At 49.9% G+C, this 193,146-nt stretch carries 178 protein-coding genes, 2 tRNA genes, 1 other RNA gene and 2 riboswitches (1 of these 183 running past the window's edge); of the genes, 110 read left to right on the top strand and 71 right to left on the bottom strand.

Annotated features, from left to right (window positions below):
• Positions 1 to 138 precede the first annotated feature (138 nt).
• The 9 genes from ACG2F4_RS01795 to ACG2F4_RS01755 all read right to left on the bottom strand — a co-directional run bounded on the left by ACG2F4_RS01795 (position 139) and on the right by ACG2F4_RS01755 (position 5,885).
• Entirely contained in the window at positions 139 to 417 is a 279-nt protein-coding gene (locus ACG2F4_RS01795) for a helix-turn-helix domain-containing protein (RefSeq protein WP_395257689.1), read from the bottom strand.
• Positions 414 to 770, bottom strand: a complete 357-nt coding sequence (locus ACG2F4_RS01790; RefSeq protein WP_395257687.1) for a type II toxin-antitoxin system RelE/ParE family toxin — start codon at positions 768 to 770, stop codon at positions 414 to 416. The genes ACG2F4_RS01795 and ACG2F4_RS01790 overlap by 4 nt, the downstream gene beginning before the upstream one ends.
• A gap of 206 nt (positions 771 to 976) precedes the next feature.
• The gene (locus ACG2F4_RS01785; RefSeq protein WP_395257685.1) at positions 977 to 1,279 is read right to left on the bottom strand and encodes a type II toxin-antitoxin system RelE/ParE family toxin; all 303 of its coding nucleotides are present in this window, start codon (positions 1,277 to 1,279) and stop codon (positions 977 to 979) included.
• Entirely contained in the window at positions 1,273 to 1,458 is a 186-nt protein-coding gene (locus ACG2F4_RS01780; protein WP_395257683.1) for a hypothetical protein, read from the bottom strand. The genes ACG2F4_RS01785 and ACG2F4_RS01780 overlap by 7 nt, the downstream gene beginning before the upstream one ends.
• A gap of 235 nt (positions 1,459 to 1,693) precedes the next feature.
• A complete protein-coding gene (locus tag ACG2F4_RS01775; RefSeq protein WP_395257681.1) occupies positions 1,694 to 2,293 on the bottom strand; it encodes a hypothetical protein in 600 nt (199 codons plus the stop codon).
• A complete protein-coding gene (locus ACG2F4_RS01770; RefSeq protein WP_395257679.1) occupies positions 2,239 to 3,162 on the bottom strand; it encodes a hypothetical protein in 924 nt (307 codons plus the stop codon). Before ACG2F4_RS01770 ends, ACG2F4_RS01775 begins: the two co-directional genes overlap by 55 nt.
• 717 nt (positions 3,163 to 3,879) lie before the next feature.
• Positions 3,880 to 4,176 (bottom strand): type II toxin-antitoxin system RelE/ParE family toxin, encoded by a 297-nt coding sequence (locus ACG2F4_RS01765; RefSeq protein ID WP_395257677.1) that lies wholly within the window; start codon positions 4,174 to 4,176, stop codon positions 3,880 to 3,882.
• A complete protein-coding gene (locus ACG2F4_RS01760; RefSeq protein WP_395257675.1) occupies positions 4,173 to 4,406 on the bottom strand; it encodes an addiction module protein in 234 nt (77 codons plus the stop codon). Before ACG2F4_RS01760 ends, ACG2F4_RS01765 begins: the two co-directional genes overlap by 4 nt.
• A gap of 210 nt (positions 4,407 to 4,616) precedes the next feature.
• The gene (locus tag ACG2F4_RS01755) at positions 4,617 to 5,885 is read right to left on the bottom strand and encodes a hypothetical protein (RefSeq protein ID WP_395257673.1); all 1,269 of its coding nucleotides are present in this window, start codon (positions 5,883 to 5,885) and stop codon (positions 4,617 to 4,619) included.
• A 605-nt stretch (positions 5,886 to 6,490) separates the two neighbouring features.
• Between ACG2F4_RS01755 and ACG2F4_RS01750 the strand changes: the two genes are divergently transcribed.
• Positions 6,491 to 7,462, top strand: a complete 972-nt coding sequence (locus tag ACG2F4_RS01750; protein WP_395257671.1) for an integron integrase — start codon at positions 6,491 to 6,493, stop codon at positions 7,460 to 7,462.
• A 371-nt stretch (positions 7,463 to 7,833) separates the two neighbouring features.
• Here the strand turns inward: ACG2F4_RS01750 and ACG2F4_RS01745 are convergent, their stop codons facing one another.
• Positions 7,834 to 8,304 carry a DUF456 domain-containing protein gene (locus tag ACG2F4_RS01745; RefSeq protein WP_395257669.1) on the bottom strand — a complete coding sequence of 157 codons (471 nt, stop codon included), beginning with the start codon at positions 8,302 to 8,304 and terminating at the stop codon, positions 7,834 to 7,836.
• A 592-nt stretch (positions 8,305 to 8,896) separates the two neighbouring features.
• Here ACG2F4_RS01745 and ACG2F4_RS01740 point away from each other — a divergent pair.
• The gene (locus ACG2F4_RS01740; protein ID WP_395257667.1) at positions 8,897 to 10,591 is read left to right on the top strand and encodes a peptide MFS transporter; all 1,695 of its coding nucleotides are present in this window, start codon (positions 8,897 to 8,899) and stop codon (positions 10,589 to 10,591) included.
• 275 nt (positions 10,592 to 10,866) lie between these two features.
• On the top strand, positions 10,867 to 12,123 hold the full coding sequence (locus ACG2F4_RS01735; RefSeq protein ID WP_395257665.1) for an MFS transporter: 1,257 nt from the start codon (positions 10,867 to 10,869) through the stop codon (positions 12,121 to 12,123).
• 619 nt (positions 12,124 to 12,742) lie between these two features.
• On the opposite strand, the gene secG is transcribed toward ACG2F4_RS01735, so the two are convergent.
• Positions 12,743 to 13,147: a preprotein translocase subunit SecG gene (gene secG / locus ACG2F4_RS01730; RefSeq protein ID WP_395257663.1), complete on the bottom strand. Its 405-nt coding sequence runs from the start codon at positions 13,145 to 13,147 to the stop codon at positions 12,743 to 12,745.
• Positions 13,148 to 13,290: 143 nt separating this feature from the next.
• Here secG and ACG2F4_RS01725 point away from each other — a divergent pair, with 143 nt between their 5' ends.
• Positions 13,291 to 14,187 carry a mechanosensitive ion channel family protein gene (locus ACG2F4_RS01725; RefSeq protein WP_395257661.1) on the top strand — a complete coding sequence of 299 codons (897 nt, stop codon included), beginning with the start codon at positions 13,291 to 13,293 and terminating at the stop codon, positions 14,185 to 14,187.
• Between the two features lie 143 nt (positions 14,188 to 14,330).
• Here the strand turns inward: ACG2F4_RS01725 and ACG2F4_RS01720 are convergent, their stop codons facing one another.
• Positions 14,331 to 15,002 (bottom strand): SOS response-associated peptidase, encoded by a 672-nt coding sequence (locus ACG2F4_RS01720; protein ID WP_395257659.1) that lies wholly within the window; start codon positions 15,000 to 15,002, stop codon positions 14,331 to 14,333.
• Positions 15,003 to 15,082: 80 nt separating this feature from the next.
• On the opposite strand from ACG2F4_RS01720, the gene ACG2F4_RS01715 reads away from it, so the two are divergent.
• Both ACG2F4_RS01715 and ACG2F4_RS01710 read left to right on the top strand, forming a co-directional pair.
• Positions 15,083 to 15,988: a lysostaphin resistance A-like protein gene (locus tag ACG2F4_RS01715; protein WP_395257657.1), complete on the top strand. Its 906-nt coding sequence runs from the start codon at positions 15,083 to 15,085 to the stop codon at positions 15,986 to 15,988.
• Between the two features lie 122 nt (positions 15,989 to 16,110).
• Positions 16,111 to 17,502, top strand: a complete 1,392-nt coding sequence (locus ACG2F4_RS01710; protein ID WP_395257655.1) for a DEAD/DEAH box helicase — start codon at positions 16,111 to 16,113, stop codon at positions 17,500 to 17,502.
• A gap of 122 nt (positions 17,503 to 17,624) precedes the next feature.
• On the opposite strand, the gene ACG2F4_RS01705 is transcribed toward ACG2F4_RS01710, so the two are convergent.
• Together ACG2F4_RS01705 and ACG2F4_RS01700 are read right to left on the bottom strand one after the other, a co-directional pair.
• Complete coding sequence (locus ACG2F4_RS01705; protein ID WP_395257653.1) at positions 17,625 to 18,851, bottom strand: aminotransferase class I/II-fold pyridoxal phosphate-dependent enzyme; 1,227 nt, start codon at positions 18,849 to 18,851, stop codon at positions 17,625 to 17,627.
• A gap of 201 nt (positions 18,852 to 19,052) precedes the next feature.
• Entirely contained in the window at positions 19,053 to 19,289 is a 237-nt protein-coding gene (locus ACG2F4_RS01700) for a hypothetical protein (RefSeq protein WP_395257651.1), read from the bottom strand.
• Positions 19,286 to 19,360: riboswitch (Fluoride riboswitch) on the top strand. Its footprint overlaps the gene before it by 4 nt.
• A 28-nt stretch (positions 19,361 to 19,388) precedes the next feature.
• Between ACG2F4_RS01700 and crcB the strand changes: the two genes are divergently transcribed.
• From crcB to ACG2F4_RS01525, 35 genes are all read left to right on the top strand, one after another.
• A complete protein-coding gene (crcB, locus tag ACG2F4_RS01695) occupies positions 19,389 to 19,772 on the top strand; it encodes a fluoride efflux transporter CrcB (protein WP_395257649.1) in 384 nt (127 codons plus the stop codon).
• Positions 19,773 to 20,039: 267 nt separating this feature from the next.
• Positions 20,040 to 21,143, top strand: a complete 1,104-nt coding sequence (gcvT, locus tag ACG2F4_RS01690; protein ID WP_395257647.1) for a glycine cleavage system aminomethyltransferase GcvT — start codon at positions 20,040 to 20,042, stop codon at positions 21,141 to 21,143.
• A 96-nt stretch (positions 21,144 to 21,239) separates the two neighbouring features.
• The gene (locus tag ACG2F4_RS01685; protein WP_395257645.1) at positions 21,240 to 21,977 is read left to right on the top strand and encodes a 2-phosphosulfolactate phosphatase; all 738 of its coding nucleotides are present in this window, start codon (positions 21,240 to 21,242) and stop codon (positions 21,975 to 21,977) included.
• Positions 21,964 to 24,492: a DNA translocase FtsK 4TM domain-containing protein gene (locus ACG2F4_RS01680; protein ID WP_395257643.1), complete on the top strand. Its 2,529-nt coding sequence runs from the start codon at positions 21,964 to 21,966 to the stop codon at positions 24,490 to 24,492. The genes ACG2F4_RS01685 and ACG2F4_RS01680 overlap by 14 nt, the downstream gene beginning before the upstream one ends.
• Positions 24,467 to 25,102 (top strand): outer membrane lipoprotein carrier protein LolA, encoded by a 636-nt coding sequence (locus ACG2F4_RS01675; protein ID WP_395257641.1) that lies wholly within the window; start codon positions 24,467 to 24,469, stop codon positions 25,100 to 25,102. The genes ACG2F4_RS01680 and ACG2F4_RS01675 overlap by 26 nt, the downstream gene beginning before the upstream one ends.
• Positions 25,103 to 25,158: 56 nt before the next feature.
• Positions 25,159 to 26,190 (top strand): lysylphosphatidylglycerol synthase transmembrane domain-containing protein, encoded by a 1,032-nt coding sequence (locus ACG2F4_RS01670; RefSeq protein WP_395257639.1) that lies wholly within the window; start codon positions 25,159 to 25,161, stop codon positions 26,188 to 26,190.
• Positions 26,191 to 26,333: 143 nt separating this feature from the next.
• Positions 26,334 to 28,082 carry a hypothetical protein gene (locus ACG2F4_RS01665; protein ID WP_395257637.1) on the top strand — a complete coding sequence of 583 codons (1,749 nt, stop codon included), beginning with the start codon at positions 26,334 to 26,336 and terminating at the stop codon, positions 28,080 to 28,082.
• A gap of 1 nt (position 28,083) precedes the next feature.
• The gene (locus ACG2F4_RS01660) at positions 28,084 to 28,278 is read left to right on the top strand and encodes an HU family DNA-binding protein (protein WP_395257635.1); all 195 of its coding nucleotides are present in this window, start codon (positions 28,084 to 28,086) and stop codon (positions 28,276 to 28,278) included.
• 9 nt (positions 28,279 to 28,287) lie between these two features.
• A complete protein-coding gene (locus tag ACG2F4_RS01655; protein WP_395257633.1) occupies positions 28,288 to 29,577 on the top strand; it encodes an SPOR domain-containing protein in 1,290 nt (429 codons plus the stop codon).
• Positions 29,578 to 29,598: 21 nt separating this feature from the next.
• Entirely contained in the window at positions 29,599 to 30,342 is a 744-nt protein-coding gene (locus ACG2F4_RS01650; protein ID WP_395257631.1) for a MotA/TolQ/ExbB proton channel family protein, read from the top strand.
• Positions 30,343 to 30,344: 2 nt separating this feature from the next.
• Complete coding sequence (locus ACG2F4_RS01645; protein ID WP_395257629.1) at positions 30,345 to 30,755, top strand: ExbD/TolR family protein; 411 nt, start codon at positions 30,345 to 30,347, stop codon at positions 30,753 to 30,755.
• A gap of 12 nt (positions 30,756 to 30,767) precedes the next feature.
• Complete coding sequence (locus tag ACG2F4_RS01640) at positions 30,768 to 31,583, top strand: energy transducer TonB (RefSeq protein ID WP_395257627.1); 816 nt, start codon at positions 30,768 to 30,770, stop codon at positions 31,581 to 31,583.
• Positions 31,584 to 31,889: 306 nt separating this feature from the next.
• Entirely contained in the window at positions 31,890 to 32,126 is a 237-nt protein-coding gene (locus ACG2F4_RS01635; RefSeq protein ID WP_395257625.1) for a DUF433 domain-containing protein, read from the top strand.
• Positions 32,127 to 32,274: 148 nt separating this feature from the next.
• Positions 32,275 to 32,475, top strand: a complete 201-nt coding sequence (locus ACG2F4_RS01630; RefSeq protein WP_395257623.1) for a DUF5615 family PIN-like protein — start codon at positions 32,275 to 32,277, stop codon at positions 32,473 to 32,475.
• A gap of 110 nt (positions 32,476 to 32,585) precedes the next feature.
• Positions 32,586 to 33,146 carry a thioredoxin family protein gene (locus tag ACG2F4_RS01625; RefSeq protein WP_395257621.1) on the top strand — a complete coding sequence of 187 codons (561 nt, stop codon included), beginning with the start codon at positions 32,586 to 32,588 and terminating at the stop codon, positions 33,144 to 33,146.
• A 444-nt stretch (positions 33,147 to 33,590) separates the two neighbouring features.
• Positions 33,591 to 36,359, top strand: coding sequence for a TonB-dependent receptor (locus ACG2F4_RS01620; RefSeq protein ID WP_395257619.1), 2,769 nt, complete (start codon positions 33,591 to 33,593; stop codon positions 36,357 to 36,359).
• 149 nt (positions 36,360 to 36,508) lie between these two features.
• Positions 36,509 to 37,528: a phytase gene (locus ACG2F4_RS01615; RefSeq protein WP_395257617.1), complete on the top strand. Its 1,020-nt coding sequence runs from the start codon at positions 36,509 to 36,511 to the stop codon at positions 37,526 to 37,528.
• A gap of 180 nt (positions 37,529 to 37,708) precedes the next feature.
• Positions 37,709 to 38,161: an RrF2 family transcriptional regulator gene (locus ACG2F4_RS01610; RefSeq protein WP_395257615.1), complete on the top strand. Its 453-nt coding sequence runs from the start codon at positions 37,709 to 37,711 to the stop codon at positions 38,159 to 38,161.
• 344 nt (positions 38,162 to 38,505) lie between these two features.
• Positions 38,506 to 39,006 carry a c-type cytochrome gene (locus tag ACG2F4_RS01605; RefSeq protein WP_395257613.1) on the top strand — a complete coding sequence of 167 codons (501 nt, stop codon included), beginning with the start codon at positions 38,506 to 38,508 and terminating at the stop codon, positions 39,004 to 39,006.
• An 85-nt stretch (positions 39,007 to 39,091) separates the two neighbouring features.
• A complete protein-coding gene (nosZ, locus tag ACG2F4_RS01600; protein WP_395257699.1) occupies positions 39,092 to 41,017 on the top strand; it encodes a Sec-dependent nitrous-oxide reductase in 1,926 nt (641 codons plus the stop codon).
• A gap of 78 nt (positions 41,018 to 41,095) precedes the next feature.
• Positions 41,096 to 41,710: a hypothetical protein gene (locus ACG2F4_RS01595; protein WP_395257611.1), complete on the top strand. Its 615-nt coding sequence runs from the start codon at positions 41,096 to 41,098 to the stop codon at positions 41,708 to 41,710.
• A 19-nt stretch (positions 41,711 to 41,729) separates the two neighbouring features.
• A complete protein-coding gene (locus ACG2F4_RS01590; RefSeq protein ID WP_395257609.1) occupies positions 41,730 to 42,167 on the top strand; it encodes a nitrous oxide reductase accessory protein NosL in 438 nt (145 codons plus the stop codon).
• Positions 42,168 to 42,389: 222 nt separating this feature from the next.
• Positions 42,390 to 43,640 (top strand): nitrous oxide reductase family maturation protein NosD, encoded by a 1,251-nt coding sequence (locus ACG2F4_RS01585; protein ID WP_395257607.1) that lies wholly within the window; start codon positions 42,390 to 42,392, stop codon positions 43,638 to 43,640.
• The gene (locus tag ACG2F4_RS01580; protein WP_395257605.1) at positions 43,637 to 44,347 is read left to right on the top strand and encodes an ABC transporter ATP-binding protein; all 711 of its coding nucleotides are present in this window, start codon (positions 43,637 to 43,639) and stop codon (positions 44,345 to 44,347) included. The genes ACG2F4_RS01585 and ACG2F4_RS01580 overlap by 4 nt, the downstream gene beginning before the upstream one ends.
• Complete coding sequence (locus ACG2F4_RS01575) at positions 44,344 to 45,135, top strand: ABC transporter permease subunit (protein ID WP_395257603.1); 792 nt, start codon at positions 44,344 to 44,346, stop codon at positions 45,133 to 45,135. Before ACG2F4_RS01580 ends, ACG2F4_RS01575 begins: the two co-directional genes overlap by 4 nt.
• Positions 45,136 to 45,512: 377 nt before the next feature.
• Positions 45,513 to 45,866, top strand: a complete 354-nt coding sequence (locus ACG2F4_RS01570; protein WP_395257601.1) for a PRC-barrel domain-containing protein — start codon at positions 45,513 to 45,515, stop codon at positions 45,864 to 45,866.
• 39 nt (positions 45,867 to 45,905) lie between these two features.
• Complete coding sequence (gene hemN / locus ACG2F4_RS01565; RefSeq protein ID WP_395257599.1) at positions 45,906 to 47,288, top strand: oxygen-independent coproporphyrinogen III oxidase; 1,383 nt, start codon at positions 45,906 to 45,908, stop codon at positions 47,286 to 47,288.
• Positions 47,289 to 47,298: 10 nt separating this feature from the next.
• On the top strand, positions 47,299 to 49,992 hold the full coding sequence (gene ppdK / locus ACG2F4_RS01560; RefSeq protein ID WP_395257597.1) for a pyruvate, phosphate dikinase: 2,694 nt from the start codon (positions 47,299 to 47,301) through the stop codon (positions 49,990 to 49,992).
• Positions 49,992 to 51,059, top strand: coding sequence for a COX15/CtaA family protein (locus ACG2F4_RS01555; protein WP_395257595.1), 1,068 nt, complete (start codon positions 49,992 to 49,994; stop codon positions 51,057 to 51,059). Before ppdK ends, ACG2F4_RS01555 begins: the two co-directional genes overlap by 1 nt.
• A gap of 186 nt (positions 51,060 to 51,245) precedes the next feature.
• Positions 51,246 to 51,959, top strand: coding sequence for an iron-sulfur cluster repair di-iron protein (gene ric / locus ACG2F4_RS01550; RefSeq protein ID WP_395257593.1), 714 nt, complete (start codon positions 51,246 to 51,248; stop codon positions 51,957 to 51,959).
• A gap of 109 nt (positions 51,960 to 52,068) precedes the next feature.
• The gene (locus tag ACG2F4_RS01545; RefSeq protein WP_395257591.1) at positions 52,069 to 53,886 is read left to right on the top strand and encodes a hypothetical protein; all 1,818 of its coding nucleotides are present in this window, start codon (positions 52,069 to 52,071) and stop codon (positions 53,884 to 53,886) included.
• Between the two features lie 327 nt (positions 53,887 to 54,213).
• Positions 54,214 to 54,840 carry a hypothetical protein gene (locus ACG2F4_RS01540; protein ID WP_395257589.1) on the top strand — a complete coding sequence of 209 codons (627 nt, stop codon included), beginning with the start codon at positions 54,214 to 54,216 and terminating at the stop codon, positions 54,838 to 54,840.
• A 28-nt stretch (positions 54,841 to 54,868) separates the two neighbouring features.
• Positions 54,869 to 56,098, top strand: a complete 1,230-nt coding sequence (locus ACG2F4_RS01535; RefSeq protein WP_395257587.1) for a hypothetical protein — start codon at positions 54,869 to 54,871, stop codon at positions 56,096 to 56,098.
• A 59-nt stretch (positions 56,099 to 56,157) separates the two neighbouring features.
• Positions 56,158 to 57,438: an acetyl-CoA hydrolase/transferase family protein gene (locus ACG2F4_RS01530; protein WP_395257697.1), complete on the top strand. Its 1,281-nt coding sequence runs from the start codon at positions 56,158 to 56,160 to the stop codon at positions 57,436 to 57,438.
• Positions 57,439 to 58,012: 574 nt separating this feature from the next.
• Positions 58,013 to 58,447, top strand: coding sequence for a Bor/Iss family lipoprotein (locus ACG2F4_RS01525; protein WP_395257585.1), 435 nt, complete (start codon positions 58,013 to 58,015; stop codon positions 58,445 to 58,447).
• 91 nt (positions 58,448 to 58,538) lie between these two features.
• Here the strand turns inward: ACG2F4_RS01525 and ACG2F4_RS01520 are convergent, their stop codons facing one another.
• Complete coding sequence (locus ACG2F4_RS01520) at positions 58,539 to 59,099, bottom strand: plastocyanin/azurin family copper-binding protein (protein WP_395257583.1); 561 nt, start codon at positions 59,097 to 59,099, stop codon at positions 58,539 to 58,541.
• Between the two features lie 393 nt (positions 59,100 to 59,492).
• Positions 59,493 to 60,455 (bottom strand): DUF4097 family beta strand repeat-containing protein, encoded by a 963-nt coding sequence (locus ACG2F4_RS01515; RefSeq protein ID WP_395257581.1) that lies wholly within the window; start codon positions 60,453 to 60,455, stop codon positions 59,493 to 59,495.
• A 228-nt stretch (positions 60,456 to 60,683) separates the two neighbouring features.
• On the opposite strand from ACG2F4_RS01515, the gene ACG2F4_RS01510 reads away from it, so the two are divergent.
• The 7 genes from ACG2F4_RS01510 to ACG2F4_RS01480 all read left to right on the top strand — a co-directional run bounded on the left by ACG2F4_RS01510 (position 60,684) and on the right by ACG2F4_RS01480 (position 68,775).
• Positions 60,684 to 61,535: a proline dehydrogenase family protein gene (locus tag ACG2F4_RS01510; protein ID WP_395257579.1), complete on the top strand. Its 852-nt coding sequence runs from the start codon at positions 60,684 to 60,686 to the stop codon at positions 61,533 to 61,535.
• Positions 61,536 to 61,617: 82 nt separating this feature from the next.
• The gene (locus ACG2F4_RS01505; RefSeq protein WP_395257577.1) at positions 61,618 to 63,711 is read left to right on the top strand and encodes a hypothetical protein; all 2,094 of its coding nucleotides are present in this window, start codon (positions 61,618 to 61,620) and stop codon (positions 63,709 to 63,711) included.
• Between the two features lie 303 nt (positions 63,712 to 64,014).
• A complete protein-coding gene (locus ACG2F4_RS01500; RefSeq protein ID WP_395257575.1) occupies positions 64,015 to 64,449 on the top strand; it encodes a YciI family protein in 435 nt (144 codons plus the stop codon).
• 18 nt (positions 64,450 to 64,467) lie between these two features.
• Positions 64,468 to 64,992, top strand: a complete 525-nt coding sequence (locus tag ACG2F4_RS01495) for a ferritin (protein WP_395257573.1) — start codon at positions 64,468 to 64,470, stop codon at positions 64,990 to 64,992.
• On the top strand, positions 64,985 to 65,533 hold the full coding sequence (locus tag ACG2F4_RS01490) for a DUF3267 domain-containing protein (RefSeq protein ID WP_395257571.1): 549 nt from the start codon (positions 64,985 to 64,987) through the stop codon (positions 65,531 to 65,533). Before ACG2F4_RS01495 ends, ACG2F4_RS01490 begins: the two co-directional genes overlap by 8 nt.
• 172 nt (positions 65,534 to 65,705) lie before the next feature.
• Positions 65,706 to 66,335, top strand: coding sequence for a TlpA family protein disulfide reductase (locus ACG2F4_RS01485; RefSeq protein WP_395257569.1), 630 nt, complete (start codon positions 65,706 to 65,708; stop codon positions 66,333 to 66,335).
• 328 nt (positions 66,336 to 66,663) lie between these two features.
• On the top strand, positions 66,664 to 68,775 hold the full coding sequence (locus ACG2F4_RS01480; RefSeq protein ID WP_395257567.1) for a PAS domain S-box protein: 2,112 nt from the start codon (positions 66,664 to 66,666) through the stop codon (positions 68,773 to 68,775).
• A 34-nt stretch (positions 68,776 to 68,809) separates the two neighbouring features.
• On the opposite strand, the gene tyrA is transcribed toward ACG2F4_RS01480, so the two are convergent.
• Positions 68,810 to 69,943, bottom strand: coding sequence for a bifunctional chorismate mutase/prephenate dehydrogenase (gene tyrA, locus ACG2F4_RS01475; protein WP_395257565.1), 1,134 nt, complete (start codon positions 69,941 to 69,943; stop codon positions 68,810 to 68,812).
• A 345-nt stretch (positions 69,944 to 70,288) separates the two neighbouring features.
• Between tyrA and uvrB the strand changes: the two genes are divergently transcribed.
• On the top strand, positions 70,289 to 72,337 hold the full coding sequence (uvrB, locus tag ACG2F4_RS01470) for an excinuclease ABC subunit UvrB (RefSeq protein ID WP_395257563.1): 2,049 nt from the start codon (positions 70,289 to 70,291) through the stop codon (positions 72,335 to 72,337).
• 74 nt (positions 72,338 to 72,411) lie between these two features.
• Positions 72,412 to 72,972 (top strand): class I SAM-dependent methyltransferase, encoded by a 561-nt coding sequence (locus ACG2F4_RS01465; RefSeq protein WP_395257561.1) that lies wholly within the window; start codon positions 72,412 to 72,414, stop codon positions 72,970 to 72,972.
• 646 nt (positions 72,973 to 73,618) lie between these two features.
• Here the strand turns inward: ACG2F4_RS01465 and rplS are convergent.
• From rplS to ffh, 5 genes are all read right to left on the bottom strand, one after another.
• Entirely contained in the window at positions 73,619 to 73,978 is a 360-nt protein-coding gene (gene rplS / locus ACG2F4_RS01460; protein ID WP_395257559.1) for a 50S ribosomal protein L19, read from the bottom strand.
• Between the two features lie 10 nt (positions 73,979 to 73,988).
• Positions 73,989 to 74,684, bottom strand: a complete 696-nt coding sequence (gene trmD / locus ACG2F4_RS01455) for a tRNA (guanosine(37)-N1)-methyltransferase TrmD (RefSeq protein ID WP_395257695.1) — start codon at positions 74,682 to 74,684, stop codon at positions 73,989 to 73,991.
• Positions 74,685 to 74,690: 6 nt separating this feature from the next.
• Positions 74,691 to 75,233: a ribosome maturation factor RimM gene (gene rimM, locus ACG2F4_RS01450; protein WP_395257557.1), complete on the bottom strand. Its 543-nt coding sequence runs from the start codon at positions 75,231 to 75,233 to the stop codon at positions 74,691 to 74,693.
• Positions 75,234 to 75,277: 44 nt separating this feature from the next.
• Positions 75,278 to 76,216, bottom strand: coding sequence for a 30S ribosomal protein S16 (gene rpsP, locus ACG2F4_RS01445; RefSeq protein WP_395257555.1), 939 nt, complete (start codon positions 76,214 to 76,216; stop codon positions 75,278 to 75,280).
• A gap of 194 nt (positions 76,217 to 76,410) precedes the next feature.
• A complete protein-coding gene (gene ffh / locus ACG2F4_RS01440; protein ID WP_395257553.1) occupies positions 76,411 to 77,751 on the bottom strand; it encodes a signal recognition particle protein in 1,341 nt (446 codons plus the stop codon).
• A gap of 322 nt (positions 77,752 to 78,073) precedes the next feature.
• Between ffh and ACG2F4_RS01435 the strand changes: the two genes are divergently transcribed.
• Positions 78,074 to 78,916: an enoyl-ACP reductase gene (locus ACG2F4_RS01435; protein ID WP_395257551.1), complete on the top strand. Its 843-nt coding sequence runs from the start codon at positions 78,074 to 78,076 to the stop codon at positions 78,914 to 78,916.
• Positions 78,917 to 79,045: 129 nt separating this feature from the next.
• Here the strand turns inward: ACG2F4_RS01435 and ACG2F4_RS01430 are convergent, their stop codons facing one another.
• The gene (locus ACG2F4_RS01430) at positions 79,046 to 80,776 is read right to left on the bottom strand and encodes a carbon starvation protein A (RefSeq protein ID WP_395257549.1); all 1,731 of its coding nucleotides are present in this window, start codon (positions 80,774 to 80,776) and stop codon (positions 79,046 to 79,048) included.
• A 377-nt stretch (positions 80,777 to 81,153) separates the two neighbouring features.
• Here ACG2F4_RS01430 and aat point away from each other — a divergent pair, with 377 nt between their 5' ends.
• Positions 81,154 to 81,741, top strand: a complete 588-nt coding sequence (gene aat, locus ACG2F4_RS01425; RefSeq protein ID WP_395257547.1) for a leucyl/phenylalanyl-tRNA--protein transferase — start codon at positions 81,154 to 81,156, stop codon at positions 81,739 to 81,741.
• A 213-nt stretch (positions 81,742 to 81,954) separates the two neighbouring features.
• On the opposite strand, the gene ACG2F4_RS01420 is transcribed toward aat, so the two are convergent.
• The 16 genes from ACG2F4_RS01420 to ACG2F4_RS01345 form a co-directional block, all read right to left on the bottom strand.
• Entirely contained in the window at positions 81,955 to 84,138 is a 2,184-nt protein-coding gene (locus ACG2F4_RS01420) for a peptidase domain-containing ABC transporter (protein WP_395257545.1), read from the bottom strand.
• A gap of 323 nt (positions 84,139 to 84,461) precedes the next feature.
• The gene (locus ACG2F4_RS01415) at positions 84,462 to 85,637 is read right to left on the bottom strand and encodes an HlyD family secretion protein (RefSeq protein WP_395257543.1); all 1,176 of its coding nucleotides are present in this window, start codon (positions 85,635 to 85,637) and stop codon (positions 84,462 to 84,464) included.
• Between the two features lie 23 nt (positions 85,638 to 85,660).
• Positions 85,661 to 86,479, bottom strand: a complete 819-nt coding sequence (locus ACG2F4_RS01410; protein WP_395257541.1) for a CPBP family intramembrane glutamic endopeptidase — start codon at positions 86,477 to 86,479, stop codon at positions 85,661 to 85,663.
• A 141-nt stretch (positions 86,480 to 86,620) separates the two neighbouring features.
• Entirely contained in the window at positions 86,621 to 86,761 is a 141-nt protein-coding gene (locus ACG2F4_RS01405; RefSeq protein WP_395257539.1) for a hypothetical protein, read from the bottom strand.
• A 274-nt stretch (positions 86,762 to 87,035) separates the two neighbouring features.
• Complete coding sequence (locus ACG2F4_RS01400; RefSeq protein WP_395257537.1) at positions 87,036 to 87,713, bottom strand: response regulator transcription factor; 678 nt, start codon at positions 87,711 to 87,713, stop codon at positions 87,036 to 87,038.
• 521 nt (positions 87,714 to 88,234) lie between these two features.
• Complete coding sequence (gene dxs, locus ACG2F4_RS01395; RefSeq protein ID WP_395257535.1) at positions 88,235 to 90,160, bottom strand: 1-deoxy-D-xylulose-5-phosphate synthase; 1,926 nt, start codon at positions 90,158 to 90,160, stop codon at positions 88,235 to 88,237.
• Positions 90,161 to 90,169: 9 nt separating this feature from the next.
• Positions 90,170 to 90,382 (bottom strand): exodeoxyribonuclease VII small subunit, encoded by a 213-nt coding sequence (gene xseB, locus ACG2F4_RS01390; protein WP_395257533.1) that lies wholly within the window; start codon positions 90,380 to 90,382, stop codon positions 90,170 to 90,172.
• Between the two features lie 55 nt (positions 90,383 to 90,437).
• Positions 90,438 to 91,754, bottom strand: coding sequence for an AI-2E family transporter (locus ACG2F4_RS01385; RefSeq protein WP_395257531.1), 1,317 nt, complete (start codon positions 91,752 to 91,754; stop codon positions 90,438 to 90,440).
• A gap of 60 nt (positions 91,755 to 91,814) precedes the next feature.
• Entirely contained in the window at positions 91,815 to 94,232 is a 2,418-nt protein-coding gene (locus ACG2F4_RS01380) for a DNA internalization-related competence protein ComEC/Rec2 (protein WP_395257529.1), read from the bottom strand.
• A gap of 134 nt (positions 94,233 to 94,366) precedes the next feature.
• Positions 94,367 to 95,143, bottom strand: coding sequence for a hypothetical protein (locus ACG2F4_RS01375; protein ID WP_395257527.1), 777 nt, complete (start codon positions 95,141 to 95,143; stop codon positions 94,367 to 94,369).
• 195 nt (positions 95,144 to 95,338) lie between these two features.
• Positions 95,339 to 96,175: a purine-nucleoside phosphorylase gene (locus tag ACG2F4_RS01370; protein ID WP_395257526.1), complete on the bottom strand. Its 837-nt coding sequence runs from the start codon at positions 96,173 to 96,175 to the stop codon at positions 95,339 to 95,341.
• Between the two features lie 443 nt (positions 96,176 to 96,618).
• The gene (locus ACG2F4_RS01365) at positions 96,619 to 97,245 is read right to left on the bottom strand and encodes a DivIVA domain-containing protein (RefSeq protein WP_395257524.1); all 627 of its coding nucleotides are present in this window, start codon (positions 97,243 to 97,245) and stop codon (positions 96,619 to 96,621) included.
• A gap of 51 nt (positions 97,246 to 97,296) precedes the next feature.
• On the bottom strand, positions 97,297 to 97,647 hold the full coding sequence (locus tag ACG2F4_RS01360) for a hypothetical protein (RefSeq protein WP_395257522.1): 351 nt from the start codon (positions 97,645 to 97,647) through the stop codon (positions 97,297 to 97,299).
• Positions 97,647 to 97,934: a hypothetical protein gene (locus tag ACG2F4_RS01355; RefSeq protein ID WP_395257520.1), complete on the bottom strand. Its 288-nt coding sequence runs from the start codon at positions 97,932 to 97,934 to the stop codon at positions 97,647 to 97,649. The genes ACG2F4_RS01360 and ACG2F4_RS01355 overlap by 1 nt, the downstream gene beginning before the upstream one ends.
• Positions 97,931 to 98,251, bottom strand: coding sequence for a hypothetical protein (locus tag ACG2F4_RS01350; RefSeq protein ID WP_395257518.1), 321 nt, complete (start codon positions 98,249 to 98,251; stop codon positions 97,931 to 97,933). Before ACG2F4_RS01350 ends, ACG2F4_RS01355 begins: the two co-directional genes overlap by 4 nt.
• Before the next feature lie 189 nt (positions 98,252 to 98,440).
• A complete protein-coding gene (locus ACG2F4_RS01345; RefSeq protein ID WP_395257516.1) occupies positions 98,441 to 99,151 on the bottom strand; it encodes a YggS family pyridoxal phosphate-dependent enzyme in 711 nt (236 codons plus the stop codon).
• A gap of 235 nt (positions 99,152 to 99,386) precedes the next feature.
• On the opposite strand from ACG2F4_RS01345, the gene ACG2F4_RS01340 reads away from it, so the two are divergent.
• The 4 genes from ACG2F4_RS01340 to ACG2F4_RS01325 all read left to right on the top strand — a co-directional run bounded on the left by ACG2F4_RS01340 (position 99,387) and on the right by ACG2F4_RS01325 (position 102,777).
• Complete coding sequence (locus ACG2F4_RS01340) at positions 99,387 to 100,442, top strand: Nif3-like dinuclear metal center hexameric protein (RefSeq protein WP_395257514.1); 1,056 nt, start codon at positions 99,387 to 99,389, stop codon at positions 100,440 to 100,442.
• Positions 100,443 to 100,460: 18 nt separating this feature from the next.
• Positions 100,461 to 101,198, top strand: coding sequence for a zinc ribbon domain-containing protein (locus ACG2F4_RS01335; protein WP_395257512.1), 738 nt, complete (start codon positions 100,461 to 100,463; stop codon positions 101,196 to 101,198).
• Between the two features lie 491 nt (positions 101,199 to 101,689).
• An RNA gene (rnpB, locus tag ACG2F4_RS01330) (RNase P RNA component class A) lies at positions 101,690 to 102,069 on the top strand.
• A gap of 204 nt (positions 102,070 to 102,273) precedes the next feature.
• Entirely contained in the window at positions 102,274 to 102,777 is a 504-nt protein-coding gene (locus ACG2F4_RS01325; RefSeq protein WP_395257510.1) for an OsmC family protein, read from the top strand.
• Between the two features lie 424 nt (positions 102,778 to 103,201).
• Here ACG2F4_RS01325 and smpB read toward each other — a convergent pair whose 3' ends face one another.
• The 4 genes from smpB to ACG2F4_RS01305 all read right to left on the bottom strand — a co-directional run bounded on the left by smpB (position 103,202) and on the right by ACG2F4_RS01305 (position 106,958).
• A complete protein-coding gene (gene smpB, locus ACG2F4_RS01320; protein WP_395257508.1) occupies positions 103,202 to 103,675 on the bottom strand; it encodes an SsrA-binding protein SmpB in 474 nt (157 codons plus the stop codon).
• A gap of 210 nt (positions 103,676 to 103,885) precedes the next feature.
• A complete protein-coding gene (locus ACG2F4_RS01315) occupies positions 103,886 to 104,305 on the bottom strand; it encodes a hypothetical protein (RefSeq protein ID WP_395257506.1) in 420 nt (139 codons plus the stop codon).
• A 202-nt stretch (positions 104,306 to 104,507) separates the two neighbouring features.
• On the bottom strand, positions 104,508 to 105,719 hold the full coding sequence (locus tag ACG2F4_RS01310) for a site-2 protease family protein (RefSeq protein WP_395257504.1): 1,212 nt from the start codon (positions 105,717 to 105,719) through the stop codon (positions 104,508 to 104,510).
• A 12-nt stretch (positions 105,720 to 105,731) separates the two neighbouring features.
• Positions 105,732 to 106,958 (bottom strand): arginine deiminase family protein, encoded by a 1,227-nt coding sequence (locus ACG2F4_RS01305; protein ID WP_395257502.1) that lies wholly within the window; start codon positions 106,956 to 106,958, stop codon positions 105,732 to 105,734.
• A 275-nt stretch (positions 106,959 to 107,233) separates the two neighbouring features.
• On the opposite strand from ACG2F4_RS01305, the gene ACG2F4_RS01300 reads away from it, so the two are divergent.
• Complete coding sequence (locus tag ACG2F4_RS01300) at positions 107,234 to 108,088, top strand: transglutaminase-like domain-containing protein (RefSeq protein ID WP_395257500.1); 855 nt, start codon at positions 107,234 to 107,236, stop codon at positions 108,086 to 108,088.
• A gap of 100 nt (positions 108,089 to 108,188) precedes the next feature.
• Here the strand turns inward: ACG2F4_RS01300 and ACG2F4_RS01295 are convergent, their stop codons facing one another.
• Both ACG2F4_RS01295 and ACG2F4_RS01290 read right to left on the bottom strand, forming a co-directional pair.
• Positions 108,189 to 109,013: a polysaccharide deacetylase family protein gene (locus tag ACG2F4_RS01295; RefSeq protein WP_395257498.1), complete on the bottom strand. Its 825-nt coding sequence runs from the start codon at positions 109,011 to 109,013 to the stop codon at positions 108,189 to 108,191.
• Positions 109,014 to 109,088: 75 nt separating this feature from the next.
• Positions 109,089 to 109,250 (bottom strand): hypothetical protein, encoded by a 162-nt coding sequence (locus ACG2F4_RS01290; RefSeq protein WP_395257496.1) that lies wholly within the window; start codon positions 109,248 to 109,250, stop codon positions 109,089 to 109,091.
• Positions 109,251 to 109,454: 204 nt separating this feature from the next.
• Here ACG2F4_RS01290 and ACG2F4_RS01285 point away from each other — a divergent pair, with 204 nt between their 5' ends.
• The 3 genes from ACG2F4_RS01285 to ACG2F4_RS01275 all read left to right on the top strand — a co-directional run bounded on the left by ACG2F4_RS01285 (position 109,455) and on the right by ACG2F4_RS01275 (position 113,228).
• A complete protein-coding gene (locus ACG2F4_RS01285; protein ID WP_395257494.1) occupies positions 109,455 to 110,528 on the top strand; it encodes a serine hydrolase domain-containing protein in 1,074 nt (357 codons plus the stop codon).
• 12 nt (positions 110,529 to 110,540) lie between these two features.
• Positions 110,541 to 111,407: a DUF72 domain-containing protein gene (locus ACG2F4_RS01280; protein ID WP_395257492.1), complete on the top strand. Its 867-nt coding sequence runs from the start codon at positions 110,541 to 110,543 to the stop codon at positions 111,405 to 111,407.
• Between the two features lie 204 nt (positions 111,408 to 111,611).
• Entirely contained in the window at positions 111,612 to 113,228 is a 1,617-nt protein-coding gene (locus tag ACG2F4_RS01275; protein WP_395257490.1) for a peptide chain release factor 3, read from the top strand.
• A 95-nt stretch (positions 113,229 to 113,323) separates the two neighbouring features.
• On the opposite strand, the gene ACG2F4_RS01270 is transcribed toward ACG2F4_RS01275, so the two are convergent.
• Positions 113,324 to 114,076, bottom strand: coding sequence for a hypothetical protein (locus ACG2F4_RS01270; RefSeq protein WP_395257488.1), 753 nt, complete (start codon positions 114,074 to 114,076; stop codon positions 113,324 to 113,326).
• Positions 114,077 to 114,501: 425 nt separating this feature from the next.
• On the opposite strand from ACG2F4_RS01270, the gene ACG2F4_RS01265 reads away from it, so the two are divergent.
• From ACG2F4_RS01265 to ACG2F4_RS01225, 9 genes are all read left to right on the top strand, one after another.
• On the top strand, positions 114,502 to 114,972 hold the full coding sequence (locus ACG2F4_RS01265; protein WP_395257486.1) for a GNAT family N-acetyltransferase: 471 nt from the start codon (positions 114,502 to 114,504) through the stop codon (positions 114,970 to 114,972).
• Between the two features lie 222 nt (positions 114,973 to 115,194).
• Complete coding sequence (lpdA, locus tag ACG2F4_RS01260) at positions 115,195 to 116,616, top strand: dihydrolipoyl dehydrogenase (protein ID WP_395257484.1); 1,422 nt, start codon at positions 115,195 to 115,197, stop codon at positions 116,614 to 116,616.
• Positions 116,617 to 116,685: 69 nt separating this feature from the next.
• A complete protein-coding gene (locus ACG2F4_RS01255; protein WP_395257482.1) occupies positions 116,686 to 117,081 on the top strand; it encodes a GxxExxY protein in 396 nt (131 codons plus the stop codon).
• 46 nt (positions 117,082 to 117,127) lie between these two features.
• Positions 117,128 to 117,895 carry a lipoyl(octanoyl) transferase LipB gene (lipB, locus tag ACG2F4_RS01250; protein ID WP_395257480.1) on the top strand — a complete coding sequence of 256 codons (768 nt, stop codon included), beginning with the start codon at positions 117,128 to 117,130 and terminating at the stop codon, positions 117,893 to 117,895.
• A 5-nt stretch (positions 117,896 to 117,900) separates the two neighbouring features.
• Positions 117,901 to 118,779 carry a lipoyl synthase gene (gene lipA / locus ACG2F4_RS01245; RefSeq protein ID WP_395257478.1) on the top strand — a complete coding sequence of 293 codons (879 nt, stop codon included), beginning with the start codon at positions 117,901 to 117,903 and terminating at the stop codon, positions 118,777 to 118,779.
• 230 nt (positions 118,780 to 119,009) lie between these two features.
• On the top strand, positions 119,010 to 119,714 hold the full coding sequence (gene plsY, locus ACG2F4_RS01240; RefSeq protein ID WP_395257476.1) for a glycerol-3-phosphate 1-O-acyltransferase PlsY: 705 nt from the start codon (positions 119,010 to 119,012) through the stop codon (positions 119,712 to 119,714).
• On the top strand, positions 119,711 to 120,721 hold the full coding sequence (locus ACG2F4_RS01235) for an NAD(P)H-dependent glycerol-3-phosphate dehydrogenase (protein WP_395257474.1): 1,011 nt from the start codon (positions 119,711 to 119,713) through the stop codon (positions 120,719 to 120,721). The genes plsY and ACG2F4_RS01235 overlap by 4 nt, the downstream gene beginning before the upstream one ends.
• Before the next feature lie 142 nt (positions 120,722 to 120,863).
• On the top strand, positions 120,864 to 121,547 hold the full coding sequence (locus tag ACG2F4_RS01230) for a helix-turn-helix domain-containing protein (RefSeq protein ID WP_395257472.1): 684 nt from the start codon (positions 120,864 to 120,866) through the stop codon (positions 121,545 to 121,547).
• Between the two features lie 18 nt (positions 121,548 to 121,565).
• Entirely contained in the window at positions 121,566 to 122,021 is a 456-nt protein-coding gene (locus ACG2F4_RS01225; RefSeq protein WP_395257470.1) for a HesB/IscA family protein, read from the top strand.
• A gap of 95 nt (positions 122,022 to 122,116) precedes the next feature.
• Here the strand turns inward: ACG2F4_RS01225 and ACG2F4_RS01220 are convergent, their stop codons facing one another.
• Complete coding sequence (locus ACG2F4_RS01220; protein WP_395257468.1) at positions 122,117 to 123,316, bottom strand: acetylxylan esterase; 1,200 nt, start codon at positions 123,314 to 123,316, stop codon at positions 122,117 to 122,119.
• A 592-nt stretch (positions 123,317 to 123,908) separates the two neighbouring features.
• Between ACG2F4_RS01220 and ACG2F4_RS01215 the strand changes: the two genes are divergently transcribed.
• The 3 genes from ACG2F4_RS01215 to ACG2F4_RS01205 are packed head-to-tail and all read left to right on the top strand — an operon-like array spanning position 123,909 to position 130,744.
• Positions 123,909 to 127,184: a SusC/RagA family TonB-linked outer membrane protein gene (locus ACG2F4_RS01215; RefSeq protein ID WP_395257466.1), complete on the top strand. Its 3,276-nt coding sequence runs from the start codon at positions 123,909 to 123,911 to the stop codon at positions 127,182 to 127,184.
• A 32-nt stretch (positions 127,185 to 127,216) separates the two neighbouring features.
• Positions 127,217 to 128,677: a SusD/RagB family nutrient-binding outer membrane lipoprotein gene (locus ACG2F4_RS01210; protein WP_395257464.1), complete on the top strand. Its 1,461-nt coding sequence runs from the start codon at positions 127,217 to 127,219 to the stop codon at positions 128,675 to 128,677.
• Positions 128,678 to 128,725: 48 nt separating this feature from the next.
• Positions 128,726 to 130,744 (top strand): hypothetical protein, encoded by a 2,019-nt coding sequence (locus ACG2F4_RS01205; protein WP_395257462.1) that lies wholly within the window; start codon positions 128,726 to 128,728, stop codon positions 130,742 to 130,744.
• A gap of 64 nt (positions 130,745 to 130,808) precedes the next feature.
• Here ACG2F4_RS01205 and ACG2F4_RS01200 read toward each other — a convergent pair whose 3' ends face one another.
• The gene (locus ACG2F4_RS01200) at positions 130,809 to 132,557 is read right to left on the bottom strand and encodes a DUF2339 domain-containing protein (protein WP_395257460.1); all 1,749 of its coding nucleotides are present in this window, start codon (positions 132,555 to 132,557) and stop codon (positions 130,809 to 130,811) included.
• Positions 132,558 to 132,943: 386 nt separating this feature from the next.
• On the opposite strand from ACG2F4_RS01200, the gene ACG2F4_RS01195 reads away from it, so the two are divergent.
• A complete protein-coding gene (locus ACG2F4_RS01195; RefSeq protein ID WP_395257458.1) occupies positions 132,944 to 133,951 on the top strand; it encodes a YhdH/YhfP family quinone oxidoreductase in 1,008 nt (335 codons plus the stop codon).
• Between the two features lie 6 nt (positions 133,952 to 133,957).
• Here the strand turns inward: ACG2F4_RS01195 and ACG2F4_RS01190 are convergent, their stop codons facing one another.
• Positions 133,958 to 134,422 (bottom strand): response regulator, encoded by a 465-nt coding sequence (locus ACG2F4_RS01190; protein WP_395257456.1) that lies wholly within the window; start codon positions 134,420 to 134,422, stop codon positions 133,958 to 133,960.
• Positions 134,423 to 134,610: 188 nt separating this feature from the next.
• Here ACG2F4_RS01190 and ACG2F4_RS01185 point away from each other — a divergent pair, with 188 nt between their 5' ends.
• Entirely contained in the window at positions 134,611 to 135,597 is a 987-nt protein-coding gene (locus ACG2F4_RS01185) for an endonuclease/exonuclease/phosphatase family protein (protein WP_395257454.1), read from the top strand.
• A gap of 38 nt (positions 135,598 to 135,635) precedes the next feature.
• Here the strand turns inward: ACG2F4_RS01185 and ACG2F4_RS01180 are convergent, their stop codons facing one another.
• From ACG2F4_RS01180 to recJ, 3 genes are all read right to left on the bottom strand, one after another.
• Positions 135,636 to 135,866 carry a hypothetical protein gene (locus ACG2F4_RS01180; RefSeq protein ID WP_395257452.1) on the bottom strand — a complete coding sequence of 77 codons (231 nt, stop codon included), beginning with the start codon at positions 135,864 to 135,866 and terminating at the stop codon, positions 135,636 to 135,638.
• 1,243 nt (positions 135,867 to 137,109) lie between these two features.
• A tRNA-Phe gene (locus ACG2F4_RS01175) sits at positions 137,110 to 137,182 on the bottom strand.
• A gap of 88 nt (positions 137,183 to 137,270) precedes the next feature.
• Positions 137,271 to 138,986 (bottom strand): single-stranded-DNA-specific exonuclease RecJ, encoded by a 1,716-nt coding sequence (gene recJ, locus ACG2F4_RS01170; protein ID WP_395257450.1) that lies wholly within the window; start codon positions 138,984 to 138,986, stop codon positions 137,271 to 137,273.
• 560 nt (positions 138,987 to 139,546) lie between these two features.
• Here recJ and hslO point away from each other — a divergent pair.
• Together hslO and ACG2F4_RS01160 are read left to right on the top strand one after the other, a co-directional pair.
• Complete coding sequence (hslO, locus tag ACG2F4_RS01165) at positions 139,547 to 140,452, top strand: Hsp33 family molecular chaperone HslO (protein ID WP_395257448.1); 906 nt, start codon at positions 139,547 to 139,549, stop codon at positions 140,450 to 140,452.
• Positions 140,453 to 140,528: 76 nt separating this feature from the next.
• Positions 140,529 to 141,782, top strand: coding sequence for an NAD(P)/FAD-dependent oxidoreductase (locus tag ACG2F4_RS01160; protein ID WP_395257446.1), 1,254 nt, complete (start codon positions 140,529 to 140,531; stop codon positions 141,780 to 141,782).
• A 190-nt stretch (positions 141,783 to 141,972) separates the two neighbouring features.
• Here the strand turns inward: ACG2F4_RS01160 and ACG2F4_RS01155 are convergent, their stop codons facing one another.
• From ACG2F4_RS01155 to nadC, 3 genes are all read right to left on the bottom strand, one after another.
• Positions 141,973 to 142,848 (bottom strand): YihY/virulence factor BrkB family protein, encoded by an 876-nt coding sequence (locus tag ACG2F4_RS01155; RefSeq protein WP_395257444.1) that lies wholly within the window; start codon positions 142,846 to 142,848, stop codon positions 141,973 to 141,975.
• 32 nt (positions 142,849 to 142,880) lie between these two features.
• Complete coding sequence (gene nadA, locus ACG2F4_RS01150; protein WP_395257442.1) at positions 142,881 to 143,990, bottom strand: quinolinate synthase NadA; 1,110 nt, start codon at positions 143,988 to 143,990, stop codon at positions 142,881 to 142,883.
• 131 nt (positions 143,991 to 144,121) lie between these two features.
• On the bottom strand, positions 144,122 to 144,952 hold the full coding sequence (nadC, locus tag ACG2F4_RS01145) for a carboxylating nicotinate-nucleotide diphosphorylase (RefSeq protein ID WP_395257440.1): 831 nt from the start codon (positions 144,950 to 144,952) through the stop codon (positions 144,122 to 144,124).
• Positions 144,953 to 145,065: 113 nt separating this feature from the next.
• Here nadC and ACG2F4_RS01140 point away from each other — a divergent pair, with 113 nt between their 5' ends.
• The 11 genes from ACG2F4_RS01140 to hemW all read left to right on the top strand — a co-directional run bounded on the left by ACG2F4_RS01140 (position 145,066) and on the right by hemW (position 154,371).
• Positions 145,066 to 146,211: an IscS subfamily cysteine desulfurase gene (locus ACG2F4_RS01140; RefSeq protein ID WP_395257438.1), complete on the top strand. Its 1,146-nt coding sequence runs from the start codon at positions 145,066 to 145,068 to the stop codon at positions 146,209 to 146,211.
• 25 nt (positions 146,212 to 146,236) lie between these two features.
• The gene (locus tag ACG2F4_RS01135) at positions 146,237 to 146,818 is read left to right on the top strand and encodes a DsbA family protein (RefSeq protein WP_395257436.1); all 582 of its coding nucleotides are present in this window, start codon (positions 146,237 to 146,239) and stop codon (positions 146,816 to 146,818) included.
• 206 nt (positions 146,819 to 147,024) lie between these two features.
• A riboswitch (TPP riboswitch) is annotated at positions 147,025 to 147,128 on the top strand.
• Positions 147,129 to 147,180: 52 nt separating this feature from the next.
• Positions 147,181 to 148,017, top strand: coding sequence for a bifunctional hydroxymethylpyrimidine kinase/phosphomethylpyrimidine kinase (thiD, locus tag ACG2F4_RS01130; RefSeq protein ID WP_395257434.1), 837 nt, complete (start codon positions 147,181 to 147,183; stop codon positions 148,015 to 148,017).
• Positions 148,018 to 148,073: 56 nt separating this feature from the next.
• Positions 148,074 to 148,748, top strand: coding sequence for a thiaminase II (gene tenA / locus ACG2F4_RS01125; protein WP_395257432.1), 675 nt, complete (start codon positions 148,074 to 148,076; stop codon positions 148,746 to 148,748).
• 86 nt (positions 148,749 to 148,834) lie between these two features.
• Positions 148,835 to 149,938 carry a glycine oxidase ThiO gene (gene thiO / locus ACG2F4_RS01120; protein ID WP_395257430.1) on the top strand — a complete coding sequence of 368 codons (1,104 nt, stop codon included), beginning with the start codon at positions 148,835 to 148,837 and terminating at the stop codon, positions 149,936 to 149,938.
• Between the two features lie 34 nt (positions 149,939 to 149,972).
• Positions 149,973 to 150,182, top strand: coding sequence for a sulfur carrier protein ThiS (thiS, locus tag ACG2F4_RS01115; RefSeq protein WP_395257428.1), 210 nt, complete (start codon positions 149,973 to 149,975; stop codon positions 150,180 to 150,182).
• 164 nt (positions 150,183 to 150,346) lie between these two features.
• Entirely contained in the window at positions 150,347 to 151,135 is a 789-nt protein-coding gene (locus tag ACG2F4_RS01110; protein ID WP_395257426.1) for a thiazole synthase, read from the top strand.
• Entirely contained in the window at positions 151,128 to 151,754 is a 627-nt protein-coding gene (gene thiE, locus ACG2F4_RS01105) for a thiamine phosphate synthase (RefSeq protein ID WP_395257424.1), read from the top strand. Before ACG2F4_RS01110 ends, thiE (ACG2F4_RS01105) begins: the two co-directional genes overlap by 8 nt.
• Entirely contained in the window at positions 151,751 to 152,371 is a 621-nt protein-coding gene (thiE, locus tag ACG2F4_RS01100) for a thiamine phosphate synthase (RefSeq protein WP_395257422.1), read from the top strand. Before thiE (ACG2F4_RS01105) ends, thiE (ACG2F4_RS01100) begins: the two co-directional genes overlap by 4 nt.
• 249 nt (positions 152,372 to 152,620) lie before the next feature.
• Positions 152,621 to 153,169, top strand: coding sequence for a gamma carbonic anhydrase family protein (locus ACG2F4_RS01095; RefSeq protein WP_395257420.1), 549 nt, complete (start codon positions 152,621 to 152,623; stop codon positions 153,167 to 153,169).
• A 62-nt stretch (positions 153,170 to 153,231) separates the two neighbouring features.
• Positions 153,232 to 154,371: a radical SAM family heme chaperone HemW gene (gene hemW, locus ACG2F4_RS01090; RefSeq protein ID WP_395257418.1), complete on the top strand. Its 1,140-nt coding sequence runs from the start codon at positions 153,232 to 153,234 to the stop codon at positions 154,369 to 154,371.
• Between the two features lie 88 nt (positions 154,372 to 154,459).
• On the opposite strand, the gene ACG2F4_RS01085 is transcribed toward hemW, so the two are convergent.
• On the bottom strand, positions 154,460 to 156,283 hold the full coding sequence (locus ACG2F4_RS01085) for an MXAN_6640 family putative metalloprotease (RefSeq protein ID WP_395257416.1): 1,824 nt from the start codon (positions 156,281 to 156,283) through the stop codon (positions 154,460 to 154,462).
• Between the two features lie 129 nt (positions 156,284 to 156,412).
• On the opposite strand from ACG2F4_RS01085, the gene ACG2F4_RS01080 reads away from it, so the two are divergent.
• Complete coding sequence (locus tag ACG2F4_RS01080) at positions 156,413 to 157,390, top strand: rhodanese-related sulfurtransferase (RefSeq protein ID WP_395257414.1); 978 nt, start codon at positions 156,413 to 156,415, stop codon at positions 157,388 to 157,390.
• A 178-nt stretch (positions 157,391 to 157,568) separates the two neighbouring features.
• On the opposite strand, the gene ACG2F4_RS01075 is transcribed toward ACG2F4_RS01080, so the two are convergent.
• Positions 157,569 to 158,378 carry an alpha/beta fold hydrolase gene (locus ACG2F4_RS01075; RefSeq protein ID WP_395257412.1) on the bottom strand — a complete coding sequence of 270 codons (810 nt, stop codon included), beginning with the start codon at positions 158,376 to 158,378 and terminating at the stop codon, positions 157,569 to 157,571.
• Between the two features lie 390 nt (positions 158,379 to 158,768).
• On the opposite strand from ACG2F4_RS01075, the gene ACG2F4_RS01070 reads away from it, so the two are divergent.
• The 4 genes from ACG2F4_RS01070 (at position 158,769) to ACG2F4_RS01055 (ending at position 161,771) form a co-directional block, all read left to right on the top strand.
• The gene (locus ACG2F4_RS01070; protein WP_395257410.1) at positions 158,769 to 159,293 is read left to right on the top strand and encodes a ComEA family DNA-binding protein; all 525 of its coding nucleotides are present in this window, start codon (positions 158,769 to 158,771) and stop codon (positions 159,291 to 159,293) included.
• A 189-nt stretch (positions 159,294 to 159,482) separates the two neighbouring features.
• Positions 159,483 to 161,036, top strand: coding sequence for a response regulator (locus ACG2F4_RS01065; protein WP_395257408.1), 1,554 nt, complete (start codon positions 159,483 to 159,485; stop codon positions 161,034 to 161,036).
• A 4-nt stretch (positions 161,037 to 161,040) separates the two neighbouring features.
• A complete protein-coding gene (gene tsaE / locus ACG2F4_RS01060; protein WP_395257406.1) occupies positions 161,041 to 161,469 on the top strand; it encodes a tRNA (adenosine(37)-N6)-threonylcarbamoyltransferase complex ATPase subunit type 1 TsaE in 429 nt (142 codons plus the stop codon).
• Positions 161,470 to 161,489: 20 nt separating this feature from the next.
• Positions 161,490 to 161,771 (top strand): hypothetical protein, encoded by a 282-nt coding sequence (locus ACG2F4_RS01055; RefSeq protein WP_310688321.1) that lies wholly within the window; start codon positions 161,490 to 161,492, stop codon positions 161,769 to 161,771.
• Positions 161,772 to 161,941: 170 nt separating this feature from the next.
• Here the strand turns inward: ACG2F4_RS01055 and ACG2F4_RS01050 are convergent, their stop codons facing one another.
• Together ACG2F4_RS01050 and ACG2F4_RS01045 are read right to left on the bottom strand one after the other, a co-directional pair.
• On the bottom strand, positions 161,942 to 163,333 hold the full coding sequence (locus ACG2F4_RS01050; RefSeq protein ID WP_395257404.1) for a sodium:solute symporter: 1,392 nt from the start codon (positions 163,331 to 163,333) through the stop codon (positions 161,942 to 161,944).
• Between the two features lie 101 nt (positions 163,334 to 163,434).
• Positions 163,435 to 164,070 carry a thiamine diphosphokinase gene (locus tag ACG2F4_RS01045; RefSeq protein WP_395257402.1) on the bottom strand — a complete coding sequence of 212 codons (636 nt, stop codon included), beginning with the start codon at positions 164,068 to 164,070 and terminating at the stop codon, positions 163,435 to 163,437.
• A gap of 116 nt (positions 164,071 to 164,186) precedes the next feature.
• Between ACG2F4_RS01045 and ACG2F4_RS01040 the strand changes: the two genes are divergently transcribed.
• Positions 164,187 to 165,221 (top strand): bifunctional oligoribonuclease/PAP phosphatase NrnA, encoded by a 1,035-nt coding sequence (locus ACG2F4_RS01040; protein ID WP_395257400.1) that lies wholly within the window; start codon positions 164,187 to 164,189, stop codon positions 165,219 to 165,221.
• Between the two features lie 16 nt (positions 165,222 to 165,237).
• Positions 165,238 to 166,518, top strand: coding sequence for a S1C family serine protease (locus tag ACG2F4_RS01035; RefSeq protein ID WP_395257398.1), 1,281 nt, complete (start codon positions 165,238 to 165,240; stop codon positions 166,516 to 166,518).
• Between the two features lie 314 nt (positions 166,519 to 166,832).
• On the opposite strand, the gene ACG2F4_RS01030 is transcribed toward ACG2F4_RS01035, so the two are convergent.
• On the bottom strand, positions 166,833 to 167,591 hold the full coding sequence (locus ACG2F4_RS01030) for an enoyl-CoA hydratase/isomerase family protein (RefSeq protein ID WP_395257396.1): 759 nt from the start codon (positions 167,589 to 167,591) through the stop codon (positions 166,833 to 166,835).
• Positions 167,592 to 167,731: 140 nt separating this feature from the next.
• On the opposite strand from ACG2F4_RS01030, the gene ACG2F4_RS01025 reads away from it, so the two are divergent.
• Positions 167,732 to 168,385 (top strand): phosphoadenylyl-sulfate reductase, encoded by a 654-nt coding sequence (locus ACG2F4_RS01025; protein ID WP_395257394.1) that lies wholly within the window; start codon positions 167,732 to 167,734, stop codon positions 168,383 to 168,385.
• A 90-nt stretch (positions 168,386 to 168,475) separates the two neighbouring features.
• On the opposite strand, the gene cutA is transcribed toward ACG2F4_RS01025, so the two are convergent.
• Positions 168,476 to 168,841, bottom strand: a complete 366-nt coding sequence (cutA, locus tag ACG2F4_RS01020) for a divalent-cation tolerance protein CutA (RefSeq protein ID WP_395257392.1) — start codon at positions 168,839 to 168,841, stop codon at positions 168,476 to 168,478.
• A 191-nt stretch (positions 168,842 to 169,032) separates the two neighbouring features.
• On the opposite strand from cutA, the gene ACG2F4_RS01015 reads away from it, so the two are divergent.
• From ACG2F4_RS01015 to ACG2F4_RS00995, 5 genes are all read left to right on the top strand, one after another.
• Positions 169,033 to 169,115 (top strand) — tRNA-Leu (locus ACG2F4_RS01015).
• A gap of 65 nt (positions 169,116 to 169,180) precedes the next feature.
• A complete protein-coding gene (gene tig / locus ACG2F4_RS01010; RefSeq protein ID WP_395257390.1) occupies positions 169,181 to 170,527 on the top strand; it encodes a trigger factor in 1,347 nt (448 codons plus the stop codon).
• 36 nt (positions 170,528 to 170,563) lie between these two features.
• Positions 170,564 to 171,193 (top strand): ATP-dependent Clp endopeptidase proteolytic subunit ClpP, encoded by a 630-nt coding sequence (clpP, locus tag ACG2F4_RS01005; RefSeq protein WP_395257693.1) that lies wholly within the window; start codon positions 170,564 to 170,566, stop codon positions 171,191 to 171,193.
• A gap of 15 nt (positions 171,194 to 171,208) precedes the next feature.
• Positions 171,209 to 172,462 carry an ATP-dependent Clp protease ATP-binding subunit ClpX gene (clpX, locus tag ACG2F4_RS01000; RefSeq protein WP_395257388.1) on the top strand — a complete coding sequence of 418 codons (1,254 nt, stop codon included), beginning with the start codon at positions 171,209 to 171,211 and terminating at the stop codon, positions 172,460 to 172,462.
• Positions 172,463 to 172,621: 159 nt separating this feature from the next.
• Positions 172,622 to 173,923: a sensor histidine kinase gene (locus tag ACG2F4_RS00995; RefSeq protein ID WP_395257386.1), complete on the top strand. Its 1,302-nt coding sequence runs from the start codon at positions 172,622 to 172,624 to the stop codon at positions 173,921 to 173,923.
• Between the two features lie 217 nt (positions 173,924 to 174,140).
• On the opposite strand, the gene ACG2F4_RS00990 is transcribed toward ACG2F4_RS00995, so the two are convergent.
• The 6 genes from ACG2F4_RS00990 to ACG2F4_RS00965 all read right to left on the bottom strand — a co-directional run bounded on the left by ACG2F4_RS00990 (position 174,141) and on the right by ACG2F4_RS00965 (position 179,458).
• Positions 174,141 to 174,716, bottom strand: a complete 576-nt coding sequence (locus ACG2F4_RS00990; protein WP_395257384.1) for a sigma-70 family RNA polymerase sigma factor — start codon at positions 174,714 to 174,716, stop codon at positions 174,141 to 174,143.
• A 247-nt stretch (positions 174,717 to 174,963) separates the two neighbouring features.
• Positions 174,964 to 175,695 carry a CPBP family intramembrane glutamic endopeptidase gene (locus tag ACG2F4_RS00985; RefSeq protein WP_395257382.1) on the bottom strand — a complete coding sequence of 244 codons (732 nt, stop codon included), beginning with the start codon at positions 175,693 to 175,695 and terminating at the stop codon, positions 174,964 to 174,966.
• Entirely contained in the window at positions 175,692 to 176,864 is a 1,173-nt protein-coding gene (locus tag ACG2F4_RS00980; RefSeq protein WP_395257380.1) for a LysM peptidoglycan-binding domain-containing protein, read from the bottom strand. Before ACG2F4_RS00980 ends, ACG2F4_RS00985 begins: the two co-directional genes overlap by 4 nt.
• Positions 176,865 to 176,876: 12 nt before the next feature.
• Positions 176,877 to 177,224, bottom strand: a complete 348-nt coding sequence (locus ACG2F4_RS00975; RefSeq protein ID WP_395257378.1) for a hypothetical protein — start codon at positions 177,222 to 177,224, stop codon at positions 176,877 to 176,879.
• Between the two features lie 343 nt (positions 177,225 to 177,567).
• Complete coding sequence (locus tag ACG2F4_RS00970) at positions 177,568 to 178,071, bottom strand: SixA phosphatase family protein (RefSeq protein WP_395257376.1); 504 nt, start codon at positions 178,069 to 178,071, stop codon at positions 177,568 to 177,570.
• A gap of 88 nt (positions 178,072 to 178,159) precedes the next feature.
• Positions 178,160 to 179,458 (bottom strand): MATE family efflux transporter, encoded by a 1,299-nt coding sequence (locus ACG2F4_RS00965; RefSeq protein WP_395257374.1) that lies wholly within the window; start codon positions 179,456 to 179,458, stop codon positions 178,160 to 178,162.
• A gap of 357 nt (positions 179,459 to 179,815) precedes the next feature.
• On the opposite strand from ACG2F4_RS00965, the gene ACG2F4_RS00960 reads away from it, so the two are divergent.
• The 8 genes from ACG2F4_RS00960 to ACG2F4_RS00925 all read left to right on the top strand — a co-directional run bounded on the left by ACG2F4_RS00960 (position 179,816) and on the right by ACG2F4_RS00925 (position 185,212).
• The gene (locus ACG2F4_RS00960) at positions 179,816 to 180,292 is read left to right on the top strand and encodes a hypothetical protein (RefSeq protein WP_395257372.1); all 477 of its coding nucleotides are present in this window, start codon (positions 179,816 to 179,818) and stop codon (positions 180,290 to 180,292) included.
• 6 nt (positions 180,293 to 180,298) lie between these two features.
• Positions 180,299 to 181,162 carry a hypothetical protein gene (locus tag ACG2F4_RS00955; protein ID WP_395257370.1) on the top strand — a complete coding sequence of 288 codons (864 nt, stop codon included), beginning with the start codon at positions 180,299 to 180,301 and terminating at the stop codon, positions 181,160 to 181,162.
• A gap of 114 nt (positions 181,163 to 181,276) precedes the next feature.
• On the top strand, positions 181,277 to 181,825 hold the full coding sequence (gene rsmD, locus ACG2F4_RS00950) for a 16S rRNA (guanine(966)-N(2))-methyltransferase RsmD (RefSeq protein ID WP_395257368.1): 549 nt from the start codon (positions 181,277 to 181,279) through the stop codon (positions 181,823 to 181,825).
• 85 nt (positions 181,826 to 181,910) lie between these two features.
• Positions 181,911 to 182,411, top strand: a complete 501-nt coding sequence (gene coaD / locus ACG2F4_RS00945) for a pantetheine-phosphate adenylyltransferase (protein WP_395257366.1) — start codon at positions 181,911 to 181,913, stop codon at positions 182,409 to 182,411.
• Positions 182,412 to 182,652: 241 nt separating this feature from the next.
• Positions 182,653 to 183,846, top strand: a complete 1,194-nt coding sequence (locus ACG2F4_RS00940) for a pyridoxal phosphate-dependent aminotransferase (RefSeq protein WP_395257364.1) — start codon at positions 182,653 to 182,655, stop codon at positions 183,844 to 183,846.
• A 100-nt stretch (positions 183,847 to 183,946) separates the two neighbouring features.
• The gene (locus ACG2F4_RS00935) at positions 183,947 to 184,219 is read left to right on the top strand and encodes an FmdB family zinc ribbon protein (protein WP_395257362.1); all 273 of its coding nucleotides are present in this window, start codon (positions 183,947 to 183,949) and stop codon (positions 184,217 to 184,219) included.
• A 20-nt stretch (positions 184,220 to 184,239) separates the two neighbouring features.
• Complete coding sequence (locus ACG2F4_RS00930; protein ID WP_395257360.1) at positions 184,240 to 184,848, top strand: GbsR/MarR family transcriptional regulator; 609 nt, start codon at positions 184,240 to 184,242, stop codon at positions 184,846 to 184,848.
• Positions 184,838 to 185,212 carry a YraN family protein gene (locus tag ACG2F4_RS00925; RefSeq protein WP_395257358.1) on the top strand — a complete coding sequence of 125 codons (375 nt, stop codon included), beginning with the start codon at positions 184,838 to 184,840 and terminating at the stop codon, positions 185,210 to 185,212. The genes ACG2F4_RS00930 and ACG2F4_RS00925 overlap by 11 nt, the downstream gene beginning before the upstream one ends.
• A gap of 74 nt (positions 185,213 to 185,286) precedes the next feature.
• Here ACG2F4_RS00925 and ACG2F4_RS00920 read toward each other — a convergent pair whose 3' ends face one another.
• Positions 185,287 to 186,213 (bottom strand): bile acid:sodium symporter family protein, encoded by a 927-nt coding sequence (locus tag ACG2F4_RS00920; protein ID WP_395257356.1) that lies wholly within the window; start codon positions 186,211 to 186,213, stop codon positions 185,287 to 185,289.
• A 313-nt stretch (positions 186,214 to 186,526) separates the two neighbouring features.
• On the opposite strand from ACG2F4_RS00920, the gene ACG2F4_RS00915 reads away from it, so the two are divergent.
• Together ACG2F4_RS00915 and ACG2F4_RS00910 are read left to right on the top strand one after the other, a co-directional pair.
• Positions 186,527 to 186,832: a septum formation initiator family protein gene (locus tag ACG2F4_RS00915; RefSeq protein ID WP_395257354.1), complete on the top strand. Its 306-nt coding sequence runs from the start codon at positions 186,527 to 186,529 to the stop codon at positions 186,830 to 186,832.
• A gap of 83 nt (positions 186,833 to 186,915) precedes the next feature.
• The gene (locus ACG2F4_RS00910; RefSeq protein WP_395257352.1) at positions 186,916 to 189,720 is read left to right on the top strand and encodes a putative LPS assembly protein LptD; all 2,805 of its coding nucleotides are present in this window, start codon (positions 186,916 to 186,918) and stop codon (positions 189,718 to 189,720) included.
• A 160-nt stretch (positions 189,721 to 189,880) separates the two neighbouring features.
• On the opposite strand, the gene ACG2F4_RS00905 is transcribed toward ACG2F4_RS00910, so the two are convergent.
• From ACG2F4_RS00905 to ACG2F4_RS00895, 3 genes are all read right to left on the bottom strand, one after another.
• Positions 189,881 to 190,477 carry a riboflavin synthase gene (locus tag ACG2F4_RS00905; protein ID WP_395257350.1) on the bottom strand — a complete coding sequence of 199 codons (597 nt, stop codon included), beginning with the start codon at positions 190,475 to 190,477 and terminating at the stop codon, positions 189,881 to 189,883.
• 84 nt (positions 190,478 to 190,561) lie between these two features.
• A complete protein-coding gene (gene ribD / locus ACG2F4_RS00900; protein WP_395257348.1) occupies positions 190,562 to 191,692 on the bottom strand; it encodes a bifunctional diaminohydroxyphosphoribosylaminopyrimidine deaminase/5-amino-6-(5-phosphoribosylamino)uracil reductase RibD in 1,131 nt (376 codons plus the stop codon).
• 208 nt (positions 191,693 to 191,900) lie between these two features.
• Positions 191,901 to 193,146: the 3' portion of a SurA N-terminal domain-containing protein gene (locus tag ACG2F4_RS00895; protein WP_395257346.1), read on the bottom strand. It continues 515 nt past the right edge of the window; the window shows 1,246 of its 1,761 coding nt (coding positions 516–1,761); its start codon lies beyond the right edge, outside the window — the gene reads right to left on this strand; it ends in the stop codon at positions 191,901 to 191,903.

Raw genomic sequence — 193,146 nt, 5'->3', positions numbered from 1 at the left:
TCGTCTTTTTTGGTTTGCCATAACTAGTGTTTGTCATAAATTTCGGCAACAATCTATGGCTTAACTGGGTGTCCACCAAAATGTAGCAAGTTCAGACCAGGCGAGGTGCGTCCCCTTAATGCGCTAGTTAGGTAAACCTTAATCTACTAATTCAATGCGAAGTGTCTTACCAAATGTCTTGGCATATTTTTCAAGAGTTGATAGCCGGATATCTTCAGCATGATTCTCAATGCGAGAAATAGCTGTTTTTTGGGTATTCATTTGTTTGGCTACTTCTGCTTGCGTTAAGCCAGCGTTTTCCCGGGCTTGCTTCAACAACGCACCAATTTTGAAATGCAGATATCCTTCTTCAAAACCTTCCGCAAATTTCGGATCGTCTTTCTTTCGTTTTGTTATGTAAGCTTGAAGATCACTCATTTTGAACCTCCGTTTCGAGCTAAATAATCAGCTTTTCTCTGCTCAGCTAGCTCAATTTCTTGTTTGGGTGTTTTTTGGGATTTTTTCTTAAATCCATTTGTTAAAACAACAAATTCATCGCCTGTAATAAATCCGAGGAGCCGAAAACTATGGGAGCCAATACGAGCACGAACTTCCCAAATATCGTCAGTATTTTTCAGCTTCTTAAAATATTGAACAGGGACTTGATCCATATCTTCAATAAGTCGAAGCGTCCAGGTAACTTTTTTAGCATGTTTTGGTTTTAATGAATCTAAAAATTCCTCGACCGGAGCTTTTCCGGATTTCTTACGATAGAATTTGATTTGTCTCATAGATCATAAGTTAACAATAATGTTAACATTGTCAAGAAAGGATTATTGCCAAGAAATTGAGAAAGGTTTACCTAACGACATTGCGCATAAGGTGCGCACGAAATAATGTTGAGTTGATAAATAATGATTGGAAAGCTAAAAAGCCAAAAGTGGGCAAGACCTGGCGAGGTGCGTCCCGTTGAAGCGCCTTGTTAGGTAGGCGCAGATTATTCTGGCAAATGAGTATTATCAAAATTTTTACTCGAATGGAATACAGTCAAAATTCGGACAAGTTCCTTATTATGGGAGTAATAGACAATCCGGTAATTCTTGTAGATTAATTCGCGAATGTTGGGATCGTCAACTTCTGGAACTTTCCTACCGCTTAAAGGAAAGTGTCTTAGCTGATCAACTCGATAATATATTTTTTCGACAAATAATTTTGCTACTGACTTGGAGTCATGACTAATGTGTTCAAAAATTGCATGTAGGTCTTCAACAGCTTGAGGAGTCCAATGCAGTGTTACCATTGATCAATTTTGTTCAGTACCTCTTCATGTTCTAGTACATCACCTTGCTTCGACTGTTTTAGACCGACTTCAATTTTGTGGATAAAATAAATACGCTCCATAATTTCATCTAGAGTAGCATTTTGAGGCAGTTTTTCGATGCTATCCATCACTTTTTGCTTTAATGTTGCTTCAGCCATAATAATTAGATTATTAGTTTAACAGGTGGCTTATATTATAACGGTAGTAAAAAGTAAGAAGTATTCCAATTTCTGAATAGCATTTTGCGCCACCTAACGACATTGCGCATAACCGGCAGGCGCAATAGTGTTGAATTAATTACAAAATGATAGATTAACCAATAAATGAAAGGGAGGCAAGGAGATGGCGAGGCCTGTCCGAGTTAATGCGCGGGTTAGGTGGCTGTTATGATCCTCAAAATAAAGCACTAATATTCGTGACTATATTATCCAAGTCAGCAAAAATTAAAATTATGGTCAATAAAATTAAGACCATTGTCATCCAAAATACTCCCCTTTGAAGCCTGTTATTACTTTTTGAAACTTCACTATTTATTTTCGATGCGATTAATTGATTTATCCTGTCAACAACTCTTTGGGATTCTTTTTCATATTTTTTTAACTGGGTTGACAACTTTGTAAGCCATTCTCTTTGTTGGGCAAAGAATAGATGATCAGAATGCCTTTCTTCAACTCTTTGAAATTCAATATTAAATGGCAGGTCAGCGTAATATCGATCACAAAAGTTGTCTAATTCAGTTATAAACGGGACCAAATTTCGTTGTAAGTCAGCAAAGTTTTTACTTAGTATTTGTGACTTTTCAAGTGCTTTATCAGTATCATCGATATTTATTGATCCAAATCGATCTCTAAGTTGGGTTAATGATTCCTCGAAACTTTGGGCCAATTTTGATAACGCCCATAAACTTAACGATGAATTTATATCTTTCAGCCAATGTGTTAATGCTTCAATTTCATCTCTACTACCATAATTTGAAAGGTCAATCTCATCCAAAGCTTTGTTTTATTTGCAGTAAAAACAAGACAATCAGCATTACTGACTTTATTAGCATCCAAATACATATAAAATTCTGGCATTTCTTCAGATTCCCATGCCCAAAATTTATTATTGATGTCCAGAATATTCTCATAGGAAGGAAAGCCTTTAACTTCTGAAAAAGGCTGAGCTTTTTCTAAGATTAAAACTTCACTAGTAGGAATTTTATTAACTGAAATTTTAGATGAAAAGTAACCAGGCAAAGTTTCTTTGACCCACTTTCTACATATAGATCGCAGATATTCTCTAGTTAGCTTTGTATTCTTTTGTTTTTGATTACTGACAGAGTGAATTGAATAACCAGTCTCAGTTTCCTTGAAGTATGTCTTGTATTTCTTTCTCAGTGACTCTTCAACTGAACTTGAAATCTTGTCTTTTAATTTAAATTGAAAGGAAATAATGGTAGTGCTGGGTAAATATTGAAATGCATTTAAATAAACCCAATCAATGCCACTTGGTAGTTTAGCTTTTCTTGGTCTAGGATAGACCTTGTTTTTATCTGTATGCGGATAAACATAACCGATACCTACTGAAGCCCATCCCGAGCTTCTTAATCTATATTGTGATAATTTCTTTAAAAAGTCAGAATTCGAATACTTGTCTGAATCAATCCATCCTAGTTGGTGAATTCTTGATTCTAAATTTGAAAAATAAGATGGAGGATATGCCTCCATTGCCCAAATTGTTGGAATAAAAACTTTTTCATCTTCAGGTGGTGTTGTTTCTTTATTCTCTTCAGGATCGCGGTTCTCATGATGATACTTTAGATCCTTCTCCCAATTGGTGTTTGATGAATTATCTTTAAAAAAATCCCTTATTTGAGTCATATTTCAAGTTTCTAAATCAGAAGCCACCTAACGACCTTGCGCTTAAGCTGCGTGATTACGATTGAGAACCAAGTTAAAAACTACGAGCGAAAACACAAGCAAAAAGGGAGCGACGAAAAAAGCAACACCCGTGACCATTTAACGAGGCCAGCAGGAAAATCCAGAGGGGAGACCGGCTGTTGCCGCCGCATTGTTGAAAAGCACCGGCCCAAAACCGCCCCCAAAGAGCGACCAATACTGGGAGAGCCCCGGCGAGTCACGTCCGCTTGAAGCGCTGGTTAGGCTGGGAAAGGTACCCTTGGGCTGCGATGAAGGAAACCCCGAAAAGAAGCAGGATTGATAGGCCCGAAGCGCGGGCGCCAGCGCCAAAACGGGGAAGGGAGCGGGGAGGCACCAAGCCGGAAAGCAGCTACAAATTTGGAATAGCCACTCGTTAAACCTGGTCTAAAACTGGAATGTTGCAGCCATCCCGACAGAAGCAATTGTTAAAACGAGCAAGAAAACGGATGCTATTTTGGGGCAGAACAGAAGCAAAAAATGTGGCAATAACTGACGACAAAATGGGATGGCCTTGCCCGAGCAGCCTAACGCTCTGCGCTTAAGCGGCCGGCGCCAGAGTATTAAAATTGTTTCTAAAAGAAAGGGTAATCAAAATCAGGGAAACTGGCAACCCCGCGGCGAGGCCGGTCCGCTTGAAGCGCTGGTTATACCCATCGATCACTTCCGAGAAGTCCAATAATCTGGTTTACGATTCTGGTGCATGACAGCATAAATTTCTAAGTAATTATTTTTTCCCTCGTACTTATAAACCAGGGCAAAAGAAAAACGATTGAGTGGAAGTTTGCGGATAGATGCTTCAAATGGACTTCCAATTTCAGGAAATGATCGCAGTAAAGCTAAAGCAGTTTGAACTTCATCGTAAAATTGATCGCCGAGACCTGCTGCTTTCTGATTATAATATTTGATTGAGGCAAGGAATTCGTTTTGCGCTTCTGGATGAAAATCGATTGTCACTTTTGAAGCAATTTTCGGGCATTTGAAAGAACTTCCTCAGCCGAAATTGGATCAACCTCTCCGGAATTAAGTTCTTTTTTTCTGCGATTTACTTCTTGGATCCAGGCCTGTTCAATATCTTGATCCACTTGTTGGTCAAGGCTTGCAATAAGACGCTTGGCAAGTTCAGCACGATGATTTTCGTCTAATTTTAGCGCCGAATTTTCAATTTTGTTGAAATCAGTAATCATGATAATCAGTTTTGTTTTTATAAATCTACTAAAAAACGAATGGAATAAATAATTATTAGCAACTGAATTTTAGTGGGTATAACGACCTTGCGCATAACCGGCGCACACATTTCTGTTGAATTAGCAACTAACGAAAGAAGAGACTTAAAACCAAGGAGGGCAGAGAATTGGCGAGGTGCGTCCGCGTTAATGCGCGGGTTAGCCGTACTACTAGTTTTTATTTTTAAATTTGTCTAAAATTTCCTCAAATCTATCGTCTTCCCTCATCTCCGCTAGAATTGGGAATTCTTCTGCTCTTTCAATAGTTATATCTTCACTTTTTAAAGCCCGAGGTAGAAGTTCAAAGAAATCGTCAGGTTGTTCACATAATGAATGGTAAGCTAATTGAAATAGCTTGTCTTTAGCATTAAAATTAGCATCCATGACGTCATCTTTAATTTGCTCCCAATTACCAAGCCTCTTTTCACTTAACCAATAATTTAATTTACCAGATAAAATATATTCTTCAGACATATTTTTATCGTTCATTAAGAAATAGCTGGTTGATTTGGATACATTAAACCGCTTTTCTTGCAAATAATAATAATTAAGATGATCTAAAAATGAGGCTCTTTCTTCATCATCTTGATCTAGCTTTTTCCAAAGTTCGAGTGCTATTAACACGCAATTTCTTTCGAAGATATCAATCCTCTCATCTAAATAAGCTCTCGTAACCTCTAGTTTTTCGTCGGTTTCGACTTTTTTAGCATAATTGTCGGCCACTTCTTGTAAGTATGTTGAATTTACACGACCTGCATTATGCACTACTAGATTTCGTCTTAAAAAGGTTTCATAAAGCATTTCTTCATATTGATCTATGTAAGACATACTTAAGTTTAAACTACTTTTTCTAAAAAAAATAACCCATTCTTTGAATGATTCTCTGAGTATTTTTTCAATTTTATTTTGTTTGTAATGATTTCTTGCATCCTCTATAGTATCAAAACCTTTTAGATCCTCATAGCTAAAAACTTTGTCTTTATTTCCAATCGCACTTGGATATTTGTCGAAATAAAAATGCAGAATTTGAGAAAAAAACCATTCAACTATTGATGTAAGATTCATCAAAGCACTATAATATAACAATCGACTTCTTTCTGAGGATTTTCTTAGTTCTGTTAATGCTTCATCAAAGCGCTCCTGATGATCACCAACTATTTTAAAAGCTAGATCAGATTCTTCACTTTCCGGAATCTTTATTTCGAATTCACCTCCAAATTCTTCCTGCATTTTTTTAAGATGTTCATCAGTAAATTCAACATCAGAATCGGGATCAATACTTCTTATTTTTCTAGCTCCTGCTTGTAGCGGAATGAGATCTTTTTCACGTTTCTTATATATTTCATCTTCTTTTTCCTTTAGAAATGAATCAACCAGATCAACAAATTCTCTTAGTGATTTTAGGTTGCTTGTCAAGCTATTTATAACATTTTGAAGCATAGTCTCGATGATTAATTAACAAGTACGGCTAACTTAAACTTATATCAACAAGCATAATAGCATATAGTGTTATGTGCAAGTGTGGTGTCCGGGCTAAGAGGAATAAGCACCTGTTATCATAAAATATTATGTCAAGAGATGCAGCATAAGGTCTTGATGTAATATCAAATTATTTTGTAAGGAATTACGGGTCTATCGGTCTATTGAGTAGAGGGTACTGTTGGAATAGAAAAACGCAGGTTTTATTATCCACTAATACAAGAGAATTCAAGTTCGGGGAATCCAAAAAAGTCTACGTGGCTTTTTGAATGAAAAGCTCTTCATTATGCTATGTCCCGCTGGGTAAGCGCTGGGAACTGGATTTATAACAAACTCTTCATTAACACCATCAGTAATGTTTTACAATCTCATAATCCGATTCAACTTTTAAATAAACAGCAACAAAGAGGCTTTGAAAAAACGGGCTTTTGTCCGGTATCCAAGCTTCAGCGAATTCGAAACCGCTTTTTATCCATTACAAGTGAGGAATCGGAATTCGCGAACATACCGAGATTGGGCAAAAAACAGTTTCAAAGTCCTCAACAAAGAGAAAAGAGAGGCGCGGTATGTCAAAATCTTCACTGCTGAGTAGACTCAAAACCGAAATCAGGCGCAGAAACTACAGCTACCGAACCGAGCAGGCCTATACTTCGTGGATTGTACGGTTTGTGAAATTCCATAATCTGACCCATCCAAAGGACATGGCGGAACCAGAAGTAGTAGCCTATCTTAACTACCTGGCGGAAGATCGTAACGTGGCGGCATCAACGCAGAACCAGGCGCTGTGTGCTATTCTTTTTTTGTATAACCATGTGTTGGAAGATCCCCTGGAGGAGATGATGGACTTTACGCGGGCACAGAAACCCAAAAAGTTGCCGGTGGTTCTGACCCGTAGTGAAGTGCAGAACGTATTGGCACATATGGAAGGGGTCCCCGGTCTGATAGCCCAGTTGCTGTATGGGGCCGGACTTCGTATTTCGGAATGTCTGCGTCTGCGGGTGCTGGATCTCGATTTTGAATACAACCAGATTCAGGTTCGTTCCGGCAAAGGGAAGAAAGATCGTATTACCGTACTTCCCCAAACCTCGAAACAGCAATTAAAGGAACAGGTGCAAAGGGTGAAATTGATTCACAAAAAAGATGCAGCTGCCGGCTATGCTGAAACGCTTCTCCCCAAAGCGCTGAGTAAAAAGTATCCCAATGCAGCAGCAACATTGAAATGGCAGTACCTGTTCCCCTCTCCCAGGCGCTCCAAAGATCCCCGGTCGGGACTGGTGCACCGCCATCACCTGTCAGACTCTACCATCCAGCGAAAAGTGAAACAGGCGGTCAAAAAGGGAGGAATCAACAAGCACGCCACCTGCCATACGCTGCGCCACAGTTTTGCAACTCATTTACTGGAAGATGGCTATGATATTCGTACCGTACAGGAGTTGTTGGGCCACAAGGATGTTAAAACAACCATGATATACACCCATATTATCAGGAACAAAGGAAGTATCGTCAAAAGCCCGATCGACAAGCTGCAGGCGGTTTAAGTAAGTGGAATATAGAGACAAGGATCAACTGTGCTGATATAAAATGGTATATCTCAGAGTTTTCCCAGCAAATATTGCCTCAACAGTTTCACATTGTAAATAACGTCAACTCGGGATGTGAATGACCCAAAATAAGTTTATTGCTGTACGGCCTCTCCGGCCGTTGAAATTTTTGTTGGTACAGTGACCGTAGTTGGAGCGTAAAGAAACAATTAATACCTCTGTTCTGGCGCAAGCGTCTCGCTTGAGCCTTTGGTTGATCCGTGGATAGTACGAGCGAACGCCCGCACCAGATTAAGATCAAGTTCCATGGTTTTAGCTCCGGCGAAGGGAAACGTAACGTTATAGAGTAACCCTAAATCATCCTACTGTTATAAATGGCTGAAAAAGTAATAACCCATCATGGCTGCAGCAATGACTTTCAGCAGAATACTTGCCAGGAGTCCGGCAAACGAACCCAGGGCCGACTTAAAGGCGCGGTCGGTCGTTTTACCGGCAATCAGCTCACCGGCAAAAGCCCCGAGCAGCGGACCGGCAACAATGCCGGCAGGGGGAAAGAAAAATCCTGCCAGGAGTCCCACAATACTGCCCCATATTCCGTAGGCGGAGCCGCCAAACTTCTTGGTTCCATAGGCGGGGATAACGTTGTCAAGCACCATCAACACAACCACAATAATGGCCCAGGTAATCATAAACTGCAGGCTAAAAGGGGGCGTCGTTGTGAGCTGCAAAGCCAGCAGTCCCGCATAGCTAAAGGGGAGGCCCGGCATGATCGGTAAGAAGGACCCCACAAATCCCACAATAATCAGGATGGTGCCAATAGCAATAAGCAGCGTTTCCATAGTAGTAAGGTTAGACGGTTAAACTTGTATTCCCGGTTCACGTGCAGGCAATACCGCAGGTTTCATCACATACAACAGCCACGTTAAGGATACGGATGGCTCATCGTTAAAGCCAGCCTGCATTTCAAGGAGAAAATGTCCCGCTAGATGCAGATGATGTGGCACCGGCGTTACGACCTCGAAGTTACTTAACGTCAAGTCGGGGTAAGAATGTCCAAAAACATTTATTTTATTGCTGCTATCGTTCCGGCCTTCGAAATTTTTGTTGATTGAGTGACCGCAACAAAAATTTCACCAGCCGGCGATGGTAGAAGGTTATTTTTTCGTCACATAATATGAACAGAAACAACACGGTCTTGTTGACAAGAAAACGCTGGCTCTGCCAAATTCTTAAACCAGGCTCATATTATTTAATTCACAGTAGCTTCCCACAAATATCATGCTGTAAAGTTACCCAATATGGACCCCTCTCTGATCAAAATTGGCACTTGTACCGGCTTTTCAGGTTGCTTCACTATAGCGGTTTAATTATCATGAACGCGTCTGTCTGTGGTATCCGTCGGAACAGCAATTCGAATGAAAACATACGTATATGGGAAATGGACAAGCAGGAGGTACAATAGACGCACAGAGGAAAGATTTTTTCGGCCATCCAAGGGGACTTTCCACGCTGTTTTTTACTGAATTGTGGGAGCGATTCAGCTATTACGGCATGCGGGCGCTCCTGGTCCTTTTTATGACGGCCGAAGCGATCGGCAGCAACCCGGGCCTGGGATTCAGTGTCGGCAAGGCCACGGCTATTTACGGGCTCTACACCTTTTTTGTGTACGTCCTTTCGCTGCCGGGCGGCTGGGTGGCCGATAAACTCTGGGGTCAGCGTAAAGCGGTTTTTGTGGGAGGCTGCATCATCGCCGCCGGGCATTTCAGCATGGCCATCCCCACGCTGCCGTTCTTTTATCTCGGCCTGGCACTTATCGTCATCGGCACCGGGCTGCTAAAGCCCAACGTCAGTTCCATGGTTGGCGACCTCTATCCCGAAGGGGGCGCCCGCCGCGATGCCGGTTTTTCCATCTTTTATATGGGCATCAACTTTGGAGCCATATTGGGTCCCCTGCTTTGCGGGTTGCTGGGCGAAGGCTACAATTGGCACTACGGCTTTTCACTGGCAGGCATCGGCATGGTGCTTGGGCTGATCTCCTATAAGGTTGGTGGAAAGTTTCTGGGAGATGCCGGGGAGCTTAAGATCGATGAGCCGCAGGAAAAGATCGACAGGCGGGGCCGGCGCTTCTACGGGATGGTCTCTCTCATAGCTGCAGGGCTGGTGCTGTTTGGATTCCTGGTGACTTCCGGCGCCATCCAGGTAACGCTCGAGGCGATGGCGGGTTACCTGGGATACGCAGCCGTCCTTATCACCGTACTCTTTTTTGGATACATTATCTTTTTTGGAGGACATACCACCGAAGAAAAGAAGAAGCTCGGGGTTATTTTCTGGCTTTTTATCCTGGCCGCCCTCTTCTGGAGCGGTTTTGAGCAGGCAGGTTCATCCCTGAACCTTTTTGCCCAGGACCTGACCGAGCGCAACTTCGGTCCCAGTTCCTTTTTGGGTGGATACGGCTCCGCATTGATCACATTTCTTATAGCACTTCCGGTTGGATACACCGTATTTCGCGTTTTTAAGCGCGATGACCTCTGGTCGCTCGCCAAATGGGTGATCGGCATCTCTTCGGTGGGAATCCTAATCTTTTTATACTGGCTGTTGAATCAAATCGGCACCGGGTGGGAAACCCCGGCCAGTACGCTGCAGCTTATCAACCCGACCTTTATCGTCATATTTGCACCGATTTTCGGCTGGCTGTGGACCTGGCTGGCTACGCGCGACCAAAATCCGTCGATACCGGTAAAATTCGGCCTCGGCCTTCTGGGCCTGGCCGCCGGATTTTTTGTGCTCTCCTGGGGGGCAGCCAATGCAAGCCCGGAGGCCCCGGTCTCGGTATCGTGGCTGGTGGTCACCTATTTCCTGCATACCTGTGGCGAACTGGCACTGTCGCCGGTGGGCCTTTCATCCATGACCAAGCTGGCCCCCCAAAGCCGGGTCAGCCAGATGATGGGTGTGTGGTTTGTCGCCGCCGCGCTGGGCAACCTGTTTGCTGGCATCGTGGCCGGCCAGTTGGAAACGCTGGCACCGAGCAGCCTCTTCTGGAGTGTGGCCATGTTCGTGGGCGGTGGTGGTATTATCGCACTGCTGGCCAGTCCGGGCGTTAAAAAGCTGATGGGCGATGTGGAATAATTTAATCCGGTTATATGTAAACATAACATATTTTTGCAATCCCGAAGGTCATAGTCAACAGGGCTGCCCGTACTTTTGAAAAACCCTTCGTAAAATAATTTCAAAAAAATTGAATTCTTTAATGACTTTTCTATTTTAGATCATCATATTCAATGCGGATTAGCTTATCCATCAAATAATTTAATAAAAAGGGATTAGATTGCTGGGGATACAGCCTCTTATATATGTGGATGAGTGATAAACTGTGACTATAACTTTAGAACAAAACAAATAATATGAGCGAACAAGTAAACGAGCGAAGACTCTTTCTGGGAAGTTGTTTTGCACTAATTACTACGGCCTTTACGTTTGCCATCCGGGCTGGTATTCTACCGGAGTTGGGAGATCAGTTTGGGTTGACAGCACAACAACTTGGTTTTATTAATTCCATGTGGTTTTTTGGATTTCCCATTTCCATGGTGTTGGGCGGTATTTTTTATAATGCTATTGGTCCCAAAAGGATCATGCAATTTGCCTTTGTGGTACATACCCTGGGTATCGTCCTGACGATCTATGCCGGGGGATACACCACGCTGTTAATATCCACCCTGCTCATCGGACTTGGAAACGGTTGTACGGAAGCGGCCTGTAACCCGATGATTGCTGATGCCTACGAAGGCAACATGGTTGACAAAATGCTGAACCGGTTCCACATGTGGTTCCCGGGCGGTATCGTACTCGGCAGCTTAATTTCAAACTTTTCGACAGGCCTTGGTTTTGGCTGGGAAGCCCAGATGTGGATTATCATGATTCCGACAATTACCTATGCCGGTCTTTTCTGGGGACAAAAATTCCCTGAGCCCAAGCTGGAGGAGATGAAATCATTAAAAGAAAACGTCAAGGCACTCACCAATCCGGTGTTTCTATTCATATTCTTCTGCTTTGCGCTGACCGCTATCTCGGAGTTCGGTCCACAACAGTGGGTGGAAATTGTATTGGCTCAAAGTGGTGCAAGCCCGATGATTATCCTTGCGCTGGTCACAGGATTGATGGCCGTGGGACGTTTCTTTGCAGGACCTGTTGTGAAAGCGCTCGGTCAACCGGGAGTTCTGCTGGGTGGAGCTGTCTTTGCTACGATCGGTACGTACTTGTTTAGCGTTTCAACCGGTGTCATGGCATATGTTGCGGCCGTCTTCTTTGCTATCGGCATCTGTTACTTCTGGCCGGTAATGGTTGGCACGGGAGCCAAACGAGCACCCAAAACAGGAGCTCTCGGGCTTTCACTGCTGGGAGCAATGGGGATGTTCTCAACGGCTATTTTTCAACCGATTATCGGTGGCTGGATTGATTCCAATCGCGCCATGTATTCTGAACAGGGGCTTTCAGGCTCCGAACTGGAGTTGGCAGCCGGACAGGCGACCCTGGCCGATATGACGCTGTTCCCGGCCTCCCTGATCATACTGTTTACTATTTTTTACTTCTGGCAGAAAAAAGCGGATATCAAAACGGTTGATGAAATGGCGGCTGAGGAACCGGCACCCGAAGCTACATAATCGTTGCTTTTTATATGTTTAGGTTAAAAAGGTCCCGATTTCGCAATCGGGACCTTTTTTTAATGCCTGTTTTTGATCGTAAAGCCTCCTCAAAAAGTCTGGCAACTACTTGCGCAGGGGGCGCAGGGGATGCACCAACCCTGCGGAATCGAATTGGCAACGTCCTTGAGAAGGGACCCAACATGGAGACAAGTAATCAGCTTTCTTGTAGAAAAGATGCAATGTTTGGAATAGAGAAGGGCGTTCAGTCCAAACACGAACGCCTGCACTTACAGTGCGGGAGTATTCAGGTCACATAAGAAGGAACACCTCCATCCAGGAGAAAAAGCGACCTTGAGTTTTTGAGGATGCCCGAGGTGCTAGAAATGAGTGGTAAAACTTCCCTCAAATGAGGGGGCGGGGCTTACAGTCATACGTTCTTGATCAAATGTTGAGCAAGAAATGCGTAGACCTGCTGCAAAGCGTCTCACCCCGATGATAAATTGGATATAAAAAACCTCCAGAGTTTTAAAACCCTGGAGGTTTGAAAGTACCAGAAAGATAAAATTAATATTCGTCGCACCCATTCGGGGGGGGGCGCAAACAGCATCAGGTTCCGGAAGTTCAGGGTATACAACCCTTAATTGTCTCCGCCACCGTTGTTGTCAGCGCCGCCCTCATCCTGGGTGTTGCCTTCGTTTTGTGGCAGTTCCGGCACCGCAGAAGGTGTTTGAGACGGGTTGTTCATGTTGTCTTGTACCGGCTGTTCAACGCCGCTCTGCTGTACGGCACTTTCAGCAGGACCTTCATTATCGATCGCAAAGTTGGCCAGCACAGACAATGCCAGCAGTGCGCCGGCTAGTACGGAAGTGGATTTCGACAACAGATCGGCGGCGCGCCGTGCACCAAGTCCGCCTCCTCCCGCCATTCCACCGGCTATTCCGCCGCCGGATAGTCCCTGCCCCTGGCCGGGTTGCAACAGTACTACAATCGTTAGAAGTACGCTGATGATGACGATTAGTGTAATGATTATGGTATAAAGCATAATATCTTTGATTCTTTATTCAGAGCCACAAAGTTAGGCAAAATCCTGTTCTATCACAATGTGTGTGAGAACTAAAATTTTGCATTCAGCCTGATGGTAATTTATTGTACATTGGTATTCTTCCCAATTTGAGTGAATCGATCATGGATTTTCAGGATTTTTTGGACAGGTTTGGCAACAGCATCAGCACCTCGTCGGGGGTAACCCTGCAGGTAATCGAGTCTGTTGCAGTGGTGTTGGTGCTCTGGCTGATCCGATTTTTTATAATCCGCATTGTGAACCGGAATGTTAAGGACACCGCGGTTCAATACAAGTGGCGGAAGAACCTGACCTATTTTATCGTTTTCCTGGGGACTTTTATTGTGGGGCGAATATGGTTTGAAGGGCTCCAGTCCGTAGCCACTTTCCTGGGACTGCTCTCTGCCGGTTTGGCCATCGCCCTGCGTGATCCTGTAACCGATTTTGCGGGATGGATTTTCATCATTTGGAGGCGGCCGTTTGATGTGGGAGACCGGATCCAGATTGGAGACACAAAGGGTGATGTTGTGGATACGCGCGTGTTTAAATTCACCGTGCTGGAAATCGGCAACTGGGTACATGCCGACCAGAGTACCGGCCGTGTTATCCATATTCCCAATCACAAGGTGTTTACAGAACCACTTGCCAATTATACCAGCGATTTTGAATTTATCTGGAATGAACTGGAAGTGCTGGTCACATTCGAGAGCAACTGGAAAAAAGCCAAAGATCTTCTCCAGGAGATAGCGGACAAACACCTGCAGGATTCAGTTACGGATGCCGAGCAGCAGGTCAAAAAAGCGAGCAAATCCTACCTGATTCATTATCGCTACCTGACGCCCATCGTGTACACAGATGTAAAGGACAGCGGGATCAACCTCACTATTCGCCACCTATCCAACCCGCGCCGCCGCCGGAGTGTCGGGCAGTCGATCTGGGAGGATATCCTGACGGAATTTGAAAAGGAGGAGGACATCGAGCTGGCCTATCCCACCATGCGTATCTACAAGCAGGGAGAGTGAAGCCGGGTGCTTCCGGCTTGTCATCTTTGTTTCAGACCGTTGGTATTGCACGCAGATACCGGAAAATGCCAGGCGTAAAGCAGAAATGATGAGTATTCCCAAAAAAATCACCAGCTGGGAACTATGAACGATGACTTTTGAGATTACTTGGGTATTGGCTGGATCAGCTCCGGGTGGTTGTTGTCGGGGTCGTTGACCTCTTCGGTCACCCGGTTTACCGCCATTTCAGTGAGATCCAGCGGCTTGAGTATCGCTGATTCTGCAGCTATCTCGGGGCCCCCTTCGCCAAGCCAGGCCGAATAATGTTCCGGTCGTATGATGACCGGCATCCGGTCGTCCACCGGTTGAACAAGGGCGTTGGCCTTGGTACTGATCAGTGCGAACGAGTAGACATCGCGCCCGCTGCTCGACTGCCAGACAGAGTACAGGGCTGCCAGTCCCATCACCTCGTTTGAGAGCAGGCGAATATAAAACGGGGTGCTCTTCTTTTCACCTGTTTTCCACTTGTAGAACCCGTTGGCGGGTACGAGGCATCGGTGCTGTTTGAACGCTGTTGCATACTTCTCATCATTCAGGGCCTCCACCGGGAGGGTAAGATTTTGCTGACCCTCCTTTTCATTTTCAGCCCCCTCGGGTATAAGTCCCCAGTGGAAATCATAGATTCTGCGATTCCCCTCTTCATAAAAAATTGCAGGGACCCGGGTACCCGGTGTTATGTTGTAGTTCGGCTCAAAGTAGTCGTCGCGCTGGGTCGTTACACCAAAAGCGGTTTCCACCGTCTCTTTGGAAGCGTGCAGTACAAATCGGTCACTCATAAAAAAGTTTGTTCTTTTAGGATGAAATCCTAGGTTAGGACACCTACAACTTATATTCAACATTAAATGTTTCTCAGTTGATGAATATATTCTATAATTTTGAGGAGCAACGCCTCAGGGCGGGATGGCGGCTTTTACTCCAGTTTTTGCTGATGATCTTCCTGCTTTATGCCGGCCAGATGCTCATTTCATATGGAACCGACCAGCCGGGATTTTTACTGGGGCGCCTCCCTGGTGCTTTCGCTTTTGTGCTCAGTACGTGGATCGCCGTTCGTTTCCTGGACAACCGCCCGTTTGCTGCTCTGGGTTTGGCATTCGACAAAAGATGGTGGAGCGAGCTGGGCGTTGGTATCGGCATGGGAGCGCTCGCCATGGGATGTATTTTTGTACTTCAACTGCTGATGGGCTGGCTCACGTTTTCCGGTTTTGGCTGGGAGCGGGCCTGGAGCGTGGCCTACCCGCTGCCGCTGCTGGGGTACCTGGCGGGGATGCTGCTTGTGGGATTTTACGAAGAGCTGATGTTTCGCGGCTACCAGATTACAAATATGATCGAGGGGTTTTCGTATTCCAAAAAATCATATACAACAGTGGTATTTTTGGCCATTGCTGTTTCATCCATACTGTTTGGAATCATGCATGCCGGAAATCCCAATGCCAGTGCGGTTTCAACCGTAAATATTATTCTTGCGGGTATTGTACTGGCTCTGCCCTACCTTTTTACCGGGAGCCTGGCACTTTCCTGCGGTATTCATGCGGCCTGGAATTTTTTCCAGGGGGGCATTTTCGGCTTTCCGGTCAGTGGCAGCCCCTCCCGCAGCTCCCTGCTGCAGGTGAATGAAACGGGACCCGATCTGTTTACGGGTGGACGTTTTGGCCCGGAGGCGGGATTACTGGGCCTCATCGGCTTGTGTTTAATTGTATTGATGACGTACCAGTATATCCGGGCTGAGGGGTATACCCTGGGATTGCATGACAATTTTAAGTGAACCATACGTTATCACTTTGAGGGATGTGAGCAAAGTATATAAGTTTTGTATATTCCTGCGTGTTGAGCGCTCGTTTGCATTTGAAGCGAGCTGAACGGAGTAAATGCTAACAAAAAAAGAAGGTGAGTACTTTGACGTTTGATGAAATGAATCTGAGCCCCGAACTGATGAGCGGGCTTCGAGATGTGAACTACCAGGAACCAACAAAGATTCAACAGTCGGTAATTCCGCTGGCCGTAGAAGGGAAAGACGTCCTTGTAAAAGCAACCGATGATGACAAGGGAAAATATGGTTCTTTTATCATACCGGCCCTTGAAAGAATTATCCAGACGAAGGATGATGAGGCCGAAAAGGGAACCCAGGTGCTGGTGTTGACGCCCAACCACGAAGATGGCCAGAAGATCGATGAACTCTTTTGGGCCATGGGATATCACGCCCAGGTGGAATGTGCGACTGTGGGACTTGACGGGAAGCGGGAAGAGCAGGAGCAGGAGGTAAAGGAGGGCGTGCAGGTGTTGGTCGCCAACCCGGGACGACTCCTGAACATCCTGGAAGACAATCTTATGGTTCTCCGTGATGTAGAACTGTTGGTCATCGACAAGCTGGAGGATATTGTTTCTTACAGCATGGGGTCGACCATCAAGAATATTAAAAAGCGGCTCATTAGTGAGTTTCAGACCCTGGGATATGCCGCCGAATTCAATGATGAGATCAAATCGCTGGCTGATTTTATCATGGATGAGCCTGAAGTCGTCGGGTTTGAGCAGGTACGCTCCAACGGACAGCTGGTGGAGGAGCCGCCGGAGGTGCCAAGCCAGTTGAAGCAGGGGTATATCAAAGTGCCCAACCGGATGAAGATCACCACCCTGATGGCTCATATCGATTCCAGCCCCACCGATACCTGCGCCATTTTTACAGCCTCCAAGCGGGGCACGGATCGACTCTACCGTGTACTCCGGAAGCGCAACTACTCAGCCACCAGCCTGCACGGCAAACTTTCTGACGAAAAGCGGGCCCAGCGCTTTGCCAACTTTACAAATGGCGATGTCCAGTTTCTGCTGATCGCAGATATCTCTGCCGCCGAGCTTGACCTTGATAATGTAAAACAGGTTATAAATTACGATGTGCCCGGCGACCCCGATGAGTACCGGTACCGGGCCGGATTGGTCAGGGACGGCAAGGCGGGGCGTATTGTCTCACTGGTTTCAAAGCAGGACCGAAGTGATATCAATCAGCTGAAGAATGAGCTCGGCGAAGCACCCCAGGAGCTGCCCCTGCCGGATGAAGTGAAAAAGAAGGTCCGGGAGCGAAAGCAGAAGAAGGGCAAAAACAAAGGGCAAAACCGTAAAAAAGGGAAAAGAAGCCGCGGCAAACGAAGTAAAAAGCGCCAGAAAAGTAACGAACTGGAGCTCCCAAAGCCAAGTTATGACAAATTGAGTGGAGGTCGCAAGGGAGAAAACAATGATGAAGAGAAGGGTGTGCTCGGCTTCTTTAAAAAGCTCTTTACCTCCTGAAAATATTTCTTTCCTAATGTCTGAATGAGCAAAGTAAAGTCACGAACTAAAAAACCTCCAGGGTTATAAAACCCTGGAGGTTTAATTGTATGTAAAGGTTCGCAAGTGGTTTTCAACCTGTCTTATGCTGATAAACGCTCACCTGCAGAGAATACCACATCCTTGATCGCCTCAAAGCCTTTGAGCGTTTTTTCGATATGCTCATCGGTGTGAGCCGCAGTTGGGATGAGTCTCAACAGTACGGTGCCCTTTGGTACGACCGGGTAGGTAACGCCACTGACAAATACTCCGTGATCTTCACGCAACTGTCGCATAATGGTCTGGCACAAGTCGGTGCTGCCCTTGGTCAGAACCGGCGTTACGGGGCTTTCCGACGGCAGCACGTTGTAGCCGATGTCGCGGAGTCCGTTCCGCAGATTCGTGGCATTTTCCCACAGCTGGTCGCGCCACTCGGGGTGGTCCTTGATAAGCTGCAGCCGCTTGCGGGCAGATGTTACAATGGGCATGGGAACCGACTTGGCAAAAATCTGGCTCCGGGCATTGGCTTTCAGGAATTCAACCACACGGGGCTCGGTCGCCACAAAAGCGCCGATCAGGGCAACAGCCTTGGCAAACGTACCAAAATAGATGTCAATACCGTCATGGCATCCGAGAGCCGTACCGGTCCCTGAACCGTCTTCCCCCATCGTGCCGAATCCGTGGGCGTCATCCACCAGCAGGCGGAACGGGTACTTCTCCTTAAGGGCGATCATCTCTTTTAAAATGCCGAGGTCACCGGTCATGCCGAACACCCCTTCAGTTACCACCAGTACGGAACCATTGGGTCCGAGATTTCGGTGGGCCCGCTTTAGCTGTTTTTCAAAGCTTTCAACATCGTTGTGCTTAAAGACCGATTTGTCGCTCATCGCCAGCTGTTTCCCATCAACAATGCAAGCGTGGCTCAGTTCATCATAAATAAGGTAGTCATTGCGATCTACCAGGGCGTGAATAACACTCATAATTCCCTGGTAGCCATAATTAAGCAACAGGGCAGAAGGCTTGTGGGCGAAGTCAGCCAGTTCTCGTTCAAGGGCCTCATGTTCATCAGAGTTTCCCGTCATCAGGCGGGCGCCCATCGGTGCGCTGAATCCATATTTTTCGGCACCGTCAATATCAGCCTGCTGTACTTCGGGATGGCTGCCAACGCCGAGGTAATCGTTGACACTCCACACGATTACATCGTTACCGTTAAATTTCATTACGGGCCCAATGGGACCTTCAAGTTTTGGGAAAGTATAATATCCATATCCATCAGAAGTGAACTCCCCAAGTGGACCTGGTCTGCCCTCCAATTTGTCGAATAAATCCATAATGCGTTACTATGTACTGTTATTTAGATTAGAAAAGTGAGCGTATGTACCATATCAGGCCTCCGAGGCCCTGTAAAAAGATGAAAAAAGGTAAGGAAAAATACCCTTTAATCAAAAAAGGGCAATGTTTCGCAAAGCTTGGATAAGGTATTAAAAAACAGTTGCTTAATATAACTTGCAATCAGCATTAAATGTAAAAGTTTATGCGGGCAGGGGAATGAAACTCTGGTCAACGGTAAACAGCGGCGACATTGCAGGCTGGCGGTACTCTTTATCCGCGACTGCTTGAGCGTTTTCCAGGGTTAACTGGTCCCTTGGCGCGGCCAAAGATAAAGAGGTACTTAAATCGCAGGCGCTCCCCATTTCAGGTGCGGGGTGCTCAAAGGGATGGGGACCAATCTTGGCTAAATTCCCGCCGTTGGCTATTTTATGATTCAATTTACGGCGATGGAGTTCGCCTTTAACCGCTCCCGGTAAATAACGGCAGAGCTGATGACTCCTGTTCTGGCATTCAATGTAAACTCAAAAAGATTGTATATGTACAAGTTGTTGCTTGTCGGTGCGGGAGGTTTTGCCGGCGCCTGCCTTCGCTACCTGCTGGATGAAGCCACGTATTTTTTTATCAGCAAAGAGGCGTTTCCTGCCGGAACCGTCGTAGTCAATATCATGGGATGCTTCCTGATCGGTTATCTCGTCTCTCTTCTGGAGCTGAGGCACGTCTTCTCTGTAGAACTTCGGCTGCTGGTTCTTACCGGCTTTTTGGGGGCGTTTACCACCTACTCCTCCTTTGCGCTCGATACGTTTGTACTGATGGAGCGATCCGCATTCCTGAAAACCGGACTTTACCTGGCGCTGCAGCTCCTGGTGGGCATCGGGGCCGTTTGGGCGGGCATGGCGATCAATGGTTGGGGCGTTGAGTAGTTCTGGACACTGAATATTGCAGGCGGGCGCAGTACAACGGAACAGGCCGAATCATTTCTTGCCAAATAGGGGAATAAAGTGAGATATTCCAAGGCGGAAAAGATAGCGGATACAGTATCATCTGCAAGCGCTGAAAATAAGTATTGGAAAATTGTCAGGTAAGAAATCATTGTATTTCGGGCAATTTGTACAACCTCCTGTTTTTAACATGACGCGCTCATACAGCGGGAGTTTTTCAGGAGATTTGGAATTTATTAACGAACAGAGATGTCGAAACGAACTCCATTCTATACCATCCACCAGGATCTCGGGGCCCGACTGGTCGATTTTGGCGGGTACGATATGCCGGTCCGGTACGGCAGCATTACAAAAGAGCACAAAGCCGTGCGAAATGGCGTAGGCCTGTTTGATGTATCTCATATGGGAGAGTTTTACGTGCACGGCCCGGAAGCATTACAGCTGGTACAGCATGTTACGATCAATGATGCATCCCGGCTAAAGGAGAACCAGGCTCAATACTCCGCCATGTGCTATGAAGACGGCGGTATTGTGGATGATCTGCTGGTGTACAGGCTTTCCGGCGGAGACGGTTATATCCTGGTTGTCAATGCCTCGAATATTGAGAAGGATCTGCGGTGGATACGCCGGCACAACACGTTTGAAGCTGAAGTGAAAGATCAGTCGGCGGATACCTGCCTGCTGGCGGTGCAGGGACCGCAATCGGTCGAAACCCTGCAAAAACTGACGGATATTGATCTGAGCGCGATCAGTTTCTACCACTACCGGGTGGGAAAATGTGCCGGTTTTGAAGATGTCGTGTTTTCTGCCACAGGCTATACCGGCGAAAAGGGATTTGAGATCTATTTTGACCAGAACCAGGCAGAACCGGAAGCGATATGGAATTCCATAATGGAGGCGGGGGCGGAATTCGGTATCCGGCCGTGTGGACTGGGCGCGCGCGATACCCTGCGCCTGGAGATGGGCTATGCGCTGTACGGCAATGATATAACGAAAGATACCAATCCTCTAGAGGCGGGTCTGGGCTGGCTGACAAAGCTGGATAAAGGCGAGTTTATCGGCCGGACGGCACTGCAGAAAATAAAGGAGGAGGGCGTTCAGCGCAGACTGGTCGGGTTTACCGTAGAAGAAGATCGGGCCATTCCCCGTTCCGGGTACCGCATGCTGGACAGCCAGGGAAACCGGATCGGATTCGTCACAAGCGGATCGCAATCCATTACCCTGGGTATAGCTATCGGCATGGGCTATGTCGACCGCTCTTTTTCCGGTGAGGGAACAAAAGTTTTCATTGAGATAAGAAATAAGAGGGCGGAGGCCACTGTCGTCCGCCCCCCGTTTATCTCAAAGAAATAACTGAGTTGCCCGATCAAAATCGTATATTAGCCGAAGTGGGGATTCACGTTTGAATCGTCAATTTCCCTGTTGATTTAACTAATTTAATGACTCTGCATGATTAACAGTATAGATATTTGTGTTTCAGCTCTCGCATTTCAAGAAGAAGAGCTGCGCGATAAAGTGACCGTGGTAATCGATGTGCTGCGGGCGAGCTCCACCATCGTTACAGCCCTGAATAACGGGGCAAAGGGCGTTATTCCGGTGCAGGATATGGACGCCGCGGGCAAAATTTCGATCAATCTCGATTCCCCCAACTTTTTATTGTGTGGGGAAAAGGATGGCAAAAAAGTGGAAGGCTACGACCTGGGGAATTCTCCCTTTGAGTATACCGAGGAAGCCGTCAGGGATAAAACCATCATCTTTAAAACCTCCAACGGTACCAAGGCCCTGAAACGTTCTACGATGGCCAGGGAAATTTTGGTCGGCAGTTTTCTGAACCTTGAGAGCATACTGAGGCGTCTGAGAGAAGTGGAACAGGAGATCGTACTGGTCTGTGCCGGCTGGAAGGGGCGCCTGGCGCTGGAGGACCTGCTCTGTGCGGGCAATATCATTCATGAATTGTCGGGTGGAGAGCTTACCGAGGAGGCCAGCGACGGAACAAAAGTCGCTTTTGGTCTTTACGAAAAATTTGGTAATGATATAGAACAGACGCTGCGGAAATCGAACCACGCCAAGCGGTTGGATGAAATAACCCAAAACGATGATATCGGTTTTTGCAGCCGGTTAAATGCGATGGATATACTACCAACCCTGAAAGAAGGAATTATTACGGACGCCAATGGCAAAAAGTAAACAATCGGGCGCGATGGCCGGCGGAATCTCTGCCTCCCGCAAGATGGAGATCCTGGGGATTCTGATCATGGCGATAGCCACCCTCACCGGGTTGAGTATCGTCACGTACCACACCTCCGACTACGCCCTGATTCAGTCCCTCTCGTCAGATTCAATTTTTTCAGTTGATCGTGGGCCCGCCCTGCGGGTACAAAACGGGCTGGGCGTGGTGGGGGCCTACCTCTCCCACCTGTTTGTATACCGCCTTTTCGGGTATACCAGCATCATAATTCCACTCATCATAATGGGATACGGCTGGTTTGTGTTTCGGGGGCGGGAGGTTAAACAGATGCTGTGGGCCACGGTCTATGGGCTCTGGAGCATGGTGCTGCTGTCCACCATGCTGGGCTGGTTTTATAATGAATTGTCAGCCTACTCTTCGGTCTGGCCGGGGGCTTCGGGCATCGCCATGTCCAGCCTGCTGCACAATCTTACGGGCATCGGATCGATAATTATTCTGGGCGTGCTGTTCGTGGTAACCGTGCTGGTGCTGCTGGATCGCGACCTTCAAAAAACGGTGGATGCCGTCAAGGGCTGGATTGCCAATTTGCGGGAGTCGATTGAACAGCGGAAAGAAGAGCGGGCCCGGCGCAAAGCCGATAAAAAGGCGGAAAAAGAACGGCGGCAGGAGGTACAGGCCCAGCAGCAGGCGGAAAAGAAGATGAAGCAGCAGGGTAGAACCGCCTCTTCCGAAACGGATCAACAGCATGTACCGGCAGGCGGAGAACGATCGATCGATGATATTGTAGAAGCGTCTGAACAGGAGGATCTGCAGCGACGCCGGCAGGAGCAGGAGGAGATCAAGGATCTGGATCAGCGCCCCCGGGCTATCCTGGACAAGAGCAAGACCGAGAAAGTGGCCGACGGGGAGATCGGGGATGAGGACGATGATGTAGAGGTTTCGGTGTTTGTGGGAGAAGGGGATGAGGAAGCCGGGGCACGCGAGCTGGATCGCAAAAATCGTGACAAGGCGAAGGAGGTTCCCGAGATAAAATACAAGTTCCCGGGTATCGATATCCTGGATGCGCCACCGAACGAGGGGAACGAGGTGGATCTGGATGAGATCAAGGAAAACAAGCGGATTATCCTGGACAAGCTGAAGCGCCACAAGATAGAGATCCGCAGCATCAACGCTATCGTCGGCCCCACGGTAACACTGTATGAGCTGGATCCGGCTCCGGATGTAAAAATAAGTAAGATCGAAAGCTACGCCAATGACCTGAAGATGGCGACTGCGGCGCACGGGCTGCGCATTATTGCCCCGATCCCGGGACGTTCCGCGGTGGGCATCGAGGTACCGAACCGCAAGCGGGAGACGGTCTTTATAAAGTCGGTTATCAATACCAAGAAATTCGTGGAGACGGAAGCGGAGCTGCCGGTCGCTTTTGGAAAGACCATTGAAAACGAGGTGTTCCTGCGGGATCTGACCAAGATGCCCCACCTGCTCATCGCCGGGGCTACCGGTTCGGGCAAAACGGTGGGGATCAACACAATTATCACCTGCCTGCTCTACAAGTGCCACCCGGATAACCTGAAGTTCGTGATGATTGATCCCAAAAAAATTGAGCTTTCACTGTATCGCAATATCCAGAATCATTTCCTGGCCACGCTGCCGGGCTCCGAAGAGCCTATTACCACCGATACCGCCGACGCCCAGGAAGTGCTCGAAAGCCTGACGATGGAGATGGATGAGCGCTACGACTTGATGAAGATGGCGATGGTGCGCGACATCAAGGCGTATAATGAAAAATTTGATGCCGGCGAACTGGATGAGGAGCTCGACCACCGCCACCTGCCCTACATTGTGGTCGTTATTGACGAGCTGGCCGATCTTATGATGACGGCCGGAAAGCAGATTGAGGAGCCGATTGCACGCTTGGCACAGTTGGCCCGGGCGGTCGGCATTCACCTGGTGGTGGCCACACAGCGGCCGTCAGTGAATGTGATTACCGGTACGATCAAGGCCAACTTCCCGGCGCGGGTGGCCTACCAGGTGGCCTCGAAAGTGGACTCCCGCACCATCCTGGATACCAGCGGCGCCGACCAGCTGATCGGGCGCGGCGACATGCTCTATACCAACGGTGGGGGCATGACCCGAATTCAGAATGCGTATGTCTCCACGGAAGAGGTGGAACGGATCACCGCTTTTATTGGAAATCAAAAAGGATACAAGGAACCGTACCACCTGCCCGTTATCGAAGATGAAACCGGCGGCGATATCCCCGATCCGCTTGATGACATCGATGAACTGTTTGAAGCGGCGGCCAAAGTTGTGGTCATCCATCAGCAGGGTTCGGTGTCGCTGTTGCAGCGCAAGCTCAAGATTGGCTACAACCGGGCGGGGCGCATTATCGATCAGCTCTATAACGCCGGTGTCGTGGGACCGTACCAGGGCAGTACTGCCCGCGATGTGCTGGTATCGGACGAAGAGGAATTGGAACATGTGTTAGATGAACTGGATGAATTTGATAGATAAATGGTTGCTGCTTCTGTTAACAGGCCTGCTGCTGTCGCTTGGCGCGACAGCTACGCAGGCACAGGAAACCCCTTTTGACCGGTTGATCGGCAAGTTTAAAGAGGGAGTGGTTTTCAAGTCGGAGTTTAATCACCAGTATATAGATTCCTATACCGGAGATACGGTGGAAACGAGCGGTACGATCTGGGTGGGGGAAAATAAGTACAAGGTGCAGAACAACCAGCAGACCGTAGTCGTAGACGGGGAAACCTCCCGGGTCTATGACAAGAACCGGAACCGGGTTATCGTAAGCACGTATGAAGCGGAGGAAGATGACTTTGCCCCTTCCCGCTTCCTCAACGGCGCCGACACGACCTACACGGTGGAGAACCAGCAGGAAAAAGAGAGCCAGACACTCATTACGCTGGCATCGGCTGACCCGTTTTCAGTATTCCAACAGGTGGAAATTACCCTGGCGGGAGACTTGACTCCACGCAGAGTATTTGCCCGCGACCAGGCAGATAACTTAATTACGACCACGTTTGGTGCAGGCTCGTTTATTCAGCAGGAACCGGGACTTTTTGTGCTGGATTACCCGAAACAGGCCGAAATAATCGACATGCGAAATTAGCAATCTTACCCAAAATTCCGTTAACCAGTTAGTCCAAAGGAAGCACCGATAACCTGATGTTAAAAAAAGGTCTGAAAATTGGGGGAACTATTGCTGTCGGCGGGGTATTCCTCTGGCTGGCATTTCGCAATGTCGTATTCAGCGAAGTATGGGAGTACGCGCGCCAGATCAGCTTTGGATGGGTGCTCCCGTTTGTCATCGTGGCAATTATCAGTCACTACCTGAGAGCCGAGCGCTGGAAACTGCTGATCGAACACGATAAAAAAGACCTGGACCGGTTCACTCTTTTTTCCGGGGTGATGGCGGGTTACATGCTGAACCTTGTGTTCCCACGGCTGGGAGAGGTGACGCGGCCGGTATATGTAGCAAAGCGGGAGGACCTGAGCTCTTCAAAACTGATCGGTACCATTGTGCTGGAACGCGCAATTGACCTGGGGGTGATGGCGTTTCTTATGTTCATTGTTTCGGTGTACCTGGTGACCGACCTATCGCTGCTAAGCCAGATTTTCGGCCGGCAGACGGTTGACTTCTTCAGCGGTGGCATGACCCTGGAAACGGTAATCGGGTTGCTCCTGGCGGGGGGCGTGGTCCTTGGACTGCTGCTGCTCGCCTGGAAAATGCTGGTGGCGCTGGCAGAAAAGTTTGAATGGCTCGGGTACTGGGTGCTGCGCCTCCGCAGGCTGTTCCGGATGTTTTGGGAGGGGCTCGCCGCTGCACGTGAGGTGGAGCGCTGGTGGCTTTTTGTGCTCCTGACCGGCCTGATCTGGGTCGGGTATACGCTCATGTCCTATATCCCGTTCTGGATGTTTGACATGCAGACAACATTTGATCTCTCACTGCTGGATGCCCTGGTCATTACCGTCATCTCGGCGATCGGGATCGCGATACCATCGCCCGGAGGGGTGGGAACCTACCATTATTTTGTAAAGCAGACGCTGCTCATTTTATTTGCAGTTCCGGCAGTTACAGGTATCGCCTATGCCACTGTCACCCATGCCGCCATGGTGCTGATGGTCAGCACTCTGACCCCGATTCTCCTGGCTGTTGACAAGTTCAGGGCCACAAAGCAGGGCAAGCCCGTTGTATAAAACGTCCAGACCCTGAAGGGTTTTGAGAAGTGTGCTCTGCGTGTTCAAAACTGCCGGGAAACAGAAACGTCACCAATAAGTAAGAATAGTTGGCGTTTATATCACTCTGTGCCTTAATCCTTGAAGAAAAATTAGTACCTTTGATGCAAACTGAACCAAACCATAAAGGCAATATGAAGCGGCTGGGTTTATCATTTTTGTTCCTGTTTTCATGCACCGCCTTGCTGAGTGTGTCTGATCTTTACGCTCAGCAGGGGGATGCCCAAAGCAATCTTCTCCCGGAAATCGATCCCCAGGATATTGAAATTCGGAGTGAGTTTACGGCGCGGTTCCCGGGATTGCGACGCCAGCCCATCCTGGGATTCAATCCGGAACCCAGCGTGTACCAGGTGGATCCGAACCGGCAGCCGTTTATGGAAACGGATGAAGAGGTCGTGGCCAACCTGCCGATTACCGACCTGAGCCGCCCCGCCCCTCCCGCCTACGATCCGTTGCACTACGAGGAGGAAATTCGTGCATTCGGCAGGGCGGGAGCAGGAAGCTTTGTAAGTCCGGAGCTGGAGTTCTGGGGATTCAACCGGTTCTCGCAAACGAGTTACGCCAGCGGGCGATTGGATTACCACTCCTCGGACGGTCACCTGGATACGGAAAACAGCAGTTTCCGCTTTTTTGATGCTGACGCTGAATACGCCACGAAAATTAACAGCAACACCTCTCTCAAGCTGTTGGGAGGCGCCGAAAGCAGCTTTAACCGGCTTTTCCAGCTGGATAATCTGAATACCCTGTTGGTGGATGTCCCCCCGGGTCCCAGGAAAAAATACACCGGGGTCAATGCGGGAGCGGCGCTGGACCAATATAAAAACTCCATCGAGGGCTGGAATGCCGACATTGGAGTCCGCTGGTTCGATATGACGATGGAAGCGGGTGATATCGGAGGTAGTGCTGCAGAGACGGTCTTCTCCGGAGATTTTGAGAAAGAATGGGCGGGCAGCCGTCTCCAGGAAACATACGGGCTGTATGCCTCGGGCAGGGGAGGCAGTTATAATCTCAGATCCCAGGGCAACAACAACTGGCTGACGCTGCAGGCGGGAGGCCAGTATAGCCGCCTGTTGGACTACAGCACACAGGTAGATGCCGGTGCCGGTGCCGTTTATACCTCAAACCCTTTCGAGGATAAAGTCTATCCCGGCTTCTCGCTGAGTATCAAGCACTGGATCGGGGATAATCTGACGATTTCCGGCCAGCTTTCCGGGAGTCCCAAAGTTCAAACGATTGAGAATCTGCACAACCTGAACCGGTTTCTGAATCATCAGACTCCACTGCGTCACACATACAGGACGGAGGCGGGCGGCAGCATTAACCTGGAGTACCTGCCCGGCAGTTCCATGTATGCCCGGGTGGGATACATGCAGGCTCAGCATTACGCCTATTTTGGACGGAGCGCGCTTCCCAGCAGTAACCAAAGCGGGTACTATCGCATCAATTATATGGATGCCAACAAGGTCACGGGCGAAGTTGGAGCGACCCACCAGCTGGTGCCTGAAAAGTTCTGGATCGATGCCAGGGTATATGTCCAGCAGCCAAAACTGAGTAACGGCAATGATATCCCGTTCGAGGAATCCTGGGGAGTCAATTCGGGAGCATCGGCCAAGTTTTTTGAAAAATTAAGGATTGAGGCGTGGGCTGATTATGTCAGTGAAAGAACGGCTCTTTCCGGCACCACACTGGGAGGATTTTTCATGCTCGGTGGACAGGTCGACATTCAGATTACCGACCGTATCGGGGTGTATGCCAAAATGAAGAACCTGCTGAGCCAGGAATACGAAATTTGGGATGGATACGAAGAGCGTCCTTTTCAGGCCTATGGAGGGGTAACCATAAAGCTGGACTAAGATGAAGAAAGAATTTCTCGACGCTTTTGCCGATATTGTTCGCGATCAGGTAGCCAGGAAAAATGAGATACAGATCAGGGGGCTGGGCACATTTAAACAGATACATTTAAAACAGAGACAGCAGCAGCACGCAAATGGGCAGGTGGTTATGGTACCACCCAGGGATGTGATCACGTTTATTCCGGACAAAGGTTAGATTAGGGGTATGAAAATAAACAGAGAACAACTGGTTGAGCTACTGGCACAAAAAACAGGAATGTCGACCGACCAGGCCGAAGAGCAGCTTGTTGAACTGATCAGCCGGATTCACAAGGTCGCAGAACAGGAGGAAGGATTTGAAATAGAAAAATTCGGTCGGTTCCTTACAAAGGAGGGGGAGCTGACATTTGAACCGTCGGAGGAACTCCGGACGGAGATCAACAACAAATATGCGGGCATGAAGCCGATCGAGCTGATCGGGGCCTACGAAGAGCCTGAAGAGATGACCGGTCCCGCCACCCCATCCGCAGAGAAAGAGGAGGATGAGGTTGACGACCGGAAGACGGCCGAAGAGTACCAGGAAAGCGAGGTCTGGCCCGAGGATGAAGACATCTGGGGCTGGGAGGATGAAGAACAGTCTCCCGAATCCACGGCGGAAGAGGAGAGCGATTCTGAACCCGATGCCGAAATACAGGGGGAAGAGGAGCCGGCGGCTGATGAAACAACAGGCGATCCCGGCCAGCAAAAGCCAAAGGAGTCCGGGAAAGAGCCGATGCTGGATGAGCGGGAGGAACCCCGGGAAGTGAAGAAGCCTGTTCCTGTACCCGAAGAGAAACCGGAGTCGACAAAAAAGGTGACAGCCAACGGAGCGGGAGAGCAAAAAAAGAGCGACGAGACCGCATCATTTGTAATGATTGCCGCCGCCTCCGTCATTTTTGTTGCCATAGCAGTTTGGCTGGTGTATAATATGGCAGGGACATCTGAGCCAGACTCTTCCCGGAATATGAGCAATGATTCGGGGGTGGCAGCGGTGACCCAGCAGAATGGTTCGGTGGAACCGGAAACGGAAAATGGGTCTGCCGGAGAAGGCAACGACCGGGAACCGGATGCCGGTTCCGAAACGGCGAGTCGGCAAGAACCACCGCAAGACAGCCCCGAAGCCGGGCAAAAGTCGGAACATTCGGAACCTGAAACGGCGAATGAAGTAGCAAGTGATGATGGAGACGATTCGGCGGCCAGTTCCGTTTATGGTCTGACGGGCAAGCTGAATAAAAAAGCGAATGATGGGTACACCATTGTCGTCCACTCAATGCAAAACCAGAAAAATGCGCGAGAAATATATCACAATATGCGTCAGGAGGGATACCGGACCATACTGGTATCCGCCATCGTAAATGGCGAAAAATACTGGCGAATTGGGCTGGGCCAGTTCAAGACGATCGCTGATGCGCAGGAAACTGCTCAAAAGCTGCCCGGTTCACTAAGCAACAACTTTTTTATTAAACGTATTAGGTAACAAACGAAAACCTTTTTGTATATGTACGCTATCTTATTTTTTCTGATCCAACAAGTTGATACCACAGGTGCCGCCCAGGATACAGCCGGCGTGGCACTGCAGCAACAATCGATGTCAATTTTTGACCTGCTCGTCGAAGGCGGAATTCTGATGATTCCGCTGTTCATACTTTCAGTGCTGGCGGTATATGTCATCGCTGAACGGTGGCGGTCGCTCAACAACTCCCGCATGGAGATCGACAAGTTCCTCCGCACTATTGAAAGCATGCTCAAGGATGGCGACCGCCAGCGGGCATTGACCTACTGCGACGGTATCGACAAACCGCTTGCGCGTATTTTGAAAGCGGGAATACGTCGCCTGGGTCGCCCCATACGTGATATTGAGGATGTGATCCATAATGCCGGCAAAAAAGAGATCTTTCACCTGGAGAAACGGATGAACTGGCTGGCCACTATCGCCGGTGTGGCGCCCCTGGTTGGCTTTACGGGTACGGTAACCGGTATGATTGAGGCATTTATGGATATTCAGGCGCTGCAGGGAAATGTAAATCCCAGCGTGCTGGCCGGTGGAATCTGGGAGGCCCTGATTACCACGGCCACCGGTCTTATTGTGGGTATTTTTGCCTATGGATTTTACAACTTTTTATTGGGCAAGATTAACCGGATGGTGCACGAGCTCGAGAATGCATCTTCTGACTTTATTGAGATGCTGCAGACTCCATCCCGGAAGAAAGATGCCGAAAAAGAACATAAAGGAGTGATGTAACAATGGATTTTAGAAAAGATGATGACCGCCTGGAGCCGCTTACACTGTTTTCACAGTCGTCACTGACCGATATTGTACTGCTCCTGCTTATCTTTTTTCTGCTTACATCGTCGTTTGTGACCAACTACGGCATCAAGGTGGAAATTCCAAAAGCGGAGACGGGCGCTGAAACCCAGACCCAGTACATAACAGTGACTGTTACCCAGGATGGCAAATTCTTTGTTGACGGTGAACCGGCCAGTACCGGAATGCTGGCCTCCGCCATTCGGGAAGCCCGGAATAACAAACCGCAGGGCACTCTCGTTTTACGGGCTGACAAGGACGCTATTATCGATAATGCGGTGCGGGTGATGAATATTGCCAAAGCACTAGACCTGCGTATAATCATGGCAACGGAACGAGGGTCCAGTTAGACTAGCATGATATTGGAAAAGATAAAAGAAGAGGATCGATTTGCCCTGACGGTAACGGGAGGGCTGCATCTTGTGCTTCTGATCTTCTTTTTGCTTTATACATTCAGCATTAATCAAAATCTGCGTCCCTCGTTTATCGAGGTTGAATTTGGAGAGTTTCGCACCGGAACACAGGCTGAGTATGCCGAGGAACAGGCCGAACAGGTCGCCACGCGCCCGGATCCTTCCGAAACGGAGCCTGAAGAGCCGCAGCCGGAACAAACCCAGCCCGAGGAACAGCAGGAGGCCACCACTGAAGAGACCACCAAGCCGGTAGATGCCCCCGACCAGGAACAGGAGATCCAGGAAGAGGAACTGGAGACTCCGGATACCGACAAGGTTGAACCGCAGGAGGAAACGGCCCAGGAACAGCAGGAGGAGGTTACGGTCCCACCCAAAACGGAACAGGCAGAAACCGTTGAGGAAGGGGCGGAAACCAGCGGCGACCAGGAGGGAGCCGAGGGACAGATGGATGCCGACCAGGGAACCGGCACCGATACGGAAAAATCGTCTCCCTACAACCTGAGTTTTGAAGGCAATATCAACAGGGCGCCCATGGTACAGCCGCTGCCGGACAATGTGGCGGATTCGGAAGCCACGATCACCATACGTTTTGAGGTAAGACCGGATGGAACGATCGGGCGCATTATCCCCCTGAAAAAAATGAACGCCGAGCTCGAGCGCGAAGTGATCCGCACCCTCCGCAGCTGGCGCTTCTCGCGGCTGCCCGCAGGCGTGCCGCAGCAGAACCAGTGGGGAACCATTACCTTCCGGTTTGTACTGCAGTAGCCGGCGTTTTATCCATTCCTTTTGTGTAGTCGAAGACTTGTGATGGGCAGGAACCGATTTTGCACAGTGGAAATGCACAGTTCATCGCAGCTATTAAGTGGGTCACAGTTCTAAATTGACACACAGAATATGAACCGTGATTTATATGATCAGGGATGCCTCTCATATTATTCGCAGGTCAATTTTTATACGCTATCCTTGTTTGTATATTTTAGAGATTAGCTGTTCTCACAAAAAGGCACCAAATTACTTGAGGTTGTCAATCGTTATTTGATTGTGTATTATCAGAAGAAACAGGTTATAGTTATGAGTCAAAAACTCTTAAACAGAATTACCAAAAAACCGGATATTTGCCATGGTAAACCGACAATTCGTGGACTGCGTTATCCAGTCGATTCGATGTTGGATCTGATGGCATCAGGCATGAGTAGTGAAGAAATACTTGAAGATTATCCCGATTTAGAAAAAGAAGATCTGTTGGCATGCCTGGAATATGCTGCTCGACTTACCCAAACTAAAAAGTCGCAAAAAATAGTTCATTGAAAGTTTTAGTAGATGCTCAGCTACCACGACGGTTAGCCCGGTTTTTATCCACTAAAGATATTGACAGCAAGCATACTCTTGAATTACCACAAAAAATGCTACTTCAGACCAAGAGATAATTGAAGTTGCCGACCGAGAGAATAGAATTGTGATTTCAAAAGACAGTGATTTTTTGGATAACTATATTTTGGAAGGTCATTCACAAGAACTGTTGGTTGTCTCGACCGAAAATATTAACAATAATGACTTAATTCGTCTATTCCAGCAAAATATTGAAACATTGCGGTCTCTATTCGAAGAAAATACAGTCATAGAAATTGACGAAGATGAAATTCAGGTTCATTATTAACCGGCCAGCTAACTCCATATAAAGAGGATATATCTCTCCAATTCCCTGCCGCTCCTGGTTATAAAACTCATCTTTCATTAGTTGCCATTCAGCAGTAGAGAAGGCCGGTTATGCGCAAGGTCGTGATACGCACTCAAATTAATTCAACATTCATGCTAACCCAGCTAAATCAACTTGAAGATTGGTTAACCGATAATAAATCCAGGAACTATCTGCTTCCATTGAGAGTTGCCGGACATCTTTTCCTGTTTCTCATACTGATGATCAGCAATGTATTTGCCATCATTCGCTGGCCGCTGGCTTCGGTGAAGCGAAAAATCACCCGTGGAAAAGCCCATTCCCGAAACCAGGTGCAGGAAAGCGCCGTAAATGAGGTTGATGCAGGCGAATTGGAGCAAATTCTGCAAAGACAGGAGTTGGTACTTGTCGACTTTTGGGCAGAATGGTGCGGGCCCTGTATTATGATGAATAAGCCCTTGAAAAGATTGGCAGAATCTGAAAATGTGGACTGTACTGTTGTTAAAATAGATACTGTAAAGCATAAAAGAGTGGTGGAGAAATACAATGTTAAAGGATTACCAACATTGCTACTAATTAGAAACAATGAGGAGATAAAACGATATGCTGGAGCTTTATCCTATCAGGAATTAATGGAATTCGTCCAAAAATAAATTACTCAATGACTCCTCAAAAGGTCAGCCAATTAGCAGACTAGCCATCTCCTTTTAATCTGAACCTGCAGATATAAAAACGTCAACTCGGGATAAGAATGTCCAATAACATTTATTTTATTACTGCAACACGGTTTTATTGACAAGAAAATGCTGGCTCTGCCAAATTATTGAACCGAGCTGACGTTAAATAGATTCCTCTAAATCGAGTTAGTCCCTTCGCAGGTGCTGGTTTATTATCTGTGAAGTTTAAGAATCAGTGGATTGAATCGATCATCCGAATACCACCATTTACCCTGTCTCCTCAAAGATCTGTTTAGAGCTGCACCCTTTCTTAACACTGAGTTCATTGAACTATTACACACCCATAACATTCTGTAAATACTAAGGGCACAAGTGATTTGTATCCTCCTTTCAATTTAATTTTGAAAAAGGAAGGATAAAATGTACAGATTACTACAATTAATAATTTTTAGTGCCCTTTTAGTTTTGGGAATATCTTTTTCAGGGTATGCCCAGGATGGAGAAATACGAGGAGAAGTGTTGGACGAGAGAAGAGGTGAGGCCCTGCCGGGTGCCAATATAAAACTGGAGGGCACTTCTAAAGGGACGAGTACCGACCGGGATGGCCGATTCGTTTTTCGCGGCCTTAACCCGGGTTCATACACTATTGTTGCCAGTTATCTGGGATACGAAACACAGCAGATAGACGTCGAAGTCAAAGCTGGTGAAATGACCGACCTGGAGATCGCCCTGACCGACAACTTTGTGGAGCTGGACGGTATTATGGTCAACGGCGTAAGGGAAGGGCAATCCAGGGCGCTGAGCCGGCAGAAAGAGGCGATGAATATTAAAAATATCATCGATGCCGAGCTGATATCCACGTTTCCGGATCCAAATGTGGGGGAATCGCTAAAGCGCATTCCCGGCATCAACATCCAGAGTGACCAGGGCGAAGCGCGGTACGTGCAGATCCGCGGCACCAGCCCCAGTTTGAGTAATATCAGCATCAACGGCGAACAGATAGCCGCCCCCGAGGGTGACGGCCGCTCCATCGCACTCGATATGATCCCCTCTGACGTACTTGGGAGCATCGAGGTAACCAAAGCCATTACACCGGATATGGACGGCGATGCCATAGGCGGTTCGGTCAACCTGGAAACCAAGTCGGCGATCTCCGCAAACAGGCTGCTGAACATCACGGCCAACGGCGGATACCACAATAATGTGAGTGATCTCACCCCGTTCGGAGGGAGGGGATCAATAAATTATGGCCAGCGCGTGGGCGACGATAACCAGTTTGGTTACATGATCGGCGCCAATTACAACAAGTTTTCGCTCGGTTCAGATAACAATGAGATGGCATATGATGAAGGCGCGATCGAGGAGATGGAACTGCGCGATTACGAACTCACGCGCGAGCGTTTCGGAACCACGGCCAATTTCGATTATCGTTTTAACAGGGATTCCAAACTCTTCCTGAATACCAGTTACAACTATTTCGCCGACCAGGAATACCGGCGTTTGCTGGGCATGGCGGCCGATGAGGTCTATAGAGAATTTAAAGACCGGCTGGAACAACAGCAGATTTTCAGTGTATCGACGGGTGGTGAGCATCTACTGGGCAGCGACCTGGTGCTAGACTACGGGCTCTCCTACTCCTACTCCGACCAGGATACCCCAAGCGACCGCGAAATTATTTTTGCCCAGGCGTTTGAGGATCAAAGCGGAGATGATATCGAGTTTATCCGTTTTGACGGCACCGATCCTGACTACCCGCAGTTTTCCACTACCGCGCAGGCCCCGTCAGCCGCCGGCGTGTATAACTACGGGTCTTTTGAGTTCGATGAATTCGGCGACGCCTCCGAGCTAACCACCGACCAGCATATTACCACCCGGTTGAATGTAGCACGGGAGTTCACGCTTTCCCCGGGGATTTCAGGATCCGTAAAACTCGGTGGGCTGGGTAGGTTCAAAAGCAAAGATCGGGTACTTACCGAGAATATTTATGGCGATTATAACGGGAACACCACCTACCAGGAGATCCTCGGGAATTTCGAAGACAGTGACTACCTGGCTGGTAATTATGCCGGCGGCATCGGCTTATTCACCACCGGCAACAGGATGAATGCGCTTTTCGATAATAACCGGTCGGATTTTGAGCTCGATCAGGAGGACACCATTGAATCATCCAACGCTGAAGATTACAATGCCACGGAAGATACCTACGCCGGATATGTAATGACCGACATGGATTTCGGGAGATTTAATGCTCTTCTCGGGGCAAGATACGAGCACCTGGCCACGGAATACGAAGGGAATATTATTGAGTACGATCAAAATGAAGAGTTGGTTCAGCCAATTCCATCGGTAAGCGAACAAAATAGTTCTGATTTTATTCTTCCCATGGTGCATCTGAAGTATGACCTGCAGGATAAAGCCAACCTGCGCCTGGCCTGGACCAACACCTATGCCAAGCCCAACTACTTTGACCTGGTTCCGTACCAGATCGTTTCCCGGCCGGACGAAGAGATTGAGCTCGGTAACCCGGACCTGGAACCGGCGCGGTCCATGAATGTGGACCTGATGGGAGAGTATTATTTCAGCAACATCGGGATCCTCTCCGCCGGCGCGTTTTATAAGAAGATCGACAACTTTATTTACACGGCGTTGTTTGACCTGCAGCAACCCAACTCTCCCTATGACGGTTTCGAGGCAGAACAGCCGATCAACGGCGACGATGCCGACTTGATCGGCTTTGAGCTGGCCCTGCAGCGTCAGCTCACCTTTTTACCAGGCTTTGCCAGCGGATTCGGAATTTATGCAAATTACACCTACACCTGGTCGGAGGCCCGCCTGACAACCAAAGGCGGAAACGCGCGGACTGTTTCGCTGCCCGGACAGGCCGCTGATGTGGCCAATATTGCGCTTTCGTACGAAAAGTACGGGTTCAGCGGAAGAGTGTCGCTCAACTACAGCGGTGAATTTGTGGATGAAATCCGGGAAGTCAGTAGCGACGATCGGTACTACGATAAACGCACCCAGATCGACCTGTCGCTGAGCCAGCAGGTAACACCCAGCGTCCGGGTGTTTGCCGATCTCGTCAACTTGACCAATGAGCCACTTCGTTATTACAACGGCATTCCCACCCGGCCTGAGCAACAGGAGTTTTACTCATTCCAGGGTAAACTTGGCGTGAAATTAAGCCTGTAACGAATGTAATTTATACCTGCATCCAGGCATGAGGCATGTATCGGGTGCAGGTATTTCATTTTTCATAAAGTTTTATACCCTCATATCGTATGCATCTTTTTTCAACTTATATTTGTCGATCTCTTTTTCTAATCACGCTTTTTATTGCGGTGGCTTGCGAACAGCCGGACAGCAAGAGTCAGGAATCCTCCAATACCGTTGTAATAAAAGAGGCATTTCATACTGACCGCGACGAAGGCGACAATGTGGACAGTCCTGCCGTCTGGCACGGACCCGACGGGCAGCATTGGCTGCTGGCCACCGCCAAGGAGGGTGATACGATTATCGCGTTCGATGCCACCGACGGCTCCCTCATCAAACGGTTTGGCGGCAGTGGCGCCGGCGCGGGTCAATTGGAGCGCCCCAACGGCATTGCGGTTATCGACGATTTGGTATTAGTCGTGGAGCGTGACAACCGGCGGATACAGCTGTTCAGCCTGCCGGAGTTTGAATCCCAGGGTTCCATGACGCATGAGGACCTGCGCCTGCCGTACGGGCTGACGGTCTTCCAAAATGATCAGCAGCAATACGAGCTGTATGTGACCGACAACTACAATCCCGCTCTCGAGGGATATCCCCCGCAGGGCGAGCTGGATGAGCGAGTCCACCACTTCCGGTTCAGCCTGACCGGTGATTCGCTGCAAGCGGAGCACATGAACCTGTTTGGAGATATTACGGGTGAAGGCGTTCTCCACAAAGTGGAGTCCATTTTTGCGGATCCCGTTCACAACCGCCTGTTAATCGCCGATGAAGCCTTTGACCAGCGCAGCGTAAAAGTGTATGACCTGGAGGGCAACTTTACCGGGGAAGTGATCTCTGATCTATATTTTACCAGCGAGCCGGAAGGCATCGCCCTGTACACCTGCGAAGATGGCAGCGGCTACTGGATTATGACCGATCAGCATGAGTCGCCAGAAAACAAGTTCCAGGTCTTTGAACGGCAATCGCTTGATTATATCGGCACCTTTAAAGGCGAAATCACCCGTAATACGGATGGCATCTGGCTGACCCAGCAGTCGTTTGGGGACTTTCCGCAGGGCGCCTTCTATCCCGTTCATGATGATGGAAGCGTTACGGCCATAGACTGGCAGCAGGTGGCCAGCCAGCTCGGGCTTTCCTACTGTGATTGAGGTGAACAAATGATCTTCTTCCACGAGCGGCGTAGTACCAATGTGTCGTCATATTTAAGTTCCGGAAGCCGCGGGTCCCTGGCCACGTTTTGTGGATGAGAAAGAAAGCGTAAAAATATATTGACTATTGCAGGATAGCTATTTAATTTAAGACAAAATACTCTTAAATATGTTGAAATTATGCTGCTATCCAAATCATGCGTGTACGGGCTAAGAGCAGCCCTCTATTTGGCTTCCCACGACAACGGGAAGTATATATCAATCGGGGAGATGAGCGAAAAGCTGGATATCTCGTTCCATTTCCTGACCAAAACCCTGCAACAGCTTTCGGCAGCGGAGCTTATGGAGTCCTATAAAGGCCCAAATGGGGGAATAAAGCTTGCAAAGCCGGGGGATGAGATAACGTTACTGGAAATTGTGGTGGCCATTGATGGATCGGAGCTTCTTACCGAATGCGCTCTCGGGCTGCCCGGTTGCGGGGTCCAAAAACCCTGTCCGCTGCATGACTCCTGGTCAGAGACCCGCGGGGCGGTAAAAAATATGCTGGAGGAAACCACGCTTACAAATCTGGCTGATAAAGGCAAGAAAATGAATCTGCGTTTAACACCTGAAGGAGGTGCCGTATGGGACTGACGCGAGATTTATGCCGGCCAGTTGAAGATACGGCACAACCAGGTGTGGCTGGTGAAATATTCTTAGCAACCGTTTTTGATAGACACGAGAAAACTTCAAGCATGCGGACTGTTGCAAAAATGCAAGAGATGGCTGTTTCACCTATTGCATTATAACAAGATTCGCAGAATGGAGCTGCCTGTTCAAATTATAAAAAGATTTCAGTTCCCGGCGATACCTCCTTAGAAAGCAGTTTTATCAACTAAAAAAAGAGAATACGATGGAAATACAGGTATAAACGATTTCTGGCATAAACATTGTATCCTTAATAATAAAGACAAAATACTCTTAAAAATTTAATAGCGATGAAAATCAACAGCATGATCCCGTTCAAACCATCTTTTGGTCTTTTAATCCTGGCAGTTGCATTTGTGGCAATGGGCTGCGGCGGACAGAACTCCGAGGCAAATGGAAATAGCAATAGTGATTCCGGTAACAGCGATACGGAACTCACCGATTTTGAGATGACCAACGGCATTGGCCCGGTTAAGGAGGAGATAACCATCCAGGAAGTAGACCCGGAACTGGCCGAGAAAGGGGCCGAAATATTTGATGTCAAGTGTTCGGCCTGCCACAAAATGGATGAACGCTACGTGGGGCCCCCGCTTGGCGGAATCCTCAATTCCCGGACGCCGGCCTTCGTGATGAATATGATCCTGAATCCCGATGAGATGGTAGAAAAGCACCCGATTCCGAAAGCGTTGTTCAGGGAATACTTGACGCCCATGCCGAATCAGCAACTGAGCAGGGAGGAAGCCCGGGCCGTTGTCGAATATTTCGCATCCGAGATGGAAAACACCAACTAACAATCCATACTAATCAACAAAACGAGATAGTACTATGAAAAAATCAACTCCACATATCGGGCTCTGGTCGCTTGCTGCGGTAGTGATGTTCTCACTGCTGGCAATGGGCTGTTCTTCGAACGGCGATCTGGGATCGAGTTCCGATGCAGCACAAAAGGTATATGTAGCACCCGGTGAACATGACGAATTTTACGGGTTTATGTCTGGTGGCTATAACGGCCAGCTGGGTGTATATGGAATACCATCCGGCCGGCATATCTTTACGATCCCGGTGTTCTCACAGGCGCCGGTGAATGGTTACGGTTACAGCGAAGAGACCAAGGCGATGCTTCAGACCACCGACGGGTTTGTGCCCTGGGGCGACGCCCACCACCCGGAGCTTTCTCAAACGAACGGCGAGACCGATGGCCGCTGGATCTTTATCAATGAAAACAATACGCCCCGAATTGCCCGAATTGGACTGGATGATTTCAAAACCCAGGAGATCATTGAGATCCCCAACTCAGCGGGGAATCACGCCTCCTCTTTTGTGACGCCCAACACGGAGTACGTGTCGGCGGCCACCCGGTTCAGCATACCAATGGACGAGGAGGACCTGCAGAATATGGATGTGCCTATCGATTCCTACGAGGATAACTTCAAGGGCACCATCTCTTTTATCAAGGTGTCGGAAGAGGGTGAGATGAATATCGATTTCCAGATCATGATGCCCGGCTTTAACTACGACCTTTCACATGCCGGAAAAGGTCCCTCTGACGGATGGTCTTTCTTTACGAGCTATAACAGCGAGCAGGCCCACACGCTGCTGGAGATCAACGCCTCAAAGAATGACAAGGATTTTATCGCGGCTGTTAACTGGAAGAAAGCGGCCGAATATGCCGCCCAGGGTGAGGGCCGGATGATACCCGGCGAGCATTATCGCAACTACATCGACCATGAAGAGGGCGGTATCGCCAAGAGTGAAGTTATTGAAGAAGTGCGCGTACTGGACCCGCGGGAGCTGGAGGGTCTCGTGTATTTCCTCCCCACGCCCAAATCACCCCACGGGGTGGATGTGGATCCCACCGGCCGGTATATCGCAGCGGGGGGTAAGCTCTCGACTGTGATTCCGGTACACTCCTTTGAAAAGATTCAACAGGCCATCGCCGAAGAGAATTTCGCCGGCGAAGTGATGGGCATTCCGGTTCTCGATTATGATTCCATCCTGCACGGAGAAGTCCAGGATCCGGGCTTGGGTCCACTGCACACTGAGTTTGACGGCGAGGGAAATGCCTATACCACGGCCTTTATCTCTTCTGAAATTGTGAAGTGGGACGTGGAAACACTGGAGGTGACAGACCGAATCGATGTGTACTATTCACCGGGTCACCTGATGATTCCGGGCGGCGACAGCCAAAATCCCGATGGAAAGTACCTGGTGGCGCTTAACAAGATCACCAAGGATCGCTACCTGCCCACGGGTCCCGAGCTGTTTCACTCTGCCCAGCTGATCGATATTTCCGGCGATAAAATGCAGCTGCTGCTTGACTTCCCCACCGAGGGCGAACCGCACTACGCGCAGGGAATTGCAGCCGAAAAGGTGATCGAGCGGCAGAAACAGTATTACAATCTTTCAGAAACAACTCACCCACACGCCACGACCAGCGAGAAGCAGGCGCGGGTTGAGCGCAACGGTAACGAGGTTCACGTGTATATGACGGCGATCCGAAGCCACTATATGCCCGACAATATTGAGGGTATAAAAGTGGGGGATGAAGTCTATTTCCATGTAACGAACCTTGAGCAGGCATGGGACGTGCCGCACGGTTTTGCCGTGAAGGGCGCCAACAATGCCGAGCTGCTGATCATGCCGGGCGAAACGCTTACGCTCAAGTGGGAACCTAAAAAAGCGGGTGTAGTGCCGTTCTACTGCACCGACTTCTGCTCCGCCCTGCACCAGGAGATGTCAGGTTATGTGCGTGTTTCACCGGCTGACTCCGACGTGGAGTTGTCATACGGTACGGGCAATTAGAATATCTCAATCCTGTAGAGGGGAGGGTGAAAGCTCCCTTCTTCCTTTCACTGAAAAATAAATATTGAACCCAGAACCATGAGCTCCAAACAAAGAATCGGAATGGCCCTCGCCGCCCTGCTATTGCTCCTGATCTATTTTTTCCCGCTCTGGAGTATCAGCATGGAAGCACCGCAGTACCCGGAGGGCATCGGTATGAATATTACGGTCAACAATATTGAGGGGAAAAGTCCCCACGACCTGGAGAATATAAATGGACTGAATCACTATATCGGGATGAAACCGATTACCCCGGAGTCTATCCCCGAGTTAAAGATCATGCCGTTTATCTTTGGATTCCTGATTGTATCCGGGCTGGCCATCGCATGGCGGGGCAACCGCAAGTGGATCCTGGCCTGGCTGGGTATATTTGTATTGCTGGCTATTGCGGGACTGGTGGACTTCTACATCTGGGGATATGACTACGGGCATAACTTAAATCCCAATGCCCCGATCAAGGTACCGGGCATGACCTACCAGCCCCCGCTTATCGGCAGCAAGCAACTGTTGAATATTAACGCTATATCTCAGCCTCACATAGGGTTTTATATAGCGCTGCTGTCCATGAGTGTGGCGGGACTGATCTGGTGGAAAACAGGTAATTCAAAAGGAGCTGGTAAAAAGCAGGCAGATAACAAGAAAGCAGCTGCATAATAATGAAGTGAACTGAACCATGACCTCAATCAAAAAAATATTGCTGATGGCATTGCTGGTCCTTCTGGCGTCGTGCAGCCAGGAACCGGCCGAACTGCATTACGGAAGCGACGAGTGTGCCCACTGTAAGATGATGATCACCGACAACCGGTTTGCCTCCCAGGTTGTTACGGATAAAGGCAAAGCGTTTAAGTTTGACGCCATTGAATGTATGGCCGTTTATCATCGAACCAACAGCGATGAGCTGGAAGGTGCCAGGTTATGGGTCAGCAACTATGCCGATCCCGGCGAATGGCTTCCCGCCATGGAGGCACAGTTTGTGAAAAGCGAGGTTGTCAACAGTCCCATGGGCGAATCACTGCTGGCGTTCCCCTCCGGGGAAGCGGCATCCCAGCATCTGGAGGACTATCCCGGCAAACTGCTGAGCTGGGATGAGGTCTCCCAAACGGAGATGTAAATGTTAAGGTCTAAAGGATATGATCTTTGGTTTGGTATTATTCCTTCACTGGTGCGAGCGTCTCGCTCGTACCATATACACGTCAAAGTTACAAAAAAGGCACAAGCGAGACGCTTGCGTCAGTGTCTGAGAGGTTAGATGATCTTGCCCCGTGTGTATGCACGGTTCTTGTTCATTGTATTTGCAAGCCCAAACACACATTTAATTAACAAGGATTGAGAAATGTGGACAAAAAAAGAAATAAAAGGATTATTAATAATGCTGTTGCTGATGGTGGCCGGTCAAACCGCCCGGGCGCAATCGGTGACGGTGGCAAAAAACGGTCCGATTTCCTCCGTCCAGCAGGGTATCAACCGCGCTGCGCCGGGGGATACGCTCATCGTCAAAGAGGGCCGGTACATGGAATATGACGTCACCATAAACAAACCGCTGACGCTTATCGGGGAAGGCGATGTCACGATAGACGGCGATCGCAAAGGGTTCGTGCTGGTTGTCTCCGCTGATGATGTGACGGTTAAAAATATTGAAGTAACAAACGCCAGCACCAGTTTCATGGAGGATTATGCCGGAATCCTGGTAGAGGATACCGACAACACGGTGATCGAAAACGTTACCCTGACTGATAACTTTTTCGGAATCTACCTGGCAAAATCCTCGAATGCGGTGCTGAAAAACAATCATATTACCGCCTCCGGCATTCGGGAAACGAAATCCGGAAACGGCATTCACCTCTGGTATTCCAGGGATACCAGAATCGAAGATAACTACGTCAAGGGACACCGCGACGGCCTCTATTTTGAGTTCGTGGACGGAGCCACCATATCCGGAAATCTTAGTGAGCAAAATATCCGCTACGGGATCCACTTCATGTATTCCGACAACTGCCGCTACGAAGGCAACACCTTCCGGGACAACGGCGGCGGCGTGGCGGTGATGTACACCACAAATGTAGAGATCATCAACAACCGGTTTGAGGATAATTGGGGCTCCTCGGCCTACGGGATGCTGCTTAAAGAGATTAACCGCAGCAAAATTGTGAATAACGAGTTTAACAACAACTCGGTGGGCCTGTACATCGAATCTACGAACCGGAACGATATTCGCGGCAACACCTTCCGGCAAAACGGCTGGGCCATAAAGCTGATGGCCAACTCCACCGACAACCTGTTCAGTGAAAATAATTTTTTGTCAAACAGTTTCGAGGTGTCAACCAACAGCATGAAAAACTACAACGAATTCAGGAACAACTACTGGAGTCAATATGAAGGGTATGACCTGGACCGGGACGGGGTCGGTGACATCCCCCACCGTCCAGTGCGCCTGTTCTCAATACTGGTGGAAAAACAGCCGCAGTCACTGCTGCTGTTGCGCAGCCTGCTGATCGACATCCTGGATGCCGCTGAACGCATCATGCCTGCGCTCACCCCAGAAACACTTATTGATCCCCAACCGAAAATGACCGAAGTATCATGATTTCAATACAAGGATTACAAAAGAAATTTGGTCCCCTTACCGTGCTTGATGACATCACGCTCGAGATCCCCTCCGGCCAGGCTACCGGTATTGTGGGACCCAATGGCTCCGGGAAAACCACCACCATCAAGACCCTGCTGGGGCTGGTCCGGCAGGATGCAGGAAATATTTTGATCGACGGGCAGTCTGTCGCCGGGCGGTGGGATTATCGTCAAAAAATCGGCTATATGCCGCAGATTGCGCGTTATCCCGAAAACATGACGGTGAGCGAACTTTTTGCGTTTATCAAGGAGGTCCGCGACGTGGAACAGACGAATGAAGAAGTGTTGATCAACCATTTCGGTCTTGCGCCGGAGCTGAACAAGAGAATGCGCACGCTCTCCGGGGGGACCCGTCAAAAAGTGGGAGCCGTGCTGGCGCTGATGTTTGACCCGGAGATTCTGATTTTTGATGAACCCACGGCGGGTCTCGATCCCCATTCCAGCGTGCAGTTCAAAAAGCTGCTGCATCGCGAAAAGCAAAAGGGAAAAACGGTGCTCCTCACCTCCCACATTATGAGTGAAATCGAGGAGCTGGCGGATTACCTGATTTTCCTGGTGGAGGGAAAAATCCGGTATCACGGCCCCATGAAAGAATTGATCGAAAAACAACAGGAACAGCGGCTTGAAGGCGCCGTGGCAAAAATGATGGAGGAGACCGCAGCATGAAGGCATTCACAATCTTAAAATACCAGTGGAAAGACCTGTTCCGGGGTAAGTGGATTATCGGTTATGCCCTGATCTACCTGATCATAGCAGACGCCATGATCCGGTTTGGCGGTACGGGTCCCAAGGCGATGCTCAGTATTGCCAACATCATGCTGCTGTTGATCCCTCTCGTCGGCATGATCTACGGGGCGCTCTACCTGTACCAGTCGCGCGAATTTACCGAACTGCTGCTGGCCCAGCCGCTGAACCGCTCCACGCTGTTTTGGGGGCTGTTTGGCGGCCTGTCGGTGCCCCTGGCGCTTGCATTTACCGCCGGGGTGGGTCTGCCGATGGTCTATACCGGAATGGTCGCCACGGCAAGCCTGCAATCCACACTGCTGATATTAGTACTCGGAAACCTCTTGACCCTGCTGTTTACCGGCCTGGGATTTTGGCTGGGACTCCGGTTTTTTAACGACCGTATCAAGGGACTCGGGTTTGCGCTGGTCGGCTGGCTGTTCCTGGCCGTAATCTATGACGGACTGGTGCTGCTGGCGATCTTTTTGCTGGGCGACTATCCCATAGAGGAACCGATGCTGGCCATGACCATGCTGAATCCGATAGACCTGGCGCGGATCACCGTGCTGCTGGAATTTGACGTCTCCGCCCTGATGGGATACACCGGCGCGGTGTTCAATCGCTTTTTCGGCAGTATGCTCGGCATCGGCGTGGCGGGTTTCTGCCTGTTGCTCTGGCTGGTTGTGCCGCTCTGGAGAGGAAGCCGCCTGTTCCTGAAGAAGGATTTTTAGCTCGTGAAAGGTTGCCGTCAGGTTGCCGCGTTATCGTCTCCGGTATTGTATTGGGTTCGTTTTTTTGCCCATCCGGGGAATGAATATCCAGGGTGATGTGGCAGCGAGGCTTTTAAATATTGATAGTGCGGTTAAAATGAGAGGACTTTGCCAAACATTCGAATCACCGTTCGGAGGGAGTTGCACTCCCGCTTTAAGCGGCTATAGAAGGTCGGTGGTACAACCATCTCCTCCCAACTTAAGCATCAGGTTCTGCAAAGCCCTTAATGAACCAGTCATAATTCTGGTAACCCGGCACAGTAGTTGCATAATCAATACCAGCTCCATGAGCAGTAGAAAATAATTCAGATTCAAAACGCAAAAAAGTAAAAGATAAGATGAAGAATAGTGTACAACTGGTAACGGATATCATGGGAACAAAAATAAAGACTCCCGCGGGTGAGGATATCGGCGTGGTTCAAAATGTGATGCTTAATCCCCGGAGCGGGGAGATTGTGTATATCGTGCTGTGTTACGCCAACTTTTTTGGGAAGAGCAACCGTCACTTAGCGATGCCCCGTACCTGCCTGGCAATCAGGGAGGAGCACGGTTCATCCTTCTATTTTGAGATTGAGAAGGAGACACTGGAAAAGGTGCTGAAGCGGAGGCCTTCGGTGCTTCACAAAGATTGTGTCTATGAGCTTTCCCAGGAAGCCACGGAATTTATCCCAAAACAGATCTTTGCAAACTGATCTCGGAATTTTTTCCAGCTCAATGAGATAATACAACAAATGGATGCTTCAAACATAGATATCGATCTTATCAAAAAGTACAACGTGCAGGGTCCGCGCTACACCTCGTATCCCACGGCCGTCCAGTTCAGGGAAGTGGGAGAGAAGGCGGTCCCGGATTTGAAAAAGTATCTTTTGGAGCATAATCGAAAACCCCGGCCGATATCCCTCTATTTTCACATTCCCTTCTGTTTTTCGCTCTGCTGGTACTGCGGCTGCACCAAGGTGATCACCAAGGACCAGGACCGGGGCGACCTGTACCTGGAGTACCTGGACCGGGAAATGGACCAGGTAAAAGCCTTGATGCACCCGGAATCCCCTGTCGTCCAAATTCATTTTGGAGGCGGCACTCCGACCTTTTTGACGCCGGTTCAGCTTAAACGGCTCGGGAAATCTATCCGCGAACGGTTCAATACTTCGGGGGATACGGAGTTCAGCGTGGAGATCGATCCACGCCGCTGCACGCGCGATCATATCCGGACCCTTCGCTCTATCGGCTGCAACCGGGCATCGCTGGGCGTGCAGGATACCAATCCCAAGGTGCAGGAGGCGATTCACCGAATTCAGCCGTTCGGGCAGACCCGCCGCGTTACGGGGTGGCTGCGGGAGGAGGGTATCGATTCCATCAACTTTGACCTGATTTACGGGTTGCCGCGCCAAACACGGTCAACATTCCTCAAAACGATGGACGACGTGCTGCAGCTCCAGCCCGACCGCCTGGCCGTGTACAGTTACGCCCACATCCCGCAGGTGATGCCGTCCCAGAAGCTGTTGAATGTGGATGAGATGCCCACCACCGACGAAAAGCTGTCCATGCTCGTGGATGCCATATCCCATTTTACTGTAAACGGCTACCGTTTTATCGGGATGGATCACTTTTCACGAAAGGATGAGGAGCTGTCCCGGGCGATGGACCACGGCACCCTGCAGCGCAATTTTCAGGGCTACAGTACCCTGGCCGGGGCTGACCTGTACGCCTTCGGCATGTCGGCCATATCTAATGTTGGAGAGATCTACTGGCAGAACAGCAAGGAAATGAATGAATATTACGAAGCGTTAGGTAATAACACCCTGCCGGTGCGCAAACTGTTGCAGCTTTGCAAGGACGATCGGATCCGCAAAGATGCAATTATGCAAATCATGTGCAGGATGGGCCTCAGCGGTTCTGAGATGGAGGAAAAATGGGGCATAGTATTTGATACCTACTTTAGTGAGGCACTCAAAAAGCTGGCCGACCTCGAACGGGACGGGCTGGTCACAATCAACGGAAGTGAAATCTCAATTACTGAACAAGGTCGACTCTTCCTGCGTAATATTGCGATGTGTTTTGATCGATACCTGGATGAGGTGAAGGTCGACCGCAAATTTTCAAAAACGGTATAAGGAGCAGATTATGGAAACAGAGAAAATGGTGTACAAGTTCGGAGGCGGTACCGCAGAAGGCGATCGGGCGATGAAAGCCCTGCTCGGGGGCAAGGGAGCGAACCTGGCGGAGATGAGCAGTATTGGTCTTCCGATCCCTCCCGGGTTTACTATTTCAACCAAAGTCTGCCAGTACTACAGCGAAAATGACGGGCAGTGGCCTGAGGGACTGGAAAGCCAGGTTCAGGAATCTATTCATCATATCGAGGAGCTGATGGGACTGAAATTCGGAGATTCCTCCAATCCCCTGTTGGTGTCGGTGCGTTCGGGCGCTGCCCAGTCGATGCCCGGCATGATGGACACGGTGCTGAATCTAGGTCTTAATGACAATTCGGTGCGGGGACTGTCGAAGAAAACAGACAACGAGCGGTTCGCCTACGACTGCTACCGGCGCTTTATCGATATGTTCGGCGATGTGGTCATGCAGGTTCCCCACGAAGCGTTTGAAGAAGCCCTGCAGCGCCTGAAAGACGAAAAGTCGGTGGAACTGGATACCGAGCTGGAAGTGGAGGATATGAAGGAGCTGGTGGATCGTTACAAGGCGGTGTATCGCAAGTATACCGGCGATATGTTTCCACAAAATCCGCAGGAGCAGCTGCACCACTCCATCAGCGCTGTATTCGGGTCGTGGGACAGTGCGCGGGCGGTCAAATATCGGAGAATCAACAAAATTACCGGTCTGCTGGGCACGGCTGTAAATGTGCAGGCGATGGTATTCGGCAATATGGGCAATGATTGTGCCACGGGCGTCTGCTTTACGCGGAATCCCTCCGACGGCGAAAACGAGCTGTACGGTGAATTCCTGGTCAATGCCCAGGGAGAGGATGTGGTGGCTGGAATACGGACCCCGAGGAATATAAATGAGCTTAAAAAAGTGATGCCGGAAACCTACCATGAGCTCCGCGAGTTTACGAACAAGCTGGAGCGGCATTACCAGGATATGCAGGATATCGAGTTTACGGTTCAGCAGGGAGAGCTTTTCATCCTTCAGACCCGAAACGGGAAACGTACCGGGGCTGCAGCCGTAAAGATTGCGGTAGACATGGTGGATGAAGGTATCCTGGGCAAGGATAAAGCGGTGCAAAACCTGGTGCAGCCCAATCACCTGGACCAGCTCCTGCACCCGCAGTTGGATGAGTCATCCGTGGACAACGATGAAATCATCGGCAAAGGGCTGCCCGCCTCACCCGGGGCCGCCGTCGGAAAAGTGGTATTTGATTCCGAAACAGCCGAGGAGATGAAGGAGAAAGGGGAGCCGGTTATCCTGGTGCGTATCGAAACCAGCCCCGAGGATGTGGGGGGCATGTCTGCCGCGGAGGGCATTTTGACCTCACGGGGTGGAATGACGAGTCACGCCGCCGTGGTCGCCCGCGGCTGGGGAAAACCCTGCGTGGCTGGTTGTGGTGACATCATCATCAATTATGAGAATCAAACCTTTACCAACGGTAAGATTACGGTTCATGCCGGCGACTGGATATCGATTGACGGCGCGCACGGTACGGTGATCAGCGGCAAAAAGGAAGTGGAGCCGCCCAAATTTGATGACAACTACCACGCCTTCATGAAATGGGTGGATATGTTCCGCGATATGGATGTGCGAACCAATGCGGATACACCTGAAGATGCCGCCAAGGCGCGCGAATACGGGGCCCAGGGCATCGGGCTGGCCCGCACCGAACACATGTTTTTTGGAGAAGAGCGGATCAAGGCGATGCGTCGCATGATCATCTCGGAGAGTGAAGAGGAGCGGCGTGAGGCTCTCAAAGCCCTGCTGCCATATCAGAAGCAGGACTTTGTCGACATATTTGAAGCGATGGAAGGCCTGCCGGTGACGGTGCGCCTGCTCGATCCCCCACTGCACGAGTTTCTCCCGGACGAGGACGAGGAGATTGCGGCGCTGGCAGAAGACCTGGGGATCAGGGAGACAGAACTGAAGCGGAAAATTCGCCTGCTCAGCGAGTTTAACCCGATGTTGGGACACCGCGGCTGCCGGCTTGGTATAACCTATCCGGAGATTACCGAGATGCAGGCCCGGGCGATACTCGAGGCCGCTGTTGAGATCAGGAAAAAAGGCAAAGAGGTCATTCCGGAGATCATGGTTCCCCTCGTGGGAACCTCCGAGGAGTTTATCCACGAGCGGCATGTTATCGACCTGGTCGCTGAAAAAGTGTTTAAGGAGCAGGGCGAAAAAGTGGACTACAAGGTGGGTACCATGATCGAGATTCCCCGTGCCGCCATCGTGGCCGACAAGATCGCTTCCGAAGCGGAATTCTTCTCGTTCGGAACCAACGATCTCACCCAGATGACCTTCGGCTACAGTCGCGATGACGCCGGTAAATTCCTGGAACTCTACCTGGATGAGGGCATCCTCAAGAACGATCCCTTCCAGGTGCTCGATGAAGAGGGCGTAGGCTCGCTGGTGCGCATGGCGGTTGAGAAAGGGCATGAGGCAAAGCCTGATCTCAAGATGGGCATCTGTGGCGAGCACGGAGGAGATCCGAGCAGCGTCGCCTTCTGCTACAATCTCGGCCTCAACTACGTTTCCTGCTCCCCGTACCGGGTGCCGGTAGCACGGCTCGCGGCCGCACAGGCGCGGCTCAGGGGGGAGTCAACCGAAGAGTTGGGAAAAGGTCGCGAGGAAAGTGAAGAGCTCGTCTCCAACTGATGCGGAAATCGGGGCACAAAAACGATCGCGCTGTTGCTTTCTGGCTCTGGACCGGGGCCGGCCTGGTTCTCCTGATGGTGGCCATCGGGGGTATTACCAGGCTGACCGGCTCGGGGCTTTCCATGACTGACTGGAATCTGCTGTTGGGAGCCGTTCCTCCCACCGGCCATGAGAGCTGGATGGAGGTTTTTAACCGGTACAAGCAGTTCCCGGAATACCAGCAGGTGAATGCGGGAATGACGCTCGCGGAATTCAAAAAGATCTATTTCTGGGAGTACCTGCACCGGGTAACCGGTCGCTTTATCGGCATCGTTTTTGTTGGACCGTTTCTCTGGTTCTGGTATCGCGGCTATTTTAACCGGACTCAGCTCAAAAAGCTCTTGGGACTGTTCTTGCTGGGAGCCGCCCAGGGTGGGATGGGCTGGTTTATGGTTAAAAGTGGCCTGGTTGACGTACCCTATGTGAGTCACTACCGGCTGGCCGCACACTTGGTACTGGCATTTTTGTTGTTTGGATTTTGCGTGTGGCTTGCCCTCGATCTGCAAAGGGCGGATGCGAACAAAACGACCGTCCGGGCATCTAACACGGACGGCTTGTTCGGCTGGATGTATGGTATCGGGGCATTACTTGTATTACAGGTCGTATGGGGAGCGCTGGTTGCGGGTCTCAAGGCGGGATACATCTACAACAGTTTTCCCCTGATGAATGGGATGGTTTTACCGGGAACGGTATGGTCGCTGGAGCCGCTGATATTGAATTTTGTCGAAAATCCCGCATTGGTACAGTGGAGTCACCGCATACTGGGCACATTGTTGGCTGGAATGGTGATCCTGTTCTGGGTACGTGTGGTCGCCGAAAACCGGGATCGCCCCATATTACTCAGGTTGACTGTACTGGTTGTGTTTGTATTGCTGCAATATCTGCTCGGGGTATTTACCCTGGTATATAATGTGCCTTTGGCGCTGGCCGTGGCACACCAGGTAATGGCACTGCTGGTTTTTGGTGCCTGGATTGTGCTCCTGCACCACTTGAAGCAGGGCACGAAAATACGGCATGAGACTTCGTGATACCAGGTTTATAGCGAACGAGTGGTTGAAATCGGTATTCTAAAAATCGTGACTATTTCGGGGCCACCAGGTGGCCGCAGAAAAAAGAAAATAATAAAAGACAAAATAGTCTTATTAATTTTTTATATTGTATGCTCCTGAATTAAAGGATACGACAACGTTTTAAAATTCAACAAATACTGGATTATGATAGCAAAAAGAACAATTGGAGAAATTGTAGCAGATGATTACCGAACAGCACAGGTATTTAAGAATCACGGACTCGACTTTTGTTGTGGCGGTGGACGAACAGTGGCCGAGGCGTGTGAAAAAGAGGGTGTAGACCTGGAGTCTGTAGCCCGCGAGCTTTCGATGCTCGGAGGAAGCGCCGGCGCTTCTGACAATTACAAGGATTGGTCGGCGGACTTCCTGATCGATTATATCATAAACAACCACCACAACTATGTGCGGAACAAGCTGCCGGAGATTCATCTGTATGCGCAGAAAGTAGCCAAAGTCCACGGCCGATCGCATCCTGAAAATGTGGAGATTCTGAAGCAGTTCGAAGCGCTGGCTCCCGAACTCAGCGACCATCTTCAGAAAGAGGAGGAGATCCTGTTTCCCTATGTGAAATCGCTGGTGGTTGCCGCGAAGAGTGGAGGAAAGCGAAAAATTCCCCATTTCAAAACAGCAGCGAATCCGATCAGCATGATGGAGGCAGAACACGAAGAGGCGGGCGGCGCCATGGAGAAGATACAGGAACTCAGTAATGATTTTACGCCACCAGGTGACGCCTGCGCCACCTACCGCGTGCTGTATGCAAGCCTGGAGGAGTTCCGGGATGATCTGCACAAGCACGTACACCTGGAGAACAACATTCTTTTCCCAAAGGCGCTCGAACTGGAAAAGAGACTCAATTAAATAATCAATCTTCGGGGCCGACCATTGGCGGCTTCCTCCTGAATGCGCAAAGAGCGGTGGAAGGGCGTTGACTCTTCCACCCTGACATTCCAACTACAGCAATCTGTTTATGAATACATCCAACCACACTTTTTCCATTCCTGTCATGGGGACCGGTCATTCCATCGATTCACCAATTCGCGTGGGGCCCTACGGGATCGATTCAGTGATATCGATTGTGGATGACCTGCTGGTCGAAAAAATAAGAAAATTCTACTGTCAAAAGCTGGATTTTTCGTACTCAAATATCCCCCGAAGCGCCGAAGACGGGCGTGCGCGGCGTATCACGGCCTACCTGAACCTTGTACAGAAGATTGTGCAGGACAAGTTTGAGAAGATCAGGACGCAGCCATTTTTTGAAGAAAATGACAAGGCAAAATATTTTGAGCTGCTTCCCCCCGGCAACAGCCTGCGCAAGCTGTACGATCGGTTGATGGAAACCGGGCGCGGAACGGTTCGGGACAAGCTGGCCTGCGAGCTCTCTAGGCTGATGCAGCCCGGTTCAGTCGATGTTAACATCATGGCGAAAGTCGACGGGCTGAACTACGAGAAAAACGGGACGCCCATGAGCGCCGAATTCAGCGATGCCAACGCGGCCCTCCGGGGATACGCCAACAGCGATCTTTCATCCAGCCTGGTGTTGTCTGCGGGATTTAATCCCCGTTTGTATAACTATATTACCGAGTTTAGAGACTTTTACCGCGATGCCGCCGGACAGATTAAAAAGAAGATTATCCTGAAAGTAAGTGATTTCCGGTCGGCCCTGATACAGGGAAAATACCTGGCTAAAAAAGGCCTTGAAGTCTATGAATACCGGATTGAGTCGGGTTTGAACTGCGGCGGACATGCGTTTGCCTCAGACGGGTACCTGCTGCCCAGCTTGTTGAAGGAGTTCAGGGAAAAGCGCGAACTGTTGAGCAAGGCGGTCCAGCCCCTGATCAAAAAATACTACGAGGATGAAGGCCCCGGTTTTTCGGAGGAATGGGAAATTACCGAGCCCAGGCTTACGGTGCAGGGCGGCATTGGCACCTCCGGGGAAGCGCAACGGCTGCTGGATGATTTCGGCATGGATGCCACCGGCTGGGGCAGCCCTTTTTTGATGGTTCCGGAGGCAACTACGGTGGACAAGACCACGCGAACCTTGCTGGAAAATGCGAAAGAGCAAGACCTGTACCTGAGCGGTGTGTCTCCGCTGGGCGTCCCGTTTAATAACATCCGAAATACCGGTTCACATCAGTGGCACCAGGAGCGGATTGAGAAAGGAAAGCCCGGCTCCCCCTGTCCCAAGGGCTTTTTGGAGGCGAACACCGAGTTCACCGAACAGCCGATCTGTACCGCCTCCAACCAGTACCAGTTGCTGAAGCTGGACCAGATCAGCCAGATGGACAAGCCGGAAGCTGAAAAGGAAAAGATGCGTGAAAAGGTGCTGGGCAAGGCGTGTTTATGTGATCACCTGGGCAATGGCGCGCTGATTGACCTGGGCATCCTGGAAGAACGGAGAGCCCCGCAGGCGATCTGTCCGGGTCCCAACATCGCTTGGTTCGATCGCAACTACACCCTCCGGGAGATGGTCGATCATATCTACGGCAGGAGGGAATCGCTGGTGCCGGAGGAACGTCCCCACATGTTTGCCAAGGAGATGGTCATGTATGTGGATTACCTGGAAGACCTGGTTGAACAATGGGACGGGACCGGGGGCGAACTCAAAAAGCTCAACAAATTCAGAAAGAACCTGGAGCAAGGCATCGAATACTGTGTTGAGATTGCCGATGGAACCCCGTACAAGGATGAGAACCTCGCCTCCATACCCGAAACTGCAGAGAAGCAAATAGAACGATTGAATAATATCTTCGCAAAACTGGAAAAGGAAAATACAGTTACGGCTTGATGAGCAAAAGATCTTCAGCAAGTTTGCTTGAAGAGTACTTTGCCTTAATTCCTCGTTTTGAGGGAGTTATACTCCCGTTTAAAAGGTCAATAAGATCGGTGGTACAACCACCTCCCAACACACATAGCAGATTCTGCAAAGCTTCCTTGAACAAAATGTTCTTCAGTCAAGCTTTGTATTCCCGACGTGAGTCTTGTGTATGCTGTTATTTCAATACGCTGTTAAATTCGTATCTTGGGTCGCTGGTAACAAAATGATATGTAGTTTTTATTTCCAGATGTACCGGACAAAAAGAACGAATTCCAAATCAACCAACTTGACATCGTTATGAGGAAATTAACAGGATTGATAGCAGCCCTATTTATATGCAGCACGACTTACGTGCCAGCTGCACAGGCACAGAACGATACCCCGTCTAAAGAGCAGCAGATAGCAGCCGCGGTAAGTGCCGCTCCGCCGAACAAGCAGGAGGGGGCCAAGGTATATGGTTACACCCGGCAGGGAAAGTTGACAACCCTGCGGGAGGGGAGCAATGAACTGATTTGTCTCGCCGATAATCCGGGTGACGCACGCTTTCATGTGGCCTGTTATTACAAGGAACTGGACCCATTTATGAAACGCGGTCGGGAACTCCGTGCCGAAGGTTTGTCTCGTATGGAAGTGGACAGTATCCGAAAAGTGGAGATAGAAGCGGGCGAACTCCATTACCCGGAAAAACCGATGGGACTTTACAGCTTGTCGGGACCGCAGGATGGATTTAACTATGAAACAGGTGAGGTAGAGAAGGCGGATCCACTCTATGTAGTTTACGTGCCGTATGCCACGGAGGAATCTACCGGTATTTCGAGTACGCCGGCGGGTGAAGGCGGCTCCTGGCTGATGGAGCCCGGTACCCCGTGGTCTCACATCATGATCCCGGGCCGATCCATAGAGCCGGAAACAGCCGGGAATTAAATCACCAAAAAATACCGGAATCCCCGAAGTGCAGCTAGAGAAAAAAGTCGGACGATACCTGTGGCAGGTGATTCTGTGTTGTTTTGTACTGGCGGCACTTACCGGGGTATTGTACCGGCTGGGAATGATAATGCCGCTGCCGGCCGATTTGAGTTTGCAAAATATACGTCACGCCCACTCCCACCTGATGTTTTTCGGGTGGGCGTCCGCATTGCCGCTGCTGCTGATGTACGGGGAGATAAAGTCGATAGAAAAAAAGGAGAACTCCGGGCTAAGTTTGATCTACAGTTCACTCTGGGCAATCCTGTGTTTTGGATTGTTATCCTATCCCTTTTTTCTACTGTTTGGATATCGTCCCGTAACGGTTGGAAGCACCTCACTGCCGCTATCCGTTATCTTTTCCGGACTCGTTATGGTGGGTTGGTACCTTTTCATGGCGGGATACCTGTCAATGCGAAAACATATTGGGGAAGAAGACCGGAATGGGTGGTTCGAGGCTTCCCTGGTCATGCTCTTCATCTCTTCCCTGGGTGCCTGGGGCGTGGCGGTGGCGCAGTTTTCGGGAGTTTCGAATCCACTGGTTGGCAAGGCGTTAACGCACTTTTTCCTGGCCTGCTTCACCGAGGGATGGGTGGTTCTGGCCGCGGTTGCCCTCCTGGATGAACTGTTGGAAATAAACACCGGGTCACTTCCATTTTCGTCCCAGGTACTGATGGTCCTCATTCTGCTGGGTGCGCCCCTCACGTTCCCGTATGGAATTTCAGAAACACTGGTGACCCCGGAAATGCTCATTACGGCGCGGTCGGGCGGCCTGATTTCAGGCGCTGCGTTATGTCTGGCTATGTATGCCCTCCTGAGAAATGGAAAGCGATTAAATTCCATATTCCGCTGGCCGATCTGGCTGCTTCTTATCAAAGGGGTAATGCAGGTTGCCGCTTCCGTCATGCCGTCAGGATTTTGGTTGTCGGATCACGCTCTGCGGATTTTTTACCTGCATATACTGCTGCTCGGGGGATTTACCCTGGTCGGTATTGGGTACCTGTTCCAGGGTAGGACGCTGGGAACCTCGGTGTTTAGCGGAGTGGTGCTTTCTGTTATCCTGGTTCTGGCCAGCCTGTTGCTGTTGACGCGTCTGTGGCCGATTGCCTGGAGTGGAATGTGGGTGTATTATGTGGTGACCGCCGTGGCAGTATTACCCGCGCTGGCAGTGGGGGCGGTGTGGTGGAAATTAACAACCCAATCACCAGCCAAGCGATAAATGTTGAAGTCCAGCAATATAAAGCTATCTGCGAACTTAAAATTTATCCAAACTCTGATATTATGGAAACATTTGTAACCGCCGAAGAAGCTGTAAAATTAATCTCATCCGGTGACCGGGTGTTTGTCCACAGCGTAGCCGCTGCCCCGCACCACCTGTTGGAGGCGATGACCGCCCGCCATCAAGAGCTCAGGGATGTGGAAATAATCTCGCTCCACACCGAGGGTCCGGCCCCGTACGCCGATTCTCAATACAGTGAAAGTTTTAAAGTAAACGCCCTGTTCGTGGGAGCCAACGTCCGCAAGGCTGTCAATGAAGGGCGGGGCGACTACCTGCCGATCTTCCTGAGCGAAACCCCATACCTATTCCGTGACAATATTTTGCCGCTGGATGTAGCCTTGGTACAGATTTCGCCCCCCGACAATCACGGATTCTGTTCACTCGGCGTCTCTGTTGACGCCTCAAGGGCAGCGGTACAGACCGCCAAACATGTGATCGCCCAGGTGAATCCCAAAATGCCCCGAACCCATGGAGATGGAATGGTGCATGTTACGGAGCTTGATGCACTGGTTGACCATGAAACACCGCTCCCGGAACATATTGCTGGGGAACCCGGTGAGATTGAACAAAAGATCGGGAACTACTGCGCCGAGCTGGTTGAAGACGGGGCAACACTTCAAATGGGAATCGGCGGAATTCCCAACGCGGTGCTGAAAGCGCTAAAAAATCACAGGGATCTCGGGATCCACACCGAAATGTTTTCAGACGGTATTATCGACCTTGTAAAGAGCGGGGTTATCAACAACAAAAAAAAGAAGCGTCATCCCGGCAAGATTGTGTCCACTTTTTTGATGGGATCCCAGAAACTGTATGATTTTGTGGATGACAATCCCCAGGTGGCAATGCTTGATGTGGCCTATACAAATGATACGGCCGTTATCCGCAAAAACCCGAAGGTCACGGCGATCAACAGTGCGGTGGAAGTGGATCTCACAGGACAGGTTTGCGCCGATTCGATCGGGACGTACCATTATTCCGGAGTTGGCGGACAGATGGACTTTATACGCGGGGCCTCCCTCAGCGACGGAGGAAAGCCGATTATTGCTCTACCCTCAACCACGAGCAAGGGTATATCACGAATTGTGCCGTACCTGAAGCAGGGGGCGGGCGTGGTAACAACACGGGCTCACGTTCACTATGTTGTCACAGAGTACGGCGTGGCCAATCTATATGGAAAAAATATGAGTCAGCGGGCAAAGGCCCTGATTGAAATTGCTCATCCCGATCACCGCGATCAATTGCAGAAGGCAGCCTACGAGCGTTTCCAGGAAATGCTGTAACCTGGTATCAACACACTCCATCTTGCCCGGCGATGTTGCCAAACGTGCCACTTACAGTCCCGGTTGGTGAAATTCCCAAATTGCTCTCTATTTACGACCGTTTGGACTACCAGTATATTATTATTCCTCCTTAATCCCTATTTCCTCACCAGGAACTGTTCTTTCAGTAGGAGAAGAGAACAACGCGGCAGGCGGGGCCAATTCCTATGTAAGAAATACAGGCAAAATTAGTAGAATCTATTTTAAGATAACGCGTATACCGGTTAACAATTTGTTTTAAGCCACCTATTTCGTTAATACAGAATCACTCCTCCTGTCCTCCTTCTCCAGGGAGGAACTCCCATAGCAAAGTACATGCAATTTTTCTGCTTTCAGTGGCATGACCACCGAAAGTCCCTCTAGAGAAGAGGGATTTAGGGAGATTGGTCCTCCGAAACTAGAAAATAGGAACACTTTCAACCGGTAAACGTGTCCTAACATATTGTTTTTTATTTATTTATGTGCGAATATAGTATCGCTATTCGGTTTGAGTGAAAAAGCTGAAAGACAAAAAATAACTAAATATGGAGTGGATATGACCTTAATAAAAAAAGTAGTGCTGGCGTGCCTGGTGTTGACCGTTTCCGGATGTTATCACGCCAAGGTAACAACGGATCTGGAACCTTCCGCCCGGGTTTATGAGCAAAGTTTTGCCTCCTCCTGGATCTTTGGGCTGGTACCTCCCAAAACCGTTGAGGCGGCCGAGGAGTGCAGCAACGGAGTTGCCATGGTAGAAACCCGGTTGAGTTTTGTCAATATGCTTGTGGGAAACCTGACATTGGGAATTTATACCCCGATGCATATTAAGGTGACCTGCGCCGCGGGATCAGCTGTCCTGGACCTGGAAGAGAAGGGAACCAATGGGTTTACCGTGTTATCCCGTTCTGAAAGCAATTTTATTGACGACATCCAAAGGGCTTCTGAAAAAGCGGTAGAAACCCGGCAACCTGTTTACTTGAAAGTCAAATAGCAATTGAATTCAGTCAATTTAAAAAAAGGCCCGGTAAGAAGTATTACCGGGCTTTTGTATAATATAATTGAAAACTGAAATTTTCAGCTTACTATTCGACCACCAGTGTTCCTCTCATGCCGGCAGAATAGTGTCCGGGAAAGCTGCAGACATATTCATATTCCCCCGGGGTTTCAGGTACGGTAAAAGTGACGCTCACGGTCTCTCCACCACCGGCAAGTTCAGTTTCTGCAATAATTTGATCCGTCATATCCTGGGGGATATAATCATTTTCTTTGGCCTGAACAGCCGCGTTTATAAACGCTTTGGTATCCGAATCCAGGGAGAGCAGTACCCAGTTGTGAGCCATGGCTGTAGCGGGCAACTGGCTGCGGGTTGTCAGTTCAATTCTAATCTCTTCTCCGGGTTGTGCCGAGATCGTTTCAAGACGCACGAGTTCATCACTTGATCCCAGGTCATCGACTACGGAAATGCCCTCGGCATCACTCTCAACGGCAAATTTCATGGCATCGATACCAATGATTTCAATGGTTCGTACGTCGCTGGTGCTCTCTTCCTGGGTAGCTTGTTGTTGATCGCTGGATTCTCCACCTCCACACGCACCTACCAGTGCGATGAATGCAATAAACGTAAATATGTGTGTGAGTTTCATAACTCTGATTTTTATTATTTCGGATTATAACGATTACCTGTCCGGAATGAACAGTTTCTTTCTCTTATTACAGAAGTAAAGTATACGTTTATTGTATGAATTTATAATAAATAAATTTCTGTTTGACCCAACATCTATGACCTAGGCTGCATTTCTCACGATAATGTATGCAAAAGTCATGTACCCTGATGGCAGGCCGTATCTAGCCTCATATTTTGTCGACCTTTTTATTTGACAGGGTGTAAAGCGCTGCGAGATCTGCCCTTCAGCTGCGTTAAATGCGTTAAAGGGAAAATCTACTTGCTCAACGTACAACGGTACGTCTGCGCGGCCCTTTTCCTTGCTGAAGAATAAATTTCTTGGTGAAAATCCAGACTCCCAGCTGACCGGGAACTAATTGTAGGAAATGCGTACCCTGCCTCCGGAAGTCCGCGCCGAAAGTGTTGGTCCGCCCCCGTTTAATGAGCCAGACACCTCGTCCCGTTCAACTTCGCCGGTAAAGTTATTGAGCCTGGTACTGACTCTGCTCCCTTTGAGATCGATATTGAGGGCGATGCCATCTGGCACGCTGATATTGATGTGTCCACCGCTGGTATTGAGGGTTACCCCCTCGTCAACGCCTGTCAGTTCAGCCTCAATATTGCCGCCGCTGGTCCGGGCTTCTATGCTGCCGGCTATCTGTTTCAGAGCAATATGCCCCCCGCTGGTTCGTAAATTGATGCTGCCTTCGGCCTGCTCCGCCTCAATATGTCCGCCACTGGTGCGGGCATCCATCTGGCCGGCAAAGTCCCGGATTTCGATATGTCCGCCTGAAGTCCGTGCCTCAACTATGCCTCTCATGTTGGTCATCTCCAGGTGTCCTCCGCTGGTCGAGAGCCGTTGGTTACCCTCAATACCGGACACAGAAATATGTCCCCCGCTGGTACGGAGACGGGTTTGCATCTCCCGGGGAGTATATACCACAAAGGAGATTGAAAGATTATTTCGCCCCCAGTTCCAAAATTTGCTCTCCTTCTCCGCAATAGCTTTTACTGTGCTCCCCGACTGCGAAATATTGATATCAAAATCGTCAAGATCTGTGTCTGATGGACTCAGTTCCCGTCCCCCGCGCCGGACATACATTTCAACACGAACCAGGTCGGTTTCCGAGGCCTCCACCGTGATATGTCCTCCCGAGGTTCGAACCTCCAGCTCCCCGGGCGCATTTATATTGAACTCCTCAATTCGATAGGGATCATCGAGACCCGTTTTCAGGGTTTTGGCTGACGCTGGAATAATCAACAGAAGCGTTATCAGCAGCGAAAGGCCCATTGCAATCAGCACTTTGGCGATATAAATATTACGAGCAGTCATCATTTTCTCCGGTAGGTTATGATTTTAAAACACGAACTTGTTACGAAATCGCCTGTTAGAATGTTTCAGAAAAGGATTCGAAATTACTTTGGAAGAATGCTGAAGAACGGTTTGGCAGGGTTATTTTTCCATAACTCTTATTCTTCCTGGATACAGGGGAATCCAGCTACATTTTGTAGTCCGGATGCTTATTTTCTATACGTTTCAAAGTCAAAGAGAATAGTCAGCTAAATGAAGTTACCTTTTTTTCTTGCCAGTCGATTTGTAGCAGGAGAGACCCTGGACCAGGCGATTCCCAAAGTTCAAAACCTGAACCAAAAGGGGATCAGCGTAACCCTCGACATGCTGGGCGAAAATGTAACAAGTCGCACGATGGCTCGTGAGGCGACGGACGGTTATATCAGCCTGATTCATGGAATAGAGGAGGCGGGTCTGGACAGCACGATTTCGATTAAACTTACCATGCTGGGACTCGACATTGGCCCGGAATTTTGCCGTGATAATTTGTTCCGCTTGCTGGATGTGGCCCGGAAACGCGACCAGTTTGTGCGCATAGATATGGAGGGCTCCGACTATACGCAGGCCACTATCGATATTTTCAGGGAAGCATTTGGCAACTACGGCAGCCATGTGGGGATTGTTATCCAGGCGTACCTGTACCGCTCAAAACAGGATATTGACGAGCTGTCCGCGATGGGGGCTGACATTCGCCTCTGCAAGGGAGCATACAAGGAACCGGCGAAGGTAGCCCTGCAGGAGATGCCGGCCATACGGGAGGCGTTCAAAGAATATGCCGCCAAACTGCTGGATAGCACGCCCTGCCCGCGTATGGCCACTCATGATGACCAGTTGATAGAGTGGCTGCTGGATTACACCGAAGACCAAAAGATCGACAAGGCGCGTTTCGAAGTTCAGATGTTGTACGGGCTGCGACAGGAAACGATGGAACGACTGGCGGCACAGGGATACAACACGCGTATATATGTGCCGTACGGCACCATGTGGTTGCCGTATTTTAAACGGCGGCTGACCGAACGAAAGGAAAATATCTGGTTTGTATTGAGTACGATCTTTAAATCCTGAACACCGGTAAAGCAGAGTTGTCCACCAACATCTTAAATGAATGATCACAAGGTTTCGATATTTAGCCCCCGTTTTAGCGGGAATGGGTCTCCTTTTTATACCGCTGGTGAGCGATTTTCATATCGAATCTGCGATTATCGCCGCTGCCACCGGAGCGTTTTGGGGAGGCATTTCGGGAAGCGAAACCGGGCGGAGCAAGCCGGATCTCAGGTGTGTGATGGAAATTTTGGCGGCTCTTTATCTTTTGGGGCTTCCGCTTTTATTCTATGCGGTGGTCACCGGGTGCTATACGGTTCACGGGCTGGGATTTTGGCTTTTTCTGCCGGCACCCAGCGTTTTCCTTGGATATGGAACCGGCCGGCTGTTCCGACTGTTTAAGGTACCGTTCCCCAGATTCCTGACTCTAGGTACACTCTCTTTAATCGCTGCAGGTGGATTGCTCTACGAATTTTTCACATTGCCTCAACTCTATTTTTTTAATCATGTCTGGGGATACTGGCCTGGCCCGATTTATGATGAAGCGGTCCACTTCCCGCTCTCACTCGTTGGATTTCGATTCCTTACTTTGTGCTGGGTTCTGCTTGTCTGGCTGATTCCTGTGCTCCACAAAGATCGATTCTACAAGTGGATCGTCGGGCTGGCTACTCTAGGGCTGGTGTTGGGATATACGCAACTGGAACAGATGGGTATCGTTACTCCCCGGGAGTATCTGCAACAGCAGCTTGGCGGCGTCCTTGAGACGGAGCATGCCCGGCTCTATTATGATGAAAAGGCGTTTTCCCCCTCCGAGATTGATCGTTTGGGAATGGAAACGGAGTTTTATGTCAGCCAGGTTCAAAAGGCGCTCGAGATAGAACAGCCTGATTCGGCAAATCCCATTGAACTCTATCTCTACGCGGACCCGTGGCAAAAGAAACAGCTCGTTGGCGCCAAGTACACCAGTTATGTAACGGTATGGCAGCGCATTCCACAGGTACATATTGCCAGGGGACAGGTGGAGGGGACGCTCAAACATGAAATAGTCCACGCGGTAACCGCGCTGCTGGAGTGGCCGGGCCTGGTTCCCAATATCGGGTTGACGGAGGGGATTGCGGTTGCACTTGCGCCTGATCGCTCCCCGCGCTCCACGATCGACCAGCTGGTAGCCGCAGGCGGGCCGTATCCGAATGCAGAGCAGATGGAGTCGTCGCTTTCCTACTGGGGCTTTTATACCAGCAGGTCGCCGGTAAGCTATACGACCGCCGGTTCATTTGTGCGCTATCTTATCGAGACCTACCCACCGCAGCATTTTGTAAATGCCTACAAATGCGGAGATGTAGAACACGGGTACGAAAGGCCGTTTGCAGATCTGGTGGCCGGCTGGCACCACAGGCTCGATTCGGTCCGTATTGACAGCAGTGACCGGCGCCGGGCCAGCGACATGTTTGGCCGCCCTTCCGTGTTTGAGCAACCGTGCCCGCACAAAGTATCTCGTGCCGCGGAGCTTTTTGACCGGTTTTTACTGAGCCAGACCCGTGGTGATACCGCAGTTGCACTCGGGGCGCTTACGGAATTGAGGCGGATTGATACGACCCGATATTCCTCTGACCTCCTCTGGATGGTCTGGAACCTGAAGGCCGGTACACCGGAACCGGTCATTCGGGAAGCTGATCTGGATCCGTGTCGCATTGAGGTGCAACTGTTAACGGCCGATGCCTGCCAGTTGGCGGGGCGGGGAGAGCAGGCCCGGCAGCACTTGAACCGGGCGATGGAGCTGGCAACTCAGCAATCGGATACCACTTTTGAGGAAGCGTTTGTCGTACGCATGGACTCGCTGCAATGGCAATATGATCTGCAGCTGCGTTTTAGCGAGTCCCTGTTGGACAGCACTCGGTTTGACCGGGCCTATTACAGGTTGAAGATGAGAACGGTGGAAAATTTACTGCAGACAGCGGAGGAGGAGAGGGATCTGCTTCGGTTTTATGCGGCCCGCCTTGCGGCACTGCCGGTCGATATGGATTATTTTAGCACGTACCTTTCGATGATACACCACCTGGGATATACCGGGAACATGGCGCTGGCGGAAAGGTGGATCCGGAAGTTGAACGCCCAAAAGCTCTCATCGCGTTACCGGGAACGGCTTCAGCAGCAGCGGGAGTGGATTCAGTACCTGTCTCGAAATTCTTGCAAAATCTGACGTTTATGTATCAGATTGAGCTAAATCCTATAGGTTTCCTGGGTTTTCAGGAGGTAAGAATCGATCTGCTGCTGAAAACGGGAATTAACTGGGCAGCAGTTATCAGAGGGCCTCAATAAATCAATAATTGAAGACTGCTAAAATAATCTTAGATTTTAAGGAGGGTTTTGTCAAACTGTTGTTTTGCCAATACCGGCATTTCCGTGAAGTCGAAATATTTTTTTATAAAGTATGAACGTTGTTTCGAATTCGCTATTTCTTAACCCAAGCTGACGTCAACTAAAAATATAGAAGGCACAGAAAATGAAGCCTGTAGCATTGTTACTTTTATTGGCCAGTATGGCCCTTCCCGGATGGGCACAGGATGCGGTTCCCGCGGAAGAATCTTCGCCGGAACCGGAAACCTTCCAGATGCAGTGGGAGGATTCAACCGTGACGATGCAGAAATATTTTATAGTATTTCTCAAATCGGGTCCCGAAAGAAGTCAATCAAAGGAGGAAGCTGAAGAGATTCAGCAGCAACACCTGGATTATCTTTCCAAAGTATACCGGGAAGGCCATACCAGCATTACCGGGCCCTTGGGAGATGACGGTGATATTCGTGGAATTGTAATATATAATACCGCTACACTGGAGCAGGCCCGATCGCTGGCAGAGCAGGATCCGGCGGTAAAAGCGGGTCGGCTGGTGGTAGAGGTGCATCCCTGGTGGGCGGCAAAAGGATCTACACTCAAATAACAAATAATGGAGTTTGTGATGATTAAAAAACAGATAGAAGAGGAAGTCAATGACCAGATTCGGGCTGAATTTCAATCGGCATATCTTTACCTGGGATTTTCAGCCTGGTTCGAATCCAAGAATCTGAACGGGTTTGCCCATTGGATGAAACTGCAGTGGCAGGAGGAGATTAATCACGCCATGCGGCTGTATAATCACCTGCTGCAGCGCGGTGGTGAGGTCCGGCTTAAAACGCTGGAAGCCCCGGAGGTGGATGTAAGTTCGGCGCAGGAGGTTTTCGAGCGGGCACTGAACCACGAACAATACATTACGAAGCGTATTCACAAGCTGTATACACTTGCCCAGGACGAAGAGGATTACCCGCTGAAGTCGTTGCTGCACTGGTTCATTGATGAGCAGGTGGAGGAAGAGGATGTCACCGGCGAAATTTTTGAGCGCCTGAAAATGATTGAAGGTCAACCGGCGGCCTTGTTGGATCTTGACCGCGAGCTTGCCCAACGGCAGTCTGAAGAGGAATCGGAAGCTGCGGCAGGTGATGAGTAACGACGAGTACTCGGTATCGATGTTGAAGGCAAACTTTGTCAGTTTCCTGCTTTTCATTCCGCTGAGCCTGTTGCTCCTGGTTCCATATGGCGCGCTGTGGGGACTGGAAAAAACAGGGAGTGACCTGATCATTTTATATGAAGATCCGCTGTTTTTTGTGTTCCTGATGCTGATGGGCATTGTGGCCCATGAACTGCTTCACGGGTTGACATGGATTTGCGTTGGCAACAAGTCGTGGAGCTCAATTAAATTCGGTGTCAACTTTTCCGCCCTCGCCCCGTATGCCCACTGCAGGGAACCGCTGGAGGTCAATGCCTACCGCTGGGGAGCGGCCATGCCCGGGCTACTGCTGGGCGTGGTTCCCTTTCTTGCAGGATTGACAACCGGGCACGCCTGGTTTACGCTGTTTGGGTACCTGCTGTCGATTACGGCCTCGGGTGATATTCTTATCTTGTGGTTGATACGGAACCTGGAGCGGGGAACATATGTTCAGGATCATCCGGAACGAGCGGGCTGCGAAGTCATATCCGCCGAAAACTAAAGAACGTTGACTCCTTGCAACGTTCCACTAACAGAGGGCTTTTGCAAAACCCTTAATTCCTCGTTTTGAGGGAGTTGTACTCCCGTTAAAAGGTCACCAAGGTCGGTAGTACAACTATCTCCCAACAAAATGGCAGGTTCTGCAAAGGCCCCTAACAGAAATTGATGCAGGAATGAATCAGAAAAACAGCGAAACGAAACAGAAAGCCGGAGACTCCAGGTGGTTTGGTAAACGTGACCTGGCAGAGTGGGGAGTTATCCTGCTGGTGGGCGCGGTTCTGTACGCAACGGGGCTGCATACCGAGGTACTCGGCCGGCTGCAGCAGGCGGTGCTCTGGACCGGGCTGATTCAGCCGGAAACTGAAGTGCCCGTATCGGAACGGGAAGCGGCATCATATGATATGCAGCTTATTTCATTTGAGGGAGAGCCGGTCAGCCTGGCTGAGTTCAGGGGAAAGGTAATTTTTCTAAACTACTGGGCAACGTGGTGTCCACCCTGCATTGCGGAGATGCCCAACATCCAGGCTTTGTATGAGCAATACCGCGACAACGAGCAGGTCAAGTTTGTCATGGTATCGATGGATGAGGAGAAGAGCAAGGCGGATGATTTCCTGGAAAGGAAGGATTTTACCCTCCCGGTATATCAGCTTGCGGGTCCACGACCCAAAAGCCTGCAGAGTACAATACTTCCCACCACATTTGTTATCGGAAAAGAGGGCAGAATTTTGGTCAAAAAGCGGGGTATGGCCAATTATAATACGGCCGAGTTCCGGGCATTCCTGGATACCCAGATCTCGAACTGATGGGTTACAGGCCGGGAAGCAGCGTTGTCTATTGTGAAAGAAAGTGGTAAAAGGTTATGTTTCAGCGTTGGTTTTTAGTTCGTAATCGACATGGGGCGAATACGGATATGGGTAAATCAGTTAAATAAATATGTTTACCGGTTGAATCTATTCGAAGTATTTTTGGGTACAGCTTTTCAGGTATCCCGAAACCCGGTCCGTGAACACAAAAGAGGCAGCCGCTGATCCTGCGGAGGATCTTGAGGTTCGATCTCCTGGCAGGTCCGGGGCATGACAACCAAGAGCAGAGAGGGTAATCCTGACAAACACAGTAGTTGATATAAAGAATATGGCTTTAGGGTATGCAACAAAAGAACGACTCGTATTAAAATGCAGCATTAACCTTGATGGAACGTGGAGGGCGAATCCGATTGCATTGGGTAATCGGCTGGGATATTCAAGCCGGGAACTTCAGGACCGCGTGTTGGCTGATCTTTTCCATCCCGACGACAAGAAAGAAATAATACAGGCACTTGATGAATTGAGGAAGGGGAAGAAGCGGGAGTTCGACCTGGAAAAACGAATGATCGCTAAGTCTGGCCGGCCGGTATCGATCTACCTGAGCGGCGCGTTAATTCGTGATGAGGAGGGGATGCCCGAGTACCTGTTCTGTTTTATCCGGGAGCTCACGGGAGGGAAAAGTACTGAGAAGAGACTCGAAGAGGTGGAACAACGGTTCAGCTCGCTTTTCCGGCATAACCCCCAGCCGGCGTACTATTTCGACCTGGAAGGCAATTTCCGCGGTTTTAACAAGCGCATGCTCGAATTTACGGGCTACAGCCGTAGTGAGCTGCGGTCGATGAACTTTCAGTCGCTGATCGTTGAAGAAGATCTGAGCGACAACCGCCGTCAGTTTGAGAAGGCCGTTTCCGGGAAGCCGAGCCAGGATGAAATCCGGGTCGTGGTCAACGGAGGAGAGCGGCGGGAAATCAGGGTTACCAAGTTCCCGATGTTCGTGGATGGTGAGGTACAAGGCGTGTTTGGGGTACTGGAAGATATCACGGGGCGCAAAGACACTTTCAGAGAGCTGGAAAGAAGCAAGCAGCGGTTTAAATCACTGTTTGAGCGGAATCCCTACGCGGTCTTTTCGTTTGACCTGCAGGGTAACATTGTAAGGGCAAACCGGGCGCTGGTTGAGTTGACCGGGTATACGGCCGGTGAACTGCAGGAGATCGGTTTTAAGCCGCTTGTTGTCGCCCGCGATCGCGACCGCGCTGCCAGGAAGTTCCGGGAGGCTACCCGGGGAACTCCACAGACATTTGAGGTGCAGGTTACTGACAAAGGTGGGCAAAAGCTTGATCTCAAGATTACCAACCTGCCGATCTATGTTGATGGGGAGATAGTTGGTGTATTTGGCATCGCCCAGGATATAACGCGGGAGAAAGAAGCACAACGCAGGCTCCAGGAAAGCGAAGAACGCTGGCAGCGCCTGGTTGAAGAAAATCCGCAACCGGTACAGATTATTCAGGACGGGAAAATCAAGTTTATCAACAGGGCCGGTCTACAGCTGTACGGGGCCTCGGAGATCGAAGAGCTCATCGGCAAGAAACTGGTTACATTTTGCCATCCTGACTATCGTGATCTGTTTGAGCAGCGGAAAGAGCGCCTGGAAAACAACTGCCGAATCGATGCGGGGGAACTGGTGATGGTGCGTCTTGACGGCGAAGAACGTGTTGTGGAGACCCATTCCATCCCGATTACTTTCAGGAGAGAAGACGCAATACAGACGGTGCTGCATGATATTACTGAGCGCAAGCACCAGGAGGAGGTCATAAAAGAGTCGCTCACCGAAAAGAAAGTACTATTGCAGGAGATCCATCACCGGGTTAAAAATAACCTGGCCGTCATTTCAGGGCTGCTGGAACTGCAGGCGATGAATACGGATGATGAGGCTACCCTTGCCACCCTCCGGGAGAGCCAAATGCGGATACAGTCGATGGCGATGATTCATCAAAAGCTCTACCAGTCAGAAGCTCTTTCCGGTATAGGATTTGACCGCTATGTGAAAGAGCTGATCCAGACGATTGAGAATACCTACCACTCCGAGGGACAGAATGTGAGTGTCAAGTTTGAGATGGATTCCGTGCAGTTGAATATCAACCAGGCGATCCCTTCCGCCCTTATCCTGAATGAACTGGTGTCGAATGTATTCAAGCACGCCTTTAAAGGCCGCGACGGGGGAACCGTTTGGATCCACATCGGCGAACACAGCGGCCGGGTGCAAATGAAGGTTGTCGACAACGGGGTGGGGATTGGTCCGGATTTTGATATTCAAAAACAGCATTCACTTGGTATGACCCTTGTGAATACGCTCACGCAACAGCTGGAAGGGGATCTCGAGGTCCGTTCTGTTCCTGACGTTGAGGGAACGGAGATTGCCGTGAGTTTTGATTTTGAGTAACGGCTCACCCAGGAAAAACCTCCCGTTGAACCGACTACGCGAATCGGTCGGCCAGCCGGTTAATAAGGTAGCTGCTCTCTTCCAGGGCCTGCGTGGCAAAGCTGCCAAAAAAGTCGGTCACCGCTTCAAACTCTTTTATGAATCCCTGTTTGTCGTCTTTTTCCACCATTTCCACCAGTTTTTTGTGATGCTCAAAAAACGAGAGCAGGAGTTCTCTGCGTTCTTTATTGGCAAATACGATATCTGCATACAGCTCGGCGCTCTGGGCAAAAATACGTCCGGTCATCATCAGCTCCGCGCGGTAGATCGGGCTGGAGTAGTCCAGGATATCCTGCGGCTTCAGGTCGTAGCTCTTCATGAAGGAGCCGTGGAGCAGGGCTACAAAGTGTCGCAGGCCCTGTACCAGGTGCATTACGTGATCGTGTTTCTCCGGGTCGGCCTCAATAATCTGCATGCCCCAGAGTTCGCACTGCTTACGGAACCAGCTTGACTGCTCGGGATCGCGGGCGGGGCAGAAAACCATGAGCTGTTTTGAAAGGTTGTGCACATCGGGTCCGTGCATCGGGTGGAGGCCCAGCACCGGACCTTCGTGGCTCTCCACCATCACCTTCATGGGATCAGATTTGTTACTGGTAAAATCTGCCAGGATCGTGTCCGGCTTCAGTTTGGGGGCCAGCCGGCGAATCACATCGTCGGTTACATTGATCGGTACGGTGACGATCGCCATGTCCAGCTTGGGGGCCATCGCCTCGAGCTCATGCCAGTTGTTCTTGTCGATTTTGTAGACGTGGTGGCCGGTCTGTTCCATGATTCGGGCGTACAAGCGCCCCATGCCGCCTTCAGCCCCGACCAGCAGTATGTGCTTCGGATGCTCGGTTGCACGCGGGAATTCCCGGGTAGACTGGCTGGCCCGCGATGAGGACATGATCATCCGCAGGAAATCCTCCGCCCAGTCGGCATCCAGGCCCCGTTGTTCGGCTTGTTCGCGAAATGATTCGGTTTTGGCATCTTCCCTGTGCGCTACAAAAATAGGCAGCTGGTTTTGTATTTTCTTATCCAGCACGGTATTTACGATCTGTGTTCGCTCGGCCAGCAGGTCTAGAATTCGCTGGTCGATCTCGTCAATACGTTCCCGCTGGGGAGTTAGCTGTTGTTCTTCTGGAGTCATGTTAAACATTATGGGTTTCCACCGTCCAGTCGCTAACAAGCGATTTGGAGGATGTCTTAAATTTTACTGTCAATTGGTCTAAAAATATGTGATTTTTGGAGAATGATAAGCACCAATTTTTGTTTTTATCCTGATTCGGAAAAAGAACCAGAAATATACAGGTATTGGCAGTATTCACTGAACGTTATATCTCCGATCGTACTTGTATAGAGCCCTTGTTTGTTATTTGGTTGATGAGCGGAGGTTGCCCGACCATCGTACCACATCGTAATGGAAGAGATCGCAACTTTTTTGCAACGGTAAACAATAACCCGGTTGAATAAAGTAGAAGCATAAGTCGCATACATGTCCCATTTTAATTTACAATCCCCGTTTCCGCCTGCCGGAGATCAGCCTCAAGCCATTGAAGAACTGGTGGAAGGTCTTGAGCGGGGCGATCAATATCAAACATTACTTGGAATTACCGGTTCCGGCAAAACACGAACCGTGGCCGATGTCATCAACCAGGTTGAGCGTCCCACCCTGGTGATGAGCCATAACAAGACGCTGGCTGCGCAGCTGTACCGCGAGCTCAGCGATTTTTTCCCGGACAACCGGGTAGAGTTTTTTATCTCCTATTACGACTATTACCAGCCAGAGGCCTACCTGTCGTCGCAGGACAAATATATTGAAAAAGATCTTTCGATCAATGATGAGATTCAGCGACTGCGCCTCCGGGCTACCAGCTCGCTGCTTTCGGGTCGGCGCGATGTGATCATCGTCTCCTCGGTCAGCTGTATTTACGGGATCGGCTCTCCCTCGGAATATGCCAAGCTGATTATCAATCTTGAGCAGGGGATGGAGATTCCACGCAATAAATTGCTGTATGACCTGGTCGACCTCCACTATACCCGCAAAGATCACGATTTTGGGCGCGGTACTTTTCGCGTGCGCGGAGATGTGGTGGATCTGTACCCGGCGTATGCCGAGGATGGACTGCGAATCCAGTTCTGGGGTGACGAGATCGAAAAACTGGAGATATTCGACGTGGATACGGGAGACGTTCTGGAGGCCGTCGAGGAGTTCAGGATTTATCCCGCCTCCCACTATGTGACAACCCAGGACCGGCTGGAGCAGGCGATCCAGCAGATTCGGGAGGAGATGCACTGGCGCGTCGAGGTGCTGAAAGATGAGCAGCGATTCCTGGAGGCCAAGCGGCTGCAGCAGCGCACACTTTTTGACATCGAGATGATGCAGGAGATCGGCTACTGCTCCGGTATCGAGAATTATTCACGCTATCTCAGCAACCGGAAGCCCGGCGAACGTCCCTACTGCCTGTTTGACTATTTCCCGGACGATTTTTTGCTGGTTGTGGATGAAAGTCACCAGACGGTGCCGCAGATTTCCGCCATGTACGGAGGAGACCGTTCCCGGAAACTGGAGCTGGTGGAACACGGATTTCGGCTCCCCTCCGCGATGGATAACCGTCCGCTGACATTTGAGGAGTGGGAATCGCTCGTCAACCAGTGTATCTTTGTGAGTGCAACCCCCAGCGATTACGAGCTGGAGAAAAGCGGCGGCGTCGTGGTTGAGCAGATCGTACGGCCCACAGGACTGATGGAACCCGAAATTGAGGTTCGTCCCGTCGACAACCAGATTGACGACCTGATTGACGAGATACGCGAGCGTGTCAAAAAGAACGATCGCGTACTCTGTATTACGTTGACGAAGCGACTGAGTGAAGAGTTGAGCGAATATCTCAAAAACATCGGGATTTCCGCCGCTTATATGCACAGCGAGCTGAATGCGCTGGAGCGGGTTGAAATTCTCTACAAATTTCGGCGCGGAGACTTCAACGTGCTGGTGGGGATTAACCTGCTTCGGGAGGGGATCGACATCCCGGAGTTGAGCCTCGTGGCCATTCTCGATGCCGACAAGGAGGGCTTCCTGCGTTCCGAAACTTCGCTCTTCCAGATTGTGGGTCGTGCTGCACGGAATGTGGAGGGGAAAGCGATTCTCTATGCCAACAAGATTACGGACAGCATGAAGACCGTAATCGATGAAACGGAACGGCGCCGGAAAATTCAGAAAGAGTACAACGAGGAGCACGGCATTACGCCGACAACCATTGAAAAAGAGCTCAAACCGCTGGTGGATCCCGCACTTATCTCCGCACAGTCATTTGACCTCGATGAGAAATCGGAGGAGGAAGAGGAGGCCCTGGAGGTCGTTAAAGTGGCTGAGGACGGTATAAAGTATAAAGCGAACCCCGCCATGAAAGAGGTTACATTTGAAAACAAGGAGAATTTTCTCGAATATCTACGTGATTCCATGTACACTGCGGCCAAGAACATGGAGTTCGAGGAGGCCGCACGAATTCGGGATCAAATTGAACAACTGGAACAAGAATTATAGCGAACTGTTATTAAGTTATCGATTATTTCGACCTGAACGTCCGATAACGACTAACTGAAAAAACATTGGATATTTTGAAAAGCACAATTACTTACCTGAAGAGCTTCATAAAAGACAAAGATGTAGCATCCGTAACTCCCTCTTCAAAACTGTTGATACGGCGGGTGTGCGGGCCGATCGATTTTGAAAAGGATAATGTGATTCTGGAATATGGGACGGGGACCGGGGTTTTTGCGGATTACCTGCTGAAGCACCTTACGACGGATTCCAGGCTGATCCTGTTTGAGACCAATGAAGCATTTTATGAAAAGCTGCAGGAAATTTCAGATCCCCGCGTAGAGGTGTTTAACGAAAGTGTGGAACATGTGAAGTCACTGCTCGGGAGCCGGTACCTGAATGCAGTGGATTACGTAATTTCGGGCATTCCCTTCTCTTTCCTGGAGCCTGAAACAAAGTCTTCAATATTGCTTCAGACCAAGGAAATGCTCAAGCAGGGCGGTAAATTTCTGGCCTATCAAACGTCCGGGCACCTGAAAGATCCGCTGCGTGAAGTCTTCGGCAGCGGCAATGTCAGCACTGAGATGGAGTTCCTGAATGTGCCCCCGATGGTGGTGTACGAGGCCACGAAAAGATAAGTGCTGCCTTTATGGGCCTGATTCCTGTCTTTCAAAAGGCCGATCTTTTTTCTCACAGTTGGTGATAGCTTGAAGGATTCATTTTTTTACCGTATAAAAGAAAAGATGAACAGGTAGGAAGGGTGAAGAAGCCTCAATGGAAAAAGCAGCTATTTTTCGAAGAAGACCTGTTCCTTGGCTTGAGCCAAAAGGAACCCAAAGATATAGGCGGTGAATGGGGTACCCGATGCAGCCTGTGCAGGCTCGTAGTAGAGACGCGACATGTCGCCGTCTCTACTCTTGGAATAAAGGCAGCTCAGTATTCCCTGAAAAGGCATATCCAAAGTTCCTCTTAAGATAAGAGATTCAGGAAGATTGAAGGTCCGCGTCTCCATCCCGCCCCACTCTCCTCGAAATTCATAATCCTCTCAATCCGCCCGTGAGATTCGTGAGCCGTCCGTCCGGATGCAGCTGCAGTGTAGTTTAGTTATGTGTGGACTGGTTATTAGGTATTTGAATAAAGCAATACCTAATAACCGAAAACTCATCCCCCGAGGCGGTTATTTTCAGCTCAAGAAATAAAAAAGTGCAGCACATTCTTACAGAGTGCACTGCACTTTGAATTGCAGGGACCGGGCTTCAACCGCAACGTCTGGTACGGACTTACTTATTCATTATCCCGGCGATCTTTCTCCTTAATTCGGGCCGCCTTGCCTCGTCGCTCACGCAGGTAGTAAAGTTTGGAGCGCCGGACATCGCCTCGACGTGTTACTTCAATTTTGGCGATGAAAGGGGAATGAACGGGAAAGATACGTTCAACACCGACGTTTCCCACAGAGATCTTACGGACGTTGAACGTGGCATTGGGTCCGCTGCCGCTGCGGGAGATAACCACGCCTTCAAACTGCTGAATACGTTCTTTTTCTCCCTCGCGCACACGATAGTGCACGTTTACGGTATCACCCGCTTGAAATTCGGGAATATCTTCATTGACTAATGTTTGTTCGACAAGTTTAAGCTTATCCATTGTACTGTCCTTAGTGTTCTTTTAAGAATTTCTTGTAAATGTCAGGTCTTCGTTGCCTGGTTCGTTCAAGTGACTGTTCAAACCGCCACTCTTTTACTTTTTGATGGTCTCCGGAACGCAAAACACCCGGAACTTTGTGTCCTTTGAACTCCGCTGGTCGCGTGTACACGGGGCCTTCCAGCAGCCCGTCATTTTGGAACGAGTCGTTTAATGCACTCTCCGCATCACCGAGCACGCCCGGCAACAGGCGTACGACAGCATCTGTAATCACCAGCGCGGGTAGTTCGCCGCCGGAAAGCACATAATCTCCAATGCTGAACTCTCTTGTGACCAGCATATCGCGCACGCGCTGGTCAACCCCCTTGTAGTGGCCGCAGAGCAGAATCAGATTCTGTTGAATCGAAAGCTTGTTGGCCGCCTGTTGATTAAAGGGTTCCCCGCCGGGAGAGGTAAAGATGATCTCATCGTATTCCCGCTCGCCTTTTAGCTTCTCTATGCAGGAGAAGATCGGCTGGGGGGTAAGCACCATTCCGGCACCGCCACCGTAGGGATAATCATCCACTTTATTGTGTTTATCCTCGGAATAGTCGCGGAGATCGTGCAGGTGAATTTCCACCTGTCCGTTTTCTCGGGCATTGCCGACGATACTGTAGTTCAGCGGACTCTCCAACAACTGCGGAACGGCCGATATGATATCAATTCGCATCATCGTTTACAAGCCCTCCAGTTGATCCAGGTTTTTGCATTCAACTTTTTGATTCTCTTCATCAAACGCGCGGATATATTCATCCACACAGGGAATAAGCAGCTGCCGGCCATCCGTAGTGGCAACCTGCAGGATCGGGTGCGCCGGATTGTCGATCGTCAGATCCACCTGCCCGAGGTGCTGACCCTTTTCGTCATACACCTGGAAGCCGGAGTAATCTGCCGGCACTTCGGATGAATCGATGAGCGGTTCGGCCGCATCACGATTTACGTACACCGCGGAATTTTTGAGCTGTTCCGCTTCATTCCGATCGGTGACGTGTTCAAATTGTACAAAGAACGAGAGCCGGTTCTGCTTTTCCTCCGCCCGCGCCGATTCGATGCGTGCGGGGATCAAATCCCCCCTGCTGTTTTGCAGGTGTACCAGGTTGATTTCATCAAAAAGCGTGGGAGCCGGCACGTCCGAGATGATTAGCACCTCCCCGTGGACTCCATGAGACCGGTTTATGCGGCCAATCAACAGGTACTGGTTTTCAATAGGTTCCAGCATGGCATTGATGCACTACACCTGTGATGCTAGTACACACGTTTGAATTAGCCTTCTTCCTGTTTCTCTTCCCAGGCGCGCTGAACGGTTACGCGATCTTCATCTTCAGTGACAAAACCCTCCAGCTCTTCGAGCGGAGTATTTTCAATGTGATCAATCGCTTCCTGGGCCAGCATGTCGGTCGAAACTTTGGCCTCTTCATCATCGGAATCATCATCCTCAGAAGGGGTGTCATCAGACTCGGTCTCGGCTTCCGCTTTTGTTTCTTCCTCCACCTCTTCTTCCGAGTCATCCTCTTCTTCAACATCGGATGTTTCGGCCTCGTCTTGTGGTTCCTCTTCTGCAGCAGCTTCTTCTTTTTCCTCTGCTTCTGCATCAGGTTCGGGTTCTTCAACCTCAGTCTCCTCTACTGCTTCTTCAGCAGCTTCGGCTTCAATCTCTTCGGTTTCGGCTGATTCTTCAGGTTCACTTTGTTCTTCTGAAGTTGCTTCTTCCGCCTTGGTTTCTTCCTCCTCGTCTTCATCGGAGGCAAGGGCTTCCTGTTTGGCCTTCTCTTTGGCTGCCTCTTCCGCCTTTTTCTGAAGCTGTTTTTGGTACTCTTTTTCTTCGGCTTCGAGCAGGGCGCGCCGCTTTTCCTTTTTGGAGGGCTCTTTTTCCTCCTCTTTTTCGGCCCGCTGTTCGCGCCATTCTTCCATGGCGGCCTCAATCTCCTCTTCCGACTTGCCCCAGCGGATCAGGTGCATCTTGTACATCAGGCCCTGTTTTTTCAGGATGGAGCGAACCGTGTCGCTGGGCTGTGCTCCCTGTTTAAGCCAGTGAATTGCGCGATCCTTGTCAAGTTCCAGCTTGTTTAATGTGGAAAGGTTATAAAACCGTCCCAGGTCTTCTATAATACGTCCGTCACGGGGTGCGCGGCTGTCGGCTACCACAACGTGATAGATGGGACGCTTTTTACGGCCTCTTCGCTGTAATCTTATTCTTAACAATGTGAGTTACTCCTGTGGTGTTTTAGTTTAATAATTCGGTTTAATGAGGATGACGTCGGAATCTTGCGCAATAGTAATCAAGGTCGTCAATCCGTTCGGCTACAGAACAGAAAGACCACCGTTAACACAGTTTTTAAATCTGAATGTGAATTCAAAAAAATCACTCAACAATTCAATAATTCAACAATCCACACCTATCGTCCAAACGGCATGTTTTTCATTCCGCCCATCAGCTTGCTGATAGACCCCATGCCGGAGAATTTCTTCATCATTTTCTTCATCTGGTTGAACTGTTTCATCAAGTCGTTAATATCCCGCACTTTCGTGCCCGACCCTTTGGCGATTCTTCTTCGGCGGCTGGCGTTCAGCAGGTCGGGGTTTCTCCGTTCTTCGGGAGTCATCGAGTTGATGATCGCCTCTATCGGCTTGAACGCCTCTTCGTCCAACTCTTCGTCTTGCAAGGCCTGGCTGGCCCCGGGGATCATGCCCACCAGGTCCGTGATGCTCCCCATATTTTGAATCTGCTTGAGCTGCTCCCGGAAATCCTCCAGGTTAAAATCGTCAGACTTGATCTTTTTTTGCAGCTTCTGGGCTTCTTCCTCATCAAATTCTTTTTGTGCCTTCTCCACAAGAGAGACCACATCCCCCATGCCGAGAATTCGCTGCGCCATCCGGTCGGGATAGAACGGGGCGAGGGCATCCAGCGTTTCGCCGGTGCTCACAAATTTGATCGGTTTCTGAACCACATTTTTAATTGAAAGGGCCGCCCCGCCACGGGTGTCACCGTCGAGCTTGGTCAGCACCACGCCATCATAATTGATGGTTTCATTAAATTCCTTGGCGGTATTTACCGCATCCTGGCCCGTCATCGAGTCGACGATAAAGAGGGTTTCATCGGGTTCAACCGCTGCTTTGATTTCAGCGACCTCATCCATCATCTTTTCATCCACGTGCATGCGGCCCGCCGTATCGATGATGACGGTATCCAGCGCCAGGCTTTTGGCCATCGATACTGCCTCTCTGGCCACGCGGACGGCATCTTTTTGCCCGATGGAGTACACCGGCACGTCAATCTGTTCAGCCAGTGTTTTCAGCTGGTCGATCGCTGCCGGACGGTAGACATCCGCAGCCGCAAGGATCGGGTTCCGGTTGTTCTCCCTTTTCAGGTAACGGGCCAGCTTGGCCGAAAATGTGGTTTTACCAGAGCCCTGCAGGCCGGCGATCAGGATAACGGTCGGGGGGGTGTGTGCAACGCTGATATCCACACGATCCTGCCCGAGTATGCCGACCAGTTCATCATGGACAATCTTGGTGAACTGCTGACCGGGATTCACCGCAGTCAAGACATCTTCGCCCATCGCCCGCTCTTTTACCTTGTCGGTAAACTCCCGGGCCACCTCATAGTTTACGTCGGCATCGAGCAGCGCGCGACGGATCTCCCGTACCGTTTCTGCAATGTTGACATCGGTAATCTTCGCTTCGCCCTTAATGGACTGAACCGCTTTATCCAGTTTTGACGAAAGATCTTCAAACATAATAGATGTAAGATGTTCTGTAGGTACAGTAATTTATTGTTAATCCCGCTCAAATCCGCGGTACAAAGTTCCGCAAAATAAGGACAATGCAAGCTATTATCAACAGAATTAATTGTTGCCTGATTTCGGTACCGAATGAGAGAATGCCATGTGTAGATCACCGGAATACGATGGAAGCAAGGGATTCATTGGTAAAGGGCTTTAACTTGCCTGTCAGGCTGTTGGTGTGTCAAACGTCCTTATCTTGGGATTTGATCGATTTCTTTTGTTATTTTCGACCACGAAAAACAAACGGTAAGATATCAGATAAGGATACAAGCATATGGCGGAACAGAAAAGTTATGGATTGCTGGAAGGCAAAAAGGGATTGATTTTCGGCGCGCTGGATGAGCGCAGTATTGCGTGGCGCATTGCATTGGCCTGTAACCGTGAAGGTGGTGAGTTTGTACTGAGCAATGCCCCGGTGGCCCTGCGGTTTGGCGATCTGGATGAACTTTCAGAGCAGACCGGATCCTCCATCTACCCGTGTGATGTGACAAACGAGGACGAGATTGAAGAGCTGATGGAGAATGTCAAGGAGGAATATGGCGGTATCGATTTTATGCTTCACGCTATCGGGATGTCCCCCAATATCCGCAAAAAAAAGGAGTACAAAGAACTTAACTACCACTGGATGCAGCAGACGCTGGATATCTCCGCCATCTCCCTGCACAAGATTTTGCGTTATGCCAACGACGCGGGCATCCTGAATGACGGGGCCAGCGTAGTGGCCCTTTCCTACATCGGGGCGCAACGCATTTTTTCGAAATATTCTGACATGAACGATGCCAAGGCGCTGCTGGAAAGCATTGCCCGCAATTACGGCAGCCGGCTGGCCGACCGCGGCATCCGGGTCAATACCATATCACAGGCTCCCACAAAAACATCAGCGGGGGGCGGCATCAAGGGGTTTGACGCCATGTACACCTTTGCCGATAAGATTGCACCGCTGGGCAACCCGAGTGCGGACGAATGCGCCGACTACTGCGTGACGCTGTTTTCCGACCTGACCCGCAAGGTGACCATGCAGAACCTGTACCATGACGGTGGTTTTGTGACGGCCGGCATCTCCGAAGAGATGATTAATGGGCTGACGGAGCTGTACGGGGATGAAGAGGGGGAGTAAGGTTCAGGTTATGTCCGGGTCAGGTACATTGAGCTAATATTTTTCGCAAAGGGACCTTCGCAGAATATACAATGTAAGTCCAGCGTATGTTTCGCTGCCGTTATATGTCGGGTTTGATGGTCGTTCTGTCTAGGTTTTTTGCTCGTCTTTTTTTATGAGCAAACTCACTGATTCCAGCAGGATCCACAAGGTAAATCCCAGGATAACGGCCCCCAGGATAAATAGTAACATGTTGGCATCCGCTTCGCCGAGCCCCGACCATTCAAAGACCACCTGCTGAATCATCGCCCAGAGGGTCATAAACAGCAGGAAGATCATGGGCACCACCGTATAGATTACCGGTCGCCCTTTGTTTTTCAACCAGATTGAGATTAACAGGAAACTGATGCCCGCCAACAGCTGGTTGGAGGTCCCAAAGAGCGGCCACAGCAAGTACCCTCCGGAACCAAGTCCGCGGGGCCCCTCCGGCAGCAGCACCAGGGCCGCGCTTGAGAGTACAGCAATAGAGGTGGCCACATGAATACGAGTGAGAGATTTTACCTGGTAGACCTCCCCGAGCTCTGAAATAATATACCGCATCAGTCGCACAGAAGTGTCGAGCGTGGTGGCTGCAAAGCTGATGACAATTACGGCAATGATGGTCCGTGCGGCTTCAGCGGGGATGAGGAGTCCTGTTGCCAGCTCCCCGGCGCCCTGGATAAAAGCGTTGAGCCCGTTGGCCCCGGCGGCGGAAAATGAGGAATAGGTAGCGTGAAAGCCCTCGCTGGTGTTGAAGAACGTGGCGATGGCAACAATGGTAATAACGGCCAGGGCACCTTCCCCGACCGCTCCCAGGTATCCCACAAACCGGGCGTCGGTGTCTTTGTCGAGTTGCTTGGAGGTAGTGCCGGATGAGACCAGCCCGTGAAAGCCGGATACCGCCCCGCAGGCGATGGTGATAAAGAGCAGGGGGAACCAGCTTACATCCTCGGTCGCCGGGTTGGACCAGGGGGCGGTAACGTCGGGAGAGATAAAGAAAAGCCCCAGATAGAGGATCGCCAATCCCAGGATAAGTTGTTCGGCATTAATAAAATCGCGGGGCTGCAACAATTTCCAGACCGGCAATACCGATGCGATGTATACATAAATCATCAGTACGACGATCCAGACCAGGAACGACATCGAAACGCCGTTGAGTCCGAATAGCACCGTAGCTTCTTCTCCGCCGAAATAGCGAACCAGGTCGATTTGAAGCGCGGGCACGTAGGTTGCCAGGATGGCGGAGAAGTACATGACTGCCAGCACGATAATGGAGGGGATCAGCATATTGCGCTCTTTTTGGTAGGTATAATACCCGATTCCCACCGCCAGCGGTATCTGTAGAAAAATGGAGACCACGCTGGCGGGAAAGGAGATAAACAGGTTGGAGATCACCCACGCAAACACCGCGTTAACCATAAGCACAAGTATGAGGATGATAAACAGGAACAGGATGCGCCCTCGTTCGCCGATCAGCTCACTTGCCAGCGTGCCGATGGAGCGCCCTTTGTGGCGGACAGAGAGCACGAGTGTCCCAAAATCGTGGACGCCAGCGGCAAAGACGGTACCCAGCGCCACCCACAAAATTGCCGGAAGCCAGCCCCAGTAAATGGCGATGGCGGGTCCCACGATGGGGGCAGCTCCCGCCACGGAAGTGAAATGGTGGCCCAGTACCACCCACTTGTTCGTTGGAACAAAATCGACTCCGTCCTCGCGCTCATGGGCCGGTGTGGTCAGCGTGGGATCGAGCTGATAAATTTTTTCGGCTATGAATTTAGAGTAAAAACGATACCCCAAAATGAAGATAAACAGTGCTGCTGTCGCCAACCAGATTCCGTTCACAGTATAGTCCCGTTTTTTTGTGCGATTAAAAATTCCCCATTGCGTATTTCGTACCCACAATAAGGATAAATAGATTTAATTTGAAGTGCGTTTCATACGCCACCTTGGTTATCTGGAGTTAAAACACGGCGTTATACGAAGACAGGTGTTCCTTTAACACTGTGTGCTACTTTGCGGGGCTTTGCGATGCAACCGAAACAGGCTATTTTGCAGTTGGGACCTTTGCACAACCTACTATTGTGTTGGGAGGTGATTGAGGTGGTGAGTGGGTACCACCGACCTTATTGACCTTCTAAACGGGAGTACTACTCCCTCAGAACGAGGAGTTGAAGGTTTTTCAAAGCTTTCTTGCAGTATTCAAATCAACAAATACCGGAATGATTGAACCAGACGTATTGCTTTCGGGCTACGCCCGCGGGGTGTTTCCGATGGCCGATTCCCGTTACGATACCGATGCCAAGTGGTACACGGCCAGCCGCCGGGGTATTATACCGCTGGATAATTTCAGGGTGTCATCAAACGTGCGGCGTATAATTCGAAACGACCATTACCAAGTGCGTATTGACTCCGCTTTTCGCGAAGTGATGGAGGGCTGCGCCGACCGGCAATCGACCTGGATTTCGGATGAGATCATTGACTCGTACTGCCGGCTCCATGAGCTGGGCCATGCCCATTCGGTGGATGTGTTTGATCACGACGGGAACCTGGTCGGGGGACAATATGGTGTTTCGCTGGGTGCGGCCTTTTTTGGGGAATCGATGTTTGAGCGGGACGAGGCGAAAGAGGCATCGAAAGTGGCTTTGTATTACTGCCACAAAGCACTGGTGCAGGGTGGATTTGAACTTTGGGACACCCAGTTTTGGACCGAACACCTGGCCCGGTTCGGATGCATTGAAATTTCTAACCGGGAGTACCAGCAACGGTTACAGGAAGCGCTCGGGAAGCGTGCAGAGTTCATGATTTAATGTATGTTCGAAATAATTTCCAGCTTTAACATTGTTTCTTAATTTCTTGGGGCATGGCTTTAATCTCCCCTGTCCCCTGGAGGGGAGCGCCGCCGAAGGCGGGAGGGATGTTATTCTCTATGTTAGAGGTCCCCCATCAAGAGACTTTCCATCGGTGTTTTTTTAAAATCTTTGTTGTGTTCATGTAAAAGTGGATTGTTATCAGGTTTCAAATCACCAATTCGCAATTGGCTTGTCCTTCAATACCGGCATCTGTTTTTTCCACAGTTTGTAATATGATCCCCTGTTTTCCATCAGCTCCCTGTGGGTTCCCTCCTCGATGAGGTTGCCCTGTTTCAACACGCAAATTTTGTCAGCCTGAATCACGGAACCCAACTGGTGGGCAATTACAATGACCGTCTTTCCCTGGTCGATCAGCATATCGACGGTATGCTGTACATGCTGCTCGGAAGATGAGTCGAGAGAAGAAGTGGCTTCATCAAGAATCAAAATTTCTGGATTTTTATAAAGAGCCCGGGCGATGGCGATACGCTGCTTCTGTCCGCCGGACAACGTGGCGCCGTTTTCGCCAAGGTATGTTTCAAATCCGGCCGGCAGGTTTTCTATAAAGTTGATAATACCCAGTTTTTTACAAATGGCAATGATTTTCTCCATATCCGGATCGAACACACCAACTGCAATATTGTCAATTACATTTCCTGCAAATAGATCAATCTGCTGAGGTACAACGGAGATATTGTCTCTAAGGCTTCTGTTATCAATATATTCCAGGTTTAAATCCCCGATGAGCACCCGTCCCTCCCGCAAAGGGTAAAGTTTTTGCAGGATGTTGATGATGGTTGTCTTTCCCGATCCGCTTTCACCCACAAAAGCTGTTATTTTTCCTTTTGGAATGGTTAGATTCAGATTTTCAAATACCATGGCGCGAGAGCCATAGCGAAAGGTGACGTCCTGAAATTGTATATCCCCGATCAACTCAGGTTTTAATTGAACCTGCCGTCCATCCTTCTCTTTTTCCAGGTCCATGATTTCAAACAATCGGTCGGCAGCAATCATAGCATCCTGGATGGTTTTGTTCATTCCGATAAGCTCATCAACAGGTCCGGTGAAATAGCCTATAACCGCATAAAACGAGAGTAGCTCACCGGGTGTAATAACTTGTTGAATTACAAAATATCCGCCTGCCCAGAGCAAGATGATAGTAAACAGCCTGGAAACAAACTTGGAAGCGTTACCGGAAAATACCGAATTTAAGCCGGAACGGTACACAGTTTTGAGAAGCCGGATAAATCGCGTTTCAGTTTTGATATTTGCAAACTCTTCTAACCCGAACTGTTTAACGGTTTTTATCGAGTTCAACGATTCCACAAGCTGGGATTCCAGATCAGCGGCATTTTCCATGAGCTGGCGCTGGGTCTGCCGGTTAATCCTGTTGGTTATGTAGTAGACAAGCCCGTAAGCGGGAATAATTGCCAGCATCACCAATCCCAGTTTCCAGAAATAGGTGAACATCAGGCCAAAAGAGAATAGCACAATAAAAATATTGACCGCCAGATTGATGGAAACATCGTTAATAAACGTCCTGATCTTTACGGCATCGTTGATTCTGGAAATAATCTCTCCTGTCCTCATGGAATCAAAAAAACGCTGAGGCAGCTTGATCAGGTGTTTGTAGTAGCCCAGGATAAGACGGGCATCAATTTGTTGACCGGTTTTGAGTGTAAAGATCGTTTTTGTTGCTCCAAAAAAAATCTGAAGCAGTAATAAAACGATCATGGACAAACTGAGTAAGTTCAGCAGATTTTCATTTCCCCCCGGCAGGACATGATCCACAATTAGCTGCACATATATGGCCGTGCTGAGGCCGATAATTGTAAAAACCGCTGCTCCGAAAAGGGCCTGCAGCATCACCTTTTTATGCGGCTTTACGAGAAACCAGAGTCTCCTTGAAATCGAAATTTTTTCATTCCCTTCTTCAAAATTTTCAGCGGGCATTAATAAAACAAGCACTCCGGTCCACTGTTTTCTGAATTCTTTGTGAGGAATGTTGTGCAGCTTGCCGTCCATGGGGTCCATTACCACAACATGGCTGTCAGTGGTATTGTAGATAACCACATAATGGTGCAGTACATCTTTGACTACAACATGAGCGATTGCCGGAACGGGAATATTAAACAGGCTTTCAAAGTTTCCGCGAACTCCCTTGGCCTCGAACCCGAGCTCCTCCGCGGCCTCAACCATACCCAGCACATTGGTACCCTTTTTATCCGTGGAAGCATACTGGCGGATGCGGGCAATAGGCAATTCCAAATTATAATGAGCGGCCACCGACGCAAGGCAGGCGGCCCCGCAATCGGTAATATCGTGCTGTTTTATCTCGATTTTTCTCCTGTTCATAGCTCTGTCGATTTTTCGAGGCAGATTTGTACCCCGTAATACTGTTTCTGCCCAAGTGGCGCTCAAGCCTTAATTAATATCGGGCTATAGTTTTAGAATAATCTTTTTTAAAAGCCTGAAAAAAAGCTTTAAATGCCGGTTAAGGGTCATTTAAGTAGGACTCAATTTTTTTAAGTTCGTTTTACCCAAATGAGATTTTGCAGTATTTGCAATAACATAAATGTACCCGGAATGCGGAGCAATGGTACCTGCCTTTAGAACGAGGTGGAGGATTTTGCCATATTGAGTACACTGTAATTCTTCTTCCATGAGATATCTGTCATTTATGTGTTATTCCTTTCGGTTCCATCCGTAACAGGATTTAGCCAGTCATCCACATTGTCATACAGCAACTGAAACAGACTCCGCTCCGTTACTTTGAACCGTGCCTGCAGGGTCATCCCCTTTTTAAGATATCCTTTGTATCCATTGGGAAGCTCCAGGTAAGATCGATCCAGTTCTGCACGCACCCGAAAAAACGGTTGATCATTATTTGTAATCGCATCGTTTGAAATCTCAATGACTTTGCCCGTCAGCATGCCCCATTGATTATAATCAAAAGCATCTACCTGGAAATAGGCTATCATCCCCTCTTTTAGCAACCCTATCTCCCGGGGAGACACATAACATTCGGCCACCAGGCCGGTATCGGGAGAAATTTCTGCCAGTTGCTGATTGACCCGGACATAGCTGCCCTCTGAAATTCCGGCCAGGTTTTGTACGGTTCCGGTTACCGGCATATGTATTTCAAACTCCCGCTGCTCGTCCATCAACTGAATCTCTTCGGTTCTCAATTCATCTTTTTCCTGCTGGTACTGGATCAGCTTTGCTTCCCATTCAGCCAGCTGCTGATCAAACATCAAGCGATAGTTGTTAGCAGCGACTTCCAGAGCGAACTCACTCTCCTCCAGTTTAGCAACAGATATCGCCTCTTTATGATACAGGGCCTGCTGTCTCTTATGCCTTTTCCGGGCATTGTGCCATTCAATTGCCGCCTTTTGCAGTTTCTGTTGAAAAGCAATCAGCGATCGTTTGAACAAAGCTGATTTAAAACCTGTATACCGGTTGAAAATCCGTGCAGAATCCAATTGCACCAAATACGTTAAGTCTTGAATAAATTGTTCGATTTCTAGCTGGCGTGTTCGATTGTAGTTCAGCCGTTTCTCCAAAATGGGCGATGCTATTCTTGCTACCAGCATCTCTTCAGCGAAGGTCTTGTTTTCTTTTAAGGCCAAGTGTGAAATTTTCCCGGATGCCGGGCTTAGTAGCACCTTTCGCTCCACTTCAGGCCGTATAATACCCTGACTTTTGACACTCACATCCATGTGTATAAAGGGTAATAGAGCGAGGATGCCGACCAGCGTAAAAAGCATGGATGAATAGATGATTTGCGATCGGACTGAATGATGCCAGAAGTGGTATTGTGTGGTCTCTTTGATGATTTCTTCAGGAAACAGCATTATTCTGTGCTTTTAAACCCGATTTAACTTTCCATCGCTTCCATTTTCAAATCAGATAGCTTTTGAGTTTTTTCTTTGGTGGGAACGTTGTGGAAAAAAAGGAAGACAAGAATAGCCAGCATTCCAACTATTATGAACAGATCGACCCAGGCGCCAACCCCATCGGCGATCATGGGATAATCAAATTTCATGAGATAAGGGAATTCCTGTCCTCCGGAAAATTCTGATGCGATAGAAAGGTTGAAAAATCCGTAGGCAAAATGAATTCCGATAGCAATATATAAGTTTTTAAACTTGATATAGGAGTAACCCATCGCAAGTCCTCCCAAAAAGACAATTATATTATTCAGGAAATCCGGATAGATATGAAATGAGAACACAAGTGAAGTGAATAGTAGACTAAAATATTCGCTTCTTGAAATCCCTTTTATGTAATTAAACAAGAAACCTCTAAAAACTATTTCTTCACCTATTGCAACAAACAGATTCCCTAATAATCCTACCAATATATATATTTTGGCTATATTGTATATTTCAAAATTATAAAATCCATAACTTATAAAATTAGCATATCCAAATAATATTGATAAATAAAATATTGAGTATAAAATAAAAAAAGATATCAGTATGTATTTAATAAAGCTCTTCAGGTTCTGTTTGTTTAGTTTAATTGCTTCAGTTATGCGCTTATAAATACCATGTCTTGTTTTCTTGGTCCAAAAAAGTAAAATTACTGCCAGGAATATGGGATATAAACGCTCAATAAATAATTGTTCTGGACTAAATTTGTTTTGAGTCAAAGAAAGCCCTACAAGTAAAACTGTACCATGTACAAGTATCATTGTAGTAAACAAGAGTAAGAACACGCTAGAAGACTTTGCCAACGTAGAGACGGCTGATCTTAACGGCGAATTCTTTGTTAAAGGCATATGTCAGTCACTTATTATTTTCCGGGAGCAGTACGAGCCTGCTCCCGGTTATTTTTACTTAAACCAGCTTTCAACTTCACGGATAGCCGCACCTATGTACCAGCCAACATCATAGAAGGGCGATGTATTTAGATCCGGTTTGCCTCCTGATATTTCCAAATATTCGTGTAAAGTAAGTTCTCTTAAATCATTCATAATATTCTCCTTTTTTGCTAGTTTTTTTATTTATCGTAGTACCCATCATGTACACCTTTTTTGAATTCAGAATAAGCCCACTGAATTAGTTCTACATTAAACATAATGAGTCCCCCATCAGTCTTTATCATTTCCTCTTGACTGAGTTCTATTACGCCAACGCTGCTTAAGTTTTCCATAAGATCCTCTCTATCTATTTAGTTGTTAAGGTTTTCTTTACCTCCTTGATGAGGCCTGTACGTAATCACATCAAATTGAGTTAAAAAATAAATAGCTACCGATAGTCATTTTTTAATTTCTTAATGATTTTTTGCTTGCTGTCTAACACTGTCAGTGTTCGAATTGCTTCCTGCTCTCTGACGGCAAACACCGCAAGCCCATGAGGCCCGTCCAAATTCAGTTTCCGGATTATATTTTTCCGGTGGTTGTTAATGGTATGGATGCTTCGGTTCCAGTCGCCGGCGATTTCGCGAGTCGTCTTTTTCTCGCTAATTTCCTGTAAAATTTTCAGCTCTGTCTTTGTCAAGGGCTGTTGCACATTGGCCGCCAGCAATTCATCTTGTTGGTTTGCTCTCTTCCTTTTTAAGAATCCAAATACCCTCTGGCTTACATATATCTTTTTTTGTTTAAAGGCTTTCATGCCGTGCAGCATCTCGGTAATAGAATCCATTTTTGTGACGTAAGCCACGCGGTCAAAACGGCTGGTAAACGGGATATACAATTGTTCTAATTTCCCTACAACTATTGTTCTTAAATGACGGGTTACATCCCTGTTATTGCTACTTATATATCTTCGAGCCGATACGGCATCCATCACATATAAATGTTGATCGGATCGTTTCCCGGGGTTGAATCCCCTTTTTTCGATAGATACCTTATATCCATTCTCGTCTAAAAAATGCAGGAGAGCTTCTCCCTCTAAATAGTTGTCATATATTACTTTCAAATACATGGGTCTCCCTGGTATTGGCTTTTTTGATATGCGTTTACTTAAGAGAGACTTTTAAAAGCAATTCCTTACAAAAAAATTTAAAAAGTTCACTGCCGATACTTTATTTATCAGACGGTATGAATTTTAGGAAGCGCAAACACCATGTTGCCAATTTAGAGAGGGACTTCTTGGAAAAGCAGGTAATAAGGTTGTTTTAATGAGAGGCCTTTGTAAATCTATCAGCTCGTCGTTGTGAAAGAGTTGTACTCCCGCTCCCAATTAGGTCGGTGGTACAACCACTTTCCAACAAACCGATTTTTGCTCAATCACAGTGTGCATCTGCAAGCGGTCACCCGGATTATTGAGAAAAAAAAAGGCTTGGTTTCCGTTGGGCAGGTAGGCCCTGAATAGTTCAAAACCACGCACCAATCTGTCAAAATCTAGGGAAGATTGCTCAAAACGTTTTGATGGTCGGAATTCAAAACGCTTCCTGATTGCAAAAAGGCTTAAAATTTAAGCAAATCATCCAGCGTAGAATACAGTCAGGCTTTTACTGAAAGAGAGCTGTGCACTTCGCGTACTTTCTTTTCAATCCCCTCCGGGTCAAGTCCCACCTCGTGATGCAGCTCCTGCTGGGTACCATGTTCCACAATGCGATCCGGCACGCCCATGATGGTCGTGGGAATGTGGTATGGTTTGTCAGCCAGGTACTCCGCTACCGCACTTCCGAAACCGCCCAGCCTGGTGCCATCTTCAATGGTGATGATATGCTGGTAGGAATGGCAAATTTCGTCGATCAAATCCGTGTCCAGCGGCTTGGCAAAGCGCATGTCATAGTGACCGATGTTAATACCCTCGGTTTGCAGCTTGTCAGCCACTTCAATGACGTAATTGCCCATGGGACCAAAGCTTAGAAAGGCGATATCTTCGCCCTCGCGGAGGCACTGACCCTTGCCGATCTCAATCGGCTGAAAGTTTTTGCGATAGCTCATCCCGGTCGCCCGCCCTCTCGGGTATCGGATCGCCCAGGCGGCCTCCTCATATTTGGAGGCGGTGTACATCATATCGCGCAGCTCCTGTTCATTGAGTGGAGAAGAGATCACCATGTTGGGCACGGCCCGAAGGTAGGAGATATCATACAGCCCGTGATGCGTGGGACCGTCGGCTCCGACCAGCCCGGCGCGGTCGATACAGAACACGACCGGCAGCTTTTGGATCGCCACGTCGTGAATGACCTGGTCATAGGCGCGCTGCAGGAAGGTGGAATAGATGGCGGCAAACGGTTTTTTGCCTTCTGTCGCCAGGCCCGCAGCAAACGTAATGGAGTGCTGCTCGGCGATACCCACGTCAAAAGCGCGGTCGGGGAAGGTGTTCATCAGCGGCCACAGGCTGGAGCCGCTCGGCATGGCGGGCGTAATACCCACGATGCGCTCGTCGTTTTCGGCCAGCTCCACAACCGCCTCCCCGAAAATATGCTGATATTTGGGAATCTCCGGACCCGTCTTTTCAGGGGCCAGGGATTGACCGGTAATTTTATCAAACGGACTGCTCTGGGCGTGCCACTTGGTTTGCTCGCGTTCGGCAGGAGCAAAACCCTTTCCCTTAACCGTTATGGCATGCAGCAGCTTGGGGCCCGGGATGTCTTTGAGATCCTCGAGGTGGCGGCGAAGTGAATCTACGTTGTGACCGTCCACCGGACCGTAGTATTTAAAACCGAGAGCCTGAAACAGGGCACCGGGGGTAATGGCGGCCGTGATCGCTTTTTCCAGTTTGGACGCTGCTTTGCGCATCTGTTCACCGGCCTTCTTGAAGTGACCGAGCAGATCGTAAATTTCGTCACGAATCTTGTTAAACGTCTTGCTGGTGGTGATGTCGGTAAGATATTCTTTCAATGCGCCGACGTTGGGGTCAATCGACATGTTGTTGTCGTTCAGAATCACCAGCATATCTTTGTCGAGCGCCCCGGCGTTATTCATCGCTTCAAACGCCAGACCGGCCGTCATGGCCCCGTCGCCGATCAGGGCGACCACGTTGTTCTCTTTTTGGCTGAGATCGCGCGCTACCGCCATCCCCAGGGCCGCCGAAATAGAGGTGCTCGAATGGCCGACTCCAAAATCATCGTATTCACTTTCACTCCGTTTGGGAAAACCGGAGAGCCCGCCGTATTTGCGATTGGTGTGGAATTTATTTCGCCGGCCGGTTAGAATTTTGTGGCCGTAGGCCTGGTGCCCAACATCCCATACAATGCGATCTTCGGGTGTATTAAATACATAGTGAAGGGCAACGGTCAGCTCCACAACACCCAGGCTGGCTCCAAAATGTCCGCCGTGGGTAGAAACGGAATCGATAATAAAATCCCGGAGCTCATCACAGAGCTCAACGAGCTGCCCGGGCTCCAGTTTCTTCAGGTCGTCCGGCGTATTTACCGTTCCGAGCAGGGGACCGGGTTCTATTTTTTCTTGATCCATAATCAATCATTATTGATTGTTTTCATTGTGCTCTTCATGCACTTTTTCGATGCGCAGTTCCGCCTCTTCAAGGGTTTTTGTGCAGATGTTGGAGAGGGTAATACCCTCTTCGTACAACTCTATTGAATCTTCAAGAGAAACCGATTCGTCCTCCAGCTTGGAGACGATCTCTTCCAACCTGGTTAAAGCCTCTTCGAAACTCAGCCGTTCCTTTTTTGACATAATTACGCGTAATATAAAAGGTTGATAGCTCTACAGACTCATAAATAAAACAGATTCAGCGAGTTGATTCCAATTCTTTTTCCATTTTTTCTTTCTTTTTTTTCTCTTCCTTTTTGGTTTCCCGGTCGAATTGCTGGATAAATGAATCGAGTTCACTTCCACTTAAAAATGAAATTTTCTTCGTCTCGCGGTACTGTTGGTAAAAAACCGATATCAGGGCGGCAGTGGGCACGGCGATCAGCAGCCCCACAACACCCAGCATAAATCCAAAAAACAGCAGCGAAACCATCACCAGCAGCGGATGCAGTCCTACATGCTTACCCACCACGCGGGGAACGATAAACCCGGACTCGAGTACCTGCTCCACACCAAATACGATGTATATCGCCGGGAGATATTGAAACCAGGGATCGCCGAATGAGACGCCCACGAGCGTACAGATTGAAACGCTGAACCAAAGTCCGAATGTAGGGATGAAGTTTGTCAATCCGGAAAAAATGCCAAGGACCAGCGCGTAGGGCACATCCAGCAGGTAAAATCCCAGGCTCAGGTTCACGCTGCTGATCAACACAACAATAAACTGTCCCCTCAGGTAAGAGCCAACGATGCGACTTATCTCTGTAGTATAATCGGTGGAGACATCGGTGGGGGTGATCAGCGATCGCACAAAAATTCCGATTTTCTGGTAATCACGGATCATAAAAAAGCAGAGGAACGGGGTCAAAATGATGAAGAAAAGCACGGCAACCGCACTGCCGACCCCCGTCAGGTAGCCGGAGGAAAGATCGGTCAGGTCCTGGTAAAACCCTTCAACCACGGAGTTGATCTGGTTGACCAGTTGCGGCTTCAGCGTGGTGCTTTCCAGGCCAATTCGATCAAAAAGGGCCAGCAGTCCCGTGGATTCGATCCAGGCTTCGGTGTTGGTTGAGGCCTCGTTTAACAGGGTGCCCAGTTTTGAGAGTTGATCCAGTACAGTGGGTACGGTGAGCACGAACAGGACGGTAAGCAACCCAAGACATCCAAAGGTAAAGAGGCCGGCGATAAGCCCACGCGGAACCTGCCGCTTTTCAAGATTTTCCACCAGCGGGTTGATGATAAAGGCAATGATATAGGCCACGATAAAGGGTACCAGCAGGTGACCTGAATCATAGATCAACCAGAGGCCGGCTGAAAAGGCGGTGGCATAAAGCAGGGCGCGTGCAACCGGCTGCTGGCGTATCGGGTAGAGTATAATTCCGATAACCAGGCCATACCCCAACGGGTTGATGAGGTGTTCCAGCTGATACATAAGGAACAGCAGCGCCAGCACGCCGCCGGCAAGGAGCACCAGCTGACCACGATCGCTTAACCAGGAATGTAGATGTTTAGACATGGGGACTAGTGGTTGATGAGAATAGGGCAAAGTTAAGATATCAGGGGGAATCTACCAATTTTACCAGGGAATCTGGCGGATACTTGTTCCGTCGGAGCTGAAGATCAGGGCTTTGTGAAGACTGGTGAATTTCATTTTCCCACTGTAGCGACGCAGCCGGCGCACGGCTTCGGGATGGGGATGCTGAAAGCGATTCGATTTGGCCAGTGACAGGACTGAAATATCGGGGGTGGCCTCGCGCAGAAACCGGGAAGAGGAGCTGGTACGGCTGCCGTGGTGACCGGCCTTCAGGAAGTCGGTATCCAGTAGATTCCCGTAATGGTTTAGGAGCCGCTGTTCCTGTCCCCGTTCCGCGTCCCCCACAAAAAGGAATTCGGTTTGCCCATAAATAAACTCAAGGATCAGCGAGTGATCGTTGGGATCGGAGCCGTAGTTGCGGCCGATCGGGCCATAACTCAGCAGGAGTACTGAGGGGTCCAGCACAATCGACTGCCCGGCGTTAACTGTTTTGACCGGTATTGAATGACGCCTGGCCAGGGAGTGATATTGTTGATATAGGTTGGAGCTGTAGGCGTAGCCCGAATTGTAGATCGTGTCGATCGCTACATGCTCTATCAGCTCACTAATTCCCCCGATATGGTCGGCGTGCGGATGCGTAAGAAAGACGGCATCCAGCTTGTCGATACCCTCGGCCTTCAGGTGGGGAAGGATAACATATTTGGCACTGTTGTACCTGGGCGACCAGCGACCGGTGTCGATAAGGAAGTGCCTGCCGCCCGGGGTGCTCACCAGTGTGGCATCTCCTTGGCCAACATCAAAAACGGTGATCGTTAGTTTGGCCGGCTGGATTTTTTTGACCAGCTGCCTGCCGGACTGAACGGTTAAAAGAAGCAGGAGCATGGAGAGTATTTTCCATCGCAGGCGCGAAATATGCAGGGTCGCCATTAAAAAAAGGCCCGCTATCCAGAGGCCAAAAACAAGCGGAGATTCGACGTGCAGCTGAATCCAGCTCCAGTTCAGCCGGGAAGCCCACTCGGTAAAGCAGCTTAATTCATTTAAAAACCATTGGTTGGGGACGTTCAACGGTAGACCGACAGCAGGGAAAACGGCTGCAACCGGCAGCAGGAAAAGGGCATACGGTACAACAAATCCGAGCCACGGAACAACCACGCCGTTGGCAAGGGGCCCGATCAGGGAAAATTCCCCAAAGTGATAGGTCAACAAGGGGAACAGTCCCACCTGCACCAGGATGGAGACGATAACTACCATAACCGGCGTGCCATACCACCGGTAGCGAACCCAGTGGGGAAGCCAGCGCTCGACGACGGGAACAGTAAGCAAGATGATGCAGACAGCAGAAAAGGATAGCTGGAAGCCGGGCGCAAACAGGTCGGCGGGATTTGCCAGTAGCAGGATCAGCGCCGAAACGGCCGTCAGGTTCAGCGAGTCGCGCACTTTGTGGAACAGCTTGCCAAACGTGATGAGCCCCACAGTGAGAGAGGCCCGGCACACAGAAGCGGAAAATCCGGTTAGCCCCGCATAGAAAAAGAGTAAAGTCAGGAGCAGGGCCAGCCCGATCTCCTTTCCGTACCGCAGGGTCCAGAACCAGGGGATGAGCAGCCAGAAGGGAGCGACAATAAATCCCACGTGCAGCCCGGATACAGCCATGATGTGGGAAAGGCCCGCCCGCGAGAAGGCTATTTTATCCGCCCGGTCCAGTTCATTTTTGTACCCGATGAGCAACGCCTTGGCAAGAGATTGTGAGGTTGAATCAAAATTTTGTTCAATCTGATCGAGCACCAGCTGCCGCAGGTGGTGCCAGCTGAGCAGGGTTTTCGGGTTGTGAACAGAATCGATCGACTCTATTCCCGCCTGTGTATAGATACCCTGCGATTCCAGATATCCCTTGTAATCGAATTGGTGCGGATTTCTCGGTTGTTCCAGCGGATAGACCGTCGCCGAAAACCTGATGCTGGACCCCAGCTGCAGTTGGTCCGGTATATGATCAGTCTCGGGATCAAGCACCGCCCGGAGATTGTACGATTCAACCCAGCGAAGGGAGTCAACCACCAAAGTGGTGTCAACGGCCACGTCCACCTGGAGCTTGCCGGTGCTGGTGGGTTTGATGTTGTATACGCTGCCTTTTGCACTGATCTGGTCCCAGGTATACGCCTCCAGTATATCGGCGGCCTCCGGACGATCGAGCTTGTCATGAATTGAATGCCACGCCATGCCAAACAGGAAAACAAGCAGCAGGTAGGTCCCCACAGAAAGTTGGTGAAACAGCGGATTGAGGGTTGCTGTGGATTTGAATTCCACAGCAAACAGCAGCACGACAGCCGGAACAAGCAGTCCGACGGTGAGCGAAAGGGAGAGATTAAAATAGTAATCGACCGTGATGCCCGCGGCAAACAGCAGGGCAATTCTTACAGCAGGATATTTTGCAAAGGGAAACTGATATGTGCTTTGGCCACGCATCTACTGGTAAGACCGTCATTCGGGCCAATCCTTACAAAAACCCCATAAATGAAGAAACCCGATTCAGAAGAATGGCGGAATTGGGTAAAAAAGCGGCTTGCAAAGCCTCCTGCAACAAATTTGATCACTTCATTTTATTCCAGGCCCAGATAAAACTGTTCTCTCAGCTCCTGCACGTAAATACCGATATCGTTTCGCAGCTCAAAAAGCTGTTCGTGAAGCAGTACGTATTCTTCTTTTTTGATATAGGGGGCCTCTTTCAAGTGATCCTGGAGCAGGATCAGCGACATATTGGTGCAGTGGAGCGCCTTTTTGGTATAGGCGATATTACCCCCGAGAAAATCCTGCTCAAATCCGAATGAGTAGCCCCCGGCAAGTTTAGCTCCGATTTTCAGGACGTTGCTTACAAAATCGTTGTATTCTTCTGAACGGTATCTTCCGTGCACACCCTCGGCCCACTGCAGAATGTAGGCGGCTATTCCGCGGGCTGTATTGTATATTTCGAGCGTGTCGATGGAGCCGTTGTCGGACATCGTAAAATCATTGCTCAGTTCCTTCCAGTCCTCCCCATAGTCAAAGTCGTCCTCTTCCTCATCGAAAAAAAGTTCATCCTCATATTCGTTATCGAGGAAGAAGTCGTCCATTTCGTCTTCCAGATCCTCATCCCAGTCTTCATCATCCTCGTCAGGGAAATAGGCTTCCTCAATCTGCAGTTCTTCCTCAATAAATGCGTCCACCGCATCCAGCTCGTCCGAGTTTTCCTGCAGGAGAGTGACCCATCGCGGGGTGTTTCCTGCGGGATCAGGAGCTATGAAGCGGCGCAGTTGCTCACTCTTTTTCTCAATTTCATCCAGGTGAGCTTCCCATTTATACTCATCCCAAATATCGTCGTTGAAACCTCCGGTAAACATAAGGCTGATGGATGGGTTAGTATTAGTATATTTTTCCTATCAAAACAGAAGTTGTTGCTTTTGGTCGATAGATACATCAGGAAAATAACGTTTTTCTCGTTTTGTTGGTATCCTTTTTGGTGGGAGTGGAGTTATAATTTTTTAAGGTTTGATGCTCACGGCCTTCAGGGTCCAAAACAGCCCCGGAAGGGATATTCAGAGCCGTTTTAGCACTCCCATGATAACCTGGGTGAGTTTCGGTTCTGCCATGCCGGCGGCCTCCAGGACATCCTCAATATTGACCGGTTCGAGCGCGTCGGGAAAACATTCATCGGTAATAACGGAGATCCCCATGATATCCATCCCCATGTGGACGGCCGCTATCACTTCGGGTACGGTGCTCATTCCCACCACGTCGGCCCCGATAAGCCGCAAAAAGCGGTATTCGGCCCTGGTTTCCAGCATTGGTCCACTCAGCGCAAGATAGACGCCCTGGTGCATCTTGATCCCCTTTTCAAGGGCTACCGTTTCGGCAAGTTCAAGCAGCCGTTCGGTATAGGGTTCGCTCATATCCGGGAACCGGGGACCAAGCTCATCGTCATTGGGGCCGATAAGGGGATTGTCACCCAGCATGTTGATATGGTCGTTGATCAGCATGATGTCTCCCCGCCGGTAATTGGGGTTGAGCCCGCCGCAGGCATTGCTGACCAGCAGGGTGTCGGCTCCATTTTCTTTGAGTACTCGCAGGGGAAAGACGATCTGCTGCATCGAATAGCCCTCATAGTAGTGAAAGCGTCCCTGCATGGCCACCACCTCTTTGCCGGCCAGGGTGCCAAAGAGCAGCTGGCCGGCGTGACTTTCCACCGTGGAGACGGGAAAGTTGGGAATGTCGGCGTATGAGATACGGATCTCCACCTCAATTTCATCAGCCAGGTTGCCGAGACCTGTTCCTAGTATCAGCAGGTAATTGGGACGGAGATCGGTTTTATGCTGGATATGTGCGAGCGCTTCATCGCGTTTGGAGCGGAATTCTTCGACAGAATCTGGCGGCATGAAAGCAGAGAGTTTTTCGGTTAGAAAAAATTGAGTTAGCGAAATATATAAAATTCAAAGAAAGGAAAATCTACATGAAAATATCGACAAGCGGGCTTTAAATATGATAGCCACGACTTGATCTGACAGTTAGCCGTTAGAAGTCGGTTTTAGCCCGGATTACCTCACCAATTTCGCAGCCTTTTACAGGCTGTAATGATAATTTGGCAGTAAAAAATGGGATAAGGTATTGTCATCCATAAAGTGACATGATCTTATCCGAAATACTTGTGAGAAATTCGGGTTAGTTGTCAGGTTAAACTTTTTAAAAGCGGAGGTGTTTCCAGAGATCAACGGCTGAGTAGATTCGAGTCCGCCGCTTGTCCATCAATTGAGGTTTTGGCACATGAGAACAGGCCGAAAACAGGGCCAAACAACGGTTTACAGCCCTCTTGGCTGTTCACCTAATCCAGCTCATCAATGATATCGTCAACATCTTCGGCGCCCGGGGGGATCGTTTGGGCTTCTTCGCCTGTGTCCTGATCCTCCTCAGAGAATTGCTGTTTCCTGTTTTGGACCTGTTTCTTGAAATGCTCCTCAAAATCGGCGTCACTTTCAGCCGGCATGTCAAACAGGTCGGCTTCGTCCCTTGCAAACTGGTCGAGTGACTCCTGGGCCAGTTCCAGGTAAGACCGGATGCCTCCCACAATTTCCTTGCGCCGATCGAGCAGGCGCAGGATGTTCTGGCGGATCTGTTGCCGCTGCTGGATGGCTTCCCGAACGATGGACTCGGCTTCCATCTCCGCTTTTTCTATTTTGTTACGGGCTTCCTTGCGCGCGCCCGAAAGCTTGGTTTCGGCCGATTCCTTAGCGGTCTGGAGGGTTTCGTGCAGGGCTTCTTCCACGCGCTCGTAGTGCTTGAGTTTCTCCTCAAGTTCCTGTATCCGTTTTTCGAGTTCGCGGTTCTTGCCTACCAGGTGCTCCCACTCATTGGACATCAGGTTCAGGAATGCGTCCACTTCGCCCTGGTCGTATCCGCGGAAAGATTTTTCGAAGCTCTGTTGTTTTATTTCAAGTGCTGTAAGTTTCATGATGAGATGATATTGTCCTAAAGCTATTAAATGTCAATGAAAATGATGGCTTCAGTTTTTCAGCATATTCTTCAGCTTTGAACTGTCCTGCTGCCGGTCTTGTGCCGGTTTCTCCTCGTCAATTTCAATGGTGTCCCGGGGTTCTGAAAGCTGTTTTCCCGTTTTTTGTTCCGTGTCCTCTTCCGCAATAATAGCCTCCAGGTTTTGCAGCCGTCGTTCGGTATCTTTTTTGTGCTGCATAAAAGCCTTGGCCAGGCGGTTGAATGTTTCTTCGTCGTACCCGCCCTGTTTTCGGTTGATCCATGTTTTTATCAGGTCGATCACCTTGGTTGCAAGATATCCGACAAGTGCAAAAGCCCCGATAGCGCCTACCAGGGCAACGACCATTTCTTCAAAACTCATTATACTGTCCTCTCTTTTTCCTGGAGATCATTCGTAAGCCGCACGTTGCGGTCTTCTTCATCAATTTCCGGGTAGGGTTCCTTGTAATCCTCTTCTGATACGGCTGCTTCAAGTTGCCGTATCCGTTTCTTCATGTCTCTTTGTTGCCGCTTCAGGCCTTGTACGATGTGATTGAAGCTTTCCTTGTCAATCGACTCGGCACTGTTTTTCCTGGAGATCCAGTCCTCAATCAATCCCGTTGTGCAGCCGATTACCACAAGTGCAATGAGTAACACTTCCCAACTCATGATTTTGTTCGCTTGTTGTTTGCCATTTCTGATACTTTTTGCCGGTGTTCCCGCTTTACCTTTTCTTCATCGGTAATCTCAATTTCGCTCATACCGAGACCAGCGCCACGGCTAAACTCTTCCGGTTCCCCGGCCGCAATCGCTTCGAGATTCTCGACACGTTTTTTCAGGGAGTCCACCAGCTTGCGAAGTTCATCGACTTCCTGCTCGTTCTGGCGGCCCTGGTTCATCATTTTCATCTTGTTTTTCTGGTAGTCGAGGATGAATCCCCCTATAATTGCAACCAGCGGAATAAGTACCCAGATCCATGCAGCCATAACAGGTCCCTGTATTGTTGTACATTAATAATATAATGTACTAAATATTAATAAGATTGAAACATTTGATACGGACCGAATGATAAATTGTTATAGCATTTACGTGACGTATCCCGTATTGCGTACTGCGTATTTGGATCTGCCCAAATCCTCTTTACTTGTACAGTAATACGCAATACGCAGTACGAATCAGCCATAATCGCGTTCACCGAAAATAGCCCTCCCCACGCGGACCATGGTAGCACCCTCCTGTATCGCAATTTCCAGGTCGTTGGTCATGCCCATGGAGAGCTCCTCCAGCTGAATATTTTCGCTGTTGTATGTCTGGTGCTCGTCCTTCAGCTTGCGAAGCAACCTGAATTCCGGACGGATTTTCTCCAGGTCCTCATCATCATCAAGATAGGTGGCCATGCCCATGAGCCCGCGAACACGCACGTGCGATTTCCCCTGCGCATATTCCAGGATGTTCGCAAGATCGTCCGGTTCACATCCGCTTTTTTGAGATTCACCGCTGATGTTGACCTGGATCAACACATTTATTGCACGGTCGATGCGGGAGGCCCGCTTTTCGATTTCACGAATGGTTTTCTTTTTGGGCACCGAGTCGATCCAGTTTACCCGCTCTACCATATACTTGATCTTGTTTGTCTGCAGGTTCCCGACCATATGCCACTGAACCTGCTCTTCCTGCCAGGCATCCATCTTGTCCTGAAGCTCCCTGGCCCGGTTTTCACCGAAATGGACTTGTCCACACCCGAAGGCCGTCTTGATATCTTCGAGCGGCTTCATTTTGCTGACGGCCACCAGGGTGATCTCATCAGGATTCCGCCCGGCGTTTTCGCATGCTTCTTTGATTCGCTGTTGTACTGACGATAAATTAGCGCAGATATCTTCACTCATTTGACGTAGGTGGTTAGACTGTACTCAGGTTGTAGGTTGAAAAGAACGATTTATGTAAAAATAACCTTTTAACAGTCAGATTTAAATCGTATTTTTGGAAACTGAATTGGGTAATTTTAACCTATTTGAGTCTGGCTCTGAACAACTTTTTTACTTTGATTCTAACTGAGCGACCAGATCCACGTTGCCTTCACCCGACCTGGAAATTAAAATGCGGGGGTAGCGGATAACCACAATGAACACGCAGGTCCGGCATATTTCCACCTTTCTTCATCAATGGGCTCCCCCAAGTACCAAACTGGATTATGACAATGTCGGGCTGCTGGTAGGAGATCCGGAACAGCCGGTCAACAATATCCTTACCTGTCTCGACGTCACCCCGGGCGTTGTGGAAGAGGCGATTGAGAAAGACTGCGAGCTGATTGTTGCCCACCACCCTCTTATTTTCCAGAAAATTTCCCGCATCAATCCAACCAACGAGCAGGGAAAGATTATCTATAAGCTTATCCGGAACAATATTGCACTGATCGCCGCCCACACCAACCTGGATGCGGCGCTTGACGGGGTCTCGTTTGTGCTGGCCCAGAAGCTTGGGCTTGACAATCTCAAGTTCCTGGACAAGGGCTACAACATCTCCCGGAAAATTGTGCTGACTACCTCATACTCCGACAGTGAGTCGGTCCTCAAAATGTTGAATTACTACTCGGCGGAAGAGGCTCACTACTACAACGTGGAAGGTCGCAAAGATGGACAGCGTACTTTTGAAGCGATAATTGACGAGCACAATGTATCCGGGTTGATCAAGGAGTTGAGACGCAACGGGCTGCTCGATCAGGGAAACTACCAGGTGATGGATGTAGCGAGTCCCTCCGACAATGTGGGGATGGGCGTGGTTGGATTTTATCACGACAAGGGACTGACCCAGCAAGCGTTTTTGGAACGGATCTCTGACAGCCTGCAAGTGGAGGCGATCCGATACTCAGGGCATGCCGAGCGGATCAAGAAGGTGGCGGTGTGTGGAGGAGCCGGTGTATCGCTGGCCGGCAAGGCGATTGCTGAAGGGGCCCAGGCCTTTGTTACGGCTGATATCAAATACCATGATTATTTTACCGATACGAAAGATTTTCTGCTGGTGGATGTAGGCCATTATGAAAGTGAAGTGCCGGTCGTGCATGCCCTGCAGCAGGAACTGAAGGAAGCATTTGAAGAACTGAGGGTCTATGCAACCGATGTTGTAACAAACCCGATGAACGTGTTTATCTCTAATGTAAAACAGAACCCACAGGACTAAACGATTACTCAGCAATCTATGGAAGAAGTACTCCAACAGTTAACCAACCTCCAATATATCGACAGCAAAATCGATGAGCTAAAACAACTGCGTGGCGACCTCCCGGAGGAAATTCTCGATATTGAGACCGATATTAATCGCTACGAAGCCAAAATCAACAAGCTGGAAGAGGAGCAGAAGCAGCTTGAAGTCGAGAGCGACAATCTTAAGCTTGAGATTCAGGATGCGAAGGACAAGATGGAGAAGTATGAAGAGCAGCAGCTCTCCGTCCGCAACAACCGTGAGTATGATGCCCTGACAAAAGAGATTGAAGCTCAAAAACAGGTTGTCGAGAACTCTGAGTCGCGACAGGAAGAGATTCTCAAAAGGCAGGAACAGATTAAAGATGAGCTTGAAGAAGCCAGGGAAAACCTGGAAAAAACGCAGGCTCTTCATGATGAAAAGCAGAAAAACCTTGACAAGCTGGAGCAGGAGACCGAAGAAGAGGAGAAGAAACTCCTGGAAAAACGCGAAGAGATTGAAGAGAACATCGACAAGCGGTACCTGAAAAGCTATAACCGGCTGCGCAATGGCCTGAGCAACGGGCTCGCGGTAGTGGCGATGGAACGCGGCGCTGCACTAGGTATGGCCCTGCCTCCCCAAACACAGGTGGAAGTGAAACGCGGCAATAAAATCATCATCGATGAGAATAGCGGCCGTATCGTCGTTGATCCCTCATTCTTCGAGAAGGCCGAAGAGGAGCTTTCGGTCGACTAGCAGCACCGGCAGCTGTCGGTTTTTGTTCACAGCGAAGGGAAAAGGTTCAGAAGCGAGAAGCAGAAAAGATCGGTCGAAGCTCGACTCATTAACTCTTCTGCATCTCGCTTTTTGTGGCTAAAAAGGCTTTTTGGGACCAGGGTAAATTGGCCGTAGTTGAGACTTGTAAGCCTACGGGATCGTTGTTGCGAGGAGCGTTATACTCCTGCCTGACACTCCAACAAGTTCGGTAGTCAACCTGCCACCCAACGAAATAAAAAGTTCTGCAAAACTTTTTCGTGAGGTATAACCGCAGATTCACAAAACCCGCCTGCAGATCGCTGTCCATTTTCAAAACTAAACTGGTTTTCAATTCGTTGTTATGCTAACTTGTTTAGCGGATGATCGGGTCATCGCCCCGCACATAACGGTTAAAATCGATTGCCACAGTTTGCTTTAAGATGCAAAGATCGAGCGGCTTGGTCGGTACCTCAATCTCAGAGTGAGACAACAGGGTTTATCCGTAAAAGCCCTCTAACAACTTGTCAAATAGCTTTTTGTCTTAATCGTTATGTGCGGGGAGGAAAGTCCGAACACCGACGAGCACCGTGCTTCCTAACGGGAAGATCCGGGCAACCGGTTAGCCAGTGCCACAGAAAACAGACCGCCCCGGGGCACAGACCTCGGGGTAAGGGTGAAAAGGCGGGGTAAGAGCCCACCGCTCCGGTGGCGACATCGGAGGCAGGGTAAACCTCACGGGGTGAAAGCTCATGCAGGTCGTGCGCCGCTCGTCGCTATACGACCGGGTGGAGTGCTGGAGCTTCGGAGCAATTCGGAGCCCAGATAAATGATCGACCCTCGACAGAATTCGGCTTACAGATCATCCGTTCCAATTAGATGAAAAGGCCGCCTGAAAAGGCGGCCTTTTGTGTTTGTATGCGACACTGCCAGTCAATAATGTACTGGAATTCAGCTTGGGAAATAATGAGCAATACGGGCAAGTGCAGGTTTATCTTGTTGTTGAGTGGTTTAATCCTTGTTAACTTTACAACGAAAAAATTTTAAAAAATCGTAAAAAATAAAAAGTCAGATCATAATGGATTCAAAAGAACTTCGCGCCAAACAGGCCCCTCTTAAGAAAAAATACCTGAAAGAGCCGGGGGCGGCTCAGACCATCTTGCATGCGGAAGGCAGCATCGGTACGAACCTGGGCTGCAGGGTGGAAACCGACAACGGGATGGTGGAGGCCGGCCTGCATCCATTTACGGGCGGTGACGGCAGCCAGGCCTGTTCTGGAGATATGTTGCTGCAGGCGCTTGTCGGGTGCGCCGGGGTCACGTTGAATACCGTGGCTACTGCAATGGGGATAACATTGAAGGATGCCACTGTCCGGGCCGAAGGCTCGCTGGATTTTCGCGGCACGCTCGGGGTATCCAAAGAGGCCGCCGTCGGCTTCGAAAATATTAAGCTGATTTTTAAGCTGGACACCGATGCCCCACAGGAAAGCATCGACAAGCTCATAGAGCTAACTGAACGGTATTGCGTGGTATATCAAACCCTGCAGCAAAGCCCTGAAATAGTAACAGAGGTACGCACTTAATCCGTATTCCTTCCAAGTATTCTTCAGCCTAACCCGGATTTCGCAGCCTATTACAGACTGTAATGATAATTTGGCAGTAAAAAATGGTATAAGTTATGGCCATTCATGAAGTTACATAATTTTATCCAAAATACTCGTGAGATATGCGGGCTAACTGTTTGTATACCAGAAATCTAGAGAATAAATTGGCTGTTTGGAATGGCATGTTCATTTTATATGACTAAGAACGAACAGGTCTGCATGGGAAATAGGTACCAGGACCTTTTGAGAATATCCGAATAAGATCCAGTTATTTCAGGCTTATAATGATATGCAGGTGTACCCTCCGAATAATTACAACAAACGGTGAACCGCCTCCAAATTAGCTTCACAATTTTACAGGCGCACGGAAGCTTGACAAGGTTTTCTGGCTCACCGGTCAACTCTACATATTTACCTTGTAGGTGCCCTTGTACTTTCGCTCCAGTTCGCGCTTGGTATCCCGCTCTTTGATATCTTCACGCTTGTCGTACTTTTTCTTACCCTGGGCAAGGCCGAGAAGGATTTTGGCATATCCTCCCTTGAAGTAAAGTTTTAGCGGGACCAGCGTATACCCTTTCTGGTTGATATATTTTTCTATTTCCTGGATTTCACGGCGTTTTAGCAGGAGCTTGCGTTTGCGTCGCTCATCGTGGTTGGCGTAGGAGCCATGCTTGTAGGGCTTTATATACATGTCGCGCAGCCACACCTCCCCGTCCATAAGGTAGGCAAAGGCTTCCTGCAGACTGGCCTTGCCTTCGCGCAGCGACTTAACTTCGGTTCCTTTCAGGGCGATGCCCGCCTCAAAGGTTTCCTCAACGCTGAATTCGTGCCGTGCCTTCCGATTTTTTATGGTGGGAGTGCTGTTTTTGTTGCCCATCTTTGGTGGATCTGATCTTATTTTGAACTAATGACTGTTAAACATAACCGATTGGAACGCGAGATGTGAAATATTCAGCAAGTATTTACACCGGCCCATTTGTTATTGGATTACGAGATAACTCAAGTGCTGAAATGGTAAAGAGGTTCTGAAATCCCCCGGCATCTCACGTTTCACGACATCTTACGTTTCACGTCTGCCGTTTCATGTTTAATAATCAAATCCAAGCTCATTCAGTTCCCGGATGATCTCCTCTCCCGGCGACCGATCGGGCATGGTGCCGTAGATACCCATGATCTGCTGGATTTCAGATCGCGCTTTTTCATTGTTGGGATTGATTTTTAACACGGCGATATACTGTTGCAGGGCGCTGGTCATGCGGTCACGCATGCTGCTGTCTTCCGGTCCCCGGTACTCCAGGTATAGCCCGTAGTTGAGATGGGTCTTTTCACGCAGCCTGTCAAGGTCGGCATCAGTGGTTGAAGGATCCGCATTTTCGATATACTCCAGCGCTTTGGGATAGTTATCTTCAGCAATGAGTTGGTCCACAGTCTGGGAAAGATTTTCCGGCTGGTCAGCGGAGCAGCCGATACAGAGAAACAGCGAGAAAAAAGCAAGAAAATATTTCATTGTATTATTCGACATTAACATTGAAAAATAGTGATTTCAAAGGTATAGAAAGCTGGTGCAAAGGTACAGCTTAACCTGTGTCTCTGACAAGTACTCAGGTTTAAAAATCGTGCGTTTGGCCGGGCCACTTCCCGTTACAGTCCTGCAACCCGATCTGGCACCAGGAGAGGTTGCCTGGATCCCCATAAGATATGGAGCATCTTTACACAAAATATAGGGGATTCGGGCTGATGCAGAGCACAAAGATCGCCATGCTGAGCCACCCGAGCTTTTGGCGCGTGGGATCCAGCGGTTGTTCATACAGCGCAGGTGGATGTTCGAGTTTTACGAAATAGGCGATGAAGAAGGACCAGACAATCCAGATAAGAGAGCTCATCGTCTGCAGCGATCCCACTACCAGGTAGATGTAGCCCGCGGAGGCCAGCAGGGAGCCGAAAAGTACGGGGGCGATCCAGCGGTGATCATTATGATAGGCTTTGCGCAGCAGGAAGAACAAGACCCCGGCCCATAGCAGCCAGCTGAACGTGCCGTACGGGTTGGCCAGGTCCCACGCCTCCAGCGACATATGGATAAACGGAACCGACTCGATACCGGCCATTACCGTAAGCAGGGCAAAACAGACCCGGGCAACGACCTGGTGCCTCTTGAATCCCAGCAGGGAGTACAGGATGTGTCCTCCATCCAGCTGGCCGACGGGCATCAGGTTGAGGGCCGTGAAAAACAATCCCAGCCAGCCCGCAAACAGAAATGGGTAGTGGTACATCTCGAACATCGGGGGCACATTTTCGAAAAACTGTGCCAGAAATGAATAGAGCAGCGTATTTCCCACAATAAGTACGTCTGAAGATTCGGCCGAAGGGGGGTGGTCGGGATACACACCGTGCTGGGCGACATAGGCCTGGACCTCTTCGTGCCCGGCAAAATTGTTGATAAATGAGGGGTCAGGCAGTGTGGAAAACCCATAGAGCAGCACCGCAAGCGAGACCGCAAAGCCGGCCAGCGGACCTGCGATGCCAACATCAAACATCTTGTAGGTATCGTTTATTTTCTGTTTGATCCGAATGACAGCCCCGAGCGTGCCGATGCCCAGGGGTACCGGGATAAAATAGGGCAGGCTTACTTTAATGTTGTGAAACTGTGCCGCAAAAAAATGACCGAACTCATGGGTTCCCAGGAATGCGAGCAGGAGAGCTGCAAAGAGGGCTCCATCTCCCATCTGTCCCATAATGGTGTCAGTGACTGCGGTTTGGGCTACAAAAAGTCCCCCGAAAAAAGAGACTGAAATAAATGTCAGGATAAAGAGCCCGAGATGTTTCAGGATCGTTTTGGTGCCGAACTCTTTCTGGGGTGTCGGGGGTTCGGGGGAGTGGGTGTTAACTTCCTGGTAGTCGTAAGATAAACGCTGGTTGTCCAATGAAATAGTAGTTTAAGATTCTCTGGAAATTGGCAATGTCATGCATCGTGCACCGCCACGTCCGCGGCACAATTCATTACCTTCAAAGCCGATGGCAATTTTTTTACTGCCGGGGTTAAACGGTCGATCTCGATATTCTTCAATAAAATCAAACTGGTTGATGACTTCGTAGCCATGCTCTTTAAGGGCATTGAACGTATTGGTGTTCCGTTCATATCCCACAATGACGCCGGGTGCAAGGGCAAAAACGTTCGCCCCGTCGGTCCATTGTTCGCGGAATTGATTCGTACGCGAATTTCCACCGCAATTGATAAACGTAAAAGAATGTCCCATGCATTCCTCCAGCGCATCCTTCAGGGAGGATTTGATCTCCGCTCTTATGCTACCGTTTTCGCTGTTGAGTTTCACTACATTCCGTTCCCTTTCGGTGATGGCGGGCGGAAATACCAAGCACTCGTCGTTGCTGGCAAAGGTAAAGATGGTATCGAGGTGCATGGAGGAGCGCTGTTTGGGTATATCAATGGCCAGCACCTGCGTTACCCCTCTGTTGAGTAATCCTTCAGCTGCGGTCATCAGGCCACTGAACGAGGTGCGTTCACTCATGCCGATTAGCACCAGGTCGCCGGAGGCGACCAGCACGTCCCCGCCCTCGATGGTTTCCTGCTCGGAAATGGTGAGGATATTGGCTTTCAGCTCACTGAAAAGCGGATGGTACCGAACCAGCATCTCCATAAGCAGAAATTCCCGGATGCGAGCCGCCTTGGCCGGGCGCGAAAGCAGAATGCTGTCGTTTACCACGGCGGCAAGATCTCTCGTAAAAAGCAGATTGGGTGTGGGATTTAATACCAAATCCTTATGGGTAGTAATGCCCTCTATGGCAAAACGCAGCAGTTCATCCGGCGGCATACTGAGCAGCTCCTCTTTAACGGTATGCAGGTTGCCCTGCGGGTAGCGCCGAATAAGCTCTTCGATAAAGAATGCCCGCGCTTCCTGCTGGTCCATATGGAAACACTCCAGGAAAAGATCGGTAATTTCGTAGATTTTACCCTCCGGCGGCATCGCAGCGCGGAAAATATCCAGCATGTCGAGGTGCTCACGGCGGGCATCCTCCTCAAAAACGATGTCATCGAACAGCAGCTCGTCCTTGAGTTCCGGGTTTACCAGCGATACCTCATGTCCCGGCGTATGTACAATTACGCCCCGCAGCCGACCTGTTTCTGAGCTGACATTCAATTTCATTTTATAAGCAACTGGCAATAAGCAATTAACGGTAAACGGTGACCAGTGAACAAGGATCAGGTGTTCCAATCAAAAGGAATGCCAGTATCTGTTGATGACGCTCCAACGCATTGTTCACCGTATCAAGCCCTTTAAATATAAAACTTCCGACCTCGATTACTAAATATTAAAACTTGCCGGAAGATTGGATAAAGAATTTTCTTTTTCTCTATTTTACCGCACGAAAAATACTCAAATGCTGTTGGAGATAGGTTCAAAAGAACAGAAAGCGTACTATGGCAACAAAGACAGAAATAGAATCCCTTGTTTACCTGCTGGATGATCCTGATCCGTATGTGAAATCAGAGGTTAAAAACCGGCTGTTTGAGCTCGGTGAGAAAGCGGTGCCGCTGCTGGACCAGCAGAAAAATGAGACTAAAAACGATTCTGAAAAAGAACTGATTAACGAGATCATACAGTACATTACATACGGGAACCTGGAAGAGGATTTCCTGGATGTGCTGGACGGGGGGCTTTCGAATCTCAGGCAGCTTGAAAGAGCGGTCTTCATCCTTTCCAGGTTCGACAACCCGACCCTGAGGGAGGAGGAATATATGAGGAAACTGGATCGTTTTGCCGACATGATTTCCGGTAAAATACAGTATCAGCCCGACGAAACCCGCCAGATCCATATTCTGATGGATTTCATCTTTGAGGAGCTCAAATTTACCGGCAGTACGGTGGATTACTACAATCCCGACAACTGCTATATTAACCGGGTGATCGACCGCCGCCAGGGTCTGCCCATTTCCCTGGCGCTGATTGTCTTGTTTCTTGCCCGCCGGCTAAACATGCCTTTTTACGGTATTAACATGCCGATCCATTTTATGCTGAAGTTCAAGGGAGACAAGGAGGAGGTGCTGATCGACCCGTTCGACAGCGGCAAGGTGGTGAGCTACAACCAGTGCTACTTTTTCCTGAAGCAGAACGGAGTCGACCCCAAATCCAAACATTTCGAGATAACCAGCGAGGCCGAAATACTGGCCCGCTGCATCCGCAACCTGATCCAGAGTTACGCCAAGCTCAATGCAGAGCACAAGGTGGAGTCGCTCAAAAAGCTGCTGAATACGGTGGAGATGATGTGCAAGTAACGTGTCTTATCAGGCCGTTCGGGAACGATTTTGCGAAATTCCTTCGTGATTTACCAGCTTCCTTGTAGACCGCCGGTGAGAATCTGCATGCCCCCAAATGTTACCGGTGGTGGTTTTTTACATGCTCTGCAATATCAATCAGCGGCGCAATCCACAGCTCCTGCTCGTGTTCTTTCAGAAAATGAAGCAGCTTGCGATGCGCCTCGAGCGACACATTCAGGTTGTGTCCGCCACCAACGCCGTGGAACAGGAACACCACCAGTCCGTGTTCGTCCATTGCCTTTTGCACCAGTTCGATCAGCTCCTCGCCAGATTGCCCGCTGATCAGGTACGAATCGATGTTAAAAAGGTCGATGTTGCCGATCTGTTCTATACCATCCCGTACGCCTCGTGCTGCCACCAGGTTATCTTTGATGGCCCTGACATATGAAGAGTCGCCCGCTTCGGTGTCGCCGCAGGGATAGGCCAGTGTACGGGCGGATGCCGGTCGATCATCCAGCAGGCTTAACAGCGTGTTGGTCATGCGGATCTCATCGGCCATGCGCTTGACGGTATAGCTGCGCAAGTCGTAGTCGGGCTGCACCCACTCGCGGCCGGGTCCGCCCTGGCAGGGATGATACAGCGTGTGGTTGCCCAGCTCATGACCGGCTTCAGCCACGCTGCCCCAGGCTCCGGTGTGGTTGCGAAAGCCCTCAAAATAGCCGGAGAGGTAGAAGGTGGCTTTAAGGCCGAGGGAATCGAGCAGGGGCACGGCGTTTTCCAGCTGGGCTGCCAGGGCATCGTCATACGTGAGGGAGACAGCAGCCTTCCTGTTGTTCCAGTCTGCCTTGTTTTGTGCGTGAGCAGGCAGGGTGGCCCCCGTACAACTCACGATCCCAATTAAAAATGACACTTTTAAGAATTTGCCGAGCGTGCTACTTCCCATGAGTATTGTATCCCCGCGATTAGGTGAGGGTGGCTGTTGATTTTTAAAAACAGCTATTTACGAAGACAGGGCTTTCTAATCAAATAGACTGCGACCTCTAACTCTCATAAAGGGATTTTCAGGAAGGTGAGCAGCAGGTTGATATCGCCGGTGAGCCGGAACGGGTTGTTTCCCCACTCCACCCAGCAGCACCGCTGAAAACGCGACGGCCACCCAGTGAGCAGTAATTTTTTTCATCGCAACAGGTATTTTATTAGAATTTCATCAGCGGCATTCATATCTGTGGTTCAGATTGGCTATAATACACATGTTTTGGAATGATAATTGCTGTTATCAGCATTAGGCAAATGCAACGTGCCACACACAAATCGGCTTAATTAAACTATGAACTCTTTTTCTGGTAAAAAACCACTCGGGACTGTTTGGTTATTCGCTTTGGGGATGTTATTGAATATTGCGCCAACGGCCCTGTCGGCACCCGCTGCCGCGCCTGAAGACAGCAGCTCATCCTTAACCGCCATTTCCGAGCAGGCCGATGCCATAACGTCTGTTCGCAGCCTGCTGATTCAAAAGAATGGAGAACTGCTGCTGGAACAATATTTTGACGGTCAGCCACCCCACCGCCCGATGAACATAAAATCAGCTTCCAAAAGCATTATTTCTTTGCTCGTGGGTATCGCCATAGACAGGGGACTCATTGAAAACAAGGAGGTGCGGGTTGAGCAGTACTTCCCGGAATATTTTGAAGAGATCTCCGATCCGGAAAAACGAACCATTACGATTGAGGACCTGCTCACGATGCGCTCGGGGCTCGAAACCACCAGCTTTCATAACTACGGGCGCTGGGTGGTTAGTGACGACTGGATAAAATTTGCACTCGAACAGCCGATGGTCGATTCCCCGGGCGATGACATGGAGTACAGCACCGGCAGCTCCCACCTGCTTTCCGTTATTATCGAGAAGAGCGCAGGGATGAGCACCCGGGATTTTGCCCAAGAATATCTTTTTGGGCCGATGGATATTCAGCCGGGCAGTTGGCAGCAGGATCCTGACGGCTACTATTTCGGGGGAAATAACCTGGCACTGAAGCCGGTGGATATGCTAAAGATCGGGCAGATGATATTGGGCGGGGGGACGTATGAAGGCCGTCGTATTGTATCCAAGGCGTGGCTGGCTCAATCTTTTCAAACATACACCCGGAGCAAATACAACCCATATGATTACGGCTATATGTGGTGGAACCGCCCGGTGGCCGGACACAAGGTTTATTTTGCATGGGGATTCGGCGGGCAGTATATCTTCATCATCCCGGAGCTGGAAGCGGTGGTCGTCCTCACCTCCTCGCTGCAAAATGCCAATCAGTCGCGCAGCTATAAGCAGCCGGTATTTAATCTTCTGGGCAAAAGGATTCTGCCACTTTTGATACAGCAGATAGGCCTAAACGACCAACGGGAATCAAGGAGTAATAATGGGACTATATCTTTTTTCGGGACCGGCGTCATACGGGCTCAATAAAACGGGACAACCATGGCAATAACTAAATATCATTTGGGATGTACGGTGTGGAGTCTGAAAGACTGGGTCGGGACCTTTTATAGGGATGATGCCAAACAAAAGGAGTTCCTGCGGCAGTACGCGTCGGTGTTTAATTCGGTGGAAGGGAACACGACATTTTACCACCTACCCGATCTTGAAACGGTCAGGAAGTGGGGAAAACAGACGCCGGAGGGCTTTAAATTTTGTTTCAAATTTCACCGATCGATTACACACCAAAAACGCCTGCATGGTGTGGAGGAGGACGTCCGTAACTTTATAGATCTGTTTGAGCCGATTGAAGATCGGCTGGGACCGTACCACATCCAGTTGCCCCCGCAGTTTTCCCCGGATGAGATCGGCAAGCTCGAGAATCTGCTGGCGATGCTCCCAAGCGCGTTCAGCTACGCCGTAGAGGTTCGGCATCCCGGTTTTTTCGATCACGGCCGCCAGGAGCGGCACCTGAACCGGCTGCTCAAAAGCTATAATATCGATCGCGTGGTATTCGACACCCGGAAACTGCACGCCATGAAATCGGACGAAAAGTCGATCCGAGAAGCCCGAAAAAAGAAGCCGAAGGTGCCGGTTCGTTTTGAGACGACCGGCTCGCGCCCGTTTGTCCGCTTTGTGGGCGCCAACGATCCCATCAATAATGAGCCCTACCTGAAGGAGTGGGCCATCATCGTCGCCGACTGGATCAAGGAGGGACTGCACCCCTACGTGTTTACCCACGCGCCCGACCCGGCACGCCAGCCCCCCATCGCCCGCCGGTTTCACCAGCTGTTGGCGGAACTGATCGATATCGACCCGATGCCCGCCTGGCCAGTGGAGAAGCAGGACAAGCAGCTGGGACTTTTTTGAATCTTAGCTCTTGAACAGGTGGATGTTGAATAATGAAACGGGCTAGCATCTCATTTGAGTGGGACTTGACTCCAGTGCTTAAAAAGGGCTGCCCTCTCGCAACTCACGACCCAAGACCCATGACTATAGCAAGTGAAACTCCCCTCCAAAACCCTTATCTTTAAGGCTTTCTGAAAACAAGAATTTCCCAGCTCCAACTAGACTATGGCCAATACCGATACAGCGACGAAAGAAAAAAATAAGATCGAGAAGGAGGCCCGGCGGCGGCGTACCTTCGCGATCATCTCTCACCCCGATGCCGGGAAGACTACGCTCACCGAAAAGCTGCTGCTCTACGGGGGCGCGATCCACGAGGCCGGCTCCATCCGCCAGCGCAAAGCCAGCCGCTATGCCGCCTCCGACTGGATGGCGATTGAGAAAGAGCGGGGAATTTCGGTAACATCCTCTGTCCTCCGTTTTGAGAAAGACGATATCAAGTACAACCTGCTGGATACGCCGGGCCACAAGGACTTTTCCGAGGATACCCTGCGCACGCTCGTAGCCGCTGATACTGCGCTGATGGTGATCGACGTGGCGAAGGGCGTAGAGGAGCAGACTGAAAAGCTGTTTGAGGTCTGTAAGATGCGGGAGATCCCGATTATCACGTTTGTCAACAAGTGCGATCGCCCGGGATTGAAGCCGCTGGAGATCATGAGCAACGTGGAAAACCAGCTCGGCATTGAGCCGATTCCCGCTTCCTGGCCGCTGGGCTACGGGAAGGATTTTGAGGGCATCTACGACCTGATTGGCAAAAAGCTCTATCTTTATCGCAAAGAAAAGCACGGGGCGCAGAAAGCGGAAACCGAGGTGTACGGACTGGAAGAAGGGCTGGAGCAGGCCAGTATCTCTGAATACATGAAGGAGGAGTTTTACGAGGAGGCCCTGCTGGTGGAGGATATTTTTGAGTCGATGGATCGCGAGGCTTACCTGAACGGGAAGTGCACGCCGATGTTTTTCGGGTCAGCCCTGAATAATTTCGGGGTGGATGTATTCCTCGATTATTTCTCGGATCTTGCGAATCCCCCGCAGCCGTATGAAAATGAGGATGGCACGGAACGACTTATCGGCGACGATTTTTCCGGGTTTGTGTTTAAGCTACAGGCCAACATGAACCCGAATCACCGCGACTGCGCGGCCTTCGTGCGGATTACTTCCGGGAAGTTTGAGCGAGATCTCGATGTAAAGCAGGCGGGGCTGGAGAAAAAAGTGCGAATGTCGACACCCCATACCCTGATGGGCGATGAGCGCCATATCCTGGAGGAGGCGTATCCCGGCGATGTGGTGTCGCTTTTTAATCCCGGTTCGTTCCGTATTGGCACGACGATCTACAGCGATACTCCTGTAAAATTTAACGTCATTCCCCTGTTTACGCCCGAACATTTCATGAAGGTGGCGACCAAAGATCCGTTTAAGCGGAAGCAGCTGCGCGAGGGCCTGAAGCAGCTTGCCGAGGAGGGGGTTGTTCACGTATTTGAAGTACCGGGCGGGGTCGGGAATGAGCTCTTGCTTGGAACCGTTGGTGCCCTCCAGTTCGATGTGGTCAAGCACCGCATGCTCACCGAATACGATGTGGAGCTGAATATGAGCAGCGTCAGCTACCACGCGGCGCGATGGCTGCCGGAAGATGAGAACGTGATTGATAAACTGAAAACGAGCTACTCCACGCACGTCACGAAAGATATGGAAGGGAATCCCATCGTACTGTTCGACAGCGGCTACGCCCTCAATCAGGCCGAGGACAAAGTTGGTGCCGAAAACCTGTTCAAATTCAAGCAAAACTAAGGGCCAATGAAGAATTAAAAATCAGGATTTAAGAATAGGTGCACTCAGGTTGAAAAAGTCACCCTATTCTTAATTCTTCATTCCTGATTTTTAATTCACTGCCCGCCGTTGGCTTGCAGGTCATCAATACAGTTCTGGTCCAGCGACGGGATGCTTCCTCCGAATACGCTGCCAAACAGGTCGGTACTCTCCATGGCGTAGTACATCAGGCAGCTGTCGTTGTCACAGTGGTGACCGTTTTCTTCATCTTGGTGGTCTTGCTGCATCTCTGTGCCCGATCCGTCTACGTTAACCAGGCCGAAAAGATGGCCGAACTCGTGCCGGAACGAGGTGGCCTCTGTTTGGTAACGGGACGGCTGACCAACTCCACCACTCACCTCATCATAGGCGGCTCCAAAAAAGCCAGATGAGGTATTATAGTAGGCGATTCCTAGTACGTTGTCCTGGTCGTATTTACCGTCAACTATGATCATATATGCAGAAAGGGTTTCCCCTTCCGTGGTGTTGTCGCGGTGCTCCTCCTCCAGATCGCGGATCTCTTCCGCCGAGTATTGCTCTTGGTTTCCGCCCGGAATTTGAGTGGGTTCCAAAATGGTAACGCTGGTTTTATTCAGGCGTTCCTCCAGGAATGTTTCGAGGCTGGACAAAGCTTCACTGTTGGGTTCATAGCCCTCCATGTAGTCGATCTCAATTTCCAGCTCAGTATAGTTGGAGTCCGCCAAAAAATCGTTCGCCGAAGTGCCTGGATTTCGGGTATGGGAATAGGGTGCCGGATCCGGTTGTTGGTCATCCGGACCATTGTCGTCCGACCCATTGGGTCCCGTGGCACTATCACTGCATGAAAGCATAAATAATAGTATGACAACAATAGAAAGATACGGGAAAGATTGTCGTGGTAACTGCATCATTTCTGTAACTTATTTTTATGGTATGTTCTATTCGATTGTTACTCAGAGTGTTACGGATTGTTCCGTTATTTTGTGATACATCAATTTTTACGGAAAAATAATTTCATTTGCATCCAAACCGACCGCTGCTGATGGTTCAGAATTCTTTTCCATGAGTGGTAAAACTGAACGCTTGTTCAAAAAAAAAGCTGAGTTACTTTTTAAACGTGGAACCGCATTCCCGTAAGTTGATGCAATAAACAATCACACGGTCGAAGAGGGACGGAAATAGTTAAGATTTCGAATTTCGTGAAAAAAACTATAACGTTTCAGGTACAGGATAGTGATCATCGGCAAGAAACGGCAACAGTAAGAGGGGATCTATCATGCTGGATATTGAAATACGGGAGGCTGATTACCGTGATGAAGGGCAAGCTGCGGAAGTATTGCGGTTGACCGACATGTATGCCCGCGATGTGATGGGAATGGAAGAACCGCTGCCCAATGCCACCCGAATCAACCTGATCCATGAATTGGCAGAAATGCCCAATGCATTTACACTCCTGGCCTTCAGGGATGGAGCTGCGGTGGGCATTGCAAACTGTTTTGTCGGTTTCTCCACATTTGAGGGACAAAAATTGATCAATATCCACGATCTTGCCGTGGTACCAGAGTGGAGGGGACTCGGAATCGGGAAGAAACTGCTGAGAGCCGTTCAGCATAAAGCCAGGAAACTGAAGTGCTGCAGGATTACGCTGGAGGTCCGGGAAGATAATCCCGCCATCGACCTGTATGAGCGGTTCGGTTTTGACAACGGCGATCCCCGCATGCTGTTCATGAGCAAGGAGCTGTATTGACGGAAATACTCAAGTTACAACTTCCAGCGGATTCCCGCACTGTCACCCACAACCCACCACTCACCACTCAAGCCCCAAGACCCATCAGCCACGACCACGCTTATATCTCTCCACGAAAAACACTATATTCCTATCCGTTTTTGATGCTGTCGTTCAATCAGCTGAATCGTTCTGTTTGATAAGATTTTTAATACAACCATTAAACCCTGATAAAAGAGTATTATGGCTAAAGAATTTGATATCTGCGTAATAGGATCTGGTCCCGGCGGTTATGTAGCTGCCATTCGTGCATCGCAACTGGGATTTAACACGGCAATCGTGGAGAAGCGGCATCTCGGCGGTGTCTGTTTGAATATTGGCTGTATTCCCACAAAAGCCCTGCTGCGCTCGGCCGAGGTGTATGAAAATATTGAGCACGCCGGTAATTATGGCGTAGAGGTCAAAGACTATTCTGCAGATTTTGGCGGCATCATTGACCGGAGCCGCAACGTGGCTAACAAAATGAGCAAGGGCGTTCAGTTTTTGATGAAGGCCAACAAAATTGAGGTATTCGAGGGCAAGGGCGTCTTTGAATCACAAGATCAGATCAAGGTTGTTGACGAAGACGATGAGACCAGTGAACAGATCAAAGCCGACAAATTTATTATCGCCACCGGAGCCCGCCCGCGCGAGCTGCCAAACATACCGATCGACGGCGAGCTGGTGATCGACTCCGAGAAGGCGATGCAGCTGGAAGAGCAACCCGAAAAGCTGGTGATTATAGGCGCCGGGGCCATCGGCGTTGAGTTTGCCTACTTCTACCATACCCTCGGCACCGAAGTGACTATCGTGGAGCTGGAGGATTCGCTGGTGCCCGTTGAAGACAAGGATATTGGCAAGGAGCTGGGCAAGATCTACAAGAAAAAAGGCATGGATATCAGGACGGGCAGCACCGTGGAAGCCGTTGAAGAGAAAGGCGACGGCGTGGAAGTGACTATTAAGTCGGGTGACAAGGAAGAGAAAGTGGAAGCCGATGTGGTGCTTTCTGCTGTAGGCGTAACTGGAAACGTTGAAGGCATCGGACTGGACGAAATCGGTGTGAAGTATGAAAAAGGCGCCATCGAAGTGGACAAGGAGACCTATCAAACCTCGATTGAAAATATCTACGCGATCGGCGATGTAGCCGGCCCGCCGTGGCTTGCTCACAAAGCTACGCATGAAGGCATTCTCTGCGTGGAAAACTTGGCCGGTGAGGAGGTACATCCCATGAATTACAACAACATTCCGGGTTGTACATACTGTGAGCCGCAGATTGCTTCTGTTGGATACACCGAAGAGCAGGCCAAAGAAGAAGGCTACGATGTGCTGGTTGGTAAGTTTCCGTTCTCCGCCAGCGGTAAAGCCACGGCCTATGGACACGAGGAAGGCTTCGTAAAAGTGGTTTTTGATGAGAAGTACGGCGAATGGCTGGGCTGCCATATGATCGGCGCCAACGTGACGGAGCTGATTGCCGAGGCTGTCGTGGCCCGCGATCTTGAGACCACAGGCCACGAAATTATCCACGGCGTGCACCCGCACCCCACGCTTTCCGAGTCCGTAATGGAGGCTGTAGCCGAGGCGTATAAAGTTGGTGTGCACTTAGGTACGCAACCGAGCAAGAAGTAAAGTTTCACGCAGAGTCGCTAAGGCGCAGAGAAATTTTGGTTAGTTTATTTTAATCAAGTTGCCATTCCAATGTCTGAGATTAGCTCCAAACCGGAGAATTATCTTTCAGGCATTATTGTGGATACTTGTTTTCATATTCACACAGAGTTGGGACCGGGACTCCTTGAATCGGTGTACGAGGAAATCTTGTTCTATGAATTACGAAAGCAAAATATGGCAGTGCAGCGCCAACAACCGATCCCGGTAGTCTGGGATGATATTAATATGGAGCTGGGTTTTCGTGCCGATTTGATTGTCGAGAACAAAGTGCTTGTAGAACTAAAATCTGTAAAAGATTTAGCTGATCTTCACTACAAGCAGGTATTGACGTATTTGAAGTTGACAAACCTCAAACTTGGTCTGTTAATAAATTTCAATGAAAAGCTTATAAAAAACGGCATTAAGCGTGTCGTAAATAATCTGTAAACTTTGATCTTTGCGCCTCCGCGTCTCTGCGAGAAAATAAACTACCATGCCAACCATCCAACTACACGATATCGGCACCGCTCCCTACCAGCCCGTTTGGGATCTGCAGGCCGCTATTCAGCAGCGACTGGTGGATGAGAAGCTGAAGCGCCGCAAGCAGAAACTCTACAAGCCGGGGGATGAGCCCAACGATGTGCTGCTGTTCGTGGAACATCACCATGTCTATACCCTCGGCAAGAGCGGGGATTCCGCCCACCTCCTTAAAGGGATGGCCGAGCTCTCCGACATCGATGCGGAATACGTGGAGATCGACCGCGGCGGGGACATTACCTACCACGGGCCGGGCCAGATCGTCGGTTACCCGATCCTTGACCTGGATCGCTACTTCACCGATATCCACAAGTACCTGCGCTACCTGGAGGAGGTCGTTATCCGCACCTGCGCAGACTATGGCATTGAGGCCGGGCGCATCGAGGGACTGACCGGCGTGTGGGTGGGGGATAAAAAGATCTGTGCCATGGGCATCAAGTGCTCGCGCTGGGTGACGATGCACGGTTTTGCGTTCAATGTGCATACCGATCTCAGTTATTTTCAATATATTGTGCCTTGTGGTATCACCGACAAGGAGGTGACCAGTCTCGAAAAACTGTTGGAACAGGTGCCAGATCCCGCTGAAGTCAAAAAAAAGCTTGTCACCCATTTCGAAAACGTATTCGATGCCGTGATTGTAAAAGATGGCACATTGCCTGAACTCGAAGGACAATTTTCATATCTTACAGCATCCGAAAAAAAGGCTGTATCTAACCAAGAATGAATTCCATGATTAAAGAGCTAAATGTCATAGACCGCGAAGAGAGTACCCAGCGACGCCCGGACTGGCTGCGCGTGAAGCTGCCCTCCGGAGAGAAGTTTAAGCAGGTGGCTGACACGATCCAGAAGAATTCACTGAATACGGTCTGTGCAGAGGCTCGCTGTCCCAATATTGGTGAATGCTGGGGCAACGGAACGGCCACATTTATGATTTTGGGCGATGTTTGCACCCGTTCCTGCTCCTTTTGCGCCGTCAAAACCGGCCGCCCGGTGCAGGGGCTCGACTGGGATGAACCTCGCCGCGTGACCGATGCAGCCAAAAAGATGGATCTGAAGCATGTCGTCATTACATCTGTAAACCGCGATGAGCGCGACGACGGCGGCGCTCCCATTTTTGCCGAGTGCCACCGCATGCTGCGCGAAGAGATTCCGGGCGTAACCATCGAGTCGCTCATTCCCGATTTCCGCGGTGTCTGGGACGCCCTGCAGATTGTGATCGATACCCCGCCCGATGTATTGAGCCACAACCTGGAGACCGTGCCGAGATTGTACCGCGAAGTTCGTCCCCAGGCCAAATACGAGCGGTCTCTGGAACTCCTGCAGCGCGTAAAAGAGGCAGGCCTGCGATCCAAAACCGGTATTATGGTGGGTCTGGGAGAACGACCTGAAGAAGTACATGAGCTGATGCAGGATTGCGTTGACTACGGGGTGGATGTGCTAACCATCGGCCAGTATATGCAGCCTACGAAGATGCACCATCCCGTGGAAGAGTGGGTACATCCCGACCAGTTCAAGGAGTACAAGCGGATTGGTGAAGAAATGGGACTCGAACACGTGGAAAGTGGGCCGCTTGTCCGCTCATCCTACCATGCGGAGCGCCATGTGTAAAAAAGTGAGGGTCTTTTCTGTTATCTGTCGGGCAGAGGATTAGAATAGGATCGGGGGGAAATCCGTTACTGAAGAAGAAACGCCGATAGTTAGCTCACGGGCCGGCTCAGTTGGAGCATGATCAGGCAGAGTATCTATGTTGGCGGATCCGGCTGCCGGATGTTGAAATTGATAAAGCAGGTTGTCGGGAAGTCGTAAGTTCAACAGATACCTTAAAAAATAAATAACGTATGTTAGCACTTGCGGTAGTAGTCATATTGAGTTACCTGGTGGGTTCGATCCCTTCATCTATATGGATGGGCCGGCTGGTGAAAGGAGTCGATATTCGGAATTTTGGCAGCGGTAACGCCGGGGCTACCAATACATTTCGCCTGCTGGGATGGAAACCGGGGGTGGTTGTGCTGTTAATCGATTTTATGAAAGGATTTGCCAGTTCGTTTTGGATCAGTCAGCTTGCCTACTTTATTGGGTCTGGTCCCATTTCCGTGATCCCCAACTGGAGTGTAGACCCATTTCTACAAATTCTATGTGGAGTGGTGGCTGTTGTCGGGCATATGTTCCCCCTTTATTCCAGCTTTGACGGCGGAAAGGGGATGGCCACAGCGGCCGGGATGCTCAGCGGTATTGAGCCGATCTCCGTCGGCATAACGGCGGGTGTATTCCTGGTTGTCATGCTGGTCAGCCACTACGTATCACTGGCTTCTCTTGTAGCCGCATTTATCTATCCCATCATGCTGGTTATACTCCGGTACCTGTTCGGATGGCCCCTGGATGGCAGTATTTTAATATTCGGGGCCCTGATCGGTTTGGGAATCATAATAAAGCACCGCGGTAATATCCGGCGTCTCCTGAAGGGAGAAGAAAACCGGATCAGCTCCTTCAAGCCCGCGGTCGGATGGTTGAACAAGGATGAAAAAGGGCAGGCCACATCGTGAAGAAAGTCTCTGTAATCGGGGCCGGCAGTTTTGGAACTGCCCTGTCGGTGGTTCTGGCACGTGCGGGGAATGATGTGCAACTGTGGGCACGCGAATCGAAAATTGCCTATGCAATAAATCAGAATCACCGGAATCCCACCTACATACCGGATGTGACCCTTCCTGATTCCGTGGTATGCTACACAAACCTTGAAGAGTGCCTGCATAAACGCGATATGATTGTCTTCGCAACCCCCTCACACGCCATGCGGGAGGTGGCGAAAAGGGTGAAAAGTCATCTTTCCGGCGATGAGATTATCGTCAGCGTGGCCAAGGGCATTGAGAACGATACGTTTATGACGATGTCACAGGTGCTGGACCAGGTGCTGGAGGGGGTCATCATCCAGGACCATATCGGGGTGATTTCAGGTCCCAGTCACGCCGAGGAGGTCAGCAAGTTTCGGCCCACTACGGTCGTCTCCACCTCCTATTCGAAACGAACGGCCGGGATCATTCAGGAAACCTTTATGACCCCGATGTTTCGTGTTTACCTGAACTATGATATCATCGGGGTGGAGGTCGGCGGGTCGGTAAAAAATATTATGGCAATTGCAGCGGGCGTCATTGACGGGGCAAAACTCGGAGATAATGCCAAGGCGGCATTGATCACCCGTGGGCTCCACGAGATAAAACGGCTGGGGATGACGCTGGGAGCGTCGCAGGACACGTTTTCTGGCCTGACAGGAGTGGGAGACCTGATTGTAACCTGTACCAGCGAACACAGCCGGAACCGTTTTGTGGGGTACCAGATCGGGCAGGGCAAAAAGCTGGATGAGATTGTTGACAGCATGGAAATGATTGCGGAGGGCGTGCGAACGACCCGTTCTGTACACGACTGGAGCCGCAAGCTGAATATTGAAATGCCGATCACCGATGCCGTATTCCGGGTTCTTTTTGAAGGTGAAAATCCCGAAGATATCCTGTACGATCTGATGACGCGGGATCCCAAAGAGGAGATCGTTATATAAATATCCTGCCTCTGGGTGTACTATTCCCGGTGGCGAGCCGTTGAATCGGGTGAGCGTGGAAGCAAATGTTTGGCTCATGGTTTTGTCAAAAACTTTGTTAATTTAGTGAAGGTAACAGGCTAATCGTATTAATTGAGTGGCTATGTACTTTGAGAAATCCAGCGCGGCTACCCAATCGGAAATGTCCTATCTTGACGTTAAAAATCTTGCACAAACAGGCGAAGGCAAGTTTCTGGAATTCAAGCGTACAATACCTTCGGCCGAAAAGATCGCCCGAGAAATTGCTGCGTTCGCCAATACAAAAGGGGGAACCCTGCTCATTGGCGTAGACGACGACAAATCGATTGTGGGCGTGGAGGGCTACCACGAAGAGGAGTTCCTGCTTAACCGGGCCACCCGCGAAATATGTCTGCCGCCCGTGGAAATAAGCATTGAAGTTGTACACTTCGGAGAACGGGACCTGCTTGTGATTAAAGTGCCCGAAGCCAAAAATAAACCGATTTTTGTGCAGCACAAGAAGAGGAAAACGGTCTATGTCAGGAAGGGTGACCAGAATAAAGTGGCCAGCCGCGAGCTTGTGGCCGTCATGAAAAACAGGCATTCCGACGAAGGCGTTACCTTTCAGTACGGTCCCAATGAGCAGAAATTATTTCGCTATCTGAATGAATATGGAGAAATTACGGTTGAGAAGTTTTCTCACCTGATTGATGTGCAGTCAGGGAAAGCCTCCGGTATTTTGGTGAATTTAGTCAGTGCCGGGGTGCTCAACTTGTTTACAAAAGACAATATTGATTACTTTACGTTTTCCCAAAAGTGTGAATCCTGAATTTTCCAACTTAGAGTTATGCCAGCAGCACAAGACGATGATTTAGATTCCGTAATTGCGGATTTAGTGGATGATGATGTATCTGATGAGCAAACCGAGGAATCGGCATTTTCAGGTATTGATACTTCCAAAACCACCACCAAAGGGCCCAAGGTTTCACTTACCGAACGGGCGGCCCGTCAGGTCAACAGGATTAAGAAAGATGAAGGGCTGGATGAGGATCTCTACCTGCGAATGGCCGTCGAGGGGGGAGGCTGCTCCGGGTTAAGCTACAAGCTGGGGTTTGATTACAAATCGGACGACGACCAGGTATTTGAAAGCAACGGTATCGAAATTATTGTGGACAAGAAACACCTGATGTACCTGGAAGGCATTTCCATCGACTATCCAGACGGACTCGATGCGCGCGGCTTTACCTTCGATAACCCCAACGCCGAGGAAACCTGCGGCTGCGGCAGTTCGTTTGCGACGTAATGTAGCCTCCCGTACTTCAATTTCACCAGGAAATCGGTTCGTGCCTGTCCTCACTGCAGCTGCCTTTATCAGATGAATGCCAAGAGTTATTGAGGCTATTCCAGTCCAAAGTAATGGTTCGAAAAATGGAGGAACTGCTGCCAGTCATACAGGGTCAAATCGTGTTCGCCTTTTCGAATGTGGTAGCCTGCGTGAGAGGTGTGAACGGGTGTATTCTCATCGGGCAGCTCAGGCGGTAAAAAGATCGGGATGCCATAAATTTGCTGATAGACCCGGGATCCGTGGAACAGGGACAGGTATTCCCCGCGTGGATCAGCCCACTGGTCTTCCTGGGCACTGGCAACGTACACCGCCCGGGGAGCGATCAGGGCGATGAGCATATGTTGGTCTACCGGCAAGGCAGACTCATTATCGTTGTAAGTATTAAAGTTGGGAGTAAACCAGTAGGGGAAACCGCTGTTGATGCGCTGTACCGTTTCCCCGAACCTGCGCCGGGAAAGGGCCGCTCCGCCGGCACCGGATTCATTGGAGACCGTGACAGCCCATCTGAAATCCTGTGCGCCGGCCCACAACGCGGTTTTTCCTCCCCTGGAGTGCCCAACCAGCACCGACCGTTCCTGGTCAAGCTCTGGAGCCCGGACGATGTAATCCATCACCCGCATGGCTCCCCATGCCCAGGCTGAAATGGTTCGCATGCCACTCTTTTTCTCCAGCTGTTCGGGATACAAGGTCTTCAACAGGTCCTCATCGTAGGTTTCGGGATTGTCATCGGAAAGGTCCTCAACATCAAAAACGGCTGCGGCGTATCCCTGTTTAACGATGTATTCAGCTGGCCAAAAATCTTTTTTTACCTGCCGGGCTATATCCATGTTTTCGGGACCCCGGTGATTGATGAGTACTGTTACGGGGACTGGGGACTGTACGTCATTGGGAATGAGCAGGTTTAGCCCAATACGGATGCTTTTCCCCTTGCGGCCGACTGTTATTTGCACCTGCCGAGCGGTGACTGACCCATTGAGCGCTTCAGGATTGGAACTGACGGTGCTAAATTCGATAGAGTCGAAATGGTCTGGAACCTGCCCGTAAACGTGCTCTTCAAAAAGCTCAATAATTTCCACACGTCGATTAAACTCCCACTCGTTTGTGGTTTCTGCAAGCGTTCCTTCAGAGGTTGTAAAGAGGTCCGGCAGGGTATAATCCGGGACGTTGGATTCATCATAATTGGTCTCCTGACCCTGTGCGATTTGAAAAGAACAAAGGCATATCAAGAGCGCGATCCAGCGAAATTGAGTCATAAGTTGATCGGTATTGTTAGCTGTTACTGGTTGGAATTCATATCCCGACATTCCTGAAGCATGACAATCGGGTAAGTGACCGGCGGGCTCCGGCACTTTCCAAAAGATTGTACCCTGTCATATTATCCACCGGCGACCATTAAATTTTATAACCGCTTTTCATCAGGTAATAATAGTCTATAACAACCACCATTTCCAGCCGGGCAACCAGTTGTTGTGTAAAGAGTGCCGGTGAAGAAAATAAAAGCATAACTACGAGCCCGATTAGCGTAAATAATTTTCCCTAAAAAGATATTTAAATTAAATAATTAAGTCATATAAATTTAATTGACTAAATAATTTTGATTATTTGAAAAATAAACCAGTATATTTCAACCGTATTGAAAAAGGCACGGTTCCGTGCTTAAAAAAAGAGGCAACAAACTCTTAACGCTAACAGAGTAATAATCAAAAAAGAAAGGCCGAAAGTGTGGTAGCACTTCCGGCCGTAATAAACAGATCAGGTCACTATACATGGTATTGTACAACTCTTCTTCTCAGAAGAGAACGTGTGCCTTTTCTGCTTTTCTAATAAAAGCTAACATTTTTTGTCATGAAAATAAATACGTTTCTCCCCTCATCCCCTGTTAAAATCCTTTCAAGATTAATTGGAGCCGTTTTCTACGCCATTGCTGCGCTAATTTTCACGACTGTGACTCCTGACCTGCTTTCGGCCCAGGGTCGCACGATTGAAGGACAAGTCCTTTCCGCAGATTCAGAAGAGCCACTTCCCGGTGTTAATATTACGATTAAAGATGGACCCGGAGGCACCACTACTGATGCCGAGGGAATGTTTTCATTATCTGTTGACAACGAAAACAGGGTGCTTGTATTCTCTTTTATCGGATATGAGAAACAGGAAATTACCGTTGGTTCGAGTAATTTTATTGAGGTATCGCTTCGCCCCAGTGCCCAGGCCTTATCCGGCGTGGTAGTGACTGCCCTGGGAGTAGAGCGGGAAGAAAAGTCGCTTGGCTACTCGGTACAGGAAATTGAGGCCGAAAATTTGGCGGATGCCCGTGAAACCAACTTTGTCAACAGCCTGCAGGGATCGGTTTCCGGGGCGCAAATGGTGGGTTCGCCCGGAACCATGGGGGGATCCTCCCGTATTTTGCTGAGGGGGATCAACTCCATATCGGGCAGTAATCAGCCGCTGTTTATTGTCGATGGAGTGCCGATAGACAACTCGAACTTTAACAGCGCTTTAACCCAGTCGGGTGAAGGAGGAGCCCCGGATTACGGCAACGCCGCCCAGGATATCAATCCCAGCGATATCGAGTCTATCTCAGTCTTAAAAGGTCCCAATGCCGCCGCCCTGTACGGTTCAAGGGCCGCAAACGGTGCCATTTTAATCACCACAAAAAGCGGAGAGGCACGCGAAGGAATCGGTATCGATTTCAGCTCCAGTATCATGGTTGACCGGCCGTACCTGTTTCCCAACTATCAAAACAGCTACGGTGGTGGATACGTGCGCGAATTTGACGTTTTCGAGTATGATCCGACGCTGCACCCGTCAAGTTATGCGGAGTTCGATGGCCACCGTATGGTGGACTACTCCTCGGATGAAAGCTGGGGTCCAGAACTGGATGGCCAGATGGTCCGTCCCTGGCACAGCTGGTACCCGGATAATGAAAGCTTCGGGCAGCTGGAACCCTTCAGTGCCAACCCTGATAACATCCGGAATTTTTTCCAGGATGCCGCAAAACTTTCCAACAGCATCTCCTTTTACGGGGGTGGGGAAAACGCAACTTACCGGGCTTCATATACCAATCTAAACCAACGGGGGACTCTGCCCAACAGCGGCATCAACAGGCACAACGTGGCGCTCAGCGGAAGGCTGGATCTGACCGACAGGTTGCACGTATCCTCGAAGATCAATTACATAAGTAACAGGGCAGAGGGCCGCGCCTCGGTGGGCGACTACAGCGGAACCGGGCGAATGGGCGTGATGTCCTCTTTTAATACCTGGTTCCAGCGCCAGCTTGACATGGATCAACTGCGGGACTACCAGGCGGACGACGGCTCATTTAAGCACTGGAACCTGTCAAGTCCCACCAATCTCGATCCCTTTTACTGGGTAAGTCCCTATTTCGAGGTCTATGAAAATACAAACAACGACAGCAGGGAACGGGTCTACGGTTTTTTGTCCCTGTCGTATGATATACGGGAAAATCTGAGCATAACCGGCTGGGCTCGCACCGATTTTTATGATGACCGGAGAGAGCGCAGGGTGGCCGTTGGGCACGTCAATCCGAGCATGTACAGCCAGGATATTATCTCCAAAAGAGAGGATAACCTGCAGGTATTGACAGAATACAATAATGACTACGGGGATGTTACGCTCGGCGCCACCCTGGGAGGAAATATCAGGAACGAGTCATTGCACCACGAGCAGATGGAGACCATTGGCGGACTTACTGTCCCCAACTTCTACAATATCGAAGCCTCGGTTGATCGACCATTTCTTGATGATTATGAGGAGGAGGTCCTGGTATACGGGGTGTTTGGAAGTACGAACATCGGCTACAAGGAGACACTGTTTTTGGATGCTTCCCTGAGAAATGACTGGTCTTCCACATTGCCGGTTGACAACAACTCATATCTCTACCCGGCCCTTTCATCCAGCATTGTTTTTACGGAGTTGCTTCCGATGAACAAGTTTTTGAGTTACGGGAAATTGCGTGTTGGGTGGGCACAAGTGGGAAATGCCACCGATCCATACCGGTTAAGCGGGTATTATGAACCCCAAACCGGGTACGGGAGCACCCCCACATTTAATGTCCCAGACATCCTCAACAATTCCGAACTAAAGCCGGAGATCACCACATCAACAGAAATCGGGACAAGCCTTGAGTTTTTCAGTGGCAGCGTGGAACTGGATGCTACGGTATACCAGACAAGATCGAGGAACCAAATTGTGGATCTGGCTGTCTCCACCACCAGCGGGTACTCCGCGGCCATCATAAATGCGGGAGAAATAAAAAACCAGGGTATAGAGGTCTCTCTGAACGGGTTCATCGTTACCAATCCCAATGGGTTAAACTGGAATTTGAAACTAAACTGGGCGCGCAATCAAAATGAGGTGGTAGAGCTGGCCCAGGGACAGGAAAATTATCAGCTGGTTGATGCCAGTTCGGGGAATGGCGTCTCCCTGAACGCACGGGTGGGCGAGCCCTACGGCACGCTCATCGGAGACGGGGTCGCCACCAATGAAAATGGAGAGAAGCTGATTGACGAGAACGGCTTATATGTCCGCGAGCCCAATAAAGTGCTGGGCAATGTGCTGGCTGATTTTACCGGTGGCGTCCGAAATACCTTTAAGGTCAAAGGTTTGAGGCTAAGCGCGCTGGTGGACTACCAGGTGGGCGGTGATATCTTTTCCGTAACCAGTGCCACCGGTATGTACGCGGGCTTGCTGGAGGAAACTGTGGGTTTTAACGACAAGGGTAATCCTATTCGAGACCCGGTCAGCGAAGGGGGAGGGATCAAGCTGGAGGGAGTCAAACAAAATGGGCAGGCCAACGATGTGTATGTCGAAGCGATCGACTATTTCAAAAACATGTTTGAAGGCCAGCATATCTATGACGCCAGCTTTATCAAGCTGCGGGAGGTGACGATCAACTACACGCTGCCCCAGCGGTTGCTGGAAAACCTCCCGATGCGGGATCTTTCTGTGGGACTCGTCGGCCGAAACCTGTTGATTTTGCACAAAAACATACCCCACGTAGATCCCGAAACGGCCATGGGATCCGGCAACATCCAGGGGTATGAGTCGGCCCAGCTTCCCACGCCCCGGTCCATAGGCTTCAATATCAAAACCTCCTTTTAATCGTCAATCGATAATCCAGGAATATCAATATTATGAAGAAGTTAACCTCTGTTCTGTTTGTTTTAGCAGCTTCCATCGCGTTGTATGGTTGTTACGACCATTTCGAAGAGATCAACACCGATCCCAACAATCCCACCGAAGTCCCCACCCCGTACCTGCTGGCCAACGCCCAGCGAGAATTGGTACAAGAGGTGCTTGGCATGGACTCCAATACAGGGCATACCAACTGGGCGATGCAGTATGTACAATACTGGTCAAATACCCTGTACACGGAAACCACCCGCTACCAGACCGTCGAAGCGGACTGGAGTTCCTTCTATAATGAAGGGTTGGCCGACCTGCAGGAGATTATCAATATAAACAGCGATCCGGAACGGATGGGAAAAGCCAGCCAGTACGGGAGCAACAGTAATCAAATTGCAGTTGCAGAGATTTTACAGGTGTGGGGTTTCCACAATGTCACCGACATTTGGGGCGATGTGCCGTATACCGATGCACTGAAAGCCAGTGAAAATTTTGCCCCGTCCTACGATCGCCAGGAAGAGATCTACGACCATATGTTTGGCAAATTAAACAGTGCCATTTCCAGGATTGAAGAGAGTGAACGAGCCCCGGAGGGCGACCTTATTTTCGAGGGGAATATGTCCAACTGGAAGACATTTGCCCACTCCCTGAAACTGCGGCTGGGGATGCGACTGTCGGAGGTAGCACCGGCCAAAGCAGAACAGGTTGTCAGCGAAGCGGTGCAGGGGGGAGTCATAAGTTCCATAGAAGAGAACGTGTATTTCCCTTACCTGACCTCTTCGCCCAACTTTAACCCGTGGTACCATGAAGCGTATGTGGAAGGGGGCAGTTTCAACCTGGCGGTAACGAATACGGCTATTGACAGGTTGAAAGCGTATGACGATCCCCGGCTGTATGTTTTTTCCGCTCCTTCTGTGGATGGTGGTGAGTACACGGGCATCCCCTATGGGGTGGAGTCAGGCGTGGCCTCGGCTTATGACAACGCAGAAGTTTCGTTCCACACCGACGTGGTATACAACTCTCCCGGCAGAATCATGACCTATTCCGAAGTGCTGCTGCTGCAGGCGGAGGCCGCCGAGCGCGACTGGATCAGCGGTGATGCCGCCACATTTTATGAGCAGGGTATCCGTGCCAGCATGGAGGAGTGGAGTGTGCCCGACACGTTCGATATCGATGCCTACCTGCAACAAAACATCGTGGCCTACGATCCCGCCTCGTACAAGCAAAAAATCGGCAACCAGCTCTGGTTTGCCCTCTATACACAGCCACTCGAAACGTGGGCCGAATGGCGGCGGCTGGGATATCCCGACCTGCAACCCGCCCCCGATGCTTTTCGCGGACGCGATATCCCACGCCGCCGAGGATACCCGAATAGCGAAAGTGATCTGAACAGAGAGAACTACAACGCCGCCATAGACCGGCAGGGTCCGGATGAAATGTCAACCCGCATCTGGTGGGATTCAGAATAAGCCTAACCAACATTCCAGCAATCCATTAATCAACTAATAAATTTTATCATGAATAATTCCATTGCAAGCAGATCAATTATTACAACAGTATTCATTTTCGTGTGCGTGTACCTGAGTGCGGCACAGGAAAGCGGGGAGCGCTACAAGCATCCCCTTGATCCCCTTAATGCCCGGGAACTTCAGACGGTGCGATCTGTGCTGGAGGAGGAAGGCAAGGTGGAAAGCGAGCGGATTGAAAATCACGAAGTGGCTTTTGGGATGATATTCCTTCATGAACCGCATAAAGAGGAAGTCCTTCAGTATAAAGAGGGAGAGGAGTTTACCCGGCAGGCATTTGCCTCGGTCTACGACTATCCCAACAACAAGCTATACGAGGCGATAATTGACTTGAACACCGAGCAGCTTGTCTCCTACAAACATATTCCCGGCAAACAACCGGTCGGTACGTTTGAGATGGATTCAATTGCTACAGAAATTGCCAGGGCCGATCCCGAGATGCAGGAGGCGCTGAACAGGCGCGGAGTACCGATCGATTCTGTGGAATTCAGTGGCAATTATGCGGCGGATTTGAGCATCAACGGGAAAGGAAATCGTGAAGAGATCGTCTCCGCCTCGTTCAAGGACTCGCGCGTGGGGATCAGGGGATTGTATGCCCACATCGATTTAACCGATCGAAAGGTGCTTAAAATAGTTGACGAGGGCGAAGGATTCAGCGAAAAGTCGGATCTCAAATATTTTGATCCCGACAGCCTCGAGTCCACGCTGGAGCCGATGAAGCCGGTGATTATCGATCAGCCATACGGGATGAACTACAAAATCCGCGGCCACCAGGTGATCTCCCCCTATTGGAAGTTCCGGTACGGCATACACAACCGCGAGGGACTCGTGATCTACGATGTCCAGTATTTTGATCCATTCCAGGAAAAATGGCGCAAAATCATGTACCGGGGTTCCATCGCCGAAATGATCGTAAATTACGGTTCGCCGGAGCTCGATGAAGCCTCGAACAACTACTTTGACCAGGGGGAATTCCGCTTTTTCCAGGAGAAAAACCGCCCGCTGAACGCCGGCGCCGACGCCCCCGAAAATGCCACCTACATCGATGCCTGGGTACATGACGACAAGGCTAATCCCGTAAAAATTGACAGTGCCGTAGCGATTTTTGAAGGATACGGGGGAGCCCTGTGGCGCCACGGGAAAGTGGGCAGACGCGCCACCGATCTCTCTATTAAATACTACATCAAAGCGGGAAACTATGATTATGGTTTTGAATGGATTTTCAAGGAGGACGGGACGATTCAGGTAAACAATGAACTGCAGGGTATTGTGCATATCCACAGCGTGGACCGACAAGATGATCGCTCATACCCGGAGGACGAGCACTACAACGGCGCCCCGTACGGGGTGACGGTTCATCCCAATGTGGAAGCCAACAACCACCAGCACTGGCACGTGTGGCGCCTCGATCTGGACGTGGATGGTATCAACAACACGGTGGAAGAGAAAAACAATATCGCGGTGCCGCCGGGCCCGAAAAATCCGTATCGCAATGCGGTGGTGGCCCAGACCGACGTCTTTGAAAATGAGCACGACGCGATGCGAGACTCCCATGCTCCCAGCAGCCGCCGGTGGCGAATTATGAATGATGACAAAGAGGGCGGAAAATACGGGCATCACCCGGGCTACGTGTTGGTCCCCAAGAAAGGGACGGTTCCCCTGGCGCGGGAAGGGTCTTCACTTTCGAACCGGGCGAAAGTCCTGTGGCACCATCTCTGGGTAACGCCCTATGAACGGGACGAAATGTACCCAGCCGGTATGTACCCGCCCAGCGACCAGCAGTTTGCGGGACTGCCGGAGTGGACGAAGAACAACCGGAATATCAAGGATGAGGACATTGTCGTGTGGTACGTCATGGGCAAGTCGCACATCGTTCGCCCTGAAGACTGGCCGATCATGAATCACGCTTCCATGTCGTTCAAACTCACACCGTGGGCCTTCTTTGAATCGAATCCGGTATGGGGCAAACCCCCGGTTCATGAAAAGATAATCGAGAGCATGAGGGATTAAACCTGGTGCCGCCAATAACGATCGGTACTGACCTGCCAGGCGTTGAAAACCTGGCAGGTCTTATTTATTTCGTTCCCCCCCACCGTTTATGCAGCAGGTAGCTGACCACCAGAAATACGACGCCAAACCCGATAAAGAGTAAAATCCGCAGCAGCGTACTTATTTGAGACAGGTCGACTAAAAACAGCTTGCCGACTACTAAAAAGATGGTGGCCATTCCAGCAAACCGAATGCGGTTGCTCTCCTGCCGGAACCCCAGGAATAGAATAAGCAGGGCATAGATACCCCATGCCACACTCACGAACGCCTGCCCGTTCTGCAGAATCGAGAGCTCCTTCATAAACCAGCCCAGCAGGGCAAGATGAGCGGCAAGGCGGTATACCGAGACCAGGTTTTTATGTTTGTCGGTAAGATACGGGGGAACCATTATCCCGGCTATACCTGTGATAAACAGCTCTGTTAAAGCATCAAGATTCAGGATCGGGAGATCGGAACCAGGGGTTATCATCAGCCGGTCGGCCACCCATACCCCGACCAGGCCGAACAGGAAGTGAGAAGACAGGGATATGACGGTATCCGATGTTTTGGAGGCAATAATACGCAGGCAGAGCGCCTCCAGTGCCAGTGAGATGAGCAGAACCTCTCCATCAAGCAGCAGAACCAGTGCTATGGTGACAAGGATCAGTGCGGTGAATCCGTGGACGAGCGAAAGCCTGTTGAGCCCCTCTTTTCTCAAGGGTAAATAACTATATCCGACAAGAAGAGCACTGATAAGAGCGATGATTCCCCGGATTTCATCGCTTAACGTCCAGAGCCCGAAGGAATAAAAGAGCAGGAGTGTCGGGGTGGCTACGGAAAGTGCCTGGACACTGGTATTTGCGATGAAGTCTGAAGATTCACCTGTATTGGACCTGACCCTGTGAGCATCGGGCCATCGGGCCGGATTTCGGAAGGCAAGCACCTCGCGAATAACGGGTATAATCCAGAATATGAGGGCGGCGTAAAGCGCCCCGAGCTGAAGCGTCCAGCGGTCGCCCGTTAATGGATCAGCAACACTGTAAATATTGTTCGCCCACCCGACCATCAAGACCAGCCAGCCCCCTGTGACAGCAGCCCAGAGCAGCGATTTCCACCCCTTCGCCAGGTATATTGTGCCGGAGCCTGCCAGGATAAGCGCAAAATAAAGGATGAGCATGACCAGTGAACCTTCCCCCGAATAGAGCATAAAGGGAGTTGCCAGTCCCCCGAGAGTACCCAGAACCGATAGAATGATTTCGTCGTGCTGGATGGCCAGGTAAAGCGCAAGCAGGGTAACGCCTACCATAAATATCCACACAGCACTGGTGGAGACAAAGGAATATAGCTGAAAGGTGGCAAATCCGGTGATATAAAAAGTGGCGACTCCGCCCCCCAGCAAAATTTGTCGTGGAACAGTGTTTTTTCCGGAGACAAATCCGGCTCCCAGCAGGCTGCCCCCCACGGCCAGACCAAACGCGCTGCGGACCGGTGGAATCAGCCAGCCCTGGTCAACCGAATACTTAAACAGGAATCCCACGCCCAGCAGCAGCAGACCGATGCCAAGCCAGTTCAGCCAGTTTTCACCGACGGGGATGCTTCCCTCGTCCCGGCGATACCGTTTTCCAGGTGGTTCCGTTTCCTCAAATTCGAGGTCAGGCTCTTGCGGGGTATGTACTTGTCGCTGATCTTTATCCCTGATCTCTGCCTGGTGCAGAGCCTGCTCCAGAAACCGGACCTTCTTTTCCAGCCGGGTTACGCGTTCCTCCAGGTTATCTGTATGTTCTTCCTCTGGCATAGAAGTGATGTGATCCCACCGACTCAAATTATGTCAGCTGCGCTGGCTGTTAACTGTACTGGCCTGTCAAAACAGGTCAACTAATATAACATCTGACGCTTTCTTTTCTAGATAAAATTATTTTGTTCCGGAAAACCACCCGGATTTTATGGAGTCCCAGCTGAGATAAAAAGGAGATTGGAAAAAACAGCACGGTTTGATAACCTGTTTTATATACCGTGAACAGTGTTTTTAGAAGGCCTTGGCAATTTTTCGATTTGTCGTCGTGAGGGAGTTGTGCTCCCGCTTGACACCCAATAAGGTCGGTGGTACAACCACCTCCCAGCAAAACAGAATGTTTGACAAAGGCCTCGAAAAAGAAGGATTAATAAATTTATCAGGACAATATGGGTAGTCGTACTTTTCAGGCGTATGTGGTCCGGTTGAATGACAAAGGAGAATATGTAGGTGAAATAAAGACGAGGCGCGTTGCGGATCTTCCCAGGCACGATCTGCTTGTTCGCGTTCATTATTCGTCGATCAACTACAAAGATGCCCTTTCTGCGACGGGTCATCAGGGAGTGACCCGTTCCTACCCGCATACGCCCGGAATCGACGCGGCCGGTGTTATCGAGCACAGCGATGACCGGCGCTTCAGGGAGGGGGAGAAGGTCATCGTCACAAGTTTTGGCTTGGGAGAGGATACCCCGGGCGGGTTTGGCCAGTATATCCGGGTACCCGCCGACTGGATTGTGCCGCTGCCCGCTCACCTTTCACTGAGGGAGAGCATGATACTGGGAACAGCTGGATTTACAGCGGCTCTGGGGATATACAAGCTGCAGCACAACGGCACTTTCCCCGAAGATGGACCTGTATTGGTGACGGGAGCCACCGGGGGCGTGGGGAGCCTGGCGGTAGCAATCCTGGCCCATGCGGGCTATACTGTGACCGCTGCCACGGGTAAACAGGATCAACAACAATTCCTGAAGAAACTGGGAGCCGAAAATATAATCTCCAGGAAGGAAGTGCAGGCCGAATCCGACAAGTCACTGCTCAGTGCCCGCTGGGCCGGGGTTGTGGATACGGTTGGGGGAATCATGCTGGATACGGCGATACGACAGGCCAAACAAAACGGCACAGTCACCTGTTGCGGCAATATTCTGGGAGCTGAACTGAATACCAATATCTATCCCTTCATTCTACGGGGCGTGAGCCTGATGGGAATCGACTCGGGGCGATGCCTGATGCCACTGCGCAAAAGAATATGGCGCTACCTGAGCACCCGCTGGAAGATTGCTCATCTCGACAGCGTGGCACGCGAGATTTCACTGCAGGAGGTAGAGGATAAGATAAAAAAAATCCTTCGCGGCGATCAAACCGGAAGGATTGTGGTAAACCTTAACATAGGCAAATAAATGCAGCTAGGCTGATTTATTTATGATATGTTGGTCATGGGAACTTAGATTCTTGATACTTCGATCCCCGGTTACCGATTCGCCGTTTTGGATAAAGGCCTTCTCGAGGGGGCCTGCCAAATCGGCGCTGGAAATAGGCTTAACCAGGTAATCCGTAAAGCCGGTTTGCTTGGCGCGCTCATAGTTATAACGGTCGGAGTTGCCGGATAAGTAGATAACGGGGACGTCAGAAATCCTCCTGATTTTTTTCATCGCTTCAATCCCATCCATCTCACCTTTTAAAATGATATCCATCAATATAAGATCGGGCTCAAGCTCGATGAACTTCTCAATCGCTTCTTCACCGCTGACGGTTTTGCCCACTACCTTGTGACCTAGCTTTTCGATGAGTCGTTCTTCCACCAGCGAAAGAAGCATGTCGTCTTCAACAATGAGAATTCGTTTCCGGGAATCTGTATTCGTTTGTTCCATATCTACCACCAGTTGTTATCTGCTTGTGTTTGGCAACGCGCTCTGCTTTTCAAGCATTAAAATTTCTTAACTTTAAAGTATTAAAAAAAATTAATGTTGCAAAGTGTTACTTTGGGTTCTTGTTTTTATATAGAGCTTTTCTAAAGCTGCCTGCCAAGAATCCGCATTTTAAATATGAGGAGAGTCGGATGAACAGATACCATGTTAGCTGGTGGAATGTAGAAAACCTGTTCGACGTACAGGATACGCCCTCACGACCGGCCTATCTGAATGACAGGTTGAACCATGAACTGCAGGGATGGAATCAGCAGGTGCTGGAACAGAAGCTTTCTCAACTTGCACGCATCATCATTCAGCTCAATGATGGAGAGGGACCCGATCTCCTGGGATTGTGCGAGGTCGAAAATGAGAATGTACTCAATCAGCTGCTGGGAAAACTGGCTCCCCTGAATCGGAATTATAAGGTGGCGCACCACAACACTGCCGATAACAGGGGGATCGATATCGCTTTTATATACGATGCAGATCTGTTCACAAAGGAAGAACAATTCAACTATGTTGTCCTCAAACGAAGTGCCACCCGCGATATCTTCCAGGTAAATATGAGAACCAGGAGTGGAAATGAAATCATCTTTATAGGAAATCACTGGCCCTCCAGAAGTGGAGGAAAATACCCGTCAGAACCCTTCCGGATGATGGCCGCTGAAACGCTCAGCTACTGGATGGAGCGGATATATGAAATCCGGGGAAGCGATACACCTGTAATAATTATGGGTGACTTCAACGACCAGTGTTTCAACCGTTCGATAACGGAATATGCCCTGGCTACCAACTCTGTACAAAAGGTAATCAATGCGCGGAGTCCCCGCCTTTTTAACCTGATGTGGCCGATAGATGGAACGGGACAGGGGACGTTCTACTACGACAACTTTCCACTGGTGATAGACCAGTTTATGCTCTCCAAGGGATTGTTCCTGGGTTCTGCGCCAATTCGGCCGGGCACCTACCCGGATGGCAACCTGGCAAAAATAGATCTGTTTAAAGAGATGGTGAGCGATGGCGATTATAGAGATCCCATCCGGTTCGGGCGCCCTTCAGGCAGTAGCTTTAATCCCCACAGCGGATACAGCGATCATTACCCCATCTCAATGATACTCCTTGAAAAGCAGGATTAACGTAGCAGCGGCAATAAAGTGTGCTGCCTGCAGGCAGACTACAACCACGGCAGGCATTTAAATGGTCCAAAAATAGTATTCCGGATAATACTGTACCCGGTATTCTCCCCGCTGCTTGTTATGATGTTGCCATTGTGAATCTTGTAGCCGGTAAACTGCCCGTTCGTGTTGATAATTGCGTTGCCTTCGATTCGGGTGTTGGTAAAGCCACAGGAGTCGCAAATTTCTCCCTTTTCTTTGATAAAATACCCCGTATAGATCTGAGACATGGTTCTGTTATTTGGAACGAATTAAATTGAATTCGAGCACCATAGTATTTGCAGATGATTTTGGGAGAAATGTAACCTGGATTTTTCAAACCTTCTGTAGGGGAGAGGAGCACAGGTTTGTAAGTGCAGGTATGAAAAAGAGAGAGCTTTTACAAAACCGTTGTTCCTGGATTTTTCACCAAGAAATTTGTTTTGCAGCAAGGCAAAAGGGAAATGGCCGCGCAGAGGTACCGTTGTACGTTGAGCCGGTGATGTTCCCTTTAAAACAGTTGAGAGGGAACATATCCCAGCGCTTTATACCCTGTCAACCCAAAAGGTCGGTAAAATATGGCGTAAGGTACTGCCTGCCATCAGGCTGCATGAGTTTTTCATAAATTGCCGTGAGAAATACGGGTTGTTTTGTGACAGGCTGTACATCCTGGGATTACCATGGGCGCACTTTTCCCGGTGTATTTGTAACGTCTCCATAAAAAACCCCGGCAGCCGTCAGGCGACCAGGGATAGGCTCTCATTTAGAATTGAAGTTTATCGAAATCGTTGATTAACACTCCAAATTGAGAGAGCATAAATTAAAATGATCAGGCAGATGGTCAGCCAAGTGTATTGCGCCGGGGTTAGTTCCATCTTTTTAAGTTGTTTTGGACTGTATGTAAGTCACAGCCGTCGTTTCCGTCTGAAGATGATACATGACTAATATGGAAAGGAGCGGGATTAAATTCTCAAATATTAGAAAAAATTAATCCTAATATTGTTGAAACGACAAAATTGGTCAAGTGGTGGAGGGATGGGGCGTGGCCATTATTGTAGAGGCCTTTGCAAAACCCCAATATGCTCGTTCTGAGGGAGTTGTACTCCCCCTTTATGAGCTGGTCGGTGGTACACAACCACCTCCCAACTAAGCATCAGGTTCTGAAGAGAACTCCACTACATATTTGCATACTAATAGCTGTTGGAATTAGACAGGCTGTTTAGCTATACAAAAACAATTTCCAGGTGAATTACAGCAAACTGCAGTATAAGGCGAAAGATTTCGGATCTTTCCTCTTTTATTTATTTCAGGAGTATTCCCAATTGTACCCAAAATTGTACCCCTTAAGGGGGAAAAGGGAGGAAATGGCTGTTCCTTTTTGTTCCTTTCCGTTCCTTTTTATTCCTTCGTTGTGCGCGGAAAAGAAACAAAAAAAGGCCATTAAAACGCCTGAGAGCGGGTTTTAATGGCCTTTAGAAGACTTGAGAAAAGAAGTGGGACCGGGCGGAATCGAACCGCCGACACCACGATTTTCAGTCGTGTGCTCTACCTACTGAGCTACAGTCCCTTTAAAGATCTCTTTCGGATCATCTCTTTAGTAAGAGTTGCCAAATATAAAATCTTTTCGCTTTTATAAAAAGGATGATTCCATTTTTTTAGTCTCCCTCAATATGCAGGTCTTTTAATTTTATCTGGAGTGTTCGTCGTCCATTCCAGTGGTTTTCCTCCAGCGAATAAGCGATGTGCAGCGCGCCGGGTTCGGTATTTCGCAGCATCGGCAGGTATTCATGCATGTTGAAGCCTATTACATCAAATTTGCCCGACCCGTTTTGGGAGACTTTCATCTTCAGGTGTCCGGATCCCACGATTGTGGGTACTCCCTCTACCTGTACACCTTTGCTCACAAAGACCGGCCTCATATTGCCGGGTCCAAACGGTTTAAACTGGCTTAGCAGTTTCCAGAATCGCATGTTAATTTCGCTGAGATCCAGCTCGCAATCGACCTCCAGCTCCGGCTCAAAGTCGTCTGAATTGAGATTGCCCGAGGCAATCTGGTTAATGCGGTTGCGAAATTCATCCAGGTTTTCACCTTTAATGGTCAGTCCGGCTGCGTACTCATGTCCCCCGTACTGCTCCAGCAGATCCTCGCACTGTTTCAGGGCGTTGTAGATATTGAAGCCCTTGATGCTGCGGGCGGAGCCCTTGATCATTCCATCCACTGTACTCAGCATAATCGCCGGCCGGTAATAGGTGTCGACCAGGCGGGAGGCCACAATCCCGATCACGCCGAGATGCCAGTCCGGATCGTGCAATACCATGGATGAGGTCTTCTCCAGGTTGAAATCGCGGCTGACCATGTCAACCGCTTCTTCCATGGTCTGGCTGTCTTTGTTTCGGCGCTCAATATTAATTGATTCCAGCTCATGTGCCCGGGCTTTAGCTTCCGATTCGGTTTCCGAAATCATCAGTTTAACCGCCTTCGAAGCATCGCCCATGCGCCCGGCGGCGTTGATGCGCGGACCGATTGAGAAAACGATGCTGGAGGTGGATATGCTGCCGATATCAATATTAACGAGTTCAAGGAGCGCCTTGATACCCACTCGCGGATTGGTATTGAGCATGCGCAATCCTTCCCGCATCAGGATCCGGTTTTCATCGATAATCGGCACTATGTCGGATGCGATGGAGATCGCCACCAGGTCCAGAAACTTGTAGGCAATTCGTTCATTCAGGCCCAGCTTGGAGATTGTTCCCTGGACCAGCTTAAAGCCCACCCCCGCCCCGGAGAGCCCTTTAAAGGGATACTGGCAGTCAGGTCGTTTCGGATCCAGCACTCCAACGGCGCTGGGAATTTCAGAACCAACATTGTGGTGATCGCAAATGACAAGATCAATACCCTGTTCTGCCGCCATCCGGGCCTCTTCAACAGCGGTTATTCCGCAATCTACCGACACGATCAGCTTTGCCCCCCGCCGGCGGGCAAACTGGATGCCATCGGGGCTGATTCCATATCCATCCTTGAACCGGTGAGGAATAAAATATTCCACATCGACCCCAAAATCTTTCAGGAAAATATACAGTATGGAAGTGGCTGTCGTGCCATCGACGTCATAGTCACCGTACACCAGGATCTTTTCTCCGGATCGTATGGCCGAAGCAAGCCGCGTACTGGCCTTGTGCATATCTTTCATCAAAAAAGGATCGTGGAGGAGATCCAGGTCAGCGCGAAAGAATTTTTTGGCTTTGTCAAAGGAATCTATTCCCCGGAGCGACAGCAGGTAAGCAATTTTTTCCGGTATACCCAGCTCTTCCTGCAACCTGGATATAGTCTCCCCATTCTCAGGCTTGTTGTAAACCCAGCGAAATGGCATAATTCACCTTGTTTTTTTTCTTTTGTCATAACAAACTACCGGCGGTCAAACCGGGTAGCTAGGGTTCTAAAAACAAGTTTTTTCACGAAAACAGTTTCATTACAAAATACAATTTAGCCACCAAAAATCATTAATTCTTTTGTCCGGTCAACCAGCTTGTGAATCTTTCGGCCGGCACGGCCGGGATGCCATTCGGTTAACCTGGAGCTACCCGAAATACACATTTTGGGTTACCTTGCAACGGTCCCGCTGTTTTTGGAAGGGAGACGAAACCGAGAGGTGTACGGCTCAAAAACGGATTTGAGCCGTAACGGATACAAGAGCTGATGTGTATTCGACCTGTATTCTGTATATTCCTCAAGTAGAAAATTGTTGGGAAGACTACCCGAAATTTACCTGCGAACATACCAATACTGGTCAAAACGAGGTTTTATAGAACCCTCTGCGAGATCGCAATTAAACCGTGGACCCAAACGTTTCAGAAATGGTTTCCGGGTGGCTCAAATGATTGGGCTGCCTTTTTTGTTAATTCAGCTTCACATTAAAACCAACCGTTTTCAATGCTTTCTAAAAAACAGTTTGAACATAAAGATCGACTTGTCAAAGGAATTTCAGACGATGGCCATTTCAAAATTTCGGTGGTCAAAACAACCGATGTGGTCAGGACGGCTAAAGAAAAGCACGGCCTTTCCCTGCTGAATACGGTGCTGTTGGGACGGGCCTTGACCGGGGTGATGCTGCTGGCCTCCGAGCTGAAGGGCGAAGAGCGGATACAGCTGCGCATCGACTGTGACGGTCCCGTCGGACAAATTGTCACCGAGGCGAACCGTGTGGGCGAAATCCGGGGATATGTACAAAACCCGGCGGTTGAGCTGGATTACTCCGACCGTGAAATCCAGCTAAGTGACGGCATCGGGAATGGAGTCCTGACGCTCAAGAAAATTCTTTACAATGAAGCGGAACCCAAAACAAGCACAATTGAGATCGTGAAAGGGAACATTACCGATGATCTCGCTTTCTACATGTTCCAGTCAGAGCAGGTTCCTTCTGCCATACTCCTGGATGTCGGTATGGATGAAAAAGGGGAGGTTACCGAAGCCGGAGGAATACTCGTTCAGCGTCTCCCCGATGCCCCGGATGGCAAAATCGATGAATTGCGTGAAAACCTGAAACAGTTCAGCTCCATCCACAAGCTGTTTTCAGAAGGATTGTATATCGACGATTTAATGGAAAGGGCACTGGCCCCCATGAAAGTTAGCGAGCTGGACCGCCAGCCGGTAGATTTTTTCTGCCGTTGCACGCGCGATCGGTTTGTCAACGCCCTTACAATGCTGGATTTTGAGGAACTCCGAGAGATTAGTGATGAAGGGCAGGAGCTGGTTTGTCACTTTTGCAATGAACACTACCAGGTTTCACAAGAAGAAATTGAAGAGATTGTGACGCAGGTCAAAGCCAGGATGAACTGATGCCGGCATAGATAAATTTTTATATTTTGCGTCGTAGAAACTGCAATCTTTCAACATTGAAATTTAACTTCTGTCAATGAGTGATCAGAAGCATGTAATAATTATCGGCGGCGGATTCGGTGGTATATCAGCGGCCAAAGAGCTCCGCAACTCGGGAATGAAGGTGACGATCATTGACAAAAACAATCACCACCTGTTTCAGCCTCTCCTCTACCAGGTGGCAACCGCTGCGCTCTCTCCGGGTGATATTGCGGTTCCCATCCGGGCGATGTTTGGCAAGTTCAGCAATATACAGGTGATACTTGGGGAGGTGACCAATATCAACAAGCGGGAGCACGCGCTGGAGCTGAAAGACGGCCGAACGTTTGAGTTTGACTCCCTGGTCGTAGCGCCGGGTGCCCAGTACAACTACTTCGGTAACGATCACTGGGCCGACAATGCTCCCGGTTTAAAGTCGATTTCAGATGCCCTGGAGGTTCGCGAGCGTATCCTGCTTTCGCTTGAGGAAGCTGAACAGATCGATGATCCCAAACTGCGCGAACCCTATCTTACCTACGTAATAATCGGCGGTGGTCCTACCGGCGTTGAAATGGCGGGGGCCATAGCGGAAATCGCCAAGCGGAACATGATGCGCGATTACCAGAACTTCAGCAAGAATGAATCCCGAATTTTTCTGGTGGAAGCGGGACCGCAGATCCTTAACGGCTTTCCGAAATCACTGGCTGAAAAGGCGCGCCAATCGCTGGAGGATATGGGCGTCAGCGTACTGTTGAATACGCCCGTAACCGAGATAAGTGAAAACCAGGTAACGTTTAAAGAGGGTTCAATTGAAACGCCCAACATCATATGGGCGGCCGGGGTGGCCGCTTCTCCGCTCATGAATTCGCTCGGGGAACCCCAGGACCGCACGGGCAGAGTCATGGTCAACAAAGATCTCTCCATATCTGATCATCCGGATATTTTTGTTATCGGCGATGCAGCCCACCTCGAGGAGAAAGAGGGGGAGCCACTTCCCGGCCTGGCCCCGGTGGCAATGCAGGAAGGGCGCTATGTCGGGAAACTAATTCGCCAGCAAACTCCTGTTGATGAGCGCGAACCGTTTCACTACGTAGACAAGGGTACGATGGCCACTATCGGTCGGGCCAAGGCGGTGGCTGATGTCAAGGGATGGAAAGTAAGTGGCTTTGTCGCCTGGGTAATCTGGTCGGTAATCCATATTTTTTACCTGATCGGCTTCCGTAATCGCATCAAGGTGTTCGTGGAGTGGATGTGGTATTATTTTTCCTTTAAACGCGGGGTTCGCCTTATAACCAATCGATTCTCCAAATAACAGGTTTGCAATGCCCCTGATATAACTTCTTGAAAAGGGGCCTTCGCAATTTTGTTGGGAGGGGTTGTACCACCGACCTCATTGACCTTTTAACGGGAGTCCAACTCCCTCCAAACGAAGAATTTAGCCGTATTTCTCACCAAAAAACTTGTGAGAAATACAGGTTGGGATTTCGCAAAGCCTCGAAGAGTCATTTTTTCATTGCATATGATTTGGGCTCAATGGGATAGCCGTAATACTCCCCAACCTGCTGTGTAACTTCGGCCCCGTAAAAGAGGATCATAGCGGAGTAGTAGACCCACAGAAGCACAACCAGTACCGATCCCGCCACGCCATAAAGGCTGTAAAGACTGCTCTGGCTGAGTATAAACCCGATAACCAGCTTGCCCAGGGAAAACAGCGCTGAGGTAAAAGCGGCGCCTGCCCACACCACCCGCCACCGTATGTTAACATCCGGCAGAAATTTATATATGCAGGCCAATATCAGGGCAATCAGCAGGAAGGAACTGAAAAAACCGGTAGCGGCAAAAAGGGGTAAATTGATCTGCGGAAAAACTACGCTTATATGATCCCTGAGAACGATAAGTACCGACTCGAACAGCACCGAAACCAGTTGGAGCAGAACCAGCAGAATAATCAACAAGAAGGAAAGAGCGCGCACTTTTAGCAGGTACAGCAGGTTATTTTCTGGTATCGGCTGCACCCTCCAGATCCGGTTTAGTGAATGCTGAATAACCGCGAAAAAGCTGCTGGAGGCAACAAGAAAAATGATGATGCCAACCAATGAAGGAAAAAATCCCTGTTTAAAAAGTTCGTAGTTGTCTACGGCCGACTGTATTGTTGTGGCAGCACGGGGTCCCCAGAGTTCTGATATCTGTCCATACAGGTCGGCGGTGGCCGCATAACTGCCGGAGAAGTACCCAAGCAGCGTGATTATGATAAGCAACAGGGGAGGAATGGCGAACAGGGTGGAAAATGCCAGGGCACCTGCCAGCGTGGTGGCGTCATCCTCGAAAAACCGTTTGGCAGCTTTCCATAACAAGGAGAATACAGGAGATATGCTCATCCACAGAATCTAGTCATCAAACGAGATATTATTTATGAGAGCTCAAGCATGCGATTGAGTGCCTGCAGGGCCGGTTTAGTCGTTTCAGGATCAACGGTGATCTGGTTGACCACTTCGCCCTGCTCCAGCTTTTCCAGCGACCACAGCAGGTGAGCCATGTCGATGCGGTTCATCGTCAGGCAGGGACACATAAACGGGTTTACCGACACGATGTCCTTGTCGGGATGTTCATTGGCGATCCGGTTGACCAGGTTCATTTCGGTACCGATCGCCCACTTGCTCCCCGCGGGGGCGTTTTCAATTGTGCTGATGATATAGCTGGTGGACCCGTTGTAGTCGGAGGCCTGTACGACATCGTAAGTACATTCGGGATGAACCAGGATATTAATTTCGGGATCTTTTTTACGGAGGTTTTCAATATGCTTGACATTGAACTTCTCATGTACCGAGCAGTGCCCTTTCCAGAGAATCACCCTGGCTTCCTGCAGGGGACCCTCGCATTCAAACTGTTCTTCCTGCGGATCCCAAACGGCCATCTGGTCAAGTGGAATACCGAGGTCGTAAGCTGTATTGCGCCCCAGGTGCTGGTCGGGCAAAAACAGGATGCGCTCTTTCTGCTTGAACGCCCACTTGATGATATCTTTGGCATTCGAGGATGTGGTAGTTGATCCCCCGTTGCGGCCTACAAAAGCCTTGATGGCAGCGGTTGAATTTACGTAGGTCAGCGGCAGAATGGTGTCACCAAAAGTCTCCTGCATGACATTCCACCCGCGCTCGGTCTGGTCGATATTGGCCATGTCGGCCATGGAGCAGCCGGCCCGCATATCGGGCAGGATTACCTTTTGGTGGTCGTCGGTCAGCATATCAGCCGTTTCCGCCATAAAATGGACGCCGCAGAAGATAATATATTCTGCTTCCTTGTTCTGGGCCGAGATTTGAGCCAGTTTAAGAGAGTCGCCCCGCGCATCCGAAAACTGGATCACTTCATCCTTCTGATAATGGTGGCCCGGCATGAAAAGCCGGTTTTCGAACTTCTGCTTGATTTCGCGGATGCGTTGCGCCATTTCAGGCTCTTCCATCTCGCGATAGCGTTCCGGCAGGCTTACCTGTTCATCTTGCTGTAAAAAATCTAGCGTTTCCATAGTGCTGATCTTGTTTGTATGGGCTGTATTGTCGTCATCCCGGGCGTTGAAACAAATTCAATGATCTTATCTCTGTAAAAAGTCATTTTCTCACACAACTCTCTATGTCCGGGATATGCAATGTAAGATAACTAATCATTCAAATTAAAGCTGATATCCAGTGCGGTTACCGAATGGGTCAGTGACCCCATCGAAATATAATCGACGCCGGTGTCACGATAGTCTCCGATGGTATCGATGGTGATACCGCCCGAGATTTCCGTGATAATGTGATCCGGCACCAGTTCAACAAGCTGTTTCACTTCCGGGGGCGCCTGGTTGTCAAACATAATGATATCAGCGCCCGATTCAACACTCTCCAACACCTGATCCCGCGTTTCCGTTTCCACCTCGATTCGCACCATCAGCCCCAGTTCATTGCGCAACTGACTGACTGCCCTACTTATACCGCCGGCGGCCTTGATATGGTTGTCCTTGAGCATCACGCCGTCGTCGAGGCGATAGCGGTGATTGTATCCGCCGCCGCAGCGTACCGCATATTTTTGCAGCATCCGGAGGCCGGGCAGGGTCTTCCGTGTATCGCACACGCGGGTGTGGGAGCTGTGCAATGCCTCTACCGCCCGTTTGGTGCCCGTGGCGATACCGCTCATGTGCTGCAGCAGATTCAGGATCACCCGTTCGCCACTCAGCAAGGGCGCTGTTGGGCCTTCCGCTTCCGCAATATCCTCTCCCTGCTCTATGCGGTCGCCGTCCTGCCGGTACAGGTCTACTTCAATACGCTCATCCAGCAGGCGGTAGGTTTCCGTGATTATGTCAAGTCCGGCCAGTACTCCATCCGCTTTCGCCGTAAAAAATCCCGTTGAAATGTGATCCGGTGCAAAAAAGCTACTGGTCAAATCACCCATTCCCAGGTCCTCTTCCAGGGCTTCTGCTATGATATCCCGAAGTTTAAGCTTTTCCACAAATGGTAAGAAGTATTATCAGTAAGTCAGCGGACTTACCTGTTTCTTTCTGAGGTTAAATCCATATATTTAAGTTCTAATAATAAGCATTTTCAACGAGTTAACTAAGTCGGATGATTTATTTGGATTATGCCGCCACCACCCCGATGAGCGACCGTGCCATTGAGGTGTACCGGGAGGTAGCAAAAAAACATTTCGGCAATTCGAGCAGCCTGCACGATTTCGGCTCCACGGCCCAGCAGATTCTGGACCAGGCGCGGCAGACGATCGGGGATATGGTCAACGCCGAATCCCGCGGTATTTACTTTACGGGAGGAGGCAGCGATTCCAATGAGCTGGCGATTCAATCTCTTGTAAAGGGAAACACAGACGGGAGCGGACACCTGCTGACCACCCGGGGAGAGCACTCTTCCGTGCGCAACGTATTTGCGCTCCTGGAAGAACAGGGCTATGATGTGGAATATATACCGGTGGATCAAAAAGGACGGGTGAAGCTCTCTGCCCTGGAAAGTATGCTCCGCAAAGACACGATCCTGGTGTCAGTGCATCACGGCAACTCCGAGATCGGGACAATACAGGACCTGCGGTCGATCGGCAAGCTGCTGGATCAACGCGACATCCTGTTTCACAGCGACTGCGTGCAGACCTTTGGCAAGATCCCGGTGGATGTGAAAGCCTGCCATCTGGACAGTATCTCCATTTCTGCACACAAGATATACGGCCCCAAAGGTGTGGGAGCCGCGTACGTCAGGCCTGCTTTGAGCTGGAAGCCGGTGATCCCGGGAACAACGCAGGAAAAAGGCTTTGCTTCGGGAACAGTGAACGTGCCGGGCGTTGGAGCTTTTATGGCTGCTGCCCGTGATATAGCCAGGCAGCGGGAAGATGAGCTGGAACGGGAACGAACCCTGCGCAACCAGTTCCTGGATCTGCTGATGGAAAGTGAATTCGATGTTACCCTGGAGGGCGACCCTGAAAACAGCCTTCCCAATATTATTGGGCTGCGTATTCACGGCATGGAGGGGCAGTACGCCATGATCGAGTGCAACCGCTACGGACTGGCAATTTCGACCGGCAGCGCCTGTTCGGTGGGCTCGGAAAAACCGGCGGCCAGCATGGTGGCCCTGGGGCGTGATGAGCAGGAGGCACGAGAGTTCATCCGTATTTCGTTAGGCAAGCAGACAACGGAAGAGGAGATCTCAGAAGCATTTAATATCCTGGAAAAGGTATTGACCAGGCATTTTAGTATGATTAAGCTTTAACGAATCTTAAACCAGATAACGATTTATGAAACGTTTACTACAAATCCTCTCGTTTTCGACTTTTATTTTCTTGTTAACCGCGGCGGGATCCTTTGCCCAGGAGTCCGACAGTGAAGCCGATATCGTACTGACCGAGTACAGCGACTACCAATGCCCGGCCTGCGCCTATTACCATCCGGTTGTTGAAAAACTAAAAGAGGAGTTCGGGGATAAACTGAAGGTGGAATACCGTTACTTTCCGCTGAACAGCCATCAGTTTGCGGCGCTGGCCGCCCGTGCAGCCGAGGCAGCCGGGAACCAGGGGCAGTTCAAGGCGATGCATGATATGCTGTTCGAGAACCAGGACAACTGGTCGAGTTCTGGGAATCCACAGTCGATTTTTATTGGATATGCAAAGGAACTGGGACTGGATGTCCAGCAGTTTCAAAGTGACCTGAATGCTGCAGAAACGCAAAAAACAGTGATGGAACAGAAGCAGGAAGGAGTCAATATGGGGGTGAACTCAACGCCCACATTTTTTATCAACGGCATCAAGGTACAGCAGCTTCCACGTTCCTACGATCAGTTTAAATCTCTCCTGGAAAGCCAGATGTCGGAGGATGCGTAATCTGTAACGAGTAATAAGTGAGGAGTAACGCTGCTTCTACTGCGCATCACGGGTTACTCTTTACTCGTTACCCGTCACGCATCAATAAGTTAAATGCAGACAGTTAATCCGGAAATTAATGCTTTTGAATAAGGCACGGCCCTTCTTTACCGTTTGCATAGCGTAGTGTTTTTCGGTAATATCCTCTTGTTCACTTAGTGACCGCTGTTTGTCGTTAGGAGTGCTTTTTCGCGCAGGCGAAAGGGCTGAGATAAGATCCTCAACACTTGACCTGGTTAGTACCAGCGGAGGGAAACGACACCTCAACTTCAGCCCATCTTCTGCCGGTAAACAGCACTAAATAAAATCACTGCTGTTTATCCATGGAAAAAACACCAGCCAAGACGTATGCCCGGGCACTGACCATCGCGACATCTGACAGCGGGGGCGGTGCGGGAATTCAGGCCGATCTTAAAGCCTTTGCTGCGATGGGGTGTTACGGCATGTCGGTACTGGCCGCCCTGACCGCCCAGAATACCACTGACGTCACCGGTATCCACGCCTTGCCGCCCGACTTTGTGGCCCTGCAGATCGATACTGTTATCAGTGATCTGGGCGTAGATGCTGTAAAAATAGGCATGCTGTTCAACACTCCTGTCATGGAAACAGTTGCGGATCGCCTGGAAACTCATGCTGTTGACAACATAGTGCTTGATCCCGTCATGGTGGCCAAGAGCGGGGCCAGGCTTATTGAAGATGATGCAATTGAAACGTTAAAAGAGCGCCTGTTCCCGCTGAGTACGAATATTACGCCCAACCTGCCGGAGGCAGAGACCCTGCTGGATATCCAAATTGAAGACCGCTCACAGATGGAATCGGCTGCCCGGAAATTGCTGGAGCTTGGGCCCCGCTCCGTACTGCTGAAAGGCGGGCACTTCAGCGACGAGAAAAGCATCGATTGTTTGGTACTGAACGAGAAAGACACCAGCGGCCGGGAGGTGTACTGGTTCCAGGCAGAACGAGTTCATACGCCGAATACCCACGGCACCGGCTGTACCCTTTCGTCAGCCATTGCGGCGGGACTCGCAAAAGGGAAGCCGCTTCCTGAGGCTGTTCAGGACGCCAAAGAGTATATCTCCGGTGCCATAAGAGCAGGCAGCGAATACAGCATAGGCGAAGGTCACGGCCCGCTGCACCATTTTTATCAGTGGTGGCAGTAACGAAAATATAAACTACCTTCATAACTAACTGTTGAAAAGTAAATCCAGATCACAGAATGAAATTCACCGACGAGCTCTGGTCAACTATTGAACCGATGTACGACGCCATCCTTGAACTGCCGTTTATCCGGGAACTGACCGATGGGACACTACCCGAAGATATATTCCTGTTCTACCTGAAGCAGGATACCCTGTACCTGGCGGACTTTTCGAGGGCGCTCTCCCTGGCCGGCGTTCGCTGTGATTCCACAACCCAGATGTACGACTTTTTCAAGTTTGCCAGCGAGGCGGTGGTCGTAGAGCGGCAGCTGCACCAGAATTTTTACGAGCAGTACGGAACGGAGATGAACCCCAAAAAATCTCCCTCCTGCTTTTCATATACCAACTTTCTGCTTTCAACAGCAGCTACAAAAGATAATGTCGTAAATATAGCCGCCTTGCTCCCCTGCTTTTGGATATACCGGGAAGTGGGACTGGAGATCTACGAAAATGCAGCCGAAGAGAATCCCTACCAGGACTGGATCGATACCTACGCGGGAGAAGAGTTCAACAAGAGCGTGGATCGCGCTATTGAGATCACCGACGAGGTAGCGGAGCGTGAATCCAAAGAGCGACTGGAAGAGATGACCGAGGCGTTTGTCAAGTCCACCGAGCTGGAGTGGATGTTCTGGGAGAGCGCCTATCGCAGGGAGCAGTGGCCGTTGCTGGAGGTGTTGGAGGAGGCAGAATAGGCAGTATCAAGCCGAATTAGTGCGTTGAAAGTAAGGCACAACGCCCTGTAAACACCGAGACAGAATACAAATAAAGATTCCAAAATATGAAAATCGGCATTATCGGCGGCGGTATTATCGGACTCAGTATCGGCTGGCAGCTGCTCCGGCGGGGAGCCGAAGTCACGCTGTTTGAGAAGGGCACCGTCGGGCAGGAGGCCAGCCGGGCGGCAGCGGGGATGCTGGCTCCCTACGCAGAAGTGGGGTTCGAGGAGATCGAGCTGATGAAGCTGGGGCAGGAGAGTCTGCGCCTGTACCCGCGCTTTTTGGAGGAGCTGGCCGAAGATGTTGAAAATGTTCCTGAATTCGACCGGTGCGGAACCATGCTGGTGGGCGTCGACCGCGATGATACCGAGCACCTACAACGACTATACAATTTCAGGGAAGAGCTATCATTGACGGTTGAGATGATAACGGGAACAGAGGCCCGGGAGCGCGAACCACTGCTTTCGCCAAAGATCGTATCGGCCGTGTGGCTGCCGGATGACGCCCAGATCGACAACCGGGCGCTGGTCCGATGCCTCAGGAAAGCGTTTGAATCGCGGGGCGGTCTGCTGCTGGAAAAAAATGCGGTGCAGCAGATTGATCTTGCCGGGGGTACACTTAGAGGTCTTTCAACGGCATCCTCAAATTTTAAGTTTGATAAAGTGATTTTGGCCGCTGGTTGTTGGTCCGGGAAAATTGCCGGTATTCCAGATAAGATCAACCCGCCGATTCGTCCCGTGAAAGGACAGATCATAACGCTTCAACAAACAGATGACTGTGACCTGAAGGGGATCGTGCGATCGCCGCGATTCTACCTGGTTCCCAAAGAGGACGGTACGATCCGGCTGGGAGCCACCAGCGAGGAGAAGGGGTTTGACCAAACACCTACGGCGGGGGGGCAGAAGGAGCTCCTGGAAGAGGCTTGGGAGGCGGTGCCTTCCATCTACGACCTGCCGCTGGTGGAGACCATCGCCGGACTCCGACCCGCCAGCCGCGATCATGCGCCCATTATCGGCCAGACTGAGATGGAAGGGCTTTATTACGCCACGGGGCACTACCGCCACGGAATCCTGTTGACGCCTGTAACTGTTTATTCAATAGCGGATGAAATTCTGGATGGGACGGTCGCTGAGGTTCTTGAACCGTTTCGTCCCGGTCGTTTTTAGAAAAGAAACCCGAAAATCAAGGATCTATAAAATTATGAAACTGACTGTAAATGGAGACACTGTTAATACACAAGCCAACACAGTGAAAAAGCTGTTGGCCGAGTTTGATGTCGAAGACGATGGAGACAGCAAGGGAACGGCCGTTGCCCTGAATGATTCCGTCGTTCCCAAATCCCAGTGGGACCGTCAGCAACTGCATGAAGAGGATCGTATCGAAATTATCCGTGCCACACAGGGAGGATGAGTTGGAATGAAGAATCGCTGATCCAGCACCTGTCCCGGTTTAAGGTTGTGATTTGAACCAGTAAGAGAAAACGGTATCTGTGTTAAAAAAGCTTGCGCTTCAAAATAGCATAGACGGTTTTGCAAAGCCCTCGAATAGAGTATCCTAATTTGACTTAAAAAATTATGAGTAAACTGAAGATAGCAGACAAGGAATTTGATTCCCGGCTTATCGTGGGGAGCGCGCGATTCCCTGATCCCGAGACCATGCGCCGGGCACTGAACGCAAGCGGCACCGAGATTGTGACTGTTGCCCTGCGCCGGGCAAACCTGGAGCGTGACGGAGGGGAGGATATCCTCAGCTATCTCGACGGGGACAACTATTTTATCCTGCCGAATACCGCGGGATGCTATACCGCCAAAGAAGCGGTACTGACCGCGCAACTGGGTCGCGAAGCCCTCGATACCAACTGGGTGAAGCTCGAGGTGATCGGTGATGACGAGACGCTGTTCCCTGATGTTGCCGAGTTGTTGAAGGCGGCTGAACAGCTTATTATGGAAGATTTCGTCGTGCTGCCCTATGCCAATGACGACCCGATTACCTGCAAGAAGCTGGCCGAGATGGGGTGTGCCGCCGTCATGCCGCTGGGAGCCCCCATCGGTTCCGGTATGGGCATCCGCAACCCGTATAACCTGCAGATTATTCGCGAACAAGTGGATGTGCCGGTGATTGTGGACGCCGGGGTGGGTACGGCCTCTGACGCCGCCATCGCGATGGAGTTGGGGATGGATGCGGTACTGATGAATTCGGCCATATCGCAGGCCAGGCACCCGGTGAAGATGGCACAGGCGATGAAACTGGCTATCGAGGCAGGTCGGTTGGCATTTGAATCGGGACGCATGCCGCGCCGGTTGTACGCCAACGCTTCCAGCCCGATGGAGGGCCGAATTGAGGTCTCGGGCACGGATGAGTAGAACATCCTTCCGATACTACCTGATTACCGATCGAAAAAAATGTGCGCCGCGTCCGCTTGCCGAAGTGGTGGAAAAGGCATGCCGTAACGGGATTAAGGCCGTGCAACTCAGGGAGAAAGATCTTTCAGGCAGAGCGCTGTTTGAACATGCCGAAAAGCTGCGGGAGATAACTTCAAGATGGGATGCACAATTATTTGTAAACGACCGCGCAGACATCGCCCTGGCCGTGGGGGCTGATGGCGTTCACTGCCGGGAAACCAGCATCTCTCCTGCAGATATTAAGGAGCTCGATTCATCACTGATCATCGGCACCAGCGTGCATTCCGTCGAATCGGCTGTCCGGGCAGAGAGCTGCGGCGCCGATTTCCTGCTGTTTGGTCCGGTGTTTTATACCGCATCAAAAGCGAAATATGGAGCACCGCAGGGTCTTGACAAGCTGCGTCACGTGAGTCAAATCGTTTCGATTCCGGTGTACGCCGTCGGGGGACTCACAACAGGACGTGCTCCGGGATGTTTAAAGGCAGGAGCATATGGTGTTGCCGGAATTTCATCGATTATGGGGGCGAAGGATGTTTCTGCAAAAGTTCAGGAATGGGAACAATTACTATCAACGTTATGAGCAAAGGCTTAAAAGGCATTTATTTAATTACGGATACAATTATTCAACACCGTTTCTCCCATGTGGAACTAGCCATGATGACCGTGGAAGCGGGCGTGCAGATGATCCAGTACCGCAACAAGCAGATGACGGCGCGGGAATCGATCGCTGAGATCAGGGAAATCGCCGAGATAACATCAGGTACTGAAACAACGTTTATCGTGAATGACCGGGCGGATCTGGCCCTGGCAGGCGGGGCCGACGGCGTGCACCTGGGACAGGACGATCTCCCCATTCCCGCTGCGCGGAAGGTGCTTGGAAAGGAGAAGATTATTGGCGGTACATCATCAACAGTTGAAGAAGCGCTGCAGGTGGAACAGGCCGGGGCTGATTACGTGGCGCTGGGTCATATATTCGAAACTACCACTAAACAAAAACACTACCCGCCACGCGGATTGGAAACGCTGCGCGAGGTGGCAGAGGCGGTTTCGATTCCGCTAGTGGCTATCGGAGGCATCACGCTGGAGAACGCCCGGGATGTATTTGAGGCCGGAGCGGATATCATAGCTTTATCCTCTGCCATTTGCGCGGCAGACGATCCGGGTGAGGCAGCCCGCAAGTTTGTAGAAACCGTGTAGCCTGAAACGCTGCTTCGAGAGTATTATAGAGAAGCAGTATGTAGAGCAACAAAAAGGTGTTAAAAAAGGACACGAGCGGGACGCTCGCGCCAGTAGTGTACTGCGTATTCCGTATTGCAATAACAGATATGAATTGAGGAACACTTCCAAATACGCAGTACGCAATACGAAATAGGTAACTTTTATGCTTATCTTCGCAACGTACAGGACAAACAGTTGCCAATAACCAATTCTTATTAACGAAAAACGATGATTTACGAATTTATCAACCGATCACCGCAATTTGACGACACTGTTTTCGTGGCTCCCAGCGCTGATATTATCGGGGATGTCACTATCGGCAGCCAGAGCAGCGTGTGGTTTAACGTGACGATCCGGGGCGATGTGAACTGGATCCAGATCGGGAAGCGAAGCAATGTACAGGACAACGCCTGCATCCATGTGATGAATCAAACGGGTCCCACAAAGATTGGCGATGAAGTGACAATTGGTCACAGCGCCATGATTCACGGATGCACCATCCACGACCGCGTGCTGATCGGCATAAACACCACGGTGCTGGATGAGGCCGTCATCGAGAGCAATGTCATCGTGGCAGCGGGCAGCCTGGTCCCCCCGGGCAAAACGCTGGAGTCAGGCTATCTCTACATGGGATCGCCGGTGCAGAAGAAGCGGAAGCTGAGCGATGAGGAGATCGCATCCATAAAGAAACACTCTGAAAACTATATCAAGTACTCCCGCGCGTACCAGCAGAAAGATACCTACGATGAAAACCCGTTCTATAGTCCAAAAAATTGAAAGTTGCAGGTTGCAGGTTATAGGTTTGAGAAACCTGTAACATTCAACCTCTAACGAATGCAATGTCTGGAATTTACCTCCATATCCCGTTTTGCAGGCAGGCGTGCTCGTACTGCGATTTCTATTTCGTAACCCGTACGGGCTACCGTGATCAGTTCGTGAAGAGGCTGATCGAGGAGGTCGAATCATACCAGGATACAAAATACACCGAAGAGCCGGTGCGTTCGATCTATTTCGGGGGCGGAACGCCATCGCTGTTAAACGCTGGAGCTCTTGATCGCATCATGAGAGCCCTCCGCAAGACCTTCTTGCTGGAGACCGAAGAAATTACTCTGGAGATGAATCCCGATGATGTGAGCAGGGCTTACCTCGGCGATCTGCTGGATGTGGGAATCACGCGTTCGAGCATGGGCGTGCAGTCGTTCAAGCCGGAGCTTCTGGAGTTCATGAATCGAGCGCACAACCGGGAGGAAGCCCTGGCGTGCCTGGAACTGCTCAAATCTACCGGTTTCCACACCTTTACGGCGGATCTTATCTACGGCAACCCGGGGCAGAGCCTGCAGGGCCTGCAGGAGGACCTGGAAACGCTGATCAGTTTTGATCCCCCGCACGTATCGGCGTACTCACTGACGGTGGAGCCGAAGACAAAGCTTGGCAGGCAAGTGGAACTGGGGCGGATACAGCCGCCGGAGGATGAGGTGGTTTCGGATCATTATGACCTGGTGGTGGAGCGGTTGGCAGAGGCCGGAATACCGCAATACGAGGTGAGCAACTACAGCAAACCGGGTCACGAGGCGGTACACAACAGCAGCTACTGGCGGCACGAAAACTACCTGGGGCTGGGTCCGGCTGCGCACTCGTTCTGGTGGGACGAAGACGGGGCAGTGCGCTGGAGCAACAAGTCCGATTTGAAAGCGTATCTTGGTGAAGAAATGTCGGCGATGCGGCAACAGAAGGAGCAGCTTACAAAACTGCAGCTGGCTGAAGAGCGTCTGATGCTGGGGCTGAGAACAAGGGAGGGAATTTTAAAGAAGGAACTGGTTAATCGCTATAATTATTCACTTAATGAACGGCAGCAGGACTATATCGATCAAAAAGTGGATGAAGGCAAATTTATGGCCGGCAATGACAGACTCCGCCTTTCAGTCGAAGGTCGAAAAATTGCAGATTCGATTCTGCTGGACATCATTACGATGCACTGATGGATAATGTTGAAGGTTGCATGTTGCAGGTTTTAGACTGTCTATTCACAACTTTCAACCTGAAACCTTTATCCTGCAACATGAAATATTACTTAATAAGCGTCATTTTTTTGACAATAACCTGCTGATCGGTAACCAGCCGGTAAAAATAAACTCCTGAGGCGAGGTTTGACCCGTCAAACAGAACTTCATAAACGCCGGCCGGAAGTATTTCATCTCTGAGAGTAGACACTTTTTGACCCGCCACGTTATACACGCTCAACTGTACGTGCGATTGCTGAAGCAGACCGAATTCAATTTTTGTGGTTGGATTGAAGGGGTTTGGATAATTCTGAGTAACCTCAGTCCCTTCTGAAGCAAATGGAGCAAGTTCCAGGTTATATTCTCCAGATTCTGATTTTCCGGAGTTGGAAATGACAATTCCTGCTTGTGTAATGGCCTGCCAGTTCCAGGAAGTAGTAAGCTTAAACCCGTGGTACATATTTCCTTCCCGAATAATGGTGTCAACCGATCCATCATCGTAGAATCCGATAAGTCCTACCTGGACATTCTGGTTCTCATATTCCGCGATCATTTTCAAATAGCCCTGCAGTTCAGACTCTTTATCTATGGCTATATATTGTGCCCCCATCGATAATACGGCCGGCTCTTCTTGAACAATACCGTGGGCTGATAGACTCGAATTAATCAGCGGGCTGGGATAGTTCACACTTTCCTCAAATCCATAACCGGCCCGCGAATACTCCCTGCCGGAAGCATAGTGCCAGAGGTGAGATTCTGCAAAAGCTTGGTCGAAAGATATCCCGTAATCCTTTTGCAATGACTGGGTGATGGCCTCGATCATGGTCAGGTAATTGGGGTTTGGTTGCACCTGCTGTTGATGGAATCGCTGTTGAATTCGGTGCCAAACCGCTGGCCAAAATCCTTCCCCATAGCGCTCCCAGAAATAGATGAACCAGGTGACACCGTCATAAGCCTGGGGGATAGCGTGATCTCGTGATACAAACACGCTTTGTCCGCCGGTTCCGATGTAGTTGTAATAGTCATTCACATTGTCATAGACCACCTCTTCCATTAACGTGGCATCCATTTCGGACCAGTGATAACTATGTGGACTTTCGGGATCCTCAGGCTGCCATCCATACCATTCACTGTTGGCATACTGGATGGCATGCTTCAGTTCATGGGCAACGGTGACTTTCACCGCACCGATTTGATTACCTTCCGGATCAGAATTTTCGGGGAAGCCGTCAAAGTTGTTGTGGATAACAATATAAGTATCGGCATTCAGTCCCCGGTTATATCCGTAATCGGTATAGCCGTACGTTTCACCGATATTTTCGATGTAGATTGGATAAGGCGCTGAACCACCGGCTGTGGGATCTGCGTGGCCGAGGGTCTGAACCTGGTGCCGCCAGGATGAATCGGCCGCTGCCGCCACGTGGTCGACATAGTCCGGAATACCGTTAGCGGGCTGGGTATCGCCGGCGGGGGCGGCATTGTTGCCGCTCTGCTCATAATAGATCTCGAATTTTCCACTGGGTGACAGGTATGACTGCCGGGCCTGCGTCTGGGATTGCAGCATCGACTGTATTTCGTTGACTGTAGCTGCGGATAGCTGCTGTTTGACGGCTTCAAATGCCCGGATCGCCGGCAGCCCGCATTTGATCGGCCCGGGCTCCCCGCTTTGATATTCAGCGGGTAGCGCCTGCGGTTTTATTCCCGAATACAACTGGTACAGTATTTTCTGGTCAAGGTTGATCTCTCCATCCTGAAAGTCCGCGTCTATTTGTTGAAGTCCGGGATGCCCGTGATATTCGCGACCCGAAACCTGATCCTGTGCGAGGCCGGTTGAAATGAAAAGAAGCAAAATAACCGTCAGGAAAAGAGGAAATGTATAGGTAGAAGCCAAGCGAAACACGCAATATTACCGGTAGTTATGAGTTCATTTCTTCCAAAATTACCCTTAATTTTGGGTTTTGCAATAGTCAATAACGCGTTTTGAATCCACACATTTTACGAATCTAACATAAGCAGGAATATGTACGAGGTCATTCTTTATTACAAGTTCAGGGAGATTGCGAACCCGGAATCATTTTGCGAGCGGCATAAAGCGTTTTGCAAGGAGCTGGGTGTTAAAGGACGAATATATATTGGAGAAGAGGGTATCAACGGCACGCTGGGCGGCACCCCCGAACAGGTGCAGCAGTACAAGGAACACCTGACCTCCATTGAAGGCTTTGACGGCATCGACTTCAAGACCGATACGAGCGATTTTATCCCTTTTGCCAAGCTTAAGTGCAAGACGCGGGATGAGATCGTGGCCCTGCATGAAGAGGGAGTGGATCCCGCGGATGGCGGTAACTACCTGGAACCGCACGAATGGAAAGAGCTGATGGAGTCGGACGAAGACTATATAATGATTGACGTGCGAAATGACTATGAGAGCAGGATCGGTCATTTTGAGGGGGCCATCACGCCGGAAGTCGAAAATTTTTACGAGTTCCCGGATTGGCTGGAGCAGTTTGATGCGCCCAAGAACAAAAAAGTGCTGATGTACTGCACCGGTGGCATCCGCTGCGAAAAATTTTCGGTGCTCATGAAAGAGAAAGGCTGGCAGGATGTGAACCAGCTGCACGGCGGTATCCTGCGGTATGCCCACGAGGAGGGCGGCAAGCATTACAAGGGCAAGTGCTTTGTGTTTGATGATCGACTGGTGGTGCCGGTCAACAAAGACAACCTCGAGCCGATCGCCCGCTGTGAAATTACCGGCAAGCCCGCCGACAGTTACATCAACTGCGCCAACATGGAGTGCAACAAGCTGTTTGTCTGCTCGGAGGAGGGCGCGCGCATGATGGAGGGCTGCTGCAGCGAGGAGTGTCGCCAAAGTGAATATAAACGGCCGTTTGATCCGGAAAACGCCTTCCGCCCGTTCCGAAAGTGGTACAACTATTTTGACGATAATTTTAAAGAGCGGGAGCTGGCAAGTGAGAGGTCAGACGTCAGACGTGAGGCGTGAGACGTGAGATGAGTAAAGTCATTTTTTGGTGGTAACTTTAGAGGCCTTTGCAGAACCTGGTGCCCTGTGTGGTTGTGCTACCGATCTTATATAGCTCATAAGTACAACTCCCTGCGAACGGTGATTCGAATGTCTTGCTAAGGCCTCTTATGACGAATGGGGGAGCGCCTTGCTTGTGTCACCTTTTTGAGCTGGACTTACCCTTTAAAAAAGCCCGTGTTATTGAGGCAAAATGCTTTGGGCGATCCAAAAAAGCGTAGTGCCCAGCATGTTCAATGGTGACCAAAGCAGCGTTTTCAATGCCTTTTTCCATGCGTTCGCCCTGGTAGAGCGGCGTGGCTTCGTCGTCACGGCCCCAGAGGAGCAGCACTTCGTGCGGAATTTCGGGCAGGCAGGATTCCAGGTGCTCTGTGACAGATTTGACAAAGGTCTCCCGCATTACACCTGAAAGCTTCTGGTAGTCGGAGGAACCCAGCCATTTCCACAGTGCGGTTCCACGTAATGCTTGTAACGCCTTTTCCCTGGCCTGGCCGGACAGCAGCAGGAGGGGGGCTTTAAGCGTTTTTGCAAGATACTTTTTGAAGTGGAATTTGACACTTCGTTTGGGTTTCATGCCCGCACCGCCGGTGATCAGCACTTTGTCGACCGCTCGTTTTCCCCATTCGCGGGCACAGAGTTTCAGGGCAATTCTCCCACCGAAGGAGTGAACCAGCAGGTCGACGGGATTCAGATCGAGGGATTTCGCAAATGATTGAACCATATCGGCGTAGTCATCGATCGCCCAGGGGTGAGGGGGAGCCGGGGAATGGCCAAAACCAGGCAGGTCCAGGACGTAGCAGGTGCGGATGTCGGAGAGCATTTCGGCAAGCGGCAGCAGTACCTGTCCACTGGTACCCCATCCGTGCAGCATTACCAGTGGTTTGCCCCGCCCCATTTTTCTGTAGGCGATATCCAGGTGGTTATAGGAGAAAGCGTATTGTGTGCTCATGCTTTTATCTGTTGCCAATCACTCGGTATTGCACTAATTACTTCTTTACTGATTCATCAACAATTATACTAGTGTCGTGTCAAGCCCTGGATTCGGCATTACTGGCATAACGCGGATATCAGCGATCAGGCTGATCTGCACGAAGACCATATGAAGGTGCTGTTTGAACAACTACTTTGTGGTTAATCCGCAGCATCAGCCTCACCTGCGTTTCAGTATTCGGTAAGCCCAATGATGATGGTTCACTGGACACCAGGGTCGGGCTCTCGTTGTCCCTTCGCTGCAGCCAAACATCTCACTAATCTGGTTGTAAAACAAGATTTTTTGTAAGGATCGGCCTTTGGGACGGTCCATAAAAACAAATGGCAAAAACGAAGAGAGGAGAGACCGATGAACAGGAACATATTCTTTTTGTTGGAAAAACTGAGGATAACGCGGCAGGAGCGGGTTACTCTGTCCGTGCTGATAATGGTATTGCTCGTCATTTCGCTGGTAAATGTTTTTTTGGAACCACAACCTGCGGCTGAAGCCGGGGATTATGCCGAGATCAAGCGGGAATTTGATCGTAAAACGAAATTGATCGCCCGACAGGAAGCGGAGTTGATGCGCCGGTACAATCCGGGACCGGTGGAAGTGAGACCGGCCGTAACCTCTGCAGATACGATTCCTGTCCCGGAAGATACCACGACTAGCGAACCCGGAAAGGGGGCTGGCAACGATACGACCCGGATCAATATCAATACCGCGAGCGTACAAAAACTGCAGGAGCTGCCGGGGGTGGGACCGGTATACGCCCGGCGAATCGTCGCCTACCGCGACAGCAGCGGGAAATTTCAAACCATCCGCGAACTTGTGAAGATCAAGGGGATCGGGGAAAAACGATTGGAAAACATGGAATCGATGATTGAACTGTAACGTTTTTAAAATAAAAACAAGCAAGTAAACGCGTGGCTCACGACTCAACACCCATTGCGAAACACCCTTTCAACAAATCCTCAATTTCTCCGTCTTCCCGTCACACTTCACCCAAAAACACGTTATATTCGAAAGGTTAAATAAACGTGGGTGTGGTGCTGCATCCGAAAGCTTAAAAAAAGATGTTCGATGTCGAATCGTATTCTCTGGGCTGATGACGAGATCGATCAGCTGAAACCCCATATCATTTTTCTTGAAAACAAAGGCTTTGAAATTGTTCCGGTTACGAACGGGAGCGACGCCGTCACATTAATCAAGGAGCGAATCTTTGATATCGTCTTCCTGGATGAACAGATGCCCGGCATGGACGGGCTGGCCACGCTGGATAAAATAAAACGGTCGCAACCTTCGCTGCCGGTGGTCATGATCACGAAGAGCGAGGAAGAGTCGATTATGGAAGACGCCATCGGCGGCAAGATATCGGATTACCTGATCAAGCCGGTCAATCCCAACCAGATTCTGCTTACCGTAAAGCGGATTCTGGAACGCAAGCGGATTCGCAATGAAAAATTTGCACAGTCCTATCTCCGCAATTTCAATAAAATTTCGGCGCGTATCCGCGAGGATACCGGCTGGGAGGAGTGGATAAATATCTACCAGCAGTTAACGCGGTGGGAAATCGACCTGGAAGGCAGCGAGGAATCGCTCCGCCAGGTCCTGACCGACCAGTACCAGGAGGCCAACCGGGAATTTGGGAAATATATCCAGCAGGCATACCGTCCCTGGCTGGAGCAGCAGACACCGCAACGCCCGGCGCTTTCGGTGGATATCCTGCCCGAGTACGTGCTCCCCCATGTGGAAAACGATCAAACGACGCTCTTTTTTGTGATCGACTGCATGCGCTACGACCAGTGGCTCGTGTTTGAAAGTTTGCTGACCGACTTTTACAGCATCGATACCGACTTTTACTACTCCATTCTGCCCACCGCCACGCCCTACTCGCGCAACGCAATTTTTTCAGGTCTGTTCCCGCTGGAGATCGAGGAGATCTACCCGGAACTGTGGGAGCAGGGCGATAATGAAAGTTCGCTCAACCAGTTCGAGCATGAACTGCTGGAGCGCCAGCTCGGGCGGCAAAGCATGAACCTGAATTTTAAGTATGAAAAAATTCTGAATGCGGAAGAGGGCCAGAAAATCGCCGACCGCATTCATAACTACACGCAGTCGCCGCTGAGTACATTTGTCTATAATTTTGTGGATACGCTGGTCCATTCGCGGTCAGACTCGGAGGTCCTCAAGGAGATCGCCCCCGACGTACCCGCCTTCCGGTCCCTGACGCGCACCTGGTTTCAGCACTCCTCGCTTCTGCGTATCCTGAAAGAGCTTTCGGAAGAAGAGGTGGTCATTGTCATTACCAGCGATCACGGGGCGGTACGGGCCCTGCGGGATACCAAGGTGTTCGGGGATAAAGATACCTCCACCAACCTGCGATACAAATACGGGCGGAATCTCAAAGCCGAGGAGAGTGCCGCGATCTTTATCGATGATCCCAACTCCTACAAGCTACCGACTCCCAAACTGGTCAATAATTATATTATCGCCAAGGAGGATTATTATTTTGTTTACCCCACCAACTATCACCGGTACCAGAATCGCTATCGCGATACTTTTCTGCATGGCGGAGCGAGCATGGAAGAGATGATTTTGCCTATCGCAACCCTGAGGCCACGGTCAACGCTGTAATCCGATGGAAACAGAAGTGGTAACAACTTCGGAAGAAGAGACCCGCGAACTGGCCGGGCGGTATGCAAAACAGCTGGCGGCCGGGGATGTTGTCTGTCTCCAGGGGCCCCTGGGAGCGGGGAAAACCCAGTTTGTAAAGGGAATGGCGGGTTTTTTTGGGGTGGACCCCCGGGAAGTGCTCTCTCCCACTTATACCCTGATCCACGAATATGACGGAACCCTTCCTATTTTTCATTTCGACTGTTATCGCATGGAAAACCCGGAGGAAGCGCTTGAAATTGGTGCCGAAGAATATTTTTATAGAGAGGGCGTTTCGGTAATTGAGTGGCCTGAAAAAATACGTCCACTCATCCCCGCACATTCCCGATGGATAAATATTGAGCCCCTGGGCCCCCGGGAAAGAAAATTTATATTTGGCAACGAAAAAAAATAATTGGCTATATTTAGGCTCTTATGGGAGCAAATCAACGATTATCATATCGACTCGATCGTCTACCAGTGATTCTTCCGTTTCACCGGAGAGCCAAAAACAATATTCAGCTGGGTGATCTGGTATATTATGGACCCTGCCCGGAATTTTACGGTATCGGAGAGGTGGTTCGCTGTATGGACGGGCTGGCCGTGGTTGACTTTCGCGGAACGGGGCTGCTCAACATCCAGAAAGACGCGCTCTCCATGAAATACCTGATTCCAATCCACAAGTTGAATCTCGGGCACATCCTCAAGAGCACATAGTATTCAAATCCCATCTTCTGATTTATTCCAGGCTGAGATTATTTTTTAAAAAATTTGCCAAGCCGCTGTTTTTTTCTGTACCTGTTTGGCGGCATATTCGAAATCCCGGATTATGATGGATAACCCGCGGTTTTGAATGCGGTTACTTGAATGTCGGCTTTATCCTATTACTATCTTATCCTGCCAACGAGCCAAAACAGGAAGCTGGTCAGCAGCCCGGGATAAAAGGGTTCAATTCCCCAGAACGTATAGGAATAGGGTTCCTGGTTATAGATGGTGCCCATTGCCAGCCAGAAAAGAGACACGAGAATACTGGTGATCATGGTTGGCAGCACTATCCGGCGGTTAAGCTTGAACAGCGGCAGGTAAACCCCGAGCACGGGGATCAGCAGGCCCGGAATCATGACAGATCCGATCACGTACCACAAGTCGATGACGCTCGGGTAGAGTATAATCAACAAAATGCCGAGTATGGCCGCTATCAACACGCTGAGGCGCGTAAGCCGGTTATTGGGCGTTTCGGGGAAATAGTTGGCCAGGAAATCACGCCCCAGGGTTTGCCCGGAGAGAAACAGGTAACTGTCCATGGTAGACATGATGGAGGCCAGCAGGGCCAGAAAAAAGAGTCCCTTGATACCCAGTGGTAGAATCTCGTTGGCCAGGTAGGGATACACCATTATCGGTTCTCCCAGGTGCGCTCCCAGTATGGCCCAGCCGTACATGCCGCTGAACATCGTCAGGAAATCGAAAAGGGACCACAGCAGGATCGATACGAAAATTCCCTTTTTGGCGGTTTCCGGCGACTCGGCTGCGGCGGCCCGCTGGTGGAAACTGGGATCTACAAACGTCCACAGCGCGATAAAAAACCAGACCAAAATGTATTGGAGATCGTGCCCCCCGGTGATATCGCGGTGGGTGTCAGGGACCTTCCTCCAGAGTTCGCCGATAAAGCCAAACTCCTGAAAGGCGAACAGGAGAAGCAGGATAAAACCGCCAAACATGAGTACAACCTGGAGGATATCGGTCCGTACGACGGCCTTGAATCCGCCAAAACTGACATAAGCTACCGAGAACAGTGCAATGACGGCCGCATACCATAAAAAGTTGCCGCTGCCGCCGGTCATGTACTGGAAGAGCAGTCCGAGCATCAGGATGTAGGGGGCGGGACTGACAAGCACAAAAATGGGTACGGCGGAAAATCGACCGGCCGTTGCTCCATATGTGTGGCCTATCGCCTCGGGAATGGACAGCGCCCTGTTGAGACGTATTTTCCCAGCCAGGAATACAGCAAAAAGGGCGGAAAACACATAAAAGGGAAATCCGAACAGAAGCCATTGGGAAATACCGTACTGGTAGCTGTATTCTCCCACGCCCAGGATACCGCCATACCAGGTGGAAACGAGCGTGGCCACAAAAGCCGGCAGCGTCATTTTTCGGCCGGAAAGCAGAAATCCCTCCTCGTCCTGCTTGTCCCAGTCTTTCTGCCAGCTCAGGTAAATGAGCAGGCCAAAGTAGGAAAACAGCAGCAGCCAGTCCAGCGCGGTAAATTGGAGTTCCGTCAAGGGTACCTAGTTGGTTAGGGATTGTGCCGGTCCAAAGATATTCCTTTGGGGATCATGCTTCAACGCACCGAGGAAGAAATTTTTTGGTGGAGAAATCCGGGTTAGAACTCCTCCATTGTTTCGTCGCCGGCAATAAATATCAACAGGTCACCCGTCTGGTATTCAATTGTAACAGGAGAGGAGACCACCCTGTTGGAAGATCCGTCGCGCACGCCGTTTTCCAGAAAGTCGTTCTGCAGCGGGTATTTTAAGCCCTTTGTGCGTATGCCCTCCACGCGACCGGACAACGGAAACAGCGACACGGTGGTGCCAGGAGCAAGTTCAGTGGAGAAGGAGCGGGGCAGCAGAAAGACCTGCCCGAAGTGATCTTCAAAGACGAGAGACTCGAACCGGCTGTCATATCGCTTGAGAACCGAAAGGTTTTTGAGGGTCTGGTCAATTCGCTGGCCGGTAACACCCAGCACGGTAACGTGTGATATCCCTCGTTCGGCGGCCAGATCCAGTGCTTTTTCCAGATCGTTGGTATTTTGGTCCGGATCTTTAATCACCTCGAAATCATCATCCGGGCTGGGGGTAAAACTGTCGAGATCGCCTACCACCAGGTCGGGAGCGAACCCGAGCTTTCGCGCAGTGTTGCCGCCTCCGTCAGCAGCAATAAAAAGCGACGATTCCCGCAGATAGCTTTCCAGCAGCGACGGTTTTGGAGGAAGTCCGTTGCAAAGTACAAGTCCCTTCATAGAGGTGTTTTTTTAGCGTTGTTGTAAAATAAACGAGTTTAAGCACAGTTCTCGTCGTAAAATACAGGAGACAAGTGAATATTTAAGGGGTAAAAATAATTGCTTTCTTCAAGGCAATGCCTTTTTTTAATAAGCTTATTTTTCTTCCATTTACGACTATTTGCAGCATGTTTAAAAAACTGATACAGAGGTTACAAGAGTATCAAACGGTGGGGGTCTTTTCCCATATACGTCCTGATGGAGATTGTATTGGATCGCAAATCGCAATGTGTCTCTGGCTGGAAAAAAATGGTATCAAGGCGTATGCATTTAATGACGACCCCGTGCCGATGAATCTGGAATGGCTTACCGAATTCTATAAGATTCAGAAACCGGAAGAAAAGGAGCTGAAAGAGTGCGAGGCCTTTGTATTGGTTGACGGGAACTCTCCCCCCCGGTTTGGAACCTATTCGGATTATATCCAGGATGATCCCAAGCCCACCTTTATGATCGATCATCACCCGGATCCCAAAGACGGCTTCGATATGAGCATCTCTGTGGAGGAGGCCTCTTCTACTTGTGAGCTGATATTTCACGTTTTCTTGCAGCAAGATATCAATCAGCTGGATGAGCAGGCGGCAAAGGCGTTGTATACGGGCATCCTTACTGATACCGGCTCGCTCCAATATGACAGCGTGACCCCGGAGACGCTGAATATCAGTTCAGAACTGCTGAGACTGGGAGGCTTTCGCCCCAATGAGGTAGCTGAAAAGGTGTTTTCGCACAAGACGATCAACCAGTTGCGCCTGCTGGGAATGGCCATTGGAACTATTGAGCTGTACGAGGACAATCAAATTGCGATTATGTGCGTTACCGAAGAGATGCTGGAGCAGACCAATACCACCAACGACGACACCGAAGGCTTCGTGGCCTATCCGCTGAGCGTGGCCGGTATCAAGGCAGCGGTGCTGTTCAAGGCGCTGGGCGACGGGGTGAAGATGAGCCTGCGCTCAAAAAGCAATGAAGTGGATGTCAACAAGTGGGCGCGCGAAATTGGTGGTGGAGGGCACAAAAAAGCCTCGGGGGCGTGGCACCCCGGTCCCCTGGAGAAAACCATCAAAGAGGTGGTGGAGATCGGCTCCAAGCAGCTTGTACATATTGACAAGTCCTAAAACAAGTGGTAGAGACATGGTACGAACCCTGTTCATTACACCTGCTGTATACCTGTTGATATTTTCTTTTATAGCATGTCAGCCTCAAAAAGGCCAGGAGCCTGCCCCGGGTGCACAGAAGGAAACGGTACAGTCAGTTCAGGATAGCAGTCCCCAAAAAATGCAGACGATTGCTGCGGGAACGACGGCTGTTCCGACCGGGACCGGGGGAAGTCGGCCTGCCGGTTCGAACACACTGACACCCCAACAGGTGGATTCCACAGTTTATGCATCGCGCCATAATGCCATTACGCGAACGGTGCGTGAGGTGAGCCCGGCCGTAGTAAGTATTACGGTAACCGAAGTGGTGCAGGGCGGGCGCCGGCTGGCGTTTGACGAGTTCTACGGTTTTTTCCTGGCCCCGCAGGAGCGGGAATTCAACAGCATGGGCTCCGGTTTTATCATCAGTAAAGACGGGCTTGTGGTGACCAACGAGCATGTGGCCGGCCAAAATGCCAAGAAAATAGTGGTGTCGCTGCCCGATGGCTCCCAGCACGAGGCCAAGCTGCTGGGCTCCGATGAGCTGGCGGACCTGGCCCTGCTGAAAATACAGTCTGACCGCGAATTTCCGCATATGAATTTCGGGGACTCCGACCAGGTGATGGTGGGGGAATGGAGTATAGCTATTGGCAATCCATTCGGCCTTTTTGAGGCGGCCCAGCCTTCGGTAACGGTGGGTGTGGTCAGTGCCACGCGGCGCGATTTTCGGCCAGATCCGAACGAACCACGCGTCTATATGGATATGATTCAAACGGATGCCGCCATCAACCGCGGAAATTCCGGGGGACCGCTCGTGAACAGCCAGGGTGAAGTAATCGGGGTGAACACCTTCATCTATACCGGGGGAACCAGTGGCGGGAATGTGGGACTCGGATTTGCGATTCCCAGCAACCGTGTGGAAAAAATTATTGACCAGTTGTCGCGATCCGGGGAGGTGAAACTCAGCTACAATCCCGGTTTTGAGACGACGCCCATGACCTATCGCATTGCAGCCCAGTACAACCTGCCCGCCATTATGGGGCTGCTGGTGACCAGCGTAAACAAGGATGGCCCGGCCTACGAAGCGGGAATAATGCCGGGAGATATCATCCTGAAAATTGGCGACAACCGGGTGCACAGCCAGATGCACGCCCAGGCCCTGATGCGTGAATTTGAGGAGGGAGACACCATGAAGCTGGAGCTGATGCGCAAGAACAAACGCTACGAAGCCGAGATGAAGCTGCGGCAAAAAGTAGATAGCACGCAGAGCAACAGGTAGCTGTCTGAGGGTTAAATTACTTTGTTTATGATTTTACTATCTTGCCGGGCAACGATCCGGGATGACGACCAACCTCACCGGGAAATGCAGAAGTTGCTTATACTATTGCCAGTAAACCCGGGTCTTACAATATTGCACCACCTGAACCCGAGGTTACCATTACAGGCCCAGATCAAGTATTGTTAGGAATTGTTTTTACATTTTGGCAGGCTGATGTGAATGATAAGCCTACTCCATTTAGTGATGCTCGGGAAGTGGCCACGCTAACTGTCTTAGAGACCTCCAAGGTTTCCAAAACCTTGGAGGTCTTTTTCCTAGTCTTTTTTATTCAAAAACTTTTCTACACGCGTATGGTGACGCTCATCTTCCCAAAGCCGGGCAAACGGCTGTATTTCCTGCTCGATGGCTTTCCATCGAGCTTCGGAGAAAGCAAGGGCCCCCTGTTTTAGCGTTTTTATGTAATCGCGATCATTTTTACACATTTCTTTCGCCCAGTCATACGTCTTTTCTGTCCGTTCGTCGGGAGGGCAAAGGCGGTCAATCAAGCCGTAATTCAACGCTTTTCCCGCATCGATTTCTGCTGTTTCGGCCAGCCAGCGCAGGGCTGTTGAACGTCCGACTTTTTCCACCAGTCGCGTAAGTCCGCCCCAGCCGGGCGGCAGGTAGAATTTTCCCTGGCTAAAATGGAATGTGGCATCAGCGGAGGCGATCCGGAAGTCAAAAGCGAGCATAAGCTCCCACCCGCCGCCGTAGGTTGAACCATTGATGGAAGCGATGGTCCAGCAGGGCAGCCGTTCGATCCGTTTGAGTATGGCCCCCATGCGGCGCGCCATCTGTTCGGCTTCATCTGCTGATTTGATCCCGTGAAATTCCTTGAGATCTCCTCCCGAAACAAAGAGATCCCTGCCGGCCCCGGTAAGGACAAATGCACGCATCCGACTGTTTTCAAGATGATCTAACACCCTTTCGAGCTCGTCCATAAGCTCAAAATTGATGGCATTCATCGCCTTGGGGCGCTGAATGGTGGCCGTTAGAATGTGCTCATAAGCTGTTACATCCAAAGTAGTCGACATCAGGCTATCTTGGTTTATGAAGTTTCATAAATGATTTTGGGTTAAGTTAGGGATCATGTAAGTTGAGTTTGGAAATTTTGTTGAAAATTATTTAAATCAGAAGTCAAAGGCCTAAATTCTCAATTCCAACGGTTATACAATTGGTTGTAGATAAAGCGAAGATCAACCGCACATTGTCACCCAAACTTGTGGATGCGCGGGTTGCCCAGGTGTTTAACACATTTAAAAAAGTGCTGGTAACCTCCTCTTTTGGAACGACGTCAGCGGTATTGCTGCATATTTTAAGCCGCGTAAAACCGGGATACCCTATCTACTTTATTGATACCGGGTACCACTTCCAGGAAACGCTGGAGTATAAAGAGCGGCTTACCCAGCTGCTCGACCTGAATGTGGTGGACCTCCATCCGGACTCCTCCAAGCATCAGTTGACAAGGGAAAAGCAGCTTTGGGCAAGTGATCCGGACGAGTGCTGCAGGATAAACAAGCTCGAGCCGCTGCAGGACCTGAAGCAACAGTTTTCAATCTGGATGTCGGGTCTTATCGGGTACCAGAACCGGTACCGCAGCAACCTTGATATCGTCATCGAAAAGACCGAGATGCTGCGCTGCTACCCGCTTGTAGACTGGAACAAGAGCATGGTTGATGAATATATGGAGATGTACGGGCTGCCGCGGAATCCGCTGCAGCAGCAGGGCTACTCTTCGGTCGGATGCACGCACTGCACGGTTCCCGCCGAGGGCAGAGACGGACGCTGGTCTGACATGGAAAAGACAGAGTGCGGGCTGCACCGGTAATACCTTGTAATGTGCAGCCACCAACGAGTTAACGCTTTTCCGGGTTTATCCATCGAGGTATTTATCTATACCGTCCCTCATCCGGATGTTTCAGGTCTCTTCCTCCTCGATATCGTAACTGATCGACTGGTCCTGGGTTTCCTTGATAAGCCACCGGAGGTACTCGTCATTGCCCTCCTGCTCGGTGAGAGTCAGAGATACCACGCAGGGACACTCGTAGCTGTGCAGTTGTTTAACCCTTTTGGTGAGGGGTTTAACATTGTGGTAAGGGGTCTTGGCTATCAGGATCGCTTCTTTTGCCTCCTCGATATTGCCCTCCCACCGGTAAATGGATTCCATGCCGTCTATAATATTTACGCAGGCTGCCAGTTTCTCTTCGACAAGGGCCCGGCCAATGGTTCGGGCTTCATCTCGGTCTTTGGTGGTAATGTACACCAGGCGCAGGTTGTAAAACATACCGGGTTATTTGAATTGAGGCGATTCGATTCACGGGAAATTACAAAATAGATTGTAATGTCTCATCGCCTTTATTGGTAAATCCGAATGATATAAATAAAGTATGTGTTGAAATGAGATCGAAAAAGTCGTAGTTTTTGTGGCTTTTAGACTACCGCAGAATGTTTAAGCTGTTTTCTGTTTTTAAACATGCGAGAGTGGCGGAATTGGTAGACGCGCTAGATTTAGGATCTAGTGCCTTTTTGGCGTGGGGGTTCGAGTCCCCCCTCTCGTACTCTCGTCTGCCGTGAATGCATCAACAAAAATTAAGTAAGTAGAAAATACGAGGAGTAAATTTAAGTGGATATTTCAGTAGAAGATATAACTTCCGTTGACAAGCAGGTGAAAATTTCTGCCACACGAGAAGACCTGGCCCCCAAATTTAATGAAGCCTACAAGAAGTACCAGGGCCAGATTAACATGCCCGGCTTCCGCCCCGGCAAAGTGCCGATCCAGCTCATTAAAAAGCGCTTTGGCGATGAAATTGAGGAGGAGGAGATCGGCAAATATGTACAGGAAATTTTTGAGAATGAAGTTGTGCCCGAATACGAGCCTGTCGGCGAAAGCCAGATGGTAGAGATGAGCTGGGAAAATGATGAGCTGGAAGCGGTGTTTAAAATTGGTGCGCGACCTGAATTTGAACTTGCCGACTTAAGTAAGATCAAGGTCGACAAGATGGTCCATGATGTAACGGATGAGGAAGTCCGGGAAGAGGTAGAGCACCAGCTTCAGCAGCAGGGCGACTGGGAACCGCTCGACGAGGGCGAAGAGGTTACCGAAACCTGCCGTGTGTCTGTGGAGGCTATTCCTGTTGATGAAGATGGAAACCCGGACGAGGAGAATAAGGCCAACGAAGTCATTGACCTGAACCAGGAGGAATCGGAGCAGTTCAGGGAAGACCTGCTGGGACATACGGTTGGCGACGAAGTGGATGTCGAAATAGGACATGGCGACCATTCGCATCATTTCATATTGAAAATTCTGGAGATCGAAAAGCCGAACAAGGCCCGCCTCACCGACGAGTTTGCCAAGCAGCAGACCAACGAAGAGGCCAAGAACGTGGATGAGTACAAGAGCCTGATTAAAAGCCAGATTCAGGATTATTATGATCAAAGCGCCGATGATCTGTTCAAGCGCGACTTGGTGGATGCAATGGTGGAAGCGCACGAATTTCAAGTACCCGAAGTGTTTATCGAGCAGTTTAAGAATCAATATGTGGAACGCGTAAAACAGCAAAACCAGGGACAGCTGCCGCCCGACTTTGACCCCGAGGAGTACAAGGAGGGGCTGGGAGACCGTGCCGAGCGGGATGCCAAGTGGTTTTTTATCAATGAAAAGCTGCAAGAAAAATTTGATGATATTGAGATAAAACCCGATGATATAGATGAGCATCTCTCTGCACAGGCGGCCCAGTACGGTATCTCTGTCGACCAGATGAGGAACATGTTTGCTCAGAATCCGCAACAGCTCGAAAATCTCCGGAATAGTATCAGGGAAAACAAGGTTTTTGACAGACTCAGTGAAGAAATCGAGGTTGAAGAGATCTCCAAAGAGGAGTATCAGGAAGCATACGATGAAAAGATGAAGGCTGCCGAACAGGCCGAAGATGAAGCAGAACAGGAAAACTCTTCCAATATTGTTAGTTAAGCTATGAACAAACAACCACTTTTTGAGTTACCCGAAATGGGCGATACGCAACGAATTCAAAACAACAATTTAGTCCCGATGGTCGTAGAAACGACCAACCGGGGAGAGCGGGCTTATGATATCTACTCCCGTCTGCTCAAAGACCGGATTATTATTCTGGGAACCCCGGTCAACGACGCCGTAGCCAGCTCCATTGTAGCCCAGATGCTGTATCTGCAGGCCGAAGATCCCGAAAAGGATATTAATTTGTATATTAACAGTCCGGGCGGTGTTGTATCATCCGGTTTCGCCATTTACGATACCATGCAGTATGTAAGTTGTGATGTGGCCACTACCTGCGTGGGTATGGCGGCATCGATGGGTGCGGTGTTGCTTGCTGCCGGTCAAAAAGGCAAGCGCAACATCCTGCCAAACGCCCGGGTTATGATCCACCAGCCACTCGGCGGGGTGCAGGGGCAGGCCAGCGACATCGAAATCGAGGCCCAGGAGATTATCCGTATCAAAAAGCTTATCAGTGAAATTCTGGCCGACCACAGCGGCAGGGATCCGGAAGAAGTAATGGAGGATACCGACCGCAACAAGTGGATGAGTGCCCAGGAAGCCGTAGATTACGGGCTGATAGATAACGTAATGAAGAACGAGAAGAAGAAGGAATCCTCTTCGTAAGATCACCGCAATATTATGAGTGATAAGAAAAACAAGACCATACATTGCTCCTTTTGTGACCGCTCCAGCCACGAGGTAAACAGCATGGTGGCCGGTCCGAATGACGTGTATATCTGCGATCGCTGTGTGGCTGATGCCTCGGGCATCGTCAAAAGTGATCTTGCTTCCATGTCAAAAAAACGGGAGCATAACTTCAAGCCGATCCTGAAACCGGCCGAGATCAAGGCACGGCTCGACGACTATGTAATCGGGCAGGAACAGGCCAAGAAAACTCTGTCGGTGGCTGTCTATAATCACTATAAGCGCATCGGGGGGGAGCTCTCGGGAGATATAGACGATACTCTTGTGGAAAAGAGCAATATCATGCTGCTGGGACCCACCGGTTGCGGAAAGACGCTGCTGGCACGCACACTGGCCAATGTCATTGACGTACCGTTTACCATCGCCGATGCCACCGTGCTCACCGAAGCGGGATATGTGGGCGAAGATGTGGAGAGCATCCTTTCCAGCCTGCTGCAGTCGGCTGATTATGATGTGGAGCGTGCGCGGCGCGGAATTGTCTATATCGACGAGGTGGACAAAGTGGCCCGGAAAAGCGATAATCCTTCCATCACGCGGGATGTATCCGGGGAAGGCGTACAGCAGGCCCTGTTGAAAATCCTGGAGGGAACGGTGGCGAATGTACCGCCCAAAGGCGGGCGCAAGCACCCGGAGCAGAGTTTTATCCAGATTGATACCTCCAATATCCTGTTTATTTGCGGCGGGGCGTTCAGCGGACTCGAAGAAATTATTGCCCGCCGGCTGTCGGTCAGCTCCATGGGCTTCCATTCGGAAGAGCAGATCAAGTATGACAAGGAGGATCCCGATATTTTTACCCACGTGGAACCGGAGGATCTCCAGAACTATGGCCTCATCCCCGAGCTTATCGGACGACTGCCGGTAATTGCGGGATTGCACCAGCTTTCGAAGGATGCGATGATCGAAATTTTGCAGCGTCCCAAAAACGCCCTGGTCAAACAGTACAAAAAATTGTTCAACTTTGAAGGGGTTGAACTTATCTTTGAGGAGGAGGCGCTGGAAGAGATTGTCAAGAAAGCACTCCGCCGCAAGACGGGGGCAAGAGGGCTTCGGTCAATCATGGAGGAGTCGATGCTCGATATCATGTTTACGCTGCCGTCCATGAAAAATGTGGAGCGTTGCGTGGTCACGCGCGAGACGATCCAAAACAATGCTCCGCCTGTTTACGAAAAGCGCAAAGCATCTGCATGACAGGCCGTTGATTATGTATTGTAATTCAGGCATCATCCGTATCGGGTGGTGCCTTTTTTATTGTCAAGCCCATGAATTACCGGTCCGGCGCTTTTATATTGCATGTTATGGAATAATTCCGATCTTCAGGGCAGTACCGCTAATAGTTGAAATCCCAGGATGAAGCAATTTCTCACGTCAAATAGAATCAACATCGTTTTGATCGGGCTGCTTATCTGTCTTGGCCTTGGATCTTTTGCCTATAACCAATACCTGGTTAACCGGGTATTGCAGCAGGAGCGGCTGAGTGTTGAGCTCTGGGCGCGTGCTATTGAGTATACCGGCCGACCGGTGCACAGCGAGATCAGCCAAAATTTGTTGACTGTCATGAATGAGCTCCAGCGATACGCGGCTGTTCCCGACAGTATCATTGCGCTGGTTGAGGAGGCCGAGGCTGACCGAACATCCCAAAATTTCGTCGCTTCGGAGCTGATTATTAAAGATCGGTTTAAAATTCCTTCGATTATTGTGGATGAACGGGGTGAAATTATTTTTAATCGCAATGTGGACGAATCTAACCTGAACGAGGATCTCATTGACCGGTTTAAGGCGATGAACGATCCTATTGAGGTAAAAGTGGGAGACAACACCTATTCGCAAACGCAGTATGTGTACTACGGGGAAAGTCCCACCGTGCAGATGCTGCGCTACTTTCCATATATCCAGTTTACCCTGTTGGCCCTCCTGCTTGGAATCGCCTACGTGAGCTACCGAACGATTACACGGGCAGAGCAGTCTAATTTATGGGTGGGGATGACAAAAGAGGCTGCCCATCAGCTGGGCACGCCGCTTTCAAGCCTGTACGGCTGGGTGGAACTGCTCAGGGATGAGAAAGCGGGCGACGATTTTACGGAGCGGATATGCAACGAGCTTGAGAAAGATATTTCCAGATTGCGGGGGGTGGCTGAGCGGTTTAACAAAATCGGGTCGGAGCCGGAGTTGAAGTCGCAGCGTATCGGTCCCTTGCTGGATCAGGTGATCGACTATATGGAGCAGCGGCTGCCCCAGCTGGGCAAGCAGGTGGAGGTGAGCCGCGATTTTGACCACAACCTGCGAGCCAGGGTTAATACCGAACTATTCCAATGGGCGGTGGAAAACCTGCTCAAAAATGCCATGGATGCCATAAAAATCAGCGGAGAACCCGCCTATGTGAAAGTGACAACGAAGCGTATTGAAAACGACCTGATGATAGATATCGAGGACTCCGGCGTGGGTATTGAAAAATCATATCACCAGCAGATATTCAAACCGGGGTACAGCACCAAAAAACGGGGCTGGGGATTAGGGCTGAGCCTGACCAACCGGATTATTGAAAATTATCACAAGGGCAAGCTGTTTGTGCTTGAATCAGAAGAGGGCAAGGGAACAACCATCCGGATTGTATTAAAACTGGATTTGGAAGAGGATCAAAAAACGCAGTGATACCCGCCGGCCACCGAGTTATTGAGTAATGACACAGATAAGTTTACTGCTGGTGTAGTGGCGAACCGTGGATTTTGGCAGATGGACGAAATGCGGACACCACCGATCGATCATTTGAAAGGGTTGTTTGAAAAACTATTCTGTGGTTAATCCGCAGTATCCGGCCTCATCTGCGTTCCAGTGTCCCGTAAACCCGACTGGTTATGGATGACTGGTACTAGTCAGGCTGGTAGCCACGTTTTTGTGCGTAATCCATCAGTTCTGCTTTCAGCAGGTTTCGCCCGCGATGCAGGCGGGAACGGATGGTGCCGATCGGGACATCAAGCATATTTGCAATCTCCTCGTAGGTAAACCCTTCTACGTCACAAAGGAGTACAACAGTCCGAAAATCTTCCGGAAGCTCTTCCAGGGCATTGGAGATGTCGTCATCGATCAGCTCGCGGAACATCCGGTCTTCAAGGTCGGAGGTGTCGGTACGTTCAGCGCGAATGGTTTCGTAGAAGGTCGCAACTTCGTCGTAATCAACCTGGTTGGGTTGTTTGGACTGCTTGCGATAGTTGTTGATATAGGAGTTTTTCAGGATGCGGAACAACCAGGCCTTGGCGTTGGTCCCTTTCTCATAACTGCTGAAAAAACGGAACGCCTTGACAATCGTATCCTGCACGAGATCCTCAGCATCATTGGGATCCGAGGTTAATCGGAGCGCAAAATTGTACAGCGCATCCAGGTGAGGAATAATTTCCTCCTCAAAATCTTCCTGTTTTTGTACTTCTTCTTTGGTTAATTCGGCCATCCCGAACTGGCACCTTTGTTGAAAATTAAATGTATCTCTTCGAACCAGCTATATAAATATATCGATTAATTATCGAAAGTACCTGAAATCATTTGATTCTACGTGTCGTTCAATGTTGAATTATGAGTATATCAATAATCTGTTTAAAACTTAAATAGATTGTATTGATATAAGCAGTAATTCTTTTCTAACAACCCTGAAAATAATCCGCTGATGTAAAGAGGGAATGAAGTTGCCGATGGCCTGTCTACATGAATGCCACGACCATGATGTCGTAAATGGCATGGGTCCATGCGGCAAGGCCAAACCCTCTCCATACGTAGATTCCGTTCAGTGCCAGGCCGAAGAGAAAGCGAAACAGGAAGGAGCCAAAGGTGAACGGGTCGCCGAGCACCCCGATGTAATGAACTGCACTGAAAATAGCGGCTGCCAGCAGTACGGCGGAGGTAACCGCCATCCACTTTTTACTGAAAAGATATTTGAAGACAAATATAAGGGCGGAAACCAGGATAACACGGAAAAAAAGCTCCTCATACAGACCTGCACCAAGGGAAAGGGCAAGCTGCTGCAGCGTGGTAAGTGATTCCATCGGCTGCACCTGTACGACTTGCAGAAGCGCGTCAAGAGTTTGCGAGATCAGCAGGGCCAGCAGGTAGGCATAGACGGTTGCCTCTGCGATCATTAAAAAGAAATAGGAGATGTTGAGAGTACGCAGCTTGCTGCGGTCGCGGTACAGGATATACATACCCAGCAGCGCAACGAATATGAGCGTGATGGAAAGTACATCCTGTCCAAAGTTCGAGAACAGCGATTTAATCCACACATCCACCGAAATACGAACCACCTGGGAGGAGTCTGGCTGGGATATAAAAATGAGCACCTCGTACAGCAATAGCAGCGGAAGGCTGATCAGGTAACTGTAGAGCAGGGTGTTGGTATTCCTGAAATAGGTTTTAAGTGACGAAAAATGGTGGCTCATTGATCCTGAAACATATTGACAGTAGCATTGCCTGATGTGTTAAGCTCCAGCGCCTGAAGGGCCGCGTGCGAGAGCCTGAGCCCTTCTCCGGAGAACCGGTCGTTGATGCGCACGTAGATTCCTTTGCTGTTACCGGGGTTTTGTACGAATATCACATTCCCGAGTGCAATATTGGAATGGGCAGCGGTCAACTCGTCGGGGTTGTAGAGTTCGCCGCTGGTGGTTGTGGTCCCGATTTGATTTTCACTGTAGACACTTACCAGGGTCTGTCCCAGATTCTTCAGGTTTGACTTGACGGTATAGGGGTTAGGATGCGACCGGGAAGGAGGCAGTAACACGGTGACTTGCTGCCCGCTTTGGATGGAAGAGATATCTGGATTGAGGGCCCGAAATTCGGGTTCTGTCATGTCAAACCGGTTCAGCAACGACTGAAGAGTGCTCCCGCTTTCAACCGTATGGACTACAAACGCCCCTTGCGGAGTCGAGTTTTCGATGTTTTCTGCCACGGAGGGAGCGGCCTGCCCCACTTTTCGAACGGTAAGCTGTTGGCCTACCCGGATGGTATTGGAGGTGAGATCGTTCAGTGATTTTAGCTCATCAATGGTCATGTTGTGTTCTCTGGCAATCTTGTACAATGAATCTCCACTTTTGACCGTATAGTAGGTGTTGCTGCTGGCCGGGGTGTTGACCACCAGTGAACGGCCGGCGGTGTCGGGAAGGGCACCCGATGGGCTTTCAGAAGGATAGATGGTGAGCTCACGGCCAATTTCAAGATCGTTCCCGGAGAGGTCATTCCAGCGTTTTAATTCCGGTATGGTGACCTGGTACTGTTTGGAAATTGAAAAAAGAGTTTCGCGCGGCTGTACCTCGTGCGTGATGGTGTCGGTCGGCGGTTCGCCGGAAGGTTGCCCCACCACCAGCGTTTGTCCTACACGGAGCTCATCGTTCTGAAGATCGTTCCACTCCCGGAGCTGCTGCACACTCACATCATATTGTTTGGAGATGTTGAAAAGCGTTTCCCCGGCCCTGACCGTATGGGTCTGCTGCACTTGGGCCTGCGCCGCGGAGTGCCATCCCAGCAGCAAAACCAGGATCAATCCCGCCTTGAACAGGGTGTGGATAGAATGGCCAATACGATTCATCTGCTTACTGCCATAATTATTTTTCATAGTCATCGTCGTTCAATCATTACGCAATTCCATGTTTAGTTCGGCAAGCGCCTCTTTTAACTCAGAAACGGTACGCTCTTTCGCATTATTGGATGAGGCGATCTCAATCCCTTCAGTATAGGTGATTTGGGCCTGTTGGTTCAAACCTAACAGCTCATACGTTTTACCAAGGTGGTAATAGACGCCTACATATTCGGGATCATTGTTGCGGATCGATTCAAAAAGAACCCGCGCTTTGTCATATTGGTCCCTTTTGTTGAATTCCAGGGCCAGAGCGAATTTCGAAAAAGAATCGTCGGGATCCTTCTTAATATTTTGTGCCAGCGTTTTAAGCCGGGCATTATCTCGATCTTCTGCCATCACTAGATTATGAGTGCACCCATTTTATTATGTTAAACACTATTCGAAAATAAGGAAAATATGTGAACCTGAAACCTCGGTTGACAGGAAGCAGGAACTGCCAATTTACAGGAACCATCTCAAAGCCCCAATTAATGACGTTTATCCCGTATTCCGATAATAGTTGTATTTGTTATTCAACAGTAATTAGGTTTTGGATAGAGTATCGGAAATTTCGGGCGTGAAGCTGAAAAAAACTGTATCCCCACATTACCACTATATTCATGAACCAATACTCTTTAGATAGCCCTCCTGGAGTTGAGGGATTCAGCGAAGCGGGGCTCCTGGGTAGAGAAAAATAAAATCATATCAATTTTTTCAGGAGTTTGGGTATCATTATCCATTTAAGCTGGGGGTGCCCCGGTATGATTTGATCCCACCGGTTGGCCGGCTGTTCAAAGCAGATAAGGGCTGCCGTCGGCACGCGAATATTGGCTTCTCCGCCCAGGCTGCTGGCGATATCCTCCATCTTGGGATTATGCCCCACCAGCATGATGCATTCAATGTTTTTCGGGACCTGTTGAATCGCATCGAGATAATCTCCTGCCGTACCATAGTAAAGATTGTCATTCCAGGTGATGAGATCTTCATCAAGTCCGGCGGCTTCCAGGCAGAGTTGCGTAGTTTCTTTGGCCCGCTCAGCCGGGGAAGAGATCACAAGTCCGGGTAAATACCCGGTTTTTTTGAGAAACCTGCCCATACGGGGCGCATCCTTCTGACCCCGGGCGGCGAGGGGACGGTCAAAATCTTTGAGGTGGGGAATTTCCCATGATGATTTTGCATGCCGGAGAAGAAGTATCTGTTTCATAGCAAGTCTGTTTATTTGGTATATCGGGAGCTTCTCATTTCCAATTCGGAACCGGGAACAGGTCCAAACGTGTGGTACCCGGAGGATTTTATATTTCAGCTAAAATCTTGTTGGGTGCGTACAGGGTAAGTGTAACACCCCGGGCGATCATAAACAAGACCATGGCCAGCCAGATGGCGTGAACGCCAAGATATCCCACGCCCAGGTAGTAGGCTGGGAGAAAAACAGCCAGTGTAGCGATTAACATGGAGTCTCGCATCGGTCCGGTGGCAGTTGCCCCGATAAAAATGCCGTCCCATATATAGCAAAAACTGCTGACCGTGGGTCCCGCAACCGTCCAGAAAAACACGGTGAGTGCCGTATCGATCACCGCCTGTTGATCAGTGAAGAGGGCCAGGAGCGAGGTGTCAAACAGCCAGTAAAAGGCCGATGCCCCTACTCCGATGCCGATTCCCCAGCTAAAGCAGTATTGTACGGCCAGTTTTACCTTTTTACGGTCTCTGGACCCGGTAAACCGACCAACCAGGCTTTCTGCGGCGTAAGCAAACCCATCAACCCCGTAGGAGACGATCATCCAAAGCTGCAGGAGAATACTGTTGGCGGCCAGAATTACGTCTCCGAATTCTGCGGACTTGGCAGTGAAAAAGGAAAAAGTGAAGATAAGGCAGAGCGTGCGGATAAAGATGTCCCGGTTGACGGCAAAAAACTTTTTGATGGCCCCCAGCTCCATCAGTCGTTCGTGGAGATACGCGCTCAGCCAGTCGCGGTATTTCCATACCAGCAGTACGATGGCCAGCGTTATGCCGGCGTAGCGGGCGATCAGCGTGCCGGTGGCAACACCATCCACATGCATTCCCATCCCGTATACAAACAGGAAATCGAGCCCGATATTGAGTCCGTTCAGGAAAACGGTAACGATCATCGGGTAGCGGGCATTCTGCATCCCCAGGAACCACCCGTTGATGGCATAGAGCCCGAGCGTGGCAGGGGCCGCGTAAATACGGATGTCAAAGTAAATTTCAGTATAACGCTCCACCTCTGGAGAAGCCTCCACCAGCCAGAAGCTCAGCTCGGCAATCCAGGTCTGCAGCAGAATGATGAGTACGCTGAACAGTGCGGCGACGGAAAGAGCCCGTGCCAGTATCAGCACGCTTTCAGGGCGATCTTCTTCCCCAAACGCCTGTGCGGTCAGGCCGGTGGTCCCCATGCGCAGGAAGCCGAATCCCCAAAAAAGAAAATTGAAGATCATGCCACCCACCGCGATGGCCCCAAGATAGTACACTTCATCAAGGTGGCCGACAAGAGCGGTGTCTACGACCCCAAGCAGGGGGACCGATAGATTGCTGATGATATTTGGTATTGCCAGGTTTAGTATCTTGCGGTTCAACGGGGATGCTGTATTGCTGAATACTTCTTGTGGATAATGAAAGGCGGGAAAGTAAAAAATTATATACCATTTTAGGAGAAATATCGGAATTTCCTTACTTCTGTCAGATAGTCGGCAGAGGTGAGCCACCATCCGGGCAACAGCCACCCGCCACCGAAAAATTCCCTTTGTTATTTTGATTGACAACGGTGATATTCCGAAGAGTCAGGGACAGGTGCCGAAATCTTCTGAAAAGGGTGCAGAAGTTAAACTTTGTTTTCCACAGTTGCTTTTGCCAGTTAGAGTTGCATATCATGAGGACGGCATGTATTTTCAAAGTCAATTTTCTGAAACCACGTTTAAGGAATACAGCATAAGATGAATATTGAACAGCGCAATCAACTGTTAAGTATTATTTTAGGGATCATCATTCTTGTTTTGGGGTATTTTCTCTACCACGCCATTGTTGATCCCTACGAGGAAGTTCTTGAACGCGAACAGATGACGGAACGGGTTCGTCACCGGATGTCGAATGTGAGGGATGCCCTTCAACAGTATAAAAACACGAGGGGAGATTTTCCTCCCACTCAGGGCGGGCTTGACAGCCTGGTTCAGTTCCTGAAAACAGATTCCCTGATGGTTGCTGAAGGCGACTCGCTTTTCACGGAGCTGCCTCCAAGTACCTACGATCCGGATTCTATTATTTACTCTCCGCGTTCACCGGAAAAGCGTTTCGAGTACACACTCAACGATACGCTTCGTCCCCAAATTTACCTGCTGGAAGATCCGGATACGGATGACAGAATCGGTTCTCTTGAGCAGACGACGCTGTTGAACGCAGCTTCCTGGGAATGATCAAGGATGACACCACCGAATCCAAGCCTTGGGCTCTGTTTTTTTGACAATCAGCTCTTTTATGCCGTAAGTAAACCGAAAAAACAGGCGACACTTGCGCGGATTGGATCGGTGGATTTTAATTTTGATCTGCCGGGAGCCCTCCTGGAGGGGCATCAGCACAACTTCCGGGGCGTTAAAAACACCGTTGTCCGTTTGAAAGAGGAGTTCGGCATTAATCATATTCGTGTGCTCTCGTTTCCCACCCAGGAATGCTGGACAACCTTCCCAAAAGTGGTCTATGACAAGCCCGATGAACGGGAGGACCATATCAACATCCTTATGCAGGGTATCGACCGAAGCCAAATTGAGCCCACGTGGTATAATCTCAGTAACCAGAAGTTCAAGTTTTTGCTGTTGAGGAATCGGGAAAAGCTGGGAGGACTTCAGAAGCTGGCATCCAGCGCCTCTACAACCGATTTGATCAGCGATTTTGAGATCGGGAGCCGCTGGAGCAGGCACAGCGAAGTGAAAGGCTCGTACATGACCATCGGCTGTTTCCACAATGCCATTGCCGTCAGTTCATTTGTGTTGGGAAAGCTCCGGGGGGCTACCTACCTGAAGTTTGATGAGCCTGAAGACCTGCCGTACCTTTGGCTGCAAAATGCCAGGCAACTCAACTGGATGACGGGATTGCACGAGCAGGTATATGTATATGGCGTGAAGGCCTTTCGCATTATAGATATTTTACAGCCGTTCTGGGATGATGAGGCTTCAGAGATCATAAAGATGGATTCTCTCCAAAAGATGGAAGTTGAGGCTGAAGAAACCTCATACGGCTTTAGCCTGGCATGTGCCTTCCCGGCGATTATGCTGGCACTGGAGGAGTAAATTCCGCCCTGTCCGGCACGAAAATAAATAAACGGGGAGTGACGCAGGGAGTAAAATTTTCTATTTTATATTATCTCTGAATACAGCAGCTTTTGTTAAACCGTTGAATGGATTATGCGAATTATTACCGGTACGCTGAAAGGAAGAAAAATTAATATTCCCAAAACGCTGAAGGTGCGTCCTACCTCTGATCGTACCAAGGAGGGGCTCTTTTCTGTGATCGAGGCGCGCCGGTATATCCGCGATGCCAATGTGTTGGATCTTTTTGCAGGCTCCGGGAACCTCGGGGTTGAAGCGATCTCGCGCGGGGCCTCCAGGGTGCTGTTTGTAGATAACGATCACTTTAACATTCGCCATATTGAAGAGCTCGGCCGGGAGTTTGATATTGAGGATCAAATTCGCACAGCGGTAGCGGATGTGGCCGACTTTCTGGATGGCCCGCCCCTGCCTTACGACATTATTTTTTCGGATCCTCCCTACGAATATCCCCGCATGGAGCAAATGATTGAGACAATCCTGGAAAAGGGATGGCTGAATGACCGCGGCTGGTTTGTACTGGAACACGACAAGCGCCACGATTTTATAGAGCACCCCAATTGCTTTTTTTCGAAAGCCTACGGCAGAACCATCGTAAGTATATTTTTGCAGGAGGAGCCGGAATAAGCGATTATTGCCACTGTGGAGTTCCGCCGCTTCCGCAGTATGTTGCGCTTTGCACACTGACTAATTGTTAATCAAATTGCCGCCTATGAAAACTCTGGCACTCTACCCCGGCTCATTCGATCCCATCACCTATGGTCATCTCGATATTCTGGAGCGGGCTACCGAACTGTTTGATACCATCATTGTGACCATTGCTGTAAATAACCGCAAGAGCACCGTATTTTCCGGCGACCAGCGGGAAGCCCTGATCCGCAAATGCCTGGAAGGCAAGGAGTGGGCCGGGCATGTGCAGGTTGAGCAGTTTACCGGCCTGCTGGTCGACTTTGCACGGGAAAAGGGTGCGCAGACACTGGTCAGGGGGGTACGACAGATATCCGATTTTGAGTATGAGTTCCGCATGGCGCTCACCAACCGCCGCCTGGCTCCCGATGTGGATACCGTTTTCCTGATGCCCAACGAACAGTTGACCTTCATTTCCGCCTCGCTCGTAAAAGAGGTGGCCTACTGGGATGGAGATCTCTCATCTTTTGTGCCAGAGCATGTGGCAAAGGCGCTTCGAGACTATTATAAAGATAACGAGCAATGAGAACGTATTTCGTATTTTGTATTGCGTACTGCGTATTTGGATGAGGCGCTGTTTATCACCCAGAAAAATAGTAGGAAATATACAGTATGCTCCTGGATAACTAGCTGCTGGTGCAACACATTTCCGGCTCATTGAAAATTGGTATCTGTTATTTCCCAAATCTATAGAAATCCAACCCATCTTTTGCTATTTTCAGCGGTCATTGTCGACATTTATTTGTTAAATCCCAATACATTCACTTATGATATCAAAACGAGCACAAGAACTGTCACCTTCAGAAACGCTGAAAATTTCCGCCCGTGCCAAAGAGCTGAAGCGCGAGGGACGTTCCATCGTTTCTCTCAGCGCGGGAGAGCCCGATTTTCAAACCCCGAAACATATCTGTAATGCTGCCATCAAGGCGATTAACGATGGCTTTCACGGGTATACCATGAACACCGGGACCCCCGAACTCCGGGAAGCGATTGCGGGCAAGCTGAAGCGAGATAACGGGCTGGATTTCGATCCCTCACAGGTAATCGTCAGCAACGGTGCCAAGCAGTCGCTGGGATTTAGCATGCTGGCGCTTATCGATCCCGGTGACGAAGTGATTATACCGGCTCCCTACTGGGTGTCATATCCACAGATGGTCAAATTGGCCGAAGGTACAAGCGTGACCGTGCGCACCGCTTTTGAAAACGACTATAAAATGACGCCAGTGCAGCTCGAAGAGGCGATCACCGATAAAACCAAGGCGCTTATCCTCTGTTCACCCTCCAATCCCACCGGCACCCGCTACACCGCCGATGAACTGCGCGGTCTCGCGGACGTACTGGTCAACCATCCCGGCGTGGTCATTATTTCGGATGAAATTTATGAATATATCAACTACGAGGGAGATCATGACGGCATCCTGCAGGTTGCACCCGAACTGAAGGACCGGACACTCGTCATCAATGGTTTCTCCAAGGGATTTGCCATGACCGGCTGGCGGCTGGGATATATGGCCGGACCGGAAGAGGTGGTTAATGCCGTATCCAAGATTCAGAGCCAGGAAACGTCGGCTCCCTCCGCCATCTCGCAGAAAGCGGGTGAAGCGGCGTACACCGGCTCCCTTGAAGAGGTACACAAGATGCGTGACCAGTTTGAAAAGCGCAGGAATTACATCGTGGATGTACTCTCGGCGATCGATGGCGTAAAGTGCTTTAAGCCGGCCGGGGCGTTTTACGTGTTCCCGGACGTTTCGGAACATCTCGGGAAGACCGGTGCGGACGGGAACAGAATCGAGACGACGACGGACCTCTGCCTCTACCTGCTGGACGGAGTGGGACTTGCGGCGGTGCCCGGCGACGCCTTTGGTGAACCCAACGGCATCCGGCTGAGTTATGCGTCTGCCATGGAGGAGCTGGAAGAGGGTGTGCGGCGGCTTGAAAAAGGACTGAGCGAACTTTCCTGACCTGAAATGGTGTTGTAACACTGAATTTTTGTACAAAAAGGTGATTTTGGCACGCTTTATGTTTAGTTAGTGCCCTAAACCCTTAACAAATTGAATAACTATGCCTACATACGAATACAAACGAGAAGACGGATCCACCTTTGAAGTTACCCAGGGGATCAACGATGACCCGCTGGAAAAATGCCCCGAAACCGGTCAAAAAGTAAAGCGTTTGATCACCGGTGGAGGAGGCGTGGTGTATAAGGGTGACGGCTTTTACATCACCGATTACAAGAGAAAAGAGCAGAAAAACGGCAATGGATCGGCCGGAAACGGAGCAGCTGCATCTGCATCCGAATCGAAGACTGAATCTTCCACTTCCGAAAGCAGCTAACCAGCACAGGATAATCCGCCGTGAGTCAACAAACCCGCTCAGAACAGCACAAGCAGGCGTTAGAGCAATTTGTGTTGCTTTGGGGAGAAATGGCGTCGGCGTGGGGAATCAACAAGACGATGGCCCAGATTCATGCGCTCCTGTACGCCGAGGCCGACCCGCTGGATACCGACACGATTATGGAGCAGCTGGATATCAGCCGGGGAAATGCCAACATGAACCTGCGTAACCTGCTGAATTGGCAGCTCATCCACAAAGTCCATTTCAAGGGCAAACGTAAGGACTATTACACGGCGGAAAAGGATGTCTGGAATATCGTATCCACCATTGTTCGCGAGCGGCAGCAGCGGGAGGTGGCCCCGATCCGGCAAAACCTGCAGGAATGCCTGGAGGTGTTTGAAGCCGAAGGCGGTGCCCAGACAGAAGAGGAACAGGAGTTCAGGGAGCGGATCGAAAATTTTATGACTTTCCTGGAGATGTTTGAACGCTTTACGTCCGCCCTCCTGCCCTACATCAACAAAAACAACCTGAAATTTTTAAAGCAACTGGTAAAGCTGGCGGAATTGAAAGAGTCGATGAAAGGAAAACTGCCTGATACCATCAAACTGCCGGTGGACGATGACCAGTAAGCACCCGCGACAGATCGGCGACGAGGGTGAAGACCTGGCGGCTTCCTACCTGGAATCGAAGGAGTACACGGTTCTGGAACGCAACTATTTTTTTAAGCGCGCCGAGGTCGATATCGTAGCCTACGATGAGAAGCAGATCGTTTTCGTGGAAGTGAAATACCGATCGGATACCACCTTCGGAGAACCTGAGGACGCTATTTCGGAGCAGAAAAAGCAGAATATTTTCAAGGCGGCCGAAGCCTGGCTCTACGAGAGAAAGATGGATGGAGCACCGGTCCGTTTTGACGTCATATCAATTGTACAAAAGGAGAATGAAGCTCCCCGTTTCAAACATTTTGAGAACGCCTTCTGGATGACCAATTAACCAATTAAGTGTAGCCCTTCATGCATGACAAGGCTGATTGTGAATTAGTTACTCCAAAGCCGGGTCCTGATTTTTTATGCATTGCTGAATACCCGCTGTAGGGTTGATTTGCCCACAGACCAGTACCACCCGAGGGCAAGGCCGGTAACAATATGCCAGATGCCCCACCACGCCGCCACCAGGGCCATGCCACCCAGGCCATCAAAAAAGTTAAAAATAAGCAGTAGACCCAGTCCGGAGTTCTGAATACCGGTTTCAATGGCGATCGATTTGCGATCGGACCTTGACAAGTCAAAAATTGATGCCAGCCCGTAGCCGCCGGTCAGGGCAAAGGCGTTGTGGAAAAAGACGAGTCCGATAACAAGGTGCACGTAGTTGATAAAATTATCGTAATTCATGGCAAAAGCCACAAGCACAAAGGCAGAGAAAAAGAGAATGCCGAAACCCTTGATCCAGCTCGATATCTTCGTAGCCCACGGCTCCCTGAAGTGCCGTACCGTCATGCCCAGCAACAACGGTATCCCCAAAATTAACCCGATAATTTTAAAGACTTCCCAGAGGTTGATATGGATCTCTTTGAGCATAACACCAGTGGGCTCATAAAAGCTGGCCCACAAGGTAAAGTTGAATGGTGTTATCAGGATGGCCCCGAGCGTGGCAATGGCGGTCATCGTCACTGAAAGTGCGGCATTGCCGTTGGCGAGCAGGGAGAAAAAGTTGGAAATGTTGCCGCCCGGACACGTAGCAACCATAAACATGCCAAGCGCCATGCTGGGATGAGGTTCAAAAAAAAGAACCAGAAGAAAGGTGAGCACCGGCAATATAATAAACTGGGAAAAGACACCGACAAGCGTGGATTTGGGCTCGTTAGCCAATCGCCTGAAGTCGTCGACAGTCAGCTCCAGCGCCACTCCGAACATGATGAACGCCAGGGAAATATTCATGGCCAGCAACCCGCCGTCCCCCAAATTTAGCTGCAGGGCGTCAATAGATTCATTCATGGCGTAGATCCGTTCGAAAAACTACTGTTTCTTAGATTAAATGATCCTGATACAGAACCCTACGGTGCCGAAGGATACAAAACTTTTTGGGGATTTCGGCAACCGATGTGCGGCAAACCGGGAAGCCGAAATAGTAATTTTTTGCAGCAACACCCGGCAGACAGAAAGCCGATGCTTTAGGGGTGGCAAGAGATGTCATACAGGATCGCATAATTTTAATCATTAGCTCAGCTTTAAAATTGCTATTATTACGAAAATTGCACTATTTTGAGGTCCATTACCGATAAATATCAGCTTTTTAGCACCCCATTTGATGAACTGGAAATTGATCAACCCCCTGAACTGGCGCAAGTCTTTTCTTCTCCTGGTCCTGGGAGGGTTTGTATTCGTATGGTTTGCATTTATCGATACTTACAGCCTGCTTACGCGGTACCAGCTGAGTGAACGCAAGGAGGATCTAAAGCTGAAAACCCGGCAACTGGAAGCTGAAACTGTCGAGTTAAAAGACAAGATTGAAGATCTGAAATCAGATTCCGCACTGCTGGAACGGATCGCCCGCGAGAAATACGGAATGCGCAAAGAAGGGGACGTGGTGTACAAGATCCGTGAACAAGAGTAATGCATTCCCCTTTACAACTGTTTGTCTGCCGCTTCTCTTTTCTACTATAATTTATCGTTCTTTTTTGGGTTATTACTCTTCTGATGATAAATGGTATTGCAGCTTCATTTTTTATGGATAATGTGGTGGGTCTACATACGAAGAGTTGCATCGGCGCACTACTGCTGTTGCTCCTGCTGGGTTCTGCTGAAAGATTGTATGCCCAGGTCGATCAGGCTCAGCCCGATACCGTAGAGACAGATACCCTGCAAGACGCTCGCCAGACTCCTGACCTGCAACAGCAGCAGCGCCAACAGATGCAGCGTGCAGGCCAACAGGGGCAGATGGGCGCGGGACCTGGAGGAGGACAGCCCCAGCAGGAGGGGCAAGTCAACTTTTCTGCGCGTGATTCCCTGGTGTTCAACTTTAAAAACCAGCGTAATGCCACGCTCTACGGTCAGTCGAAGGTGACCCACACCTCGGGTGAACTTACAGCGGGAAAAATAACGATGGACCTGAACAGGCATGAGGTCAATGCCAGTACCCAGACCCCGGAAGATTCCCTCTCACAGCCGGTGCTGCAGCGAGAGCAGGAACGCATAAGAAGCAACAGCATCAGTTTTAACTACCAATCGGAGAAAGGGCGGTTCGAAGTTGCGCGTACGAAGATGCAACAGGGAAACCTGATCGGTCAAAGAGTCAAAAATGCCGATCGGCACACCGTCTTCGTGGAAGATGGCATCTACTCCACCTGCACGCTGGATCATCCCCACTATTATATCAAGGCCGACCGGATGAAAGTGGTGGACCGGGATGAAGTGTTCTTTACCCGGGCCCGGCTCTTTATTCTCGATATCCCCTACCCGCTGGTGTTCCCGTTCGGATACCTCCCTCTCAAGGGCATTGACCAGCGGCAGTCGGGTCTCCTGCAGCCCACGTACGCCTTCCAGGAGACCGATTCAAGGGGGCTGGGTCTGCAAAACCTGGGATGGTTTCAGCATTTTAATGAACACCTCGTGGGCCAGGCCTCTGTAGATATTTTTACCTCCGGGACCTTCTTCCTGGATGCCAGCTCCCAGTACAATGTGAGGGATCGGTTTAACGGCAGTGTTCAGGTCGGGTATTCGCGCGAGAACTCCAGCCTCGAGGCCACCGATCCCGGTTTCAATACCACGGTTGCCAAACGGGTGAGCATAAATCACAGCCAGACCATTTCGCCGTATGCCAGCTTTTCGACAAACATAAATTATCGAACCTCAAATTATTTCAAACGCAACTCCTACGATCCCAACGAGCGGGCTCAAACCAGCACCAGTTCCAGCTTAAACTACCGGTACCGCCATCCCGAAAATGCCTATAATTTCAGTATCTCCGCCAATCAAAACCAGAACTTCAGGACCAATACGGTGCGGCTGTCCGGTCCCAAAATGAATTTTAGCCTGGAGCAGTTTTCGCCATTTTCCAGTGGAAATCGAACCGGGGGAGATCCCACCTTCTGGGAACAGCTCAGTATTCGGTATCAAAACCAGTTTGAGTCGGACTACGAGTTTCAGCCCACCCGCGGAGACTCTGCCAGGATCAACTGGCTTGAAGCTCTTTTTGATCCCGCCAAGTACCGGGAAGCCACGGGAAGCGACGAGCATTTTCGCTACGGGTTTGAACAGAATTTGAGTTTCAGCCTCGGTGACCTGTGGCCGGGCAATTTTGTGAATTTAAACCCGAGCCTGAACTACAACGAGTACTGGTTTCCCACCAGCATCCGCAAGACGTTTAATCCCGATTCCAACAGGGTGGAGACGGAAAAGGTGCGGGGGTTTGAATCGGCCCGCGATTTTAATACCGGCCTGAGCATGAACACCACCTTCTACGGGTTGTGGAACCAGAATATCGGCAATATCACGGCCTTCCGGCATACGGTTCGGCCTACGCTTTCCTTTAACTACAGGCCGGATTTCAGCAGCGACTATTGGGGCTATTACCGCGAGGTCCAAACCGATTCGACAGGCAACCGCACGCAGAAATATTCCATTTTTGAGGATGAGGTGTTCAGGGGCCCGGGCAGCGGAGAGTCCCGCTCATTGAGCTTTAGCCTGGACAACGTGTTTGAAGCCAAACAGGTAAAGCGCGATTCGCTCGGGGAGAAAAATGAACGGAACATCAGGCTTGTTGATCAGCTCAACTTTTCAACAAATTACAATTTTGCGGCCGACAGTATAAAGCTCAGTGACCTGAATGCGAATTTTTCAACGTCGGTGGTGGAGGGTGTGAATATCCGCGCCAGTGCGCGGTTTAATTTTTATCAGCGGGATGAAAACGGCCGAAAAATCGACAACTTTTTGTGGGAAAAAGGGAACCGACTTTTGGAACCGACGAACTGGAGCGTCAGTGCCAGCACCTCGTTCGACTGGGGCGGCCGGGGACAGGGCATCCAGATGGGGGAGCCGAGCTATCCCGCGAGCTATGACCCCTTTAACCAGCGGATGTTCCGGGGCTTTGATCCCCGTTTCAACCGGCGCCCGGTGCAGCCGTTGAAATCGCCGCTGAGGGTCTCGTTCAACTTTAGCTATCGCTGGTCGCTTAACCCAAATGGATCTCCCAACACTTCGGCTACGCTTAACGCCAACAACATCCAGTTTCGGTTGACTCCCAAGTGGCAGTTCAGCACACAGCTTGGATATGACTTTATTGACGAAGGGCTCACGCCATCCCGGTTTTCCCTGAGCAGGGATCTGCATTGCTGGAATCTTTCGTTTGAAATGAATCCATTTGGCGATTTCCAGTATTTTTTCTTTCGCCTGAGCGTAGACAGCGGTCAGCTGGCCGGTATTATCCAGAAACTACCGGGACTCAACAACCTGGAACGCAGCTCCTCACCAACCGGCCGCGGCCGCGGCGGTTACGGATTCTGAGGTATTCCGGACTGGATTTCGGATACTGGTTGACCATTATCTCCAAACAATCTTTATTACGAAATATACAATCTCAACCCATAATTTTGTCATAAAACGTTGAAATAGCCCCGCCTGACATCTGACAACCTCTCACGTCTGACGTCTGACGTCTGACATCTCACACCTCACCCTTCACCTCCAAATTTCGCGCCACATATTTCCCCAGCACGTCAAATTCCAGGTTCACCATATCGCCTTCTTCTTTGTTTTGCAGATTGGTGTGTTCCCAGGTGTACGGGATAATGGCGACGGTAAACTGCGGTACGGTCTCCCGCGCAACGGTAAGGCTGATGCCGTCCAGGGCGATGCTCCCGCGCCCGACGATAAGATTTTTATGCTCCCCAGGGTATTCTACAGTGAGCAGGTGGTCGGTGCCTTCCGCCTCGATTGAGGTAATAGTGCCGACACAGTCAACATGCCCCTGTACGATGTGCCCGTCCAGCAGCTTGTCCATCGTCATGGAGCGCTCCAGGTTGACCGTCTCCTGCTCTCTCAAATTGCCCATCGTTGTTTTACGCAGGGTTTCTTCCACGCTCTGTACAGTGAAAGATGTTTCATTACATTTCGTCACGGTATGACACGCCCCGTTGATACTGATACTTTGGTCGATTTTAAGTTCTTCGGAAAATGCTGCTGATATGATAAATTCCTTGCCGCCGTTCAGCTCGGTTATCTGGTTTATCAGCCCGGTCTCTTCGATAATTCCAGTAAACATCTGTTGGTCTGTTGAAATAATTGGGAATGTTCAACCGTAGCTCGTGTACTTTGGTTATAGAACATTCCAGTTAGCATTTGATAATTAAAGATATCCGGTCAGTAGGAGGTCGTCTCCCACCCGCTGCCAGGTTTCCTCCCGGAGTTCAATGATCTCCTTCATCCGATTGATGCCCAGGCCCAGCAAGCTGCGCGTACCGCCGCCCAACAGCTTTGGTGAGATAAAAAGTTCCAGCTTGTCAACCAGCCGCTGCCTGATAAGCGCAGTAGCGAGCGACTGCCCCGCCTCCACCAGGATTGAAGTAATATCCAGCTCTGCGAGCCCCTGCATGGCCGACTCCAGATCGCTGTGCCCCTCAACTTCGGGAACCAGCAGTGTCTGTCCCCGGAAGTAGTTGGACTGCAGCATGTTCAGCATCGGGTCGGCTTTCTCTTCATACTTTTTTCGGTTGTGGGTAATGACGATCGTATTTTCCTCATATTGATCTGTAAACAGGTTGAGATCTTTCGGAAGCTCCAGGGGACCGTCGATTACTATACGGCGCGGCTGCCGCCCCTCCACGTGGCGTACCGTGAGGCGTGGATTGTCAAGCAGGGCCGTATTGCGCCCGACCATCACGGCATCATAATGGCTTCGCCATCGATGCACCTGCTCGCGCGCCGCCTGCCCGGAGATCCATTGGGAATCGCCATCCGGCGCGGCGATATATCCGTCGGCAGTTTGGGCAATTTTAAGTGTAACAAAGGGACGATCATACCGCTGGTAGTGCAGAAAAAATTCATTCAACTGTTCCGCCTCTTCCTTCATCAGGCCAACATCCACGATAATACCGCGATTCCGCAGGTATTTGATACCCTTGCCGTTAACTTTTTGGGTGGGATCCTTCATCGCCACCACCACCCGGCGTATCGGGAGTTCCCCGAGCATCTCGCAGCAGGGGGGCGTCTGCCCGTGATGGGCACAAGGTTCCAGGGTGATATACACGGTAGCCCCCTTCAACAGCGCCTTATCTTTCACTTTTTGTACGGCATTTACTTCGGCATGTGCCTGCCCGTAGCGCTCGTGGTAGCCCTGACTGATTTTTTTTCCCTCTCCGGAAACAATGACGCATCCCACTTTGGGATTGGGAGAGACGTAGCCCGCTCCCCGCTCTGCTATTTCGAGGGCAAGCTTCATCCATTTTCTGTCGGATTCGCTATAGCTTTGTGAACTCAAGGATGTAAGATAGAATTAGAAATTGATGGTCTGCAGGCTGTTAAAAAATCAGTATTTTGACCGATACCATATCAAACAAAACCTCTACGCTTGCCAAAACAGAAGTTTCAGGGTTTTCATTGCCACGATACCGGATAAATAAAAAGGGCAAGAAGATCGCTCCTCTTGCCCGGTGTTTAAAAAACGTTGTTTTATACTTTTATGGGATTTAGCCCTGGCGGAGCAGTTGTGCGCGGTTGTCTTCAATATCGGCGTCAGCCCTGAGCTGTTCCATCCATACCTGCATGTAGGATTTGCTTTTTTGCTGCTGAAGCTGCTGACGAATCTGCTGCCGGGTGCTGGTGGTCAGATCCTGCAGGTCAGCCTCACGTTTGCTCTCAACCCGTACTACAAATACAGCACTGTTGCCTTTGAGAACGTTTGAGGTCTCCCCTTCATCCAGGCCAAATACAGCACCGATCACTTCCGGCTCGCGGCCGGCCCCCTGTATGACCACGGAGCTTTTTCGAAGTCCTTCCTGTGTCATAACCTCTTTGCCCGAAGCACTGGCCAGTGCCTCAAGCGTGGAGTTGGAGTCGATCATGTTCTGAACCTGCTGTGCCACCTGCTCCTTGCGTTTTTCATTCAGTACCACGTTGTGAATCTGATCCCTGACCTCCTCGAACGGTCGGACGCCCTCTGGAATAATCTCATCCACTTTGAGCACGACAAACTGGCCGCTCAGCTCCAGGGGAGTAGAGATATCTCCTTCCGTGGATGTTTCCAGGTAGTTTAAAATCTGCCGGCTTTGACCGATGCCGGCAATAAAGGGATTGTCTTTGGTGGCAAATGCCTCCTGCACGGGGAGATTGCTGTTTTCAGCCTCGGCCTCAAATCCGTTCTGTTCGGCAAAATAACTGAAATCATCCGCATCCTGGGCTCTGGCATCCACTGTGTTTATGGGATCCGCCCGGATATCATAGCTGAGGACAACAAACTTCACCTGCTCCGGCGTTTCATCTATTTTCTTCAGCAGGTTTACTTTTCCCCCGGTTTGAATCGGTTCACTAACCTCTCCATTCTCGAGGTCCAGAACCGGCCGGAATTCCTCCCGAATTTCCGTCTTGTCCACAAATTCTGCGCTGTATTCGGTTGTCGATTGCTGCTGGAAGAGGAATAACGAATCATTTTCAGCCTGTGCGAAATCGTCGCGGATGTTGCGCAGGTCGCGGAACGTACGTGCGGTGTCTTCACTGGTCGGCGTTTTGTCAAAACTTACGTATTTGAACCGGTAGGACTCATTCTGTTCGTAGCGATCCTGGTTGTTATTGTAATATTCCCGCAGGTCGCTTTCGGTAACTTCAATAGTGCTGTCCGGAATTTCTGCATAGGGGAATCGCAGGTACGAGATGTCGGCCGTGGTGTTGTCGCGCAGATACTGCTGCTCAACTTCATGGCTGCTGACGACCATTGAA

Origin of the sequence: Halalkalibaculum sp. DA3122 (assembly GCF_043951865.1) — a bacterium.
In the GTDB taxonomy this organism is placed as follows: domain Bacteria; phylum Bacteroidota; class Rhodothermia; order Balneolales; family Balneolaceae; genus JAMQKA01.
The sequence above is the reverse complement of the archived record's forward strand: the minus strand, read 5'-3'. Positions and strand labels throughout refer to the sequence as shown.

What these genes read in the sequence shown, in the direction of transcription:
- ACG2F4_RS01795 (WP_395257689.1), bottom strand. Translation starts at nt 417, where the DNA reads ATGAGTGATCTTCAAGCTTACATAACAAAACGAAAGAAAGACGATCCG.
- ACG2F4_RS01790 (WP_395257687.1), bottom strand. Translation starts at nt 770, where the DNA reads ATGAGACAAATCAAATTCTATCGTAAGAAATCCGGAAAAGCTCCGGTC.
- ACG2F4_RS01785 (WP_395257685.1), bottom strand. Translation starts at nt 1,279, where the DNA reads ATGGTAACACTGCATTGGACTCCTCAAGCTGTTGAAGACCTACATGCA.
- ACG2F4_RS01780 (WP_395257683.1), bottom strand. Translation starts at nt 1,458, where the DNA reads ATGGCTGAAGCAACATTAAAGCAAAAAGTGATGGATAGCATCGAAAAA.
- ACG2F4_RS01770 (WP_395257679.1), bottom strand. Translation starts at nt 3,162, where the DNA reads ATGACTCAAATAAGGGATTTTTTTAAAGATAATTCATCAAACACCAAT.
- ACG2F4_RS01760 (WP_395257675.1), bottom strand. Translation starts at nt 4,406, where the DNA reads ATGATTACTGATTTCAACAAAATTGAAAATTCGGCGCTAAAATTAGAC.
- ACG2F4_RS01755 (WP_395257673.1), bottom strand. Translation starts at nt 5,885, where the DNA reads ATGCTTCAAAATGTTATAAATAGCTTGACAAGCAACCTAAAATCACTA.
- ACG2F4_RS01750 (WP_395257671.1), top strand. Translation starts at nt 6,491, where the DNA reads ATGTCAAAATCTTCACTGCTGAGTAGACTCAAAACCGAAATCAGGCGC.
- ACG2F4_RS01745 (WP_395257669.1), bottom strand. Translation starts at nt 8,304, where the DNA reads ATGGAAACGCTGCTTATTGCTATTGGCACCATCCTGATTATTGTGGGA.
- ACG2F4_RS01740 (WP_395257667.1), top strand. Translation starts at nt 8,897, where the DNA reads ATGGGAAATGGACAAGCAGGAGGTACAATAGACGCACAGAGGAAAGAT.
- ACG2F4_RS01735 (WP_395257665.1), top strand. Translation starts at nt 10,867, where the DNA reads ATGAGCGAACAAGTAAACGAGCGAAGACTCTTTCTGGGAAGTTGTTTT.
- secG (WP_395257663.1), bottom strand. Translation starts at nt 13,147, where the DNA reads ATGCTTTATACCATAATCATTACACTAATCGTCATCATCAGCGTACTT.
- ACG2F4_RS01725 (WP_395257661.1), top strand. Translation starts at nt 13,291, where the DNA reads ATGGATTTTCAGGATTTTTTGGACAGGTTTGGCAACAGCATCAGCACC.
- ACG2F4_RS01720 (WP_395257659.1), bottom strand. Translation starts at nt 15,002, where the DNA reads ATGAGTGACCGATTTGTACTGCACGCTTCCAAAGAGACGGTGGAAACC.
- ACG2F4_RS01715 (WP_395257657.1), top strand. Translation starts at nt 15,083, where the DNA reads ATGAATATATTCTATAATTTTGAGGAGCAACGCCTCAGGGCGGGATGG.
- ACG2F4_RS01705 (WP_395257653.1), bottom strand. Translation starts at nt 18,851, where the DNA reads ATGGATTTATTCGACAAATTGGAGGGCAGACCAGGTCCACTTGGGGAG.
- crcB (WP_395257649.1), top strand. Translation starts at nt 19,389, where the DNA reads ATGTACAAGTTGTTGCTTGTCGGTGCGGGAGGTTTTGCCGGCGCCTGC.
- gcvT (WP_395257647.1), top strand. Translation starts at nt 20,040, where the DNA reads ATGTCGAAACGAACTCCATTCTATACCATCCACCAGGATCTCGGGGCC.
- ACG2F4_RS01685 (WP_395257645.1), top strand. Translation starts at nt 21,240, where the DNA reads ATGATTAACAGTATAGATATTTGTGTTTCAGCTCTCGCATTTCAAGAA.
- ACG2F4_RS01680 (WP_395257643.1), top strand. Translation starts at nt 21,964, where the DNA reads ATGGCAAAAAGTAAACAATCGGGCGCGATGGCCGGCGGAATCTCTGCC.
- ACG2F4_RS01675 (WP_395257641.1), top strand. Translation starts at nt 24,467, where the DNA reads ATGAACTGGATGAATTTGATAGATAAATGGTTGCTGCTTCTGTTAACA.
- ACG2F4_RS01670 (WP_395257639.1), top strand. Translation starts at nt 25,159, where the DNA reads ATGTTAAAAAAAGGTCTGAAAATTGGGGGAACTATTGCTGTCGGCGGG.
- ACG2F4_RS01665 (WP_395257637.1), top strand. Translation starts at nt 26,334, where the DNA reads ATGCAAACTGAACCAAACCATAAAGGCAATATGAAGCGGCTGGGTTTA.
- ACG2F4_RS01660 (WP_395257635.1), top strand. Translation starts at nt 28,084, where the DNA reads ATGAAGAAAGAATTTCTCGACGCTTTTGCCGATATTGTTCGCGATCAG.
- ACG2F4_RS01655 (WP_395257633.1), top strand. Translation starts at nt 28,288, where the DNA reads ATGAAAATAAACAGAGAACAACTGGTTGAGCTACTGGCACAAAAAACA.
- ACG2F4_RS01650 (WP_395257631.1), top strand. Translation starts at nt 29,599, where the DNA reads ATGTACGCTATCTTATTTTTTCTGATCCAACAAGTTGATACCACAGGT.
- ACG2F4_RS01645 (WP_395257629.1), top strand. Translation starts at nt 30,345, where the DNA reads ATGGATTTTAGAAAAGATGATGACCGCCTGGAGCCGCTTACACTGTTT.
- ACG2F4_RS01635 (WP_395257625.1), top strand. Translation starts at nt 31,890, where the DNA reads ATGAGTCAAAAACTCTTAAACAGAATTACCAAAAAACCGGATATTTGC.
- ACG2F4_RS01625 (WP_395257621.1), top strand. Translation starts at nt 32,586, where the DNA reads ATGCGCAAGGTCGTGATACGCACTCAAATTAATTCAACATTCATGCTA.
- ACG2F4_RS01620 (WP_395257619.1), top strand. Translation starts at nt 33,591, where the DNA reads ATGTACAGATTACTACAATTAATAATTTTTAGTGCCCTTTTAGTTTTG.
- ACG2F4_RS01610 (WP_395257615.1), top strand. Translation starts at nt 37,709, where the DNA reads ATGCTGCTATCCAAATCATGCGTGTACGGGCTAAGAGCAGCCCTCTAT.
- ACG2F4_RS01605 (WP_395257613.1), top strand. Translation starts at nt 38,506, where the DNA reads ATGAAAATCAACAGCATGATCCCGTTCAAACCATCTTTTGGTCTTTTA.
- nosZ (WP_395257699.1), top strand. Translation starts at nt 39,092, where the DNA reads ATGTTCTCACTGCTGGCAATGGGCTGTTCTTCGAACGGCGATCTGGGA.
- ACG2F4_RS01595 (WP_395257611.1), top strand. Translation starts at nt 41,096, where the DNA reads ATGAGCTCCAAACAAAGAATCGGAATGGCCCTCGCCGCCCTGCTATTG.
- ACG2F4_RS01590 (WP_395257609.1), top strand. Translation starts at nt 41,730, where the DNA reads ATGACCTCAATCAAAAAAATATTGCTGATGGCATTGCTGGTCCTTCTG.
- ACG2F4_RS01585 (WP_395257607.1), top strand. Translation starts at nt 42,390, where the DNA reads ATGTGGACAAAAAAAGAAATAAAAGGATTATTAATAATGCTGTTGCTG.
- ACG2F4_RS01580 (WP_395257605.1), top strand. Translation starts at nt 43,637, where the DNA reads ATGATTTCAATACAAGGATTACAAAAGAAATTTGGTCCCCTTACCGTG.
- ACG2F4_RS01575 (WP_395257603.1), top strand. Translation starts at nt 44,344, where the DNA reads ATGAAGGCATTCACAATCTTAAAATACCAGTGGAAAGACCTGTTCCGG.
- ACG2F4_RS01570 (WP_395257601.1), top strand. Translation starts at nt 45,513, where the DNA reads ATGAAGAATAGTGTACAACTGGTAACGGATATCATGGGAACAAAAATA.
- hemN (WP_395257599.1), top strand. Translation starts at nt 45,906, where the DNA reads ATGGATGCTTCAAACATAGATATCGATCTTATCAAAAAGTACAACGTG.
- ppdK (WP_395257597.1), top strand. Translation starts at nt 47,299, where the DNA reads ATGGAAACAGAGAAAATGGTGTACAAGTTCGGAGGCGGTACCGCAGAA.
- ACG2F4_RS01555 (WP_395257595.1), top strand. Translation starts at nt 49,992, where the DNA reads ATGCGGAAATCGGGGCACAAAAACGATCGCGCTGTTGCTTTCTGGCTC.
- ric (WP_395257593.1), top strand. Translation starts at nt 51,246, where the DNA reads ATGATAGCAAAAAGAACAATTGGAGAAATTGTAGCAGATGATTACCGA.
- ACG2F4_RS01545 (WP_395257591.1), top strand. Translation starts at nt 52,069, where the DNA reads ATGAATACATCCAACCACACTTTTTCCATTCCTGTCATGGGGACCGGT.
- ACG2F4_RS01540 (WP_395257589.1), top strand. Translation starts at nt 54,214, where the DNA reads ATGAGGAAATTAACAGGATTGATAGCAGCCCTATTTATATGCAGCACG.
- ACG2F4_RS01525 (WP_395257585.1), top strand. Translation starts at nt 58,013, where the DNA reads ATGACCTTAATAAAAAAAGTAGTGCTGGCGTGCCTGGTGTTGACCGTT.
- ACG2F4_RS01520 (WP_395257583.1), bottom strand. Translation starts at nt 59,099, where the DNA reads ATGAAACTCACACACATATTTACGTTTATTGCATTCATCGCACTGGTA.
- ACG2F4_RS01515 (WP_395257581.1), bottom strand. Translation starts at nt 60,455, where the DNA reads ATGATGACTGCTCGTAATATTTATATCGCCAAAGTGCTGATTGCAATG.
- ACG2F4_RS01510 (WP_395257579.1), top strand. Translation starts at nt 60,684, where the DNA reads ATGAAGTTACCTTTTTTTCTTGCCAGTCGATTTGTAGCAGGAGAGACC.
- ACG2F4_RS01505 (WP_395257577.1), top strand. Translation starts at nt 61,618, where the DNA reads ATGGGTCTCCTTTTTATACCGCTGGTGAGCGATTTTCATATCGAATCT.
- ACG2F4_RS01500 (WP_395257575.1), top strand. Translation starts at nt 64,015, where the DNA reads ATGAAGCCTGTAGCATTGTTACTTTTATTGGCCAGTATGGCCCTTCCC.
- ACG2F4_RS01495 (WP_395257573.1), top strand. Translation starts at nt 64,468, where the DNA reads ATGATTAAAAAACAGATAGAAGAGGAAGTCAATGACCAGATTCGGGCT.
- ACG2F4_RS01490 (WP_395257571.1), top strand. Translation starts at nt 64,985, where the DNA reads ATGAGTAACGACGAGTACTCGGTATCGATGTTGAAGGCAAACTTTGTC.
- ACG2F4_RS01485 (WP_395257569.1), top strand. Translation starts at nt 65,706, where the DNA reads ATGAATCAGAAAAACAGCGAAACGAAACAGAAAGCCGGAGACTCCAGG.
- ACG2F4_RS01480 (WP_395257567.1), top strand. Translation starts at nt 66,664, where the DNA reads ATGGCTTTAGGGTATGCAACAAAAGAACGACTCGTATTAAAATGCAGC.
- tyrA (WP_395257565.1), bottom strand. Translation starts at nt 69,943, where the DNA reads ATGACTCCAGAAGAACAACAGCTAACTCCCCAGCGGGAACGTATTGAC.
- uvrB (WP_395257563.1), top strand. Translation starts at nt 70,289, where the DNA reads ATGTCCCATTTTAATTTACAATCCCCGTTTCCGCCTGCCGGAGATCAG.
- rplS (WP_395257559.1), bottom strand. Translation starts at nt 73,978, where the DNA reads ATGGATAAGCTTAAACTTGTCGAACAAACATTAGTCAATGAAGATATT.
- trmD (WP_395257695.1), bottom strand. Translation starts at nt 74,684, where the DNA reads ATGCGAATTGATATCATATCGGCCGTTCCGCAGTTGTTGGAGAGTCCG.
- rimM (WP_395257557.1), bottom strand. Translation starts at nt 75,233, where the DNA reads ATGCTGGAACCTATTGAAAACCAGTACCTGTTGATTGGCCGCATAAAC.
- ffh (WP_395257553.1), bottom strand. Translation starts at nt 77,751, where the DNA reads ATGTTTGAAGATCTTTCGTCAAAACTGGATAAAGCGGTTCAGTCCATT.
- ACG2F4_RS01435 (WP_395257551.1), top strand. Translation starts at nt 78,074, where the DNA reads ATGGCGGAACAGAAAAGTTATGGATTGCTGGAAGGCAAAAAGGGATTG.
- aat (WP_395257547.1), top strand. Translation starts at nt 81,154, where the DNA reads ATGATTGAACCAGACGTATTGCTTTCGGGCTACGCCCGCGGGGTGTTT.
- ACG2F4_RS01420 (WP_395257545.1), bottom strand. Translation starts at nt 84,138, where the DNA reads ATGAACAGGAGAAAAATCGAGATAAAACAGCACGATATTACCGATTGC.
- ACG2F4_RS01415 (WP_395257543.1), bottom strand. Translation starts at nt 85,637, where the DNA reads ATGCTGTTTCCTGAAGAAATCATCAAAGAGACCACACAATACCACTTC.
- ACG2F4_RS01410 (WP_395257541.1), bottom strand. Translation starts at nt 86,479, where the DNA reads ATGATACTTGTACATGGTACAGTTTTACTTGTAGGGCTTTCTTTGACT.
- ACG2F4_RS01405 (WP_395257539.1), bottom strand. Translation starts at nt 86,761, where the DNA reads ATGAATGATTTAAGAGAACTTACTTTACACGAATATTTGGAAATATCA.
- ACG2F4_RS01400 (WP_395257537.1), bottom strand. Translation starts at nt 87,713, where the DNA reads ATGTATTTGAAAGTAATATATGACAACTATTTAGAGGGAGAAGCTCTC.
- dxs (WP_395257535.1), bottom strand. Translation starts at nt 90,160, where the DNA reads ATGGATCAAGAAAAAATAGAACCCGGTCCCCTGCTCGGAACGGTAAAT.
- xseB (WP_395257533.1), bottom strand. Translation starts at nt 90,382, where the DNA reads ATGTCAAAAAAGGAACGGCTGAGTTTCGAAGAGGCTTTAACCAGGTTG.
- ACG2F4_RS01385 (WP_395257531.1), bottom strand. Translation starts at nt 91,754, where the DNA reads ATGTCTAAACATCTACATTCCTGGTTAAGCGATCGTGGTCAGCTGGTG.
- ACG2F4_RS01380 (WP_395257529.1), bottom strand. Translation starts at nt 94,232, where the DNA reads ATGCGTGGCCAAAGCACATATCAGTTTCCCTTTGCAAAATATCCTGCT.
- ACG2F4_RS01375 (WP_395257527.1), bottom strand. Translation starts at nt 95,143, where the DNA reads ATGTTTACCGGAGGTTTCAACGACGATATTTGGGATGAGTATAAATGG.
- ACG2F4_RS01370 (WP_395257526.1), bottom strand. Translation starts at nt 96,175, where the DNA reads ATGCCGCCAGATTCTGTCGAAGAATTCCGCTCCAAACGCGATGAAGCG.
- ACG2F4_RS01365 (WP_395257524.1), bottom strand. Translation starts at nt 97,245, where the DNA reads ATGAAACTTACAGCACTTGAAATAAAACAACAGAGCTTCGAAAAATCT.
- ACG2F4_RS01360 (WP_395257522.1), bottom strand. Translation starts at nt 97,647, where the DNA reads ATGAGTTTTGAAGAAATGGTCGTTGCCCTGGTAGGCGCTATCGGGGCT.
- ACG2F4_RS01355 (WP_395257520.1), bottom strand. Translation starts at nt 97,934, where the DNA reads ATGAGTTGGGAAGTGTTACTCATTGCACTTGTGGTAATCGGCTGCACA.
- ACG2F4_RS01350 (WP_395257518.1), bottom strand. Translation starts at nt 98,251, where the DNA reads ATGGCTGCATGGATCTGGGTACTTATTCCGCTGGTTGCAATTATAGGG.
- ACG2F4_RS01345 (WP_395257516.1), bottom strand. Translation starts at nt 99,151, where the DNA reads ATGAGTGAAGATATCTGCGCTAATTTATCGTCAGTACAACAGCGAATC.
- ACG2F4_RS01340 (WP_395257514.1), top strand. Translation starts at nt 99,387, where the DNA reads ATGAACACGCAGGTCCGGCATATTTCCACCTTTCTTCATCAATGGGCT.
- ACG2F4_RS01335 (WP_395257512.1), top strand. Translation starts at nt 100,461, where the DNA reads ATGGAAGAAGTACTCCAACAGTTAACCAACCTCCAATATATCGACAGC.
- ACG2F4_RS01325 (WP_395257510.1), top strand. Translation starts at nt 102,274, where the DNA reads ATGGATTCAAAAGAACTTCGCGCCAAACAGGCCCCTCTTAAGAAAAAA.
- smpB (WP_395257508.1), bottom strand. Translation starts at nt 103,675, where the DNA reads ATGGGCAACAAAAACAGCACTCCCACCATAAAAAATCGGAAGGCACGG.
- ACG2F4_RS01315 (WP_395257506.1), bottom strand. Translation starts at nt 104,305, where the DNA reads ATGAAATATTTTCTTGCTTTTTTCTCGCTGTTTCTCTGTATCGGCTGC.
- ACG2F4_RS01305 (WP_395257502.1), bottom strand. Translation starts at nt 106,958, where the DNA reads ATGAAATTGAATGTCAGCTCAGAAACAGGTCGGCTGCGGGGCGTAATT.
- ACG2F4_RS01300 (WP_395257500.1), top strand. Translation starts at nt 107,234, where the DNA reads ATGGCAACAAAGACAGAAATAGAATCCCTTGTTTACCTGCTGGATGAT.
- ACG2F4_RS01295 (WP_395257498.1), bottom strand. Translation starts at nt 109,013, where the DNA reads ATGGGAAGTAGCACGCTCGGCAAATTCTTAAAAGTGTCATTTTTAATT.
- ACG2F4_RS01290 (WP_395257496.1), bottom strand. Translation starts at nt 109,250, where the DNA reads ATGAAAAAAATTACTGCTCACTGGGTGGCCGTCGCGTTTTCAGCGGTG.
- ACG2F4_RS01285 (WP_395257494.1), top strand. Translation starts at nt 109,455, where the DNA reads ATGTTATTGAATATTGCGCCAACGGCCCTGTCGGCACCCGCTGCCGCG.
- ACG2F4_RS01280 (WP_395257492.1), top strand. Translation starts at nt 110,541, where the DNA reads ATGGCAATAACTAAATATCATTTGGGATGTACGGTGTGGAGTCTGAAA.
- ACG2F4_RS01275 (WP_395257490.1), top strand. Translation starts at nt 111,612, where the DNA reads ATGGCCAATACCGATACAGCGACGAAAGAAAAAAATAAGATCGAGAAG.
- ACG2F4_RS01270 (WP_395257488.1), bottom strand. Translation starts at nt 114,076, where the DNA reads ATGCTTTCATGCAGTGATAGTGCCACGGGACCCAATGGGTCGGACGAC.
- ACG2F4_RS01265 (WP_395257486.1), top strand. Translation starts at nt 114,502, where the DNA reads ATGCTGGATATTGAAATACGGGAGGCTGATTACCGTGATGAAGGGCAA.
- lpdA (WP_395257484.1), top strand. Translation starts at nt 115,195, where the DNA reads ATGGCTAAAGAATTTGATATCTGCGTAATAGGATCTGGTCCCGGCGGT.
- ACG2F4_RS01255 (WP_395257482.1), top strand. Translation starts at nt 116,686, where the DNA reads ATGTCTGAGATTAGCTCCAAACCGGAGAATTATCTTTCAGGCATTATT.
- lipB (WP_395257480.1), top strand. Translation starts at nt 117,128, where the DNA reads ATGCCAACCATCCAACTACACGATATCGGCACCGCTCCCTACCAGCCC.
- lipA (WP_395257478.1), top strand. Translation starts at nt 117,901, where the DNA reads ATGATTAAAGAGCTAAATGTCATAGACCGCGAAGAGAGTACCCAGCGA.
- plsY (WP_395257476.1), top strand. Translation starts at nt 119,010, where the DNA reads ATGTTAGCACTTGCGGTAGTAGTCATATTGAGTTACCTGGTGGGTTCG.
- ACG2F4_RS01230 (WP_395257472.1), top strand. Translation starts at nt 120,864, where the DNA reads ATGTACTTTGAGAAATCCAGCGCGGCTACCCAATCGGAAATGTCCTAT.
- ACG2F4_RS01225 (WP_395257470.1), top strand. Translation starts at nt 121,566, where the DNA reads ATGCCAGCAGCACAAGACGATGATTTAGATTCCGTAATTGCGGATTTA.
- ACG2F4_RS01220 (WP_395257468.1), bottom strand. Translation starts at nt 123,316, where the DNA reads ATGACTCAATTTCGCTGGATCGCGCTCTTGATATGCCTTTGTTCTTTT.
- ACG2F4_RS01215 (WP_395257466.1), top strand. Translation starts at nt 123,909, where the DNA reads ATGAAAATAAATACGTTTCTCCCCTCATCCCCTGTTAAAATCCTTTCA.
- ACG2F4_RS01210 (WP_395257464.1), top strand. Translation starts at nt 127,217, where the DNA reads ATGAAGAAGTTAACCTCTGTTCTGTTTGTTTTAGCAGCTTCCATCGCG.
- ACG2F4_RS01205 (WP_395257462.1), top strand. Translation starts at nt 128,726, where the DNA reads ATGAATAATTCCATTGCAAGCAGATCAATTATTACAACAGTATTCATT.
- ACG2F4_RS01200 (WP_395257460.1), bottom strand. Translation starts at nt 132,557, where the DNA reads ATGCCAGAGGAAGAACATACAGATAACCTGGAGGAACGCGTAACCCGG.
- ACG2F4_RS01195 (WP_395257458.1), top strand. Translation starts at nt 132,944, where the DNA reads ATGGGTAGTCGTACTTTTCAGGCGTATGTGGTCCGGTTGAATGACAAA.
- ACG2F4_RS01190 (WP_395257456.1), bottom strand. Translation starts at nt 134,422, where the DNA reads ATGGAACAAACGAATACAGATTCCCGGAAACGAATTCTCATTGTTGAA.
- ACG2F4_RS01185 (WP_395257454.1), top strand. Translation starts at nt 134,611, where the DNA reads ATGAACAGATACCATGTTAGCTGGTGGAATGTAGAAAACCTGTTCGAC.
- ACG2F4_RS01180 (WP_395257452.1), bottom strand. Translation starts at nt 135,866, where the DNA reads ATGTCTCAGATCTATACGGGGTATTTTATCAAAGAAAAGGGAGAAATT.
- recJ (WP_395257450.1), bottom strand. Translation starts at nt 138,986, where the DNA reads ATGCCATTTCGCTGGGTTTACAACAAGCCTGAGAATGGGGAGACTATA.
- hslO (WP_395257448.1), top strand. Translation starts at nt 139,547, where the DNA reads ATGCTTTCTAAAAAACAGTTTGAACATAAAGATCGACTTGTCAAAGGA.
- ACG2F4_RS01160 (WP_395257446.1), top strand. Translation starts at nt 140,529, where the DNA reads ATGAGTGATCAGAAGCATGTAATAATTATCGGCGGCGGATTCGGTGGT.
- ACG2F4_RS01155 (WP_395257444.1), bottom strand. Translation starts at nt 142,848, where the DNA reads ATGAGCATATCTCCTGTATTCTCCTTGTTATGGAAAGCTGCCAAACGG.
- nadA (WP_395257442.1), bottom strand. Translation starts at nt 143,990, where the DNA reads ATGGAAACGCTAGATTTTTTACAGCAAGATGAACAGGTAAGCCTGCCG.
- ACG2F4_RS01140 (WP_395257438.1), top strand. Translation starts at nt 145,066, where the DNA reads ATGATTTATTTGGATTATGCCGCCACCACCCCGATGAGCGACCGTGCC.
- ACG2F4_RS01135 (WP_395257436.1), top strand. Translation starts at nt 146,237, where the DNA reads ATGAAACGTTTACTACAAATCCTCTCGTTTTCGACTTTTATTTTCTTG.
- thiD (WP_395257434.1), top strand. Translation starts at nt 147,181, where the DNA reads ATGGAAAAAACACCAGCCAAGACGTATGCCCGGGCACTGACCATCGCG.
- tenA (WP_395257432.1), top strand. Translation starts at nt 148,074, where the DNA reads ATGAAATTCACCGACGAGCTCTGGTCAACTATTGAACCGATGTACGAC.
- thiO (WP_395257430.1), top strand. Translation starts at nt 148,835, where the DNA reads ATGAAAATCGGCATTATCGGCGGCGGTATTATCGGACTCAGTATCGGC.
- thiS (WP_395257428.1), top strand. Translation starts at nt 149,973, where the DNA reads ATGAAACTGACTGTAAATGGAGACACTGTTAATACACAAGCCAACACA.
- ACG2F4_RS01110 (WP_395257426.1), top strand. Translation starts at nt 150,347, where the DNA reads ATGAGTAAACTGAAGATAGCAGACAAGGAATTTGATTCCCGGCTTATC.
- thiE (WP_395257424.1), top strand. Translation starts at nt 151,128, where the DNA reads ATGAGTAGAACATCCTTCCGATACTACCTGATTACCGATCGAAAAAAA.
- thiE (WP_395257422.1), top strand. Translation starts at nt 151,751, where the DNA reads ATGAGCAAAGGCTTAAAAGGCATTTATTTAATTACGGATACAATTATT.
- ACG2F4_RS01095 (WP_395257420.1), top strand. Translation starts at nt 152,621, where the DNA reads ATGATTTACGAATTTATCAACCGATCACCGCAATTTGACGACACTGTT.
- hemW (WP_395257418.1), top strand. Translation starts at nt 153,232, where the DNA reads ATGTCTGGAATTTACCTCCATATCCCGTTTTGCAGGCAGGCGTGCTCG.
- ACG2F4_RS01080 (WP_395257414.1), top strand. Translation starts at nt 156,413, where the DNA reads ATGTACGAGGTCATTCTTTATTACAAGTTCAGGGAGATTGCGAACCCG.
- ACG2F4_RS01075 (WP_395257412.1), bottom strand. Translation starts at nt 158,378, where the DNA reads ATGAGCACACAATACGCTTTCTCCTATAACCACCTGGATATCGCCTAC.
- ACG2F4_RS01070 (WP_395257410.1), top strand. Translation starts at nt 158,769, where the DNA reads ATGAACAGGAACATATTCTTTTTGTTGGAAAAACTGAGGATAACGCGG.
- ACG2F4_RS01065 (WP_395257408.1), top strand. Translation starts at nt 159,483, where the DNA reads ATGTCGAATCGTATTCTCTGGGCTGATGACGAGATCGATCAGCTGAAA.
- tsaE (WP_395257406.1), top strand. Translation starts at nt 161,041, where the DNA reads ATGGAAACAGAAGTGGTAACAACTTCGGAAGAAGAGACCCGCGAACTG.
- ACG2F4_RS01055 (WP_310688321.1), top strand. Translation starts at nt 161,490, where the DNA reads ATGGGAGCAAATCAACGATTATCATATCGACTCGATCGTCTACCAGTG.
- ACG2F4_RS01045 (WP_395257402.1), bottom strand. Translation starts at nt 164,070, where the DNA reads ATGAAGGGACTTGTACTTTGCAACGGACTTCCTCCAAAACCGTCGCTG.
- ACG2F4_RS01040 (WP_395257400.1), top strand. Translation starts at nt 164,187, where the DNA reads ATGCCTTTTTTTAATAAGCTTATTTTTCTTCCATTTACGACTATTTGC.
- ACG2F4_RS01035 (WP_395257398.1), top strand. Translation starts at nt 165,238, where the DNA reads ATGGTACGAACCCTGTTCATTACACCTGCTGTATACCTGTTGATATTT.
- ACG2F4_RS01030 (WP_395257396.1), bottom strand. Translation starts at nt 167,591, where the DNA reads ATGTCGACTACTTTGGATGTAACAGCTTATGAGCACATTCTAACGGCC.
- cutA (WP_395257392.1), bottom strand. Translation starts at nt 168,841, where the DNA reads ATGTTTTACAACCTGCGCCTGGTGTACATTACCACCAAAGACCGAGAT.
- clpP (WP_395257693.1), top strand. Translation starts at nt 170,564, where the DNA reads ATGGGCGATACGCAACGAATTCAAAACAACAATTTAGTCCCGATGGTC.
- clpX (WP_395257388.1), top strand. Translation starts at nt 171,209, where the DNA reads ATGAGTGATAAGAAAAACAAGACCATACATTGCTCCTTTTGTGACCGC.
- ACG2F4_RS00995 (WP_395257386.1), top strand. Translation starts at nt 172,622, where the DNA reads ATGAAGCAATTTCTCACGTCAAATAGAATCAACATCGTTTTGATCGGG.
- ACG2F4_RS00990 (WP_395257384.1), bottom strand. Translation starts at nt 174,716, where the DNA reads ATGGCCGAATTAACCAAAGAAGAAGTACAAAAACAGGAAGATTTTGAG.
- ACG2F4_RS00985 (WP_395257382.1), bottom strand. Translation starts at nt 175,695, where the DNA reads ATGAGCCACCATTTTTCGTCACTTAAAACCTATTTCAGGAATACCAAC.
- ACG2F4_RS00980 (WP_395257380.1), bottom strand. Translation starts at nt 176,864, where the DNA reads ATGAAAAATAATTATGGCAGTAAGCAGATGAATCGTATTGGCCATTCT.
- ACG2F4_RS00975 (WP_395257378.1), bottom strand. Translation starts at nt 177,224, where the DNA reads ATGGCAGAAGATCGAGATAATGCCCGGCTTAAAACGCTGGCACAAAAT.
- ACG2F4_RS00970 (WP_395257376.1), bottom strand. Translation starts at nt 178,071, where the DNA reads ATGAAACAGATACTTCTTCTCCGGCATGCAAAATCATCATGGGAAATT.
- ACG2F4_RS00960 (WP_395257372.1), top strand. Translation starts at nt 179,816, where the DNA reads ATGAATATTGAACAGCGCAATCAACTGTTAAGTATTATTTTAGGGATC.
- ACG2F4_RS00955 (WP_395257370.1), top strand. Translation starts at nt 180,299, where the DNA reads ATGACACCACCGAATCCAAGCCTTGGGCTCTGTTTTTTTGACAATCAG.
- rsmD (WP_395257368.1), top strand. Translation starts at nt 181,277, where the DNA reads ATGCGAATTATTACCGGTACGCTGAAAGGAAGAAAAATTAATATTCCC.
- coaD (WP_395257366.1), top strand. Translation starts at nt 181,911, where the DNA reads ATGAAAACTCTGGCACTCTACCCCGGCTCATTCGATCCCATCACCTAT.
- ACG2F4_RS00940 (WP_395257364.1), top strand. Translation starts at nt 182,653, where the DNA reads ATGATATCAAAACGAGCACAAGAACTGTCACCTTCAGAAACGCTGAAA.
- ACG2F4_RS00935 (WP_395257362.1), top strand. Translation starts at nt 183,947, where the DNA reads ATGCCTACATACGAATACAAACGAGAAGACGGATCCACCTTTGAAGTT.
- ACG2F4_RS00925 (WP_395257358.1), top strand. Translation starts at nt 184,838, where the DNA reads ATGACCAGTAAGCACCCGCGACAGATCGGCGACGAGGGTGAAGACCTG.
- ACG2F4_RS00920 (WP_395257356.1), bottom strand. Translation starts at nt 186,213, where the DNA reads ATGAATGAATCTATTGACGCCCTGCAGCTAAATTTGGGGGACGGCGGG.
- ACG2F4_RS00915 (WP_395257354.1), top strand. Translation starts at nt 186,527, where the DNA reads ATGAACTGGAAATTGATCAACCCCCTGAACTGGCGCAAGTCTTTTCTT.
- ACG2F4_RS00910 (WP_395257352.1), top strand. Translation starts at nt 186,916, where the DNA reads ATGATAAATGGTATTGCAGCTTCATTTTTTATGGATAATGTGGTGGGT.
- ACG2F4_RS00905 (WP_395257350.1), bottom strand. Translation starts at nt 190,477, where the DNA reads ATGTTTACTGGAATTATCGAAGAGACCGGGCTGATAAACCAGATAACC.